Origin of the sequence: Salinicola acroporae, from assembly GCF_003206615.1 — a bacterium.
Taxonomy (GTDB): Bacteria; Pseudomonadota; Gammaproteobacteria; order Pseudomonadales; family Halomonadaceae; genus Salinicola; species Salinicola acroporae.
This window is the reverse complement of sequence record NZ_PZJW01000010.1, coordinates 57672-224696: the sequence shown is the minus strand read 5'-3', so window position 1 is coordinate 224696 and position 167025 is coordinate 57672. Positions and strand designations below refer to the sequence as shown.

138 protein-coding genes and 8 tRNA genes (1 of these 146 cut by a window edge) are annotated in these 167025 nt (G+C 63.5%); 70 read left to right on the top strand and 76 right to left on the bottom strand.

Going from position 1 to position 167025, the window contains the following annotated elements; all coding sequences use genetic code 11:
- Positions 1–70 precede the first annotated feature (70 nt).
- Positions 71–895: a manganese catalase family protein gene (locus DOM54_RS15770; RefSeq protein WP_110717237.1), complete on the top strand. Its 825-nt coding sequence runs from the start codon at positions 71–73 to the stop codon at positions 893–895.
- A gap of 200 nt (positions 896–1095) precedes the next feature.
- Positions 1096–1344 carry a DUF1654 domain-containing protein gene (locus DOM54_RS15765; protein ID WP_110717236.1) on the top strand — a complete coding sequence of 83 codons (249 nt, stop codon included), beginning with the start codon at positions 1096–1098 and terminating at the stop codon, positions 1342–1344.
- A gap of 372 nt (positions 1345–1716) precedes the next feature.
- On the opposite strand, the gene DOM54_RS15760 is transcribed toward DOM54_RS15765, so the two are convergent.
- A tRNA-Gly gene (locus DOM54_RS15760) sits at positions 1717–1790 on the bottom strand.
- Between the two features lie 622 nt (positions 1791–2412).
- Positions 2413–3078: a GntR family transcriptional regulator gene (locus DOM54_RS15750; protein WP_110717234.1), complete on the bottom strand. Its 666-nt coding sequence runs from the start codon at positions 3076–3078 to the stop codon at positions 2413–2415.
- A gap of 227 nt (positions 3079–3305) precedes the next feature.
- On the opposite strand from DOM54_RS15750, the gene DOM54_RS15745 reads away from it, so the two are divergent.
- The 6 genes from DOM54_RS15745 (at position 3306) to DOM54_RS15720 (ending at position 10046) form a co-directional block, all read left to right on the top strand.
- Complete coding sequence (locus DOM54_RS15745; protein ID WP_110717233.1) at positions 3306–4346, top strand: 4-hydroxythreonine-4-phosphate dehydrogenase PdxA; 1041 nt, start codon at positions 3306–3308, stop codon at positions 4344–4346.
- Positions 4347–4465: 119 nt separating this feature from the next.
- Complete coding sequence (locus DOM54_RS15740; RefSeq protein WP_110717232.1) at positions 4466–5479, top strand: Bug family tripartite tricarboxylate transporter substrate binding protein; 1014 nt, start codon at positions 4466–4468, stop codon at positions 5477–5479.
- Between the two features lie 53 nt (positions 5480–5532).
- On the top strand, positions 5533–6024 hold the full coding sequence (locus DOM54_RS15735) for a tripartite tricarboxylate transporter TctB family protein (protein WP_110717231.1): 492 nt from the start codon (positions 5533–5535) through the stop codon (positions 6022–6024).
- 24 nt (positions 6025–6048) lie between these two features.
- The gene (locus DOM54_RS15730) at positions 6049–7602 is read left to right on the top strand and encodes a tripartite tricarboxylate transporter permease (protein WP_110717230.1); all 1554 of its coding nucleotides are present in this window, start codon (positions 6049–6051) and stop codon (positions 7600–7602) included.
- A 15-nt stretch (positions 7603–7617) separates the two neighbouring features.
- A complete protein-coding gene (locus DOM54_RS15725; protein WP_110717229.1) occupies positions 7618–9054 on the top strand; it encodes an NAD(P)H-dependent oxidoreductase in 1437 nt (478 codons plus the stop codon).
- Positions 9051–10046 carry a sugar phosphate isomerase/epimerase family protein gene (locus DOM54_RS15720; RefSeq protein ID WP_110717228.1) on the top strand — a complete coding sequence of 332 codons (996 nt, stop codon included), beginning with the start codon at positions 9051–9053 and terminating at the stop codon, positions 10044–10046. The genes DOM54_RS15725 and DOM54_RS15720 overlap by 4 nt, the downstream gene beginning before the upstream one ends.
- On the opposite strand, the gene DOM54_RS15715 is transcribed toward DOM54_RS15720, so the two are convergent.
- Positions 10034–10435 (bottom strand): GFA family protein, encoded by a 402-nt coding sequence (locus DOM54_RS15715; protein ID WP_110717227.1) that lies wholly within the window; start codon positions 10433–10435, stop codon positions 10034–10036. The two genes, DOM54_RS15720 and DOM54_RS15715, sit on opposite strands and share 13 nt — an antisense overlap.
- A gap of 114 nt (positions 10436–10549) precedes the next feature.
- Here DOM54_RS15715 and DOM54_RS15710 point away from each other — a divergent pair, with 114 nt between their 5' ends.
- Together DOM54_RS15710 and DOM54_RS15705 are read left to right on the top strand one after the other, a co-directional pair.
- Positions 10550–10876, top strand: coding sequence for a hypothetical protein (locus DOM54_RS15710; protein WP_110717226.1), 327 nt, complete (start codon positions 10550–10552; stop codon positions 10874–10876).
- Between the two features lie 22 nt (positions 10877–10898).
- Positions 10899–11123: a DUF4236 domain-containing protein gene (locus tag DOM54_RS15705; RefSeq protein ID WP_110717225.1), complete on the top strand. Its 225-nt coding sequence runs from the start codon at positions 10899–10901 to the stop codon at positions 11121–11123.
- Between the two features lie 141 nt (positions 11124–11264).
- Here DOM54_RS15705 and DOM54_RS15700 read toward each other — a convergent pair whose 3' ends face one another.
- The 10 genes from DOM54_RS15700 to DOM54_RS15655 all read right to left on the bottom strand — a co-directional run bounded on the left by DOM54_RS15700 (position 11265) and on the right by DOM54_RS15655 (position 16508).
- The gene (locus tag DOM54_RS15700) at positions 11265–11960 is read right to left on the bottom strand and encodes an aspartate/glutamate racemase family protein (RefSeq protein WP_110717259.1); all 696 of its coding nucleotides are present in this window, start codon (positions 11958–11960) and stop codon (positions 11265–11267) included.
- A gap of 337 nt (positions 11961–12297) precedes the next feature.
- Positions 12298–12385, bottom strand: a tRNA-Ser gene (locus tag DOM54_RS15695).
- 138 nt (positions 12386–12523) lie between these two features.
- The gene (locus tag DOM54_RS15690) at positions 12524–13084 is read right to left on the bottom strand and encodes a nitroreductase family protein (RefSeq protein WP_110717224.1); all 561 of its coding nucleotides are present in this window, start codon (positions 13082–13084) and stop codon (positions 12524–12526) included.
- A 64-nt stretch (positions 13085–13148) separates the two neighbouring features.
- Positions 13149–13988, bottom strand: coding sequence for an NADPH-dependent 7-cyano-7-deazaguanine reductase QueF (queF, locus tag DOM54_RS15685; protein ID WP_110717223.1), 840 nt, complete (start codon positions 13986–13988; stop codon positions 13149–13151).
- The gene (locus DOM54_RS15680; RefSeq protein ID WP_110717222.1) at positions 13985–14758 is read right to left on the bottom strand and encodes an ABC transporter permease; all 774 of its coding nucleotides are present in this window, start codon (positions 14756–14758) and stop codon (positions 13985–13987) included. Before DOM54_RS15680 ends, queF begins: the two co-directional genes overlap by 4 nt.
- Positions 14755–15732: an ABC transporter ATP-binding protein gene (locus tag DOM54_RS15675; RefSeq protein WP_110717221.1), complete on the bottom strand. Its 978-nt coding sequence runs from the start codon at positions 15730–15732 to the stop codon at positions 14755–14757. Before DOM54_RS15675 ends, DOM54_RS15680 begins: the two co-directional genes overlap by 4 nt.
- A 296-nt stretch (positions 15733–16028) precedes the next feature.
- Positions 16029–16103, bottom strand: a tRNA-Gly gene (locus DOM54_RS15670).
- A 53-nt stretch (positions 16104–16156) separates the two neighbouring features.
- Positions 16157–16232, bottom strand: a tRNA-Glu gene (locus DOM54_RS15665).
- Between the two features lie 91 nt (positions 16233–16323).
- A tRNA-Gly gene (locus DOM54_RS15660) sits at positions 16324–16398 on the bottom strand.
- Between the two features lie 34 nt (positions 16399–16432).
- Positions 16433–16508: transfer RNA gene (locus tag DOM54_RS15655), tRNA-Glu, on the bottom strand.
- Positions 16509–16674: 166 nt separating this feature from the next.
- On the opposite strand from DOM54_RS15655, the gene msrB reads away from it, so the two are divergent.
- The 11 genes from msrB (at position 16675) to DOM54_RS15600 (ending at position 26448) form a co-directional block, all read left to right on the top strand.
- A complete protein-coding gene (gene msrB / locus DOM54_RS15650; RefSeq protein WP_110600811.1) occupies positions 16675–17073 on the top strand; it encodes a peptide-methionine (R)-S-oxide reductase MsrB in 399 nt (132 codons plus the stop codon).
- A gap of 337 nt (positions 17074–17410) precedes the next feature.
- Positions 17411–17641 (top strand): hypothetical protein, encoded by a 231-nt coding sequence (locus DOM54_RS15645; protein WP_110717220.1) that lies wholly within the window; start codon positions 17411–17413, stop codon positions 17639–17641.
- A gap of 367 nt (positions 17642–18008) precedes the next feature.
- A complete protein-coding gene (gene ylqF / locus DOM54_RS15640) occupies positions 18009–18953 on the top strand; it encodes a ribosome biogenesis GTPase YlqF (protein WP_110717219.1) in 945 nt (314 codons plus the stop codon).
- Between the two features lie 165 nt (positions 18954–19118).
- Entirely contained in the window at positions 19119–20345 is a 1227-nt protein-coding gene (locus DOM54_RS15635) for a pyridoxal phosphate-dependent aminotransferase (RefSeq protein ID WP_110717218.1), read from the top strand.
- Between the two features lie 206 nt (positions 20346–20551).
- On the top strand, positions 20552–21454 hold the full coding sequence (gene htpX, locus DOM54_RS15630; RefSeq protein ID WP_110717217.1) for a protease HtpX: 903 nt from the start codon (positions 20552–20554) through the stop codon (positions 21452–21454).
- 281 nt (positions 21455–21735) lie between these two features.
- Positions 21736–22998, top strand: a complete 1263-nt coding sequence (gene codB / locus DOM54_RS15625) for a cytosine permease (protein ID WP_110717216.1) — start codon at positions 21736–21738, stop codon at positions 22996–22998.
- Positions 22999–23134: 136 nt separating this feature from the next.
- The gene (locus tag DOM54_RS15620) at positions 23135–23656 is read left to right on the top strand and encodes a DUF3455 domain-containing protein (protein ID WP_110717215.1); all 522 of its coding nucleotides are present in this window, start codon (positions 23135–23137) and stop codon (positions 23654–23656) included.
- 141 nt (positions 23657–23797) lie between these two features.
- Positions 23798–24376 (top strand): sigma-70 family RNA polymerase sigma factor, encoded by a 579-nt coding sequence (locus tag DOM54_RS15615; RefSeq protein ID WP_240613933.1) that lies wholly within the window; start codon positions 23798–23800, stop codon positions 24374–24376.
- A complete protein-coding gene (locus DOM54_RS15610; protein WP_110717213.1) occupies positions 24373–25125 on the top strand; it encodes an anti-sigma factor in 753 nt (250 codons plus the stop codon). Before DOM54_RS15615 ends, DOM54_RS15610 begins: the two co-directional genes overlap by 4 nt.
- Positions 25126–25264: 139 nt before the next feature.
- Positions 25265–25687 carry a MarR family winged helix-turn-helix transcriptional regulator gene (locus DOM54_RS15605; protein WP_110717212.1) on the top strand — a complete coding sequence of 141 codons (423 nt, stop codon included), beginning with the start codon at positions 25265–25267 and terminating at the stop codon, positions 25685–25687.
- 11 nt (positions 25688–25698) lie between these two features.
- Positions 25699–26448, top strand: coding sequence for a siderophore-interacting protein (locus DOM54_RS15600; protein WP_110717211.1), 750 nt, complete (start codon positions 25699–25701; stop codon positions 26446–26448).
- Positions 26449–26503: 55 nt separating this feature from the next.
- On the opposite strand, the gene pdxB is transcribed toward DOM54_RS15600, so the two are convergent.
- Positions 26504–27655, bottom strand: coding sequence for a 4-phosphoerythronate dehydrogenase PdxB (gene pdxB / locus DOM54_RS15595; protein ID WP_110717210.1), 1152 nt, complete (start codon positions 27653–27655; stop codon positions 26504–26506).
- A gap of 218 nt (positions 27656–27873) precedes the next feature.
- Between pdxB and DOM54_RS15590 the strand changes: the two genes are divergently transcribed.
- Complete coding sequence (locus DOM54_RS15590; RefSeq protein WP_110717209.1) at positions 27874–28149, top strand: WGR domain-containing protein; 276 nt, start codon at positions 27874–27876, stop codon at positions 28147–28149.
- Positions 28150–28165: 16 nt separating this feature from the next.
- Here the strand turns inward: DOM54_RS15590 and rlmKL are convergent, their stop codons facing one another.
- A complete protein-coding gene (rlmKL, locus tag DOM54_RS15585) occupies positions 28166–30355 on the bottom strand; it encodes a bifunctional 23S rRNA (guanine(2069)-N(7))-methyltransferase RlmK/23S rRNA (guanine(2445)-N(2))-methyltransferase RlmL (protein WP_110717208.1) in 2190 nt (729 codons plus the stop codon).
- A gap of 253 nt (positions 30356–30608) precedes the next feature.
- Between rlmKL and rmf the strand changes: the two genes are divergently transcribed.
- Positions 30609–30818: a ribosome modulation factor gene (gene rmf / locus DOM54_RS15580; RefSeq protein WP_110717207.1), complete on the top strand. Its 210-nt coding sequence runs from the start codon at positions 30609–30611 to the stop codon at positions 30816–30818.
- A 116-nt stretch (positions 30819–30934) separates the two neighbouring features.
- Here the strand turns inward: rmf and DOM54_RS15575 are convergent, their stop codons facing one another.
- From DOM54_RS15575 to DOM54_RS15545, 7 genes are all read right to left on the bottom strand, one after another.
- Positions 30935–31966, bottom strand: a complete 1032-nt coding sequence (locus DOM54_RS15575) for a quinone-dependent dihydroorotate dehydrogenase (protein WP_110717206.1) — start codon at positions 31964–31966, stop codon at positions 30935–30937.
- Between the two features lie 174 nt (positions 31967–32140).
- On the bottom strand, positions 32141–33241 hold the full coding sequence (locus DOM54_RS15570; RefSeq protein WP_110717205.1) for a hypothetical protein: 1101 nt from the start codon (positions 33239–33241) through the stop codon (positions 32141–32143).
- 191 nt (positions 33242–33432) lie between these two features.
- Positions 33433–38256, bottom strand: coding sequence for an NAD-glutamate dehydrogenase (locus DOM54_RS15565; RefSeq protein WP_110717204.1), 4824 nt, complete (start codon positions 38254–38256; stop codon positions 33433–33435).
- 205 nt (positions 38257–38461) lie between these two features.
- The gene (gene trmA, locus DOM54_RS15560) at positions 38462–39586 is read right to left on the bottom strand and encodes a tRNA (uridine(54)-C5)-methyltransferase TrmA (RefSeq protein WP_110717203.1); all 1125 of its coding nucleotides are present in this window, start codon (positions 39584–39586) and stop codon (positions 38462–38464) included.
- Between the two features lie 21 nt (positions 39587–39607).
- Positions 39608–40429 (bottom strand): glutamate racemase, encoded by an 822-nt coding sequence (gene murI, locus DOM54_RS15555; protein ID WP_110717202.1) that lies wholly within the window; start codon positions 40427–40429, stop codon positions 39608–39610.
- Positions 40422–41321, bottom strand: a complete 900-nt coding sequence (locus DOM54_RS15550; protein WP_110717201.1) for a LysR family transcriptional regulator — start codon at positions 41319–41321, stop codon at positions 40422–40424. Before DOM54_RS15550 ends, murI begins: the two co-directional genes overlap by 8 nt.
- 105 nt (positions 41322–41426) lie before the next feature.
- Positions 41427–41969 (bottom strand): hemerythrin domain-containing protein, encoded by a 543-nt coding sequence (locus tag DOM54_RS15545; protein WP_110717258.1) that lies wholly within the window; start codon positions 41967–41969, stop codon positions 41427–41429.
- 380 nt (positions 41970–42349) lie between these two features.
- On the opposite strand from DOM54_RS15545, the gene DOM54_RS15540 reads away from it, so the two are divergent.
- Positions 42350–43702: a replication-associated recombination protein A gene (locus tag DOM54_RS15540; protein WP_110717200.1), complete on the top strand. Its 1353-nt coding sequence runs from the start codon at positions 42350–42352 to the stop codon at positions 43700–43702.
- 78 nt (positions 43703–43780) lie between these two features.
- On the opposite strand, the gene lolA is transcribed toward DOM54_RS15540, so the two are convergent.
- The 3 genes from lolA to DOM54_RS15525 form a co-directional block, all read right to left on the bottom strand.
- Entirely contained in the window at positions 43781–44437 is a 657-nt protein-coding gene (lolA, locus tag DOM54_RS15535; RefSeq protein WP_110717199.1) for an outer membrane lipoprotein periplasmic chaperone LolA, read from the bottom strand.
- A 107-nt stretch (positions 44438–44544) separates the two neighbouring features.
- Positions 44545–47985 carry a DNA translocase FtsK gene (locus tag DOM54_RS15530; RefSeq protein WP_110717257.1) on the bottom strand — a complete coding sequence of 1147 codons (3441 nt, stop codon included), beginning with the start codon at positions 47983–47985 and terminating at the stop codon, positions 44545–44547.
- Between the two features lie 292 nt (positions 47986–48277).
- Positions 48278–50311 (bottom strand): methyl-accepting chemotaxis protein, encoded by a 2034-nt coding sequence (locus DOM54_RS15525; RefSeq protein WP_110717198.1) that lies wholly within the window; start codon positions 50309–50311, stop codon positions 48278–48280.
- Between the two features lie 142 nt (positions 50312–50453).
- Between DOM54_RS15525 and aat the strand changes: the two genes are divergently transcribed.
- From aat to infA, 3 genes are all read left to right on the top strand, one after another.
- On the top strand, positions 50454–51146 hold the full coding sequence (gene aat, locus DOM54_RS15520; RefSeq protein WP_110717197.1) for a leucyl/phenylalanyl-tRNA--protein transferase: 693 nt from the start codon (positions 50454–50456) through the stop codon (positions 51144–51146).
- A complete protein-coding gene (locus tag DOM54_RS15515) occupies positions 51143–51898 on the top strand; it encodes an arginyltransferase (protein WP_110717196.1) in 756 nt (251 codons plus the stop codon). Before aat ends, DOM54_RS15515 begins: the two co-directional genes overlap by 4 nt.
- Positions 51899–52255: 357 nt before the next feature.
- A complete protein-coding gene (gene infA / locus DOM54_RS15510; protein ID WP_013332816.1) occupies positions 52256–52474 on the top strand; it encodes a translation initiation factor IF-1 in 219 nt (72 codons plus the stop codon).
- A 162-nt stretch (positions 52475–52636) separates the two neighbouring features.
- Here infA and clpA read toward each other — a convergent pair whose 3' ends face one another.
- Together clpA and clpS are read right to left on the bottom strand one after the other, a co-directional pair.
- Positions 52637–54901 carry an ATP-dependent Clp protease ATP-binding subunit ClpA gene (gene clpA / locus DOM54_RS15505; RefSeq protein ID WP_110717195.1) on the bottom strand — a complete coding sequence of 755 codons (2265 nt, stop codon included), beginning with the start codon at positions 54899–54901 and terminating at the stop codon, positions 52637–52639.
- A 112-nt stretch (positions 54902–55013) separates the two neighbouring features.
- Entirely contained in the window at positions 55014–55343 is a 330-nt protein-coding gene (gene clpS / locus DOM54_RS15500; RefSeq protein ID WP_240613931.1) for an ATP-dependent Clp protease adapter ClpS, read from the bottom strand.
- Positions 55344–55622: 279 nt separating this feature from the next.
- Between clpS and DOM54_RS15495 the strand changes: the two genes are divergently transcribed.
- The 8 genes from DOM54_RS15495 (at position 55623) to DOM54_RS15460 (ending at position 63276) form a co-directional block, all read left to right on the top strand.
- A complete protein-coding gene (locus DOM54_RS15495) occupies positions 55623–56225 on the top strand; it encodes a pseudouridine synthase (protein WP_110717194.1) in 603 nt (200 codons plus the stop codon).
- 136 nt (positions 56226–56361) lie between these two features.
- A complete protein-coding gene (locus DOM54_RS15490) occupies positions 56362–56811 on the top strand; it encodes an NUDIX domain-containing protein (RefSeq protein WP_110717193.1) in 450 nt (149 codons plus the stop codon).
- A 208-nt stretch (positions 56812–57019) separates the two neighbouring features.
- Positions 57020–58219, top strand: coding sequence for a tRNA 2-thiouridine(34) synthase MnmA (mnmA, locus tag DOM54_RS15485; protein WP_110717192.1), 1200 nt, complete (start codon positions 57020–57022; stop codon positions 58217–58219).
- Positions 58216–58860, top strand: a complete 645-nt coding sequence (gene hflD, locus DOM54_RS15480) for a high frequency lysogenization protein HflD (RefSeq protein ID WP_110717191.1) — start codon at positions 58216–58218, stop codon at positions 58858–58860. The genes mnmA and hflD overlap by 4 nt, the downstream gene beginning before the upstream one ends.
- An 80-nt stretch (positions 58861–58940) precedes the next feature.
- Positions 58941–60305, top strand: a complete 1365-nt coding sequence (purB, locus tag DOM54_RS15475) for an adenylosuccinate lyase (RefSeq protein ID WP_110717255.1) — start codon at positions 58941–58943, stop codon at positions 60303–60305.
- Positions 60306–60339: 34 nt separating this feature from the next.
- Complete coding sequence (locus DOM54_RS15470; RefSeq protein WP_110717190.1) at positions 60340–61527, top strand: ribosomal protein uL16 3-hydroxylase; 1188 nt, start codon at positions 60340–60342, stop codon at positions 61525–61527.
- A gap of 142 nt (positions 61528–61669) precedes the next feature.
- Positions 61670–62137: an outer membrane lipoprotein gene (locus tag DOM54_RS15465; RefSeq protein WP_110717189.1), complete on the top strand. Its 468-nt coding sequence runs from the start codon at positions 61670–61672 to the stop codon at positions 62135–62137.
- 194 nt (positions 62138–62331) lie between these two features.
- Positions 62332–63276: a lipid A deacylase LpxR family protein gene (locus tag DOM54_RS15460; RefSeq protein WP_240613930.1), complete on the top strand. Its 945-nt coding sequence runs from the start codon at positions 62332–62334 to the stop codon at positions 63274–63276.
- 87 nt (positions 63277–63363) lie between these two features.
- On the opposite strand, the gene DOM54_RS15455 is transcribed toward DOM54_RS15460, so the two are convergent.
- A complete protein-coding gene (locus tag DOM54_RS15455; RefSeq protein ID WP_110717187.1) occupies positions 63364–63651 on the bottom strand; it encodes a hypothetical protein in 288 nt (95 codons plus the stop codon).
- A gap of 199 nt (positions 63652–63850) precedes the next feature.
- On the opposite strand from DOM54_RS15455, the gene slyD reads away from it, so the two are divergent.
- Positions 63851–64333: a peptidylprolyl isomerase gene (gene slyD, locus DOM54_RS15450; RefSeq protein WP_110601121.1), complete on the top strand. Its 483-nt coding sequence runs from the start codon at positions 63851–63853 to the stop codon at positions 64331–64333.
- A 184-nt stretch (positions 64334–64517) separates the two neighbouring features.
- On the opposite strand, the gene DOM54_RS15445 is transcribed toward slyD, so the two are convergent.
- From DOM54_RS15445 to DOM54_RS15420, 6 genes are all read right to left on the bottom strand, one after another.
- On the bottom strand, positions 64518–65129 hold the full coding sequence (locus DOM54_RS15445) for a C40 family peptidase (protein ID WP_110717186.1): 612 nt from the start codon (positions 65127–65129) through the stop codon (positions 64518–64520).
- 260 nt (positions 65130–65389) lie between these two features.
- Positions 65390–67846 (bottom strand): DUF1266 domain-containing protein, encoded by a 2457-nt coding sequence (locus DOM54_RS15440; RefSeq protein ID WP_110717185.1) that lies wholly within the window; start codon positions 67844–67846, stop codon positions 65390–65392.
- Between the two features lie 132 nt (positions 67847–67978).
- Positions 67979–69259, bottom strand: coding sequence for an acyltransferase family protein (locus DOM54_RS15435; protein ID WP_110717184.1), 1281 nt, complete (start codon positions 69257–69259; stop codon positions 67979–67981).
- A gap of 144 nt (positions 69260–69403) precedes the next feature.
- Positions 69404–69646, bottom strand: coding sequence for a GlsB/YeaQ/YmgE family stress response membrane protein (locus DOM54_RS15430; protein WP_071233199.1), 243 nt, complete (start codon positions 69644–69646; stop codon positions 69404–69406).
- 158 nt (positions 69647–69804) lie between these two features.
- Positions 69805–72276, bottom strand: a complete 2472-nt coding sequence (mdoH, locus tag DOM54_RS15425; RefSeq protein WP_167406520.1) for a glucans biosynthesis glucosyltransferase MdoH — start codon at positions 72274–72276, stop codon at positions 69805–69807.
- 19 nt (positions 72277–72295) lie between these two features.
- Positions 72296–73879 carry a glucan biosynthesis protein G gene (locus DOM54_RS15420; protein WP_240613929.1) on the bottom strand — a complete coding sequence of 528 codons (1584 nt, stop codon included), beginning with the start codon at positions 73877–73879 and terminating at the stop codon, positions 72296–72298.
- Positions 73880–74176: 297 nt separating this feature from the next.
- On the opposite strand from DOM54_RS15420, the gene DOM54_RS15415 reads away from it, so the two are divergent.
- From DOM54_RS15415 to DOM54_RS15400, 4 genes are all read left to right on the top strand, one after another.
- Positions 74177–75733: a glucosyltransferase domain-containing protein gene (locus DOM54_RS15415; protein ID WP_110717181.1), complete on the top strand. Its 1557-nt coding sequence runs from the start codon at positions 74177–74179 to the stop codon at positions 75731–75733.
- A 209-nt stretch (positions 75734–75942) separates the two neighbouring features.
- Positions 75943–77538 (top strand): solute:sodium symporter family transporter, encoded by a 1596-nt coding sequence (locus tag DOM54_RS15410; RefSeq protein ID WP_110717180.1) that lies wholly within the window; start codon positions 75943–75945, stop codon positions 77536–77538.
- A gap of 159 nt (positions 77539–77697) precedes the next feature.
- On the top strand, positions 77698–79089 hold the full coding sequence (locus tag DOM54_RS15405; protein ID WP_110717179.1) for a YcjX family GTP-binding protein: 1392 nt from the start codon (positions 77698–77700) through the stop codon (positions 79087–79089).
- The gene (locus DOM54_RS15400; protein ID WP_110717178.1) at positions 79086–80126 is read left to right on the top strand and encodes a YcjF family protein; all 1041 of its coding nucleotides are present in this window, start codon (positions 79086–79088) and stop codon (positions 80124–80126) included. The genes DOM54_RS15405 and DOM54_RS15400 overlap by 4 nt, the downstream gene beginning before the upstream one ends.
- 23 nt (positions 80127–80149) lie before the next feature.
- On the opposite strand, the gene DOM54_RS15395 is transcribed toward DOM54_RS15400, so the two are convergent.
- The 6 genes from DOM54_RS15395 to DOM54_RS15370 all read right to left on the bottom strand — a co-directional run bounded on the left by DOM54_RS15395 (position 80150) and on the right by DOM54_RS15370 (position 88543).
- On the bottom strand, positions 80150–80950 hold the full coding sequence (locus tag DOM54_RS15395; protein WP_110717177.1) for a Cof-type HAD-IIB family hydrolase: 801 nt from the start codon (positions 80948–80950) through the stop codon (positions 80150–80152).
- A 231-nt stretch (positions 80951–81181) separates the two neighbouring features.
- Positions 81182–82867, bottom strand: a complete 1686-nt coding sequence (gene nagE, locus DOM54_RS15390; RefSeq protein ID WP_110717176.1) for an N-acetylglucosamine-specific PTS transporter subunit IIBC — start codon at positions 82865–82867, stop codon at positions 81182–81184.
- A 9-nt stretch (positions 82868–82876) separates the two neighbouring features.
- On the bottom strand, positions 82877–85504 hold the full coding sequence (gene ptsP / locus DOM54_RS15385) for a phosphoenolpyruvate--protein phosphotransferase (protein ID WP_110717175.1): 2628 nt from the start codon (positions 85502–85504) through the stop codon (positions 82877–82879).
- Positions 85505–85606: 102 nt separating this feature from the next.
- Positions 85607–86626, bottom strand: a complete 1020-nt coding sequence (locus DOM54_RS15380; protein WP_110717174.1) for an SIS domain-containing protein — start codon at positions 86624–86626, stop codon at positions 85607–85609.
- A complete protein-coding gene (nagA, locus tag DOM54_RS15375) occupies positions 86617–87786 on the bottom strand; it encodes an N-acetylglucosamine-6-phosphate deacetylase (protein ID WP_110717173.1) in 1170 nt (389 codons plus the stop codon). Before nagA ends, DOM54_RS15380 begins: the two co-directional genes overlap by 10 nt.
- 22 nt (positions 87787–87808) lie before the next feature.
- Complete coding sequence (locus tag DOM54_RS15370; RefSeq protein ID WP_110717254.1) at positions 87809–88543, bottom strand: GntR family transcriptional regulator; 735 nt, start codon at positions 88541–88543, stop codon at positions 87809–87811.
- Positions 88544–88766: 223 nt separating this feature from the next.
- On the opposite strand from DOM54_RS15370, the gene DOM54_RS15365 reads away from it, so the two are divergent.
- The 9 genes from DOM54_RS15365 to siaD all read left to right on the top strand — a co-directional run bounded on the left by DOM54_RS15365 (position 88767) and on the right by siaD (position 97803).
- On the top strand, positions 88767–90707 hold the full coding sequence (locus DOM54_RS15365) for an exoribonuclease II (RefSeq protein ID WP_110717253.1): 1941 nt from the start codon (positions 88767–88769) through the stop codon (positions 90705–90707).
- Between the two features lie 156 nt (positions 90708–90863).
- Positions 90864–91997, top strand: coding sequence for an N-acetylglucosaminyl phosphatidylglycerol synthase (locus tag DOM54_RS15360; RefSeq protein ID WP_110717252.1), 1134 nt, complete (start codon positions 90864–90866; stop codon positions 91995–91997).
- Positions 91990–92805 (top strand): N-acetylglucosaminyl phosphatidylglycerol deacetylase, encoded by an 816-nt coding sequence (locus DOM54_RS15355; RefSeq protein WP_110717172.1) that lies wholly within the window; start codon positions 91990–91992, stop codon positions 92803–92805. The genes DOM54_RS15360 and DOM54_RS15355 overlap by 8 nt, the downstream gene beginning before the upstream one ends.
- Complete coding sequence (locus tag DOM54_RS15350) at positions 92802–93809, top strand: glucosaminyl phosphatidylglycerol flippase (protein ID WP_110717171.1); 1008 nt, start codon at positions 92802–92804, stop codon at positions 93807–93809. The genes DOM54_RS15355 and DOM54_RS15350 overlap by 4 nt, the downstream gene beginning before the upstream one ends.
- A gap of 197 nt (positions 93810–94006) precedes the next feature.
- Positions 94007–95065, top strand: coding sequence for a cache domain-containing protein (locus tag DOM54_RS20310; RefSeq protein ID WP_206019128.1), 1059 nt, complete (start codon positions 94007–94009; stop codon positions 95063–95065).
- A gap of 3 nt (positions 95066–95068) precedes the next feature.
- Positions 95069–96022: a SpoIIE family protein phosphatase gene (locus DOM54_RS20300; protein WP_276309687.1), complete on the top strand. Its 954-nt coding sequence runs from the start codon at positions 95069–95071 to the stop codon at positions 96020–96022.
- Between the two features lie 58 nt (positions 96023–96080).
- Positions 96081–96614 (top strand): biofilm regulation protein kinase SiaB, encoded by a 534-nt coding sequence (gene siaB / locus DOM54_RS15340; RefSeq protein WP_110717170.1) that lies wholly within the window; start codon positions 96081–96083, stop codon positions 96612–96614.
- A 14-nt stretch (positions 96615–96628) separates the two neighbouring features.
- On the top strand, positions 96629–97018 hold the full coding sequence (gene siaC, locus DOM54_RS15335; protein WP_110717251.1) for a biofilm regulation phosphoprotein SiaC: 390 nt from the start codon (positions 96629–96631) through the stop codon (positions 97016–97018).
- Entirely contained in the window at positions 97015–97803 is a 789-nt protein-coding gene (gene siaD / locus DOM54_RS15330; protein ID WP_240613928.1) for a biofilm regulation diguanylate cyclase SiaD, read from the top strand. Before siaC ends, siaD begins: the two co-directional genes overlap by 4 nt.
- Before the next feature lie 148 nt (positions 97804–97951).
- On the opposite strand, the gene sucD is transcribed toward siaD, so the two are convergent.
- The 9 genes from sucD to sdhC form a co-directional block, all read right to left on the bottom strand.
- Positions 97952–98824, bottom strand: a complete 873-nt coding sequence (gene sucD, locus DOM54_RS15325) for a succinate--CoA ligase subunit alpha (protein ID WP_110600706.1) — start codon at positions 98822–98824, stop codon at positions 97952–97954.
- Positions 98824–99990, bottom strand: coding sequence for an ADP-forming succinate--CoA ligase subunit beta (gene sucC, locus DOM54_RS15320; RefSeq protein ID WP_110600705.1), 1167 nt, complete (start codon positions 99988–99990; stop codon positions 98824–98826). Before sucC ends, sucD begins: the two co-directional genes overlap by 1 nt.
- A 117-nt stretch (positions 99991–100107) precedes the next feature.
- The gene (lpdA, locus tag DOM54_RS15315; RefSeq protein WP_110717168.1) at positions 100108–101559 is read right to left on the bottom strand and encodes a dihydrolipoyl dehydrogenase; all 1452 of its coding nucleotides are present in this window, start codon (positions 101557–101559) and stop codon (positions 100108–100110) included.
- Between the two features lie 102 nt (positions 101560–101661).
- Positions 101662–103239, bottom strand: coding sequence for a 2-oxoglutarate dehydrogenase complex dihydrolipoyllysine-residue succinyltransferase (gene odhB / locus DOM54_RS15310; protein WP_110717167.1), 1578 nt, complete (start codon positions 103237–103239; stop codon positions 101662–101664).
- 51 nt (positions 103240–103290) lie between these two features.
- Positions 103291–106122, bottom strand: a complete 2832-nt coding sequence (locus DOM54_RS15305; protein WP_110717166.1) for a 2-oxoglutarate dehydrogenase E1 component — start codon at positions 106120–106122, stop codon at positions 103291–103293.
- A 257-nt stretch (positions 106123–106379) separates the two neighbouring features.
- Positions 106380–107090 carry a succinate dehydrogenase iron-sulfur subunit gene (locus tag DOM54_RS15300; RefSeq protein WP_110600699.1) on the bottom strand — a complete coding sequence of 237 codons (711 nt, stop codon included), beginning with the start codon at positions 107088–107090 and terminating at the stop codon, positions 106380–106382.
- Between the two features lie 14 nt (positions 107091–107104).
- Positions 107105–108877 carry a succinate dehydrogenase flavoprotein subunit gene (gene sdhA / locus DOM54_RS15295; protein WP_110717165.1) on the bottom strand — a complete coding sequence of 591 codons (1773 nt, stop codon included), beginning with the start codon at positions 108875–108877 and terminating at the stop codon, positions 107105–107107.
- 3 nt (positions 108878–108880) lie between these two features.
- Positions 108881–109228, bottom strand: a complete 348-nt coding sequence (sdhD, locus tag DOM54_RS15290) for a succinate dehydrogenase, hydrophobic membrane anchor protein (RefSeq protein ID WP_110600696.1) — start codon at positions 109226–109228, stop codon at positions 108881–108883.
- Complete coding sequence (sdhC, locus tag DOM54_RS15285) at positions 109222–109599, bottom strand: succinate dehydrogenase, cytochrome b556 subunit (protein ID WP_206019126.1); 378 nt, start codon at positions 109597–109599, stop codon at positions 109222–109224. The genes sdhD and sdhC overlap by 7 nt, the downstream gene beginning before the upstream one ends.
- Before the next feature lie 499 nt (positions 109600–110098).
- Between sdhC and gltA the strand changes: the two genes are divergently transcribed.
- Positions 110099–111385 (top strand): citrate synthase, encoded by a 1287-nt coding sequence (gene gltA / locus DOM54_RS15280; protein ID WP_110717163.1) that lies wholly within the window; start codon positions 110099–110101, stop codon positions 111383–111385.
- Between the two features lie 385 nt (positions 111386–111770).
- Here the strand turns inward: gltA and DOM54_RS15275 are convergent.
- From DOM54_RS15275 to gltX, 3 genes are all read right to left on the bottom strand, one after another.
- A tRNA-Glu gene (locus DOM54_RS15275) sits at positions 111771–111846 on the bottom strand.
- 29 nt (positions 111847–111875) lie between these two features.
- Positions 111876–111951 (bottom strand) — tRNA-Ala (locus tag DOM54_RS15270).
- A gap of 96 nt (positions 111952–112047) precedes the next feature.
- Positions 112048–113526, bottom strand: coding sequence for a glutamate--tRNA ligase (gene gltX, locus DOM54_RS15265; RefSeq protein WP_110717250.1), 1479 nt, complete (start codon positions 113524–113526; stop codon positions 112048–112050).
- Positions 113527–113859: 333 nt separating this feature from the next.
- Between gltX and DOM54_RS15260 the strand changes: the two genes are divergently transcribed.
- The gene (locus DOM54_RS15260; protein WP_420852760.1) at positions 113860–114420 is read left to right on the top strand and encodes a helix-turn-helix domain-containing protein; all 561 of its coding nucleotides are present in this window, start codon (positions 113860–113862) and stop codon (positions 114418–114420) included.
- Between the two features lie 588 nt (positions 114421–115008).
- On the opposite strand, the gene DOM54_RS15250 is transcribed toward DOM54_RS15260, so the two are convergent.
- A complete protein-coding gene (locus tag DOM54_RS15250; RefSeq protein ID WP_240613927.1) occupies positions 115009–116202 on the bottom strand; it encodes an MFS transporter in 1194 nt (397 codons plus the stop codon).
- A gap of 576 nt (positions 116203–116778) precedes the next feature.
- On the opposite strand from DOM54_RS15250, the gene DOM54_RS15245 reads away from it, so the two are divergent.
- The 5 genes from DOM54_RS15245 (at position 116779) to putP (ending at position 123813) form a co-directional block, all read left to right on the top strand.
- The gene (locus DOM54_RS15245) at positions 116779–117171 is read left to right on the top strand and encodes a hypothetical protein (protein ID WP_110717160.1); all 393 of its coding nucleotides are present in this window, start codon (positions 116779–116781) and stop codon (positions 117169–117171) included.
- A gap of 430 nt (positions 117172–117601) precedes the next feature.
- Positions 117602–117973, top strand: a complete 372-nt coding sequence (locus tag DOM54_RS15240; protein WP_110717159.1) for a hypothetical protein — start codon at positions 117602–117604, stop codon at positions 117971–117973.
- A 24-nt stretch (positions 117974–117997) separates the two neighbouring features.
- Entirely contained in the window at positions 117998–118768 is a 771-nt protein-coding gene (locus DOM54_RS15235; RefSeq protein ID WP_110717158.1) for an AraC family transcriptional regulator, read from the top strand.
- 164 nt (positions 118769–118932) lie between these two features.
- Positions 118933–122124, top strand: coding sequence for a bifunctional proline dehydrogenase/L-glutamate gamma-semialdehyde dehydrogenase PutA (putA, locus tag DOM54_RS15230; RefSeq protein WP_110717157.1), 3192 nt, complete (start codon positions 118933–118935; stop codon positions 122122–122124).
- Between the two features lie 198 nt (positions 122125–122322).
- Positions 122323–123813 carry a sodium/proline symporter PutP gene (gene putP / locus DOM54_RS15225; protein ID WP_110717156.1) on the top strand — a complete coding sequence of 497 codons (1491 nt, stop codon included), beginning with the start codon at positions 122323–122325 and terminating at the stop codon, positions 123811–123813.
- A 148-nt stretch (positions 123814–123961) separates the two neighbouring features.
- Here the strand turns inward: putP and DOM54_RS15220 are convergent, their stop codons facing one another.
- Both DOM54_RS15220 and DOM54_RS15215 read right to left on the bottom strand, forming a co-directional pair.
- The gene (locus tag DOM54_RS15220) at positions 123962–124354 is read right to left on the bottom strand and encodes a GtrA family protein (RefSeq protein ID WP_110717155.1); all 393 of its coding nucleotides are present in this window, start codon (positions 124352–124354) and stop codon (positions 123962–123964) included.
- Positions 124351–125355, bottom strand: a complete 1005-nt coding sequence (locus DOM54_RS15215) for a glycosyltransferase family 2 protein (RefSeq protein WP_240613926.1) — start codon at positions 125353–125355, stop codon at positions 124351–124353. Before DOM54_RS15215 ends, DOM54_RS15220 begins: the two co-directional genes overlap by 4 nt.
- 254 nt (positions 125356–125609) lie before the next feature.
- On the opposite strand from DOM54_RS15215, the gene DOM54_RS15210 reads away from it, so the two are divergent.
- Positions 125610–126164 (top strand): OmpW/AlkL family protein, encoded by a 555-nt coding sequence (locus DOM54_RS15210; RefSeq protein ID WP_110717153.1) that lies wholly within the window; start codon positions 125610–125612, stop codon positions 126162–126164.
- A gap of 88 nt (positions 126165–126252) precedes the next feature.
- On the opposite strand, the gene DOM54_RS15205 is transcribed toward DOM54_RS15210, so the two are convergent.
- The gene (locus DOM54_RS15205; RefSeq protein ID WP_110717152.1) at positions 126253–126579 is read right to left on the bottom strand and encodes a YqcC family protein; all 327 of its coding nucleotides are present in this window, start codon (positions 126577–126579) and stop codon (positions 126253–126255) included.
- A gap of 204 nt (positions 126580–126783) precedes the next feature.
- On the opposite strand from DOM54_RS15205, the gene DOM54_RS15200 reads away from it, so the two are divergent.
- The 4 genes from DOM54_RS15200 to DOM54_RS15185 all read left to right on the top strand — a co-directional run bounded on the left by DOM54_RS15200 (position 126784) and on the right by DOM54_RS15185 (position 129748).
- Positions 126784–127797: a DUF3549 family protein gene (locus DOM54_RS15200; protein ID WP_240613925.1), complete on the top strand. Its 1014-nt coding sequence runs from the start codon at positions 126784–126786 to the stop codon at positions 127795–127797.
- Between the two features lie 4 nt (positions 127798–127801).
- Complete coding sequence (locus tag DOM54_RS15195) at positions 127802–128239, top strand: ATP-dependent zinc protease family protein (RefSeq protein ID WP_110600670.1); 438 nt, start codon at positions 127802–127804, stop codon at positions 128237–128239.
- A 48-nt stretch (positions 128240–128287) separates the two neighbouring features.
- Positions 128288–129196, top strand: coding sequence for a 30S ribosomal protein S6--L-glutamate ligase (gene rimK, locus DOM54_RS15190; protein WP_110717151.1), 909 nt, complete (start codon positions 128288–128290; stop codon positions 129194–129196).
- 111 nt (positions 129197–129307) lie between these two features.
- Entirely contained in the window at positions 129308–129748 is a 441-nt protein-coding gene (locus tag DOM54_RS15185) for a ferritin family protein (protein ID WP_110600667.1), read from the top strand.
- 27 nt (positions 129749–129775) lie between these two features.
- Here the strand turns inward: DOM54_RS15185 and DOM54_RS15180 are convergent, their stop codons facing one another.
- The 7 genes from DOM54_RS15180 to DOM54_RS15150 form a co-directional block, all read right to left on the bottom strand.
- On the bottom strand, positions 129776–130432 hold the full coding sequence (locus tag DOM54_RS15180; RefSeq protein ID WP_110710184.1) for a SanA/YdcF family protein: 657 nt from the start codon (positions 130430–130432) through the stop codon (positions 129776–129778).
- Between the two features lie 159 nt (positions 130433–130591).
- On the bottom strand, positions 130592–131155 hold the full coding sequence (gene sufT, locus DOM54_RS15175) for a putative Fe-S cluster assembly protein SufT (RefSeq protein ID WP_110717150.1): 564 nt from the start codon (positions 131153–131155) through the stop codon (positions 130592–130594).
- A gap of 52 nt (positions 131156–131207) precedes the next feature.
- The gene (locus DOM54_RS15170; RefSeq protein ID WP_110717149.1) at positions 131208–132449 is read right to left on the bottom strand and encodes a cysteine desulfurase; all 1242 of its coding nucleotides are present in this window, start codon (positions 132447–132449) and stop codon (positions 131208–131210) included.
- 1 nt (position 132450) lies between these two features.
- Positions 132451–133788 (bottom strand): Fe-S cluster assembly protein SufD, encoded by a 1338-nt coding sequence (gene sufD, locus DOM54_RS15165; protein ID WP_110717148.1) that lies wholly within the window; start codon positions 133786–133788, stop codon positions 132451–132453.
- Positions 133785–134537: a Fe-S cluster assembly ATPase SufC gene (sufC, locus tag DOM54_RS15160; RefSeq protein WP_110600660.1), complete on the bottom strand. Its 753-nt coding sequence runs from the start codon at positions 134535–134537 to the stop codon at positions 133785–133787. The genes sufD and sufC overlap by 4 nt, the downstream gene beginning before the upstream one ends.
- Before the next feature lie 72 nt (positions 134538–134609).
- Positions 134610–136052, bottom strand: coding sequence for a Fe-S cluster assembly protein SufB (sufB, locus tag DOM54_RS15155; protein WP_110717147.1), 1443 nt, complete (start codon positions 136050–136052; stop codon positions 134610–134612).
- 106 nt (positions 136053–136158) lie between these two features.
- On the bottom strand, positions 136159–136638 hold the full coding sequence (locus DOM54_RS15150) for an SUF system Fe-S cluster assembly regulator (protein WP_110717146.1): 480 nt from the start codon (positions 136636–136638) through the stop codon (positions 136159–136161).
- 701 nt (positions 136639–137339) lie between these two features.
- Between DOM54_RS15150 and DOM54_RS15145 the strand changes: the two genes are divergently transcribed.
- The 6 genes from DOM54_RS15145 to DOM54_RS15120 all read left to right on the top strand — a co-directional run bounded on the left by DOM54_RS15145 (position 137340) and on the right by DOM54_RS15120 (position 147508).
- A complete protein-coding gene (locus DOM54_RS15145; protein ID WP_110717145.1) occupies positions 137340–138749 on the top strand; it encodes a UDP-glucose dehydrogenase family protein in 1410 nt (469 codons plus the stop codon).
- Positions 138750–138944: 195 nt separating this feature from the next.
- Positions 138945–140906 (top strand): glycosyltransferase, encoded by a 1962-nt coding sequence (locus tag DOM54_RS15140; RefSeq protein WP_110717144.1) that lies wholly within the window; start codon positions 138945–138947, stop codon positions 140904–140906.
- Between the two features lie 28 nt (positions 140907–140934).
- A complete protein-coding gene (locus DOM54_RS15135) occupies positions 140935–142374 on the top strand; it encodes a PilZ domain-containing protein (protein WP_110717143.1) in 1440 nt (479 codons plus the stop codon).
- 65 nt (positions 142375–142439) lie between these two features.
- Positions 142440–143336 carry a polysaccharide lyase gene (locus tag DOM54_RS15130; protein WP_110717142.1) on the top strand — a complete coding sequence of 299 codons (897 nt, stop codon included), beginning with the start codon at positions 142440–142442 and terminating at the stop codon, positions 143334–143336.
- 29 nt (positions 143337–143365) lie between these two features.
- Positions 143366–144652 (top strand): alginate lyase family protein, encoded by a 1287-nt coding sequence (locus tag DOM54_RS15125; protein ID WP_240613924.1) that lies wholly within the window; start codon positions 143366–143368, stop codon positions 144650–144652.
- Between the two features lie 105 nt (positions 144653–144757).
- Positions 144758–147508: an SEL1-like repeat protein gene (locus DOM54_RS15120; RefSeq protein WP_162619894.1), complete on the top strand. Its 2751-nt coding sequence runs from the start codon at positions 144758–144760 to the stop codon at positions 147506–147508.
- A 221-nt stretch (positions 147509–147729) separates the two neighbouring features.
- Here DOM54_RS15120 and DOM54_RS15115 read toward each other — a convergent pair whose 3' ends face one another.
- The 11 genes from DOM54_RS15115 to DOM54_RS15065 form a co-directional block, all read right to left on the bottom strand.
- Positions 147730–149022, bottom strand: a complete 1293-nt coding sequence (locus DOM54_RS15115; RefSeq protein WP_110717140.1) for an adenylosuccinate synthase — start codon at positions 149020–149022, stop codon at positions 147730–147732.
- An 88-nt stretch (positions 149023–149110) separates the two neighbouring features.
- Complete coding sequence (locus DOM54_RS15110) at positions 149111–150292, bottom strand: ATP phosphoribosyltransferase regulatory subunit (protein WP_110717246.1); 1182 nt, start codon at positions 150290–150292, stop codon at positions 149111–149113.
- A gap of 275 nt (positions 150293–150567) precedes the next feature.
- The gene (gene hflC, locus DOM54_RS15105; protein ID WP_110717139.1) at positions 150568–151533 is read right to left on the bottom strand and encodes a protease modulator HflC; all 966 of its coding nucleotides are present in this window, start codon (positions 151531–151533) and stop codon (positions 150568–150570) included.
- Positions 151533–152765 carry an FtsH protease activity modulator HflK gene (gene hflK, locus DOM54_RS15100; RefSeq protein WP_110717138.1) on the bottom strand — a complete coding sequence of 411 codons (1233 nt, stop codon included), beginning with the start codon at positions 152763–152765 and terminating at the stop codon, positions 151533–151535. The genes hflC and hflK overlap by 1 nt, the downstream gene beginning before the upstream one ends.
- A 194-nt stretch (positions 152766–152959) precedes the next feature.
- Positions 152960–154282, bottom strand: coding sequence for a ribosome rescue GTPase HflX (hflX, locus tag DOM54_RS15095; protein ID WP_110717137.1), 1323 nt, complete (start codon positions 154280–154282; stop codon positions 152960–152962).
- A 14-nt stretch (positions 154283–154296) separates the two neighbouring features.
- A complete protein-coding gene (hfq, locus tag DOM54_RS15090) occupies positions 154297–154548 on the bottom strand; it encodes an RNA chaperone Hfq (RefSeq protein ID WP_110600638.1) in 252 nt (83 codons plus the stop codon).
- Positions 154549–154675: 127 nt separating this feature from the next.
- Positions 154676–155656, bottom strand: a complete 981-nt coding sequence (gene miaA, locus DOM54_RS15085) for a tRNA (adenosine(37)-N6)-dimethylallyltransferase MiaA (RefSeq protein ID WP_110717136.1) — start codon at positions 155654–155656, stop codon at positions 154676–154678.
- Positions 155657–155660: 4 nt separating this feature from the next.
- On the bottom strand, positions 155661–157643 hold the full coding sequence (gene mutL, locus DOM54_RS15080; RefSeq protein WP_110717135.1) for a DNA mismatch repair endonuclease MutL: 1983 nt from the start codon (positions 157641–157643) through the stop codon (positions 155661–155663).
- A gap of 37 nt (positions 157644–157680) precedes the next feature.
- Entirely contained in the window at positions 157681–159135 is a 1455-nt protein-coding gene (locus tag DOM54_RS15075; RefSeq protein ID WP_110717245.1) for an N-acetylmuramoyl-L-alanine amidase, read from the bottom strand.
- 167 nt (positions 159136–159302) lie between these two features.
- On the bottom strand, positions 159303–159785 hold the full coding sequence (tsaE, locus tag DOM54_RS15070; protein WP_110717134.1) for a tRNA (adenosine(37)-N6)-threonylcarbamoyltransferase complex ATPase subunit type 1 TsaE: 483 nt from the start codon (positions 159783–159785) through the stop codon (positions 159303–159305).
- Positions 159769–161286: an NAD(P)H-hydrate dehydratase gene (locus tag DOM54_RS15065; protein ID WP_110717133.1), complete on the bottom strand. Its 1518-nt coding sequence runs from the start codon at positions 161284–161286 to the stop codon at positions 159769–159771. Before DOM54_RS15065 ends, tsaE begins: the two co-directional genes overlap by 17 nt.
- Positions 161287–161447: 161 nt before the next feature.
- On the opposite strand from DOM54_RS15065, the gene queG reads away from it, so the two are divergent.
- Entirely contained in the window at positions 161448–162539 is a 1092-nt protein-coding gene (gene queG, locus DOM54_RS15060; protein WP_110717132.1) for a tRNA epoxyqueuosine(34) reductase QueG, read from the top strand.
- A gap of 25 nt (positions 162540–162564) precedes the next feature.
- On the opposite strand, the gene orn is transcribed toward queG, so the two are convergent.
- Positions 162565–163134: an oligoribonuclease gene (gene orn, locus DOM54_RS15055; protein ID WP_110717131.1), complete on the bottom strand. Its 570-nt coding sequence runs from the start codon at positions 163132–163134 to the stop codon at positions 162565–162567.
- A gap of 168 nt (positions 163135–163302) precedes the next feature.
- Between orn and rsgA the strand changes: the two genes are divergently transcribed.
- The gene (gene rsgA, locus DOM54_RS15050) at positions 163303–164346 is read left to right on the top strand and encodes a small ribosomal subunit biogenesis GTPase RsgA (protein WP_110717130.1); all 1044 of its coding nucleotides are present in this window, start codon (positions 163303–163305) and stop codon (positions 164344–164346) included.
- A gap of 381 nt (positions 164347–164727) precedes the next feature.
- Here rsgA and DOM54_RS15045 read toward each other — a convergent pair whose 3' ends face one another.
- Entirely contained in the window at positions 164728–166056 is a 1329-nt protein-coding gene (locus DOM54_RS15045; protein WP_110717129.1) for an NCS2 family permease, read from the bottom strand.
- 370 nt (positions 166057–166426) lie between these two features.
- Here DOM54_RS15045 and DOM54_RS15040 point away from each other — a divergent pair, with 370 nt between their 5' ends.
- A protein-coding gene (locus DOM54_RS15040) for a sulfurtransferase (protein WP_110717128.1) crosses the window boundary here: on the top strand, positions 166427–167025 show its 5' portion. Its footprint extends 232 nt past the window's final position; 599 of the gene's 831 nt are visible here — the first part of the coding sequence; its start codon is at positions 166427–166429; its stop codon lies off the right edge, out of view.

The window sequence follows — 167025 nt, the reverse complement described above, 5'->3', positions numbered from 1 at the left end:
CTGCTGGGCAAGATCATTTAGCCTCACAAGGTGGCCGCGATTTCGCGGTCCACCATCTGCGGAGAACATCATGTTCCAGCATTCATCGAAGCTTCAGTACTCCGTAAAAGTCGACAAGCCCGATCCCCAGTTCGCGATGCTTTTGCAGCAAGCGATCGGCGGGGTCGAAGGCGAGATTCGCGTTGCGATGCAGTACTTCTTCCAGGCCATGGGAGCGCGCGGCGATGACCGCATCCGCGATTTGCTCATGTCAACGGCGATGGAAGAACTTTCGCACATCGAGATGCTTGGCCACGCTGTCGCGCTTAACCTGGAAGGTGCCCCAGTCTCCTATCAGGAGGAGTCGGCCAGGGACCCCATCATCAACGCGATACTCGGCGGCGCCAATCCTCGCCATCTACTGTCGTCCGGCCTGTCAGCAATGCCGGTCAACGCCAATGGAGTGCCGTTCGATATGAGCCATGTCTATGCGACCGGCAACCTCGCCGCGGACATGATGGCCAACGTTGCCGCCGAATCCGGTGGTCGCGTCCTGGCCTCGCGGCTCTACAACTGGACCGACGACAAGGGCATGAAGGACCTTCTCTCGTTCCTGATTGCCCGTGATACCTACCATCAACAGCAGTGGTTGGCGGTGATCGAAGAGCTGGGCGGATTCGAGAAGAATTTGCCAATTCCAAACTCCACCCCCGAGGCTCACGAGACGACAGAGCACTCCTACTACTACCTGAATACCCTGACCGACAAGAAAGCGCCTGAGGGCCGCTGGAACACGGGTCCATCGCTAGACGGCCGAGCAGCGTACTCCACACGTCAGCAGCCGGAACCAGACGGCCAGGAACTCTCCCTCGGCAAAGCGCGCAAAGGCTCTGGCGCCCAAAACGAACAGATGTAATTTCTCACCTTCGGTCCATCGTCACGATGGGCCTCCAATTCCCTATCCTCCTAACCTGTTGGCCATGCTAGAGATTAGCGGTTTCCGCTAGAGAATCTTCCTGAAAATGGCCTGACTACAGTCAGATCAAGCTATTTGCCTACCGATGACTCCTGCTTGATACTGTACATAAAACCAGCAACCCAAGGGAGCACGCTATCATGTCTGCACAGTTCAAAGCCGCCGCGTCGTATCAGCAGTTGACCCGTCGCATCCAGCGACAGATCGCCCGGGCGCGCGATCGCGAGCAGTATGCTGTCACCGTCTACCGCTTCGACGGGGACGACCCCGCCGCCTGGGAGCGTATGCTCAACGAATTCGAGGAACTGGAAGACGTCTCGGTCAATCGTATCGGCGTGGCCGAGGCGCTGGTCACCTGGAACGCAGCGGAAACGGAAGCGGCGTCATGATCACCGTTGTCGATGTCGGCCAGGCCAACCTGGGCGCGCCATCCTCCTTGATCGTTCTCGCCGCCGGCGAGGTCCGCGCGGGCTAGCCGCCGTCCGCGCACGACTCTCTCGAGACGACGCCGGATCCGAACGAGCTGCTGATTCTGCAGCCGACAGCGCCGTTCTTCATTCGGGGGGAATCATATGGCGGTGGCGCTTGATCTGATCGCGTTTCATCCGATCTTCCCTGCATGGCTGGAACCTAGCCACACCCGGGCCATACAGGCGGGTCAGGGTTGTTGCTGTCACTGTCAGTGCCTGGGGTACTTGAATGGGCAGTGCTAGATGCTGCCCGGGCTGAAGGATAATCTCGAGCGTGTCTGATTCATGAGATGGAGCGGGTGAAGGGAATCGAACCCTCGTCTTAAGCTTGGGAAGCTTCTGCTCTACCATTGAGCTACACCCGCCACGGGCTAGATCGTAAGTCCGGGGACTTGGCCTTTGCAAGCCTGCATTTCGCTGCCATCCATCCCGGTCATGCATCGGCGGCTGACAAGAGAGAGCCCGGCCCTCCTGAGGAAGACCGGGCTCTCAATCAGCTTGCGCCTGGCCAGCTGACGGCCTGGGGAACTGCCACCCGATTCCTTGGCACAGCCTTCCTTGGTGAATACCGTGAGATCTTCCTTGGCCAATAGTGAACGGCTCAATCGTCGCGCCTTGGAAGACACAACTCTTCCAAGGAAGAACCTCGAGATTGCACCGATAAAGAATATTTTAAAATTAACGCGAGTTAATGACTAAGGAATAATTTAGTATTTATTTGTAACAATACAACTTGCTAACCGGCTGAGAAGATAGTGGCAAAACGGAAGGATAAAAGATCAGAGACACCATCAATCGGTGTCAAAAAAATCCCCGACCGAAATCGGGGAACCAAGGATCTACAACGAATCTCGATCTTATCTTCTCCTACAAGGGGAAAATAGAGCCAATGATCTGATTTTTTTGTAGGACATTGCCGACAAAATAGAATCACTTCTATATATCTATTCCACTTGCCGGCATGATTCCGGGACTTCAGCGCACCCGTCAGACGACATCGCGCACCCGCTCCCAGGCGTGCTCGAGATGCTCACTCAATGCCGTCACCAAGGCTGACGCATCCCGTCGCTCAAGAGCGTCGATCATCGATTCGTGCTCGGCCACGGCTGCCGCCCACTTTGCCTCGCCTTCGTGTCCGATGAATCGAACCCGCTTGAGTTTCGATTGAAGCGAGCCGTGAACCTGAATCAGCGAGTCATTGTGACTCAGCGCCACAATGGCGGAGTGAATGCGCTGATTCGTCTTGTAATAGTCGAGCCGGTTCCCTTCGCGATAATGGTCCAGCATCTCGTTGTGCAGCTCCCGCACCCATCCAATCTCCCCGTCGCTCGCTTCGGCACAGGCCAAGCGCCCAGCCAGCTCCTCGAGCGTACGGATCAACACCAGCATGTCCTGGATGTCCTTTGCCGAGAAACGCCGAACCGAGGCGCCACGCTGTGGCGTCAGTTCCACCAGGCCCTCACTGGCCAGATAGCGAAGCGCTTCTCGCAGAGGCGTCCGCGAGACGCCGAGCCGTTCGCAAAGTGGACCTTCGTAGATCCGTTTCCCCGGCTCGAGCTCCCCCTCGATGATCATGTCACGGAGATGGCTGGTGATCGCATCGTGAAGCGAGTGCCTGGCAATCGCGGAACGCGGCGATGTCGTGTCGGACATGGCTGATCTCTTAATGGGTAGGGAACCGTTGGTCGAAATTGGCGCCTGTAATGTCTCGATTCAGCCGTGAGCCGTCCCTGCGCGACCCAGCCCAGCCGAAAGCATGCAGACATCATACTGCGCTAGCCAACGCCTTTGCCTCAATACCAACGTATAATGTATACATTTTAGTTTTGAGCGCAATCTCCTCTCAAGCAGGCACTCCGCCTCGAAGACCAGGAGATACCATGACGCCTTCATCATCGCGCGAAGCCGCGCCCGAGTTGCCGATCATCGCCCTGGCGATGGGCGATCCCGCCGGCATCAGCCCAGAGCTGACAGCCAAGCTGGCCGCAGACGAGACCGTCAAGCGAGCCGCACGCCTGGTCATCATCGGTGACCGTCGAATATTCGACGAAGGTGCCCGCGCCGCCGGTCTCTCGCCGACGCTGCACGTCATCGACGAGCAAACCTCCCTTGCCGATCTTGCGAGCACACCGGCATTTCTCGATCTTGCCAACCTGGCACCGGAAGATGTCGATCCGGGCGAGGCAACCCCGGCCGGCGGTGAATTCGCTTCAGCCAACTTCCGCCGCGCGCTCGCGCTGGCCCACGACGGTCGGGTCGACGCGGTCTGTTTCACGCCGTTCAACAAGAAGGCGATGCGCTACGCCAACCCCGGTTATGACGACGAGATTCGCTTCGTGGCGGACGCCATCGGCTTCGACGGCAAGGCTCGCGAGTTCAATATTCTCGAATCGGTCTGGAATGCCCGGGTCACCTCCCACATCCCGCTGAAAGACGTCGCCGCCGCCCTGAGCCCAGAGTCGATAATCGACGAGCTGACGCTGACCCATCGCTGCCTGCAGCAGGCCGGGCATGACCGTCCGCGCATCGCCGTCGCCGGCCTCAACCCTCACGCCGGCGACGGCGGCAGCTTCGGCATGGAGGAGATCGACATCATCGAGCCGGCGATTCAGCGCGCCCGCGAACAGGGGCTGGAGGTCGAGGGCCCCTTCCCCGCCGACACCGTCTTTCTCCGCGCGGTGAAAGAGCGCTTCCATGCGGTACTGACCATGTACCACGACCAGGGGCAGATCGCGATGAAGATGATGGGATTCGACAGCGGCGTGACGATGCTCGGCGGCCTTCCGTTCCCGGTCTGCACGCCGGCGCACGGAACGGCCTATGACATTGCCGGCCGCGGCATCGCCGACCTGGGCGCCTCCCGACAGGCGCTGTTGCTCGCCGCGCGCATGGCCGATCAGGCGCGCATGGCGGGTGTCTGAAATTTCATCGCCGCGGCCCGCGGCCAGTGGCGCTGAAAGGTAGTGGCAAGTCCGATTCAACACAGCTCACGAGCGACACCAACAAGAGCAATAACGCAAGAACCGACAGGAGAAACGCCATGTACAAGCGCAACCCGCTTTCCGCCCATCAGCTCAAGCCTCTGGCCCTGTTATTCGCCGCACTCACCGTCTCCGGGAGCGCGCTCGCCTGGCAACCGGAACGCCCCGTCGAGTTCGTGGTGACTTCCGGTGCCGGAGGCGGTACTGACACCTTCGCGCGCACCGTGCAATCGATCATCGGCAAGCACAAGCTGATGGACAAATCGATCATCGTCTCCAACAAGGGCGGCGGCAGCGGCGCCGAGGGCTACGTCTATTCGGCCTCTTCCCAGGATGATCCTTACAAGCTGACGTTCGGCACCAATAACGAGTACCTGCTGCCCGAAGTCGGGGAAATGCCCTACGCCGCCGACGATCTGCAACCGGTGGCGGCCATGGCCATGGACGAATTCCTGATCTGGGTGAACGGCGACGCCGACTACGCCAGTGCCAAGGACTTCATCGATGCCGCCAAGCAGAACCCCGGCAAGATGCAGTTCGCTGGTAGTCAATCCAAGGACACCGACCAGACTCTGGTCAGCATGATCGAGGAAGCCACCGGCACCGATTTCCGCTACGTGCCCTTCAACGGCGGCAGCCAGGCGCTGGTGCAACTGGCCGGCGGCCATGTCGATGCCAACGTCAATAATCCCAACGAGAACCTCGGTCAGTGGCAAGCCGGGATGGTCAAGCCGCTGTGCGTGTTCAGCCCGGAACAGCTTCCCAAGGGCGAGCCCGTCTACCAGGGCAAGGGCTGGGGCGATATCCCCACCTGCCAGTCCCAGGGTATCGACATCAGCGAATACCGCATGCCGAGGACCGTCTGGCTACCAGCGGGTGCCCACGAGGAGGCTGTGACCTACTACCAGGAACTGCTCAGGAAGGTCAGCGAGACACCTGAATGGAAGGACTACACCACCCGAACCGTGCAGACCAGCCGCTTCCTGACCGGCGACGAACTCCAGCAGTACATCGATGACAACGCCAAGAGCGTCAAGAAGGTGTTCGAACAGGAAGGCTGGAACGCTTCCTGAGCCCATGCCGGCGGGCGACCACTGGCGCCCGCCATGCCTCGGAGGGAATCAGCATGACCCACAATGGCATTTCCCGTTACAGCATGGAGATCGCCACGGCGCTACTGACCGGCGGGATCGGTCTCGCGATCTGCTACGGTGCCTGGCAGGTCGGTACCGGGTGGACCCCGAGCGGCCCCGATTCCGGCTACTTCCCGTTCTGGATCGGCGTGCTGGTCGTTGCCGGCAGCGTCGTCAACCTGCTGCGAACGATCGTCGGGCATCGCCACAAGGATGAGATATTCCTGGATGCCGCCCGGCTCAAGTCCCTCGCCCGGTTCGTCCTGCCGATCCTCGGCTTCGCCGTGATCTCGCTACTGCTGGGACTCTACGTGGGGACCACGCTGTACGTGCTGTTCGCCATGCGTCTCCAGGGCCATTACGCCTGGTGGAAATCGCTGGCCAGCGGCGTGGCCATCAGCGTCTGCTTCTATCTGCTGTTCGAACTCGTATTCCAGGTGCCGCTGCTGAAAGGCCCCCTGGAGCACGCGTTCGGCATCTACTAAGCGCCCGTTTCAGGGGATCGCACCATGAACAACCTTTCGCTGCTGATGGATGGCTTTGCCACCATCCTGACCTGGAATCATCTGCTGATCATGGTGATTGGCGTGATGCTGGGCATGCTGGTCGGCGTGCTGCCGGGGCTGGGCGCCCCCAACGGCGTGTCGTTGCTGCTGCCGCTGACTTTCACCATGGATCCGGTCTCGGCCATCATTCTGTTGAGCTGCATGTACTGGGGCGCGCTGTTCGGCGGCTCCACCACCTCGATTCTGTTCAATATCCCGGGAGAGCCCTCGTCGGTCGCAACGACCTTCGATGGCTACCCGATGGCACGCAATGGCGAGGCGACCCGTGCGCTGACCCTGGCCTTCATGTCCGCCGGTCTCGGCGCGCTCGCGGGCGTGGTGATGATCACGCTGCTGGCCAGCTCGGTGGCCCAGTTCGGCCTGAAGTTCTCCTCGCCGGAGTACTTCGCGGTCTACTTCCTGGCGTTCTGCAGCTTCATCGGCATGAGTTCCAGCGCGCCCTCGAAGACACTGGTCTCGATGATGCTGGGTCTGGCCTTCGCCACGGTGGGAATGGATAGCGTTTCCGGCGGCCTGCGCCTGACCTTCGACATTCCCGACCTGGTCAAGGGCATCAGCTTCCTGGTGGCGGTCATGGGCCTGTTCGGGATCGCCGAACTCATGGTCACCACCGAAGAGGGCCTGAGCTTCAACGGCATCAAGAGCCGCATTCGGGTCCGGGACATCCTGCGCACCATGGCCGAGCTGCCGCGTTACTGGGCGTCGCTGGTCCGCAGCATCCTGATCGGGATCTGGATGGGCATCACGCCCGCCGGGCCGACCGCTGCCTCGTTCATGAGCCACGGCATCGCCAAGCGCTTCTCCCGCCACCCCGAGCGCTTCGGCAAGGGCGAGCCCAACGGCATCGTCTCGCCGGAAGCGGCGGACCATTCCGCCGGGACTTCCGCGCTGCTGCCGATGCTGGCACTGGGCGTGCCGGGGTCGGCGACGGCGGCGGTGATGATGGGCGGATTGATGATCTGGGGGCTGACGCCCGGGCCGATGCTGTTCATCACCCGCCCCGACTTCGTATGGGGGCTGGTCGCCAGCATGTACCTGGGGAACGTGGTCGCAGTCATCCTGGTACTGTCGACGGTCCCGCTCTACGCCTCGATCCTGCGGGTGCCCTTCGCCATCATCGGCCCGGTGATCGTGGCGGTTATCTTCACCGGCGTCTACCAGGTCGCCAACTCCACCTTCGATTTCTGGCTGCTGCTGTTCTTCGCCCTGCTGGGTTACCTGTTCAAGAAGCTCGATTACCCGGTCGCCCCGCTGGTGCTGACCATGGTGCTCGGCCATCGCGCCGAGGAAGCCTTCCGCCAGTCGATGGTGATGTCCGACGGCTCGGTGACCGTATTCTGGTCCAACTCGCTGGTCAGCACGATCATGGGTCTCGGGGTGTTGATGCTGGTGTGGCCGCTGTTCTCCCGCATGCTCGGACTGAGAGGCTGGCGACGACGGCTGCATCGTCAGAAACCGCAGGCGTCGAAGCCGGCGACGCCCGACTCCCGTCCCTGAGACAAGGAAACAGCGATGCATCTCTCCCACTATCTCGATGGTGACGCCCCGATCCGCTGCTGCGTGATCGGCTCGGGTGGCTTCGGCCGCAGCTTCATTCTCCATGCCCGGCATCTGGAAGCCATGGAAGCGCGCGTGGTGATCGACCTGGACCCGGCGCTGGCAGCCAAGGCGCTGGTCGACGCCGGTATCGAATCGGCCCGAATCCGGCACTGCCGCACACCGGCAGAAGCCAGCCGTGCCTGGGACCGAGGCGACTGGATCGTCGGCGATCGGCTGGAGGCGGTGATCGAACTTCCCCTGGACGTCGTCATCGAAGCCACCGGTCACCCCGAGGCCGGCGCTCGCCATGCCGCGCTCGCGCTGGAAGCCGGTCATCATGTGGCCCTGGTCACCAAGGAAGTCGACAGCGTGGTCGGCCCCGGCCTGGCGGCCATGGCTCGCAAGCGCGGCTGCGTGATCAGCCCGGTGGATGGCGACCAGCCTGCGCTGGCGATCGGCCTGGTTAGTTGGGCCGAAACGGTGGGCCTGGAGATCCTCGCCGCCGGCAAGTCGAGCGAATACGACTTCGTCTTCGACCCATCGACGGAAACCCTGGCCAGCAATGGCAAGCGCATCGACGTTCGCGGCTTCGGGGAGCGCTGGGATCTGCCCGGGGGACTGGACAGCGAGGGTCACCGTCAGTGGGTGGCGGACCGCGCTCGCCTGGCCGGTGCTCTGCCGCAGCACGCGGTGCCGGACCTGTGCGAGATGGCAATCGTCGCCAATGCGACCGGCGTGATGCCGGACCATCCCTCACTGCACTATCCCATCGCCCGTCTCGGCGAGATCGCCGAACTGTTCGTGCCGACCGCCGACGGAGGCCTGTTGACGCGGACACCGGCGCTGGAGGTCTTCCACTGCCTGCGCCGGCCGGACGAGTTCAGCCTTGCCGGCGGCGTGTTCGTGGTCGTACGCGGCCATGATCGCACCAGTTGGCGGATGCTGGCCGAGAAAGGCCACTTGGTCAGCCGGCGCGGCGACAGCGCGATGCTGCCGCTGCCCCGCCACCTGCTCGGGCTGGAAGCCGCCACTACCCTGCTGGAAATGGTACGGCGCGGCGTTCCCAGCAGCGTCAGCCAGCCGAGACCCCATGTCGACCTGATCGCCGTTGCCGGATCCAACCTGAGCGAAGGCACCACGCTCACCGCTCACGGCCACCACCACAGCATCGACCATGTCTCGTCGGCGCTGGTGCCGGCCAGCCCGCTCGGCGACGACGCGCCACTGCCCTACTATCTCGCCGCCAATCGGGTGTTGATGCGCCCGGTCCAAGCCGGCGAGCCCATTCGCCTGCGCGATGTCGCGATCGACGAAAGCTCATGGTTATGGAAGCTGCGCCAGAACCAGGATGCGTTGTTCTTCGCCAATACCATGACACCGACCCACGCCATTATCGAGACTCCCAGATGACCATCGACCTTGCCGACTGGCCCATCGCTGCTGCCATGCTGCCATTCTCCAATTGTCTGCCGGATGGCTCGCCGCTGCAGACGGCCAGCGCCGAGCAGTGGCAGCCGCTGTTTCAGGAGGTCGCCGAAGCCGGTTTCGACCACGTCGATCTCTCCGACAACTGCTTTCGCCCCGGCGACATGCAGAGCGACCAACTGGACGCGCTCGCCAGCGTGATCAAGTCGGCGCGCCTGAAACCCAGCTCGATCTCGGTGGTGCGCTCGAGCGTGATCGACGAACGCCATGGCGCCGACCACCTCGCCTACAGCCATCGCTCACTGGAGGCCGCCGCCAGACTCGGCATCGGCACCGTCTCGATCGGCCTGCATCGGCCACTGACCGAAGCCCAGCAGCGACAGCTCTGGTTCTGGACCGTGGCGGGTCACCGCGACGACCCCGACGATCGGGCGCAGTGGCAAAAGGCGGTGGCGCGAATCCGCGAACTCGGCCAGCACGCCGCCGAACTCGGTATCGTGCTGTCGCTGGAGATGTACGAGGATACCTATCTCGGCAGTGCCGACTCGGCGGTAGCCATGGTCGAGGAGATCGGGCTGCCCTCGGTGGGCTTGAATCCGGATATCGGCAACCTGATCCGTCTGCACCGACCGGTGGAGCCTTGGCTCGAGGCCATGCGCAAGGTGCTACCGTGGTCGAATTTCTGGCATGCCAAGAACTACATGCGCGACGAGGACACCGAACGAGATCATTATCTCGCCTTCCCCGCACCGATGGAGAGCGGTCTGATCAATTATCGCCAGGCGATGAAACTCGCCGTGGAGGCCGGCTTTCGCGGTGTGATCTGCCTGGAGCATTATGGTGGTGATGGCCTCAGCGTCTGCGCCGCCAACCAACGCTATCTCCGCGATCGGGTCCTGCCCGCCTGTCGTCGCATCACGCCGGGGCTGAGTCGGGTAAAGCAGCCCGGCTCGGGGGCTCGAATTCAGAACCAGTAGTCGCCAACGCAGCGACCATCACGGGCATGGCGCTCGAACGTATGCAGGCCATCGAATCGATCGATGGCCACTTGCGCCACCGTTTCGGGCTCTGCCATTCGCAAATTGACGGCCATACGTCGGCGTCCGGTCGGCTCGGTATCGACGGCTCGCCAGTATCCGACGCATCCGCATCCGGCGCAGAAATGGAAAGCGATATGCGGTCCTGGGCGGTAGGCTTTCGTCTCCCCGGTTACCCGGATCGCTTCTTCATGGCCGTAGGCCCAAAGAACCCCATAACGGCGACAAACCGTACAGTTGCAGATCGTCGCTCCCGACGGGTTGCCCTCGAACTGCCAGGAGACCCTGCCGCAGTGGCAACGGCCTGTTAGCGTATTGGCGATTTCCATGTCGATAGCCTTATTGCGTAAACGACGACGCGAACGTTGACGCACCACTCGGCGTCACTGCCAACGATAGTCCGCCAGGCAGCTATGCTAAAGCCTCCTTGTGGAGGGACAGCCATGAACACCAGCCATCTCGAACACGCCTTCATCGCTGTCGCCTTTCAATGCCTGCTGTGGCCGCTGGTCGGTCGTTGGGTGGGAGGTTCGCTGATCGTCGCGGTATTTCTCGGGCGCGAGATCGCCCAGCACGAATATGCCGGCGGGGGTCCCAATGCGGTCGGCTACTTTTATGGACTGGTTCACCACTGGTCACCGGACTCGATCTTCGATGTGCTCTCCCCCGCAGCCGCCTGCATCCTGCTGGCGGTGATCGTCCCCGGCAGCCCGCTGTGGCGAGCGTGGCAAGCCCACCGAACGAATGTCATCGGGCGCAGTCAACCGTAACCAGACTGCCAGGAGATAACCCATGGGACTTCGCTTTCGCCGCATGCTGCGGTTGGCCCCGGGCTTGCGGATCCGGCTCGACAGCCAGGACCCGGTGCTCTCGATCGGCCCCCGCGGCGCCAACCTGAATATCAGCCGACGCGGCATTCACAGCCATGCGGGCATTCCCGGATCAGGCATTTACCACCGGCAGGCATTATGGAAACGAACATCACGGACGGGACAGGCGGCCAAGAAGCGGCGTTAGCGGATGGGCATCGAAAAAGCCCCGGCCCGAAGGCCGGGCAAGTACGCAGGGGATAGTCCCCGGCGCCATTATCGAACGGCGGGCGCGCCTCATCAGGCTGAATTGTCTGGTCAATCCGGGGGAGATTACGCTAGCGGCCGGCTACTCACCCAAGGCAAATTCAAGTCCCATGTCGACATGCAGCGCGGTCGTGTCGTAGAGCGGCAGGTCGCAATCCTGCGGCCGAAGTAGCAAGGCGATTTCCGTGCACCCCAGAATCACGCCCTGTGCACCCTGCTTCTGGAGCCTGGTGACGACATCCCGATACACCTGCCGCGACGGTTCGGTGATAACACCATGGACCAACTCTTCGAAGATGATGCGATGAACGCTGTCCCGATCTTCCTGGGACGGCACCAGGCAGGAGATGCCGTGCTCGTCGAGCAGCCGGCCCCGATAGAACGCCTGCTCCATCGTGAATCGCGTTCCCAGCAGACCGACCTGATCGACACCCTCGGCACGCAATCGTGACCCGGTGCCATCGGCAATGTGGAGAAAGGGGATGCTCAGTGCCGACTCGATCGCGTCGGCCACCTTGTGCATGGTATTGGTCGCCAGCAACAGGCACTCCGCGCCCGCAGCCTCGACCTGACGGGCCGCCATCGCCAATGCCTCCCCGGCCTCGTCCCAATCGCCGCTCTGCTGCAGCGCCTCGATCTCGGCAAAGTCGACGCTCACCATCGCGATCCTGGCCGAGTGATATCCACCGAGGCGCGCTCGCACGCCCTCGTTGAGCATGCGGTAGTAACTTTGCGTGGACTCCCAGCTCATGCCACCCAATACACCAATGGTTTTCATCGCGACTCCCTGCATGGTCATTCCTTGACACCTTTATCATACAGTCTCTGCCGCATGACAGGGCTGGATGAAAACCGGAGAATGCCCAGCTTTTACTCCCCCGCCTCTCACTCTATTCCCGGCACGAAAAAGCCGGCTACTCGAGCCGGCTGATTCAAAATTCGTGGCGGAGGGGGAGGGATTACCGGCTCGCTTCGCGAGGCCGTTTGTCGGCGCTCGAACACCAGAACCCCGAGCGCCTCGGTGCGAACCGGAGGGTTCTCATCGCCTCCCCCGTCTCTCACCTGACTCCAGACATGAAGAAACCGGCCACTGAGAGCCGGTTCTTTTCAATTCGTGGCGGAGGGGGAGGGATTCGAACCCTCGAAGCCTTTCGACTTACACACTTTCCAGGCGTGCTCCTTCGACCACTCGGACACCCCTCCACATTGTCGCCCTGCCCGTGGCGGCGTTACCGCTGCGTTCAGAACGGCGCACATAGTAACGAGCTAAACCCGTGATCGCAAGCCGTTTTTCCTTTTCCGACGACCTTTTACGATCTGTCCGGAACGGGAAGCCCAGCGTTAGCGCCATCGTTCCAGATACGCCTCCGGGTCGCGCGCTGGCGCCTCGGGGTAGCGCCCGCCGACCTGGCCAAGGTAGAGATAGCCGATCAGCTCTTCGTTCTCGCCCAGTCCGAGCCCGCGCCACACGCTCTTGTCATGGGCATAGGTACCGGTGCGCCACATTGCCCCCAACCCCTGCGCGAACGCTGCGTAAAGCATGGCATGCGCGGCGCAACCCGCGGAGATGATCTGCTCGACCGGCGGTACCTTGGGCAGGTCCGGCGTGATGCGCGCGATCACCGCGATGATCATCGGCGCCCGCTTGGGCTTCTTGCGTGCGGCATCGAGACTGCCATCGTCGATATGCGGATTGGCCTGATAATCGGAGCGGGCGAACAGTTCACCCAGGCGATCGAGCCCTTCACCGCTGATCTCGATGAAGCGGTACGGGGTCATTTCCTTGTGATCCGGCGCCCGCAGTGCGGCACGGTAGAGGGCGTCGAGCTGCTCGGTAGTCGGTGCCGGACCAGCCAGCTTGCCCATCGAGCGACGCTGATGCAGTAGCGTCATGGCATCCATGTCTGACTCCTTTGAGACATCGGTGGTAACACGCGGAGGGTCGCTCGACTCTACGTCAAAAGCGTCACTGCCGCAGCAGACGTGGCGGCAATTCCGGTACCCAGCCCGGCGTGGCCCGCCAAGGGTTGATATCGAGCCCACCGCGGCGCACGTAACGCGCCATCACCAGCAGCCGCTCGGGGCGGCAGCGTGCCATCAGGTCGACGAAGATATGCTCGACACAGTGCTCGTGAAAATCCTGGTGCTGACGGTAGGAAATGAGATAGCGCAGCAGCGAGGCACGCTCGATCCGCGGCCCGCGGTACTGAACCAGCACGCTGCCCCAGTCGGGTTGACCGGTCACCGGACAGTTGGACTTGAGCAGGTGCGAATGCAGCGTCTCTTCGACGATATCGCTCTCATCGCAGGCGAGCAGCACCGGCGCCGGCGTATAGCGGTCGATCTCGACCTCGAGCTGGTCGAGGCCCTCGCCCGGCAGCGGCGCCGGCGCGAGTGCGGCGTCATCGACACCGAACAGCTCCACCGTGACCTCGCCACCCGCCGCCGCGCTCAGATCGCGAACCAGCGTCTCGACCACCTGATCGCGACCGCTGAAAGTGGTCTGATTGAAACTATTGAGATAGAGCTTCCACGACTTGGATTCGATCAGGCAGGGCGAATCCGCCGACAGCCGGAATCGCGCCACCGCGACCACCGGCTTGCCGCGCGGATCGAGCCAGGAGAGCTCGAAGGCCCACCACTCGTCACCACCGACGAACGGCAGCGACGTGGCCTCGATCCCCAGCGGCGCCCGATTGGCGGCACGCTCGATGGGAAACAGCAAGGCGGCATCGTAGCGCTCGGGATAGGCGGACTCGCGACCCAGTGGCGCATCAGCGAGGGTCTCCGGGCGCGGTGTGCTCATGAGCGAATCCCCTTGCCGCGGTTGAGCATCCACAGTGCCAGGCACCAGAACACGACGATGAAGGCGGCGATGGCGATCAGCGCCCCGCTCACCGGAATGTCGGAGATGCCGAGAATGCCGTAGCGAAAGGCGTTAACCATGTAGAGGATCGGGTTGACCATGGTCACCTTCTGCCAGAACTCCGGCAGCAGGTCGATCGAGTAGAACACGCCCCCCAGGTAGGTCAGCGGCGTCAACACGAAGATCGGAATGATCGAGATGTCATCGAACTTCTTGGCCAGCAGCGCATTGATGAAGCCACCGATCGAAAACAGCAAGGCGGTCATCACCACCACCATCAGGGTCAGGAACGGATGATGCAGGTCGAGATGAGTGAAGAACAGCGAGACCACCGTCACGATCAAGCCGACGCCGAGCCCGCGCGCGGCACCACCGATGACGAAGCCAGCCAGGATGACCCAGTTGGGCATCGGCGAGACCATCATCTCCTCCACGCTGCGCTGGAACTTGTTGGAGAAGAACGATGACGCCACGTTGGAGTAGCTGTTGGTGATCACCGACATCATGATCAGGCCCGGCACGATGTAGGACATGTAGGAGATGCCGTGCATCTCACCCACGCGTGAACCGATCAGGTTGCCGAAGATGATGAAGTACATCGTCATGGTGATGGAGGGTGGCACCAGGGTCTGGGGCCAGATCCGCACGAAGCGGCGCACCTCTTTCACCACCATGGTCCAGAGCGAAATCAGCAGTTGCCGGGTATTCAAGATGCCGTCTCCTTGGCCGGTGTCGAGGTGGCGCTGTCGATGCCGCTGACCGCATCCGGCGGCGAGGTCATCGAGACGAACAGCTCTTCCAGGCGATTGGCACGATTACGCATGGACAGCACGCGCACGCCCTGACGGGTCAATTGCTGGAAGGCATCGTTGAGGTCAGTGCCCTTGCGCACGGAAAGCGCCAACTGGTGCGCATCGACCCGCTCGACCTCGAAGCCCTCGACCTGGGGTGCGGCGTCCAACGGCTCGGCAAGATCAAGCAGGAAGGTCTCGGTATCCAGCTCAGTCAGCAGGCCGCGCATCGAGGTATTCTTGATGATCTCGCCCCGGTTGATGATGGCGATGTTGCGGCAAAGGCTCTCGGCTTCCTCGAGATAGTGCGTGGTCAGGATGATCGAGGTGCCCTCCTCCTCGTTGATCCGGCGCATGTACTCCCACATGCTACGGCGCAGCTCGATATCGACCCCGGCGGTGGGCTCGTCGAGAATCAGCAGGCGCGGGCGATGAATCAGGGCACGCGCGATCATCAGCCGCCGTTTCATGCCACCGGAGAGCATGCGCGCGGCACCGTTGCGCTTGTCCCACAGGCCGAGATCCTTGAGCAGACGCTCACAACGCGGCTTGGCCTCCTTCATCGGCATGCCGTAGTAGCCCGCCTGGGTGAGGATGATATCCTCGACCTTCTCGAACTGACTGAAGTTGAACTCCTGCGGTACCACGCCGAGGTGGTATTTCGCCTTGGCGAAGTCACGGTCGATATCGATACCGAAGATCTTCACCTGCCCCGCCGTTTTCTGGACCAGCGAACAGACGATACCGAGCGTAGTGGATTTGCCCGCCCCATTGGGGCCGAGCAGTGCAAAGAAATCGCCTTGGGAGACATCGAGATCGATGCCCTTCAAGGCCTCAAAACCATTACCGTAGACTTTGGTCAGCCCGCGGATGGACAGTGCCGGTTCTGCCATCAGGGATTCCTGCCATGTGTGATCAATCGGGATTTGCGAAAATCATGTGAAACGGAAGTGCCAGGCAATATGGGGGCGCTTCATCGAGGTTCAATCTTTAGCAGACGAATTAATTATGCTGAATTAGCGAGCGTCGAATAACGCAGCCCGTGGCGATCCCATCACGAAAATCGAGGTGAAGCCGCGCAGAATCCTACACGCATTACCCCGCTCGGGCGGCTCGGACCTTGCGAGGACGATAAAGAAGACACGCAAAAGAAAAGAGAAGCGTCATGGACGCTTCTCTTTTCAAAATCTGGAGCGGGAAAGGAGATTCGAACTCCCGACCCTCGCCTTGGCAAGGCGATGCTCTACCACTGAGCTATTCCCGCTGAATGATGTCGAGACCTGAGTCCGACGAGATGATCGTGGCGAATCATCGAAGTGGCGTCCCATAGGGGGTTCGAACCCCTGTTACCGCCGTGAAAGGGCGGTGTCCTGGACCACTAGACGAATGGGACGCATTGTGGAAGCGAGTTAAGTAGATCGCCGGGCTGGCGGACCGGTGTTCCGGCTCACGACCCGTACTACTTTTCCAACACTACCAAAAGTTGGAGCGGGAAAGGAGATTCGAACTCCCGACCCTCGCCTTGGCAAGGCGATGCTCTACCACTGAGCTATTCCCGCACCGTGACCTTCTACACGACTTCGCTGAACCAAGTGGCGTCCCATAGGGGGTTCGAACCCCTGTTACCGCCGTGAAAGGGCGGTGTCCTAGACCACTAGACGAATGGGACGTGATGTCTCGGCTCCGTCGAAGTGGCGCGTATGTTACTGAGACGATTTTGAGGTGTCAAGCAATTGATTTCACCGATTTTCGCCATAGCCTAATCGGGGCTGGTCAGGGCATGGCAAATGGCCTGTAATGCAGTATGCGAGTCGAAGCGATGAGGAGAACTGACTATGGGTAAGGTACAGAAGACGGAAGCCGAGTGGCGTGAAAAGCTCACCCCCGAGCAGTACCACGTTACCCGTGAGAAAGGCACCGAGCGTCCATTTACCGGCGACTACCAGGTCGAGGCGGTCCAGGGAATCTACCACTGCGTCTGCTGTGGTGCGCCACTATTCGAGAACGAGCACAAGTTCGAGGCGCATTGTGGCTGGCCGAGTTTCGACCGGCCCCTGGCAGCGGCATCGGTCGAAGAGCACCAGGACGACAGCCATGGCATGCGCCGGATCGAGGTGACCTGCCGACGTTGCGACGCCCATCTGGGTCACGTTTTTCCGGACGGTCCGGCGGAAACTACCGGCCAGCGTTATTGCATCAATTCGGTAGCGATCACCTTCCACGCCGGTGAATAACACACCGAACGGCATCATCGAGCGTGCGGGGATCCTGCTAGCGTGCCCGGGCCTGTAGAGCCATCCAGCATGAAGTGACGACAAAGCCCGTGATCGTGGGCTTTGCCGTCTCACCTCGTTTCAACCGTTGAGCGTAAAGGCATACCCTGACGCTCGGCTTGCCCCATTTTACCCCACCATGCCTCGGTATTACGGAGGCGGGCTGCGGCGCTAGCATGGTGCCCCCCCCCCGAGACGTGGTCACGATCACCCGTTGGTCGACTTGTGTGCAATAGCTGGCCATGCCATCAGTGGTTACAGTCAGCGTTCCAACACTCCGCACCGAAGGGCTGACGACATGGCCACAACCGACGAAAAGCTGGATGCGATCCTGCTGATGCAGGCCGAGATCCTCGGGCGCCTCGAGGCTACGGATGTCTACCGAGCCGTGGTTACGGACGAGGATCCCCGCGTGGCCGCCCTGCGGGCGCTTGGCGGTACCTCGATGGACCGGCCGTCGGCCCGCGTCCGCTCCGAAATCGATGCCATCGTCGAAAAGGCGGCTCAATGGGGTCGGCCCGTTAACTGAGTGCATGAGTGAGCGGGGAGTCGACGACGCCGGCCTTGCCAGACTCGCCACACCGTCGCCTGATGGTCGCTGACGGCCCATGGCAACCTGGCCTTCATTGCCAAGCAAATGGGGCACCGGGGTCACCCATGCTCGTGAGGGTCCATGCGACGTGGATCGACGCCGAGAGCCGATCCGAGGCTGCAAGGGTCTGGAGCGAGACGAAACAACGCGGTGTTTTGGCCCACGGATGCCCCATGCTTCAGTAACTTGAAGCAGCAGACCACTAAAACCGGGGCCTCCGTCACACCACCTCAGCATCCTGCTAGAATGTCCGCCCGCTTGCCGTTGGGCGCGGCACGATTCGAAGAACAGGCAGGAGAAGATTATGCTCGGCTGGTATCCCGGACATATGAACAAGGCGCGGCGCCAGATCACCGAGGCGCTGCCGGAGATCGACGTGGTCATCGAGGTGCTCGATGCCCGCCTGCCCTACTCCAGCGGCAACCCGATGCTGGCAGAGTTGACCGAGCATAAACCCGTACTGAAAATTCTTTCGCGTGCCGACCTGGCCGACCCCGCGGCCACCCAGGCATGGATCGCGCACTTCGACGCTCAGCCGGACAGCCGCGCGATTGCCGTCACCACGACCCAGGCGCGTGAACTCAAGCAGATCCCGGCGCTGTGCCATGAGTTGGCTGGTCAGGTACGCGCCGACCGCGATGTGCGGGTGATGGTGATGGGCATTCCCAACGTCGGCAAGTCGACGCTGATCAACGGCCTCGCCGGACGCAAGATCGCCAAGACCGGTAACGAGCCGGCCGTCACCAAGCGCCAGCAGAAGATCCGTATCGACGGACGCGTCTCGCTGATCGACACCCCCGGCGTGCTGTGGCCGAAGATCGAGGATCAGGCCAGTGCCTACCGCCTGGCGGCCAGCGGTGCCATCCGCGATACCGCGATCGAGTACGTCGATGTCGCCATCGTCTGTGCCGCCGAACTGGCCAAGCGCTATCCCGATGCCCTGCGCGAACGTTACCGGCTCGGTGAGCTGCCCGTCTATGTGGCGCCGACCGAGATCGATAGCGTCGATGCCGACGGACCCAGGCTGGTCGACTTCCAGGCCAGGGCGGGCTTCGACGGTCACGCGATCATGAACGAGATCGCGCGCAAGCGCGGCGGCCTGAAGGCCGGTGGGGTGATCAACCTCCACCGTGGCGCCGAGGTACTGCTGCATGAGCTGCGTGACGGCAAGCTCGGCCGGTTGACCCTGGAGCTGCCGGCGGATATCCCCGATCCCGTCGAGGAAGATATCGACGCGGCCGAGCACTGACCACCCACCATACAGATGCACCGAAATTCCTTCCGTTTCTGCCTCTTGCGCCGCGCCAGCGCGGCGTTATGCTGGGGATCGGTGACACAGCCCACCGGGGAATAGCCACTTCCCGCCCTCTTCAACCCGCCTGACGTTTTAGGCTGTGCAGCTTACGGAACTTCAATGAACAGCCCCATTCGGAAATCGCACAAGCTCGACAATGTCTGCTACGACATTCGCGGGCCCGTTCTCGATCATGCCAAGCGCCTCGAGGACGAAGGCCATCGCATTCTCAAGCTCAACATCGGCAATCCCGCGCCCTTCGGTTTCGAAGCCCCCGAGGAGATTCTCCAGGACGTGATGCGCAATCTGCCGACAGCCCAGGGTTACTGCGACTCGAAGGGGCTCTACTCGGCGCGCAAGGCGATCATGCAGGAGTGCCAGCGCAAAGGAATCCCGGGCGTGGGCATCGAGGATGTGTTCATCGGCAATGGCGTTTCCGAACTGATCGTGATGGCGATGCAGGCGTTGCTCAACGATGGCGACGAGGTACTGATTCCCGCGCCGGATTATCCGCTGTGGACCGCCGCGGCGAATCTCTCCGGTGGCCATCCGGTTCACTATCTGTGCGACGAGAACGCCGGCTGGTCACCGGATATCGCCGATATCCGCGACAAGATCACGTCACGGACGCGCGCGATCGTGCTGATCAACCCCAACAACCCGACCGGGGCGGTCTACCCGCCGACCGTGGTCAAGGAGATCCTGGCGGTCGCCCGTCAGCACGGCCTCGTCGTCTTCTCCGACGAGATCTACGACAAGATTCTCTACGACGGCGTCGAGCATGTCTCCACCGGTGCCCTGGCCGAGGACGACCAACTGGTCGTGACCATGAACGGGCTCTCCAAGAGCTACCGCTGCGCCGGTTTCCGTTCCGGCTGGATGATCCTGTCCGGCGGGCTGGGCAAGCAGAATGCCGAGGACTTCATCCAGGGCCTCACCATGCTCGCCTCGATGCGACTGTGCGCCAACGTGCCGGCGCAGCACGCGATCCAGACCGGCCTCGGCGGCTACCAGTCGATCAACGACCTGATCCTGCCAGGCGGGCGACTGCTCGCTCAGCGCAATGTCGTGCATGAAAAGCTCAACGCGATCCCCGGGGTCTCCTGTGTCAAACCGATGGGGGCTCTCTATGCCTTTCCGCGGCTCGACCCGGAGGTCTATCCCATTCATGACGATGCCCAGATGGTGCTCGACCTGCTGCTGCAGGAGCGTATCCTGCTGGTCCAGGGGACGGCCTTCAACTGGCCGACGCCGGATCACGTGCGCATCGTGACCCTGCCCTGGGCCGATCAGCTCGGCGACGCCATCGACCGTTTCGCCCGCTTCCTCTCACGTTATCGCCAGTGATCCGCGGCGGTGGCCAGTCACCGCCCTGTAACAGGGCCGCGCGTTTCGACGCGCGGCCACGCCCCCCTCTTGAAACCTATTCACGAAAGTCGTATCTAACGGTTCATAACCGACTGATTACCGGGTATTAACGAACAACGAGCTAATCATAAGCCGGCGCACGACGTGACGACGGCCACGCTTTCCACGACTGAGGGTAAAGACCGATGATGCGAATCATCCTGTTCCTGGCAACCAACCTGGCGGTGATTCTCGTCGCCAGCATCACGTTGCGGCTATTGGGCGTCGAGCCTTATCTCAACGCCAACGGGCTGAACATGAACAGCCTGCTGATCTTCTGCTTCGTGTTCGGCATGGCCGGATCGCTGGTATCGCTGTTCATCTCCAAATGGATGGCGAAGATGAGCACCAAGGCCAAGGTGATCGGCCAGCCCGCCAATTCTACCGAGCAGTGGCTGCTAGACACGGTGGGCGAGCTAGCGCAACAGGCCAATATCAAGATGCCGGAAGTGGCGATCTTCCCGGCCCAGCAATCCAACGCCTTCGCCACCGGCTGGAACAAGAACGACGCCCTGGTAGCGGTTTCCCAAGGGCTGCTGGAGCGCATGCGACCCGAGGAAATTCGTGCGGTGCTGGCGCATGAGATCGGTCACGTCGCCAACGGCGACATGGTCACGCTGGCCCTGATCCAAGGGGTGCTGAACACCTTCGTGATGTTCTTCGCGCGGGTGGTCGCCCAGGTCGTCGACAGCTTCCTGCGCGGCCGCGACAACGGCGGTGGCCTGGGCTTCATGGGCTATTTTGCCGTCGTCATCGTCGCCGAGATCGTGTTCGGCCTGGTGGCGTCGATCATCGTGGCCTGGTTCTCGCGCTTCCGCGAGTATCGTGCCGACGCCGCAGGCGCCAAATATGCCGGCAGTGGCGCCATGATCAACGCCCTGGCCAGACTGAAATCCGAGACCAGCCAGCCGGACCAGATGCCCGATTCGTTGACGGCCTTCGCCATCACCACCGGGCAGACCCGCAAGATCATGGAGAAACTGTTCGCCAGTCACCCGCCACTGGATGATCGCATCCGGGCGCTGAAGGAGTCCGCCTACCGGGAGTGACATCCATTCGGCGATGCCCGAGACGCTGCCAGAACCCTTCCAACGCCCCGCACTGTGCGGGGCGTTGGCTTATCCAGATAGCCCCCCGAGCTGCGTTTCCCCTCGTTGCCCCCGTTCGGCAAACCGACGACTCGATCCGGCGCACTCTGCACCACAAACGTGCAGACCTGGCGCCCAGGCCGGGCCGTCGATTTCTGAAGAGCGCGGATGGATAACCCTTTTCAGCGCTGCGGCATGTCGCTTGCTTGATCAGTCCCGACTGCCCTAGTGAGGATCGATCCATGGCTCTGCCCCAAGCCGACAATGACTATCCGCTGAGCGAGGTGCCTGGCGACGCGCGCAAACCCTTCGCGTCGCTGGCGCTGCTGTTGCTGGGTTTCACCTTCTTCACCGCAACCATGTTCGCTGGCGGCCAGATCGGCGCCGCCTTCTCGTTCACCGAGCTATTGGCGTTGATCGTGGTAGGCAATCTGCTGCTGGGCGTCTATGCCGCGGCAATCGCCGGCATTGCCGCGCGCTCCGGGCTCAGCACGGCGCTGATGTCGCGATTCGCGCTGGGCGAGCGCGGCAGCGCGCTATCCGATCTGCTGCTGGGCATCACCCAGGTCGGCTGGTACGCCTGGGGCGTGGCCACCATCGCCAACGTGCTGGTATCGACATTGGGGCTCGCACCGGGCTGGTCGGCTCCGGTGATGGTGCTGTTCGGTGTCGGCTTCTGTCTCACCGCCTTCATCGGCTACCGCGGTCTGGCGCTGCTCTCCAATGTGGCGGTGCCGGCGATGGCGCTGCTGATCGCCATCAGCATGATCATCGCCTGGCGCGATGGCGACGGCTGGACCGGCCTGACCACCATCGCCCCCAGTGCCGAGCTGGGCTGGGCGGCCGGTATCACCATCATCTTCGGCACCTTCGTATCCGGCGCGACGCAGGCCAGCAACTGGAGTCGTTTCGCGCGTACGCCGCGTCAAGCGATCACGGCGACACTGTTGGCGTTCTTCATCGGCAATGGCCTGATGGTGCTGATCGGCGCCGTGGGTGCTCTCGTCTACCAGCAGCCGGATGTGGTCGAGGTACTGATTCTGCAAGGCCTGACCACCGTCGGCCTGGCCATGCTGTTCCTCAACCTGTGGACCACGCAGGATAATACCATCTACAACTTTGCCGCCGCCGGCTGCAACCTGCTGCGCACCCGCCAGCGTGGCTGGGTAACGCTTGGCGGCGCGGCGATCGGCACGCTGCTGGCGCTGGCCGGGATGGATGCGCTGCTGGTACCGTTCCTGATCGCGCTGGGCACCTGTATCCCACCACTGGGGGGAGTGATCATCGCCGATTACCTCTTCCTGCGTCGTGGCCACTACCCCAGGCTCGACGCTGCCGTATTACCGACGTTTCACCTCCCCGGGCTCGGTGCCTATGCGTTGGCAACCCTGGGCGCCTGGCTCTCGCCATGGGCGCCGCCGCTGGTCGGTATCGCGCTGGCGGTAGCGCTATATCCGCTGTGCTGCCGCTATCTGGGCCAGCAATCGCTGAAGCCGGCCCTGTAGCCCTCCCGGCAAGGCTCGGACCCATGTTGCGCCATTCGCGAAAAAACCGACGCCGACTGCATCCGTCTCTCCGACCCACGTGTATCCCCGGTGCAGGACATGAAGTCCTGACCTATTCACGCTCGGAGAGACGCCAATGAAAACTCGACAACTAGCCAGCGTTACCCTGACCGCCACCCTGCTGGGTGGTTTCAGCCTCGCGGCGCATGCCAATGACGTCCCGGGGGACGTGCAGGTTCCGGATGGCAACGAGATTGCCATGGAGACGGTGGGCGTCGGCGAGATCACTTACGCGTGCGAGATGAAGGATGGCGCCCACGAGTGGGTGTTCAAGGGCCCGGATGCCAAGCTCAACGACGCGGACGGAAACCAGGTCGGCAGCTACTACGGCCCGCCAGCGACCTGGGAATCCAGCGACGGCTCCAAGATCACCGGTACCCAGCTCGCCACGGCCCCCGGCGGCGATGGCAACATCCCCTTCCAGCTCGTGGAAGCCAATCCGGCAGAGGGTGACGGCCACATGTCCGGTGTCACCTACGTACAGCGCCTGAATACCCAGGGCGGCGTCGCGCCGGATATGGCATGCAGCGAGGACAACGCCGGCGACGAAGAGGTCGTCGAGTACCAGGCGGACTACCTGTTCTGGAAAGCCAGCTGATCCGACAATGCCGATGACCGGCAGCGCCCGCTGATCACCACAGCGGGTCATTGCAGACCAGCACGGGCTCGCCATGACGAGCCCGTGTTGCGTAGTATGAGATGCCTTAGCCCCAGCGGGGTGCGCTTCAAGGAAGTTCGTGTGACAGACGACGTAGCAGCGTCCAATCCGTCGGCAGCCGATCATGGCGCCCTGCTCGAGGCTTGCGCCAGGGGAGAGCGTCAGGCGCTGCAGCAGCTCTATGCGCAGGAAGGGTCGCGCCTGCTGGGCGTGGTCGTGCGCATCGTCGGCGATCGCGGTATCGCTGAAGACATCATCCACGATGCCTTCGTCAACATCTGGAACAAGGCGCACACCTTCGATGCCACTCGCGGATCGGGCAAGACCTGGATCTTCAGCGTCGCGCGCCACCTGGCGCTCAACCATGTCAGAACCCGGCATCGGGAAGTGACCGTGGATGACGAAACTGCCGACAGGCTCGACGCCGAGCGCGCTCAGGAAGCGGAGACGGACATGCAGGATCATTTCGACTGGCTCGGTCATGGGGATCTGGATCGCTGCCTGGCGCAATTGGCGCCCGAGCGGCGCAACTGCCTGTTTCACGCCTATGTCGACGGCTTCAGCCACCCGGAGATCGCCACACGCATGAATCGCCCTCTCGGCACCGTCAAGGCCTGGATCAAACGCAGCCTGGCTGCACTGCGCGAGTGCCTGTCATGAGCGATCATTCGGCGTCGCCGCCTCCGCTCGGACCGGAGGAGACCGACGATCTGGCCGGTGAGTACGTGCTTGGCACGCTGAGTGCCGAACAGCGTCTCGATGTCGAGCGTCGCCTGCCCGAGGACCCGAAGCTGCAGGAGGCGATATGGGCTTGGGAAAGACGCCTCCAGCCCTATACGGCGATGGTCGAGCCGGTCACGCCATCAAACCGGCTGTGGCAGCGCATCACGCGGACTCTCGATGATCGGGAGACGTCTCGATCGTCGGCGGAAGAGCGCGCCACTCATCCGGGCGGGCTGCTGAATCGACTATGGCATGACCTGACCCTATGGCGAGGCGTGAGTCTCGCCAGCATTATCGTCGCCATCGGCCTCGCCGCCACGCTGGCACTCGGCCCCGGGCAGACGCCCTCCTCTCGCTATCTGGTCGTGTTGATGACGCCCCAACATACGCAAGCTGGCTGGATCGTGCAGGCGAGCTCACCGCGACGGATCAGCCTGAAGCCGATCGGCACTTTCGAGATACCGCCCGGCAAGGCGCTGGAGTTCTGGACCAAGGCGGACGACTGGAGCGGTCCCGTCTCGCTGGGCCTGGTCGAGCCCGGCGAGACCAGGCAACTGTCGCTGGACGATCTCCCGCCACTCGAGGACAACCAGCTCTTCGAACTGACTCTCGAGGACGATTCCGGGTCCCCGCTCGACCGCCCGACTGGACCGATTCAGTTCATCGGCCGCGCCGTCGAGCTGTAATTCGCCACATCCCCCGCCTCTGGAAGGCCGCGCCCACGATGGACGCGGCCAGCTTCTACCCCAACGCCAATGCGAATGGTTGACATTCTCCAACATCAAGCGCCTAATTGGTTGACACTATCAACCAATTAGGCGCGACATGTCCGAGACGACGGTCGGTGAATCCCTGCATCAGCTCATGCATGCCTACAAGCGGGCGCTGCGCCGGGCCTATGCCGACGCCGGGCTGGACCTCACCGTTTCGCACATCCGCACGCTCAAGGCGATCCGCGGCCAGATGCCCTGCACCGCGCAGGACGTCGCGCATCGCACCCAGCGCGACAAAGCCCAGATCACCCGGCTACTTCGTGACCTTCGCGATGCGGATATCGTCGTCAAGGCGCCTCATCCGGAGGATCGCCGCAGCCAGATGCTGTCGTTGACCGGGCACGGCCGGGATTTGCTGGCACGCATCGATGCCTGCGAACGCGAGGCCCACGAGCAGCTGTCGAGCGGGATGACGCAGACGGATCTGGCGGCGTTTCTGCGCCTGTCGCGGTTGATGATCGCCAACCTGAGGTAACGAGAGTCCCGATGCCCAAACCCGCCCCCAGACTTTACACCGTCTTGAATCGCCAACTCGTCACGCCCCATATGCTACGTCTGACATTCGGTGGAGAAGGGATGACCGAATTTCCCGACGATCAGGAGAGCGCCTATATCAAACTGATGGTGCCTGACGGTGAAGATGACCAAGGCAAGCCCCGCACCGTGCTGCGCACCTATACCGTTCGCCGCCAGCGTCCCGGCGAGATCGACGTTGACGTCGTACTGCACGAGGATGGCGGCCCGGCCGCGACCTGGGCGGCAGCGGCGCAACCAGGCGACACGATCCTGATCGGTGGCCCGGGATCCGTGAAACGCCTGCCGGAAGAAGCAGACTGGTATCTGCTGGTCGGCGACATGACGTCGCTGCCGGCGATCGGTGCCAACCTGGAGCGCCTGCCCCCGGACGCCAGTGGGTATGCCATCATCGAAGTGGCCAGCGAGGCGGATATCCAATGGTTCGACCTGCCCCATGGCATGCAGGTCAACTGGCTGATCAATCCGCACCCGGGCAGTGACAGCGACCGTCTCGTCGCGGCCCTGCGCGAGTTCGACTGGCTTCCGGGCGTCCCGGGAATCTGGGTCGCCTGCGAGTTTTCCGCCATGCGCAAGTTGCGTCGCCACCTGATCGACGATCGCGGGGTGGACAAGCGGGCGATGTACATTTCGAGCTACTGGAAACTGGGCGCCAGCGAGGATGGCCACCGGACGGCCAAGCGCGAGGACGCCGACAGATGAGGAAGTGGGGAGCGCCTGAGCCGAGTCCACGAGTGGCGGCGCTCTCCGGACTCGGCTACTTGCCGAGCTTGACGCTGAAGCCGAAGCCCTCCAGGGCGTCGCGCAGGCCGCCCTTGTTCTTCTTCAGTTCGACCCGCAGCGTCTGGAATTCACGGCGGGGGGGATATTCGCGCCGGTAGGCGTCGAATCCCGCCGCCATGCCAAGTCGCCGGCGGTAACGATCGAACGCCAGCATGTCCCGGCGCACGTCGTAGCAGGCTCGGGCACACAGCGAAAGCGCCTCCAGCGGCGGCGTCCAGCTGTGCAGGACGATCTTGCGCAACCAGGGATCGGGCTTGAGCTGGCCGAGCTTCTTGCGCGCCGGCAGGCCGAAGTGCCGCATCACGGCCTGATAGATCATCTCGGTACCCAGCATCTTGCCGTCGACGCTGTAGCCGGCGATGTGAGGCGTCCCGATATCGACCAGCTCGAACAACGCCTCGTCAATGGCAGGCTCGTGTTCCCACACGTCGAGGACCGTGCGCAGGTCGCCTTTACTCTCGAGACGCTCGCGCAGGGCATCGCCGTCGAGACAGTCGCCCCGCCCGGCGTTGACCAGCACCGTGCCCGACCGGAGGGCGTCGATGCGTCGACGATCCATGAGATGGTGGGTGGCATGCTCGCCAGCGGCCACCAACGGCGTGTGCAGGCAGATAATGTCGGCTCGCTCGATCATCGCGTCCAGGTCGACGAAATCCTCCCGCCCTTCGGCCTCGGCACGCGGCGGATCGCAGGTCAGGCAGTCGACGTCCAGATTGTCCAGCCGCGCCGCCAGGCGACCGCCGACATTGCCGGCACCGACGATTCCGACGGTCTTGCCGGAAAGCGAGACCCCGTCTTCCTCGGAGAGCAGCAGCAGACTCGAGAGCACGTAGTCGACAACGGATTCGGCATTGCTGCCCGGCGCGCTGGCGAAACCGATATTGCGCTCGGCCAGCAGGCTCGTATCGATGTGGTCGGTGCCGATCGTGCAGGTGCCGACGAACTTCAGCTTGTCCGCGCCCTCCAGCAGCGCTTGGTCCACCTGCGTGATCGAGCGGACCACCAGGACGTCGTGGCCACGAAGAGTGGCCGCGGTCATCTCGCGGCCAGGCTGGCGCGTGACCTCTCCCAACTCGCCGAAGAATTCTTCCGCCAGCGGAATGTTCTCGTCCACCAGGATGCGCATGACTACCCTCTTGTTTCGTTCTAACCCGGCGTCAGGGGGTGCCGGGCAACATCGCGATCGCGCATCGACACCGGCGTCGATTTCTACGGAGCTTGCTTTACAATGGCGCCTGACGTCGGGCGCGTCGCGGGATTGTTGAGCCGCGACGCTCGGCGCAGCCATATTAGGCCGGCCATTCGCGATGAACAAGCGATGAGCACCAAGCAGCAGGAGTCCGCGTGATCGTCCGTTGGGAAAGTGAGCATGACTACGTCCTGGTCCATCTGCACCAGGATATGTTTGGCGACTGGATCTACAGTCGCGCCTGGGGCCAGATCGGCACCCAGTACGGCGGCCTCAAGCATGCCGTCGCCGACAGCCACGATCAGGCCATGATGTGGCTCGATGACCTCTCGCACATCCAGACGGCGCGCGGTTACCGCAAGGTGCTGGAGGCCGAGGACGATACCCCGGAAGGACGGCAGGCGGTGGCCCAGCTGTCGCTGCTTGACTGAACACGAATCCGAAGTGTCAGCCCGCGTGGCGGATACGGAAACAGTGATGCAGGTTGGCGCGCCGGGTGAAGTCCGGATCATAGGTCTGAGCGGTGATCTCCTCGACCCGATAGCGCGACGCCAATGACGCATCCAGGCTGAACCGCTGCTGATTGTTGGAGAAGATCAGCTCTCCCGTCGGGGCCAGGCGCGCCATGGCCAGCTCGATCAGGCGGACATGGTCGCGCTGGATGTCCAGCGTGCCCTCCATCCGTTTGGAGTTCGAGAAGGTCGGCGGATCCATGAAGATCAGATCGAACTCCCCGCCCGCCGTCTCCAGCCAGCGCAGGCAGTCGTCGCGCACGACCCGGTGCCGCCCAGGATCGAGCTTGTTCAAGAGGAAATTGTCCTTCGCCCACTCAAGATAGGTGTTCGACAGGTCAACGCTGACGCTGTCGCTGGCGCCGCCCAACGCGGCCTGCACCGTCGCCGTGCCGGTGTAGCAGAACAGGTTCAGAAAGCGCTTGCCGCCCGCCTGCTCGGCCAGGAGACGCCGTACCGGCCGGTGATCCAGAAACAGGCCGGTATCGAGGTAGTCCTTGAGGTTCACCCACAGCTTGGCGGTGCCCTCCGTGACCACGAATCTGTCGCCGCTATCGCCCTGCTTGCGATACTGCGCCTTGCCGCTCTGACGCTCGCGCTGCTTGTAGTGGATCTGCTCGGGCCGAACGTCCAGGGCAACCGGAATCGCGCTCAATGCATCCATCAGGCGGCGCTGTGCCTTGCCCGGATCGATCGATTTGGGTGCCGCGTACTCCTGTACGTGGACCTGATGCCCGTAGACGTCGATAGCCAGCGCATACTCCGGCATGTCGGCATCGTAGAGTCGATAGCAGGACTCCCCGGACTGCTTCAGCCACTTGTTCAGCCGCTTGCGATTCTTCTGCAAACGGTTGGCGAACATCTGCGCTCCCTCGCTCAGCACGCTCTCCCGCGGCGCCGAACGCGCCGGTTCACGCTCCTCGACCGGAGCCCCCTGGGCGGCGATATCGATCAGCAGCAGCTTGCAGTCGAGCGGACCGTTCTTGAACGCGTACTGCTTGTGTGCCCGCAGCCCGAGCCGATGACCCAGGTCCGGGTTGCCGGTGAACAGTGCCAGTTGCCAGCCAGGAAACTGGCGACGCATCCGTTCGCCGAGATCGCTGTAGAGCGCGACCAGCTCGGGCAGTTCGCCCAGCCGCTCGCCATAGGGCGGGTTGGTCATTACCAGCCCGGTCCTGCCCTCCTCCGCCCGGATTTCGCCCGGGCATTCGAGCGCCTTCACTGAGCCGCCGGCCAGCGTGATCAAGGCGGGAATGCCGGCACGCATGGCGTTGCTCCTCGCCGCGCTGATCGCCTGTGGACTCTGATCCAGGCCGAACAGGCTCGATCGGGCCCGGCGCCGGCCAACGTTAGCGCGAGCCTGTGCCTCCCGCTGCAGGACATGCCAGGCTTCGGTATCGAAGTCGGCCAGCGTCTCGAAGGCAAACCGTTCCCGGTTCAGTTGTGGCGCCATGTCGGCCGCCATCATCGCCGCTTCGATCAGCAGCGTGCCGGCACCGCACATCGGATCGACGAGCGGCTCGCCACGCCGGGCCCGCGCCGGCCAGTCGGCACGCATCAGCAGCGCCGCGGCGAGATTCTCCTTGAGCGGCGCATGCCCAGAATCGCGACGATACCCCCGCTGGTGCAGGCTCGCCCCCACCAGGTCGACACCGACCAGCAGCTGACCCTTGTGAAGATGAGCGAACAGCCTGACGTCCGCGTCGCGTGGAGCGATGTCCGGGCGTTCCCAGCCTGCCGCGCGCAGCGCGTCGACCACGCCGTCCTTGACCACCTGTGCGCCGAAGCGCGTATGCCGGATGGCGGGAGACTGGCCGTGGAAATCCACCGCCAGCGTCTGCTCCGGCTTGAGCACCCGCGCCCAGGGCAGGCTCCTGACCGCTTCGACGATCGACGCCGGCGCTTCGCAATTCGTCTCTCGCCCCAGCGTCAGGATCACCCGATTCGCCAATCGCGACCAGAGGCAGATCCGATATGCTGTCGCTCGATCGGCCAGCGCATGGAGGCCGGCGACAGTAGTTTTTTGTATCTCGCCGCCCAATCCGACGACTTCTTCGGCCAGCAGGGCTTCGATCCCCCAGGGGCAGGTGATGTGAAGGCTTAACAGGGAGTTATCGTCTTTCATGGCGGCGTCATCCGACCGTTATTGAGCGGTCATATTCCTGTGAATGCGGTTAAGAAGAGCCTTTATGACAAAACGCCTATCGACATCGTTTCTCATTTCGACTAAAGCTAACAGTCGTAGCTACGAAACAACGCATGCGGTTTGCCTGTCCGGACGTTTTCGCGGGCAGTCGGTCGGATTTGGCTCGATGCCGCCCGACTGGCTGTAGTTTTCCTCAGGAGATGCACTTGTTCTGACAAGAGGCTACTACACGATGAAACGACAGAAACGTGATCGCAACCAGCGGGCATTTATCCACGGCTACAAGGCGGGGGTCGTCGGTCGCTCACGCGACGAGTGTCCGAGCCAGGATGTGAATCTGCGCGAAAACTGGATGAGCGGTTGGCGTGAGGGTCGCGGAGACCAATGGGCCGGTATGACAGGCGTCTCGGGTATCCACAAGAACCCTACGGTCATGACATAGTCGTTACGCAAGATGGTGCCATTTCGGTACTCTCAAGGCTCGCCGCTGGCGGGCCTTTTTATTGGCCCATCGGTTTCGGGTTTCGAGCCGTCGCCAGGACACCGCCGCTCATGGCGTCACTGGCGAACTCGCCCTTCTGTCTGCGTCGCCCGCACGCACTCACCGATCAGTTCGGGTCCGCGGTAGATGAAGCCCGTGTAAAGTTGCACCAGGTCGGCGCCCGCCTGACACTTCTCGCTCGCCCGAACCCCACTGTCGATCCCGCCTGCGCCAATGATCGGGATGGTCGGTAACAGTCGCCTCAACTCCCGGACAACCGCGGTGGAACTGGCGAACAGCGGCGCGCCCGAGAGACCACCGGCCTCATGCGCATGGGGCATGCCGGTCACGTGCTCGCGCGATACCGTGGTATTGGTCGCGATCACGCCATCGATGTCGTTCGCCTGCAGGGTGTTGGCCACCAGCGCCATCTCGTCCAGTGTCATGTCCGGGGCGATCTTGACCGCCAGCGGCACGCGGCGTCCGTGCTCGGCGTCGAGCCTGGTGACCTCGGCCTTCAAGGCGCTCAGCAGCGTATCAAGATGGTCACCGAACTGCAGGCTGCGCAGTCCTGGCGTGTTGGGCGAGGAGATATTCACCGTGATGTAGTGCGCCGCCTCATGCGCTTTGCGCAGGCACGTCACGTAATCGTCCACCGCCCGCTCGACCGGCGTCGTCAGGTTCTTGCCGATGTTGATGCCGATGACCCCGTTGTAGCGACTGCGGCGGACATTGGCGACCAGGTGATCAACCCCGGCGTTGTTGAATCCCATTCGATTGATGATCGCTTGCGGCCCGGTCAACCGGAACAGACGCGGCTTGGGATTCCCCAGCTGAGGCTTGGGCGTGACGGTGCCGACCTCGACGAAGCCGAAACCCAGCGCGCCGAGGGCATCGAGATGATCGGCGTTTTTGTCCAGCCCGGCAGCCAGCCCCACCCGATTGGGGAAAGTCAGCCCCATCACGTCGACGGCCGTGGAAGCGACGTAGGTATCGCCCAGCAGGCCGGACAGACGGGCACGATGGACACTATCCAGCGCGGTCAGCGTCAGGCGGTGGGCGGTTTCCGGCTCCAGCCGAAACAACAGCGAACGAACGAGGGCGTACATGGGAAGTCTCGTCGGTAACAAAGGGAATCCGTGACGGCGGAGGAGTATATCCCACCTTGGCGTCTCGGGACGAACTCGCGGCGGACGACTCGCACGCTGGGGAGTGGTTCCCCTGTCCCTGAACGACGAACCCGGCGCCGAGGCGCCGGGTATCGTGCCGCGAAGAGGCGTGGGTTACCGTGAATCGAGCTGCTGTACGCGCAGGGTGTAGTTGTTGACCGAGTTCATCGCCGAGCCGAACCGCTGGCCCTTGACCCAGACTCGATAGCGGCCGGGCTGGAGCTCGGTCTTGATATCGAAGTTACCATCGGCCAGCGAGCCCTCGTCACTCGCCACCGTGCGACCATCGGCGTCGAGCACCTTGGCCTGAAGGCGGAAGCTGCCTTCGTGACCGGGGAAGGTCGAGCTGGTGACGGAGACCGTACCGGCCTGGGCAACATCGAAGGTGAGCACTTCGCCCTGCTGCAGCACTTTGACGTCGGAGACGATCTCGTCGAAGCTGCTCGGCAGCGGCGCCTGTTGACGCTCGCGGGCGGGGGCACCGGTCGGCGCGCTGGCCTGCCCGGCCGTCGCCGGCTTGGCCGCCGAACCGGTATTGGCGGTGCCGAAGTCGGGGCCCTTGGGTGCGGCCTCGCTGGTGCCAGCGGCCGCGCCACCGGCAACCGCACCAGCCGCTTCACGTCCCGGCGCGCTGAGCGTCGCCACATCGTCCTTGTCGTCGACGAAGGCAGTGGTGCGGCCGCTGCTGCCGGGACCACCGAACATGATGCCACCACCGTTATCGACCCCGCCCTGGTCGGCGGTGATCACCTTGCCACTGGCGTCCAGCGCATCGACCTGAATGTTGAAGCTGTTACCGCCGGTCTTGGTGCTGCCGAACTTCTGCCCCGAGACCTGCAGCGTGTAGTTGCCCGGCTCGAGCCGCTGCTCCATCTCCAGACCACCGGTGTTGCCAAGCCCGCTACTCTTGGCCAGGACGTTGCCGTTGGCGTCGATCAGCGTGGCCTTGATGCGGTAGTCCTGGGATTCGCCCGGCAGGGTCGAACTGGTGAAGCGGTAGCGTCCGGCATCGTCGACGGTGAACGGGTGCTGCTGCACGCCACCGAAGAAGAAGCTCTGGCTGCGGGCATCGGAGCTGGACTTGAAGAAGCTGGTCAGGTCGACCTTGGCGGCTGCGGCCTGTGCCTGCTTGAGCGCCTCGCTCTGCGCCACGGCGGGCAGCGCGGTGGCGACACCGACGGCCAAGATAAGGGTGGAAAACGCGCGATACTTCATGGGGCCTCTCTCTGCACTCTGCGACCGAATCGGAGCCGAAGCATAACAGAGACGCTCCCCGAGGCACCTTAAAGGGCCTGGGAGAGCGCCTCCGTGCTGAATAGCCGATGCACTGCCTTGCCGACATGGTAACCGACGAGGCAGTGCATCGATGCCGGGCGGCATTGCTGCCGCCCGGCCTGCAGGCCACCTTAGCCCTCGCTTTCGCTCTCGGCAAGGTCGACCAGTTCCCGGATGGCCACGGCGACCAGCGGAAAGCTGATCTGGGAGCCCGAGTCGATCTCTACCAACAGGGCATTCCAGCGATCGAACAGTGGCGAGTGCAACTCCTGCCAGTGCTCGACCCGGGGTTCGATCTCGCGCGGGGCATCCGACATGCCCAATACCTTGACCGTCAGCGCCAACTGCTGGCGATCGAGGTCATCGCGGAACGTTTCCCGCGCCTGCGCCTGCCAGCTGTCACGCACTTCCAGGCTGTTGATCTGCTGCATCATCCGCGGCAGCTCCAGCCGCTGGCCGATCGTGTAGTAGGTCTCCGCGACCCGCTGGATCTTCTCGCCACTGGTACGCGCGGCCTGGATGATCCCCAGTCCAGCATACAGGCTGGAAGCGGCGGCAACGATCGAGGCCAGACCTTCCGGCACCTTCGCCTTGACCAGCGCATCCCGGCGCTGGCTCCAGGCTGCACGCTCGTCGCCACTGAGCCGGTTGCCGATATCTTCCTGTAGCTGTGCCAGCTGGGGCGCATACTGCTCGACGCACTCCTTGACGCCGATCGAGCCCCGGTGACGCAGGAACCAGCGTGTCGCCCGACGCAACAGCCGCATCAGGTCGAGCATCATGGCGTACTGGGTCTGGCTGTCGACACGATAATCCAGCGCCTCGATCTGTTCCCATAGCTGGTTCAAGCCGAAACTGTCGCGGGCGATGACGTAGGCTTGGGCGATCTCGACCCGCGATGCGCCGGTGGAGTCGCGTAACTGACGCACAAAGGTGATCCCCATGTGGTCGACCAGATCGTTGGCGATCTGGGTCGCCACGATCTCGCGCTTGAGGCGATGCTGGTAGAGGTCGTCCGGATAGCGCTCCGCCAGCGTCTCGGGGAACGCTCTCGTCACGTGCTGCTGCAACGGCAAATCGGAGGGCAGCTCCGCCGCGATCAGATCGCTCTTGAGCGTGCTCTTGGCGTAGGAGATCAACACGCTCAATTCCGGCAGCGTGAGCCCACCGTCGTTGTTGCTGCGCTCGATCAACTGCTCGTCGCTTGGCAGGAACTCGAGTTCCCGGTCGAGGCTGCCGGCCGCCTCCAGCTCGTTGATGAACCGGCGGTACGGCCCCAGCCCCTCTTTCGACTGCAGCTCGGAGAGCGACAGCGCCTGGGTCTGGCGGTAGTTGTCCCGCACGACCAGCTCACCAACCTCCTGGGTCATCTCGACCAGCAACTGGTTACGCTGCTTCTCGGTCATGTCGCCGCGCTGGACGATGCCGTCCAGCAGAATCTTGATATTGACCTCGTGGTCCGAGCAGTTGACGCCGCCGGCGTTATCGATGAAGTCGGTGTTGACGCGAATCCCCTTCTCCGCGGCCTCCATCCGGCCACGCTGGGTCAGCCCCAGGTTGCCGCCCTCACCGACCACACGGCAGTTGAGCTCCCGGCCATCGATACGCAGGCCGTCGTTGGCCTTGTCGCCGACGTCGGCGTGGCTCTCGCTGGCAGCCTTGACATAGGTGCCGATGCCGCCGTTCCAGATCAGATCGACCTTGGACTTGAGCATCGCGTTGATCAGGTCGTTGGGCGACAGCTTGTCCGCCTTGATGCCGAAGACCTTCTTCATCGCCGCGGAGATGGGAACCGACTTGGCATCACGGGAGAAGACGCCGCCACCTTCGGAGATCAACTTCTCGTCGTAGTCCGACCAGCTCGAGCGCGGCTGCGCAAACAGCCGCTTGCGCTCGACGAAGGACTTGGCGGCGTCGGGATTCGGGTCGACGAAGATGTGCCGGTGATTGAAAGCGCCCACCAGCAGAATCTTGTCCGACAGCAGCATGCCATTGCCGAAGACATCGCCAGCCATGTCACCGATCCCGAGCACGCTGAAAGTCTCCTTCTGGGTATTCAGACCCATCTCCCGGAAGTGACGTTTGACCGACTCCCACGCGCCGCGAGCGGTGATCGCCATCCCTTTGTGGTCGTAGCCCTGGGCGCCGCCGGAGGCGAAAGCGTCACGCAGCCAGAAGTCGTACTCGATCGAGATCGCGTTGGCGTAGTCGGAAAAGGTCGCCGTCCCCTTGTCCGCCGCCACCACCAGGTAGGGATCGTCCGGATCGTGGCGCACCACGGTGCGCGGCGGGACGACCGTGGTGCCGTCGAGATTGTCGGTGATGTCGAGCAGGCCGCGGATCAGGATCCGGTAGCACTCGACCCCCTCGGCCTGGATCGCGTCGCGATCGGCATTTTCCGGCATGCGCTTGCAGATGAAGCCCCCCTTGGCGCCGACCGGGACAATGACCGAGTTCTTGACCTGCTGCGCCTTCATCAGGCCCAGGATCTCGGTGCGAAAATCCTCGTTGCGGTCCGACCAGCGCAGGCCGCCTCGGGCGACCTTGCCACCACGCAGGTGGACGCCTTCCATCCTCGGCGAATAGACGAAGACCTCGAACATCGGCCGCGGCTTGGGCATGCCGGGCACCTTGCTCGGCTCCAGCTTGAACGAGATGTACTCCTTGGCGCTGCCATCCTCGCGTGGCTGGAAGAAATTGGTGCGCACGGTCGCCAGGATCAGGTCGACGTAGCGACGCAGCAACAGGTCATCGTTGAGGCTGGCGACCTGGTCGAGCATGGCGTTGAGCTCGTCGATACAACTCTGGCACTGCGCCTCTCGCGACTCCGACTCCAGTTCAGGGGCGAAGCGCAGCGTGAACAGTCGCGAGAGCCCTCGGGTGATGTCGGCATGGGCCGCCAGCGTATTGGCGATGTAGGCCTGCGAGAGCCCGATCCGCAGCTGCTTCATGTAGCGCGCGTAGGCTCGCAGCACGGCGACCTGGCGCCACTCCAGGTCGGCGCCGATGATCAACCGGTTGTAGGTATCGTTCTCCGCATCACCGACCCAGATCCTGGTGAAGGCGTCGATGAAGTTGTCGCGCATGTCGCCCAGGTCGACATCGCCCAAGCCGCGATACTCGAAGGTGAAATCGTGAATCCAGTAGGTCTGCTGGCCGCTGGCGATACGGTAGGGCCGCTCGCTGATGACGCGCAGGCCCAGATTCTCGAGCACCGGCAGCATGTCGGAGAGCGGAATCGGCGTATCCTGATGGTAGAGCTTGAGATTGACGCTACCGGCGGCGCTCTCCGCCAGGTGATAGAGGCTGACCCCGATCGGGGCGCCCTCGTCGAGTGCCTCGAGATGCCGGATGTCGTTGGCGGCGGTGCGTGCCGAGAAGTCATCGCGGTAGCTGCTGGGGAAAGCATCGCGGAAGGCCTGGGCCTGACGGTTGCCCGCCTCCTCGCCCAGCGCCTCGATCAACGCACCGTGCAGCTCCTCGCGCCAGTTGCGGGCCAGGTTGATGACTTTCTTCTCCAGTGCACGACTGTCGAAATCGACGGGCTTGTCGCCGTTGAAACGCAGCGTGAACTGGATGCGCGCCAGGATCGACTCCGAGAGATAGGGATTGAAGTCGGCGAAGGTCGCATCGAGCTCCTCGCAGAGCAGTTTCTGGATGCGCAGACGCAGGTCCGTCGAGAAGATATCCCGCGGTACGAACACCAGGCAGGAATAGAACTGGCCAGCCCGGTCCTCGCGAATGAAAAGACGCACCCGCCGACGCTCACGGATGTTGAGAATGCCGAACGCGGTTCGGCTCAGCTCCTCGGTGGAACTCTGGAACAGGTCGTCACGAGGGTGCACTTCCAGCACCTGCAGCAGCAGCTTGCCGTTGTGCCCTTTCGGATTGACCCCGGCCGCGTCGATGACCGCCTGGACCTTGCGGCGCAGGATCGGTACGGTGCGCGGCGATTCATTGTAGACCAACGATGTGAACAGCCCGAAGAAGCGCCACTCGCCGACCGCCTTGCCCTTGGCATCGTAGCGTGTGATGGCGATGTAGTCGGGATAGGTCGGACGATGCACGCGCGCATGATAGGCGCTCTTGGCGAAGTGCAGCAGCGCCGTCCCTTCATCCGGCTCGAATCGCACCGGCTCCCGGTAGCGCGGCTGGTCCAGCTTGAGCACGCCGAGCTCGCTGCCATCGACCCGCTCGCTGCGCGCTTTCTTGCCACTGCCGACGAAGCGGCTCTCGACATAGCCGAGGAACGTGAAGTGCTCGTCGAGCAGCCATTTGAGGAACGCCACCGTCTCCTTCTGATCCGCCGCGGTGATACCGCTCGGCTTATGGGCGTCCAGCGCGTCGATGACTTCACGGACCTTGTCGCACATCGGATCGAAATCGGCGACCGCCGTCCGCACGTCCAGCAGCACGTCGCGCAAGCCCTGCTCGAGATCGGACAGTGTCTCGCTGTCGGTGTGACGATCCACCTCGATCAGGATGATCGACTCGCGCGCCTCCGGCGCCTGCTTGGCCCGGGTGCCGGTAATTCGCGTGGCGTGGTGGCGCGCATCGCGATCGACCGCCAGCACCGCGTTGTGGATCGCGTGCAGCGTGAGGCCGCGGCGGTTGAGTTCCATGCGCACCGAATCGACCAGGAACGGCATATCGCGATGCAGGACGGCGACCACCGTGTGCGGCGATTGCCAACCGTGCGATTCGAAGCTGGGGTTGAAGACGCGTACCTTGGCTTCATCGGGATCGAAGGTGCGCATGAAATGCCAGGCCGCCAGGGTCGCGCCATAGATATCATCGAGCTGCCGGTCCGCAGCCTCTTCGAAAGGCGCGGTGGCGTAGAGATCCTCGGCGAACGCCGTGATCCGCTTGACCTTGTCCTCGGGGAGCCGCTTGGACAGTTTTTCCTGCAACTGCTCCAGAAATTCCGTTTTTCCCTCGATCGCGACGTGTTGCATCTATCACCTCGGCTGGCATCGACCGTCAACATGGCGGCCGCATTCAATAGGCTGGAAGCTTACGCCAGCGCCCTATGGCGCCCTACACAATTGAAGCTTCGTCATGACACATGTCGGTTATGCATCAACGACGGGGCTGCGTGGCCGCATCGGCGGTTGACAAGCCGCGATGATGGCCCGGTCCGGACTGGCATCGCACCTCGACTCACGCCGAAGGCAGGCGCTCGAGCAGCACCCCGCACTCACAGTGGTCCGTCCACGGGAATTGGTCAAACAGCGCCATCCGAATCACGCGATGGGTACGGGTCAGTTGCTCCAGGTTGGTGGCCAGCGTATCGGGGTTGCATGAAATATAGACGATGCGGGAATAGCGCATCAGCGGCGCACAGCTGTCGGCATCCAGCCCCGCCCTCGGCGGGTCAACCAGCACGGTGGAGAAGTCGCACTCGGCGAGCCCCATGGCGGCGACACGTCGCCCCTGCTTCTCGCCACTCAGCGCCAGGGCGAACTCCTCTGCCGACATCCGCGCCACATGGACGTTGTCGATACCATTGGCGTCGAGGTTGGCCTGCGCCGATGCGACCGACGTTCGCGAGATCTCGGTGGCGACCACGCGCCGGAAATTTTGTGCCAGCGCCACCGTGAAATTGCCGTTGCCGCAGTAAAGCTCGACCAGATCCCCCTGACTATCGGCGGTGACGTCGCGGGCCCAGTGCAGCATGGCACGACAGATCTCGGCATTGGGCTGGGTGAAGCTGTTCTCGACCTGCTGATAATGAAGCTCCCGGCCATCCACCTCGAGTCGCTCCCAGACGTGGTCGCGATCCAGCACCAGCCGCTGCTTGCGGGAACGCCCGATCAACGACACCCCGAGCCGGGCCTGGAGCTCGCGGGCTTGCGATTCCCACTCATCTCCCAGCGGTTTGTGGTAGATCATCGTGACCAGCGCCTCCCCGCTCAAGGTAGTGAGAAACTCTACCTGGAACAGCTTGCGCCGCATCAGCGGCTCGTCACGAATCGCGTCGAGCAGACGCGGCATCAGTTCGTTGATGCGCTCGCTGGCGACCGGAAACCGGTCGACGCGGACGACGCGCTGGGCGACTCGGCCTCGCTGAAGCGGTGCCTCCGGGTCGGCCTCGAACATCGCGTAGAAAAGATCGTCTCCCTCGTGCCAGATACGGAACTCAGCGCGCATCCGATAGTGGGATGGCGGCGAGGCGAACACCTCCAGCGGCGGTGGCGAAAAGCGAGCGAATTGACGCTCGATGCGCTCGCGCTTGGCCTCGAGCTGGGCGTCGTAACGCGAGGGATCGATATCGAAAATCACCAAACCAGAAATCCTCGGACAAAATTAGTGCGATGGTTCATGAAACGGGGTGGCGACCGCCGGCTGAGTGATCTCCAAAGCCAACGGCGACGAGTAACCGAAACGCCTCAGGATTGGTCCCAGACTCGGGACCTGGGGCGCCGTGGCCCAGCTGGGCGCCTCGCCTGGCGGCGCAGGGATCGACCGGGTATCGCCCAGCACCTGACTCAGTCGACGGGCGATTGCCGCCCCGGAGTCGATCCACAGCCTGTCGGGCATCAGCGGTTCGAGCAGCCCTCGCAGCAACGGGAAGTGCGTGCACCCCAGCACCACGACATCGAGGCCCGCCGCCGCTTTCAATGGCGCAATGGCTACCTGAAGCGCGCGGGCATCGAGCGCCTTGCCCGCGAGGTAGGTTTCGGCCTGGATAACCAGGGCGTCAGCCGCCACGCGTACCACCCGGCAATCCGGTGCATGATCGGCGATCAGCCGGTCCAGGTATGGCCGATGGACGGTCGCGCCAGTGGCGAGCAGGCCGATCGTCCGGCTGCGGGAGGCTTCTGCCGCTGGCTTGATGGCCGGGACGGTGCCGATGACCGGTATCGGTAGCCGCGCCCTCAACGCCGCCAGGGCCAATGTGCTGGCGGTGTTGCAAGCCACCACCAGCACGCGGGGTCGCGCCAGTTCGCACGCGCTCACGCAGACCGCGCCGATTCTCTCGATCAGCCAGTCGTCACGCCGGGTGCCGTAGGGCAGCGCCGCGTTGTCGCAAAGATAGCCCAGCGAGCAGTCCGGTATCCGCCGGCGAATCTCCTCGCTGACGGAGAGCCCGCCGACACCGGAATCGAATATCAAGGCGTCAATCATAGGGCTGACCGTCGCCGAAATAGCCGAGCAGGGCCTCGATCAAGGCGCGTAGGCGCGCCGGCATGTAGTCACGTTCGGCGTACAGGAGATGGATATCGAGCGGCGGCATTTCGAACGCTTCGAGCACGCGCACCAGTTGCCCGGCCCGCTCTTCCGGCGCGGCCAGGGATGCCGGTTTCAAGGTCAATCCCATACCGAGTACCGCGGCCTCGATCAGCGCTCTGCCGTTGTTGCAGGAGAGTGCCGGTTGCAGCCGGAAACGGTAGATCTCGCCGTCGACCCGGAACGGCCAGTAGAGACCGTGTCTCGACAGGGTATAGTGCAGACAACGGTGGTCCCGAAGATCCTGGGGATGACGGGGCGTGCCATAGCGCTGGAGATAGCCGGGCGACGCATAGAGGTGCATCGGGATCTGCATCAAGGGTCGCGCGATCAAGCTGGAATCCTCCAGCTCGCCGATGCGCACGACAAGATCGAAATCCTCCGCCAGCGGATCGACGCGGCGATCCTCCAGCACCAGGTCGAGCGACACCGCCGGGTGCGCCGCCTCGAAGGCCTGCAGCGCCGGCATCAATGAGCGCGCCCCGAAATCCACCGGCGCGGATAGCCGCAGTCGGCCACGAATCTCGCCGCGCTGCTCGCCAATGCCAGCCTCCAGTTCCTGAAGTTCGTCGAGCAGACGAACGACGGTGGTCAGGTAGCGCTCGCCCTCGGCGGTCAACTGCAGGCGCCGCGTGGTCCGCACCAGCAGCCGCACGCCCAGCATCTCCTCGAGCCGGGAAACCTGCTTGCTGACCATGGCATTGGAAACGCCCAGGCGCCGAGCGCCGCCGGCAAAACTTCCGGCGTCGATGACCGCGCGGAAAACCTGCATCGCTTGCAGTCGATCCATCCTGCCCCCGTCCTGTCATTCCAGACGGCCATTCTACGCAAGCGACGGCGATCGCGCAGTGGCGATCGCCGTGGTGTCAGGTAGCGGGGAAGCGAGACGCCACGCCTACAGCGGCGAGGGGGCCTCGCGAAACTCGGTATACAGCTCCGGATACGCCTCCTGCAGCCGCGCCAGTTCGGCGCCCGCCTGGGCAGGCAGCTCGCTGGCGAGACGCGCGAGATCGTCTTCGTCGAAATGCTCGCGAATCAGCGGGAACAGCTCCTCCCGCTCGGCACGCAGATAGGCCCGGTGCGCTTCGAGATAGGACTTGAGGTCATCGGCGAACTTGTCCATCGGCATCACGCCATCCATCAGGATCATGTCGAGATCCTGGGACAGGCGCATCAGTTGCTCGTGCAAATGCTGATAATCCCCGGCCAGACGCGTGCTCAACTCGTGAATGCCGGACGCCCTCGCCACCAGTTGATCGCTGCAGAGACGCTCGAGTGGAATCGTGAACCCGTTCATGTAGTCGAGGATATAGTCCACGACTTCCCGAATCAGCCGGAAGTCAGGACGCTCGCCGTCGGCCAGTGTCTTGTGCTTGAGTTGCAACACATGCAGCAGGCGCGCCATGTTGGCATGGTCCTGACGCAGTTGGGTCAGCATGGGCATGGTGAGTCTCCTGTCCGTGAAGCGCGGTGTCGAGTGACGTCCGTCGCCTAGTCAGCCTAGTGTAGTGCCTGTCGACGACATTGGCGCCGGAACCCGTCCCGACGGTCCGTCACCGGGGTTGCCTGGCGTGATCGAAGGCATCGCCACGCCGACAGCCGCGACCGGAATCGACGAAGTACGCCGTAGATTACCTCTGCCAGAAGCCGACAAACGAGCCTCGAATGACATCTCGATGATCGCAGTTGGGCCTGCCCCCAGCGACACGCTAGAATTTCCTACCCTAGCGGTTTTTCCGATAAACGCTCTACGCCTAACGTCTGAATCAGTGTAGCGAAATGTACCGTTTCACTGCCATCAGCCAGCCTGGAAGCCCCATGGACCTATTTGCCGACGACGCCTCCCAAGGCGACCCGCATCCGGGCAACGCGCCCCTCGCCTACCGCCTGCGCCCGCGCACGCTCGATGACTACATCGGCCAGCAGGCGCTGGTGGGTCCGGGCAAGCCGCTTCGACGCATGGCGGAGACCGCCAGCGTACGCTCGATGATCCTGTGGGGCCCTCCCGGTGTGGGCAAGACCACGCTGGCTGAGATTCTCGCTGAAGCCTCCGGCGCCCGGCTCGAGCAACTCTCGGCGGTGATGGCGGGGGTGAAGGAGATCCGGGCGGCGGTCGAACGGGCCCGGGAGGGGCAGATGCGCGATCGCCGTACCCTGCTCTTCCTGGACGAGATCCATCGGCTCAACAAGAGCCAACAGGATGCCCTGCTCCCCCACGTCGAATCCGGCCTGCTGACGCTGATCGGTGCCACCACCGAAAACCCCTCCTTCGAGGTCAACTCGGCACTGCTCTCGCGAGCCCGGGTCTATGTCCTGAAAGCCCTCGACGAGAGCGAGTTGATCACGGTGCTCAAACGCGCCCTCGGCAACGAGACACTCGGCCTCGGGCAGCGCAATATCCGCGCCAGCGACGAAACGCTGTCGATTCTGGCGAGGGCGGCCTCGGGAGATGCACGCCGCGCCCTCGGCCTGCTCGAGACCGCCTGTGACTTCGTCAAGACCGACGAGCACGGCGAGGTTCTCGATCGCGACGCCGTGATCGAGGTGATCGGGCATCAGGCGGCGGCCTTCGACAAACAGGGAGAGCACTATTACGACGTGCTGTCGGCCATTCACAAGTCGGTTCGCTCGTCGCGCCCCGATGCCGCGCTACTCTACGTCGCCCAATTCATCAGCGGCGGCGGTGATCCGCTGGACATCGTCCGGCGCCTCGCCGCGATCGCGTCGGAGGACGTCGGCAACGCCGATCCGCGCGCGCTGCCGCTGGTGATAGCCGCCTGGGACGCCTACCTGCGGCTGGGCGACTACGAGGGGCAGCGCGCCATTGCCCATGCGGTGATCCACCTGGCAATCGCCCCCAAGAGCAACCGCATCGACCAAGCCTGGAGTCAGGCCAAGGCATTCGTCGCCGAGCATCCCGACCTGGAGGTGCCGGTCTATCTGCGCAATGCCCCTACCGAGTTGATGTCCTCGCTGGGTTACGGCGAAGGCTATCGCTACGCCCACAACGAGCCCAACGGCTACCCGGCCGGCAGCCGCCATGACTGCTGGCCGCCAAACCTGCCGCAAGCCCGCTTCTACGAGCCCAGCGACTACGGTCAGGAGAAACGCTTCCAGCAGATGCAAGCCTGGCGCGAGGAGCTGGATCGCCAGGCGGACGGCGACTCCTGAGAGGCGTCGACTGCCGTCAAACGACACTCGCCCCGGCGTGGAGACCACGACGGGGCGAGTCGCGCGGCGAGCCTGGCGTCACGGCGTGGCGGGCGACTGCTCCCGAATCACGTCGGCGCCTTCAGGGGCCTGAAACTGGAACTGGGCGGGATCGATATTGACATTGGTCTGCGCGTTGTCGAAATCGATCGCGGTGCGCTGGCCGGTGCTATCGGTCATCTGCAGCGCATCGAGCTGCTCGCTGTAGAAGGTCAGCTTGAGCTGCTCGAACAGGGTGTCGTTGGCCTGCGGTATCAGCGTGAAGGTCTCGCTGGCGCCCTGCTGCTGTCGCGTGACATCGTAGTTGTCGGCGAGTTCGGACGCGCTCCCGGAGAGCAGCAATGCCGGCGTGTGGGTGACCCGGTCGTCCAGCGGCTGGATCGTGACCTGCTCGAGGTCGGGATCGTAGAGCGAGACTTCGTTGCCGTCGGAGACGACCAGTTGCCGGTAGGGCTCGTTCACTTCCCAGCGGAAATGCCCCGGACGCGACAGCCACATGTGGCCGCTGGTGTCTTGCAGGCTGGAGCCAGAGGCGTCCAGGATCTGCTGCTCGAAATCCGCGGAATAGGTCTTCAGCGGCTCGAGCAGGTGGGTCAGACGATCGGCGGACGCTTGATCCGCCAGTGCCGACTGGGTCATCAATACCGGCGCCAGCAACAGCGATCCGGCCAAAGCCAAGGTCTTCATCTTGCGCATGGACATTCCTTATCGGGAATCGTCGATCCGAGATCGACGATCGTGAATCTGGTGAATGCTAGGACAGCAAAACGGCCGCGGGGTTTAGTTCCCCGCGGCCGCTCGAATCAATGCCCGACGGGCGGCGGCGCCAATACCTCACGGGAGCCGTTGTTGCCCATGGACGAGACGACTCCCGCCTGCTCCATCGCCTCGACCAGTCTCGCCGCGCGGTTGTAGCCGATCTTGAAACGGCGCTGCACCGCGGAGATCGACGCCCGGCGGGTTTCGGTGACGAACTGTACCGCCTCGTCGTAGAGCGCGTCCTGCTCGGCATCGTCGCCATCGCCGCCACCCTCGGCCTCGAGCCCGGCCAGGGCATCGGCGGAAACGCCCCCGGAGAGGATCTCCTCGATATATTCGGGCTCGCCCCGGCGCTTCCAGTCTTCGACGATGCGGTGAACCTCGTCGTCATCGACGAAGGCGCCATGGACGCGCTGCGGCATGCCGGCCCCGGCCGGCAGGTAGAGCATGTCGCCGTGACCCAGCAGGTTCTCGGCACCGCCCTGATCGAGAATGGTGCGCGAATCGATCTTGGACGACACCTGGAACGCCATGCGGGTGGGGATGTTGGCCTTGATCAGACCGGTCACCACGTCGACCGACGGCCGCTGCGTGGCCAGGATCAGGTGAATACCCGCCGCCCGCGCCTTCTGGGCCAGCCGCGCGATCAGCTCCTCGACCTTCTTGCCGACGATCATGAACATGTCGGCGAACTCGTCGATCACCACGACGATGTAAGGCAGCTTCGCCAGTGTCGGCGGCGGCTGGTGCATTTCCCACGGTTGCGGCTCCCACAGCGGGTCCTGAACCTGGGCGCCGTGACTCTCGGCTTCATCGAGCTTGGCGTTGAAGCCGGCGATGTTGCGCACACCCATCGCCGCCATCAGCTTGTAGCGCCGTTCCATCTCGGCAACACACCAGCGCAGTGCGTTGGCCGCCTCCTTCATGTCGGTCACCACCGGTGCCAATAGATGAGGAATACCGTCGTAGACGGAGAGCTCCAGCATCTTGGGGTCGACCATGATCATTCGGACCTCGTCCGGGGTCGCCTTGAGCAGCATCGACACCAGCATGGTATTGATCCCCACCGACTTGCCCGAACCGGTGGTGCCCGCCACCAGCAGGTGGGGCATCTTGTTGAGGTTGGCGACCACCGGCTTGCCGCCGATGTCGTGCCCAAGCGCCAGCGTCACCGGCGACTCGGCATGCTGATAGACGTCCGAATCCAGCACCTGGCGAATCCGAATCATCGCCCGATGCGGATTGGGAATCTCGATCCCGACGGTCGGTTTACCGGGGATGATCTCGACCACGCGCACGCTCTTGACCATCAGCGAGCGCGCCAGATCCTTGGCCAGATTGCTGATCTTGGAGACCTTCACCCCGGCCGCGGGGCGGATCTCGAAACGGGTAATGACCGGCCCCGGCCAGGTTTCCACCACTTCCGCCTTGACGCCATACTCGCGCAGCCGCATCTCGAGCAGCTCGGCCATGTCCTCCAGTTGCTCCGGCGAGTAGTTCGGCTGCTCAGGGTCGGCGGGCGTAGTCAGACGAATCGACGGCAGATTACCGCTCGGCTCCGGCAGATCGTCCATCACCGGACGCTGGCTCTGCAGATGCTCGACGGTCCATAGCGTCGGCTGGTCCTCTGCAGCCGCTCTGGCCTGATCCGCGGTGGCCGGCGAGCCTTCACCGTGCGGCATCGCACTCGGCGCGGCCGGTGTCGCGGGATCAGGGCGAGCGAAGGCCGGCGCTGGCGCTGGCGCGGCCGGCGGCTGGCGATCCGGCAAGACCGAACCGGCCACGTCATCCCGCTCCTCGTCGGCGATATCGAAACGCGGCTCCTGACGCTGCCGCATTGCCCCCTCGAGACGATGTTCCTCATCGTTCGGTGAAGAGGAAATCGTCGGGTCCGCGGGCATGTCGCCACTCTCCGCCTCGATATGGCCCCAGTCGACACCCGTGCGCCGATGCGCCGGCTGTTCCGGTTCGCCCGCGCGTTCGGCCGTCTCTTCGGGCGCTTCTTCCCGCGATATCGTGGCGTGATGGCGATCCGTTGCCGGGTCATTGCGCTCGGCGCGAATCCCCCACTGCTGGACCGGCGCCTCGTCGTCGCGGGCCGAAACCCCATTGGCCGGCGATTCGGGGCGACGGGCGTCGACGTCATCACGCGCAGCCTCGCTCGACGTTGCTTCACTGGCGGTAGCGCCGGTAGGCGAAGAAGCCGTCTCTCCCGGGGCCTGGAAGGCGTCGGGTATGCGCCGCCGAGTAACGTCGGCCCGGAAAGGCATCCTTTCCGGGGAGGCGATCGAGTCAGCTTCCGAATCCGCCTGCGAGGCCGCCGTCGTGGCCGTCACCGCCGGCGAACCGGCGGCCGTGGCGTCAGGCTCGTCGGTTGCCGATATCCGACCCGGGGCCATCGAATCGGAGGTTACCGGCCGCCCCGGTTCGCCACGCGTCATCGTTCGCGGAGAGGTGTCGGCTTCGGCTGCGGGCAGACGGCCCAATGTCGGCTCGCGAGCTTCGTCGCGCTGCTGACGGGCGGTATAGGAAGCCTCGGGGCGCTTGGCGGAGGGCGTTCGCGCGGGCACATCCCACGGAATATCGGTCCGGCCATCGTGGCGCCACATCGAAGAGTCGCGATGTTCCAGGCCATCGCCAGCCCCGACAACGTGTTCCCAGCCTGGCTCCTGGCGTGACCGATGGGCATGCTCCAACTCGTCGTGGTCCCAGCGCTCCAGATCGGGCGCCTTGTGCCATGGCAGCCACTTGGCCCACCAGGATGTTCTGGCCGGCGATTCGTCCTCGTCCACCACGGCCGCCTCGACCCGGTCGCCAGAGCGATCCCGGTCCATCGACTCGGCCTCGTCCCGGCGGGCATCGGCCCTGTCGGATCGTCGATTCTGGCGCGCTTCACGGCGCTCGCTGGCTCGTGACTTCGTCCAGTGGAACAGTCGGTTCAACGAACTGCCGAGCTCGTCCATCACCGTCAACCACGACATGCCGGTGAACAGCGTGAAACCCGACATGAATGCCGCGATCGCAATCAGGGTGGTCCCCCGCACGCCCACCAGGGCGGTCAGGGAGTTGGCAATGCCACGACCGAGAATGCCACCCGCCTGATTGGGGAGATCACTGGCGGCGCTGTAGAAGTGCAGGTCACCCAGCGTGGTCGTGCTCATCAGCAACAGCAGTAGCCCGCCGGTATGGACAGCCAGCGCCATTGGATCCCAGGCTATCTGGACCTGCGCCTGACGCATCAGTCGCCAGGCGCCCAGCCCGAACATGCCAGGCCACCAAAGTGCGCTGGCGCCGAACAGCGAATAGAGGACATCGGACAACCAGGCACCGATCTTGCCCATCCAGTTCGAGACCGACTGATCCGGCCCGCTGTGTGACCAGCCAGGATCCGTCGGTGTATAGCTGAACAGAGCCAACAGGAGAAAAACGCAGATGGCGAGCAGCAGAATCACGGCGCCCTCGCGAGTCACGCCCTGCAGGCGCATGATCACGTGGCGCGCCTGCTCCCTGGCTTGCGCTTGCGTCGATGAACGACGGCTCTTCTTGGCCGAACTCTTGGCACTCAAATGATCAACCCCCTCGCGCCCGGTATGGCGTGGCGTAGCGCAGTCAACTGCCACGCCGCTGGCGGCATTCCATTCCGCTCGCGGCATTGGCGATCAATGACCGGCCCCAAGACGGGCCCGGTGTTTTCAACCCGCCATCATACCGGGGCCCGCGCCGACATCACAGGGGGCGCGGGTTGCGTCGAGTATCGACCGAATCGGCGGTGCCGAATCAAGCCGGTAGCGGCTCCTCAGTCGAGCTATGTCGGGTCAGACTGGCCGCGGGAGAGGCCAGGGCCGCCTGCTGCCGATCGAGGGCCGAACCGTCACGCAGCCGGAATACCGAGACCGTCTCCGCCAGCCGCCGGCTCTGATCGTTCAACTGCTGGGTCGAAGCGCTGGACTGACGAACCAGCGCCGCATTGCTCTGGGTGGTCTCGTCGATCTGTGCAATCGCCAGGTTGATCTGCTCGATGCCGTGGGACTGCTCTTCGGACGCCAGGCGAATTTCCGAGATCAGCGTGCTGATGCGCTCGACCTGCGACACGATCTCCGACACCCGCTGCCCAGCCTCCGCGGCCCGCAGATTGCCGTTGTCGACCTCGTCGACAGTTCGCCCGATCAACGCCTTGATCTCCTGCGCCGAGGTCGAACAGCGCTCGGCCAAACCACGGACCTCCTGCGCGACCACGGCAAAGCCCCTGCCATGCTCGCCGGCCCTGGCGGCCTCGACGGAGGCGTTCAGCGCGAGCAGGTTGGTCTGAAAGGCGATGCCGTCGATCACGCCGACCACCTCGGAGATCTGCTTTGCCATCCCGACGATGCGCTGCATGGCTTCGGACGTGGCTTCGACGGTGTTCTGGGCCTCGCCCGCGGCCAACACGGTCTGCCGGGTCTGCTCGTCACTCTCCTGCGCCCGCTGCGTGTTCTGGCGCACGGTCGCGTTGATCTCTTCGGTGCTGGCGGCTGTCTGCTCGAGGCTCGCTGCCTGGGACTCGGTGCGCGAGGAGAGTTCGGCATTCCCCGAGGCCAGTTCCTGCGTATGGTTCTCGGTCTCCACGACCGCATGACGCACCTGCCCCACTATCCGCTCGAGGCCATCGCCGATGCCGTTCATGGCGCCGACCAGTTGGCCGATCTCGTCGCGGCGACGCGTCTCGATTCGCTGCGACAGATCCCCTTCTGCCAGCGCCTGGGCCAGGCCGACGGCACGATTCATCGGCTTCGTGACCAGCTGCTTGGCGATCCAGTAGAGCGCCAGGCTCAACGCCGCCGCCAGCACCAGCGCGATCAGCAGGAAGCGGTCGCGGGCGGCGATGACACCGGCTTCGATCTCGTCGACCGACACCGAGCCGGCGATGATCCATTGCCAATCGGGATAGCGGGAGTAGAGCGCCAAGCGATTGTCGCCGCTGCCGGCGACATAACTGATCTCGCCGGATTCCTGGGCGAACAGTGGCGCGAAGGCATCGGCGTCTGCGGAATTCAACAGGTTCTGCCCTTCGAATGGCCCACCCGCGATGACCTCCCCTTTCTGATCCCCGGCGGCGGAGATCAGCATGGTGTAGCCACCACTGCCAATCCCCATCTCGCGGATACGATTCTGGACCTGGGTCATCTCGGCGCTGATATCGACTCCCACGAACAGCGCACCGACCACCTTGCCGTCACCATCCTGTATCGGCTGGTACTTGGTGATATAGGGGATACCGAAAAGCTTGGCGAGTCCGATATAGGATTCGTTCGCCATCAGCTTGGCGTAGCTCTTGGATTCCCGGTTGAGCAGCGTTCCCATCGCCCTCTTGCCGTTTTCGTCCTTGAGAGAGGTGGAGATGCGCACGAAGTCATCACCGTCGCGGGCGAAGATCGTCGCCGGCGTGCCGGTCTGCTCGCTGAAGCGATCGAGCTTCCACGTATTGTCGTTGAGCACCTCGAGCCCATCCCTGAGCGTCGGTGTCTGGCGCCCGGAGACCTCGACCTGCTGGTCCGGGCTCAGCGCGAATCGCCCGGCGTACTGGTCCGAAAAGATACTCAGGAACCGGTCAGCCTGCTGCTGAAGGCTGTAATCGAACAGCGACAGCATGGCGGAAACCGAGTCCTGCTGGGTTTTCAACTCGCGAGTCGTGGCCTCGCGCAGTTGCGACGTACTCGCCTGGGCCATGGCGAAAGCCAACCCCATGAGCACGGCAACCTGCAACAAGGCGACAATGATGGCCAACTTGGTGCCGATGCTGGCATGACGAAGACGTTGTCGGAGTGCAGCCATGATTCTTTCCACAATTTGAGGAGTCGAGAATCTATCGGCAATAGTGTGACTATTCTTGATGCCCCTTTCGGCAAAGGTATGCCAGGAATCACGCTTCCGGTGTTTGCTATGCTGTGGATCGCTTTCCTATCGGGTCCTCTGCATGCTGCCCTGGCTACCACCTCATCTCGTCGCCTTCCCGCCGGTCTCCCACGCACTGGATGAACCGGATGGCTTGCTGGCCGCCGGGGGCGCGCTGACACCGGAGTGGCTACTGAGCGCCTACCGCCGCGGCATCTTCCCGTGGTATGCCGAGGGCCAGCCGATCCTGTGGTGGTCCCCCGATCCACGCATGGTGCTCTTCCCCGAGGAGATACGTGTCCGCAGAAGCCTGGACAAGCGGCTCCGCAACGGCGGCTTCGTGGTAACGTTCGATCACGCCTTCGAGCGCGTCATCACGGCCTGCGCCGAAACTCGTGCGGACGCGGAGGGGACCTGGATCGACGACGCCATGCGACAGGCCTATCTCGAGCTTCACCGATTGGGACACGCACACAGCGTCGAGGTCTGGCAGGCCGAAACGCTGGTGGGCGGTCTCTACGGCCTATCGATCGGCCGCATATTCTTCGGGGAGTCGATGTTCAGCCGCGTCCCCGACGCCTCGAAAGTCGCCCTGGTCCATCTGGCGCAGCGACTCCGATATCACGATTTCGCCTTGATCGACTGCCAGATGCACACGCCCCATCTGGCCAGCATGGGTGCCAGAGACATCGCCCGGGAGACGTTCATCGACTATCTTGAGGACAACGCCAACTTACCCAACCCGGCCGATCTCTGGCCAACGGAGCCACCGTGAGCAGCGACAATGCGAACAACCCGCAACGTCAGGCACGCGATCTTCGTTTCTTCCTGACAGTGCCCCATCCCTGCAGCTACCTAAAGGGAAGGGAGGCGACGACGCTCTTTCTCGACCCCGAGGAAACGGTCGCGCCGGAGGTTTACGACGCTCTCACCCTGCTGGGCTTCCGGCGTAGTGGCAGCAATCTCTATCGTCCCCACTGCGAGGCCTGCAGCGCCTGCACTTCCGTTAGAATTCCGGTCGAGGATTTCACCCCCAGCCGAACCCAGCGCAAACTGATCAACCGCAACCGGGATCTCACCACGCATTTGCGCCCGACGGTATTCGACGAGCAACACTACTCGTTATATGCCCGATACATTCGCGCCCGACACGCGGACGGCGATATGTTCCCCCCCAGCCGCGAGCAGTACCGGATGTTTCTGACCCAGGCCCACTCTTTTGCCAAATTGCTGGAATTCCGACTGGGCGATCATCTGATGGCAGTGGCCGCCACCGACTGCCTAGGTCACGGTCTCTCTGCAATCTATACGTTCTTCGACCCCGATCCGATCTTCGAGCGACGCTCGCTCGGCGGCTTCGCCATACTCAGCCAGATCGAGCTGGCGCGTGAGCGCCGGCTACCCTATCTCTATCTCGGCTACTGGATACGTGCCTGCCAGAAAATGCGCTACAAGCAGGATTATCAACCACTGGAGTACCTCAACGGGGGGCGCTGGCAGCGCATGGTCCCGGCCAAGGCGCTGTAATGACGCCGATGAACCCTATTGCGCCAGGTTCCTGCATTTAGCGCTGCGACCCGTCTCGGCAGTGCCAGGCGGTGGCGAGACGATTCGCCGGTTCGAGAGTTTCCATACCTCAGGCCCGGCTTTCGGTGCTCGGCCATGAGCCGGGTTCCATTCGATTTACGACGGATTTTTGCCTTCCCCGGCGAGATAGCCCATAATATCGCGCACTTCAGAGGCCCAAGGGCGGGCTGGTTAGATGATGACGTGAATGGCACCCGTGCCTTTCGCGGCATTCCGCGTCGATAGCCAACCGCGAGGCGCCATGTCAGGCCCTCAAACCAAGCCCCGTTCTCAACACGTTCAAGAGGGATCGCCTATATGGCACGAGAAGATCATATCGAAATGGAGGGCGTCGTCGTCGACACGCTTCCCAACACCATGTTCCGCGTTGAACTGGAGAATGGCCACGTCGTGACTGCCCACATCTCCGGCAAGATGCGCAAGAACTACATCCGCATCCTGACCGGCGACAAGGTCAAGGTCGAGCTGACTCCCTACGACCTCTCCAAAGGGCGTATCGTCTACCGCTCTCGCTAATTCGCGAGCCTGTCTCGGCTCCGCCCTCCCCGACCGGCTTCCCGCCCTCAGGAAAAGCCCTGGCACCTCATCTTCGTCAGGCGGGCAATCACAGATGATACGAATCCAAAAACGCCTCGCCATGTTGCCATGGCGAGGCGTTGTCGTGCTGCCGCGACCGGTCTAGGCCAGCTCGGCTTCGGTCTCGAGCTGCAACTCGTCGTTGTCGACCCTTACGTGGACGATGCCGCCGTTCTCGGCCAGGTCGCCGAACAGGATCATCTCGGCCAGTGGCTTCTTGAGCTTCTCCTGGATGACCCTGGCCATCGGACGCGCCCCCATTTCGGGATCGTACCCTTTCTCGGCCAGCCAGACGCGGGCGTCGTCATCGACATCGAGCTGCACCCGTTTCTCGTCGAGTTGAGCCTGGAGCTCGACCAGGAACTTGTCGACGACGTTGCGGACAATGGATGGCTCGAGACCGTGGAACTGAATGATCCCGTCCAGGCGATTGCGGAACTCCGGCGTGAAGGTCCGGCGAATCACTTCCATGCCATCGGTCGAGTGGTCCTGGGTCTGGAAGCCGATCGAGCGACGAGAGATCTGTTCGGCGCCGGCGTTGGACGTCATGATGACGATCACATGCCGGAAGTCCGCCTCACGGCCGTTGTTGTCGGTCAAGCGACCATGGTCCATGACCTGCAGCAGCAGGTTGAAGACTTCCGGATGCGCCTTCTCGATCTCGTCGAGCAGCAGTACGCAGTGTGGCTGCTTGGTGATCGCCTCGGTCAGCAGGCCGCCCTGGTCGTAACCGACGTAGCCCGGGGGCGCCCCGATCAGCCGCGATACCGTGTGGCGCTCCATGTACTCCGACATGTCGAAGCGTACCAGCTCGATCCCCATCAGATGCGACAGCTGCCGAGCGACCTCGGTCTTGCCGACGCCGGTCGGGCCGGCGAACAGGAAGCTACCCACCGGCTTGTCCGGCGACTTGAGACCGGCACGAGACAGCTTGATCGCCGCCGACAGACTGGTGATCGCCTCGTCCTGACCGAACACCAGCATCTTCAGGTCGCGCTCCAGGTTCGAGAGCAGCTTGCGGTCCGAAGTCGAAACGCTCTTCGGCGGGATGCGCGCAATGGAAGCCACCACCGCTTCGACCTGATCGACATCGATGGTGGCGATCCGCGCTTCCGGAGGTAGCAGGCGCTGGTGCGCGCCGGCCTCGTCGATCACGTCGATCGCCTTGTCCGGCAGGTGACGATCATTGATATAGCGATCGGCCAGGCGGGCTGCACTTTCCAGCGCGCCATCGGTGTACTTCAACTGGTGATGCTCTTCGAAACGACCTCGCAGCCCCTTGAGGATGCGGATGGTGTCCTCGACAGTCGGCTCCGGCACATCGACCTTCTGGAAACGACGAGCCAGCGCTCGATCCTTCTCGAAGATGCCACGGAACTCCTGAAACGTGGTCGAGCCGATGCAGCGCAACTCGCCAGAGGAGAGCAGCGGCTTGAGCAGGTTGGAGGCATCCATGACCCCGCCCGATGCCGCGCCGGCACCGATGACCGTGTGAATCTCATCGATGAATAGGATCGAATTGTCCTGCTTGCGCAACTCGGCCAGCAGTCCTTTCAAGCGCTTCTCGAAATCGCCACGGTACTTCGTGCCCGCCAGCAGCGCGCCCATGTCCAGCGAGTAGACCACGGCATCGGCGATCACGTCCGGCACGTCCTCCTCGACGATTCGCTTGGCCAGGCCCTCGGCAATCGCGGTCTTGCCAACGCCGGCCTCGCCCACCAGCAGCGGGTTGTTCTTTCGTCGACGGGCCAGAATCTGCACCACGCGCTCGAGCTCGTGGTCACGACCGATCAGCGGGTCGATCTTGCCCAGTCGGGCCTGGTCGTTGAGATTGGTCGCGTAATTGGAAAGCGGGCTCTGCCCGTTTTCACCGGCGGCCTCCTCACCCTCCTCGGATTCCTGGGAGGGCTGCTGGGCCTGGCCGTGACCAGCGACCTTGGAGATGCCATGGGCGATGTAATTGACCGCATCCACCCGTGCCACACTCTGCTGCTTGAGGAAGTAGACCGCCTGACTCTCCTGCTCGGAGAAGATCGCCACCAGCACATTGGCGCCGGTCACCTCACTCTTGCCGGAGGATTGCACATGAAAGACCGCGCGCTGCAGCACGCGCTGGAAGCCCAGCGTGGGCTGCGTTTCCCGGTCTTCCTGCTCCTCGGGAATCAACGGTGTCGTGGAATTGATGAAATCCTGCAGATCGGCACGAAGCTTTTCCAGATTCGCCCCACAGGCATTCAGCACGTCGGCTGCCGAGGCATTATCGAGAAGCGCCAGCAGCAAGTGCTCCACGGTCATGAACTCGTGTCGCTTGGAACGCGCCACGGTGAAGGCCGTGTTCAGGGTGAGTTCAAGTTCTTTACTCAACATGGCAGTCCCCTTTTAGCCACTGAGGGCGTCGGTCGGCACTTTCACAATCGGGCACAAACAGCGGTTTCGCAAGTCTTCGAAGACAAAAGCGTCGACGATGTGTGTCCGCCATCTATTCTGCGGCATCCACGTCGCACATGAGAGGATGCTCGCACTCTTTCGCATATTCATTGACGAGGTGGCACTTGGTCTCCGCCACGTCACGGGTGAAGATGCCGCAGGTCGCCTTCCCCTGGGTGTGGACGGCCAGCATGATCTGGACCGCCTTCTCGCTGTCCATGGCGAAGAATCGTTGCAGCACCTCGACGACGAACTCCATTGGGGTGTAGTCATCGTTGTACAGCACGACCTTGTACATCGGCGGCGGCGCCAGTTGCGGATCCGACACCTGTTCGGCAACATCACCCTGCTCGTCGTGATCAGGGTCGGGAGGACGCGTCATACCCGTACGGGCCGGCTCCCTGGCAAGGTAAGGCGACACTCTGTTTGAGATCTCTGACATAGTAAGGATGAATCCCTGGATGCATCGGCTCAGATACGGCAAGCCGGGACTCGGTGAGGTATTGGATACCGTTGAAGACCCGAAGTTCCTTGAAGATGCGGCCGATGGAGCCGGTATGCAAGCCTTCCCTGAAAATAGTCTTGATCGCCGCCGCCCGCCATGGGGCGACGCCCCGGGAGCGCCACGGAAGCCGTCCAGGACGACCAGGGGCGGCGCGCCATGAGTCGAATCTATCTCCTGCACAAGCCCTACAACGTGCTCTGCCAATTCACCGACGCTCATGGGCGGCGAACGCTGGCCGATTGCCTCGACGTGCCCGGTGTCTACCCCGCCGGTCGTCTCGATTACGACTCGGAGGGGCTGCTACTGCTGACCGATGATGGCACCCTGATCCACCGCATCAGCGATCCCCGGCACAAGCTGCCCAAGCAGTACTGGGTTCAGGTGGAAGGCGAGCCGGACCCGAGCGCCCTGAAGGCGCTTCGCGAGGGAATCATCCTGAAGGACGGACCGACTCGCCCGGCCAAGGTCAGACGGCTGGCGCCACCGGAGCCGCCACCCCGCGATCCTCCCGTACGCTACCGGCCCTCGGTGCCGACGACCTGGCTGGAGATAGAACTGCGCGAAGGACGCAACCGCCAGGTACGCAGGATGACCGCACACGTGGGTCATCCGACCCTGCGGCTGATCCGCGTCGGCATCGGACCGTGGCGCCTCGGCGACCTGCCGCCGGGCCACTGGCGCAGCGAGACGATGAACGTCCCGCGGCATTCGTCTGGGCGCGACACGAGCCGGCGCTCGAACTCCCCTCGCAAGCGCTGAATCATCGCGAAGCAGGCAGACGTCCGGCCCGCCAATTCCGATAGCGGGCTTTCGAATTGGCGTGGACCGGGTATGATCGGCTGGAGTCCCACGGCCGGATGTCGAGGGCAGAGCATCGAGTCGGGAGAATGATGACATGAACCGTTGGACGCCTCGCGTGACCGTTGCCGTGGTGGTGGAGCGAGCAGGTCGTTACCTGATGGTGGAGGAGGATCGCGGCGGCCCGTTCAGCCTGTTCAACCAGCCTGCCGGCCACCTGGAACGGGGTGAGCGCCTGATCGCGGCCGCCGAGCGGGAAGTGCGCGAAGAGTCGGCCTGGCAGGTCGCCATCACCGACTACCTGGGACTCTACGTCCACCAGACGTCGGATGGCCTCACCTTCCACAGCCATGCGTTTCTCAGCCTGCCACTGGCCCATCTGGGCAATGCGCTGGACAAAGGCATCATCGGCACCCATTGGCTTACCTTCGACGAGATCGACGATCTCGACCGCAGCCACCGGCTGCGGAGCCCGGTCGTGATGCAGCGGCTGCGCGACACACGCGACGGTCGCCGCTACCCGCTCGATGTCATTCGCGAGCGCTGACCGGGAGTCGAACTCGGCCTCGCCTTCTGTCGTTACACGCCCAGCCCCTGGGAAATTGTCGATGGGCTCGATGCGATCCCCCGCTTTCGGCTATAATCGCGGGCCGCTCATTCGAGTCGGTCGTTGATTCGATCCCTGCACGCTCGCCGGGCACCGCCACTGGCGCGCAGGGTCTCACGACCCGCCCTCACCTGCCCCGGAAATCGTCATGACCACAGCCAGCGCAATCAGCGATACCGCGCACTCACCCAGCGAAGCCCCCCGGAAAGTCATCGTCGGCATGTCGGGCGGCGTCGACTCTTCCGTGACCGCGCTGCTGCTGCGAGAGCAGGGCTACCACGTCGAGGGCCTGTTCATGAAGAACTGGGACGAGGACGACGGCACCGAGTACTGCACCGCCATGGCGGACCTGGCAGACGCCGAGGCGGTCTGCGAGACTCTCGGGATCAAGCTGCACACGGCCAACTTCGCCGCCGAGTACTGGGACAATGTCTTCGAACACTTCCTTGCCGAGTACCAGGCTGGGCGCACGCCCAACCCGGATATCCTGTGCAACCGCGAGATCAAGTTCAAAGTCTTTCTCGACTACGCCGAGATGCTCGGCGCCGACTTGATCGCGACTGGCCACTATGTGCGAAGAGGGCTCGACGACAACGGTCGGGCTCGGTTGCTCAAGGGGTTGGATGGCAACAAGGACCAGAGCTATTTCCTGCACGCGGTTCCCGGTGCCGCCATCGAGAGGACACTGTTTCCCGTCGGCGAGCTGGAGAAGCCGCAGGTGCGAGCCCTGGCGGAGCGCCACGGTCTGGCGACCGCGAGCAAGAAGGACTCCACCGGCATCTGCTTCATCGGTGAGCGGCGGTTCAGCGACTTCCTCAAGCAGTATCTCCCCGCTCAGCCCGGGCGTATCGAAACACCTGAAGGTGACCTGATCGGCGAACACATGGGGCTGATGTACTACACCCTGGGCCAGCGACGCGGCCTGGGAATCGGCGGCCTGAAGAACCACAGTGAGGATCCGTGGTTCGTGGCCGCCAAGGATCTCGAGCGCAACGTCCTCGTGGTCGTTCAGGGCGAACACCCTTTGCTCTACAGCGATGTCGCCTACTGCGAGCCGGCAGCCTGGATCGCGGGGACACCCCCCAAGGCGCCGCGCCTGAGCGCCAAGACCCGCTATCGCCAGCACGACGTTCCCTGCGAAGTGACGCTGCTGGCCGACGGCGAGCTCGAGGTTCGGTTCGATACCCCACAGCGAGCGGTCACGCCAGGCCAGTCGCTGGTGCTCTACGATGGCGAAGTCTGCTTGGGCGGTGCTGTCATTCGCGCCACCGGAACCGACGATGGCGCTGCCGTCGCCGAACTCACCGACACCCCCTCCGCCATGACAGGGAGCCAGCGCTCGGCATGAACCCGACGCCCATTCAATCGGCACCGCTCGACAGCAACGGCCGACAGGCCCTGGCCCTGGCCGGCGTCTTCCAGGCGGCATCCGTCGTCGATCAACTGGCCCGCACCGGGCAGTGCGACGAGCGCGCCTGGAATACCCTGATCCACGCCACGCTGGACACCGATCCGCCCAGTTTCGAGTCGATCTACGGCGGCCACCACAACAACCTGCGCCAGGGCATCGACACGCTGCTGGCGGTCATGTCACGCCAGAGCGCGCAACCGGCTGTCATGCGCTACGGTTTCTCGATGGTGCTGCTGATGCAGAAGCTACGCAAGGATAGCGCCATGATGGAAACGCTCGGCCAGCGGCTGGGACGCGTCCAGGGCCAGGCCGAGCACTTCGGCAAAACGCACGAGAACGTGATCGCGAGCCTCGGCGAGCTCTACCAGGAAACACTTTCCACCTTCCGTTATCGGATCGTGGTGCAGGGCGAGCCCAGTTTGCTGCAGAGCCGAATGATGCCGGAACGCATCCGCACGGCGCTGCTCGCCGGCGTCCGCTTCGCCCTCCTCTGGCACCAGCAAGGGGGCCGCCGCTGGCGCCTTATCTTCCAGCGGAGCGCCATCCGGCGCACCCTGCGGCAGCTCGACGCCCACTGACGTCGAGTTCATGAATCGAGCCGCACGAATCTCTCAATCGCGAGCTGCTGGCTCGCGCGATGTCTCGGGAACCCACGATGATCGAACTCTCCGCACTGACCGCCCTTTCCCCTGTCGACGGCCGCTACGCAGCCAAGGCCGCCCCGCTGCGCGAACATTTCAGCGAGTTCGGCCTGATCCGGGCACGCGTTACCGTCGAGGTCCGCTGGCTGGAACGTCTGGCGGCCCATCCCGGCATCGTCGAGGTGCCACCGCTTTCCACCAAGGCGCAGGCGTTTCTGGACACCCTGGTGAGTAATTTCTCGCTGGCCGATGCCGAGCGTATCAAGACCATCGAGCGCACCACCAACCACGACGTGAAAGCGGTCGAGTATTTCATCAAGGAGGCCATCGCCGATCAGCCGGAGCTCCACGCGATCACGGAATTCGTGCACTTCGCCTGCACCAGCGAGGACATCAACAACCTGTCCTACGCCTTGATGATGCGAGACGGCCTCGATGCCCTGACCCCGACGATGCAGGCAGTCCACGATGCGATCGCCCGCCTGGCCCACGAGCATGCCGAACAGCCGATGCTGTCACGGACGCACGGTCAGACCGCCAGCCCCACCACGCTGGGCAAGGAGATGGCCAACGTCGCCTATCGTCTGAAGCGCCAGCTCAAGCAGATAGCGTCCGTCGAGCTGCTGGGCAAGATCAACGGTGCCGTCGGCAATTACAACGCGCACCTGGCGACGTATCCGGAGGTCGACTGGGCCGAGAATGCCCGCACCTTCGTCGAGTCACTCGGACTCACGTTCAATCCCTACACCACCCAGATCGAACCCCACGACTACATCGCCGAGCTGTTCGATGCCATCAGCCGCTTCAACACCATCCTGATCGATTTCGATCGCGACGTGTGGGGCTACATCTCTCTCGGCTATTTCAAGCAACGCACCGTGGCGGGCGAGATCGGCTCCTCCACCATGCCGCACAAGGTCAACCCGATCGACTTCGAGAACTCCGAGGGCAACCTGGGGCTGGCCAATGCGCTGCTCGATCACCTGGCGCGGAAGCTGCCCATCTCCCGCTGGCAGCGTGACCTGACCGACTCCACCGTGCTGCGCAACCTCGGCGTCGGCCTGGCCTACGGCCTGATCGCGTACGAAGCGGCACTCAAGGGTATCGGCAAGCTGGAAGCCAACCCCCAGCGTCTCGACGACGATCTCGACCACAGCTGGGAGGTGCTGGCCGAACCGATCCAGACCGTCATGCGCCGCTACGGGATCGAGAAGCCCTACGAGAAGCTCAAGGAGCTGACTCGCGGCAAGCGCATCGACCAGGCCGGCTTTGCCGCCTTCATCGACACGCTGGCGCTGCCGGACGAGGTGAAGGCCGAACTCAAGGCCCTGTCACCGGCGACCTACATCGGCAACGCCGTCGATCAGGCCAAGGCGCTCTGAGCGCGCCATACACGTTTTCGTCCAGGAGACCGACATGACCTCCGCCAACAAGCCACGTAGGCTACTCGGTGGCCTCGCCCCCGCCCAGTTTCTCAGTCAGCACTGGCAGAAATCGCCACTGCTGATACGCGGTGCGTTTCCCGACTTCGTCTCTCCCCTGGAACCGGACGATCTGGCGGGCCTCGCCTGTGAAGAGGGAGTCGAAGCCAGGCTGGTAGAGGAGAAGGGCCCAGACAAGGCATGGCAGGTCAGCCACGGGCCGTTCGACGATGAGACCTTCGCGCGCCTGCCCGCCAGCGGCTGGTCGCTGCTGGTACAGGCGGTGGACCACTACGTGCCGGAAGTCGCCGAGCTGCTGGAGTCCTTCGATTTTCTGCCGAACTGGCGACTCGACGACATCATGGTCAGCTATGCGCCGCCAGGTGGCAGCGTTGGCGCGCACGTCGACCAATACGACGTCTTTCTGTTGCAGGCCAGTGGACGCCGGCGCTGGCAACTGGGCGGCAGTCCTGGCGCGGACGCCCGGCTGATCCCCGGTATCGACCTGCGCATCCTCGAAGACTTCACCGTGCAGGCCGACCAGGAGTGGGTGCTGGAGCCCGGCGATATGCTCTACCTTCCCCCCGGCGTCGCTCACCACGGTGTCAGCGAAGCCGAGGACTGCCTGACCTACTCGATCGGCTTCCGGGCGCCTTCCGCCGACGAGATCGTCACATCCTTCGCCGACTATATCGGCGAACAGCTCGGCGACAGCCGGCGCTACGCTGACCCCGACCTGCAACCACCGTTGGCGTCGGGTGAGCTGGACGAGCAGGCCGTGGCCCGGGTACGCAAGCTACTGCTGGACGTCATCGATCGCCCCGATCAGATGGCGCAATGGTTCGGGCGTGCCATGACCCAGCCCAAATATCTGGACCAGTTGGCTCCGCCGGACGCCCCTACCGCATCGGAAGCGCTGCGCGCCGCGCTCGAGCGCGGCGACGAACTGACCCGCACCCTTGGCTCACGTTTCGCCTGGCACCGACGGGACGAGGCCAACGCCACCCTGTTCGTCGACGGAGACGCCGTCGACTGCCCTCTCGAGCTGGCCCGGATACTGGCGTCGAACGCTCCGATAGATGCCAGTGCGCTCGCCTACCCGGACGGCGCACGCCTGCTGGCGACGCTCGTCGACAGCGGCAGCCTGGACTTCCCCGGCAACGACCGGGATCACCAGGAGTGAGAGGCAGGAATCGCCAGCGGCTCCTACACTCAATCCGTGCTGGGTCCAGTGCCGATGGATTCCATTGGCACTGGACTAGTTTTAGAACACTGTTTTAATGTACTGGGCACGAAGCCATACCTGGATGTTAAGGAGAATCATCATGAAACGACTCATCGCCCCTGCACTGGTCATGAGCCTGCTGGCCCTGGCGGGCTGTACCAACAACTCGACCTATTCGGGTGACGTCTACCGGGGAGATCAAGCGGGTACGGCGCAGTCCGTGAGCTACGGAACCATCCAGTCGGTACGCCCGGTACAGATCCAGGGCGGCAACGGCGAGAGCGTGCTGGGCAGCCTGGGCGGTGCGGTCATTGGCGGTCTGCTGGGTAACCAGGTTGGCGGTGGCTCCGGCCGCACGATCGCGACCGCGGCCGGCGCCCTCGGTGGCACGATTGCCGGCAGCAAGATCCAGCAGGCCACCGACCGCGTCGATGGCTACGAACTGGAGATTCGCCAGGACAGCGGGCAGAACGTCGTGGTCGTCCAGAAGGCGGACCGCAACTGGCAAGTCGGCCAGCGTGTCAAGCTGGTCGCCAGTGGCTCCAGCGTCAGCGTCGCCCCCTACTGATTGCACGACGACAGCTAGACCTCATGCCAGCGGCGCCCCAGGGCGCCGCTTTCTGTTAGCGTGATACTAATTTTCTATGTTCTCGACGTTTTACGTACGCTATTGTATGTCCCGCAGATTCAATCATTCGTTTTAAGGGAATAAGGCGGAATATGAGGGGATATATCTGGTCGAGAACCGGCCTTGCCGTGGCCATGGCAGCCATTTCCAGCACTGCTTGGGCGGATGGTATCCTGACGCTGAAGTCGGAAAACGATATCTTCGCAAGCGGGGATGACGGTCACTACACCAACGGTATCGAAGCCGACTGGTCTTTCCGACCTTCCAGGGATCACTGGACCCGTGACCTCGCGGAGCTGATTCCTGGCTGGAGTGCCGCCTCGCTGGATGGCGCCTCCTACCGATTCGGACAGCAGATCTACACGCCGGAAGACATCGACGAGAGGGGCTTGATCGAGAACGACCGCCCCTACGCCGGCGTGCTCTACGCCGGGCTCTCCCTGTTCGATGACCAGCAGTTGAGCGGATGGCGGCGTACCAGCGGCGTGTATTTCGACGTCGGCCTTGTCGGCCCGGGTGCGGGTGGCCATACGGTACAGAACAACTTTCATCACCTGGTCGGTAGCGACGAAGCCGAGGGCTGGCACAATCAGTTGCACAACGAGCCCTTCGTCAATCTCGCCTACCAGACCGCCTGGTGGAAACAGGGTGACCTGGGAGCGCTGGAAACCGAGTATGGGCCGTCGGTCGGCCTGGCCGTCGGCAACCTCTACACCTATGGTGCGACCGGCCTCGGGTTGCGTATCGGGCAGGGGCTGGACAAGAGCTTCGGCGTGCCGACCGTGGCGCCCTCCCAAGGCAGCAGGGTTTTCTTCGAGAAAGATAGTGGCTTCAACTGGTACCTGTTCGCCAACCTCGAAGGTCGGCTAATGGCTTACAACATGCTGCTCGACGGCAACACCTTCGAGGATAGCCACTCCGTGGATCGACGGCCCTGGGTAGGGGATGCCCAGCTCGGCCTCGCCGTATCCTGGGATCGCTGGCAGTTGACCTACAGCTCGGTGTGGCGAACGCACGAGTTCGAGACCCAGGACGATGGCGACCAGTTCGGCTCGATCACCCTTTCCACCTGGCTATAAGGCGGCGGGGCCCAGAAATCACGACGGGCGATGCTGTCGGCATCGCCCGTCAATCTGCATGGGCCGCTCTAAGCGACCGAAGCCCCTTCAGTGCAGCTTGGCTTTGCGCACTGTCCAGCACGCAACACGCAGCCCCACCCAGATCCCGATGGCCAGCAGAATCAAGGTCAGGAGCATGGATACCGGCTTGATGATGAATGTCGCGCCGAGCACCGCCAGCGCCGCGGACATGATCCAGCGGTCCTGGGCGGGATCCCCCTGCAACTGGGTCGGCAACCGGCGTTTGACCATCGCGCCAAGCGCCCCATCCCAAGCCTTGAGAAGCAGAAAAAGAAAGACGGCGAAGGCAACGAGCCAAACGACGAACACGGTCATGACGAACTTCTCCTCGGCCGCAAAATCACGGTAATTTGTCGTGGGGTCAGGGTAACCACACCCTTGAAGTGGCGCAACTATCACGGACGCCGTTCGAGATAAGCGCCCGATCGGCCCGACTTCGCGGTCATTGCGACCTGACAGGAAGGCCGTGGCGCGTTAGGATGTGACAGACATGCACAAACGCAAAGGTTCAGAGATGCAGATTGCCCAGAACTCCGTGGTCGCGTTCCACTATACATTGACCAATGATGCAGGAGAGGTACTGGACAGTTCCGAAGGTCGCGATCCGCTGACCTACCTACACGGTGCGGGCAACATCATTCCGGGACTCGAGAAAGAACTCGAGGGTCACGGAAGCGGTGACAAGCTTCAGGTCGCTGTCGCGCCGAGCGAAGGGTACGGCGAAGTGCAGCCGGCACTGGTCCAGGAAGTTCCGCGGGATGCCTTTCAGGGCGTCGACGCCGTCGAGCCCGGCATGCAGTTTCAGGCCCAGACACAGGAAGGACCGTTGATGGTCACCGTGACCAAGGTGGAAGGTGACACCGTGACGGTCGATGGCAACCACCCCCTGGCTGGCGAGAAGCTGAACTTCGATGTCGAAATTGCCGAAGTGCGCGAAGCGACTGAAGAAGAAGTGTCCCATGGCCACGTCCATGGCGAAGGTGGTCACGAGCACTGATCCTTACGCTGGCCTCCCCCCGGAGGCCAGCTCGATCGGTTGGGGGTATGCCCCCACAAAAAAAGGGCAGCCAGCAGGCTGCCCTTTTTCATGTCCCTGTTGCGCCGATCCAATACCGTGCTACCCGGTGGACGGGGACCGAGACGAGGCCGCGACGCGGCCCCCCAGCAAGTCCTGCCCCGACTCAACCTTCGTTGGCCAGCATGACCCGCTGAGCCAGTTGCGTTCGTTCGACCGGACGACGCGCTTGCCAGTAATATCGCTTCCAGTAGACGTTATCGAGGCGCGACAGCTTCACCCCTTGCGACGAGGAAGCGTGAAGAAAGTAGCCATCACCCACGTAGACGCCGACATGGTTGTAGGGTCCAGGCGGCTGGAAAAAGACCAGATCCCCTGCCTTGAGATTCTGTTCCGCGACCCGATCACCTTCCAGAACCTGTTCTTCGGTCGTCCGCGGCAGCTCGAAAGCGAAGGCCTCACCGAACACGTGCTGCATCAGCGCAGAGCAGTCGATACCACGGTGCGTCGTTCCGCCGAGCACGTAAGGCGTCCCGACCCACCGTTGATGTTCGTCCAGCAGGGCCTTCCGGATCACCGCCGGGGAGACGCTCTGCGGCCGGAAGTCCCGGATCTTCTGAGGCGCCGGAGGGACGCTCTCGGGAATGTCGACCGCAACGGTGCGAGTCTTAACCAGCGGGAGTGAATACTGCGCGTTGACTTGTTGTTGTTTTACAGGGGCGGAGCAACCGGATATGACTATCGCCAGTGCCAACCCCATGGCTGTGCGTCTTAGCATTCAGCGCGACCTCGTTCGCCTGTGAGCCATTACGGGCACCGCCTTTTGCGACGACTCATGACGAATCATCCGGCGAATTGGAGTCGCTGTGGTGGTGACACACCTCGACGAGGTGTCACCGCCAGAACGGCCTGTATTGGGCTCGAATCATGATCAATCGGACAGAAAAAAGCCACGCCCTCTTTACAGTGGGCGTAGCACAGCGGAGATCATATGTCATTGAAAACGCTTTGGCGAGCGTTCTCGGTTAATGAACAGCGTTAATGTAAAAGACTGGGTTCACTGGGAAGAATGTCGACATGAAGTGATGTCCAGTGCGCCATGGGACTGCCCGGAAAATCGAGACTCGCCCAGGCACCGGCCAACAGCGGCTCCGCCTCCAGCCAGGCACTGAGCGCTTCGCGAAAGCGCAGCAGGAAGGCCTCGCGCTCCGGCGTATCGTCCATGAAGAAACCGAAGCCGCTGTAAAGCCCTTCGGCATAATCCCGCCAGTTGCTGTAGTGACGCGCCGCCAGGCGCATGGCGGTATCGAGATAATGCGCGAGGCGGTTCTCGTCGAGCCAGTCAAGCTGCCGGCCAGCCAGCGCCAGATCGACCAGTTGCGCGATATCCCATGCCGTCATGTCTTGATCGTTGCAGTGGCAGTCGTTGTCCCGCACGTGCTTCAGCCGCATCAGGTGGACGCGATCCTCTTCCGCGCATGCCCCGGATTCGAGAATCGCGATTTCCGCTTCCAGGCGAGTGCGATTCAGCGTGTAGGGAGCATAGTTGATCTGATAGTCCTGTCGGTCTCCTGCCTCGGTCAGGAAATCCAGGAAGTCGACCAGTCCGGAGGCCCCCTGCAGGGCATACTGATGTTCGATCCACTCCCCCAACGCCTCTCTGTCTCCGGGCGCCAGCGGCTGCGGCGCCTGCCATAGTGCTTCGTTGAGAGGCCCTGCCAGCGAGATCGCGGTGAACCGCGTCAGCGTCGGCCGCGCACCCGGCTCGAGCCAAGTCAGCGACCGCGACGGGGTCAGCCAGTGAAAGGGGGAGCCGGGATCGCGCCGATGCCAGGTGATATCGTCCGCCAGCGACACGTCCTCCGGCGCTTCATCCTCACTCAGGACGGTTTCCCAGACCTGCCATGCCGAGAGCAGGCTCTCGGCGTCGCGATAGAACCGACTCAGCACGTCACACAGAGACTGCGCCAGAGCTTCGATCTCGGCGGTCGAATAGCGTCCGCTGTCCGAAGCCATCACCAGATAGAATGCGTACTTTTCCGCCATCGTGATCGTCGCCGCGTGATCCGCGCAGATGGCCAATCGCCGCGATGTTCCGGGCGACGACCGGCGACCGGCGGTATGGCGGGAGTCGGCGGCCAGCTGGTTGAGATGATGCGCTTGAGCCGGCATCCAGAACCTCGCCAGCCCCGCGGCGCCCTCTTCCCGGCGCAGGCCCAGCACGTCTTCGAGGTAGCGCTCCGCCTCCTGGACCCGCTCCGGCCCCAGCGGTTCGCCGAGGGTTCGACGGTGGATGAGATCCGGGTCGCGGATCGAGGCGACGCTCAATACCCAGCAGTCGGGATCTGCGCGGTACTGTCGAACGAACTCGCGCGACGTCTCGCGCAGCCCCTCTTCCAGCGTATCGGCGAGCGGTACCGCCCATGGACTGGTGTCGGCGAAGAGCAGGCCGGCCCACTCCTCATCGAAAACGGCCCGCAGATCCCTTCCCTCGAACAGACTGCGTCCCCGCTGATATGCCCGAGCCGCTGCCTCCCAATCCGTGTATCGCTGCTGCAGGAGGTCGATGCCATGGCCCGCGAACCGCTCCGCCTCCTGCGCCGACAGCCACCCGGCACAATGGCCGAGAAACGCCTGGTCGATGAGTCGGAACCAGTCCCATGCCGCCCACTCCAACGGCTCCGCGTCGGCCAGGAACGCCAGTAGCACCTGGCCGTAATCGTGCTGATCGTTCAATCCCGAGAGCCACTCGAGCTGCGCCTCGGGGCGCTGACGAGACATCCGCACGGCGTCCAGATCCCAGCCATAGCGGTGCCCCTGCCCTGCGAGCCAGAACAGCAGTGCCATGAGCTCTTCACGCCCCCCGACATCATCCTGCTCGCGCAGTAGCGTCCGGTAATGTCGCTGTTCGTCGAGGGAGATATCGACCGGCCAGGCCAGCACCGGCGCCATGGCGGCCCTGGCCCGCCAAAGGCCTTCCGACCAGAGGTCGACAGGCCGAAAATGGAGAGGATCGAATCCGGCGGCATCCGGGGATGCCGGTGAATCGGTCGACTTGAGACAGTGGCGAAGCGCAGACCATGAGACGCCACGCTGCTGACGCTCGCGAGCGAGAAGCTCGCGCCCGGCGGCATCCAGCGACGGATCGTTCAGGGAGGTGAGCGACTGCAGCCAGGCCCTGAGCGTGGGCGCCTGCGCGACGATGCCACGGGCCAGCATGGCAAGCCAGGCATCGGTACAGGGAGGTCGAATCCAATTTGCCGCACTCCCGAGCGCGAGCAGCTCCAGCGCCGCCAATCGGGCGAACGATGGCGACCTTGCGTCACCGCCGCTCTCCCACAAGCGCCAGGCAAACTCGTCGCGCCCCCCGACCCCCAGTGACTGCAGGCGCGCGTGCGCCTGGACGGCACCGAGCGCCAGCCGGGGATCGCTGACGAGAGGCCAGCCACACAGCGTCAGCTGCTGGGCCCACCACGGGACGAGAAGTTCGCTCAAGAGAAACCTCGTGCTACGAGAGACGGCTTGCGCTCACTGCCGAAGTGGCTCGTGGCAGTGCGCTTGCGGCGGCATAGTATAACGGAAAGGTCGTCGCGCGCCGATGGCCGGCGCGCGATCGGGCAGTGGACGTCAGCTCATCTTCTCGGCATGAGTGCGCGGCGCCCTGCCCAGCAGACGCCGTAGCAGGAATTTCCTGACCCGTACCACGAACTGCTCCTGGAAGAGCACACAGAACAGCACGGTCAGGATCAGGAACAGCGGATAGAGCCACAGGTGCAACTCTCCTGCCGCCGCCAGACAGCCCCTGAAATCGGTCAGACACAGGCCCGGATCGCCGGAGAGCACGCGCTCGACACGCGAAAAAACCGCATAGAGAGGTACATGTAGCGCGAACATCGGCAGCGAGGCGCCGCCCAGCCTGGAGGCCAACCGCATCAGCCGGGGATTACTGGGCTCCCCCCAGTGCGCCGCCACATAGATCAATGCCAGTTGGGCGGGCAGCAGCAGGCCATTGTGCAGGGCGTAGTACCACGCATGCCCCAGCCCCAGCAGGTAGACCGCGGCCACGACACTCGCCGCAACCGCCAGCAGCGTCAGCCAGCACTGACCGGAAGACATCAGTCGTCCCTGCGCCTTGCGCTGCGCGTAGAAAGTGCAAAGCAAAATTCCGGCGACGAACTCGGGAAGGCGAATCAATGGATTGCGGTGAAGAATACCGGTCTCAGGCACCCCGTAGTCCGTCGTCAGGATCACGTACAGCGGCGGGATCAGATAGATCAGATTGACCAGCAGCATGGCGCGACGGGGGTTCCGCACCCGACGCAGGCGGGGCGCCAGCCAGGGAAATGTCAGATAGAAGAAGAACAGCGCCGAAATCGACCAGGACGGCGGATTGAAAGTCAGGTACAGCGGGTTCCAGGCGTGCAACAGGGTCAGATTGAGCAGCAAATTGATGCCGGTTTCCAGCGGTCCCATGGTGTGATTGAGACTTTTCCAGTCGAGCTGGCCGATATCGTTGTTGACGTCGTAGACCACGAATCTCAGCGAGATATCGCTATCCCCGGGCGCTATTGCCAGATAGCCGACCAGCGCCGATACGGACATGGCCAGGATCAGCGACCCGATATGAATGGGATAGAGATTCGAGAAGCGCTTCAGCCAGAAGCTCCTGGGTGGCTCGCGCATCTGATCGGACGAGTCGAGGTAGACATGCGTCAGCAGAAAGCCGGATAGCACGAAGAAGGCACTGGTCGAGAAAAATCCGATGTCGGTCACGTAATGCGACCATTCGCGTATGGAAGGATAGTTGTGGAGCGTGTGGAAAATGACGATATAGAGGCCGAGCAGGAAACGCAGCCATTCGAGCCCTATGAAACGTTCTTTGCGCGTGGCGGTCGATGAATCAAGCATCCGTTGCAGATCTCTGGCCGTCAAAAGGCGCTAGTGTACCTGATTCTGACGGACGGACGCGCCATCGGCGCATCGCGTCGACTTCTTACCCCGCCGTTCTTGATGACAATCGATCCGCGTGGCCGATCGAGGCATGAATCGATGCTACGCCTTCTTGACCTTGGCAACGATCCACAACAGGATTATCGCCCCGATGGTCGCGACGACCAGTGAGCCGATCAACCCGTTCGACGACAACCCCAGCAGGCTGAACAGGAAGCCACCGATCACGGCACCGACGATGCCGACGACGATATTGCCGAGGATGCCGAAGCCGCCGCCGCGCATGACCTTCCCGGCAATCCAGCCAGCGATGCCTCCGATGATCAGCCACAAGATAAAGCCCATAGTCCTACTCCTTGATTCCCTTCGGATTGAATAACCGGCAAGCGGTTCGGTACCGCCTCGCTCAAGCATAGTCACCAATCGCCGAATCTTCGAAGAATAACGGGCAAGCGGGTCGACAAAAGTCGACCCGCTTGCCCGGTGAAGGCGCCGCTACCGCATCAACCGAATGCTGGCACCCGTAGCGAGGCTCTCGACGGCAAGCCGTGCTCGTGCCAGCCATGATGCGCCTCGGCATCGCCCCAAACCCGCCAGTGCAACTGGGAGAGCATCACCGGATCATCCAGAAACGCCAGACGCTCGAGATTGTTCATCGAAGCCGGCCCCTGCTTGAGCGCCCGGCTCACACGCTCGTGGCGCCGCCGCTTCAGCGGCTCGGCATGGCCATGCCGCGAGGTGCCGAGCGCGGTCGCCAGTGCGTTCGATACCGGGTCCACCACTATCTGGACGAAATTCGGCGTGGGCGCGGCCGCGTTCATTCTGCCCAGGTGGCGCACCATCCGGCGCAGCACGCGCGGCGGATGTGTCTCCTCGGGAATCCGGAACAGTCGCGCACGGAAGCAGGCGCTGCCGAGGGAGACGCGGCTGGACAGGGCGGATACCGGTATCGAGATCATCATGGCCCCGACGATGGGCGACAGCCACCACAGGAACGTCGGCTCCATGAAGTAGACGCCCACCGCCCAGACGGCGCCGATGAGCGTCTGGCTCCAGTGATTGCGAATCGCATCGCCCCAGGTCGTGTCGCTGTTCTCCCGTGACGGCGAGCGCCACTGGATCGCCCATCCCATGATCGAGGTCAGCACGAAACGGGTGTGGAACAGCATTCGCACCGGGGCCAGCGCCATCGAGAACAGCGACTCCAGGACCATACTCGCCAGTACCTTGAGAGGCCCACCGAACTGACGGCTCCCCTGGACCCATACCAGGATCACGCTCAACACCTTGGGCAGGAACAGCAGCGTCGCGGTGGCACCGAACAGGCCAACGGCCAGCGTCGGATTCCACTGGGGCCACACCGGAAACATCATCCCCGGTTCCGGGAAATAATTGGGCGTACTCAGCGTGTGAACGGCGAGCAGGGCCGTTGACAGCACCAGAAACAGACACCAGAGCGGCGCGGAGATATAGGACATCAGCCCCGTCAGGAACACCGCGCGATGGACGGGATGAATGCCTTTGGAGAGGAACAACCTGAAATTCATCAGGTTGCCATGACACCAGCGCCGATCCCGGTTGAGCTCGTCGAGCAGGTTCGGCGGCATCTCCTCGTAGCTGCCATCCAGTTCATAGGCGATCCAGACGCCCCAGCCGGCACGCCGCATCAGAGCTGCCTCGACGAAGTCGTGCGACAGGATCTCACCGGACATCGAGCCCTTGCCGGGCAGCGGTGCCAACATGCAGTGGCGCATGAATGGTGCCATGCGGATGATGGCGTTATGTCCCCAGTAGTGCGACTCACCGAGCTGCCAGAAGTGCAGTCCGGCAGTGAACAGAGGGCCGTAGACACGGGTCGCGAACTGCTGCATGCGGGCGTATAGATTCATGCGCCCGGAAGCCCGGGGCGCGGTCTGCACGATGCCGGCATCCGGATGTGCTTCCATCATCTGGACCAGGCGAGTCAGGCAGGCCCCGCTCATCACGCTATCGGCGTCCAGTACCAACATGTAGCGGTAGAGCGCGCCCCAGCGACGACAGAAGTCGTCGAGGTTGCCGCTCTTGCGCTTCACCCGACGCTGGCGACGGCGGTAAAAGACCTGACCGAACGCCTCGAGATCGCGGCACAACGCCAACCACGCGTGGGTTTCCTGAATCGCGATATCGGGATCGAAAGTGTCGCTCAGGATGAACACGTCGAAGTGCTGGTCATTACCGCTCTGGCGCAACGACTCGATGGTCGCCCGGACACCGGCGAAGACACGTGGAACGTCTTCGTTGCAGATGGGAACCAGCAGCGCGGTACGCGCGTCCGCCGGGATCGGCTCGTCACCGACTTCGGAGTCGATGGCATAGCGGTCACGCCCGCGAAGCAATTGGAAGAAGCCCATCAGTGCAGTCCAGAAACCCGCCGAAACCCAGGCGAACAGGAGCACGAACAGCGCCAGGATGGTGATCTCGAGCCACTGCTGCCCCTGGCCCGGCAAGACCGTCCGCATCTGGTTGGCAGCGATGAAGCTCTGGCCAAAAATGAGCACCAGCAGCACCCAACGGCGCGCACTCGCGATCATCTGCCAGCGCGGCGCCGGCCTGCTCTCCCGGTGTTTGCGACGAAACCCTCGCCCTGCCCAGCTCTTGAAGCGCTGCCCGAATCGCACGAAGGGATTGGTCGACCACCCTTCGGGCGCCAGCGGCGTCCGCCGTAGCGGCGGCGCCGTCTTCACTCGGGTGATGCCGTGCTCGTCGGTGTTCAGGATTTCCGGCGGTGCCAGCGGCGGCTCGGCATAGGCCAGGGCCAGACGCCGGCCCACCGAACTGGCGGCCGGATCATCCTCGTCGACCTCGCCACCTCCCAGTGCAGCATGCAGCGAAGCCATGTCGTGGGTGTCCAGGTCGCTGGCAAGCAGCTTACGCCGCTCATTCCGATCCTGCGCTTCGAGCGCCAACCGCTCCAAATAATGCTCGGCTGACACCATCGTTTTGGAAGGCGTCACTTCAGCCATTGGCGGGCAGCCGGTAATACCAGGTCTCGGAAACCCGCTTCTCGCCCTGATTCAGATAGGCGCGAATGTCCAGCGGCTGGTTATTGTCGCTGCGCTTGACCTTGACGAACACGCGCCAGCCTCCCGTGGCTGTGTTGCGTTCGGCGTGGCTATCCACCAGTTCACCGTTATCGCCGACACTCGCCTGCACACTGATGTTGGCGTCGTCACCGAGACCCGACAGCGAGGGACCGTTGAAATCCAGCACGAATGCCAGTGAACCGTCGGCTTCTCTGACCAGGTTGTCTTTACGCACTTCGCCACGGGAAAGGCGAGTCTGCTCGACCCAGGCCAGCGAGGGATCGACGTAGCGGCTCTCGTCCTTGGTCACGGTGAAGCGGTAGTCGTAATCCAGCGGCGTACCCGGCTGCGGCGCGGTCTCCGGCAGCCACATCGAGACGATGTTGTCGTTGGTCTCGTTGGGTGTCGGGATCTGGATCAACTCGATCTTGCCGGCCCCCCACTCGTTCTGCGGCTCGACCCAGGCACTCGGACGCAAGTCGTAGCGGCTGTCCAGATCCTGGTAGCTGTCGAACTGGTGGTCCCGCTGCATCAGGCCGTACCCCCGCAGGCGCGGTGCGGCCTGTTCGTTGATCATCAGCTTCGCCGGATTGGCCAGGGGGCGCCAGGTCCAGCCGTTCTGGGAGTCGCTGACGAGCAGGCCATTGGAGTCGTGGATGGCGGGCCGGTAGTTCAGCGTCGATGAAGGCTGCTCGGGGCCGAACAAATACATGCTGGTCAGCGGTGCCACACCCAGCTTCTCCACCGGACGACGCAGGAAGATGCGCGACTTGACGTCGACGACGGTATCCGCGCCCGGGCGCAGCACGAAGCGATAGGCCCCGGTCAGGCTGGGAGAATCGAGAAGCGCGAAGATCGTCAGGTACTGGCTCGTCTTGCTCGGCTTGACGATCCAGAACTCCTTGAAACGGGGAAATTCTTCGCCGGAGGGGAGCCCGGTGTCGATCGCGAGCCCCCGACCGGAGACCCCGTAGACCTGGTTCTTGCCGACGACGCGGAAGTAGCTCGCGCCGAGGAACACCATCGTCTCGTCTTTGCGGTCAGCCTGGTTGAGGGCGTAATTGACCTTGAAACCCGCGATGCCAAGATCGTCGTCGTTCTTGGCACTGTCCGGGAGATCCAGATTCCCGAAGGTGAAGTCGTCGGGATTGTAGGCGAAGTCGTGCACGCCTTGATCATCGACACTGTGGAGTTGAATGGCGCTGCCGTAATGCATGCCCTCATGGAAGAAGCTCAGGGTGAAGGGCACCCCGTCACCACTCCAGACATCACGATCTCGCTTGTACTGGATCTGCTCGTACTGGCCGTAATCCAGATTGCTAAGCGCCTCCGGCAGATTCTGTTCGGGTTCGCTGTAACCCTGCTGCGAAAGGTCCTCGGCTTTCTTCGCGACGTCATCGAAACCAAAAGCCAACACATTTTGGGCGATACCGCTGAGTAGCAACCCGGTCAGGGCTACCACCGGAAGAAGCGCCTTGCGTTTTTCAAGGTTACTCCGCCGGATCGATGCACTCACACTCTTACTCCTGTCATAACTATCTTGGCCGGTATCAACGAGCTCGGGGCGTTCTAGGCCGTGCATGCCGATACTATAAAAAACGGTCAGTCATGCCGAGCCGAAAAAGCCACGCTGCGAAGCATGCCTGCAGCGGGCGCAACTCACGATGAAGGACGACGAGATAGCGAAGCCTCCTTGCTCCGTACCGCCGCAGTCTAGCATACGCTACACTGCAGGTACGGGAAGACCTCGTTATCGGCCCACGACTGCCTGACTGAATAGCGCCCCCGGTTCACCGACGGATGAGACCGCTGCATGCCCATGGATTCGAACTCCGATCAAAGGGCCGCGACGACCGGGCCACGCCTTTGGCTGGGCATGATGGCGTATCTCGTCATTTTCAGCTACCCCCTGCTCCAGGCCGACCGGCTCTACCGGGACGACATCTGGCGCAGTTTCCACGGCGAGATGGGCTGGGTTTCCAACGGTCGGCCGCTCTCCAGTCTCGTCGTCCTGGTACTCAACGGCGGCCCGCGCCTCGCCGACCTCGCGCCGCTGCCGCTATGGCTGGGTCTGGCCGCAGTTGCCGCGGCCATTCTGCCATGGCGGCGGCGCCTGCTGGCCTTCGATTCCGGTCACGCCTGGCTGGCGATGCTGATTCTCGTCGTACAGCCGTTTTTCCTACAAAACCTCTCCTACCATTTCGATGCGCTCCCCATGGCGCTCTCGCTGGCCTGCGCCATCGCCGGTATCGCCTGGGCGCTGGACCCGCGTCAGCATCGTGACTGGCAGGCAAGATTCCGCTGGCTGGCCGGTGGCGGCGGCATTCTGGCATCTCTGCTCTTCTACCAGCCGGCTGCCAATGTCTATTTCGTGATGCTGGCCTTTCATGTCGCCTTGAGCGTTTCCCTGCGAGGTCGTCCGGACTGGCCCCGTCACCTGGAGGCGCTAGCGATCGGCGTGGCGGCGCTGATGATCTCGAAGGCTATCTCGATGTGGCTGATCGACGGCGACTACAGCGTCAAGCACAGTCAACTGGTTCCCCTAGACCAGTTCCCCGGCCATCTGGTCGAACAGACATGGCGCTTCTGGCACTACGCCGCCATGACCTTGGGCACCCCGACATGGTGGCTGGTCATGACGCTGGCGGTGGTGACCGTGACGGGGCTGTGGATCACGGCATGGCGCCATCGAAATCTCGCGGGGCTGGCTGTCATGTGCCTGATCACGATCAGCCTGCCGCTGGGCGGGCTCGGCTTTCTATCCGCCCTGGCCGACCCTATCTGGCGGCCAAGAGTGATGATGGGATTCGGCGCGATCTATGCCGGCCTGCTCTTCTGCACGCTGCACTGGCTAGGACGCTCGCGCTGGCGGCTGGTCAACAACGCCACGATAGGCTGGCCGCTGCTGGTGATCGCGCTCGGCACGCCCCTCACCCTGACCTACGCCTACGGCAACGCGCAGAGACAGCAGGCGCTGTTCGCCGATCATGTCTCCATGACGCTGATCGACGACCTTGCCGTGCAGCCCTCGGCGGCGCCATTGATCATCGACGGGACGCTGCCCTACTCCCGGACCACCCGCAATGCGATCGCCTCGCACCCGATGATCGGCGAGCTGATCCAGCCCTATCTCGACAATGGCTACTGGTGGGGCTACCAGGAGCTCTATCGTAGAGGCTTATCCGCGGGCTTCGAGCTCAGCAACGACACGACCTTGCAGAGCGATTTCGAGTCCCGCTGCCGACGTCTGCCCCCGCTGGTCCGGCGAGCCTGGTATACGCTCTACCGATTCGAAGGACACTACGTGGTCTCTCTCGAGCCTCGCTGCCATCGCAGTCTGACGACCACCGAACTCCCCATCGACGATTGAGCGCGACGCTCGACCCTGCCGCCAAGATGTGCGGATCTCCGGCGCCAGATCGCGCCGGCGTATCGATCCAAACGCCTACACATTGAACGAGCTATGTCAGACAAATGGAGAATGGCGATTCGTCGCCAGTTGCCCAACACTGCCGGGGTAACGTGGCGAGAGCCTCCTCCGTGAGCCGCCACCGGGATGCATTCAACCAGGACACCTCTATGCATGCATGGACTCTGATCTCGTTCCTCTTCTTTACGGGATTGGTCGCCTTGATCACGTGGCGCATCACTCACCGTGACGATCTCAGCAATACGCGGGGCTACTTTCTCGCCGGTCGCAGCCTGAGCTTTCCGCTGATCGCCGGCTCGCTACTGATGACCAATCTCTCCACCGAGCAGATGGTCGGTCTCAACGGCGCGGCCTTCTCCGACGGGTTGAGCGTCATGGCCTGGGAAGTCGTTGCCGTCGTCGCCCTGGTGCTGCTGGCGCTGTTCTTCCTGCCGCGCTTCCTGCGCAGCGGGATAGCCACCGTCCCGCAGTTGCTGCAGGAACGCTTCGGCCCGACCACGCAACTGATCTGCAACGTCATCTTCTTGGTCGCCTATGCCGTCATCCTGCTGCCGATCATTCTCTACTCCGGCGCAGTGGGCCTGCAGGGGATGCTTGACCTGCCGGTACTGACGGGCATCGAGTCCAGCACCACGCTGCTGTGGCTGACGGTCTGGGGCGTCGGCATCATCGGCGCGATCTACGCCCTGTTCGGCGGCCTGCGAACGGTCGCCGTCTCCGACACCATCAATGCCATTGGCCTGCTGGTCGGCGGTTTCCTGATCGTTTATCTCGGTCTCAATGCCGCGGGAGACGGCAACGGTATCGCTGCCGGTTGGCAGGCCATCCAGCAGGCTCAGCCCGAACGCCTCAACTCCCTGGGCCGCCCGGACCAACAGGTTCCCTGGCCGACACTATTCACCGGCGTTTTCCTGATCAACCTGTTCTACTGGTCCACCAACCAGCAGATCATTCAGCGCACTTTTGCCGCCAGGAGCCTTTCGGAAGGCCAGAAAGGCGTCCTGCTGACCGGTTTCCTCAAGCTCCTCGGACCGCTCTACCTGGTGCTGCCCGGCATCATCGCCTACCAGCTCTACGCCGATGAGGGCATCGCTGGCGACCAGGCCTATGGCTACCTGGTCTTCCACCTGCTGCCGCCGTGGTTGACCGGCTTCTTCGCCGCCGTCATGGTCGGTGCGATCCTGTCGTCGTTCAATTCGGCCCTGAACAGCACCACGACGCTGTTCAGCCTGGGTATCTACAAGGGGATATTCAAGAAGGAAGCGAGCGAGCAGCAGGTGGTCAACGCCGGCAAGACCTTCGGTTGGGTCATGGCCGTCGCTGCCATGGTGATCGCCCCACTACTGGCCGGTCAGGACAGTCTTTTCGACTACCTGCAAACGATGAATGCGATCTACTTCATCCCGATCCTGGCGGTGGTGATCGTGGGCCTGCTGACCAAGCGAGTGCCGGAGTCCGCTGCCATCTTCGGGCTGGTCGGCGGCATCGTGCTGATTGCGGCCGGCTACTTCGTACCGCCGTTCAACGGTATTCTGGAGATCACCAACCAGTATCACTTCGTGGCCGGCGTCTTTGTGGTACTGGTGCTCGGCATGCTGCTGATCGGCAAGATCGCGCCTCGCCGCGAGGCCTGGGTCCACGAGGACGTCAAGGCGGTCGATCTCACACCCTGGAAGGGGGCGGTACCGGTAGCGATCGTACTGCTGATCCTGGTCTTCGCGATCTACTTCGCTTTCGCCGGTTGACGCGACCGGGGGCGAACCCGACCCGAACGACGCCTCGCCTCTCGTGCGAGGCGTCGTCGTTTCCGGCCTTCGTCAGCGGTCGCCCTACCTGCCCGGGGGTTCCCTGACCACCGCCGATATCGTTTACCATGCGGATTGGTTTCTTCGGAAATAGAGGCGATGCCCCGACACCTGACTCACGAACTTCGGAATCTGCTCGATCGCGGCCGGGACCGCCAACTGCGACTGGCGGTCACCGGACTCTCCCGCGCCGGCAAGACGGCGTTCTTGACGTCGCTGGTCAACCAGTTGCGCCATGCCGGTATCGATGCGCGTCTCGACTTGCTCAAGTCCGCCCGCGAGGAGCGCCTGCTCGGCGCGCAGCGGATTTCGCAGCCGGATCTCGGGATTCCTCGTTTTCCCTACGACGAAGCGATCGCCTCGCTCGAATCGACGCCGCCACGCTGGCCCGAACCGACGCGCGGCATCAGCGAACTGCGCCTGCAGTTGCGCTACAAGACACGACGCGTACGCGGCCTGCTGGGCGACACGGCGACGCTGACCCTGGACCTGATCGACTATCCTGGCGAGTGGCTGCTGGATCTGCCGCTGCTCGAGCACGACTTTCTCAGTTGGAGTGAAAGCCAGCTTCGACGAACCGGGCCGGAGCGCCAGCAGCATGCCGAAGCCTGGCGAACGGCAGTCGCTCGACATCGCCCCGACGAGGAGGTGGACGAATCCCGCCTGGCCGAGTTGGCCGACCTCTACGCGACCTCCTTGCGGCGCGCGCGGGAAGCCGGCTTTTCCCACCTGCAACCGGGCCGCTTCCTGCTCCCCGGCGACCTGCAGGGAGCCCCCGTACTGCAGTTCTTTCCACTACCGGGCGTCGGGGAGCCAGACCGCCAGGCACTCGAAGCGCTACCTGCCCACAGCCTGTATCAGACGCTCAAGAAACGCTTTCGCTTCTATCAGCAGCACGTGGTCAAGCCCTTCTACCGCGAGCATTTCCGCCGCTTCGACCGCCAGATCGTACTGGTCGACGTGCTTGGCGCGCTCAACGCCGGCCCCGAGCGTTTCGAGGACCTCTCCGACGCGCTGGCGACCCTGATGCGCAGCTTCGACTACGGCAAGCGCAGCCTGATCAACCGGCTGTTCTCGCCGCGTATCGACCGCCTGGCGATCGCCGCCACCAAGGCGGACCACGTCACGCCGGATCAGCATGCCAACCTGGTGGCGCTGCTCGAATCGCTGCTGGCCGAACCGATCAAGGACCTGCGTTACGCGGACGTACCGGTGCGGGCCTTCTCACTGGCCTCGATACGCGCCACCGAGACCCGAGAGATAGAGACCGACGGCCAGCGACAACCGGCGCTGCGTGGCCACGGCCTCGACGGGGAACCGTTGCTGCTCTATCCCGGCGACGTGCCCGACAGGCTTCCCGAGAACGAATTCTGGCAACGCCAGGGATTCGACTTCACCGCCTTTCGACCAGTGCCCTGCCGGTCCCAGGCGCTACCTCACATCCGGATGGATGCCGCCCTGGAGTGGTTGATGGGAGACAAACTACGATGAGCGATCCTCGGCCCGGACAGCGCTTCACCCTCGACGACGCCCCCACCCCGGAGGAGCCCGCCTCGGTTCAGGGCGCGCGGTACTATCGGCCCACCCAGGCGAGCGATCCGTACCCCCAGGACGAAACCGCCGACGCCACCGCCATCGATGCCGCGATCGCGCCACCCCGCAAGCGACGCTGGGGACTGATGATCGTCCTCGGTGGCGCGCTAGGCCTGGGCACGATCGAGGCCGCCCACACGCTCTATCTCTCCACGCTCGGAGGCGACTGGCTTGCCGGTGCCTGGAGCCTGATCGGTCTGACCGCCGTTGGCCTGGGCACCAAGGCGTTGTTCGGCGAGCTCTGGCGGCTGCGCAAGCTACGCCGGCACGCCCGCCTGCGCCGACAACTCGACGAGGAGTGGGTCGACGACACCTCGGCCACCCGCTCGGACCCGCTGACGCTGGCCGGAGAGCTGCGCGAACAGATGGGCCTGTCCAGGGATCACCCCCAGTGGCAATCCTTCCTGGACGCCCATCAGTCGCATCACACTGCCCAGGAGACCCGCCAGCTGGTCGCCCACTATCTTCTCCACCCGCGCGACCGGGCAGCACGACGGCTGGTGACGCGGATGTCCGGGGAAACCGCCGTAATGGTCGCGGTCAGCCCATTGACACTGGTCGACATGTCCTTAATGGCCTGGCGCAACATCGCCATGCTCGACCGCATCGCCGCGCTCTACGGCCTGCAGCTCGGCTATGCCAGCCGCTTGCGGCTGTTCAGGGAGGTGCTGCGCAACATGGCCTTCGCCGGGGCCAGCGAAATGATCAGCGACGCCGGCATGGATCTGCTGTCGATGAACCTGGCGGCGAAGCTGTCCGCCCGCGCCGGGCAGGGTCTCGGTGCCGGACTGCTGACCGCGCGCCTGGGACTGCGTGCCATGCGCACGATTCGACCGATCGCGTTCGAGGGGGACGAACAGCCAAGGCTGGCCGACCTCCGCCGCGAGGTCTGGCAGCAACTGCGCAGGCTCGACGATCGCGCGGAGCCGCGCTGAGGCACGCCCGCACCGCCACCCTCTCAATCGAGAGCGAAGAACTCCCGCAGCGCGTGCGCCACCGCCGACTCGTGATGGGCGCCGATGGTGGTGGCGTGCGGGAGCTGATCGATCACTGCCGGATGGGCATTGGAAACCACATAGGCGTGGCCGGCGAGGGTCAGCATCTCGACATCGTTGAAATTGTCGCCGAACGCCAGCGCTTTCTCGGTCGGGAGGTCGAGTGCCTTGAGCGCCCGGCTCAGGGCCGTCGCCTTGTTCACCCCCCGCTGCATGATCTCGAGAGAATTGGCCGCCGAATAGGTGATGTGCAGCGCCTCGCCGTGGCGCTCCCTCAGGGTGAGTTCCAGTGGCTTCAGCAGCGCCGGCTCGCCGATGTAGAGCACCTTGCCGACATGCTCGTTGTCCAGATCGTCCATCTCGTCGACCTGGTAGGTGAAGCCGGTCATCGCATGCAGCGGCAGCAGCTCGGGCGCTTCGGCGTCGATCAACCAGCGATCGCGGGTATAGAGATTGAGCCTGACCGACGCCGGTCGCGGCAGATCCACCAGGGCCCTGACCAGCGCCGTGGGCACTAACGTGTCGCTGACGACACCATCGTCGACGTCGTGCACATGAGCACCGTTGCTGCTGATGATCCAGGCAGGGATGTCCAGTTGGCGCCGGATCGCCGCGATATCGTGGTAATGCCGACCGGAGGCCAGCGCGATCACGTGGCCCCGAGCCGACAACGTGCGCAACGTGTCGCGGGTCAAGGCATCGACCCGATGCTCGGCATTCAACAGCGTGTTATCGAGATCGCTGGCGATCAGGTACTGGGGCATGGAGTCTCCTCGGATACGCGACTTCGGGCTTCGACCAGCGTCGGCTGCAGGAGGCTGTCGAGAGCGACTTCGGGGTTCGATCAGCGCCGGCTGGGGGAAGCCGTTGATAGCAGCTTCGAGCGGACCGTGTCAAAGCTCGAACACGAAGCGCCAACCGCCGATTCGGCGGCTGGCGCGATATCCTGCTCGATGAACTTGCTGCCCCCTGTTCAGGCCTGGGCAGGCTTTCCGTCAGCAAGGCTTGGTGTCGATACCGTTGGCTATCGCCCCCGCCTGGCGCCCCAGCACCAGATGGACGACACCGCGTTCCAGGTCCTGGATCCCGGCGGCGCCCAGCCCCGCCAGCGCGGACTCGTCCACTTTTCCGCGATCCCCCAGCTCCAGCCGCAGGCGGGTCGTGGCCACCGCAGCGACGCTGCGAATGTTCCCGGCACCGCCCAACGCCGCCATCCAAGCCTGGCGCGACGCCTCGTCAAGCCGGGCATCGGTCGGTAGCGTATCGTCCTCGACCGCCGGCGCCGCCGCCAGCGTCTTGCCGTGATCGCGCACCGCTACTCGGATGTCGTCGGCCACGGCGTCGGCGATCGGCCCCAGGATCACCTGCAGGCCACCACCGCGCAGGTGCAGAATGCCGCGGGCCCCCAGCGCCTTGAGTGCCGGTTCGTCGATCGCGGCATCGTCGTTCATCACCAGCCGCAGCCGGGTGGTACAGGCGCCAACGCTGACCATGTTGGCCGCCCCACCCAGCGCGGTCACGAAGGCGGGCCCCCGCTCGCCGGCGTCGTGGCTAACGCTGGTTGTCGTCAGCTCCGGCTCGCGCCCCGGGGTCGGCAGGTCGAACCGCACGATCGCCCAGCGGAAGATGCCGTAATAGAGCACAAAGTAGACCAGCCCCACGGGGATCATCATCCAGCCGTGGGTCGAGAGACCATAGGAAAGCGCATAGTCGAACGCCCCGGCGGAGAAGGTGAAGCCCAGCTTGACGTCGAGCATGTTCATCACCGCCATCGAGATGCCGGTGAGAATGGCATGCATGGCATACAGTGCCGGCGCCAGAAACATGAACGAGAACTCGATCGGCTCGGTCACACCGGTCAGGAAGGCGGTCAAGGCCAGAGACAGCAGCAGACCGCCGACCTGAGCCCGGCGGGAACGCGGCGCGGCGTGGTACATCGCCAGCGCGGCGGCGGGCAGGCCGAACATCATCACCGGGAAGAAACCGGCCATGAAACTGCCCGCGGTCGGATCGCCGGCGAAGAAACGGTTGAGATCGCCGGTGACGCCGTCGTAACTGCCGAAGACGAACCACACGAAACTGTTGAGCACGTGATGCAGCCCGGTCACGATCAGGATCCGGTTGAGCACGCCATAGACGAACAGGCCCAGGTCGCCGGCGTCGATCAGCCACTGCCCCAGTTGATCGATACCCTGCTGGATCGGCGGCCAGATCAGGCCGAAGAGGCCGCCCAGCACCACGGCGGATAGCCCGGTGACGATGGGAATGAAGCGCCGTCCGCCGAAGAAAGCCAGGTAGTCCGGCAACTTGATCGCCTTGTAGCGGTTGTAGAGCACACCGGCCACGCTGCCGATGATGATGCCCGACAGCACGCCCATGTTGATGTCGGGGTTCAGCGTCTCCAGTACCGCGTTGAGCACCAGATAGCCGATCACGCCCGCCAGCCCGGCCGCGCCGTTGTCGTCATCGGCGAAGCCCACCGCCACGCCGATCGCGAAGATCAGTGCCAGGTTGGAGAAGATCGCGTTGCCGGCATTGGCAACGAAGCCGATATCGAGCAGATCGGGCTGGCCCAGGCGCAGCAGCAGCCCTGCCACCGGCAACACCGCGATCGGCAGCATCAGCGAGCGTCCGAGTTTCTGCAGACCGGCCATGAGCCGGGAACCGAAGGTGGTGGTCATGACGACTCCTCAGGATCTTGTTGTCGTATCGGCGACAGTGGTGTCGCCGGATGGCGGAGTCGCTGCTTGGGCGGACGTTGCCAGCACCGTGGCCAGCGCCTCTCTCACCGCGGCCGCATCGTCCAGCGCCAGCAGCGCCGGCAGCTGAGCCGCCAACGTCTCGGCATCCAGCCCGCGCAGCATCGCCTTGACCGCCGCCACCCGTGCCGGTTCGACGGAGAGCTCGTCGACGCCCATGGCGGCCAGCAGCGCCCCCGCCAGCGGATCGCCTGCCGCGGTGCCGCAGACCGCGACCGGGCACCGTCCGTCAGCCCCCTTGAGGCACAGGGCGATCAAGCGCAGCACGCCCGGATGCAGCACATCGCTGCGCGCCGCCAGCGACGCGACTTCACGGTCCATGGCCAGCGCGTACTGGGTCAGGTCGTTGGTACCGATCGAGAGAAACTCCGCCTCGCGGGCAAGACTGCCGGCGCAAAGTGCCGCCGTCGGCACCTCCACCATGGCGCCGAGCGAAGGCAACCGTTCGATCCCGAGCGCGGCCGCCCTCGTCGCCAACCGCCGGCGCACCCAGCGCAGCTCCCCGACGTCCGCGATCATCGGCACCATCAGGCGTAGCCTCGTCAGGCCATCTTCGCAGACCGGCAACCCGCGCCCCGCTTCCAGCAACGCATCCAGTTGGGTGTCGAACATCTCGGGATGCGATTGCCATAGTCTCGCCCCGCGTTCGCCCAGCGCCGGGTTCGGCGTCGCGGGAAGTGCCAGATAGGGCAACTGCTTGTCGGCCCCGATATCCAGCAGCCGGACGACCACCGGTCTTCCCGCCATCGCCTCGACGGCGGCGCGATACTCGGCCTGCTGTTCGGCGAGATCCGGCGCGGTCTGCCGCGCCAGGAACAGGAACTCGCTGCGCATGAGCCCGATCCCATCCGCTCCGGCATCCAGGGCACCTTGCGCTTCCCCGCCGGCGGCGATATTGGCGGCGACATGAAGACGGCGACCGTCACGCATCGTCACCGGCTCGGAGGCGGCGGCCAGATCGGCCTCGGCCCGCTGACGCTGGCGTGCCTGCTCGGCCTCGACCGCCGCCAGGCGACGCTCGTCGGGCGCCAGCTCCAGCCGCCCTTGATCGGCATCGAGGCAGACCCGATCGCCGCTGGCTTCCAGCAGGGCATCCCCCATCGCCACCAGGCAGGGCAACCCTCGCGCCCGAGCCAGAATCGAGACGTGGGAGGTCGAACCGCCGCCCGCCAGGCACAGCCCGGCAATCTGCTCTGCCACCTCGACGAACTGCGAGGGGGTCATCTCGCGCGCAGCCAGGATCGCCCCTTCGAGCCCGGTGGTGGCAACGGCCTCCTGGGTGGCAAAACGCTGCATGACCCGGCGCTGCAGATCGTGGAGATCGTCGGCCCGCCCGGCCAGCAGCGTATTGCCGCTACCGCGCAGGCGCTGGATCTCGGTCTCGAGGGCCAGGTGCCAGGCGCGTCCGGCGCTGGCACCCTCCACGATCTTCGATTCCGCCGCCGCCCGCAGATCGGGGTCGTCCAGCCAGGCCCGGTGCGCCTCGAAGATATCCGCCTCGGCCTGTTGTCCCCGCGCTTCGGCCGCGCGCCTCGACCGCTCCAGGTCGGCATCCACTTCGGCCACGGCGGCGTCCAGCGCTCTGCGCTCCCGCTCGGGATCGTTGGCGGTGTCGGCAACGCTGGGTAATGCGACCCGGTAGCGAACCAGCGGGCCGACGGCGAGGCCCGGGCTCGCCGACAGGCCGTTCAACGTACCCGGCATTGACGCCTCGGCGGGAGCAGCAGTTGGTTCGGCGGAGACATCGGCCCGGCCGGACTCGTGCTCGGGCGTCTCCAGCAGCGTGATGGCCGCGTCGACCGCGGCCTGGGCCGCGGCTCCCCGCGCCGTGACCCGGACCCGGTCACCCTGGACCAGGCCCAGATTGAGCAGTGCGCTCAGACTAGCGACGCTCGCACCGTCGACATCGGATCGGCCTTCACCGGCCTCCTCGGCTCGCGCCAGCCTCAGCTCGACGGCGTGGTTGTGCGCGAGCGTCCTTAGCCTCGACGCCGGGCGGGCATGCAGGCCCTGGGCGGCAGCGATCGTTGCTTCGCCGCGGGCGGACGCTTCGGAAGAGGCACTCCGGCCGACGGCCTCCGCTGCCGGGCCCGGGGCCTGCCATTGCAGCAACGCCTCGCCCTTGTCGACGATCATCCCCGGCGTGACCAGCGTTTCCAGGGAGAGGTCCGGGGCGTTGGTCATCACGATCGGCGTGACCAGGGCCTTGGCACGCCGTGCCAGCCCATCGACATCGAACCGGCACAGCGGATCACCGACGGCGACACGCTCACCGGTCGCCACCAGCAGCTCGAATCCTTCCCCGCCCAGGTCGACGGTATCGATGCCGATGTGCAACAGCCATTCATGGCCGTGATCGTCGCGCAGCGTGAGCGCATGGGCGGTCCGGGCACACTGGATGACCTCTCCGTCACAAGGCGCATGCAGCGTCTCGCCCAGCGGATCGATGGCGACACCGGGCCCCAGGGCGCCTTGGGCAAAGGCCGGATCCGGCACCTCGCCGAGCGGGACCACTACCCCGCGCAGCGGGGCGCAGAGAAACCGTGATGTAGATGACATGAAGACTCCCGACTTGTTGTTGTTCCAATCCCGGCCGACTCGTCACGTAGCGCGACTCAGGGCAGGCGGCGACTCGCGGCGAAACAGGACCTCAGTGGCGACTCACAGTGTTCTCGTCACTTTCTGCAGGTGACGAGGCTGATCCGGATCGCCGCCACGGGCGACGGCCAGCTCGGCCGCCATCACATAGAAACTCTGGATCACCGATAGTGGCTGGAGGTCGTCGTGACCGGCGTCGACCAGCGTCAACTGGCGCGCCGCGATGCTCTCGTCGGCGGCCAGCAGCACCTTCGCGCCGATCCCCTCCAGCCACTCGGCCAGCTCCAGCAGCCCGGGCTGGTCCGGACCCGGTGGCGCGAACACCAGTACCGGATAGCCCGGGCCGATCAGCGCCATCGGGCCGTGACGGACCTCGGCGGCGCTGAACGGCTCGGCCTGGATGGCACAGGTCTCCTTGAACTTGAGCGCAGCCTCCTGGGCGACGGCGAGGCCCACGCCCCGACCGATGATCAGCAATCTGTCGACATCGACCAGTGCGTCCACCGCCGGCCGCCAGTTCTGCCGTGCCGCGGTCTCGAGCGCCGACGGCAGCGCTTTCAACGCCGCCAGCAGCGTGTCGTCCTCCGCCCAGGCGCCGATCAGGTGCGCACAGGCGGCCAACGTGGCCAGATAGCTCTTGGTGGCAGCGACGCTCTTCTCGACGCCGGCGTGCAGCGCGATCTCGTGCTCCGAAGTCTCGCCCAGCGGCGAATTCGGCGTGTTGACCAGCGCCACGCTGCGCGCGCCGCCATCGATCAGGGCCCGCTGTGTCGCGATGAGATCGGGGCTGGCGCCGGACTGCGAGATCGCCACCGCCAGTTGCCCGCGAACCCGCCACGGCGTGTCGGCAACGGTGGTCAGCGAGGGTGGCACCGAGGCCATCGGCAACCCCAGGTGCTTCATGCCGAGATAGGCGAAGTAGGCAGCGGCATGATCGGAACTGCCGCGGGCCACCGTCAGCGCCCCATGCAGGTCCGCCCCGCGCAGGGCGCCGCCGAGTTCAGCAAGGATGGCGGCATTGGCCTGCCATTGGGCTCGCAGGCAATTCGGGGCGCTCTGCGCTTCTTGAAGCATCAACGACATCGGTTTTTCTCCTGCGACGCGCCGGTCGCTTTTGATGCCGGCGGCAGATTCGAGGCCGACGGGCCGCGATGGGCCTGCTCGCCTCCGACATAGACCGAATCGATCTCCAGGCCGGCATCCATGACCACGATATCGGCCCGACAGCCGACATCGATCCGTCCTATTTCGGTCTCACCGAGGAAATCGGCGGGATATTGCGACAGTCGCCGTGAGGCGTCGTCCAGCTCGAGACCGATCTGGACCAGATTTCGCAACGCCTGGTCCATGGTCAGCGTACTGCCCGCCAGGGTGCCGTCGGCCAGGCGAACACCGCCCAGGCACTTGGTGACATGCTGCTCGCCGAGACGGTATTCGCCGTCGGGCATGCCGGCGGCGGCCGTGGAATCGGTGACGCCGAAAAGATGGGGGATGCAGCGCAGCGCCGTGCGGATGGCGCCCGGATGCACGTGCAGCAGATCGGGGATGATCTCGGCATAGTCGGCGTGTGCCAGCGCCGCCCCGACCATGCCGGGCTTGCGGTGGTGGAGCCCGGTCATGGCATTGAACAGATGGGTGAAGCCGTGGGCACCATGCTCGAGCCCGGCCACGCCTTCCTCGTAGCTGCCCAGGGTATGGCCCATCTGCACGCGGACACCGCGCTCGCGGAGTTGACCAATGAGCGTGACGTGGCCGGAAAGCTCGGGCGCCAGCGTCAGCAGCCGGATCGGCGCCAGTTCCATCAGTGCCGCGACGTCGGCGATCGCGCCGGGGTGGGCATACGGCGGCTGCGCCCCCAGCTTGCCGGGATTGAGATAGGGTCCCTCGAGATGAACGCCCAGCAGCCGCGCCGCATCGGAGGGAGGCCGAGCCATGATGCGGGCAATGTCCCGCAGCGCCTGACGAATGTCGGGCAGCGGCGCCGTCATGGTGGTCACCAGCAGACTGGTGGTGCCGAAACGGACGTGAGTCCGCGCCATGACCGCCGCGGCGTCGCCCCCTTCCATGGCGTCCGCCCCGCCGCCACCGTGCACGTGGAGGTCGACGAACCCCGGCAGCAACCGAGGATGCGTGTTGGTGGCCGGATCGACCGACTCTCCGTCGATGGCGGCTATCCGGCCCTCGCGCCATGTCAGCGTCCCTAGGCGCCACCCCCCAGGGGTCAGAATATTGCCGTAGAGCATGCCGTCTCCCGCTCGTGCGATCTCATTGGGTCAACTCCACCATGAAGTCGTAGTAATCGGTCCGACAGTAGGTCACCGTCAACTCCCCGGGGCGGCCGTCGGCCAGATAGCCGAGGCGCGTCATCATCAACAGCGCCTGGGAGGGAGGCACCTCCGCCAGTTGTGCCAGCTCGGCGTCGGCGTTGACCGCCGAGACGTGCTGCAGGGCGCGTACGATCGGCGTCCCCAGGTCGTCGAGGTGGCGATAGAGCGAATGGGTGACGCTCTCGGGGTCGGGCAGGACCCGGCTCGGCAGGCAGCTCTCCTCGACCGCGACCACCACGTCGTCCGCCAGCCGCAGACGCCGGAGCCGCGAGACCTGCTGGTCGGCGTTCAAGCCGAGGCGCAGGCTTTCCTCCACCGTGGGCGTCCCGGAGCAGCGACTCAGCCAGCGCGAACTAGGCCGGTGGCCACGTTGAACCAGCAGCTCGGTAAAGCTGGTCAGCCGCGTCAGCGACTGGTTGAGTCGCGGCGCGATGAACGTCCCGGAGCCGTGGGTGCGCTGGATCAAGCCCAGCGCCACCAGTCGGTCCAGCGCCTTGCGCGCGGTGATGCGCGAGATGTTGAGCGACTCTGCCAGGACCCGTTCCGAGGGCAAGGCTTCGCCGGTCTCCCAGTCCCCCGCCTCGATCGCCTCGACCAGTTGCTGGGCCAGTTGGCGATAGAGCGGCGTCGACCGGCCCGCATCCAGCTTGAGTCGCGATAGCGTCGGTGCCATGAAAATCGGTTCCGAAGTGATGGGGAGCTGATACCAGTTCAATACCACCAACATAACCAGTCGAATACCAATCTGCCAGTCCCATGGGCGTCGACTTTGGTCTCAAGCCTCCTTGTGGCCGAGCTTGCAACGCCCAACCGCACCTGGGACGGCGGCGTGTGATTGGCGTGGCCAACCCGGAATCCGTATAGTGTCGCTCTCGTCCACCGACCGATCCGATCCGATGCTGCAGAACAACTCTCTTCTGGCCCAGCTGAAGCAGGACATCCGCGCCAATACGCCGCGTGTCCAGGGCACTATCAAGGCGACCGACAAGGGCTTCGGGTTTCTCGAAGCCGAAGACGGCACTTCCTACTTCATTCCGCCGCCCGCCATGAAGCAGGTCGTTCACGGCGACCGCATCGAAGCGGTGATCAAGGAGGATGGCGACAAGAAACAGGCCGACCCCGAGACACTGATCGAGGCATCGTTGGATCGCTTCGTGGCTCGCGTGCAGAAACGCGACGGGCGGCTCGCCGTGGTTCCGGACCACCCCTCTATCAACCTGTCGCTGAAGGCACGTCTCAAGCGCTCGCTGGAAGAGTCCGACATCGCCGACGGCGACTGGATCGTCGCGCGCCTGATTCGCCATCCGCTGCGCCCGGACGACAGGGGGTTCTTCACTCAGATCGACGAGCTGGTGGTCAAGAGCGACGATCCGGCTGTGCCGTGGCGCGTCACCCTGGCGCGCCACGCGCTCGAGCAGGAGTGTCCGCCGGCGGCCGATGAGTGGCCGCTGCAGGACGAGGGCCTGGTGCGCGAGGACCTCACCGCCGAGCCGTTCTTCACCATCGATGGTGAGAAGACGCGCGACATGGACGATGCGCTGCGGGTGGAAGCGACCGACGACGGCTGGACGATGACGGTCGCGATCGCCGACCCCACCGCCTACGTCAGCGAGTCCCACCCGGCGGACAAGGAGGCCCGCACCCGCGCCTTCACGGTCTACCTGCCGGGCCAGAACATCACCATGCTGCCGGAAGCGCTGGCCGACGACCTGTGCTCGCTGAAACCGGACGTGGATCGCCCGGTACTGGCTTGCCGGCTGCAGGTCGGTCGCGACGGCACGCTGGGCGAGTACCGCTTTTTCGCCGCCACGATTCGCTCCCAGGCCCGCCTGGCCTACGACGACGTCTCCGACTGGCTCGAGGAGCGGTCCGGCATCGAGGCGCCGGCTGCCCCCATCGCCGAGCAGCTCAAGGCGCTGGCCGACCTCGCCCGGGCTCGTGCGGCCTGGCGGGAAGCCAACACGCTGGTGTTCAAGGATCGTCCGGACTATGCGTTCGACCTCGACGACGCCGGCAATGTGCTGGGCATCGTGATCGAAGAGCGTCGCATCGGTCAGCGCATGATCGAAGAGGCGATGATCGTTGCCAACGCCTGCTGCGCCGATCTGCTGGCCAAGGAGATCGGTCACGGTATCTTCAACGTTCACAACGCCTTCGAGCCGGAAAAGATCGACCAGGCGCTGGAATTCCTCGCCGCGCAGGAGATCCCTGCCGAGCGTGAACAGCTTGCCGAACTGCCTCGCTATCGCGAGTTCCGCCGCGAGCTCGACGCACGCGAGGATGCCTGGCTGGATGCGCGCCTGCGCCGCTTCCAGGGTTACACCAACATGTCGGCACGACCCGGACCGCATTTCGGCCTGGGGCTTCCCGCCTACGCCACCTGGACATCGCCGATTCGCAAGTACGGCGACATGGTCAATCATCGCCTGATCAAGCGCGTGCTGAAGTCCGAAGCGGCACCGGCCGAGGCTACCCAGCAGCTCACGGAGCAATTGACCGAACGCCGCCGACTGAACCGAATGGCCGAGCGCGACGTCAAAGACTGGCTTTACGTACGCTATCTGGGCGCCACCATCGAGAAGGGTGAAGTTTTCGACGCCGATATCATCGACATCCGCCGTGGTGGCATGCGCGTCCGCTTGACGGCCAACGGTGCTACCGCGTTCGTGCCGGCACCGCTGATTCACAGCGACCGCAACCAGTTGGCCATCGACGACAAGGAAGGCCGCATTCGGATCGACGGCGAGCTGCGTTACCAACTTGGCGGCTCACTGCGCGTCAAGCTCGTCGAAGCCCGTGAAGCGACGCGTTCGCTGGTGGCCGCGCCCGCCGAGTGAATGCGGTAACGGCCTGCCGTCGCCGTAAGCGGCGCTGGCAGGCTACCACTTTGGTGTGAACGCCCTGTGGCAGTAAAACGATATACTGCAATGTAGTCATCGCCATTCTCAGGAATGCGCCGTATCGACAGGGAAGTCTTCAAGAGGAGCGGCTCGTTGCACATTGCCGACGTTACGATGTTCTATGCCCCCGCCAGTGGCGGGGTTCGTACTTATCTCGATGCCAAGCATCGGCGCCTCGCCAAGCTGCCTGGCGTCACCTGCAGTCTGCTGATCCCCGGCTCCCAGCTCTTCACGCACAACGGCATTCACGAGGTACCGTCACCGCCGTTGCCGTTCAGCCAAGGTTACCGCTTTCCCCTGCGGCGCCGCGGCTGGGAACGAGAGCTGGTACGCCTGTCACCGGACATCATCGAGGCCGGTGATCCCTACGTCACCGGCTGGGCGGCGCTTCGCGCCGGACGCAAGCTGGACGTTCCGGTGGTCGGCTTCTACCACTCGGATCTGCCTCGGCTGATCAGCAACCGACTCGGCAAAGGCACCGACAAGCTGATCGAGCGCTACGTCTATCAGCTCTATCGCCGCTTCGATCAGGTCCTCGCACCGAGCCGCGTCATGGCAGAGCGCCTGACCCGACTCGGCATCGAGCGGGTCGCCATCCAGCCGCTGGGCGTCGACCTGGAGACGTTCCACCCGAGCCGTCGGAACGCGGCCCTGCGCGAGCGACTGAATCTCGACGAGACCACGAAACTGCTGATCTTCGTCGGCCGCGGCTCGCGCGAGAAGAACCTCCACGATTTGCTGAAGACCGCACGGCTGCTGGGGAAGGGCTACCACTTGCTGCTGGTCGGCCCGAGCATGCCCAGCCAGGTGCCGGACAATGTCAGCGTGATCGACCGTTACACCCCGACCGAAGAGGTCGCGAGCTGGCTGGCTTCCAGCGATGCGCTGGTCCATGCAGGCACTCAGGAAACCTTTGGCCTGGTGGCACTGGAAGCCATGGCCAGCGGCATTCCCGTGGTCGCCGCCCGGGCGGGGGCACTGGCCGAAAACGTGCCGCTCGGCTGTGGCTTGTTGAGCGAACCTCATTCGCCCGCCGACATGGCTCGCGCGGTCAAGGAATTGTTCGCCAACCACGACGCCGCACAAGCCGGGCGCCGCGCGCGACGCTACGTGGAGCGCAACCACGACTGGGATGTCGTCATCGACGGCCTGCTCTCCCACTATCGACGGCTGACCAGCGCCACCGAAGGCGCGGGAGAAGCCCAGCAGGGTTCCCAGCATGGATAAGTCGCAGTTCGCGCTGGTACTCCACGACATCGCCCCCGAAACCTGGCCCGATTACCAGCCGTTCGTCGAGTCGATCGACCGTCTCGGCGAACGGCTCGGACAGCGCATTCCCATGACCTGGCTCGTGGTTCCCGACTTCCATGGCCGGGGCAAATGCCGCGACAGCGAGCTGCTGCGCCGGGTTCTCGATGATCGCCTGGCGCGAGGCGACGAACTGACGCTGCATGGCTACTTTCACCGGGACGATGCCCCGGCGCCCCGTTCGTTGCGGGATTTCTACATGCGCCGGATCTACACTTGGGAGGGGGAATTCTACACCCTCGACCAGGATCGTGCCGGCGCCCTGCTCGACGAGGGCATGGCCCAGTTCGACGCCTGCGGCTGGCCGCATGGCGGTTTCGTCGCCCCCGCCTGGCTGATGAGCGAAGGTACCCGAAAGGCGTTGCAGCAACGCCCGTTCACCTACACCAGCGACCTGCAGCACCTCTATCGCTTGCCATCGCTGGCGCCGCTGGACGCGCCCAGTATCGTATGGAGCGCCCGGAGCGCCTGGCGCCGCGGCATGTCTAGGGTGGTCAGCGCACTCCAGTACCGCCGCTTTCAGCACGCTCAGCTGTTGCGCTTGGCTCTGCATCCCGTGGATATGCGCCACCGCGCCTCCCATGACTACTGGCTGCATCTCGTGGAGCATCTGCTGGAGATGGGGAGGCAACCGTTGACCAAGCAGACCTGGCTCGACCAGGCCGCTCCCGATCTCGCCCCAGACAACCTCGCCGGGTCGGCGAACAAGGATCGCTCCGCGGCATGAAGCGCATCCTGTGGCTACTCGCGCTGGGTCTGGTGGCGGCGCTGGCAATACCCATCCTGGTTGGCGGGCGCGGCATCGTCACCGAACTGCGGGGGTTTCCTACCTCGCAGTTGCTGCTGATGATGGGCATGATCGTGATCTGCTGGAACGTCAACGCCTTGCGCCTGAGGTTGCTGCTGGCCGGACGCGCGGGAAAGCTCTCCCAGGTCCGAGCGTTCTCCATCGTCATGGCCACCGAGTTCGCCATCTGTGCCACGCCGGGAGGTACCGGCGGCCCGCTCACCCTGCTCGGTCTGCTGGCCCGGCGCGGCGTCCGCCCGGCGCAGGCGTCGGCGATCTTCGCGGTCGATCAGCTGACCGACCTGCTGTTCTTCCTCTCCGGCCTGATCGGCGTCGCGCTCTACGTGCTGATCGAAGCGGTTGACCTGAAGCTCGGCTGGCTGGTCGGACTGCCCACGCTCTTGCTGGTCACCGCTCTCGTCCTGCTGTGGCTGACGCTGACCCACTACGCACGGGTCATGCATATCACGGGGCGCTGGCTGGCCAGGCTCAACGTCAAGCGCCGCTCACGGTTCGGCTTTGCCCGCCGCCTGCTGCATTTCCGGAACTCACTGGTGGAGACGCTGCGACTGCCGCGCTGGCTGCTACTCGCCGTGTTCCTGCTTTGCTGCGCGCATTGGCTGATCCGCTACAGCATTCTCTATCTGGTGGTCCAGGGGCTCGGCCAGCACATCGATTGGGCGTGGACGTTCCTGGTGCAGATGGTCTCGATGGCTGCCGGCCAGCTCAGCTTCCTTCCCGGCGGCGCGGGTGGTGCGGAACTCACCTCCTCGGCACTGCTAACGCCGCTGATTGGCGCGCAGAGCGCGGCCGCCGCCGTCCTGATCTGGCGTTTCGTCACCTACTATTTCTACTTGCTGGCCGGTTTTCCGTTGTTCATTGCCACGGCAGGCAAAGCGTTTCTGCGCATGATGAACAAGCAGCGCGCCTCATCGACGCGCTGAACCTCGGTTGGCAGGATCCACGACCCTGCGGCGCCTTTCCAAAACCGCCAATAGCGCGTGTAAACCCGCATCAATCGATGCTTGGTCATGGCGTGGTTTCTGCCATGCTCGATGCTCCATGACGCCGCCTATCGCTGTGATTCTCCGCCACTGGACAGTCGCACAAGCCCCGTGCGGATCGTCGATCGAGGATAGCAATGGGTGTTCGTTGGGGATTACGTGGCAAATCAGCGCTCGCGCTGTTGACGGCTTGCCTGGTGGCACTGGTACCCGCCTTGCTGATTGGCTGGCTGGCGGTCGACGCCGTGCGCCAGCAGTTCTCCCAGGCCTATGCCGAAAACTTCACCCTGCTGCAGATGCAGCGCATCCTGGCACCGATTTCCCGCGAACTGGCACTCGCCGAGCGCTTCGCCCAATCCTCGGTCACCCGTGACTGGCTGGCCGACGAACAAGATCCCGCCAAACGCCAGCGCTTCTTCAACGAGGCCGAGAGTTATCGGCAGGGTTTCGCGGCCCACACCTACTTCGCCGTGGTCAACGCCAGTGGTGATTACTACTTCAGCAGCGACGACGAGCCCACCGATCGCCAACCCCGTTACCGACTGAGTGCAGACGACCCCGACGACAACTGGTACTCGCATCTCATCACCAGCGACCAATCCTACACGCTCAACGTCAACATCGACCGCGAACTGAAGGAAGCCAAGGTGTGGATCAACGTGGTGATCCGCGACGACGGTCGGCCGCTGGGCATCGCCGGCACCGGGCTCGACCTGAGCCGCTTCCTGGATGCGTTCATTCGCACCCGCGCCCACGGCATCACGCCGATGATCGTCAACCGCCAGGGGGCGCTACTTGCCTATCCGGATGCATCACGGATCGCGTTCAACGCGCAAGCGGATAACGGTGACCTCGCTCGAGGACAGCAGTTGGCCACCTTCCTCGGTGATGAGGACGAACGTGCCGAGCTCAATGAGGTGATCCAACGCGCCGTCGCCGACCCCGACGACGTATACATGCTGACCGCCCATCTCGACGGCCAGCCCCGCCTGCTTTCGGTAGGGTACGTCCCCCAGCTCGACTGGCTGATGGTCACGGTACTGGATCGGCAAAGCGCTCAACTGATCGCGACGCACTGGCTGTGGCCGCTGAGTCTCGGCGCCGTCGTGCTCATGATGTTGCTGCTGGCCGGCTTCATCTATACCAGCGAGCGCCTGATCCTGGCGCCGCTGCGTCGGCTGAAACAGTCGGCGTAGGCGATTGCCGACGGCAGGTACGACTCCCGACTACCGGTTCAGCAGGGCGATGAGATCGGTGAGCTGTCACGCGCGTTCGCCGACATGGCGGCGCAGGTGGAGCGTCATACCCAGCAGCTTGAAGCCACTGTTCGCCAACGCACCGCAGCACTGGAGGCGACCAACCAGGAAATGGCCCAGGCTCATCGCCAGATCGAGTCGTCACTCGCCTACGCCAGCCTGATACAGCGCGCCATTCTCCCGGGCGAGACTCTGGACGCCCGACTCGGCAACCGCTACGGGGTCATGTGGCGGCCACGCGACCAGGTCGGCGGAGACATCTTCATCTTCCATGCCACGCCGGCCGGCTACCTGCTGGGGGTCGTCGATTGCGCAGGCCATGGCGTGCCCGGTGCGCTGATGACCATGCTGGTCAAGGCGAGCATCGATCATGCCGTGCTGCGGCTCGGCGCCACCGACCCGGCTGCCATCCTCGACGACGTCGACGCGCGGTGTCGCGAGTTGCTGCAGCGCGAAGCGCTCACCGCCAACCTCGCCACCGATATCGACATGGGACTGGTCTGGATCGACGACCGCCAGCGCCGGATGCGTTTCGCCGGCGCCAAGATGGCGCTTCACGTCGCCGACGGCGAGCGCCTCGAGTCTCATCCGGGCGGGCGCCGGGCGTTGATGCAGAAGCGCCGGATGCGCTATGCCAATCTCGAGCTGGCTCTGCAACCCGGGGCGAGCTACACGCTCTGCAGTGACGGCTTCCTGGACCAGGCGGGAGGCGAGCGCGGTTTCGGCTTTGGCCGTCAGCGCTTCGCCGAGATGCTGACGCGCCACGCCAGGCTGACGCCGAAAGACCAGGTCGCCGCGTTCGCAGAAGAGCTGGCGGCCTATAGCGGTACTCATCCGCAGCGCGACGATATCACCCTGCTGGTGTTTCAACCCGACCCAGGCGGCAGGCCGACATGAGTCGGTCCGCCCTCGAGCTGCCATTCGCTTTATACTCGACCTCACGTTCGGAGGGACCATGGATCTATTAGCGATGCGGGAGAGCTATCAGCAGCAGCGCGTCATGCTCTGCTTCAACGGCCCGATTTCGCGCAGCCTGATCGAGGAGATCGGCAATGCGCTGCGCAACTACCTCGACAGCGAGCAGGCGGCACTGTCGTCGTCGATGGATGTCTTCGCGATTTATATCGAGATGACGCAGAACATCCGCCATTATTCACGCCGACGGCAGTATGGAGAGCGCGACGCGACTGCCATCGTCGCCGTGGGGCGAGACGACGCCGGTCGTTACACCGTTTCCGCCGGTAACCTCGTGGAAGCGGACGATGGCCGCGAACTGGCCAAGATGATCGAAGAGATCGGCGAACTCGACAAGACCGAGCTCAAGCAAGCCTACAAACGCCAGTTGCGCCAGCCACGCGATACCAACTCGACGCGCGGTGCCGGGCTGGGGCTACTCGATATGGCACGCAAGTCGAGCTTGCCCCTGCAAGCCCGCCTCCAACCGCTGCCCAACGGTCAGGCATTCTTCAGCCTGACTGCCACCGTTTGATCGTGACCACCGCCATGAATTCCGATATCCAGATTTCAGGCACCCAGTCGACACCCACCGTCCGTGGAGACTGGGGGACGGGATGCCTGACCATGCAGGGCGACTCCTACCCAGAGAACGCGTTCGAGCTATTCGACCAGATCATCCGTTGGATCGGCGTATTCCTCGAACAGAACCGGTTGCCGCTGCGGCTCGAGCTACATCTGGTCTACCTCAATACCAGTTCAGTCAAGGCCATGATGGACATCTTCGATCTTCTCGAGGGGGCCCATCGGCAAGGCAGGCAGGTCAGCGTCGACTGGCGCTACCATGCCGAGAACGAGCGCATTGCCGAGCTGGCCGAGGAGTTTCGCGAGGACTGCACCTTCCCGTTCGCGATCGAACCGAAGCAGGCGACGTCGTGACCAGTGCGATGCATCCCCTGCTCGAGCAGATCGAAGCCTTGCTGGCAGCGCCGGATCACAGGGACCATCCCCTGCATGCCGCCTTGGGTCAGCTCTACCGCCTCCATGTCGATGAGCAGAAGCGTCTGGAACGACTGCTGAACATCGCCGACGGCTACCAGCAGTTCACCCAGGCGGACCTGGCCAACCTCAAGCATCAGTACGAGCGCCAGCTCAACAAGGAGCGCAAGCTGTCGCGCATCTCGGATCGCTACCAGCAGCTAATGCGCGAACGCAATCAGGCACTCAAGACCGCCGCCACCCACGATCCGCTGACCGGCCTGGCCAATCGACGTCTCATGGACGAGCGGCTGATCCAGGCTGGCGTAGACGCGGTGCGAGGCGGCAAACCGTTTTGCGTCGCGATGCTGGATATCGATCATTTCAAGCAGATCAACGACCGCTATGGCCACGATGGCGGCGATCGCATCCTAGTCAGCCTGGCCAACTCGTTGCGCGACCAGATGCGCGCAGGAGACCTCTGTGGCCGCTGGGGTGGCGAGGAGTTCGTGCTGCTGATGCAGAACACCTCTCTCGAGCAGGCAGGTCAGATCGTCGCCAGGCTCATCGAATATCTGCGCAATCTGACGTTTGCCGTGACCGACATCCCCGTCTCGATCACCGTGAGCATTGGCGTCACCGAACATTCGATGGTGGAGGCGCCGCAGGATACGGTCAATCGGGCCGACCGCGTCCTGATGGACGCCAAGCAAGAAGGCCGTAACAGCTATCGACTGGCTGGCTGACGGGCGCCAGCGGCGAGACACTGACAGGACCATCGATCGCAGCAAGACTCTCGCCGGGCAATACTCTCGGCCAAAACGACGACGGCCCGCCAGGCAAACCTGGCGGGCCGTTGCCGAGACTCTACGTCTCGAAGGAGGGCGACGTGGCTTACCAGCCGGTCACGGCCTTCAGCGCGTCACCGATCTCGGCCAGCGAACGCACGGTCTTGACGCCGGCATCTTCCAGCGCGGCAAACTTCTCGTCCGCGGTGCCCTTGCCACCGGAGATGATCGCACCGGCATGGCCCATGCGCTTGCCCGGAGGGGCGGTCACACCGGCAATGTAGGAAACCACCGGCTTGGAGACGTTGGCCTTGATGTAGGCTGCGGCTTCCTCTTCGGCAGTACCGCCGATCTCGCCGATCATCACGATCGCCTCGGTCTGCGGGTCCTTTTCGAACATCTCGAGGATGTCGATGAAGGTGGAACCCGGGATCGGATCGCCGCCGATGCCCACGCAGGTGGACTGACCGAAACCGTGATCGGTGGTCTGCTTGACCGCTTCGTAGGTCAGGGTGCCGGAGCGCGACACGATGCCGACACGGCCCGGCTTGTGGATGTGACCCGGCATAATACCGATCTTGGTCTCACCCGGAGTGATCACTCCGGGGCAGTTCGGGCCGATCAGGCGCACGCCCAGCTCGTCACACTTGACCTTGACGTCGAGCATGTCCAGCGTCGGGATACCTTCGGTGATGCAGACGATCAGCTTGATGCCGGCATTGGCGGCTTCGAGGATCGAATCCTTGCAGAAGGCAGCCGGAACATAGATGACGGACGCTTCGGCGCCGGTCTTCTCGACCGCTTCCTTGACGGTGTTGAACACCGGCAGGCCCAGGTGCTCCTGGCCACCCTTGCCCGGCGTGACACCGCCGACCATGTTGGTGCCGTAGGCGATCGCCTGCTCGGAGTGGAAAGTCCCCTGGCCACCGGTGAAGCCCTGGCAGATGACCTTGGTGCTCTTGTCGATCAGGATGCTCATTACTTGCCCTCCGCCGCTTTGACGACCTGCTGAGCCGCGTCAGTCAGGCTGGTAGCAGCGATGATGTTCAGACCGCTGGAGGCCAATTTCTCGGCACCCAGCTCGGCGTTGTTACCTTCCAGACGTACCACGACCGGCACGTTGACGCCGACCTGCTCGACGGCACCGATGATGCCTTCGGCGATCATGTCACAGCGCACGATGCCGCCGAAGATGTTGACCAGTACGGCTTTGACATTGGTGTCGGAGAGGATGATCTTGAACGCCTCCGCCACTCGCTCCTTGGTCGCGCCGCCGCCGACATCAAGGAAGTTGGCCGGGCTGCCACCGTTGAGGTTGACGATGTCCATGGTGCCCATGGCCAGACCGGCGCCATTGACCATGCAACCGATGTTGCCGTCGAGGGCGACGTAGTTGAGTTCCCACTCCTGGGCGTGGGCCTCGCGCTCGTCTTCCTGCGAAGGGTCACGCATCGCCTGCAGATCCGGATGGCGATACATGGCATTGGCGTCGAGATTGATCTTGGCGTCGAGGCAGTGAAGATTGCCTTCGTCGGTGATCACCAGCGGGTTGATCTCGAGAAGCGCCAGATCCTTGTCGTGGAACAGCTTGGAGAGACCCAGGAAGATCTTGGTGAACTGCTTGATCTGATCCTTGTTCAGGCCCAGTTGGAAAGCCAGCTCCCGGGCCTGGTACGGCTGCGCGCCGACCAGCGGGTCGATCTCGGCCTTGAGGATCTTCTCGGGCGTCTCTTCGGCGACCTTCTCGATCTCGACACCGCCTTCGGTCGAGGCCATGAAGACCACGCGACGGGTGGCACGATCGACCACCGCGCCCAGATAGAGCTCGCTGGCGATATCGGTGCAGTTTTCGACCAGGATCTTGGCGACCGGCTGACCCTTCTCGTCGGTCTGATAGGTCACCAGGTTCTTGCCCAGCCACTGCTCGGCGAATGCCTTGGCTTCTTCCGGGCTCTTGATCAGCTTGACGCCGCCGGCCTTGCCGCGGCCGCCCGCGTGAACCTGGGCCTTGACGACCCACTTGTCGCCACCGATTTTCTTGCAGGCCTGCGCGGCTTCGTCCGGCGTGTCGACGGCGAAGCCTTTGGAAACGGGAAGACCATAATCGGCAAACAGCTGTTTGCCCTGATACTCGTGAAGGTTCATCGATTCATGCCATTAGGTTGCATGTGACTCGAATGGCAACGAGCCGGTCAATCGGCCCGTCGCCCCCGTGCCATTCCCATGGGAATGGCACCTAGTGCAGGAAACGCTGGAGAACGACTACTTGCGTTTCTTGCGGTTGGCCATGTGGATGGCATGCCCATCGACAGCCAGTGCCGCCTCGTGCACCGCTTCCGACAGCGTCGGATGTGCAAAACAGGTCAGCGCCAGGTCTTCGGCACTGGAACCGAACTCCATGGCGATCACGCCCTGGGCGATCAATTCACCGGCGTGCTGGCCGAGAATGTGGATACCCAGGACGCGGTCGGTTTCGGCATCGGCGATGACCTTGACCATCCCTTCCGGCGCGTTGTTCGCAAGTGCGCGACCACTGGCCGAGAACGGGAAGGCACCGGTCTTGACCTCGATGCCCTGCTCCTTCGCCTGCTGCTCGTTGATACCGACCCAGGCCACTTCCGGCGCCGTGTAGATGACGCTGGGAATCGCGTCGTAGTTCATCTCCGGTTTCTGACCGGCAATGATGTCGGCGACCATGACGCCCTCTTCCGACGCCTTGTGGGCCAGCATTGGGCCGCGAACCACGTCGCCGATGGCGTAGACGCCGGGAACATTGGTACGGCACTGGTCGTCGACGAAGATGAAGCCGCGCTCGTCGAGCTTGATACCGGCGCCGTCGTCGAGCAGATTTTCGGTATAGGGCTTGCGGCCGACACAGACGATCAGCTTGTCGAAGGTCTGTTCCTGCTCGCCCTCGCTGTCGGTGTACTGGACCACGACTTCGCGGGATTTGCCCTTGCCCTTGATCTCGGAGCCAGTCACCCGCGCGCCCATCTTGATGTCCAGGCCCTGTTTCTTGAACAGTTTCTGGGCATCCTTGGCAATCGCCTGATCGACCATCGGCAGGAAGGTGTCCAGCGCCTCGAGCACGGTGACTTCACTGCCCAGACGGCTCCACACGCTGCCCAGTTCCAGGCCGATGACCCCGGCACCGATCACGCCCAACCGCTTGGGCGCCTCGGCGAATTCCAGCGCACCGGCGGAATCGACGATGATATCGTCGGTCATCGGTGCCGGCGGAATGTTCACCGGGACCGAACCGGAGGCGATGATGACGTTGTCGGCCTCGTAGGTCTCGGTCTTGCCGTCGTGACCGGTCACTTCGACCTTCTTGCCATCGAGCAGCTTGCCAGTGCCTTCCAGTGCCGTGACGCCGTTGGACTTGAACAGCATGCTGATACCGCCGGTATTCTTGGCGATGACGCTGTTCTTGAACTCCATCATCTTCTTCACGTCGGTGGCGACATCGCCGACATTGATGCCGATCTCGGCATAATGATCGCGCGTCTCGACGAACTTGTGAGACGTCTCCAGCAGTGCCTTGGAGGGGATACAGCCCACGTTCAGGCAGGTACCGCCGTGAACCGTCTTGCCTTCCTTGTTGACCCACTTCTCGACGCAGGCAGTCTTGAGGCCCAGTTGCGCGGCGTGAATCGCGGCGACGTAGCCTCCCGGGCCAGCGCCAATGACGATCACATCGAATTTATCGGCCATGAAAAGTTTCCTGTTCGCTTCGTTTGACGTTCAGTCTTCGAATTCGTGTGCGACGGTGCGAATATCCGCTGGCCCGGACGCGAGAGGCCCGGGCCCCGGTCATCAGATATCCAGCAGCAGGCGCGCCGGGTCTTCCAGCAGCGACTTGATCGCCACCAGGAACTGGACCGCGTCCTTGCCGTCGATCATGCGATGGTCGTAGGAGACGGCGAGATACATCATCGGGCGAATCTCGACCTTGCCGTTCACCGCCATCGGACGCTCCTGGATCTTGTGCATTCCCAGGATCGCGGTCTGCGGCGGGTTCAGGATCGGCGTCGACATCAGCGAGCCGAAGATGCCGCCATTGGTAATGGTGAAGGTGCCGCCCTGCATGTCGTCGATGCCGAGCTTGCCCTCGCGACCGCGCTTGCCGAAGTCGCCGATCGCCTTCTCGACATCGGCCAGCTTCATGCTGTCGGTGTCACGCAGCACCGGCACCACCAGACCGCGCGGCGTGGAGACCGCGACACCGATATCCTGATAGCCGTGGTAGACGATGTCGGTGCCATCGATGGAGGCGTTGACGTCGGGGAAGCGCTTGAGCGCCTCGGTCGCCGCCTTGACGAAGAAGCCCATGAAACCGAGCTTGACGTCGTGCGCCTTGAGGAAGGTGTCCTTGTATTCACTGCGCAGCGCCATCACCGCGCTCATGTCCACCTCATTGTAGGTGGTCAGCATGGCCGCGGTCTGCTGGGCCTGGACCAGGCGCTTGGCGATGGTCTGGCGCAGGCGGCTCATCGGCACACGCTGCTCGGGACGCTCGCCCTCGACCGCCGGCGCTGCAGCCGCTTTCGGTGCGGAAGCGGCAGCCGGCTTGGCGGATTTCTTCGCCGAGCCATCCTTGACCGCCTTCTGCACGTCTTCCTTCAATATCCGACCGCCCTTGCCAGTGCCCTCGATCTTGCTGACATCGAGATCGTTCTCGGCCGCCAGCTTGCGCGCAGCAGGGGCCAGAATCTTGCCATCCACCTTGGTGTCTTCTTCGCCATCGGCGGCAGGTGCCTCATCCTGATCGTCGGCGGATTCGGCGGAAGCCCCACCGTCGCCCTCGCCACCTGCCCCCTCGGAGAAGACGGCCAGCAGCGCCTCGGATTCGACGACCTCACCTTCCTCGACCTTGATCTCGGAGAGCGCGCCGTCGGCCGGGGCGACGACTTCCAGCACGACCTTGTCAGTCTCGATCTCGGCCAGGACTTCATCGCGCTTGACCGCTTCACCGACTTTCTTGGTCCAGCTGGCGACGGTGCCTTCCTGCACGGATTCAGGGAAGCTCGGCGCCTTGACCTCAAAACTCTTGCCGGACGCGGCAGGCTTGGCCGCCGGCTTCTCGCTGCCCGACTTGTCCTTGCCGTCGGACTTCTCTTCGGCGGCCGGCTTCTCTTCACTCTTGCCGCCTTCCGAAGCCGCGCCGAGAACACCCAGCACCTGCTCGGATTCGCAGGTGTCGCCCTCTTCGATCTTGATCTCGGAGAGCGTGCCGGCCTCGGGCGCCACCACCTCGAGGACGACCTTGTCGGTCTCGATCTCGACGATCAGTTCATCGCGCTCGACGCTGTCGCCCACTTTCTTGTGCCAAGTGGCGACCGTTCCCTCGGCAACGGATTCGGGAAAAGTCGGCGCTTTGATATCAGTAGCCATGTCGTATCCTTAGTCTCTTTTCTCTCGCGCCTGTCTCAGCGGCAAGGCGTCTTACGCGTTGAAAGCGTCGTCGACCAGTTGGCTCTGCTGGGCCACATGGACAGACATGTAGCCCGCGGCTGGCGCGGCAGAAGCCGGACGACCCGCGAACTTGAGGCTGTGATCCAATCCCTCTCGCACCATACCCGCCACCAGGCGCAGATGGTGCTGACTCTGGTACCAGGCGCCCTGGTTGAGAGGCTCCTCCTGACACCAGACGACCTGCTCCAGGTTCGGATAGGTCTTGAGCGCCTCCCACAGCTCGTCCTTGGGAAAAGGATAGAGCTGCTCGACACGAATGATCGCCGTGTCGTCACGCTCGTTTTCGGACCGGTAGGTCGCGAGATCGTAGTAGACCTTGCCCGAGCAGAGCACGGCTCGCTTGACCTGCTGGGGATCCCGTTCGCCGACATCGGGGATGACCATCTGGAAGCGCCCTTCCGACAGCTCTTCCATGGTCGAGGTGGCATCCTTGTGGCGCAGCAGGCTCTTGGGCGACATCACGATCAGCGGCTTGCGCAGCGGTCGGATCACCTGACGACGCAGCAGATGGAATATCTGCGCCGGCGTGGTCGGCACGCAGACCTGCATGTTGTGCTCGGCACACAGCTGCAGGAAGCGCTCGAGGCGCGCGGAGGAGTGCTCCGGCCCCTGCCCTTCATAGCCATGCGGCAACAACAGCGTCAGACCGCAGAGACGTGCCCATTTCGACTCGCCCGAGGAGATGAACTGGTCGACCACGACCTGAGCACCGTTGAAGAAGTCGCCGAACTGGGCTTCCCAGATGATCAGCGAGTTGGGCGCGGTCGTGGCGTAGCCGTATTCGAATGCCAGGACGGCCTCTTCCGACAGGAAGGAGTCGTAGATGGCGAAGGCGGGCTGGTCGTCCTTGATATGCTGCAACGGGACATAGGTCGAGGCATCGGCCTGGTTGTGCACCACGGCATGCCGATGAGAGAACGTGCCTCGGCCGGTATCCTGCCCTGTCAGGCGCACCGGATGTCCGGCGTCGACCAGGGTGGCGTAGGCCAGGGTCTCGGCGAATCCCCAGTTGAGCGGCTGGTTGCCGGCCAGCATCTTGCGCCGCTCCTCGTAGACCCGCGCAACCTGGCGCTGGACGTCGATGCCGTTGGGGATCTCGCTCATCTTCTGCGCCAGCTGGGTCAGCTGATCGAGATCGCAACTGGTATCGGTGTCGCCGCTCCACTCATGCCCCAGATACGGCGTCCAATCGACGAACAATCCGGTGTTGGGCTGCTTCACCAGCGCGTTGGCGACATGGTTGCCGGCCAGCAGATCGTCCCGATACTGCTCGCCCATCTGCTTGGCCTGCTCCTCGTTCAGCACGCCCTCCTTGATCAGTTGCTCCACGTAGAGCGTCCGCGTCGACTTGTGCGACTTGATCTTGGAGTACATCAGGGGCTGGGTGCCGGAGGGCTCGTCGGCCTCGTTGTGGCCACGCCGACGGTAGCAGACCAGGTCGATCACGACGTCGCGCTGGAACTCCTTGCGATAGTCCACGGCAACCTGGGTCGCGTGAAGCACCGCTTCCGGATCGTCACCGTTGACGTGCAGAATCGGCGCCTGAACCATCTTGGCGATGTCGGTGCAGTACTCGGTGGAACGGGCATCGTCGGCACGCGAGGTGGTGAAACCGACCTGGTTGTTGATCACGATGTGCAGCGTGCCGCCGGTCTTGTAACCGCGGGTCTGCGACATCTGGAAGGTTTCCATCACCACGCCCTGGCCGGCGAAGGCGGCGTCGCCGTGGACCACCACCGGCAGGACCTGCTGGCCCTCGTCGTCCTGGCGGCGATCCTGGCGCGCTCGTACGGAGCCTTCCACAACCGGGGAGACGATCTCCAGATGCGAGGGATTGAACGCCAGCGCCAGATGGACTTCGCCACCGGGGGTCATGACGTTGGAACTGAAGCCCTGGTGATACTTGACATCGCCGGAGCCCTGCTCGATCTGCTTCTTGCCGTCGAACTCGTCGATCAATTCCGACGGGCTCTTGCCGAGGATGTTCACCAGCAGGTTGAGGCGTCCGCGGTGGGCCATGCCGATCACCACTTCCTTGACGCCATAATTGCCGCTGCGCTGGATCACCTCGTCCATCATCGGGATGAAGGACTCCCCACCCTCCAGACCGAAGCGCTTGGTGCCCGGATACTTGGAAGCCAGATAGCTCTCCAGCCCCTCGGCCGCGGTCAGGCGCTCCAGCAGGTGCTCGCGTTCGCTCTGACTGTATTTCGGCTTGGAACGGACCGACTCGAAGCGCTGCTGCAGCCAGCGTTTCTCCTCGGTGTTGACGATATGCATGAACTCGCAGCCAATCGAGCGACAGTAAGTCTGCTCGAGCGCCTCGACGATCTCCTTGAGGGACGCTTCCTCCTTGCCCAGAAAGAACGAACCGGTCTGGAACTCGGTGTTCATGTCGGCTTGAGTCAGGTCATGAAAGGAGAGATCGAGATCGGGGACCGTGTCGGGCTTACGCAAGCCGAGCGGATCGATGTTCGCGCGCTGATGGCCTCGGAATCGATACGCGTTGATCAGCTGAAGAACCTTGACCTGCTTGCGGTTCTCGCTACTGCCGGTGGCGGCGGTCGCCGGGGCGCGACGCTCGCGCGACAGTTGATAGAACTGCTCCCGTATCGGGCTGAGGGGAACATCTTGGGAGGGAGAGCCTTCCAGACGTGGCAACTGCTCGAAAGCTTGGCGCCACTCATCGGGAACGGTCGCGGGATCATCCAGGTACTGCTCGTAGAGCGCTTCCACATAGTGGGCGTTGCCGCCGCTCATGTGGGAAGTGCGCCACATCAACTCCATTATGCCTTCTTGCATCTCTCGTTCACCCTACACTGATGGGGTGTTGTCGGCGCCGGTCGCAGCTGCGCCTCGGCGTCACTCCGGAACCGTCGCGAGACGGCCAACGACCATGCCCTTCAAGGCGTCTCCATGATCGTTAAAAGCCGGTGCACTAGGCACCGGCTGACATCTTGAGCTCTGGCCGGCTGCGACATCGAGTCGCAGCCAGTAGCGTGGCGGTATGATAACAAGCCCAGCGCTACGATTTAAGTCGTAGATGCCGCCTTTGACGATCAGGTCGCGTTGGACAACAGCATTTCGCGAATCTTGCCGATCGCCCGGGTGGGATTCAGCCCCTTCGGACAGACGGCGACGCAGTTCATAATGCCGCGGCAACGGAACAGGCTGAACGGGTCTTCCAGCTCGGCCAACCGCGCCTGGGTGGCGTTGTCGCGTGAATCCGCCAGGAAGCGATAGGCCTGCAGCAGGCCGGCCGGACCGACGAACTTGTCCGGATTCCACCAGAAGGACGGGCACGACGTCGAGCAACAGGCACATAGAATGCACTCGTAGAGCCCGTCCAGCTTGTCGCGCTCCTCCGGCGACTGCAGACGCTCGATGGCCGGCGCCGCGGTATCGTTCTGCAAGTACGGCTGCATGCGCTCGTATTGCTTGTAGAACAGCCCCATGTCGACCACCAGATCGCGCATCACGGGCAACCCGGGCAGCGGGCGCAGCACCAGCTTGTTGTCCTTGACCACGTCCGACAGCGGCGTGATGCAGGCCAGCCCGTTGGTGCCGTTCATGTTCATGCCGTCGGAGCCGCACACACCCTCGCGACAGCTGCGACGGAAAGCCAGCGAGCTATCCTGGTCCTTGATCATGGTCAGGATATTGAGAACCATCAGATCGCGCCCCTGGGTATCGATCTGAAACTCCTGCATGTAGGGAGCGGAATCGGTTTCAGGGTTGTAGCGGTAAACGGAAACCTGCAGATTGGACATCGTTGACAACCCCCTTAGTAGGTACGGACTTTCGGCTCGAAAGTATCGACCGTCTTCGGCGTGAAATTGACATCACGCTTGGTCACAGTCTTGTCGCCCGGATGAAAGAGCGAGTGCTTGAGCCAGTTGACGTCGTCGCGATCCGGATAGTCGTAGCGCGAGTGAGCACCTCGACTCTCCTTGCGATCGAGCGCCGCGATCGCGGTAGCCTCGGCCACCTCCAGCAGGTTGTCGAGTTCCAGGGCTTCGACGCGCGCCGTGTTGAAGACATCGGACTTGTCGCCCAAATGGGCCTGTCCGATGCGCTCGCGCAGTTCCGCCAGTTTCTTGACGCCTTCCTGCATGTTGTCTTCCTGCCGGAAGACACCGAAAGCATTCTGCATGGTGTTCTGCAACTCGGCCTTGAGCTCGGGCACGGACTCGCCACCGCTGGACTCATTCCAGCGCGCCAGCCGACTGGTAGCACGCTCGATGTCCGACGCCGAGGCATCGAGATACTCGATACCATCGCTGAGCGCCTTGTCGATATAGATCCCGGCAGCGCGACCGAACACCACCAGATCGAGCAGCGAGTTGCCACCCAGGCGGTTGGCGCCGTGCACCGAGACGCAGGCCGCCTCGCCGCAGGCAAACAGACCGTTGACGATCTGGTCGTTGCCATCGCCATCCTGGGTGATGGCCTGGCCGTGCACGTTGGTCGGAATCCCGCCCATCATGTAGTGACAGGTCGGCGTGACCGGGATCGGCTCCTTGACCGGATCCACGTGGGCAAAGGTCTTGGACAGCTCGACGATACCCGGCAGGCGCTTCATCAGCACTTCTTCGCCCAGGTGATCGAGCTTCAGCATGACGTGGTCGCCATTTTCGCCACAACCGCGGCCCTCGAGTACCTCCATGACCATGGACCGGGCGACGACGTCGCGGCCAGCCAGATCCTTGGCGTTGGGCGCGTAGCGCTCCATGAAACGTTCGCCGTCCTTGTTGATCAGGTAGCCGCCCTCGCCGCGACAGCCTTCCGTCACCAGCGTACCGGCACCGTAGATACCGGTCGGGTGGAACTGCCACATCTCCATGTCCTGCATCGGGAAGCCGGCGCGCAGCGCCATGCCGATGCCATCGCCGGTATTGATCAGGGCATTGGTCGTCGAGGCATAGATACGGCCCGCACCACCGGTCGCCAATACGGTCGCCTTGGATTTGACATGCACGATCTCGCCGGTCTCGATACACAGCGCGATGCAGCCGACGACATCGCCGTTGGCATTCTTGACCAGGTCGATGGCGTACCACTCGTCAAGGAACACCGTATTGTTCTTCAGGTTGTTCTGATAGAGCGTGTGCAGCAACGCGTGGCCGGTACGGTCGGCCGCGGCGCAGGTGCGTGCCGCCTGACCACCCTTGCCGAAGTCCTTGGATTGACCGCCGAATGGGCGCTGGTAGATACGCCCGTTGTCGAAACGCGAGAAAGGCAGCCCCATGTGCTCGAGTTCGAACACTGCCTTCGGCCCCTCGGAGCAGAGGTACTCGGCCGCGTCCTGGTCGGCGATATAGTCGCCGCCCTTGACGGTGTCGTACATGTGCCAGCGCCAATCGTCATTGGGGTCGGCGGAAGCGATGGCACAGGTAATGCCGCCCTGCGCGGAAACGGTATGCGACCGCGTCGGAAAAACCTTGGAAAGCACCGCTGTCTTCTTGCCGGATTTGGCCAGCTCGAGCGCCGCCCTCAGGCCGGAACCGCCACCGCCGATGATGATGGCGTCAAAAGTCAGGTTACGCATGGTTGACATGGATCAGGCTCCCCAGAGGACTTGAACGCCCCAAACCAGAAAAACGAAGATGGCGAGAATCACGACGGCTTGGAAGGCGAAGCGAACACCGGTGTGCTTGAGATAGTCGGTGGAGACCGTCCACAGACCAACCCAGGCATGAGCAGCCATGGATATGAAGGCCAGCAAGGAGAAGATGCGCATCCAGGTCTGGGAGAACAGGCCGCTCCAGGTGACGTAGTCCAGGTTCGGATGAAACAGCAGGTAGGCCACGACGAACAGCGCATAGAGCGCCAGCACCACCGCGGAAACACGCTGGATCAGCCAGTCGGACAAGCCACTGCGGCCCAGATTCGTGATATTGGTTACCATACCCAGACTCCTGCCAGAACCACCAGAACGGCACTGATCACAACGGTGATCTGCGCCTTGAGATTGCCACCCTCGAGATCGACACCGTAGCCGGTATCCATCAGCAGGTGCTTGATCCCCGCGACAAAGTGGAAACCGAGTGCCGAGAGCAGGCCCCAGGCAACCAGCTTCGCCAACACGTTGTGCGCCAACGCATCACGCACCGATTCGAATCCCTCGGGAGAGGAGAGCGAAGCATCCAGCGCCCAGAAGCCGAAGATCAGCCCGACGAAAAGGATGACGCCTGTGATGCGATGTGCGATAGAGGTGAGTGCGGGAAGTGGAAAATGGATGGTGGACAGGTCGAGGTTTACTGGACGTTTGCTATTCACGGCTCTTAAACACTCTCTTAACCCAAACGGGTCGTGCCCGTTCAGGGCGGTGGTTTTTAGAAGCTGGACACGGTCGCAAGATGCAGTTCCGATGCGGCCCCAACCGGCTGACGATGCCATATCGTGCGGTTGCAGATTATAGGGTTTGGGTAACGGTATGACAAATCATCACACAGGCCACCCACGGGAAAAATGTCCGCCTGCTCCCCGTCGCCATCGGCTCGCAGGTTGTCGACAGTCGAACGAAATTTCTTTTGTCGCTGTCGGCTCGACCCCATCGATGGGTATGATGGTGACTCGGTCCGAGCATCCCCGGTGCCATTCCTTACCCCCGGCACCCCGCCACCTCTTCTACAATCCGGGACAAACGCCGCAACCACGGTGTCAACGCGACCTAGGCGAATTGACAAACCCCCGCGGAAATCTATAGTGGGCAAACTCTTTTTTCCGCCCGCAGGCAGTAAAGACAAAGGCTTATGTCACGATAAAGGAGGCCTACATGGCTGACAGAAAAGCGAAACTATCGGTCGATGGTGTCGACAACACCATCGAATTGCCGGTATACCCCGGTACCGTCGGCCCCGATGTCATCGACGTCCGCAGCCTGACTGCAGAAGGCCTGTTCACCTACGACCCTGGCTTCGTCGCCACCGCTTCGTGCGAGTCCAGCATCACCTATATCGACGGCGCCGCCGGCACGCTGCTCCATCGTGGATACCCAATCGAGCAACTGGCCGAGAACTCCAACTACGTCGAACTCTGCTATCTCCTGATGTTCGGCGAACTCCCCTCCTCCGAGGAGTACGAGAAGTTCAGGGATACCATCGGTCGTCACACCATGGTTCACGAGCAGATCGTCAACTTCTACAAGGGGTTTCGCCGTGACGCACACCCCATGGCCGTTCTCTGCGGCGTCGTCGGCGGGCTGGCTGCCTTCTATCATGACAACCTGGACATCACTCAGGCCGATCAGCGTCACGTCAGCGCCATACGCTTGATCGCCAAGATGCCGACGCTGGCAGCGATGTGTCACAAGTACAACATCGGCCAGCCATTCATGTATCCGCGCAACGACCTCAATTACTCCGAAAACTTCCTGCACATGATGTTCGGCAACCCGTGCGAGCATTATGAGGTCAATCCCGTCATCGCCAAGGCGATGGATCGTATCTTCATGCTGCACGCCGATCATGAGCAGAATGCCTCGACCTCCACCGTGCGCCTGGCCGGTTCCACCGGCGCCAACCCCTTTGCCTGCATCAGCGCCGGCATCGCCGCACTCTGGGGGCCGGCGCATGGCGGCGCCAACGAGGCGGTACTGGCGATGCTGGACGAGATCGGCGACGACTCGGAAGAGAATATCCAGCGCTTTATCGACAAGGCCAAGGACAAGGACGATCCGTTCAAGCTGATGGGCTTCGGCCACCGGGTCTACCGCAACTTCGATCCCCGCGCCAAGGTGATGAAGGAGACCTGCGACGAGGTCCTCGGAGAGCTGGGGGTCGGCGACGACGCACAACTGCAGATCGCCAAGCGCCTGGAGCAGATCGCGCTGGAGGACGAATATTTCATCGAGCGCAAGCTCTATCCCAACGTCGACTTCTACTCCGGGATCATCCTCAAGGCCATAGGCATTCCAACCAACATGTTCACGGTGATCTTTGCCATGGCACGCACCGTCGGCTGGATCTCCCACTGGAACGAGATGATCACCAACGGCTACCGGATCAGCCGTCCGCGCCAGCTGTACACTGGCTACGACAAGCGGGATTACCCGAAGAAATAGCCCAGCAGCGCACCAGCGACCCAACCCGATGCCGCCGGAACGACCGGCGGCTTTTTCATGCCCGGCCCGCGGGCGGCAAAGATTTCCACACTTCCTGTGGATAAGCCTGTTCAAAACCCCTCGATAATGTCACCAAACCGCCTCCAGAAGCGCGCTGCCAACAGATTGCTTAATTTTTAACCACAAATAAGCTGTTGATTTTTATAGAGAAAAATTTCGTTTACCTATTTTCAGTAAGTTAGCGGCGTCAAGGAAGCCGCGAATCGCGCACGGTGGAAAAGCCGGCAGAATGTCAAGCCCGGAAGGATCGATACCGAACAGTTATCAACAGTCGTGAAAACCCACGAAGCTGGATATCGGTAGAGGGAATGGAGCAGAAAAGAAGTGGCGTCCCATAGGGGGTTCGAACCCCTGTTACCGCCGTGAAAGGGCGGTGTCCTGGACCACTAGACGAATGGGACGCTGAAGACGACGCAGAGGTCGGTTCTTGTGGTGGAGCCTAGCGGGATCGAACCGCTGACCTCAACACTGCCAGTGTTGCGCTCTCCCAGCTGAGCTAAGGCCCCGTTCCAAGAACGGGGCGAAATATACGGCCATCCCACTGATAAGTCAACGCTTTAGACAGAAAAAATCACATCGGCCCTGACATGTCGGGTACCGAGTTACAGCTCGCGATACTGCTTCTCGAGACGCTTGGCCTGCTTCTTGGAAACACCGCCGAGCACCTCGATCGCATGGCGAAGGCGCGCCCGCGTGACGTCCGAGCCAAGAATCGCCATGGCATCGAGTACCGAGGTCGAGTGGGAGCTTCCCGTCACCGCGATGAACACGGGCGCCAGAAAAGCCTTCATCTTCAATTCGAAGTATCCCGCCAGCAGCTTGACCTGCTCCAGCAGCTTGTCCTTTTCCCAGCGCGCAACGGTCTCCAGCCGCCATACCAGGAACTGCAGCAGCGCCACCAGCGTCTCGCGTTCGAGGTTGACGCTGTCGAAGCTCTTCTCGTCGATTGCAGGTAGGCCGGCGAAGAAATGGCCGGCCAGCGGCATCGCATCGGAGAGCGTGGTGATCCGCGGGCGAATCTGGGGCAGGATCTGTCCGACATACACCTCGTTGAAAGCCCACTCGCGCAACGCCTCCAGGAGCGCCGCATCGTCCAGGTCTTCACGGATATAGACACCGTTGAGCCAGCTCAATTTGTCCAGATCGAAAACCGGGCCACCCAACGAGACCCGCTGAAGGTCGAAGTGAGCCATCATCTCATCGAGACTGAACTTCTCGCGGTCGTCCGGCATCGACCATCCCATCCGCCCGAGGTAGTTGGTGACCGCCTGCGGCAGGAACCCCATCCGGCGATAGTAGTTGATCGAGGTCGGATTCTTGCGCTTGGACAACTTCGACTTGTCCGGGTTGCGCAGCAACGGCATGTGGCACAGCTCCGGCATCGGCCAGCCGAAATATTCGTAGAGCAATTGATGCTTGGGCGCGGAGTTGATCCACTCTTCGCCCCTGAGGACGTGGGTGATCCCCATCAGATGGTCATCGACTACATTGGCCAGATGGTAGGTCGGCATACCGTCCGACTTCATGAGGATCTGCGCGTCGACCTGGGCCCAATCGACCTCTATCTGACCACGAAGCATGTCCTGGACGACACAGACCCCCTCGGAAGGCACCTGCAATCGAATGACGTAGGGATAGCCGGCCGCCTCCCGTCTGCGCTGCTCCTCGGGATCCAGCGCCAGGTCGTGAGGTTTCAACGCCAGATGCAGCCCCGCCGCCCTTCGCTCTTCACGCAGCGCGTCCAGCTCTTCGCTGGTGCGATAGCATTTGAAGGCATGCCCATCCTCGAGCAGCCGTTCGGCGTGCTGAGCGTAGATGGAGCCCCGTTCACTTTGCCGATAAGGGCCGTGAGGTCCACCGATATCCGGCCCTTCATCCCAGTCCAGCCCCAGCCAGCGCAGGGAGTCGAGAATCATTTTCTCCGACTCGGCCGTGGAGCGCTGACGATCGGTATCTTCGATCCGCAGAATGAACTGGCCGCCGTGCAGGCGAGCGAAGCAGAGATTGAAGAGTGCGATGTAAGCTGTGCCGACATGGGGATCGCCAGTAGGCGAAGGCGCGATGCGCGTGCGTACCGTCATGAATTCCATTCCGTTGATGAACGAGCGCAGTAATTGTACGCCTTCCCGGGGGGAGGCTGCAGCGCTGGCTGTCCCTACCCTGCGTGTGGAGACGTAGGGGGGAACGAGCATCGGGAAACCGGAACCCACCGAGGCAATGAAATTGTGCCTTGACGATTCTTCGCTTCGCGCCAACGCTTGGATCGTAAAATTAGACAAACATACGACAACAAGCTCGCAACCCGAAACATACTTCGGTAATGAGTGGATATCCTCACAGCACCAATACGCAGGCGAGATTCATGGATGGACGGGTTAGGACCACGAATCAAACAACTCCGCCTTCAGGCAGGAATGAGCAAAGCTGCACTGGCAAGACGGGTGGGCGTCTCTGACGTCACGATTTCCTATTGGGAGTCAGGCACCATCAAGCAGATCGGCCATGAGCGTCTCGTGGCGCTCACCTCGGCCTTGAGCTGTTCGATCAAGCAGCTCCTCGACGATGACGTTCTCAATGCGATGGCGGTCGACTCACAGATGTCGAGCCGAGCCGTCTTGAGCATCCACTCGCATCTGGCGGCTCCCTGGGAGCAACAGCAGGCGGAGCCTGACGCGATGTCGACGCTCCAGTTGCTGACCCAGGATTGTCATCTGGTGACACCGGCAGAAAACGAATCGTTTGATTTCCTGTTCGAGGGGGATCTGGCCGCCGTCCTGCCGTGCGACAAGTTTCAGCAGGACGGCCTCTATCTGCTCGAACGGGAAGGGATTCTACAGATCCAATATCTGGAGCACCTGGCCTCCGGCAGAATGCGCGTCAGCGGAGAGCAGCTTCACGGGGTGACCGTGGAGAGCGTTCGTCATCCGCCGTTTCGCATCGTCGGCTACATCAGGGCACGTTGGAGCCGTCAGTGAAAGCCGCCCCTTGCCGTCAGGAAAGTGGCCGGCCGATCGACGAACGGCTGCAGCCCCGGGCTCGCGCCATGGAGAAAAACGGCGCAACAAGCCAAGGAGTTGGGCAAAATCCCGAGAGGGCCGGCGCACCGGCGGCATTCAATGCCCCGACCTCGTCGCCGCTGCCATGGTGAGCTTTCGGGCTCTTCGCCACTGCCCGATCTTGCATTTCCCGTGCTCGGCTATACAGTTAGTGTCAGACTATAGTCGTACAGGATTTGCGGAGCACGCGCCGCACCTCATGGTTAAGGAGAACCCGATGGAAATGTTCACGGTCAAGCAATCCGAAAGTTCATTGATGGCATGCTGTCGTGCTTGTGGGCATGAGCAGCCGTTACCGATGACATCCCCTGACGCAGAAGAACAGGCGGCTGTCAGTATCAAGTGCGAACGCTGTCCCAGCGAGGACGCATACGTTGCCGTTCCCGCCCCCACGGACGCCGTCACCGAGACCGTTTGATTCCCGTGTACCGCGCTTGACGGTCCTGACCCAGCCGGGTCAGGACCCTATCCGATTCACCGATTCGATTCGACTCGATCCCACCGCACTCAGCCGTGCCGACGCTGTTGGCGATAGGCGAAGAAGAATACGACCAGCCCCGCTGCAGCTGTCGCCGCACCGACGTACCCGGTCACGGTCCAGCCCAGCCCGGCGCTGATGGCCATGCCGCCGAGCCATGGCCCCAGCGCGTTGGCCACATTGAAAGCGGCGTGATTGGAAGCGGCAGCCAGCGTTTGGGCATCCGCAGCCACATCCATCAGTCGTGTCTGCAGCGCCGGTGACAGCGAGACCATGGTACCGACCGCCACGCAGATCAACAGAATCGACCATAGCGACTGCGCCGCCAACGGAAAGAGCAACAGGATGGCGATGCACCAGACCAGCAACCAGCCCACCCCCTTGAGCTGCATGCGATCGTACAACCTACCGCCGACGATATTGCCGATGATGGCGCCAGCACCAAACGCCGCTTGGGCCACGGGAATCCAGTACGGCGATACCTGCGTCACGTTGACGAGAACCGGGGCCAGGTAGGCGAAGACACAAAACATGCCGGCGAAGCCGATCGCGCCGACACCCAGCGTCAACCAGACCTGAGAACGCTTGAGGGCGGTGAGTTCCTGGGCTGGGCTGTTGCGCTTCTCTTGTCGGTTCAAGGGTAGGTAGATGAACACCAGAATGACCGTCAAGACGGCAATGCCACCGACCAGGGCAAAGGCCAGACGCCAACTCATCATCTGACTCAGCCAAGTAGCGAGCGGGTTACCTATCAGCATGGCGATAGTCAGGCCGGACATGACCCGGCTCACCGCTTGAGCCCGCTTGTGCGAGGGTACGAGTGAAGCCGCGACCAGGGAGGCGACGCCAAAATAGGCGCCGTGAGGCAACCCGGAGATGAAGCGAAAGACCATCAGGGTGTGATAATCCGGTGCCAAGGCGCTGGCGATATTGCCGAGGGCGAAAAAGGCCATCAGCATCAGCAGCAGATGACGCCGATAGAAGTGCGAGCCCATGACGGCAATCAATGGTGCCCCCACGACGACACCCAGCGCATAGGCGCTGATGACGTGCCCCACTTGCGGCTCGGAGATATTCAAAGCCTGGGCCACGTCCGGCATCAGCCCCATGATCGTGAATTCGCCCACGCCAATGGCGAATCCTCCCACGGCCAGCGCCATTTCGATCAGCAACGCATACCGTCGGGCGGGCCTTGCTGCGTCGGTCGAGTGAGCGTCAGCCACGACCACCTCCTACTTTAGTCTAACGGAATTGGTCTGCGATTATTCACGCTAGCCCGCGGTATGGGAACCGTTGGCCAGCAATATTCTTGCAGATGTTCGGTAAAGACTGCGGCCGCCCCGACTGAAAGATGACGCCTCAAGTCACGGACTTGCCACAGCGCCTTGGCGTATCAGGCAGCCATTATCGAACGCGCGTATCAAACTAGAACTTTAATATTAAAATAGAAGTATCTTAACTATGAGGGATAGCCAACTCCGGTCACTGATTCAGGCAATCACGCGGCCTGTTGATCTTTTTTCAACTTTTCATCGGGCGGGAAAAAACCATGGCCATGGCAACAGAGTTCACTGAAATGCCTCCTTCAAGGCGCCACTCACAGACGAAAGCGCTGCTCGCGTCGGGCCATGCAGAACCGGAGTGACCCTATACGAACTATGCATCTGTCCGGAAACGAGTCTATGTTAATCTTATCATTGAAATATCAAACTAGAAGCTAATCGCGTCATTTCATAACATTAATTAAATTCATGACAAAAACGATGGCAACCATAACTCATACTCATGTCGTACAAGCGATGTCCCACTGGCTTGCCAGCAATGGCTATCGATGTGGGGCCAGCCGGCTGGGCACGCGACCGGAAATCGATCTCGAAGCCACGGCCGTGTTCGGGCAACGGCGCCTGATCGTCGACTGCCGGGGAGAGCTCGGCCTCGATGTCGGCCAGGACCCCTGGATGGAGATCACCCAAGCCTTCTTCTATCTCATCCAGGACAGCGAAATGCCGGATGAGACGGCCCAGGTATCGCTGGCGCTTCCCGACACCTCCGATTTTCGCCGCCGGATGGCCGGGATGAAGGAGTTCTGCCTACGCCAGGGCGTCACCGTGTTCTGGGTAGCCGAGAACGGCCAGGTCAGGCAATGGGACCCGAACATATCCACTGCTTCCGGCGCCAGAGCATTGCCTTGACGCGGGCAAATACCGACTCCAGCGCGAGCTGTTCCGCAGCTTCGGTCGCGTCAAGGAACTTTTTCACCGACAACGACTCATAACGCTCAAGAGATACTGAATAGCAGTCGCTACAGGATTCTCGAGCTTACTGTAAAGATCGTTATCGCCGCGCCCTGCGCGGCGTTTTTTTATGCGGACGGCAGCGATAGGCACGATCACCGCCAAGCCCGTAATCCTCTCCAGCCGGTTGCCAGCGCGACCGCCGCCGAGGTCGACCGTCCCCGCATGACGGTCTCATGACACCCGGGCGGCTCCGCTTTCCTCCATTTCGACCTCTGCGCGATCGACATCGGGCCGGATGTGCCTGGCCCAACGGCGTGTCAGCGACATTTGGGCGCCACCGCCAGCATGGTAAACTGTGCCGATTGCCGCGCCCCGGAGCCTCTGCATGCCACTATTCTTCGTGGTCTTCCTCGTCTGCCTGCTGATCAGCCTGGCCACCGTGGCGGCGCTGATGCTGTCGCGTACCCCCCGTTATCGAACGCAGTCACAGGATCTTCTAGACCTGTTCGACGCGGTACTGGACAACCGCGCCAGTGAAGCACGCTGGCATACCTTGATCGGCTACCCGATACGGCACGATGCTTACCTGGAAAACCTGCGCCGCTGTAGCCAGCATCTGATGGAAACACACGGCCGCCCTTGGCAAGCGGCCCAGGGCGGATCGCTCTTCTCTCGCAGAGGCCGGGAAGAGCTGATGGCACTGCGCGATCACCTGGCTGCCCATCAGGCGCTTCACGGAAGTGAGTATCATGCCTGAACACGTCAAGTCGCGACGAACACCATGACCGACACGATCCGGCTGGCCCCACTCGACAATACCATCCAGCACCACCACCACGACTATCACCAACTCGTGATCGGGCTGTCCGGTTACGCGGAATTCGAGATCGCCGGCCAGGGAGGTGTCGTGGCGCCACTCTCGGGCTGCCTCGTGCCCGCCAATATCGAACATTACTACGAGGGCATCGGAGACAACCGCCAGTTGATCATCGATCTGCCGGACGATGCCTCTGCCCTGACCGGGATGAATCGGCGATTGAGGGCCTTGTTCGATCGTCCGGGGTATTTTTCTCTCGATGAATCACTACAGCACTACCTGCAGTTCCTGATCAACGAGATGGGCCAAGCCAGTCACGCGCCCGGGGATCTACTGGTCGCCACCCTACTCAGTTCACTGCACGCCCGCCTGAACGCGCCGCTCGTCTCATCCTCGCTGGCCAAGCGAGCCAGTCGAGCACTCGACGTCCAGCGGCTCGAGCAGTTCGTTCTCGAACGGCTGGACCGGCGCCTGAGCGTCTCTGACCTGGCCCGACTGGCCTGTCTGAGCGAAGCACACTTCGCCGAACGATTTCGCGAACAGACCGGCATCACTCCCTATCAGTTCGTGATGCGGCTGCGCTTGAACCGGGCTCGTGAATTGACCACGTTGACCGACATGCCACTGGCGGATATCGCGGAACGTACGGGATTCGCCAATCAAAGCGCCCTGAGCAACGCCTTCCGTCGTCGTTACGGCCATCCTCCCATGCAGCTGCGACGCCCCTCTCGTTAGCGCGAAAAGCCGGCCTTTTTCGCAAATACCCCCGGATAATTGGCAAGTACCGCCCACCTGTTTCACGATAGAGTCAGCCACCACGCCTATCCCTTGGCGCAGTTCACCGTACGCTTCCGGCAAGCGGTCACCACCGCCGACGCCGATTATCACGGGGTTAAACAATGCTAAAAGCCGACCAAATGCTGGATGCCGCTACCTGGCAGACCTCGCTGGCGACGCTGTTCGCCAGGATCAGCGACCACTATGTGGTTGACGAGGACGCCTACCTCGAGCAGCTGTGCGCCATGCTGGACGCCGATGAGGCGGATTTCGCACGCATCGGCGACAAGACGGCGCAGCTGGTCCGCGATGTTCGCACCATGGACACCGCCGTCGACTCCATCGACGAACTGCTCCAGCAGTACAGTCTCGACACCCAGGAAGGCGTGCTGCTGATGTGTCTGGCGGAGGCACTGCTGCGTATTCCCGACAAAGCCACCGCTGATGCCCTGATCGAGGACAAGCTGGGCGTCGCCGACTGGAAGCGCTACCTGGGACAGAGCGAGTCGTGGTTCGTCAACGCTTCGACCTGGGGCCTGCTGATGACGGGCAACGTCATCCAGATGGACAAGCCAAGGGAGGGCAAGCCGGCCAATTTCATCAACCGCATGGTCAATCGCATGGGCGAGCCGGTGATTCGCAGCGCCATGTACCAGGCGATGAAGATCATGGGCCAGCAGTTCGTGCTGGGCCGCACGATCGACGAGGCGCTCAAGCGCTCCAAGCCGCTGTTCAACAAGGGCTATACCTACTCCTACGACATGCTGGGCGAAGCGGCCCGCACCCGTCAGGACGCCAAGCGCTATTTCGACGACTACGCCTCGGCAATCCGCCAGGTCGGTGAAACCAGCCTCAAGCTGGACGCCAGCACGCCGGCCCCGTCTGTCTCGATCAAGCTTTCCGCTCTGCATCCACGCTACGAGTTCGGTCGCCGCAGCCAGGTGCTCGAAGAACTGGTCGGCACCGTCAAGCAGCTCGTGGAGCTGGCTCGGGAGCGCCATGTGGCGCTGACTGTCGACGCCGAAGAGGTGGACCGCCTTGAACTCTCGCTCGAGGTCTTCCGCGCGGTTTTCGAGAGCGATGTCTGCCGCGGCTGGGGTCACTTCGGCCTGGTGGTTCAGGCTTATGCCAAGCGCTGCCTGCCGGTATTGCACTACATCAATCGCCTGGCCGATCAGCAGGGCGACGAGATCCCCCTGCGGCTGGTCAAGGGCGCCTACTGGGATACCGAGATCAAGGAATCGCAAAAGCTCGGCGTCGACGGCTACCCGGTCTATACCCGCAAGGCTTGCACGGATGTGGCGTACCTCGCCTGCGCCCGATTCCTGCTCTCCGACAATACCCGGGGCCGCATTTTTCCCCAGTTCGCGACGCACAACGCTCACACCATCACGAGCATTCTCGAGCTGGCCAACGATGCCGATCGCGCCTTCGAGTTCCAGCGACTACATGGCATGGGCGAGGCGCTCTATGACGCGGCGCTCAAGCGCGCCCCGCGAGGCACCTACTGCCGCATCTACGCCCCCGTCGGCGCGCACAAGGACCTGCTGCCGTACCTGGTCCGCCGGCTGCTGGAAAATGGCGCCAACTCGTCGTTCGTCCACCAACTGGTCGACCCGCGGGTGGCGGTCGAATCTCTCTGCGTCCATCCGATCGCCACACTCAAGCCCTACCCGACCTTCGCCAATCCCAAAATTCCGCTGCCAAAGGACATCTACGGTCCGGCACGCAAGAACTCCAAAGGCGTCAACTTGAACATCAACAGTCAATACCAGCCGCTCGTCGACCGCATGGCGGAGTTCATGGACCGTGAATATCACGCCAAGCCACTATTGGGTATCGACATCGCCAACGACGACAGCCAGCGCCAGCCTGTCACCAGCCCCTACGACCGCCGTCAGCCGGTGGGCAGCGTCCAGTGGGCGACACGCGAGCACGCCCAACAGGCCGTCGATATTGCCTGGAAAGCCTTTCCCCGCTGGAGCGAGACCCCGGTCGAGGAGCGAGCAGCGATCCTCGAGCGCCACGCGGATCTGATGGAAACCCATCTGCCGGAATTGATGACGCTCTGTTCACGCGAGGGCGGCAAGCTGCTCACCGATGGCGTCGACGAGATTCGCGAGGCAGTGGATTTCTGCCGCTACTATGCCGCCCGCGCCCGCGAGCTGTTCGCCGAGCCAACCGCCCTGCCAGGGCCGACCGGCGAGTCCAACGAGCTGATGATGAGGGGCAAGGGCGTGTTCGCCGCCATCAGCCCATGGAACTTCCCGGTGGCGATCTTCACCGGGCAGTTGGTAGCAGCCGCCGTGGCCGGCAACAGCGTGCTGGCCAAACCCGCAGAGCAGACCTCGCTGGTCGCCAACCGGGTGATCGAACTGCTGTTCGAGGCCGGCATGCCACGCGATGTGGTCCAGCTGCTGCCGGGCGACGGCCCCACCGTGGGCAGCGTCTTGAGTAGCGACCCCCGCATTACTGGCGTGGTCTTCACTGGCTCCACCGACACCGCGCAAATCATCAACCGGGCACTGGCCGCGAGAGAGAACGCCGCCCTGCCCACGTTGATCGCCGAGACCGGCGGCATGAATGCGATGATCGTCGACTCTACCGCCCTGCCCGAGCAGGTCGTCGCGGATGTCGTCCACTCGGCGTTCCAGAGTGCCGGCCAGCGCTGTTCCGCCCTCCGCGTTCTTTACCTGCAGGAAGATATTGCCGATCGCGTCATCGAGATCCTGCGTGGCGCCATGGAAGAGCTGCGGATCGGTGATCCCCGCGATCTCGGCACCGACGTCGGCCCGGTCATCGACGAGGAAGCTCGCGAAGGACTGCTCGCCCATATCGAGAAGATGAAGGCCGAGGGGCGCGTGCTCGCCGAAGCCAAGCTCGATCCGGCACAGACCGACAACGGCACCTTCGTGGCGCCCATGGCCTTCGCCATCGACGGCATCGAATCGATGGAAGCTGAGCAGTTCGGGCCTCTGTTGCACATCGCGCGCTATCGAGCCGACCAGTTGGAAGACGTCATCGACGCCATCAACGCCAAGGGCTACGGCCTGACGTTCGGCGTCCACAGCCGTAACGAGAGCTTCACCCAGCATGTCGCCAGCCGCATCCGCGTCGGCAACGTCTACGTCAATCGCGATATCATCGGCGCCGTCGTCGGCGTGCAGCCATTCGGCGGCCAAGGCTTCTCCGGTACCGGTCCGAAAGCCGGGGGGCCACACTACCTGTTGCGCTTCGCCACCGAGAAGACTCGCACCATCAACACAGCCGCGCTGGGCGGGAATGCTTCGCTGCTAGCGATGGGAGACGAGTAATCCCCACTCGTCATCAACGACAACAAGCTGAAGGAAGTTCTGCATGACCGAAAACAATATCAACAGTGGGCTAACGCCCCCTCGCCAGCCATCCGCGGCGCGAGCCGCCGCTGCGCCGGGCCGCGTGAACACTCCAGCTCCGGCAGTATCGTGTCCGGGCCGGTGACATCCAATAACTAAGAGAAAGGAGACGTCCTCATGGCTATCGGTGTCTGGATAAGCCTCATCGCCTACTTCGTGCTCATGATCGCCATCGGCCTCTACGCCATGCGCACTTCCACCGCCACTTCCGAGGATTACATGCTGGGCGGAAGAACGCTCAGCCCTCAGGTCGCGGCCCTGTCGGCCGGCGCTTCGGACATGAGTGGCTGGTTACTACTGGGCTTGCCCGGGGCGATGTTCGTCTCCGGCCTGGGTTCGGCCTGGATCGGGATCGGCCTGTTCGTCGGCGCCTTCTTCAACTGGCTGCTGGTGGCGCCACGGCTGCGCGAGCAGACCGTGCATTACGGCAACGCCATCACCATTCCGGCGTTCCTGGCCAACCGCTTCCCGACCCGCGCGCTGTCGCTGCGCACGGTCTCGGCCATCGTCATCGTGGTGTTCTTCTCGGTCTACACCGCCTCGGGTCTCGTGGCCGGCGGCAAGCTGTTCGAGAGCGCCTTCTCCGGCGTCATCGATATCGGCGGGCTGAGCGACTACGCCACCGGCGTGGTCCTCACGCTCGGGGTGGTGCTGGTCTATACCGTGGTCGGCGGCTTCCTGGCGGTAAGCATGACCGACTTCGTCCAGGGCTGCATCATGATGCTGGCGCTGGTGATCATGCCCGCGGTGGTGCTCTTCGGCGAGGGCGGCGGCGGCTTCAGCCAGGCCCAGCAGACGCTCAATCAGGTCGATCCCACCCTGCTCTCGTGGACCGACGGCCTGACCATCGTCGGCTGGCTCTCCGCGGTCACCTGGGGCCTGGGCTATTTCGGCCAGCCGCACATCATCGTGCGCTTCATGGCGATCCGCTCGGTCAAGGACGTACCCACGGCACGTAACATCGGCATGACCTGGATGTTCATCTCGCTGGTCGGCGCGATCTCGGTCGGCATCTTCGGCCGCGCCTATGCGATCCGCAACGGCCTCGAGGTGCAGGACCCGGAGACGATCTTCATCATCCTCTCCAACCTGCTGTTCCATCCGCTGATCACCGGCTTCCTCTACGCGGCGCTGCTGGCGGCGATCATGAGCACCATCTCAAGCCAGCTGCTGGTGGCCTCCTCGTCGCTCACCGAGGACTTCTACCGCCTGTTCCTGCGCAAGGAAGCGAGCGAGAAGGAGACCGTCACCATCGGTCGTCTGAGCGTGGTCGCGGTCGGCGTGGTGGCAGCGATCATCGCCTCCAATCCCGACTCCCAGGTGCTGGGCCTGGTCAGCAACGCCTGGGCCGGCTTCGGCGCTGCCTTCGGCCCGCTGATCCTGCTGTCGCTGATGTGGTCGCGGACCAACGGCGCCGGCGCCATCGCCGGCATGGTGGTGGGCGCACTGACGGTGATCGTATGGATCGCGCTGGGCTTCAGCAGCTCGTTCCTGGGCGGCCCGGGCGTCTACGAGATCATCCCTGGTTTCATCGCCTCCTTCGTCGCCATCGTGCTGGTGAGCCGCATGACCAGCGACGCTGGCGAGTACCGTCAGATCACACGCTGAGCGCTGCTCAGACCACCAAGATCAAGGGCTCCTGCGGGAGCCCTTTTTCATGCCTGCCAAGGCGTCGACCACCGCGACCGTAGGAAGAAAGTCGACCCCCCCATCGGTTCCATCGCCGCCGACGCCTGCGCCCACCAATCGCGAACTGTCAGCGATGATGCTCGCGAAACGCCCACAGTCGTGAGCCGACGTAGGTGATCACTGGCACGGTAAGCGTGGCAATGCCGATGGCCCAGAATCCAGACACGCGTGTCGAGGCCAGCAGCATGGCAAGGACACCGTTATTGAGAACGAACCCCAGCAGGGCCAGTGTGAAGAAACGTCTGGCCTTCCCCCGACGCCGAAACGTCAAGCGTCGGTGACCGATCAGCGATATCTGGAAAGCAACCAGAAAGCCACACAGATTGACCACGAATTCCGACAGCGCCGGCCACAGGGCGCTGAGGATAGCCGCAATCGTCAGGTGCGCAGCCGTCGCCACACACCCCACCAGCCCGAACCGGGCGGCAGTCTTCGCCTCACGCTTGAGCCGGCGCTTCACGAGGCGTCAGACCCGTGGCGGGCCCCGCCGCCCTCACCGACCTGCCCCTCCCGGTCGATCAGGCTATCCTCGGCGACCAGGTAGAGCGGTCGCTGCTTGGTCTCGATGAAAAGACGCCCGACGTACTCGCCCAGGATACCGACGGACAACAGCTGCATGCCGCCGAAAAACAGGATCGCGGTCATCAACGACGCATAGCCAGGCAGGTCATTGCCCACCACGATCACGCGTCCGACGAGGAGCAGGATATAAAGGAAGGCGAGCCCGGCAATGACGGCGCCGAAGTACATCCAGATACGCAATGGCCAGGTAGAAAAGCTGACGAACCCGTCTATGGCGAAATTCCACAGCTTCCAGAAATTGAACTTGCTCTCCCCGCTTTCCCGCGCCGGCCGATCGTAGTAGACACCAATGGAGCGGTACCCCGGCCAGCTGAACAGGCCTTTCATGAAACGGTTGCGCTCGGGCAACCGCTTGATGGCATCCACCACACGGCGATCCATCAGCCGAAAATCCCCTGCATTGCTGGGGATGTGCGTTTCGGCCAGATGGTTGAAAAAGCGATAGAAAAGGCCGGCGGAGGCCCGCTTGGCCTGGGTGTCCTCGTCTCGGGAGCCACGAATGCCGTAGATCATGTCGTACCCTTCGTCCTGCCACAGCCGGATGAATTCCAGGATCACCGCCGGGGGATCCTGCAGATCGACATCCATTGGCACGACGGCATCTCCGCGAGCGTGATCGAGCCCGGCGGTCATGGCAGCTTCCTTGCCGAAATTCCGCGTCAAGGACAGAACCCGAACCCGAGGATCCCGGAGCGAACTCGCGCGCAGCCTCTCGAGCGTGGCGTCGGTGGAGCCGTCGTCGACGAATAGTATCTCCAGTGCCGGAAGTCTGTCGCCCAGCTCTCGGTCCACCGCTTGCAGAAACCGGTCGATCGCATCCTCCTCGTTCATGACCGGTACCACGATCGACAACATCCAATCCTTTCGGTGTCTCTCCACGGGGGCTCCTCTCCTAGGTCAATGTCGTCGGCTCACCCTAGGCTGGCGACGTCATCCATCAGCGACTAGGGTAATCCTAGCGGTAGAAAGGCGACTGCGCACAGACAGGCGGATATGCTGCTGGAGTGTAAAAAAACGCTGTTTCAAAATTTTACTGGACATAAAAAACACCGTTTCCTATCATAGCGACGTTGTCTCATAGAATGTGAAGGCCGGTAACACGGCTTCATGATGAAAGAAAGGGAGTACTTATCATGACCAAGACCAAACTGTTTTCCGCAATGGTAGTCGCCGGCGCTTGCGCATTCGGAACTCAAGCCGCATTCGCCTACGGTGCTGGCGACTTCTATGGCCGCCTGGGCGTAGCCAAGACTGACGTTGACACCGGCTATACCGATGACAACGACAAGGGCGCCTACCTGGGCCTGGGTTACATGGTTCACGACAAGATCGGCGTCGAACTGAGCTCCATGACCGAGACCAAGGTCCACGCTGAAGGCGGTACCTTCAAGCAGGTTCCGATCAACCTGATGGCGCAGTACTATCCGCTGGGTGGTCTCGACTCTCGCGTCCAGCCGTATGCCGGCGTCGGTGTCAACTACACCACGTTCTCTGATGAAAGCGGTGTCGGTAGCGTCGACGACTCCTGGGGCGCGGCGGGCCAACTGGGTGTTGATCTGAACGTGACCGACAATTTCGGTTTCAACGCTTTCGCTCAGTACACCGACGTGAGCGCCGACATCAGTGGCGGTCGCGACATCGATCTCGACCCGGTCACCGTCGGTGCCGGTGTCACCGCTCGCTTCTAAGCGAACGACAGTCGATATCGGAAACCGGGCCCAAGGGCCCGGTTTTTTTGTGCCTCGAATTCGGCCAGCGGGGCTGGATCGCGATCGGTCATGCCTGGGTGACGATAAGATCGACAGTGGCAAGCTCACGCACTACCGGATCCCTCGTCGAAGCCGGCTCATCCTTGAGCCAGACCTCCATCGCCGGGGCAACGGCGCAAGTCGCGGGCAAGGTGGCACGGGCATCGACCAGCGCCTGAAGCCGAGCGATGAATACGTAGCGCAGCCACTGCGGCATGGACATGGTATCGACGCAAAATGGCTGCTGGCTCTCGAACGCAGACGGTTGCGGTTGCGAGGCCTCCCACAAACCGACGTCCATCAGCGTCGCTTCCAATTCACGCAAGGCGTGAGCCAATCTGTCGTGCGAGGTCATTGTTCCTCCTGAAATGGTGGATGTGGAAACTGTTCCGATTGCTCACAGAAAACCTGAAGGAGCCTGTGGATAAACTTGGGACACCTATCCTGATGCAGCGTAATGCATGTCTCGGCGCGGGCTGATCAATTTTTGGCCAGGACCTATCCAGCGCCGGCGCGGCAAGTTACAGTGCGCGCCTCGATGGAGACGGCGACACCTATCATGCAAACGCTCAGCGATTTCTTCTCGGGCAGCGGCGCGGAGGTCGTGCTATCGACCCTGGGCCGTCGCGTCACCCCTATGGAACAGGCCGCTTTCGCTGCATTCGAGCGGGAGCAGACGCCCTGGCCACTCCCTTGGAACGGCCGTGCCCAGGTCGCCTGTGCGTTGAGCTGGCCCGAACTCGAAACGGACCCGGCCATCTGGTTCCTTTCCCTACCCCTGGATGAGCAGGGCCAACTGGTGCCCGCCCCTCGCGATGCGTTCCTCGACCGTCTGCTGCAGACCCTGAGCGCCCGCGCGGCATCCTCGAACGAGGATCTGGCGCCAGACAATCTGATGCAGGACAATCCGCTGGCCTTCGAACCGGAGCTACACCAGCGGGCGCTGCTGCACGCCCGCCTGTCTCGTCATTTCGGCCAGCCCCCTTCGGCCTTCTCCGACATGACTCGCCGCTATCTCCTCGGCGATGAGTCGCTCGACTGGCAGATGCTGGGTCTCCAGGGATTGGCCGACCAGGTTGTCGCCAAGGATCCTGAGGTGGTCGGGGCGCTGGTGGCAGGCCTCGATGCCATGCCGCGGGAGGTGATTCTAGCGCTTTGCTACCTGCTGGAACATGGTGACACCCCGGACGAGTTGCTGCCGAGACTATGGAGTATGCTCGATAGCGCTCGCGAGAGACGGGATATCGAAGTCTTCTGCGCCCTGTTGAGAGCCCTGCTGGGCAGCGAGAACGCCAGGGTCGGGGAGTGGCTGGACCGCATTCTCGATGACGACGCCCTGATGGCCGCCGACTGTCTTGCCGCCATTGCCGCCCGGGGCTGGCACCATCTCGAGCACGAGGCCCGCCTCAAACGGTTTCTGCAGCGCCTGGCCGAGAGTCCGGAGGTCGACTTTCGTCCCGTCGTGCGTGATTTGGCATTGATCCCGCGCCTGCGGCTGCCCATATTGATGATGCTACGTCAGGCACCGATGGACTCCTCCCTGGGCCGGCTCGTCAGACAACGGAACGTGTGATTTCATGAAAGCAATGCCCTATCAGGTCCAGGCGATCATCGGCCGACGCGAGATGGTGACGCTCCCCGACCTGCAGATGACTCTATGCTGCAAGGCGGATACCGGGGCCCGCACCTCGGCGCTGCATGCCGAACAGATCGAGCCCTACGAAGAGAGTGGACACCCATGGGTTCGGTTCATCACCCGCTCGAGCGGGCAACCCATCGCGCATCACGAGTGCCAGTTGCCGCTGCACGACCGGCGGCGAGTCAGGAGTTCCAACGGGCAGCAGGAGTGGCGCTATGTCATCCGTACCCGCCTCCTCCTCGGGGGCCTGGATTTTCCCATCGAACTGACCTTGACCGATCGCAGCAACATGCGTCATCCCATGCTGCTCGGAAGACGCGCCATGCGTCGGCTCCTGGTTGCCCCGGGCGCCGCGTTCCTTCACGGTGAACCCTGACGTTTTTCTCGCCACCGCCTTCACACCACGCCTCGGAGCCTCTCGCGCATGCATATCGGCATCTTGTCACGCAATCGCAACCTATACTCGACGCGCCGCCTGATCGAGGCCGCCGAGCAGCGTGGCCACAGTGTCAGAGTCGTCGACACGCTGCGCTGCTACATGAATATCGCGTCGCACCGCCCCTCGATCCACTACAAGGGCGCGGAACTCGAGTCCTTCGATGCGATCGTGCCGCGCATCGGGGCGTCGGTGACCTTCTACGGCTGCGCCGTACTGCGCCAGTTCGAAATGATGAGTACCTACGTACTCAACGACTCAGTCTCCATCACCCGGTCCCGTGACAAGCTGCGCTCGCTGCAACTGCTGTCGCGCAAGGGCCTGGGGCTTCCGGTAACCGGCTTCGCCCACTCGCCCGATGACATCCCCGACCTGATCACCATGGCCAAGGGGGCGCCGCTGGTGATCAAGCTGCTGGAGGGAACCCAAGGCATCGGCGTGGTCCTGGCAGAAACCAATCAGGCGGCGGAATCGGTCATCCAGGCCTTCATGGGCATGAAAGCGAACATCATGGTGCAGGAGTACATCAAGGAGGCCAAGGGCGCCGACATCCGCTGCTTCGTCATTGGCGACAAAGTCGTGGCATCGATGAAGCGCCAGGCCGCCGATGGCGAATTTCGTTCCAATCTGCATCGTGGCGGTACCGCCAGCGTCATCCGCATCACCCCGGAAGAACGTTCCACCGCCATTCGAGCGGCAAAGGCCATGGGATTGTCCGTGGCGGGTGTCGACCTGCTGCGCTCCAACCACGGCCCGGTGATCATGGAGGTAAACTCTTCGCCCGGATTACAAGGTATCGAGACGGCGACCGGCAAGGATATCGCCGGACTGATCGTCGAGCATCTGGAGAAAAATGCCAGCACGCCACGCAAGGCACCGCCGAAGCCCAAGGGCTGAGCCAGAAGAAAGGGAACAAATAGCCGGAAATACTAAATTTTTCTGCCCCCAGGGGTAGCAAAACAGTGTTTCCGGCCGCACAATTTGTGTCACCTCAGGAGGTGGCCGCACATGTTTCTCGACAATCGCCAAGTGGCGATGGACAGCGTGCTCGAAGCGCTGGCCGACAGTCTCGACTATTTTCAGGACAATCTCGATCGCCTGCGTCCGGCGCTGCGTAATGCCCTGAAACCCCATTACGAGGAACGTGGGGCTGCCATGCATGAACTCCAGCAACTGGTGCGGGAGCATCTCGACATCCTGCCACGGGATGCCGACGTCGAACGCGACGACTACCTCTGGCTCTGGAGCCGCATCAAGAGTTTCGTCGGCAACGACAGCGCCGTGCTGCTGGGAGAACTGCTCGAACAGGAGCGCGTTCTGATGCAGGCGCTGGGCACGGCCTTCACCCATCCCCTGCCGGAAGCGCTCGAGCCGCCACTGGAACGCTGCTGGAAGAATTGCCGGGCGCTGATCAGGGAAATCAACAAGCTCCAGCAGCGCCAACGCTGAGAGAGGACGGTTGGCACCCCGCCGAGCTCATGACGATAGCCGGATCGGCTCGAGAGGCCCGAGGAAGTAAGGTTCGCGCCCCCAGAAATAAAGATCCCCGAACGTCGCCGCGCGGGCCAGCCACTCTCGCAACCGCAATCGCCACTCTCCCTTGATGCCGTCGTCGGGCACGGCACATCCGGTTGCCTCGATGCCCAGTGCGTCGGCAATGAATAGCGCGCGAGGCAGGTGCCAATCCTGCGAGATCAGCATCAGCCGGTCAGCGCCGAAGACCTCCTTGGCCCGTACCACGCTGTCGAAGGTGCTGAAACCGGCATAGTCGAGGGTCATGTGGGTATCGTCGACATTGCGATGCTTCAAGGAGCGCCACATGCTGATCGGTTCATTGTAGTAGCGGGTGCGGTTGTCGCCGGAGAGGAGTAGGTGCTGGACACGGTGCAACCGCAGCAGTTCCGCCGAGGTTTCCATCCGGGCTTGGTAGTAGGGATTGGAACCGCCCTGACGCAACCACTGCGAAGTGCCAAAGACCAGGCCGACAGGCTGCACCGTGCACAGCGGTACCTCGTGTTCGATGCGCGCGTGAGTTTTCTGCAGTATCCAGAGGTTGATCACCACGATACCGACAGCCACCAGCGACAGGCTGGCCAGCAGCGCCTTGAACACGCCCTTCAGCAGCCGGAACATGGGGAAAAACAAGGTCGATTGACGGGAAGCGGCCAGCGAGGGCCTCTACCGGAAACCCGGTGGCGCGTTGAGATGTCGATCAGCATATCGCGTTCGTTGCTCTGCCAGAAACCGGCTGTGCAAGCCGGAAACGTTCGTCAGGCTCCGTCTGTAAAGTCCCTAGAACATTCCCAGTTCAAGACGCGCCTCTTCGCTCATCATCTCACGGCTCCAAGGGGGATCGAAAACGATTTCCACGTGGACCTTGGAGAACTGCGGCGCGCCCAGTATCTTGCGGCGCGCGTCTTCGGCGATGACATCGCCCATCCCGCACCCCGGCGCGGTCAACGTCATGCGGATTGTCACCATGCACTCGCCGGTCAAGAGGCGTTCGATGCGGCAGCCGTAGACCAGCCCCAGGTCGACGATATTGACCGGTATCTCCGGGTCGAAGCAGGTGCGCAGCTGCGCCCAGACGAAAGCCTCCATCTCTTCCTCGCTCGCGCCCGGGTCCAGCGTGGGACGCTCGAGGGCGTCGAGACCCAGCGAGTCGAGATCATGCCCTTCGATCAGATAGAGGCGACCTTCGTAGCTGACGCTGATCGAACTGCCCTTGGCCTGCATCACCACGACCGTGCTGTCCTCGACCAGCGTGACCGTCTTGCCGAACGGAATCGAGATGGCATCGACATCACGCTGCAGCGGCATCTCCTGCCCCTTGTAGACCTGGCTCAACGGATCCATCGTCGCTCCTGACAGAGTTGTCGACCCGAACCGGTCGGGCGCCTTGACCGGCTCAACGCAGCATCCCCAGGACGCGCTGCAACGCCTCGGCGAAAGCGTCGACCTCTTCCGGGGTGTTGTAGACCGCCAGCGAGGCACGGCAGGTTGCCTCGACACCGAAGTGGTTCAACACCGGCTGGGCACAGTGGTGCCCGGTGCGGATCGCCACGCCCAACTGGTCGATCAGCAGCCCGATATCCTGCGCATGTGCACCATCGACGACGAACGAGATCACGCTCGCCTTCTGCGGCGCCGTGCCGATGATCGTCAAGCCGTCGATCTGTTCGAGCTTCTGCGTGGCGTGATCCAGCAGCCACTGCTCCCAGGCCGACAGGCGCTCGATTCCGAGCGCGTTGACCCAGTCGAGGGCCGCGCCCATGGCGATCACGTCAGCCACCGACGGGGTGCCCGCCTCGAAGCGGTGGGGAACGGCGGCAAACTCGGTGCCACGCTCGAAGGAGACGTGTGAAATCATCTCCCCGCCCCCCTGCCAAGGGGGCATCGCCTCGAGAATGGAGGCCTTGCCATAGAGCGCACCGGCACCCAATGGGCCATACACCTTGTGGCCGGAGAAGGCGTAGAAGTCGGCATCCAGGGCCTGCACGTCGACGGCCTGGTGCGGTACAGCCTGAGCGCCGTCGACCAGGATCAAGGCGCCGTGGGCGTGGGCGTCGCGCGCCATCTCGGCGATGGGGTTGATCGTGCCCAGCGCGTTGGAGACATGGTTGACGCAGACCAGCCTGGTCCGCTCGCCCAGCAGCTCGCGATAGGCCTGCTGGTCGAGCACGCCGCGCGAATCGACCGGGATGACCTTGATCACGATACCCAACTCGCGCTCGAGCAGTTGCCAGGGCACGATATTGGAGTGATGTTCCATCAGCGACACCACGACCTCGTCACCGGCACGCAGATTGGCCCGGCCCCAGCTGTTGGCCACCAGATTGATTGCCTCGGTGGTCCCGCGGGTGAAGACGATCTCGCGCGGCTCGAAGGCGTTGAGGTGCCGCTGCACCGTCGCGCGAACGCCCTCGAAGGCGGCGGTCGCCTCATCGGCCAAGGTATGCAGCCCGCGGTGGATATTGGCGTTGTAACGACGGTAGTAGTCGCCGAGACTATCGATGACGGCCACCGGCGTCTGGCTGGTTGCCGCGTTATCGAGATAGATCAGGGGCTTGCCGTGGACTTCCCGCTCGAGAATCGGGAAGTCCCGGCGTACCGCCGCCAGGTCCAGCGTCAGATCGGTGATCGACGTCATGTCAGGCCTCCTGGATCGCCTCGGCGGTTTCGACCAGATCCGCCAGATTGAAGCGCTCCGGCAAGCGACCGGCAACGGCCCGCTCGACGCGCTCGGCAATGACGTTGAGTCGCACCTTGTCCATCACCTCGCCCACGAAGGCCAGGGTCAGCAGCGCCCGCGCCATCGGCTCGTCGATGCCACGACTGCGCAGGGCGTAGACGGCATCCTCGTCGAGCTGACCGGTCGTGGCGCCGTGGGAGCACTTGACGTCGTCGGCGTAGATCACCAGTTCCGGCTTGGTGTCGATCTCGGCGCGGTCGGACAGCAGCAGGTTGGCATTGTTCTGATACGCCTCGATCTGCTGCGCATCCTTCTTGACGAAGACCTTGCCGTTGAACACGCCATGGGCACGATCATCGAGAACGCCCTTGTAGTTCTCGTTGGAGAACGTCCGTGGCGAGTTGTGATTGACCAGGGTGTGATTGTCGACGTGCTGTCGCCCCTGGACGAAGAACAGTCCATTGTAGGCGGCTTCGGCACCCTCACCGTTGAGATCGGTCACCAGGTCGGTGCGCACCAGCGCGCCGCCGAGATTCAGGTTGTAGGAGTTGAAGCGGCTGTCGCGACTCTGGTCGACGTGGATGCTGGCCACGTGAAGATCCGTCAGTGCGGCTTCCTGCAGCTTGTAATGGTCGACGATGGCACCGCGATCGAGCAGCAACTCGGTCACCACGTTGGTGAAGTTGGCCGCTTCGGCTTCACCCGAGTAGTGCTCGATGACCGTTGCTTCACTGCGGGCTCCCGCCTCGATCAGCACGCGGGGGTGACTCATCACCGCCTGCCCGTTGGCACGCGACAGCAGCAGCACGTAGATCGGCTTGTCGACCACCGCACCGGGGGCCAGGCGCACGACGACACCTTCGTCGGCAAAGGCGGTGTTCAACGCGGTGAAGGGCGAGAAATCGACGCCCGCCAGACGCCCCAGGGCGCCACCCACCGCTTCATGATTGACAGAAAGGGCTCGCGAAAGCGGCTCTACCTGGACGCCATCGGGCAAGCCCTCGAGCTCGGAGAGCGCCTCGCTGAACACACCGTCGACCAGCACCAGCCGGTAGGCGTCGATATCCAGCCGCTGTGCCTCGAAGCGGGCCGCATCGAAATCGGCGTCGCTCGCCAGCGCAAAGTCGCCTTCGGCGATACGACGCACGTCCGTATACTTCCACGCTTCGTCACGCCGGGTCGGGAAGCCCATCGCCTCGAATCGCGCCGCGCCAGCCTGGCGCCTCGCCGCGACCCAACTCGGGTCGTCGGTGCGCCGCAAGGTCAGACGCTCGAGAAAGCGTTCCGGTGCACTCATGCAGCAGACTCCTCCAGCACCCAATCGTAACCGCGGGCTTCGAGCTCCAGTGCCAGTTCCTTGTCGCCGCTCTTGACGATGCGGCCGTCGACCAGCACGTGAACGCGATCCGGCTCGATATGGTTGAGCAGGCGCTGGTAGTGGGTCACCAGCAGGATGGCGCGATCGGCGCTGCGCAGCGAGTTGACGCCGCTGGCGACGACCTTCATGGCATCGATGTCGAGACCGGAATCGATCTCGTCGAGCATGGCCAGCTTCGGCTGCAGCACCAGCATCTGCAGGATTTCGTTGCGCTTCTTCTCACCGCCGGAGAAACCCTCGTTGACCGCACGCTGCAGGAAGCTCGGATCCATCTTCATCTCGGCGCTCTTCTCGCGCACCAGCTTCATGAACTCCGGCGCCGGAATCTCGCCCTCGCCACGGGCGGCGCGCTGCGCATTGAGCGCGGCCTTGAGCAGATAGATGTTCTTGACCCCGGGAATCTCGATCGGGTACTGGAAGCCCAGCAGCAGCCCGGCGCGAGCACGCTCCTCGATCTCCATTTCGAAGATGTCCTGACCTTCGAACAGAATCGTACCCTGGGTGACTTCATAGCCGTCCTTGCCGGCGATCACGGCCGACAGCGTCGACTTGCCGGCGCCGTTCGGCCCCATGATGGCGTGCACCTCGCCGGCATTGATGGTCAGGTTGAGCCCATTGAGGATCGCTTTGTCCTCGACGGTGACATGAAGATCTTTGACTTCGAGCATGTGAAACCCTTGAAACGAGAGAGACCGCCGACGCAGCCTCCCGAATGAAATGATTTCGGCAATGGCGACAGATCAGCCCACCGAGCCTTCCAGCGTGACGTTGAGCAGTGCCTCGGCCTCGACCGCGAACTCCATCGGCAGTTCCTGGAAGACGTCCTTGCAGAAGCCGTTGACGATCATGCTCACGGCATCTTCCTCGTCGATGCCCCGGGCACGGCAGTAGAACAGCTGGTCATCGGCAATCTTGGAAGTCGTGGCTTCGTGCTCGACGGTTGCGGTGCTGTTGCCGATCTCCTGATAAGGGAAGGTGTGCGCACCACACTGGTCACCGATCAACAACGAATCGCACTGGGTGTAGTTTCGCGCGCCCTTGGCCCGCGGCCCGATCTTGACCAGCCCGCGGTAGGACTGATCGCTGCGACCGGCGGCGATGCCCTTGGCGACGATGGTCGAGCGCGTGCCCTCGCCGATATGGATCATCTTGGTGCCGGTATCGGCCTGCTGTCGGCCGTTGGTCACCGCGACGGAGTAGAACTCGCCGATGCTCTCCTTGCCGCGCAGCATGCAGGAGGGATATTTCCAGGTAATCGCCGAGCCCGTCTCGACCTGGGTCCAACTGATCCGGGAGCGATCACCGCGGCAATCGCCTCGCTTGGTGACGAAGTTATAGATGCCGCCCTTGCCATCCTCATCGCCCGGATACCAGTTCTGGACCGTCGAATACTTGATGTAAGCATCATCCAGCGCCACCAGCTCGACCACGGCCGCGTGCAACTGGTTCTCGTCGCGCATCGGCGCGGTACACCCCTCGAGATAGGAGACCTGCGCCTGCTTGTCGCAGACGATCAAGGTGCGCTCGAACTGGCCGGTATTGGCGGCGTTGATCCGGAAGTAGGTAGAGAGCTCCATCGGGCATTTCACGCCCTCGGGCACGTAGACGAAAGAGCCATCGGTGAATACCGCGGAGTTGAGCGCGGCGAAGTAGTTGTCCGCCTGGGGCACCACGGTTCCGAGATACTGACGCACCAGCTCGGGGTACTCGCGGATCGCTTCCGAGATAGAGCAGAAGATCACGCCCGCCTCGTGGAGCTTCTCCTTGAACGTGGTCGTGACGGAGACGGAGTCGAATACCGCGTCCACCGCGACCCCAGCCAGTGCCGCCCGCTCATGCAGCGGTATACCCAGCTTCTCGTAGGTCTCCAGCAGCTTGGGGTCGACCTCGTCCAGGCTCTGGGGGCGATCCTCCGGTTTCTTGGGCGCGCTGAAATAGGAGATCGCCTGATAGTCGATTGGCGGGTAATCCAAGTGAGCCCAGGAGGGCGGCGTCATCTTCAGCCACTGATGATAGGCCTCGAGGCGCCACTCCAGCATCCACTGCGGCTCGCCCTTCTTCTGGGATATGAAAGCGATCGTGCTTTCATTTAGGCCGGGCGGTACCGTATCGCTTTCGATGTCGGTGACGAACCCCTGCTTGTATTCGCGACGGACCAACTGCTCCATCTCTTCGCTAGCCATGGTCTTCTCTCCTCTCCACCGAGAGCCTTATGACGAAGGCACAATCCCGGACCGGGCCAGAGACAACGAATGTCGCCACCGCTGGGCCGGCCATCGCCATGCCTTCTTAATGTTCGCGCAACGCCCCGCTTGCCGTGGGCAACGTCACGCTTTGAATGGGTAGCTGCACCGGCAGCTTGAGTGGGCTGGATTGCGCGAGGTGCGCCAGTGTCACCCCGTCGAGCAGCGTGCGGATCGCCTGTGACACGCGCTGCCAGTTGTCGGCGACGCCACAGGAGTCGAGCAGCCCACACTCACCGTCGGCATGGCTGCATTCGGTCATGCCGATCGGCCCCTCGATCGCGGCGATGAGATCACTGGCCGTGATATCCGCCGGAGAGCGGGACAACACATAGCCACCGTGCGAACCTCGCCGGGACTCGAGCAGCCCACTCTTGGCCAGCATCTTGAGCGTCTTCCCTACCGTCGGATGCGGAAGCTTCACTCGCGCCGCCAACTCCGACGCCGTGTGGGCCTGGTCCGGATCCCGCGCGATCTGCGCCATGATCACCGCCGCATAGTCCGTCAATTTCGATAGCTTCAGCACGTTCCGATGCCCTCTCGATCCTGACAGCCGCCATATAGGACCATTTTAGTCCTCTTTACATACGCTGTGAACCCACAACGGGTGGCGACCCCCATCGCGACCCATCGATATGGATGCCCTGGCGAACAATCGGCATGCGTGTCCCGGGTTTGGGACGCGGCACCTGCTGGAGAACCCGCGGCAAAGGCCTCGCCATGGCTATCTCACTGTCCAAGGATCACGGCTTCCGACCGTCGATGGGTGACAACCACCCCGAATGTCGGCGGGGCAGGCACGAGAGCCAAAACATGTAGTTAAATCACGCAAAAACAAAATGAAACAACAAGAAAAATAAAGAATCACTTGGTTCTCAAGGAACCTCTTCAGAAAAATATATTTACATAAAGGGCTGTTTTGCTTGCCTGGCACGTCCCCATACGGCGACACCCGGCGTCCGCTATCGGCTACGCCCTGTGCAATACGACGACACAAATATCGCACGCTCGCTTACATCAGCATTTCCTGAATTGGACCTAAGTAAGCTTTGCACCTACCGTTGTCCCGACTTTCGGAAACGCTGTTTGTCATCGGCTGTAAACCGGTCGCTACCGTTGGAGGATGTGATAACAGGGTCGTCGGCCCTGGAATCCTGCCCCCTCGGAGACAGGTTGACGCCGTTGAAACAGAATGCATCACGACACGAACCAGCAAGGAGAGCCATCGTGCGGATCACCATTTTTGGAACGGGATATGTCGGACTCGTCACCGGAACCTGCCTCGCCGAGGCCGGTCACGAAGTCATGTGCATGGACGTCGACAGCCGCAAGATCAACGGGTTGATGAACGGCATCGTGCCGATCTACGAACCGGGCCTGGAAGCACTGGTCAAGCAGAATGTCGCCGAGGAGCGTTTGCTGTTCACCGCCGACCCGGCCGAGGCCGTCGGTTTCGGCACCCTGCAGTTCATCGCCGTGGGAACGCCGCCAGACGAGGATGGCAGCGCCGACCTCAAGTACGTACTCAGCGTGGCCGACACCATCGCCGAGCACATGCAGGAGTACAAGCTGGTCATCGACAAGTCCACGGTGCCGGTAGGCACGGCGGATCGCGTCTCCGAGACCATTGCCCAGCGTCTCCATCAGCGTGACGTCGATATCCCGTTCGACGTCTGCTCCAACCCGGAGTTCCTCAAGGAGGGCTCGGCCGTCGAGGATTTCTCCCAGGGCGCTCGCATCGTCATCGGCTGCGACTCGTCTCGCGTCGAACCGCTGATGCGTGAATGTTACGCCCCCTACAACCGGCGCCAGGAAAAGCTGATGTTCATGGACATCCGCAGCGCCGAGCTGACCAAGTACGCCGCCAACGCCATGCTGGCGACCAAGATCAGCTTCATGAACGAGATCTCGAATCTGGCCGAACGGCTCGGCGCCGATGTCGAGAACGTACGTCGCGGCATCGGCAGCGATCCGCGCATCGGCTACAGCTTCATCTATCCCGGCTGCGGCTACGGCGGTTCCTGCTTCCCGAAAGACGTGCAGGCGTTGGCGCGCACCGCCACCGATGTCGGTTACGAAGCTCAACTACTCAACGCCGTCGAGTCGGTCAACTATCGCCAGAAGGCGAGCCTGTTCACCAAGCTTTCCCAGGCCCTCGACGGCGACCTGGAGGCCAAGACCATCGCGGTGTGGGGTCTCGCCTTCAAGCCCAATACCGACGACATGCGCGAAGCGCCGAGCCGCGAGCTGATGGAAGCCATTTGGGCCGCCGGCGGCAAGGTCCGGGCCTATGATCCGGAAGCGATGCAGGAGTGCCGACGCCTCTACGGCGAGCGCGACGACCTGACACTGACGAAGCGCCGCGACGACACCCTGGAAGGTGCCGACGCGCTGGTCATCTGCACCGAATGGAAGGCCTTCCGTACGGTCGATTTCCGGCGCCTGCGCGAGCAGCTCACTACCCCGGCGATCATTGATGGGCGCAACCTGTTCAACCCGGAGAGCGTGCGTGCCGCGGGCCTGCTCTATTTCGCGGTAGGTCGTGCCGACTCGCTGCGCATCCCGCTCCCCGGCGGCGACGGCGCCCCGCAGGCCCGGGTCGGGCAGAACGGTCCCAGCGTCGCCTACACGTTGTAACCCCCGGCCTCGTCGGCGGCAGGTCCGCCGACCTCCCCTTTCGATCACGATCTCGATCGGCGCCACCGCGTCGATCGCGGGAACGTCGTGTCTGCCATGAGGACTCGGTGGTCACGAGCAAGGGACCGGGTCGATGAATGACGCCGCAACGTCGCGTCGTAAGCGACCCCAGAAGAAGATTTCAGGGACATCCCGATGAGCGATATCAACTACACCCGAGCCAGACCCAGCAAGGCGTCGGTGGCAACCGAAATCACGGTCATGCTGCTGCTCGCGACACTGGTCCTGCTGCTGGTAACGCATCTGCCGGGCGAGGTCTTCCATCCCGGTTCGAAGAGCTTCATCTTCGCCGTGGGCCTGATCGGTGCCTGGCGCTACTCATGGTGGTTCGTCCAGGCGATCCGTTCGGTCTGGTACAACCGCCGCATGTTTCCCCGGCTACGAGCCCAGGCCGATGCCGTCGGTGCCACCGAGGCACCGGACGCGCTCTACATCCTGTGCACGTCTTTCCGAATCGATACCGAAGTCACTTTCGCCGTCTACGACGCCCTGGTTCGCGATGCCGCCGACTACGGCGTGCCGACCACGCTGTTTGCCGCGATCGCCGATCGCAGCGATGTCGACATCATCGATCAGGTGATGGATGAACACGGCTGGCCGGACAATATCAACGTCCGCTACATGTTCCAGAAAGGCGATGGCAAACGCTCGGCCATGGCCGAGGTGCTACGCGCCATCTCGCGCTGCATGCCGACGCACCGTTCGCTGCTGGTGAGCATGGACGGCGACATTCGCATCGAGCCGGGAACCTTGGCGCGCTCGCTATCGTTCTTCCTGGCGAAAGAGGATCTGGGCGCGATCACCACCAACAACAACGCCGTGGTGATCGGTAACGACGCGACCAAGGAGTGGTACGACCTGCGCTACGCCCAGCGCCACCTGGTCATGAGCTCGACCTCCGTCTCGGAACGGCTGCTGGTGCTGACGGGCCGATACAGCGCCTTCCGCGCCGACCTGGCCACCCAGCCCGAATTCATCGAACTGGTCGAGAACGACCATGTCGATCACTGGCGCTTCGGTAACTTCAAGTTCCTCTCCGGCGACGACAAGTCGACCTGGTTCTGGCTGCTCAAGCATCGTTGGAAGATGCTCTATCTGCCGGATGTCACCGTCACCGGCTTCGAAGAACTGCCGGATCGCCGGCGCTTCTTCAAGTCGACGCTCGACCTGATGCGCCGCTGGTTCGGCAACATGCTGCGCACCAATGGCCGCGCGATTGCGCTCGGACCGCGGCGAATGGGTTTCTACACCTGGTGGAGCCTCGTCGATCAGCGGCTCTCGATGTGGACCACCCTGATCGGCCCATGCATTGCCGTTCTGCTGACCCTGTTCGTACGCCCGTCGTTCATCTTCGCCTATCTGCTCTGGATCCTGATGACCCGCTGCATCACCAGCCTGGTGCTGGCATGGCAGCGTGGCCGCTGGAGCGCGCTATGGGTGCCGATGCTCTACTACAACCAGCTCAGCGGCGCGATTCTCAAGACCTACGTCAGCTTTCGCTTCAATCGCCAGAAGTGGTCGCGTCAGGGCATTTCGGCCGGTGAGCCGGAGGACCCTCGCGCCGCGCGCCGCCAGCGCCTCGGCGGCCACCTCATCCACACGCTCTACTTTGGCGCGCTGATCTTCGTGCTGGCCGTCTTCGGCGGGATCATGGCACCGGCGGATCGACTCTCGTTAGCGGCGATGGTCGGCGCCCAGCCGGAGGCCACCGACCACGGCGACGGTCACGACAATCGCTGGCTCGCGCTGACGTTGGCCGATGCCCCGCAGGACGGCAGCGTGCAGTTGCCGGCGGGTCACTTTCGGATCGATACCGGCTTCAACGAGCAGGTCGCTTCGCTGGACAGGATGCGCGGCGCCAGCCTTCAGGGTTACGGCGACCCCGACGCTCCGACCACGCTACAGATCGCCGACGATCTCGCCCCCCAGATCATTGCCGGCGGCACCACGCTCGCCGAGGCGGGCCGATTCCAGTGTGACGAACAGCGGCCCTGCCGACTCCAGGTTGGCGGACGCGAGATCCGCCTGACGAAGCTGTCACTGGCGCTCGGCGAAGCCCACGAGAAAACACAAGCGCTGGCCCGGAACAGCCAGTAAGTCAGGGACTCGACAAGGAGATTTCATCATGTCAGATCAACACAACGACACGGACCAATTACGTCACGAGCGCCGGGACGAACGCCGCCACGTTCGCGTCGAGATGCCCTTCGATGTGCGTCTGGGCGACGGCCATGTGGCCAGGGGCCACGACCTCTCGATGGGCGGCTTCTCGGCGGAGACCTCGATGCCACTCGAGCGACATCGCGAGATTCCCGTGGCGCTGATGCTGACCGCCAGCGGCGTAGAACTGGCGCTTTCCGCCACGGCGCGTCCAATGCGGGAAGTCGGCGCAGATCGTCCTCAAATCATCGCCTTTGAGTTCACCCGGATGGAATCCCGCCAGCGGGATATCCTGCGCCGGGTAATTCGAGCCCAGATGAGTGGCCGTCATGTCAGCCTCGACGGCCTGATCGACCCGCAGGACGCCCAGACGCCGCGCAAGCGCCGGAGCAACGTGGCGACGCCGGCCACCCGGCCCAAGCGCCGGGTGCCTATGTTCCGCTATCTGGCCCTGCTGGTCGCCGCCGGCGTGCTGACGGCAGCCGTCGCCGCGACCATCTATCGCAACGTTTTCCTGATCGAGCCGAGCTTCGCTGCGGTGACGGCACCGCGCACCGACATCCTCGCCCCCGGCGCCGGCCAGTTGAAGGATCTCGATCTCAAGGCCGGTGACAAGGTCGAACGCGACCAGCCACTGATCGACGTCAACAACGCCGAGCTGCAGAACGACCTGCTGCTCTCTCAGGCCTCGTTCGACTACAACAAGCGCCTGATCGACAACCTGCAGCAGAGCCTCGATGATGCCAGCAACAGCAAGGTCAGCGTGGCCACCTCCTCCAATCCCGCCAACGGCGAACTGGGTTTTGAAACCCTGTCACCGGAAATTGCCAAGACCCGGGTCGAGCAGTTCGAAACGGCCCGGGACTACGAGAGTTCGCGTATCGATGCCTACAAGGCGCGGGTCGCGGCCAACACCATCTACAGCCCCTGCGACTGCGAAGTTGCCTGGGCGCTCAGCGCCGCCGGCGGTACCTACGTCAACGAGGGCGATCGCGTCATGACACTGGTCAGCACCCGTAACAACGACGTGATGGTCGAGGCGCTGGTGCATATGGACGACATCGGCGATATCGAGAACCACCAGAAGGCCTACATCGCCCTCCCCAACGCCTCGGAGCCGATCCCTGCTCGCGTACGCAGCGTCGCCCTCGATGTCGAGCGTCAACCGCGCGCCGGCTTCCCCGACTGGGTGCGACAACAGCAGAACGTGGCCAGCGTGCTGCTGGTGCCGGAGTCGCCGCTACCGGCCAGTACTGTCGGCACCCCGGTCGACGTGCGCTTCACCGATGCGCCGATGCTCGACACCGCTGCCGAATGGACCTACCAGGCCGGCCGTGCCATGGCTCAGGGCGTTCAGTCACTGTGGGGCCGCGCCACCGACAGCATGAAGAGCGCCATGAACTGATCGTGCAATGAACGCGGACATCACCAAGCCATTCCCGAAGCGCCATCACCGCCAAGGAGACCAACATGATTTCAGCCAAGCTCGACAATAGCCAACCTCGCCGGCTACGCCCGCTGGGTTCGGCGATTCTGGTCGCGGGCGCATTGACACTGGCTTCGCTGCCTGCCCAGGCGGCCAGCGGCCACTCGCTCACCCAGCCGCAGGTCAGCGCCTGCTCATCCCGCTACGCACCGGTGCAGACCCTGGCGATGAATGACCATGGTGACCCCAAAGCCTGGGTCAAGGACGACCTGGCCGGCCAGCGTCGCTGGGGCGAGCAGAACCTGCAGGTCCTGGACAGCAACGAAAGCGGTCTTGGCAGCCCTGCCCTGCGCGTCAGCTACCCCGCGGGCACATCGTCGCCCAGCGACGCTGAAGAGGGCGGCGCCGGTTTCGTGGTGCCGGTGCCGGCGCTGCGCCAGGCCGATCGCGCCTGCCTGCGCTTCCGGGTGCGTTTCCCGGCCGGCTTCGATTTCGTCAAGGGTGGCAAGCTGCCGGGGCTGTACGGCGGCGATGGCCCTACCGGCGGCGACGAAGTCACCGGCAAGAACGGCTTCTCGATGCGCTTCATGTGGCGCGAGCAAGGACAGGGCGAACTCTACGAGTATGTCGTCAACAAGGACTCCGACTACGGCGAATCGGTGGGCCGGGGTCGCTGGCACTTCACGCCGGGACAGTGGGTCACCGTCGAGGAGGAGATCGTGCTCAACGACCCCGAGCGGGAGAACGGCATTGCGCGAGTCTGGATCGACGGCCAGCCGACACTGGAACAGCAGCACATCGTCTATCGCACCACGGATGACGTGCATATCGACGGGCTGATGTTCTCGACCTTCTTCGGCGGCCACGGCAGCGATTGGCGTACGCCGCGGAACCAGACCGTCGATTTCGCCGATTTCACGCTGATGACCCCGAAGGGGTGATTCATCCTATCGACAGGGAGTCGATTCTCATGAACCGGATGCCAATCTCACGCCGATTCGGCCTGCGTCACAGTCTCGTTCTCGTCCTGGGTCTGGCGACCCTAGGTCCGATCCTGTCGGCGCAGGCGGCCGACCCGACGGCGACGGACCGGGTCGCCGGGGCGGACAAGACGATGAGCTTCGCCCAGCGCCAGAGGCTGGATCTGTCCGAGTACACGGTCACCGATCCGGATGCGTCCTATTTCGACGTCAAGGCACGCATGGCCTTGCTGCAGCGCACCGACAACGACCTGCTGCAGTACAACCGGGATCAACTCGAGCAGGGTCCGAGCTGTCGTCAGGAACTCGCCAAGCCGGCGCTGGACAGCGTCATCCGGATCCCAGGCTACTATCCGCAGCCCAAGGCGTGGGAGCTGGCCTCCGAGCCGCTGTTCGACTTCGAGGATACCGTCTCCAATCTGGCCGGCTCGTACGTCGCCTCCGGTGACGATTACTACGCCGATTGCCTGGTTCAGTTCCTGGACAAGTGGGCGACTCACGATGCGCTGAGCCAGTTCTACTACGATCGCCTGGAGCCTCAGGGCTGGTACTCGACCGAATCGATGATGTTTGCCGCCGCGCTCGCCTACTCGATCGTGCGTCCGGCGGTCGCCGACAGGCGCCCGGAGGCGATCGCGCGTATCAACCATTGGCTCAACACCCTGGCCCATAAGCATGCTTCCATCCGTGGCGGGGATCCGAGCTGTTGCAACAACCATTTCTATCGTCGCGCGCTCTACGCCAGCATGATCGGCGTGCTGACGAACGACGACGAGCTGTTCCAGTTCGGCGTCAGTGCAGTCTACTCAGCGCTCAACGATCTGACCCCGCGTGGCGCCTTGCCCCACGAGATGGCTCGCGGCCGCCGCGCCAGCCACTACCAGAACTACGCCCTGCTCTATCTGGTCAACATCATGCAGGTCGCCTATCGCCAGGGTTACGACCTCTTCGACTTCGAATACCACGGCCACACCATCGACGACGCCGTCCAGTTCGCCCTGGATACGTTCGACGACCCGGCGGCACTGGGGGACCTGGCAACCCACGCACAGTACTACGGCTTCCTCGACGACGAGCAGTATCTCGCCTGGATGGAGATCTATCTCAGGCACCACGACGACGACAGAGTCGCCCACTACGTCAGCCAGAAGCGGCCCGTCGACAACCGCAGTGCCGGCGGCTACGTCACCTTCTATTTCATGGATCCGCAGGCCCAGTCTCGCGCATTGCCGGAACCCGACCGGACGGAACTTGCCGCCTTCGAGCCCGACGCTTGACACCGCCGTCAACCCCCGACATCCGCATTCGAGCTCCGGACTCGAACCATGCCGATTCCCGGCCCACTCCAGGGACGGAGGCCGGACCAGAAGGAGATAAAGCACATGACGATATCGACTCCCAACGCGAGGCATTTACTTGCAACGACGCGCCGCTCCAGCAGTCGTTTCATGCTGGGCCTGGCATCGGTGGTAATGCTGACCGCCTGTGCAAACCAGCAACCAGCCCAGACGCAACCGATCGCAGCCCAGGACCAGGAGCTGTTCGCCCATCACTACATCGAGTCGATGCCCTCCACCGACTGGAACCGGGTGGAGTACATTCGCAGCCTCGAAGCCCAGGGACAGAGCCTCGAGGCCATCGCGCTGCTCAAGCCGATGGCGGTCACCCATCCCGAGGCCAGCTACGAGCTCGCTAGAATCTACGACGACGCGACCGGCGTACCCCGGGATCCGGCGATGGCGGCACACTACTATCGCCAGGCCGTTCCCTACGAATTCAGCGGCCTCGACAACGCCTCTTTGAAACTGGGCCGGCTCTATCGCGCCGGCGACGGAGTCAAGAAGGACCCCGCCCTGGCGTGGAACCTGTTTCAACAGGCGATCGCCCACGATGACAATCCCAGTGCGCGCATCGAGATCGCCGAAATGCAGCTGGCCGGAGAAGGCGTCACGCGTGACGTCGACGGAGCGCGCCGCCAGTTGGAACAGGCAGCGGCGCAGAATGAACCCCGTGCGCTCCAGGCCCTGGCCGAGAACTACGCGCCGGGCGGGGCTTTCGATAGCAACCCGAGCCAGTCGCGGGCCTACGCCGAACGCTACGCCCAGGTGATGACGCCGCGCGCCAAGAGCGGCGACGTTGGCGCGATGCTGGCGCTGTCGCGAGTCTATGCCGAAGACGGTCCGCTGCCCCAGCCAGCACGCCAGCAGCAGTGGCTGATCCGTGCCGCCGACAGCGGTGACCCGCAGGCGCTGGCGGCCGCCGGCCATCTGCTGGTGATGCATCAGGATCCTGCCCAAGGCCTCGATATGCTCCGGCGTGCGGCGGAGTCCGGCAATGTGGACGCTGCCTACTGGCTGGGCCAGGCCTATCTGGGCCAAGACCAGATCGAGCCCAATCCGGGTCTCGCCGAAAAGTGGCTGTCGGACGCCGCCGAGCAGGGCCAGCTCGATGCCGCCCGCACGCTGGGCCAGGCCTATGTGACGGGAGACATCCTGCCGCCCGATCACCAGCGTGGTATCGCGCTGCTGAAGCGGGCGGCACAGCACGACGACGCCTACGCCCTCGCGCTGTTGGGAAATCTCTATCTCGAGGGAGATCGGCTCCGGGCTCAGCCGAGACAGGGCATCGAATATCTCGAACGTGCCCACGAACTGGGGCATCCCTACGCCACGGCGCGCCTAGGCCAAGCCTACCTCGAAGGCGAGGGCACGCCGGCCGACCCGCAACGCGGCGTCTCGCTACTGACCGAGGCGGCCGATCAGGATCAGAGCGGTGCCGCCCGTACCCTGGGGATCGCCTACCTGGACGGTGAGGAAGTCCAGCGCGATCCAGCCAGGGCGCAGCGGTGGCTGCACCGAGCCGTCGAGCAGGACCCCGACGATACCACCGCCAAGACCCGGCTCGGTCAGGGCATCCTCGAGGGCAAGCTGCCCGGCAGGGGTCAACAGGGCGCCGGACTGCTGGAGCAAGCCGCCGATCAGGGCGACGCCTACGCCATGGTCGTGCTCGGCCGCGCCTACCGTGACGGGGTCGGTGTGCCACCGGACCTGAATCGCGCCGAACGCTGGCTGCAACGTGCCGCCCGCGCCGGCCACCCTTCAGCTGAGCAGGCGCTGGCGCGCACCTATCGCGCCAGTGGCGAGCAGGGCAACATCGATGACCTGATTCGCGCCGCCCGGATGGGCCAGGTGCCGGCCATGGCGGACCTGGGTCGCGCCTATCTTGGTGGTCAAGGCGTTCGCGCCGATTACGCCAGCGCCAAGAAATGGTTGTTACACGCCGCCGACGAAGGCCATCCCGGCGCCACCGCCTCACTCGGCCGAATGTATGCCGACGGTCTCGGGGTCGGCGTCGACAAGGCGCGCGCCGCCAACTATTTCGAACGTGCGATTGCCGCCGGCCATGTCGGCGCCGAAGCCGACCTGGGCAAGATGCTGCTGACCGGCGACGGCGTCACCGCCGATCCACGACGCGGCATCAGGCTGCTGACCCGGGCCGCCAACGCCGGCCACGGCTCCGCCGGCGTGACCCTCGGAGAAGCCTACCTGAACGGCACCGGTGTCGCCGCCGACCCCGCCAAGGGCGTGCGCTATCTGGAGCACGCGGCGCAACGCGGCGACGATAACGCCCAGCGTGTCCTGGGACAGGCCTATCTGGAGGGCAATGGCGTCGGTCAGGATTCGGCGCAGGCCATCGAGTGGCTATCCCGCGCCTCCGACAACGGCAACGTTTCTGCGAAAGCCGCGCTCGGCGCCGCTTATCTCGAGGGGCAAGGCGGTATCGCCCAGGACGTGGCACGCGGCAGGCAGCTGCTGACGACAGCGGCCGACACCGGCCACGCCGGTGCCGAGGCAGCGCTCGGTCGCGCCTATCTCAGTGGCGAGGTATTGCCGCGCGATACCCACAAGGGCGCCCGACTGCTGGTCGATGCGGCACGCCAGGGACACCGATCCGCCCGCGTGTCGCTGGCCCAGGCCTACCTCCAGGCGCGAGGCGTGGAGTTCGTCGATCAACAGCAGGCAATGATCTGGCTCGATGGCGTGATGGAGAGCGACAGCGAGACCGCCATCAGAACGTTGCAGGATCTACTCGAGGACACGGATGTCGCCGATGCCGCTGGCGAGACAACCTGAATGCTGCCCGAGGAACCGACGGGCCATGACCCGGCAAGGCGCAGATCGGCGAACAGCAGAGCCGTAGGCCCTCGAGTCGATTGTCGACGCCGCCTGGCTGAGCGCTGGCCCGTTGGGGACAAAGCACAGTCAACGAGCGGCGTCGGCATCAACACCGCCCCACCCAACGACGAGACCCGCNNGCGGGTCTCGTCGTTGGGATCATCGCGCCGCGCGAGGCATCAGTCGAACGGATTGCGCAGTACGATCGTCTCGTTACGGTCGGGGCCGGTGGAGATGATATCGATCGGCGTCCCCACCTCCTTCTCGAGAAAGGCGATATACGCCCGCGCGTTCGCCGGCAGGTCATCGACGCTGCGCGCACCGATGGTCGACTCGTTCCAGCCCGGCAGATCGTGATAAAGGGGCTCGATCACCTCGTATCCCTCGGAGTCGACGGGATTGTCGATGGTCTCGCCATCCTTGCTGCGATAGCCGACACAGACCCGGATGTTCTCGAGGCCATCGAGGACATCGAGCTTGGTCAGGCAGATACCCGATACCGAGTTGATCTGCACCGCATGCCGCAGCGCCACGGCGTCGAACCAGCCGCAGCGTCGCGCCCGTCCGGTGGTGGCGCCGAACTCGTGGCCCTTCTCCGCCAGGTGCCGACCGAACTCGTCGAACAACTCGGTGGGGAAAGGACCGGATCCCACCCGGGTCGTGTAGGCCTTGGTGATGCCCAGCACGTAGTCGAGATAGAGCGGCCCCACACCGGAGCCGGTTGCGGTGCCGCCGGCGGTGGTGTTGGAACTGGTGACGTACGGATAGGTACCGTGATCGATGTCCAGCAGCGAGCCTTGGGCCCCCTCGAACAGAATGTTCTCGCCGGACTTGCGGATATCGTGCACCAGCGAAACCGTGTCGCAGACCATTGGCCGCAGCTCTTCGGCGAAGGCCATCGCCTGATCCAGCACTTCCTGGAAATCGACCGCCGGCTCGCCGTGGTACCGGGTGAGCACGAAGTTGTGATAGTCGAGCACCTCGCCCAACTTGGACGCAAAACGCTCGCGATGCAGCATGTCACCCAGCCGAAGGCCACGTCGCGCGACCTTGTCCTCGTACGCCGGGCCGATGCCGCGACCGGTGGTGCCGATCTTGGCGATACCGCGGGCCTTCTCGCGCGCCTGGTCGAGACGGACGTGGTACGGCAGGATCAGCGGGCAGGCCGGCGACAGCCGCAGGCGCTCGCGCACCGGCACGTCCTTGGCCTCCAGCTCCTTGATCTCCTCGATCAGCGCTTCCGGCGACAGCACCACGCCGTTGCCGATCACGCAGATCTTGTCGTCGCGCAACACGCCGGAAGGAATCAGGTGCAGAACCGTCTTCTGACCATCGATCACTAGCGTGTGGCCGGCGTTGTGCCCGCCCTGGAACCGAACCACGGCACTGGCAGACTCGGTCAGCAGGTCGACGACCTTGCCCTTGCCCTCATCGCCCCACTGAGTACCCAATACGACTACGTTCTTGCCCATTGCTCTCGTCTCTTGATCAACCCGTCGCGATCCCGTCGTTCGTCGCGATCCATTCGCTGTCACCCTGTCGGCGTCTCGCCGTCATCGGTCAATCCAGCGGCTCGGTACGCCACTCTCCCTCCTGGAGCACCAAGTGGCGATTGCATCGGTGTGCACCCGGACCGGTCCGCTGGTCGGGCAGTGCCTGGATCACGCGCTCTCCCTGTGCCCTCAGGCGATTGATGGCGTCATTCAGCGCCGCATCCTCGCAGTTCGGCGCCCAGATGCCATTGGTTGGCGGCTCGCGCTCGGCCAGGGTCGCCAACTGTTTGAGATCCATGGAAAAGCCGGTAGCCGGGCGGGCTCGACCGAAGGCCTTCCCGGTATCGTCGTAACGCCCACCCTTGCTCAGTGCCTGGCCGTAACCCGGCACGTAGGCGGCAAACACCATCCCGGTGTGATATTGATACCCACGAAGCTCGGCCAGATCGAAGTAGAAAGAGACCTCGGGGTGCTCCGCCACCACACCACGATGCAATCGCACCAACTGATCAAGGGCTTCCCGCACGGCGTCCGGCGCATCGGCCAGTGCCAGCCTGGCGTGCTCGAGAATCTCCGCGCCGCCATGTAGTCTCGGCAGCTCGCCGAGCATGCGCGCCAGGCCGGGGTCCGCGACGTTCGCGGCCACCAGCTCGTCGATGACGACGTACGCCTTGCGCTCGATGGCGTCGAAAAACGCCCGCTCGACCTCTTCGTTCCAGTCGATGCCGCGCACCAGCTCGCGATAGATCGCGATGTGGCTCAGGGCCAGATGGATCTCGCTGGCGCCCGCTGCTTCCAGGCTGGAAAGCGCCAGCCTCAGCACTTCCACATCGGCGTCGAGACCGGCATGACCGAAGAGCTCGACGCCGACCTGCATCGGGCTCCGCCCACCCTGGTGCTTGTCGGCCTGAGCACGCAACACGGTCGTGCAGTAACAGAGTCGAACCGGCCCCTGGCGCTTCAACGAATGGGCATCCATCCGCGCCACCTGCGGCGTGACGTCGGCACTGGCCCCCATCATCCGACCGGTCAACTGGTCGGTCAGCTTGAACGTCTGCAGATCCAGATCCGTGCCGGTGCCCGTCAGCAGCGAATCGAGAAACTCGACCGGCGGCGGCATGACGAGGTCGTAGCCCCAGCGGTCGTACAGGTCGAGCAGCGTCCGACGCAACTCCTCCATCCGGGTCGCCTGCGGCGGCAATATTTCATCCATGCCGTCGGGAAGCAACCAGCGGTCAGCGATCGTCATGAGCTTGTCCTGCCAAGCGGTGATTCGGTAGTGATCGGGTGCCAAGGCGAACTTGCCCACCCCGTGATAGTCGCGGCCGAGGCACCATGGGGCGTGGCCGCGCGGCGCCTTCCGGACTCGCGCCAGCGCCTGGCTCGGCGTAACCGAGATTGATGGCACCGATACAGGCCGCACAAAAAAGCCGGGCGAAACCCGGCTAGGCGATGTTACCACGAAACGCCCGCGGAAAAATCCCGCGGGCGTCCGTTTTCCGCACTATTCGCGGCGGTTGCCACTCACGGCGCAGAGGTCCCGTCGGGGTTCGGATTCTTCAGGTAACGGAAGAAGTCGCTGTTGTCGGGACTCAGCACCAGCAGGTCCTTTCCTTCGCCACTGAAGCTGTCGCGATAAGCCTGCATCGAGCGGTAGAAGGAGAAGAAGTCCGGTGCCTGCTGATAGGCGCTGGCGTAGATCTTCGCGGCCTGGGCATCGCCCTCACCTCGGGTGGTCTCCGCTTCCTGACGCCCGTTGGCCAGAATTTCCTGGCGCTGACGGTCGGCATCGGCACGGATCGCCTCCGCCTGCTGAGAGCCCTCCGCACGATAGGTCCGCGCGGCGCGCTCGCGTTCCGAGTTCATCCGCTCGTAGACCGCCTGGGTCACTTCGGGCGGGAGCTCGATACGCTTGACGCGGATGTCGAGGATATGGACGCCAAGCTCGTCGCGCATGGCCTGATCGAGCTGTTGCACCGGTTCGACCATGAGCTCTTCCCGGGCACCCTCGACGGTATCGGCCCCCTTGTCCTCTCCCACCAGTTGCTGGTCGTCGCTCTCTGCAGCGATCCGCTCCTGGATGATGGATGACATCTCAGTCTGACCGAACTTGTTGCGCAACGCCTCGTCGGTTCGTGGCGCAATCAGGTTCTCAGCGACCTGGATATTGCCCCGCGTTGCTTCATAGAACTGCTGCGGGTCGGCTATCTTCCATTTCACGAAGGAGTCGACGATCACCGCCTTGGAGTCCGCGGTCAGGTAGCGGGTCGCGCTGGAGTCCACCGTCTGCACGCGCACATCGAAGACACGAACCGTGTTGAACACCGGCAGCTTGAAATGCAGGCCGGGGCCGATGTCGTTTTCGATCACTTCGCCAAAGCGCAGCTTGATGGCGCGCTCGGTCTCGTTGACGACGTAGAAACTGGCGCTGGCGAACCATGCCAACAAGGCCAGGATGATGACGCCAATCAGGGCGCGGTTATTAAACATTAGCGACCCTCCCGCAGGCTGGAACTACGCGTCGGCTGCTGCGAGCCACTGTTCATGTGATCGACTACCTGGCGTGATATCTGTTCGAGCTGCTGCATGCTCATCGACGAGGAACCGCTTTTGCCATTGGCGTTGCCACCCGCCTGCATCTGGTTGAGCGGCAGTACCGTCACGGCATTGCTGTCACCCAGGTCGACGAGCGCCTTCGGCGTGTTGCTCAGCACCTGGCTGATGGTTTCCAGGTAGAGGCGTTGCCGGGTCACGTCCGGTGCCTGGCGATATTCGCCCAGCAGCGAGTTGAAGCGATTGGTCTGGCCCGTGGCATCCGACACGATGGCCGCCTTGTAGCCGTTGGCCTCCTCGACCAGCCGCTGTTTCTGCCCCTTGGCCTCGAGCACGACGGCCTGGCTGTAGGCATTGGCCTGGTTGATCGAGCGCTGACGCTCCTCGCGGGCGCGGATGACGTCGTCGAAGGCGTTCTGGACCTGATCCGGAGGCGCCGTCGATTCGACGTTGACCGTCTGCAGGCGCAGGCCGGTGCCGTAGGCGTCCATGTAGGCTGTCAGACGATCGAAGATGCGCTGCCCCAGCCGATCCCGGCCGGTGGTGAGAATCTCCTGCAGATGCATGTTGCCCACTTCCTGGCGCAGGGCGGAGTCCATCGCGTTCTGCAGCGTCATTTCCGGCTCGTTGACGTTGACCAGGAAAGCATGCGCATCGCTCACCACGTACTGGGTCGACACGCTGACGCGGACGATATTTTCGTCGCTGGTCAGCATCGAGTCCGTCTGCGTGGCGGAGCGAATGCTGGTCACGTTGACGTTGTCCACCCGATCGATGATCGGCGGGTTCCAGTGCAGGCCGGGATTCAAGGTGTCGGTGTACTTGCCGAGACGGAACACCACACCGCGCTCGGACTGGTCGATCAGGTGGAAACCCGAACCGGCCCAGATCACGGCCGCAACGATCAGCACCAGGACCGGCAGCACGAACGGGTTGCGCTTGCCGCCACCGCCGCCGGCGCCATCCCCGCCGCCGGAGCCCGAACGCTTGCCACGCCCGCCCAGCAGCCGATTGATCTTGTCCTGGAACTTCTTCAGCGCCTCATCCAGGTCTGGCGGCCCCTGATTGCCGCCACCGTTGTTGCCACCATTACCACTCGGGCGCCGGCCCCCTCCGCCGCCCCAGGGGTCCTGCTGGTTGTTGCCACCACCAGGCTCATTCCAAGCCATACCTAGTCTCCAATGATGCAGTCAAAGCATTGCGTCAGGCCAAAGCATTACGCATGGCATCGGGAGCGTGAGCCGCCGTGGCGTTGCACTCGCGTGCAAAGGGCTTGTTCGAACCGAGATCGAACCCTCGTTACCCTGCATCGTTCGGGTCCGGTTCTCGGACCACGAAGCTCCCCTGCGTCGTTTTTGTCACCTCAAACCCGTTCCCAATCGGCAACCGGTGTCTTTTCCGAGGTGGGTAAATAGTCGTCGGCGCGTTCGCCCAAGCGAGCCATCATCTGCATAAACTCCCGCCGGGGCAAGCGAATCTCCAGATTCGAATGACCCTGTTCGTCGAACGCTTCGCTCTGCACCGCCTGCAATTCGTGCAGCGCCGCTCGTAGTCGACCCTGCTCGGGTGTCAGCGTCAAGCGGATATCCAGGATATCCTCGGCCAGCCACTCGCCGAGCGCCTCGCGCAGCAGCTCGAGTCCCTCGCCATCGCGCGCGGAGAGCCATACGACCTGGGGAAATCCATGCTCGTCGCGCTCGATGCGCGGCGACGTGCCCAATAGGTCGATCTTGTTCATCACCAGCAGTCGGGGCACTTCGTCGGCATCGATCTCCGACAGTACGCTGTCGACCTGGGCGACATTGAGCTCGCGGTCCGGGTCGGCGGCATCGATCACGTGGACGATCAGGCTCGCCTCCGTGGCCTCCTGCAGCGTGGCCTGGAACGCCTCGACCAGCTTGTGCGGCAGGTGCCGGATGAACCCGACCGTATCCGCCAGCACCACGTCGCCAACATCCGGCACGTCGAGCCGGCGCAGGGTCGGATCGAGCGTGGCGAACAGCTGATCGGCGGCGTATACCTCGGAGGCCGTGATCGAGTTGAACAGGGTCGATTTGCCAGCGTTGGTATAACCCACCAGCGACACGCTGGGCACCTCCGCGCGCGCTCTGGCGCGGCGGTTCTGATCGCGCTGCTTGCGGACCTTCTCGAGGCGTTTGTGGATCGACTTGATCCGTCCACGCAGCAGGCGACGGTCGGTCTCGAGCTGGGTCTCGCCAGGCCCCCGCAGGCCGATGCCGCCCTTCTGCCGTTCCAGGTGCGTCCAGCCTCTCACCAGGCGCGTGGACATGTATTCGAGCTGGGCCAGCTCGACCTGGAGCTTGCCCTCGTGGGTTCGCGCGCGTTGCGCGAAGATATCGAGAATCAGGCCCGTTCTGTCGAGCACGCGACACTTTAGCGCACGCTCGAGGTTGCGCTCCTGGGAGGGAGACAGGGCATGATTGAAAATAACCAGTTCGGCATGATGGGCCTCGAGCGCGGCCTTGACCTCGTCGAGTTTGCCACTGCCGATGAAGGAGCGAGGATCGGGGCGGCGCCGACTGCCCTGAATCAGGGTAGCCGACTCCGCCCCGGCGGAGCGTACCAGTTCCAGGAGTTCACCCGGATCCTCGCGCTCCTGCTCGTCCTGAAAGTCCACATGGACCAGAATCGCCGTTTCGCCGGCGTCGGGACGTTCGAAAAACAATCACAACCTCTCGATTAGCTATCGAGTCCGGGTGCTGCGTTGGGGTCCTGCGGCGGCAACCGGACGTTACGGGACGGCACGACCGTCGAAATGGCATGCTTGTAGACCATCTGACTGACGGTGTTGCGCAGCAGGATGACGAACTGATCGAAGGACTCGATCTGCCCCTGCAACTTGATGCCGTTGACCAGAAAAATGGAAACCGGGATGCGCTCCTTGCGCAGAATGTTCAGGTACGGATCCTGAAGGGACTGTCCTTTGGACATGTTGCTCTCCCTAATGCTGTTATGAGTAGTGCTGTTTTAGTTGGGCGGCGATTCGTTCTGACTCGGCATCACACCGGCGGCATCGCTTGCCGCGAGTATAGGTCTGGACGAAGCCCGCCATTTTACGCTAACTGCCGTGCTCACGCACGATTTTCGCAATTTGCCCATCGACGTCCGATGCACAGCTGTCGACCCAGTGCAGATCGGGCCAGCGCCGCAACCAGGTCAGCTGACGCTTGGCCAGTTGACGCGTGGCGGCGATGCCACGCTCACGCAGCGCGTCGCGATCATAGGCGCCTTCGAGATGCTCCCAAGCCTGCCTGTAGCCGACGCTGCGCATCGATGGCAGATCGGCGTGGAGATCGCCTCGCTGTTTCAATGTAGCCACTTCCGAGACGAATCCACCAGCGAGCATGGCATCGAAACGCCGGGCGATGCGTTCGTGCAGCACGCTGCGCTCGGCAGGCGCGAGAGCTATGGACAACAGTCGCCAGGGAAAGTTTTCCTGCTGCTGGCGCCGCCAGTGCTCGGAGAGCGTCACGCCACTGAGCCGAAACACCTCGAGCGCCCGGATCAGGCGTTGCCGGTTGCGCGGATGGATCGCCCCGGCGGCCTGGGGGTCGACTTCCGCGAGCTCCTCATGGAGCGTCTCGAAGCCCTCGCGCTCGCCGCGCTGACGAAGTCGCTCGCGCAGCTGCGGGTCGGCGGCGGGCATGGCGGCCACCCCCTCGACGAGACGCTTGGCGTACATCATCGTCCCACCGACCAGCAGCGGCATTTTGCCGCAGGCACTGATCTTCGCCATCTCGGCCAGAGCGTCGCGGCGAAAATCGGCGGCGGTGTAGATCTCCGCCGGATCGCGAATATCGATCAGCCGGTGCGGCGCCCGGGCCAGCTCGGCCGGAGACGGCTTCGCCGTCCCGATATCCATGCCCCGGTAGACCATGGCGGAATCGACGCTGATCAGTTCGGCCCCCAGCCGCTCATGTAGCGCGATGGCACTGTCGGTCTTGCCCGAGGCGGTCGGACCGAGCAACAGAATCGCCAGCGGTCGGTCGTCCTGGCGCGAATGCTCTGACGGTGGAAAAGTGGAAGAGGCGTCGTTCACGCGGTCACTGCCCCCGAAGAAACAGCTTGTCGAGCTGCGCCATCGACATCTCGGTCCAGGTGGGACGACCGTGATTGCACTGCCCGCTGCGCTCGGTTCGCTCCATGTCTCGCAGCAGCGCGTTCATCTCCGGTAGCGTCAGTAGCCGGTTGGCACGCACGCTGCCGTGGCAGGCCATGGTGCTGAGCAATTCGTTGATGCGGGTCTCGAGCCGGTCGGAGCGGCCGAACTTTTCGAGGTCGCCGAGCATGTCCCGCACCAGCGGCTCGATGTCTGCGTCGGCCAGCAATGCGGGAATCTGGCGGATCAGCAGTGTCTCCGGGCCGGCCGCATCGAGCACGACCCCGAGCCGGGCGAATGCCTCGCGCTCCTGTTCCGCCACTTCGGCCTCACCCGCGCTGACCGCCATGGAGACTGGCACCAGCAGCGGCTGGGCATCCAGCGCCCCCGCGTGAATCTGCTGTTTCATGCGCTCGTAGACGATCCGTTCGTGGGCGGCGTGCATGTCGACGATCACCATGCCGCGCTCGGTCTGCGCCAGGATATAGACGCCATGCAACTGCGCCACTGCATACCCCAGCGGCGGTGCCTGGGTGTCGTCCGTGGCCGGCAGGGTGGTCACCGCTGCCGGCGAGCGCTCGTCCTGGGCGACGCTGGCCGCTTCGCCGCCTGGCGCGCCAGCGCCTGCTTCCCGCGGCGTGAGAAGCGTCGATTCATGATCCGGATGCAGCGCGTGATAACCGGCCATGAATTCGCGAATGCGCTGCGTCCCGGGCCGGTTCTGTCCGACCTGTGCCCCCGGCGAGTGCTGCCCAGCCAGCGCCATCCGCTGCTGCTGCCAGTCCGGGGAGTCGCCCCCGGCCGGCGGATACGCCGGGTTGCCCGGCCGTGGCGAGGCCGTGGCGACCGTCATGTCGGCGGCAGAGTCGTCCGCGCCCTCCTCGCCGCTTTCCGCCACCGCATCGTTGGGTTTCACCGAGGCCAGCGCGCGGTGCAGGCTCGAAAACAGGAAATCGTGGACCAGACGCCCATCGCGGAAGCGCACCTCGTGCTTGGTCGGATGGACATTGACGTCCACCACCCGCGGATCGAGTTCCAGGTAGAGCACGAATACCGGATGCCGGCCGTGAAACATTACGTCGCGATAGGCCTGGCGGATAGCGTGGGCGACCAGACGATCCCGGACGATGCGTCCGTTGACGAAGAAATACTGCTGGTCGGCCTGGGCCCGCGAATGGATCGGCTGTCCGACCCAGCCCCACAGTCGCAGCCCCGTGGCTTCCAGGTCGACGTGCAGCGCTTCATCCAGGAAACGTCTGCTCAGCAGGGAACCGATTCGACGTTCGCGCCCGGCCTGATCCGATGCCACAGCAGGCAACTGATGCACCACCTTCTGGTTGTGCCGCAGCACCCAGGCAATATCGAAACGGGACAACGCCAGCCGCCGGAACGCCTCCTCGACGTGGCCGAACTCGGTCTTCTCGGTACGCAGGAACTTGCGCCGCGCGGGGGTGTTGAAGAACAAGTCGCGCACCAGCACCGAGGTGCCCCTCGGGTGCGGTGCGGGGGTGACCCGGGGCTCCATCTGGCGCCCCTCGGCAACCACCCGCCAGCCGCCAGCGGGGTCGTCGGCGGCGTTGGAAATCAGCTCCAGCCGCGAGACCGAACTGATCGACGCCAGCGCCTCGCCACGGAACCCCAGGCTGGAGACATCCTCGAGGTCCTCGAGCGAGGCGATCTTGCTGGTCGCGTGTCGGGACAGCGCCAGCGGCAGATCCTCCTCGCCGATGCCGATGCCATCGTCGCGCACCCGGATCAGCCGGGACCCGCCCGCCTCGAGTTCGACCTCGATGCGCCGGCTGCCGGCATCGATGGCGTTCTCGACGATCTCCTTGACCACCGACGCCGGACGCTCGACGACCTCCCCCGCGGCGATCTGGTTGGCCAGGCGGGGATCGAGTATGCGGATGCGTGATGAGTCGCTCATCGACGGTCTCCTGCGGCTGTCGCCTCAATTGCCATCATCATGGAATGGTCAACACCTGCCCAACCCGCAGGATATCGCTATCCAGCCCATTGGCCTGCTTCAGCGCCTTCATGCTGATGTTGTGGCTCGCCGCCACCTGGGACAAGGAGTCGCCTCGCTGGACGCGGTACTCATTGCTGGCGCCGCCACGCCCCTGATCCCGCTGCCAGGCCAGCAGACTCGAGGGCGGCGGATGCTGGCGAAAGTGGGCCACGATGCCCTCGTAGATCGCCTGGGCCAGCTTGGCCTGGTGCGCGGACGACTTGAGCTGGGCCTCCTCGCGCGGATTCGAGATGAACCCGGTCTCCACCAGCAGCGACGGGATGTCGGGTGACTTCAGCACCACGAAGCCGGCCTGCTCGACACTCGACTTGTGCAGCTTGTTGATCCGCCCGAGCTGGTCGATCACCTGCCCCCCGGTCGCCAGCGAGTCGTTCATCGTCGCGGTCATGGTCAGATCGAGCAGTACGCCGCGCAGTACCTCGTCCTTGTCGTCCAGGCTCAAGTTGCCATCGACACCGCCGATCAGATCGGACTGGTTCTCGCTCGCCGCCAGCCACCGTGCGGTCTCCGAGGTCGCCCCTCCTTGAGAAAGCGCATAGACCGAACTGCCGGATGGCTGGCTGCTGCGCACCGCATCGGCATGCACCGACACGAAGAAATCGGCTTTCTGCTGGCGCGCGATCAGGGTGCGCTGGCGCAGGCCGATGTAGTAGTCGCCATCTCGGGTCAGAAAAGCCTTGAATCCCGGCGTCTGGTCGAAGCGCTGCTTGACCTTGCGCGCAATATCCAGCACCACATCCTTCTCCCGGGTGCCGTGGGGACCGATCGCCCCGGGGTCCTCGCCGCCATGCCCGGGGTCTACCGCGATGATGATGTCACGCTTGGGATGGGGCTGGGCTTCGACAGCGGACGCCACCACTTCGGCCTGCTCCGGCTTGCCTTCGGCCACGGCCTCCTTCTGCGCCCGCTGCGCGGCGATCTCCTGATCCCGGATCATGGCCTCGATGGGATCGATGGGATCCTTGACCGCGCTGGCGCCGGGATAGTCGAGATCGACCACCAGACGATCGCTGTACTGCTCGTTGGGCGGCAGCGTGAAACTCTTGGGTGCCACGGGTCGATTGACGTCGAGCACGACCCGCAGCCCACCGCTCTCGCGCACGCCGGTGCGCACCTTGGAGATGGCGCTGTCGTCCAGATCCAGCTTGTCGACATCGAAATCCAGGTCGGTGCTGTCGAGATCGATCACGACGCGGTCCGGGCCATCCAGCGTGAAGATATTGGCGTTGACCGGCCCCGACATGTCGAATACCAGCCTGACGTGATCAGGCGCCGACCACAGGCGCATGTTGTGGACTTCAACCGCCTGCGCCTGCGCGGCCGTACCCAGGCAGCAGAGAGATACCAGCGCCGTCACCATTGCCCGCCCATCCCTCCCGAGACGGTCCATCCGGCTCCCCACGAAACGGCTCGTGGCCGACCCAGGCAACCTCACCGACATGGCCAGCGAGCAGATCCACACCAGCAGCCGTAGCGCATACCTGACCCCACCGGCGATTCGTGACGGGACATCGCGACGGGCGGTCACGATCGCGGCCGACATCTCTCGAGCGTCTTTCAGCATTCATCTTCCTTGTGACTCAAGCTCGCCGGCATTGCCGCCAAGACGGCTCTTCCCTGTTGACTGTAAGCAGTTCCCGACACCCGCCGGCCACCACCGGAGACCAGTTGCAGATGAATCTCCAGGTCCGGGGCCGGCAACCAGCCCGCGCCACGGCTCGGCCACTCGATCAGGCACAGTGCGTCGCTACCCAGCATGTCGCGAGCGCCCATGAACTCGAGCTCTTCGGGGTCGCCGAGGCGATAGAGGTCGAAATGAAAGATCCGGGCTGACGCGGTCTCGTAGGGCTCGACGAGCGTGTAGGTCGGACTCTTGACCGCTCCCCCATGGCCATGGGCCCGAAGTATGCCACGCGCCAGCGTGGTCTTGCCGGCGCCGAGGTCGCCGATCAGATGAACCTGGCCACGACCGGCCAGAGCCCGGCCCAGTGTTTCACCAAAGGCCACCTGGGCGGCTTCGTCGTTAAGCGTGATCGGCATGACTCGAGACAGGTTGAGGGTTGACCAAAGTTCGCGCATAGGATGCCAGATCAGTCGCCAGCAAACCACGCTCGCCGGCGTCCAGGGCCGCCGCGTCCGCCGCCAGGGCATGGACCAGCACGCCGATCCGGGCAGCCTCTTCGAGCGATGCGAGCTGGCCGGCCAGCCCGGCGATGATACCGGTCAGCGCATCGCCCATCCCGCCGCTGGCCATGCCAGGATTGCCGAACGGGCAGAGCGTGAGCCGCTCGCCGTCGTAGACCAGCGTACCCGCGCCCTTGAGCACGATCGTGCCACCCCAGCGCCGTTGCAGGGCGATCACGGCATCACGCCGATCTCGCTCCACCTCGCCGGTGGACATTCCCAGCAGCCGACCTGCCTCCCCGGGATGCGGCGTCAGCACCCAGTCGTCGTGGCGGCGGTCGTGCTCCTCGCGCACCAGCAGGTTGAGTGCGTCGGCGTCGACCACGCAGGGCTTGCCAGCGTCGAGCACGCTCTGAAGTGCCGCCTGCCCCCAGGCGCCGCTACCGATGCCCGGGCCGATGGCCACCGTGTCGGCGGCTTCGATCATCGTGGCCAGATCCGGCGCGCCGCGCACGCCTCGCGCCATGATCTCGGGGAACCGGGTCAGGCTGGCCGAGACATGAGCGGCGTCGGTGGCCAGACTGACCTTGCCGGCACCGACGCGTGCCGCCATCTCGCTGGTCATCAGCGCCGCCCCGCCCATGCCCGGGGCGCCGGCCACGACCAGTGCGTGGCCGTAATTCCCCTTGTGGCCGCTGGGCTTGCGCGGTGGCAGGGCCCGGGCCAGATCCTCACGCGTCTGCAGCCAGGCGACCGGTGTGATATCGCCATGTGACTGGGGATCGACGCCCAGCGAGGCACAGATCACATCGCCGACCACGTCCAGCGCCGCGCCGGTGTGCAGCCCCAGCTTGTCGCCGATGAAGGTGACCGTCAGTGTCGCCGCGACCGCTTCCGTCTCGACGTGACCGGTATCGACATCGACTCCCGAGGGTACATCCAGTGCCATGACCGGGCAGCCACTGGCATTGACCTCAGCGATCGCCGCGGCATAAGGCGCGCGCGGTGCGCCGTGGGCACCGGTCCCCAGCATCGCGTCGACCATCAGTTCTCCATCCAGCGTCAGCTCGTCGTCCCACGCCACCGGCAACACCCCCGCTTCCACCGCCAGCTCGGCGGCTCGGCGCGCGTTGCCCGCGAGCTCGGCCACCGGCTTCAGCGCCACCAGTTCGACCGCCACGCCATCGGCGGCCGCCAGCGCGGCGACGACATAGCCATCGCCCCCGTTGTTGCCCCCGCCGCAAAGCACGCAGAGGCGACGGACGCCCGGCCATCGGGCACACAGCGTCTCGTAGGCCGCCTCCCCGGCGCGGCGCATCAAGGCGAAGCCATCGTCCTCGGCCTCGATGGTGCGGCGATCCAGTTCACGGACCTGGCCGGCGAGATAGAGCGGGCGCTGAGAAGAGGAGGCGGACATGGAGGCTCCTGTCGTCTTCCGAAAGATTGCGAACAACCCTGGTGTGGTTATCGATGAACGCCGCCGCCGAGGGCCGTGACCGGCATCCGGCTGACGTGCGCCCGGCTAGTGGTGTAGGGTAGCGCACCCGACACTCCCATCCCTGCATGCGTCCCTGCGGTATGTCACAGCCATCCAGCGTCGATTTCAACGAGCTCGCCTCGCGCATCAAGCAATGGGGGCGAGAGCTCGGCTTCCAGGCGATCGGTATCACCGATACCGACCTGCAGACCCATGAGCGCTATTTACAGCGCTGGCTGGAGGCCGGGCACCATGGCGAGATGGACTACATGGCCAGGCACGGGACCAAGCGAACGCGACCCGAGGAGCTGGTTCCCGGAACGCTGCGCGTGATCAGCGCGCGCCTGGATTACCTGCCGCCCGAGGTCGAGACCACCAGGATACTGGGACAGCCGCAAAAGGCGTACGTTTCACGCTACGCCCTGGGACGCGACTATCACAAACTGATCCGCAAACGCCTTGACCAGCTGGCGCGCAGGATCGAGCAGGAAGTCGGCCGGATCGGCTATCGCGCCTTCGTCGATTCCGCCCCGGTCATGGAGCGCGCCCTGGCCCAGAAGGCCGGCCTGGGCTGGTTCGGCAAGAACGCCATGCTGTTGAATCCCCAGGCCGGCTCGCTGTTTTTCCTGGGAGAGCTTTACACCGACCTGCCGCTGCCGGTGGACCCACCGTTCGAGCGCGAGCACTGCGGCTCCTGCAGCAGTTGCCAGACCGCCTGCCCGACCGGGGCGATCATCGACGACAAGGTGATCGACGCGCGGCGCTGCATCTCTTACCTGACCATCGAGCTCCACGGCAGCATTCCGCTCGAGTTTCGTCGTGCCATGGGCAATCGCGTCTACGGTTGCGACGACTGCCAGCTGTTCTGCCCTTTCACTCGCTTCACCCGCGTCAGCACCGAGCCGGATTTCGCCCCGCGCCACGATCTCGATCGCGCGGAACTGATCGATCTGTTCGCCTGGAGCGAAAGCGAATTCCTCAAGCGCACCGAAGGCAGCCCGATCCGGCGTATCGGCTATCCGCGCTGGCTGCGCAACCTGGCCATCGGCCTGGGCAATGCACCCTGGAGCGAGCGCGTCGAGCACGCCCTGCGAGCTCGTCTGGCCTACCCCTCCGACCTGGTTCGCGAGCACGTGCGCTGGGCACTCGAGGAGCAGCAACGCAAGCGTGAGGCGCGCATCGCCAGCGGCTGAGCAACCGCGCTCGTGGCGGCAGCTGTCAGCCAGGCAGTTTCAGAAACGTCTCTCGGTAGTGCTTGAGTTCCGCCAGCGACTCGCGAATATCGTCCAGGGCCTGATGGGTGTTCTGCTTGGTGAAGCCGTTGGCCACCGCCGGATTCCAGCGCTTGGCCAGCTCCTTCAGCGTCGAGACATCCAGGTTGCGGTAGTGGAAGAAGTTGTTGAGCGCCGGCATCTCGCGCTCCAGGAAGCGCCGGTCCTGGTGGACGCTGTTGCCGCAGACCGGCGAGGTACCGGGCACGACGTAGGTGGCCAGGAACGCCAGCGTGCGCCGCTCCGCTTCCGAAGTATCGATGGTGCTCTCGCGCACCCGCCGGACCAGTCCGGATTCACCGTGCGTCTTCTGGTTCCATTCGTCCATCCCGTCGAGCAGGGCATCCGGTTGATGCACCGCCAGTACCGGGCCTTCGGCGATCAGATTGAGCTCACCGTCGGTGATCAGGGTCGCCACCTCGATAATGCGCTCCCGATCCGGGTCAAGACCGGTCATTTCCAGATCGATCCAGATCAGCAGATCGCTGCGGGCGCCAGCGGCGGATGGTTCAGACATGAACAACTCCAGAGTCGGTGTCCCCGGCCACTCGGACGCGAGCGGACACGGCAGGTCGGTAACGGCTACAATGCCGCCATTCTACCCCCGTGACACGAGGAAGGGGCAAACGCCGGAGGTGAGCTTTCCCTCTCCTGAGCTACAGACAACCGTGAGCCGACGCCAACCATGAGTCGCCGCAAACTGACCCGCCAGCAGCGCTGGCGGGTCGAGAAGATCCAGGCCGAGCGCGCCGAACGCGCCTCGAAGAAGGACGAGCGCGACAGCGAGCGTCTCGATGCCGGCGAGTACAGAGCCGAGCGCCCGGGACGTGTCGCCGCCCATTTCGGCCGCTCGCTGGAGGTCGAATTCATCGATGGCGACAGCGTCAGTCGGCACCGCTGCCACCTGCGTGCCAACCTGGAGGGGCTGGTCACCGGCGATGCCGTGATCTGGCGGGAAGCGAGCGACGGCAGCGGCGTCGTCGTCGCTCGTGGCGAACGCACCAGCGTGCTGGAGCGCCCGGATCTTCACGGCCAGTTGCGCCCGGTGGCCGCCAATATCGACCAGATCCTGATCGTGGTCGCGGTGGAACCGGAGCCGCATCCGAACCTGATCGATCGTTATCTGGTGGCTGCCGAGAATACCGGTATTCCGCCAGCGCTGATCCTCAACAAGAGCGACCTGCTGCCGGTCGAGGGCGGGCCGTTACGCACCATGCTGGCCCGCTATCGTGGGCTGGGGTATCCGCTGATCGAAGCCTCGGCGCGGGGCGATAACGGTCTCGACGCCCTGCACGCACAGTTGACGGACCGCACCTCCGTCTTCGTCGGTCAGAGCGGAGTCGGCAAGTCGTCGCTGATCGACAAGCTGCTACCGGAGGAGACGCTGCGCATCGGCGCCCTGTCGGCGGACACCCGCAAGGGCAAGCACACCACCACCACCGCCCGGCTCTACCCGCTGCCCGAGGGCGGTATTGCGGGACGCCCCCGCGAGGGCGATCTGATCGACTCGCCCGGCATCCGCGAGTTCGGCCTGTGGCACCTCGACGAGCGCGAGCTGGCCGACGGTTTCATCGAGTTCCGCCCCTTTCTCGGCCACTGCCGCTTTCGCGACTGCCGCCATCGCCAGGAGCCCGGCTGCGCCCTGCTCGACGCCGTCGAGCGCGGCGAGATCCACCCGCAACGTTTCGCCAGTTTTCAGCGGATACGGGACGATATTGCCGCGTCGTAAGAGCCACCAAGATTTGTCGATGTCACCCCAGGCGCCTGGCAAGACGACGCTGAGCGGCTCCCGCTGAGTGGGTCTTGTGGCATGGACATCACAGGAGGCGCGCAGGGACAGGGATGTCCTTGCGCGCCGACCCAAACGTAAGCGGAGAGTCGCTCAGGGTTTCGTCGCCTTGTGGCGCCAAAAGAGGGGGCGCGACGAGGGGGCGAGCGTTAAGCCCCCTCGTCACGGCGAGCAGTAGGCCGGCCCAAGGCTCTGCAGTCGTAGTCCCACTGCAGGGGACACCTCACCCGGCAGAACTCCAACGACCATGAGGATCGTCGTGTTCTGAGACGCAGCGAAGATTGGCGAGACGATCGAAATCATCGATCGCCTGGCCAAGTATCAGCCCTCGAACAACATCAGGATCGAGAGGAAGAACAGCACCCACATCGCCGGGCGCACTTCCCTCGCCTTGCCAACGCCGACCTTGACCACGACGAACGTGAGGAACCCGAACACCACGCCATGGGTGATCGAGTAGGTCAGCGGAATCAGCATCATCGCCACGAACGCCGGAATGGCATCATCGTACTGCTGCCAGTCGATGGTGCGAATCGGCGAGAGCATGAATACCCCGACCATGATCAGCGCCGGCGCGGTGGCGATCGCCGGGACCAGCGCCAGCAAGGGCGACAGGAACAGAAACGGCAGGAACAGCAGGCCGGCGACCACGGCGACGAGGCCCGAGCGACCGCCCTGACTGATACCGGCGGCGGACTCGACATAGGCATTGGCCGGACTCGTGCCCATGGGCGCGGAGATCAGCGCGGAAGCCGCATCGACCATCATCGAGCGGCGGATGTTGCGCGGCTCGCCGTCTTCGTCGAGCAGGTTCCCCGCCTGACACACCCCGATGAAGGTCGACATCGCATCGAAGAATGTCGTGAACAGAATGACGAAGATGAACGGCCAGTAGGCCACCGACAGCGCACCGCTGAAATCGACCTGGCCCATGGCGCTGAAGTCAGGCCAGGCGAAGATACCCTGGAAGTTGACCAGCGTCGGGGTGCCGGTCGGCGACACCGCGCTGGCATCGCCCCAAAGGCGACCGATCGGGATCGCCAGCACCGTGGTGACGACGATGCCCAGGATCAGCGCCCCCTGGACGCGCCGAGCGACCAGTACTGCGGTGATGCCGAGTCCGATCAGAAACGTGACGAGCGCCGGGGTCATTTCGCCCAGTCCGACCACCGTGGCCGGATTGGACACCAGCATGCCGGCGTTGACCAGGCCGATCACGGTAATGAACAGGCCGATCCCGCAGGCAATGGCGTGGCGCAACGTGGCGGGAATCGCGTCGACCACGTAACGGCGGACGTTGAACAGCGCCAGGATCCCGAACAGCACCCCGGACCAGAACACGCAACCAAGCGCCGTCTGCCAGGGAATACCGGCCCCCATCACCATGGTGTAGGTGAACAGTGCATTGATCCCCATCCCGGGGGCGACCAGTATCGGGTTACGCGCGTAGAGCCCCATCATCACGCTGCCGAAGAAGCTGATCAGCACCGTCGCGGTCAGCGCCCCCGCGAAGGGCACCCCGGCGCCGGAGAGGATCGAAGGGTTGACCACGATGATATACATCGCCGCCAGGAACGTGGCGACGCCGGCCAGCACCTCGGTTTTCGGCGTCGTGTCCAGTGAGCGAAGGGAAAACAGTTTTTCTAGCACGCGACTATCTCCTGGGCGGTACTGTCATTGTTGTTGGCGGTGTCATCGGCGGCGTCTCAGCCCCCCACGAACAGCGTTGCCGGGCCTGCAAGATCCGCGACAGCAGGCGACACCCGCGGCAGCGAGGGCGTTCGCATCGTCATTTTGTATACAAGAATGAAGGCAATGAAAAGCCAAAAGTTGACCGACCTGTCAACTTTTGCCTTCCGGGCCCCACCGCCGATCGCCAAGCGCGGCGTAGTATAACGAAAGCCTATCCGATCCGGCAGGCCGTCCAGCTACCGGGCCGGCGGTGGGCTATGTCATCATCGCCGGTGTGCCGCCTTTGAATCCGCTTCAGACGTGATATCGATGCCAAGGAGAAAAGCCCATGAGTTCCGAAACGCCGCAACTGCCGCTGATTCTGGATCCGGCCACGCTGTCACGACACCTCGAGGACCCGCACCTGCTGATCATCGACGTACCGCTGAAGGTGGACAGCTACCCAGCCGGTCACGTGCCCGGGGCTATCTTCCTCGATTCCCGTCGTCTGCTGGCGGGTTACGGCGAGGTACCCAACGACGTGCCAACCGAAGCCGCGCTGAGCACGCTGTTCTCGGAACTCGGGCTGACGCCGGAAACTCACGTCGTCGCCTACGACGATGAAGGCGGCGGCTGGGCCGGGCGTCTGCTGTGGACGCTGGAGCTGATCGGACACCGCCGCTACTCCTACCTCAACGGCGGCATTCACGCTTGGCGTGCCGACGGCCATCCGCTGGAGACCATTTCCAACACGCCGACACCCAGCGACTACCAGGCTGCCTATCTCAACCCGGCGCTGCAGATTCGTCGCGAGGAGCTTATCGAGCGTCTCGACGATCCGCAGCTCGCGATCTGGGACGCCCGCTCCGCAGAAGAGTATCGCGGCACCAAGGGCGACAACCGGAAACTTGGCCATATCCCCGGCGCGGTCAATTTCGACTGGCTTGA

Excerpts from the sequence above, each read along its gene's own strand:
- tsaE (WP_110717134.1), bottom strand. The coding sequence starts at position 159,785 with ATGCCGATCACGCTTAACGACGAAGCCGCCCAGGTGGCCTTTGGTGAA.
- gltX (WP_110717250.1), bottom strand. The coding sequence starts at position 113,526 with ATGACGGTACGCACGCGCATCGCGCCTTCGCCTACTGGCGATCCCCAT.
- mdoH (WP_167406520.1), bottom strand. The coding sequence starts at position 72,276 with ATGGTGTCAGCCGAGCATTATTTGGAGCGGTTGGCGCTCGAAGCGCAG.
- nagE (WP_110717176.1), bottom strand. The coding sequence starts at position 82,867 with ATGACCACCACCTTCGGTTCCCGGCTCATGGCCGGTCTGCAGAAACTC.
- DOM54_RS15470 (WP_110717190.1), top strand. The coding sequence starts at position 60,340 with ATGACCTCCGCCAACAAGCCACGTAGGCTACTCGGTGGCCTCGCCCCC.
- ylqF (WP_110717219.1), top strand. The coding sequence starts at position 18,009 with ATGCTCGGCTGGTATCCCGGACATATGAACAAGGCGCGGCGCCAGATC.
- DOM54_RS15180 (WP_110710184.1), bottom strand. The coding sequence starts at position 130,432 with ATGTTCCGGCTGCTGAAGGGCGTGTTCAAGGCGCTGCTGGCCAGCCTG.
- DOM54_RS15405 (WP_110717179.1), top strand. The coding sequence starts at position 77,698 with ATGCCCCGACACCTGACTCACGAACTTCGGAATCTGCTCGATCGCGGC.
- aat (WP_110717197.1), top strand. The coding sequence starts at position 50,454 with ATGCTGCCCTGGCTACCACCTCATCTCGTCGCCTTCCCGCCGGTCTCC.
- DOM54_RS15170 (WP_110717149.1), bottom strand. The coding sequence starts at position 132,449 with ATGACGTCGATCACCGATCTGACGCTGGACCTGGCGGCGGTACGCCGG.
- DOM54_RS15300 (WP_110600699.1), bottom strand. The coding sequence starts at position 107,090 with ATGTCCAATCTGCAGGTTTCCGTTTACCGCTACAACCCTGAAACCGAT.
- DOM54_RS15125 (WP_240613924.1), top strand. The coding sequence starts at position 143,366 with ATGAACCGGATGCCAATCTCACGCCGATTCGGCCTGCGTCACAGTCTC.
- DOM54_RS15530 (WP_110717257.1), bottom strand. The coding sequence starts at position 47,985 with ATGCGCCTGCAGGGCGTGACTCGCGAGGGCGCCGTGATTCTGCTGCTC.
- DOM54_RS15705 (WP_110717225.1), top strand. The coding sequence starts at position 10,899 with ATGGGACTTCGCTTTCGCCGCATGCTGCGGTTGGCCCCGGGCTTGCGG.
- DOM54_RS15565 (WP_110717204.1), bottom strand. The coding sequence starts at position 38,256 with ATGCAACACGTCGCGATCGAGGGAAAAACGGAATTTCTGGAGCAGTTG.
- DOM54_RS15605 (WP_110717212.1), top strand. The coding sequence starts at position 25,265 with ATGTCCGAGACGACGGTCGGTGAATCCCTGCATCAGCTCATGCATGCC.
- DOM54_RS15115 (WP_110717140.1), bottom strand. The coding sequence starts at position 149,022 with ATGGGCAAGAACGTAGTCGTATTGGGTACTCAGTGGGGCGATGAGGGC.
- DOM54_RS15240 (WP_110717159.1), top strand. The coding sequence starts at position 117,602 with ATGCCACTATTCTTCGTGGTCTTCCTCGTCTGCCTGCTGATCAGCCTG.
- DOM54_RS15550 (WP_110717201.1), bottom strand. The coding sequence starts at position 41,321 with ATGGATCGACTGCAAGCGATGCAGGTTTTCCGCGCGGTCATCGACGCC.
- DOM54_RS15635 (WP_110717218.1), top strand. The coding sequence starts at position 19,119 with ATGAACAGCCCCATTCGGAAATCGCACAAGCTCGACAATGTCTGCTAC.
- sufT (WP_110717150.1), bottom strand. The coding sequence starts at position 131,155 with ATGGATCCGTTGAGCCAGGTCTACAAGGGGCAGGAGATGCCGCTGCAG.
- DOM54_RS15455 (WP_110717187.1), bottom strand. The coding sequence starts at position 63,651 with ATGACCGTGTTCGTCGTTTGGCTCGTTGCCTTCGCCGTCTTTCTTTTT.
- DOM54_RS15645 (WP_110717220.1), top strand. The coding sequence starts at position 17,411 with ATGGCCACAACCGACGAAAAGCTGGATGCGATCCTGCTGATGCAGGCC.
- DOM54_RS15765 (WP_110717236.1), top strand. The coding sequence starts at position 1,096 with ATGTCTGCACAGTTCAAAGCCGCCGCGTCGTATCAGCAGTTGACCCGT.
- clpA (WP_110717195.1), bottom strand. The coding sequence starts at position 54,901 with ATGTTGAGTAAAGAACTTGAACTCACCCTGAACACGGCCTTCACCGTG.
- ptsP (WP_110717175.1), bottom strand. The coding sequence starts at position 85,504 with ATGTCATCTACATCACGGTTTCTCTGCGCCCCGCTGCGCGGGGTAGTG.
- odhB (WP_110717167.1), bottom strand. The coding sequence starts at position 103,239 with ATGGCTACTGATATCAAAGCGCCGACTTTTCCCGAATCCGTTGCCGAG.
- DOM54_RS15740 (WP_110717232.1), top strand. The coding sequence starts at position 4,466 with ATGTACAAGCGCAACCCGCTTTCCGCCCATCAGCTCAAGCCTCTGGCC.
- lpdA (WP_110717168.1), bottom strand. The coding sequence starts at position 101,559 with ATGGCCGATAAATTCGATGTGATCGTCATTGGCGCTGGCCCGGGAGGC.
- DOM54_RS15350 (WP_110717171.1), top strand. The coding sequence starts at position 92,802 with ATGAAGCGCATCCTGTGGCTACTCGCGCTGGGTCTGGTGGCGGCGCTG.
- DOM54_RS15380 (WP_110717174.1), bottom strand. The coding sequence starts at position 86,626 with ATGTCGTTGATGCTTCAAGAAGCGCAGAGCGCCCCGAATTGCCTGCGA.
- sdhD (WP_110600696.1), bottom strand. The coding sequence starts at position 109,228 with ATGGTAACCAATATCACGAATCTGGGCCGCAGTGGCTTGTCCGACTGG.
- hflD (WP_110717191.1), top strand. The coding sequence starts at position 58,216 with ATGAACCCGACGCCCATTCAATCGGCACCGCTCGACAGCAACGGCCGA.
- DOM54_RS15570 (WP_110717205.1), bottom strand. The coding sequence starts at position 33,241 with ATGAAGTATCGCGCGTTTTCCACCCTTATCTTGGCCGTCGGTGTCGCC.
- DOM54_RS15185 (WP_110600667.1), top strand. The coding sequence starts at position 129,308 with ATGTTTCTCGACAATCGCCAAGTGGCGATGGACAGCGTGCTCGAAGCG.
- DOM54_RS15690 (WP_110717224.1), bottom strand. The coding sequence starts at position 13,084 with ATGGATGCCATGACGCTACTGCATCAGCGTCGCTCGATGGGCAAGCTG.
- DOM54_RS15750 (WP_110717234.1), bottom strand. The coding sequence starts at position 3,078 with ATGTCCGACACGACATCGCCGCGTTCCGCGATTGCCAGGCACTCGCTT.
- DOM54_RS15400 (WP_110717178.1), top strand. The coding sequence starts at position 79,086 with ATGAGCGATCCTCGGCCCGGACAGCGCTTCACCCTCGACGACGCCCCC.
- msrB (WP_110600811.1), top strand. The coding sequence starts at position 16,675 with ATGGGTAAGGTACAGAAGACGGAAGCCGAGTGGCGTGAAAAGCTCACC.
- DOM54_RS15305 (WP_110717166.1), bottom strand. The coding sequence starts at position 106,122 with ATGCAAGAAGGCATAATGGAGTTGATGTGGCGCACTTCCCACATGAGC.
- rmf (WP_110717207.1), top strand. The coding sequence starts at position 30,609 with ATGAAACGACAGAAACGTGATCGCAACCAGCGGGCATTTATCCACGGC.
- DOM54_RS15710 (WP_110717226.1), top strand. The coding sequence starts at position 10,550 with ATGAACACCAGCCATCTCGAACACGCCTTCATCGCTGTCGCCTTTCAA.
- DOM54_RS15410 (WP_110717180.1), top strand. The coding sequence starts at position 75,943 with ATGCATGCATGGACTCTGATCTCGTTCCTCTTCTTTACGGGATTGGTC.
- putA (WP_110717157.1), top strand. The coding sequence starts at position 118,933 with ATGCTAAAAGCCGACCAAATGCTGGATGCCGCTACCTGGCAGACCTCG.
- queG (WP_110717132.1), top strand. The coding sequence starts at position 161,448 with ATGTCACAGCCATCCAGCGTCGATTTCAACGAGCTCGCCTCGCGCATC.
- lolA (WP_110717199.1), bottom strand. The coding sequence starts at position 44,437 with ATGCGCAAGATGAAGACCTTGGCTTTGGCCGGATCGCTGTTGCTGGCG.
- DOM54_RS15195 (WP_110600670.1), top strand. The coding sequence starts at position 127,802 with ATGAAAGCAATGCCCTATCAGGTCCAGGCGATCATCGGCCGACGCGAG.
- siaB (WP_110717170.1), top strand. The coding sequence starts at position 96,081 with ATGGATCTATTAGCGATGCGGGAGAGCTATCAGCAGCAGCGCGTCATG.
- sucD (WP_110600706.1), bottom strand. The coding sequence starts at position 98,824 with ATGAGCATCCTGATCGACAAGAGCACCAAGGTCATCTGCCAGGGCTTC.
- DOM54_RS15415 (WP_110717181.1), top strand. The coding sequence starts at position 74,177 with ATGCCCATGGATTCGAACTCCGATCAAAGGGCCGCGACGACCGGGCCA.
- DOM54_RS15205 (WP_110717152.1), bottom strand. The coding sequence starts at position 126,579 with ATGACCTCGCACGACAGATTGGCTCACGCCTTGCGTGAATTGGAAGCG.
- DOM54_RS15355 (WP_110717172.1), top strand. The coding sequence starts at position 91,990 with ATGGATAAGTCGCAGTTCGCGCTGGTACTCCACGACATCGCCCCCGAA.
- rimK (WP_110717151.1), top strand. The coding sequence starts at position 128,288 with ATGCATATCGGCATCTTGTCACGCAATCGCAACCTATACTCGACGCGC.
- DOM54_RS15610 (WP_110717213.1), top strand. The coding sequence starts at position 24,373 with ATGAGCGATCATTCGGCGTCGCCGCCTCCGCTCGGACCGGAGGAGACC.
- DOM54_RS15235 (WP_110717158.1), top strand. The coding sequence starts at position 117,998 with ATGACCGACACGATCCGGCTGGCCCCACTCGACAATACCATCCAGCAC.
- gltA (WP_110717163.1), top strand. The coding sequence starts at position 110,099 with ATGGCTGACAGAAAAGCGAAACTATCGGTCGATGGTGTCGACAACACC.
- DOM54_RS15445 (WP_110717186.1), bottom strand. The coding sequence starts at position 65,129 with ATGCTAAGACGCACAGCCATGGGGTTGGCACTGGCGATAGTCATATCC.
- DOM54_RS15490 (WP_110717193.1), top strand. The coding sequence starts at position 56,362 with ATGAACCGTTGGACGCCTCGCGTGACCGTTGCCGTGGTGGTGGAGCGA.
- clpS (WP_240613931.1), bottom strand. The coding sequence starts at position 55,343 with ATGACGCGTCCTCCCGACCCTGATCACGACGAGCAGGGTGATGTTGCC.
- DOM54_RS15525 (WP_110717198.1), bottom strand. The coding sequence starts at position 50,311 with ATGGCTGCACTCCGACAACGTCTTCGTCATGCCAGCATCGGCACCAAG.
- DOM54_RS15065 (WP_110717133.1), bottom strand. The coding sequence starts at position 161,286 with ATGTCCGCCTCCTCTTCTCAGCGCCCGCTCTATCTCGCCGGCCAGGTC.
- DOM54_RS15430 (WP_071233199.1), bottom strand. The coding sequence starts at position 69,646 with ATGGGCTTTATCTTGTGGCTGATCATCGGAGGCATCGCTGGCTGGATT.
- DOM54_RS15745 (WP_110717233.1), top strand. The coding sequence starts at position 3,306 with ATGACGCCTTCATCATCGCGCGAAGCCGCGCCCGAGTTGCCGATCATC.
- DOM54_RS15435 (WP_110717184.1), bottom strand. The coding sequence starts at position 69,259 with ATGCTTGATTCATCGACCGCCACGCGCAAAGAACGTTTCATAGGGCTC.
- DOM54_RS15245 (WP_110717160.1), top strand. The coding sequence starts at position 116,779 with ATGTCCCACTGGCTTGCCAGCAATGGCTATCGATGTGGGGCCAGCCGG.
- mutL (WP_110717135.1), bottom strand. The coding sequence starts at position 157,643 with ATGAGCGACTCATCACGCATCCGCATACTCGATCCCCGCCTGGCCAAC.
- hflK (WP_110717138.1), bottom strand. The coding sequence starts at position 152,765 with ATGGCTTGGAATGAGCCTGGTGGTGGCAACAACCAGCAGGACCCCTGG.
- DOM54_RS15140 (WP_110717144.1), top strand. The coding sequence starts at position 138,945 with ATGAGCGATATCAACTACACCCGAGCCAGACCCAGCAAGGCGTCGGTG.
- nagA (WP_110717173.1), bottom strand. The coding sequence starts at position 87,786 with ATGCTCTACGGCAATATTCTGACCCCTGGGGGGTGGCGCCTAGGGACG.
- DOM54_RS15465 (WP_110717189.1), top strand. The coding sequence starts at position 61,670 with ATGAAACGACTCATCGCCCCTGCACTGGTCATGAGCCTGCTGGCCCTG.
- hfq (WP_110600638.1), bottom strand. The coding sequence starts at position 154,548 with ATGTCCAAAGGACAGTCCCTTCAGGATCCGTACCTGAACATTCTGCGC.
- sdhA (WP_110717165.1), bottom strand. The coding sequence starts at position 108,877 with ATGTCAACCATGCGTAACCTGACTTTTGACGCCATCATCATCGGCGGT.
- queF (WP_110717223.1), bottom strand. The coding sequence starts at position 13,988 with ATGAGCACACCGCGCCCGGAGACCCTCGCTGATGCGCCACTGGGTCGC.
- DOM54_RS15110 (WP_110717246.1), bottom strand. The coding sequence starts at position 150,292 with ATGACGATCGCTGACCGCTGGTTGCTTCCCGACGGCATGGATGAAATA.
- DOM54_RS15370 (WP_110717254.1), bottom strand. The coding sequence starts at position 88,543 with ATGGCACCGACGCTATCGCGACTCAAGCTGGATGCGGGCCGGTCGACG.
- DOM54_RS15715 (WP_110717227.1), bottom strand. The coding sequence starts at position 10,435 with ATGGAAATCGCCAATACGCTAACAGGCCGTTGCCACTGCGGCAGGGTC.
- DOM54_RS15675 (WP_110717221.1), bottom strand. The coding sequence starts at position 15,732 with ATGGCAGAACCGGCACTGTCCATCCGCGGGCTGACCAAAGTCTACGGT.
- infA (WP_013332816.1), top strand. The coding sequence starts at position 52,256 with ATGGCACGAGAAGATCATATCGAAATGGAGGGCGTCGTCGTCGACACG.
- DOM54_RS15365 (WP_110717253.1), top strand. The coding sequence starts at position 88,767 with ATGCTGCAGAACAACTCTCTTCTGGCCCAGCTGAAGCAGGACATCCGC.
- DOM54_RS15620 (WP_110717215.1), top strand. The coding sequence starts at position 23,135 with ATGAAAACTCGACAACTAGCCAGCGTTACCCTGACCGCCACCCTGCTG.
- DOM54_RS15495 (WP_110717194.1), top strand. The coding sequence starts at position 55,623 with ATGAGTCGAATCTATCTCCTGCACAAGCCCTACAACGTGCTCTGCCAA.
- hflC (WP_110717139.1), bottom strand. The coding sequence starts at position 151,533 with ATGTTTAATAACCGCGCCCTGATTGGCGTCATCATCCTGGCCTTGTTG.
- DOM54_RS15545 (WP_110717258.1), bottom strand. The coding sequence starts at position 41,969 with ATGCTGACCCAACTGCGTCAGGACCATGCCAACATGGCGCGCCTGCTG.
- sufB (WP_110717147.1), bottom strand. The coding sequence starts at position 136,052 with ATGGCTAGCGAAGAGATGGAGCAGTTGGTCCGTCGCGAATACAAGCAG.
- sucC (WP_110600705.1), bottom strand. The coding sequence starts at position 99,990 with ATGAACCTTCACGAGTATCAGGGCAAACAGCTGTTTGCCGATTATGGT.
- rlmKL (WP_110717208.1), bottom strand. The coding sequence starts at position 30,355 with ATGAAAGACGATAACTCCCTGTTAAGCCTTCACATCACCTGCCCCTGG.
- rsgA (WP_110717130.1), top strand. The coding sequence starts at position 163,303 with ATGAGTCGCCGCAAACTGACCCGCCAGCAGCGCTGGCGGGTCGAGAAG.
- murI (WP_110717202.1), bottom strand. The coding sequence starts at position 40,429 with ATGATTGACGCCTTGATATTCGATTCCGGTGTCGGCGGGCTCTCCGTC.
- sufC (WP_110600660.1), bottom strand. The coding sequence starts at position 134,537 with ATGCTCGAAGTCAAAGATCTTCATGTCACCGTCGAGGACAAAGCGATC.
- DOM54_RS15725 (WP_110717229.1), top strand. The coding sequence starts at position 7,618 with ATGCATCTCTCCCACTATCTCGATGGTGACGCCCCGATCCGCTGCTGC.
- DOM54_RS15575 (WP_110717206.1), bottom strand. The coding sequence starts at position 31,966 with ATGTACGCCCTCGTTCGTTCGCTGTTGTTTCGGCTGGAGCCGGAAACC.
- sufD (WP_110717148.1), bottom strand. The coding sequence starts at position 133,788 with ATGAGTGCACCGGAACGCTTTCTCGAGCGTCTGACCTTGCGGCGCACC.
- mnmA (WP_110717192.1), top strand. The coding sequence starts at position 57,020 with ATGACCACAGCCAGCGCAATCAGCGATACCGCGCACTCACCCAGCGAA.
- DOM54_RS15540 (WP_110717200.1), top strand. The coding sequence starts at position 42,350 with ATGGACCTATTTGCCGACGACGCCTCCCAAGGCGACCCGCATCCGGGC.
- DOM54_RS15135 (WP_110717143.1), top strand. The coding sequence starts at position 140,935 with ATGTCAGATCAACACAACGACACGGACCAATTACGTCACGAGCGCCGG.
- DOM54_RS15260 (WP_420852760.1), top strand. The coding sequence starts at position 113,860 with ATGAGCAAAGCTGCACTGGCAAGACGGGTGGGCGTCTCTGACGTCACG.
- DOM54_RS20310 (WP_206019128.1), top strand. The coding sequence starts at position 94,007 with ATGGGTGTTCGTTGGGGATTACGTGGCAAATCAGCGCTCGCGCTGTTG.
- DOM54_RS15200 (WP_240613925.1), top strand. The coding sequence starts at position 126,784 with ATGCAAACGCTCAGCGATTTCTTCTCGGGCAGCGGCGCGGAGGTCGTG.
- putP (WP_110717156.1), top strand. The coding sequence starts at position 122,323 with ATGGCTATCGGTGTCTGGATAAGCCTCATCGCCTACTTCGTGCTCATG.
- DOM54_RS15395 (WP_110717177.1), bottom strand. The coding sequence starts at position 80,950 with ATGCCCCAGTACCTGATCGCCAGCGATCTCGATAACACGCTGTTGAAT.
- slyD (WP_110601121.1), top strand. The coding sequence starts at position 63,851 with ATGCAGATTGCCCAGAACTCCGTGGTCGCGTTCCACTATACATTGACC.
- DOM54_RS15130 (WP_110717142.1), top strand. The coding sequence starts at position 142,440 with ATGATTTCAGCCAAGCTCGACAATAGCCAACCTCGCCGGCTACGCCCG.
- orn (WP_110717131.1), bottom strand. The coding sequence starts at position 163,134 with ATGTCTGAACCATCCGCCGCTGGCGCCCGCAGCGATCTGCTGATCTGG.
- DOM54_RS15720 (WP_110717228.1), top strand. The coding sequence starts at position 9,051 with ATGACCATCGACCTTGCCGACTGGCCCATCGCTGCTGCCATGCTGCCA.
- DOM54_RS15075 (WP_110717245.1), bottom strand. The coding sequence starts at position 159,135 with ATGGACCGTCTCGGGAGGGATGGGCGGGCAATGGTGACGGCGCTGGTA.
- DOM54_RS15735 (WP_110717231.1), top strand. The coding sequence starts at position 5,533 with ATGACCCACAATGGCATTTCCCGTTACAGCATGGAGATCGCCACGGCG.
- codB (WP_110717216.1), top strand. The coding sequence starts at position 21,736 with ATGGCTCTGCCCCAAGCCGACAATGACTATCCGCTGAGCGAGGTGCCT.
- DOM54_RS15460 (WP_240613930.1), top strand. The coding sequence starts at position 62,332 with ATGGCAGCCATTTCCAGCACTGCTTGGGCGGATGGTATCCTGACGCTG.
- DOM54_RS15730 (WP_110717230.1), top strand. The coding sequence starts at position 6,049 with ATGAACAACCTTTCGCTGCTGATGGATGGCTTTGCCACCATCCTGACC.
- DOM54_RS15770 (WP_110717237.1), top strand. The coding sequence starts at position 71 with ATGTTCCAGCATTCATCGAAGCTTCAGTACTCCGTAAAAGTCGACAAG.
- DOM54_RS15120 (WP_162619894.1), top strand. The coding sequence starts at position 144,758 with ATGACGATATCGACTCCCAACGCGAGGCATTTACTTGCAACGACGCGC.
- siaC (WP_110717251.1), top strand. The coding sequence starts at position 96,629 with ATGAATTCCGATATCCAGATTTCAGGCACCCAGTCGACACCCACCGTC.
- htpX (WP_110717217.1), top strand. The coding sequence starts at position 20,552 with ATGATGCGAATCATCCTGTTCCTGGCAACCAACCTGGCGGTGATTCTC.
- DOM54_RS15210 (WP_110717153.1), top strand. The coding sequence starts at position 125,610 with ATGACCAAGACCAAACTGTTTTCCGCAATGGTAGTCGCCGGCGCTTGC.
- DOM54_RS15700 (WP_110717259.1), bottom strand. The coding sequence starts at position 11,960 with ATGAAAACCATTGGTGTATTGGGTGGCATGAGCTGGGAGTCCACGCAA.
- DOM54_RS15600 (WP_110717211.1), top strand. The coding sequence starts at position 25,699 with ATGCCCAAACCCGCCCCCAGACTTTACACCGTCTTGAATCGCCAACTC.
- pdxB (WP_110717210.1), bottom strand. The coding sequence starts at position 27,655 with ATGCGCATCCTGGTGGACGAGAACATTCCGCTGGCGGAAGAATTCTTC.